This window comes from Leptospira noguchii serovar Panama str. CZ214, from assembly GCF_000306255.2.
Classification (GTDB): Bacteria; Spirochaetota; Leptospiria; order Leptospirales; family Leptospiraceae; genus Leptospira; species Leptospira noguchii.
Map to the genome: position 1 here is coordinate 115,344 of NZ_AKWY02000004.1, position 230,686 is coordinate 346,029.

At 35.4% G+C, this 230,686-nt stretch carries 159 protein-coding genes, 4 tRNA genes and 6 pseudogenes (2 of these 169 only partly in view); 81 read left to right on the forward strand and 88 right to left on the reverse strand.

Going from position 1 to position 230,686, the window contains the following annotated elements; all coding sequences use genetic code 11:
• From LEP1GSC059_RS02195 to LEP1GSC059_RS02205, 3 genes are all read right to left on the reverse strand, one after another.
• Positions 1–1,056, reverse strand: the 5' portion of a protein-coding gene (locus tag LEP1GSC059_RS02195) for a HupE/UreJ family protein (protein WP_017215332.1). The gene continues 153 nt to the left of window position 1, outside the view; the window shows 1,056 of its 1,209 coding nt (coding positions 1–1,056); its start codon is at positions 1,054–1,056; its stop codon lies beyond the left edge, outside the window.
• A gap of 6 nt (positions 1,057–1,062) precedes the next feature.
• Positions 1,063–1,902 (reverse strand): peptidyl-prolyl cis-trans isomerase, encoded by an 840-nt coding sequence (locus LEP1GSC059_RS02200; protein WP_017215331.1) that lies wholly within the window; start codon positions 1,900–1,902, stop codon positions 1,063–1,065.
• Between the two features lie 66 nt (positions 1,903–1,968).
• The gene (locus LEP1GSC059_RS02205; protein WP_036056923.1) at positions 1,969–4,173 is read right to left on the reverse strand and encodes a DUF3604 domain-containing protein; all 2,205 of its coding nucleotides are present in this window, start codon (positions 4,171–4,173) and stop codon (positions 1,969–1,971) included.
• 279 nt (positions 4,174–4,452) lie between these two features.
• Here LEP1GSC059_RS02205 and LEP1GSC059_RS02210 point away from each other — a divergent pair, with 279 nt between their 5' ends.
• The 3 genes from LEP1GSC059_RS02210 (at position 4,453) to polA (ending at position 10,849) form a co-directional block, all read left to right on the forward strand.
• The gene (locus LEP1GSC059_RS02210; protein ID WP_017215328.1) at positions 4,453–5,871 is read left to right on the forward strand and encodes an OmpP1/FadL family transporter; all 1,419 of its coding nucleotides are present in this window, start codon (positions 4,453–4,455) and stop codon (positions 5,869–5,871) included.
• Positions 5,872–6,992: 1,121 nt separating this feature from the next.
• Positions 6,993–8,099 (forward strand): glycosyltransferase, encoded by a 1,107-nt coding sequence (locus tag LEP1GSC059_RS02215; protein WP_020980209.1) that lies wholly within the window; start codon positions 6,993–6,995, stop codon positions 8,097–8,099.
• Positions 8,096–10,849, forward strand: a complete 2,754-nt coding sequence (gene polA, locus LEP1GSC059_RS02220; RefSeq protein ID WP_017215325.1) for a DNA polymerase I — start codon at positions 8,096–8,098, stop codon at positions 10,847–10,849. The genes LEP1GSC059_RS02215 and polA overlap by 4 nt, the downstream gene beginning before the upstream one ends.
• 470 nt (positions 10,850–11,319) lie before the next feature.
• On the opposite strand, the pseudogene LEP1GSC059_RS23365 reads toward polA, so the two are convergent.
• A pseudogene (locus LEP1GSC059_RS23365) lies at positions 11,320–11,521 on the reverse strand (hypothetical protein).
• A gap of 211 nt (positions 11,522–11,732) precedes the next feature.
• Here LEP1GSC059_RS23365 and LEP1GSC059_RS02230 point away from each other — a divergent pair.
• From LEP1GSC059_RS02230 to LEP1GSC059_RS02250, 5 genes are all read left to right on the forward strand, one after another.
• Positions 11,733–12,896, forward strand: coding sequence for an acyl-CoA dehydrogenase family protein (locus tag LEP1GSC059_RS02230; protein WP_020980263.1), 1,164 nt, complete (start codon positions 11,733–11,735; stop codon positions 12,894–12,896).
• An 86-nt stretch (positions 12,897–12,982) separates the two neighbouring features.
• Positions 12,983–14,404: an anthranilate synthase component I gene (gene trpE, locus LEP1GSC059_RS02235; RefSeq protein ID WP_004433543.1), complete on the forward strand. Its 1,422-nt coding sequence runs from the start codon at positions 12,983–12,985 to the stop codon at positions 14,402–14,404.
• Positions 14,404–14,982 carry an anthranilate synthase component II gene (locus LEP1GSC059_RS02240; RefSeq protein WP_002155344.1) on the forward strand — a complete coding sequence of 193 codons (579 nt, stop codon included), beginning with the start codon at positions 14,404–14,406 and terminating at the stop codon, positions 14,980–14,982. The genes trpE and LEP1GSC059_RS02240 overlap by 1 nt, the downstream gene beginning before the upstream one ends.
• Positions 14,979–16,877 carry an ABC transporter ATP-binding protein gene (locus tag LEP1GSC059_RS02245; RefSeq protein ID WP_020980249.1) on the forward strand — a complete coding sequence of 633 codons (1,899 nt, stop codon included), beginning with the start codon at positions 14,979–14,981 and terminating at the stop codon, positions 16,875–16,877. Before LEP1GSC059_RS02240 ends, LEP1GSC059_RS02245 begins: the two co-directional genes overlap by 4 nt.
• Positions 16,874–17,287, forward strand: a complete 414-nt coding sequence (locus LEP1GSC059_RS02250; RefSeq protein ID WP_020980230.1) for a response regulator — start codon at positions 16,874–16,876, stop codon at positions 17,285–17,287. The genes LEP1GSC059_RS02245 and LEP1GSC059_RS02250 overlap by 4 nt, the downstream gene beginning before the upstream one ends.
• On the opposite strand, the gene LEP1GSC059_RS02255 is transcribed toward LEP1GSC059_RS02250, so the two are convergent.
• Positions 17,276–18,745 (reverse strand): HEAT repeat domain-containing protein, encoded by a 1,470-nt coding sequence (locus LEP1GSC059_RS02255; RefSeq protein ID WP_017215319.1) that lies wholly within the window; start codon positions 18,743–18,745, stop codon positions 17,276–17,278. The genes LEP1GSC059_RS02250 and LEP1GSC059_RS02255 overlap by 12 nt on opposite strands.
• Before the next feature lie 168 nt (positions 18,746–18,913).
• Here LEP1GSC059_RS02255 and hflX point away from each other — a divergent pair, with 168 nt between their 5' ends.
• A complete protein-coding gene (hflX, locus tag LEP1GSC059_RS02265) occupies positions 18,914–20,665 on the forward strand; it encodes a GTPase HflX (protein WP_081099859.1) in 1,752 nt (583 codons plus the stop codon).
• 108 nt (positions 20,666–20,773) lie between these two features.
• On the opposite strand, the gene LEP1GSC059_RS02270 is transcribed toward hflX, so the two are convergent.
• From LEP1GSC059_RS02270 to LEP1GSC059_RS02280, 3 genes are read right to left on the reverse strand one after another with little or no spacing between them, the layout of a single operon-like run.
• Entirely contained in the window at positions 20,774–21,631 is an 858-nt protein-coding gene (locus tag LEP1GSC059_RS02270; RefSeq protein WP_017215315.1) for an SH3 domain-containing protein, read from the reverse strand.
• A gap of 17 nt (positions 21,632–21,648) precedes the next feature.
• Positions 21,649–22,161, reverse strand: coding sequence for a hypothetical protein (locus tag LEP1GSC059_RS02275; protein ID WP_002178093.1), 513 nt, complete (start codon positions 22,159–22,161; stop codon positions 21,649–21,651).
• A 1-nt stretch (position 22,162) separates the two neighbouring features.
• The gene (locus tag LEP1GSC059_RS02280) at positions 22,163–31,228 is read right to left on the reverse strand and encodes a TIGR04388 family protein (RefSeq protein ID WP_420323968.1); all 9,066 of its coding nucleotides are present in this window, start codon (positions 31,226–31,228) and stop codon (positions 22,163–22,165) included.
• A gap of 64 nt (positions 31,229–31,292) precedes the next feature.
• On the opposite strand from LEP1GSC059_RS02280, the gene LEP1GSC059_RS23370 reads away from it, so the two are divergent.
• Positions 31,293–31,706 (forward strand): hypothetical protein, encoded by a 414-nt coding sequence (locus LEP1GSC059_RS23370; protein ID WP_155713902.1) that lies wholly within the window; start codon positions 31,293–31,295, stop codon positions 31,704–31,706.
• A gap of 59 nt (positions 31,707–31,765) precedes the next feature.
• On the opposite strand, the gene LEP1GSC059_RS02290 is transcribed toward LEP1GSC059_RS23370, so the two are convergent.
• The 4 genes from LEP1GSC059_RS02290 to LEP1GSC059_RS02305 all read right to left on the reverse strand — a co-directional run bounded on the left by LEP1GSC059_RS02290 (position 31,766) and on the right by LEP1GSC059_RS02305 (position 40,110).
• Complete coding sequence (locus LEP1GSC059_RS02290) at positions 31,766–32,191, reverse strand: hypothetical protein (protein ID WP_002178953.1); 426 nt, start codon at positions 32,189–32,191, stop codon at positions 31,766–31,768.
• Positions 32,192–32,845: 654 nt separating this feature from the next.
• Positions 32,846–33,385 carry an Lcl C-terminal domain-containing protein gene (locus LEP1GSC059_RS02295; protein ID WP_002178921.1) on the reverse strand — a complete coding sequence of 180 codons (540 nt, stop codon included), beginning with the start codon at positions 33,383–33,385 and terminating at the stop codon, positions 32,846–32,848.
• A gap of 292 nt (positions 33,386–33,677) precedes the next feature.
• Positions 33,678–36,605 (reverse strand): Lcl domain-containing protein, encoded by a 2,928-nt coding sequence (locus tag LEP1GSC059_RS02300; protein ID WP_201028157.1) that lies wholly within the window; start codon positions 36,603–36,605, stop codon positions 33,678–33,680.
• Positions 36,606–36,930: 325 nt separating this feature from the next.
• Positions 36,931–40,110 (reverse strand): Lcl domain-containing protein, encoded by a 3,180-nt coding sequence (locus LEP1GSC059_RS02305; protein WP_002178940.1) that lies wholly within the window; start codon positions 40,108–40,110, stop codon positions 36,931–36,933.
• Between the two features lie 432 nt (positions 40,111–40,542).
• Here LEP1GSC059_RS02305 and LEP1GSC059_RS02310 point away from each other — a divergent pair, with 432 nt between their 5' ends.
• The 10 genes from LEP1GSC059_RS02310 to LEP1GSC059_RS02355 are packed head-to-tail and all read left to right on the forward strand — an operon-like array spanning position 40,543 to position 54,504.
• Positions 40,543–42,072, forward strand: coding sequence for a TolC family protein (locus LEP1GSC059_RS02310; RefSeq protein ID WP_036056881.1), 1,530 nt, complete (start codon positions 40,543–40,545; stop codon positions 42,070–42,072).
• An 11-nt stretch (positions 42,073–42,083) separates the two neighbouring features.
• Positions 42,084–43,910: an Ig-like domain-containing domain gene (locus LEP1GSC059_RS02315; RefSeq protein ID WP_017215311.1), complete on the forward strand. Its 1,827-nt coding sequence runs from the start codon at positions 42,084–42,086 to the stop codon at positions 43,908–43,910.
• A gap of 23 nt (positions 43,911–43,933) precedes the next feature.
• Positions 43,934–44,626, forward strand: a complete 693-nt coding sequence (locus LEP1GSC059_RS02320; protein WP_017215310.1) for a lipoprotein — start codon at positions 43,934–43,936, stop codon at positions 44,624–44,626.
• Positions 44,627–45,268 (forward strand): tetratricopeptide repeat protein, encoded by a 642-nt coding sequence (locus tag LEP1GSC059_RS02325; protein ID WP_017215309.1) that lies wholly within the window; start codon positions 44,627–44,629, stop codon positions 45,266–45,268.
• Positions 45,269–45,270: 2 nt separating this feature from the next.
• The gene (locus tag LEP1GSC059_RS02330; protein WP_017215308.1) at positions 45,271–45,627 is read left to right on the forward strand and encodes a hypothetical protein; all 357 of its coding nucleotides are present in this window, start codon (positions 45,271–45,273) and stop codon (positions 45,625–45,627) included.
• Complete coding sequence (locus LEP1GSC059_RS02335; protein ID WP_017215307.1) at positions 45,624–47,117, forward strand: efflux RND transporter periplasmic adaptor subunit; 1,494 nt, start codon at positions 45,624–45,626, stop codon at positions 47,115–47,117. Before LEP1GSC059_RS02330 ends, LEP1GSC059_RS02335 begins: the two co-directional genes overlap by 4 nt.
• The gene (locus tag LEP1GSC059_RS02340; protein ID WP_020980187.1) at positions 47,114–50,194 is read left to right on the forward strand and encodes an efflux RND transporter permease subunit; all 3,081 of its coding nucleotides are present in this window, start codon (positions 47,114–47,116) and stop codon (positions 50,192–50,194) included. The genes LEP1GSC059_RS02335 and LEP1GSC059_RS02340 overlap by 4 nt, the downstream gene beginning before the upstream one ends.
• A gap of 11 nt (positions 50,195–50,205) precedes the next feature.
• Positions 50,206–53,112: an efflux RND transporter permease subunit gene (locus LEP1GSC059_RS02345; RefSeq protein WP_420323967.1), complete on the forward strand. Its 2,907-nt coding sequence runs from the start codon at positions 50,206–50,208 to the stop codon at positions 53,110–53,112.
• On the forward strand, positions 53,099–53,812 hold the full coding sequence (locus LEP1GSC059_RS02350; protein WP_002178919.1) for an MORN repeat-containing protein: 714 nt from the start codon (positions 53,099–53,101) through the stop codon (positions 53,810–53,812). The genes LEP1GSC059_RS02345 and LEP1GSC059_RS02350 overlap by 14 nt, the downstream gene beginning before the upstream one ends.
• Entirely contained in the window at positions 53,809–54,504 is a 696-nt protein-coding gene (locus tag LEP1GSC059_RS02355) for a hypothetical protein (RefSeq protein WP_017215302.1), read from the forward strand. The genes LEP1GSC059_RS02350 and LEP1GSC059_RS02355 overlap by 4 nt, the downstream gene beginning before the upstream one ends.
• An 805-nt stretch (positions 54,505–55,309) precedes the next feature.
• On the opposite strand, the gene LEP1GSC059_RS02360 is transcribed toward LEP1GSC059_RS02355, so the two are convergent.
• The 6 genes and pseudogenes from LEP1GSC059_RS02360 to LEP1GSC059_RS24790 form a co-directional block, all read right to left on the reverse strand.
• On the reverse strand, positions 55,310–56,383 hold the full coding sequence (locus LEP1GSC059_RS02360; RefSeq protein WP_002178917.1) for an LIC10486 family protein: 1,074 nt from the start codon (positions 56,381–56,383) through the stop codon (positions 55,310–55,312).
• Positions 56,384–56,394: 11 nt separating this feature from the next.
• Positions 56,395–57,120 carry a hypothetical protein gene (locus tag LEP1GSC059_RS02365; protein ID WP_002178956.1) on the reverse strand — a complete coding sequence of 242 codons (726 nt, stop codon included), beginning with the start codon at positions 57,118–57,120 and terminating at the stop codon, positions 56,395–56,397.
• Between the two features lie 449 nt (positions 57,121–57,569).
• On the reverse strand, positions 57,570–58,919 hold the full coding sequence (gene thrC / locus LEP1GSC059_RS02370; RefSeq protein WP_002178961.1) for a threonine synthase: 1,350 nt from the start codon (positions 58,917–58,919) through the stop codon (positions 57,570–57,572).
• A 3-nt stretch (positions 58,920–58,922) separates the two neighbouring features.
• Entirely contained in the window at positions 58,923–59,915 is a 993-nt protein-coding gene (locus tag LEP1GSC059_RS02375) for an SPFH domain-containing protein (RefSeq protein ID WP_002178948.1), read from the reverse strand.
• 91 nt (positions 59,916–60,006) lie between these two features.
• A complete protein-coding gene (locus LEP1GSC059_RS02380; RefSeq protein WP_002178928.1) occupies positions 60,007–60,588 on the reverse strand; it encodes an LIMLP_15305 family protein in 582 nt (193 codons plus the stop codon).
• A gap of 3 nt (positions 60,589–60,591) precedes the next feature.
• Positions 60,592–60,807, reverse strand: a pseudogene (locus LEP1GSC059_RS24790) (hypothetical protein).
• 38 nt (positions 60,808–60,845) lie between these two features.
• Here LEP1GSC059_RS24790 and LEP1GSC059_RS02385 point away from each other — a divergent pair.
• The 4 genes from LEP1GSC059_RS02385 to lepB all read left to right on the forward strand — a co-directional run bounded on the left by LEP1GSC059_RS02385 (position 60,846) and on the right by lepB (position 66,827).
• Positions 60,846–62,441 (forward strand): LA_3751/LA_3752 family putative glycosyltransferase, encoded by a 1,596-nt coding sequence (locus LEP1GSC059_RS02385; RefSeq protein WP_020980208.1) that lies wholly within the window; start codon positions 60,846–60,848, stop codon positions 62,439–62,441.
• Between the two features lie 171 nt (positions 62,442–62,612).
• Positions 62,613–64,148: an LA_3751/LA_3752 family putative glycosyltransferase gene (locus tag LEP1GSC059_RS02390; RefSeq protein WP_002178932.1), complete on the forward strand. Its 1,536-nt coding sequence runs from the start codon at positions 62,613–62,615 to the stop codon at positions 64,146–64,148.
• 450 nt (positions 64,149–64,598) lie between these two features.
• The gene (locus tag LEP1GSC059_RS02395) at positions 64,599–66,197 is read left to right on the forward strand and encodes an LA_3751/LA_3752 family putative glycosyltransferase (protein ID WP_020980250.1); all 1,599 of its coding nucleotides are present in this window, start codon (positions 64,599–64,601) and stop codon (positions 66,195–66,197) included.
• Positions 66,198–66,230: 33 nt separating this feature from the next.
• Positions 66,231–66,827 carry a signal peptidase I gene (gene lepB / locus LEP1GSC059_RS02400; protein ID WP_036026556.1) on the forward strand — a complete coding sequence of 199 codons (597 nt, stop codon included), beginning with the start codon at positions 66,231–66,233 and terminating at the stop codon, positions 66,825–66,827.
• 286 nt (positions 66,828–67,113) lie between these two features.
• Here lepB and LEP1GSC059_RS02405 read toward each other — a convergent pair whose 3' ends face one another.
• Entirely contained in the window at positions 67,114–67,779 is a 666-nt protein-coding gene (locus tag LEP1GSC059_RS02405) for a hypothetical protein (protein ID WP_002178970.1), read from the reverse strand.
• 131 nt (positions 67,780–67,910) lie between these two features.
• Between LEP1GSC059_RS02405 and LEP1GSC059_RS02410 the strand changes: the two genes are divergently transcribed.
• The gene (locus LEP1GSC059_RS02410) at positions 67,911–68,582 is read left to right on the forward strand and encodes an OmpA/MotB family protein (protein ID WP_002178954.1); all 672 of its coding nucleotides are present in this window, start codon (positions 67,911–67,913) and stop codon (positions 68,580–68,582) included.
• Between the two features lie 940 nt (positions 68,583–69,522).
• Here the strand turns inward: LEP1GSC059_RS02410 and LEP1GSC059_RS02420 are convergent.
• Both LEP1GSC059_RS02420 and LEP1GSC059_RS02425 read right to left on the reverse strand, forming a co-directional pair.
• Entirely contained in the window at positions 69,523–69,879 is a 357-nt protein-coding gene (locus LEP1GSC059_RS02420) for a DoxX family protein (RefSeq protein ID WP_017215295.1), read from the reverse strand.
• A gap of 529 nt (positions 69,880–70,408) precedes the next feature.
• The gene (locus LEP1GSC059_RS02425; protein WP_002178958.1) at positions 70,409–70,804 is read right to left on the reverse strand and encodes a YfeK family protein; all 396 of its coding nucleotides are present in this window, start codon (positions 70,802–70,804) and stop codon (positions 70,409–70,411) included.
• 1,052 nt (positions 70,805–71,856) lie between these two features.
• On the opposite strand from LEP1GSC059_RS02425, the gene lsa25.6 reads away from it, so the two are divergent.
• Complete coding sequence (gene lsa25.6, locus LEP1GSC059_RS02430) at positions 71,857–72,552, forward strand: adhesin Lsa25.6 (protein ID WP_002178936.1); 696 nt, start codon at positions 71,857–71,859, stop codon at positions 72,550–72,552.
• Positions 72,553–74,008: 1,456 nt separating this feature from the next.
• Here lsa25.6 and LEP1GSC059_RS02435 read toward each other — a convergent pair.
• The 4 genes from LEP1GSC059_RS02435 to LEP1GSC059_RS02455 all read right to left on the reverse strand — a co-directional run bounded on the left by LEP1GSC059_RS02435 (position 74,009) and on the right by LEP1GSC059_RS02455 (position 78,808).
• Complete coding sequence (locus tag LEP1GSC059_RS02435) at positions 74,009–75,109, reverse strand: lipoprotein LipL36 (RefSeq protein ID WP_020980222.1); 1,101 nt, start codon at positions 75,107–75,109, stop codon at positions 74,009–74,011.
• A gap of 362 nt (positions 75,110–75,471) precedes the next feature.
• Positions 75,472–75,726, reverse strand: coding sequence for a hypothetical protein (locus tag LEP1GSC059_RS23375; protein WP_238323698.1), 255 nt, complete (start codon positions 75,724–75,726; stop codon positions 75,472–75,474).
• Positions 75,727–76,659: 933 nt separating this feature from the next.
• The gene (locus tag LEP1GSC059_RS02445) at positions 76,660–77,241 is read right to left on the reverse strand and encodes a DNA-3-methyladenine glycosylase I (protein WP_002178924.1); all 582 of its coding nucleotides are present in this window, start codon (positions 77,239–77,241) and stop codon (positions 76,660–76,662) included.
• A 553-nt stretch (positions 77,242–77,794) separates the two neighbouring features.
• Entirely contained in the window at positions 77,795–78,808 is a 1,014-nt protein-coding gene (locus tag LEP1GSC059_RS02455; RefSeq protein ID WP_017215290.1) for a DUF2804 domain-containing protein, read from the reverse strand.
• A gap of 430 nt (positions 78,809–79,238) precedes the next feature.
• Here LEP1GSC059_RS02455 and LEP1GSC059_RS02460 point away from each other — a divergent pair, with 430 nt between their 5' ends.
• On the forward strand, positions 79,239–80,666 hold the full coding sequence (locus tag LEP1GSC059_RS02460) for an SBBP repeat beta-propeller lipoprotein, LipL53 family (protein WP_020980214.1): 1,428 nt from the start codon (positions 79,239–79,241) through the stop codon (positions 80,664–80,666).
• Between the two features lie 833 nt (positions 80,667–81,499).
• Here the strand turns inward: LEP1GSC059_RS02460 and LEP1GSC059_RS02465 are convergent.
• Together LEP1GSC059_RS02465 and LEP1GSC059_RS02470 are read right to left on the reverse strand one after the other, a co-directional pair.
• A complete protein-coding gene (locus tag LEP1GSC059_RS02465) occupies positions 81,500–82,840 on the reverse strand; it encodes a hypothetical protein (RefSeq protein ID WP_020980266.1) in 1,341 nt (446 codons plus the stop codon).
• Positions 82,841–83,632: 792 nt separating this feature from the next.
• Positions 83,633–84,178, reverse strand: coding sequence for a YbhB/YbcL family Raf kinase inhibitor-like protein (locus LEP1GSC059_RS02470; RefSeq protein WP_002178959.1), 546 nt, complete (start codon positions 84,176–84,178; stop codon positions 83,633–83,635).
• A gap of 1,169 nt (positions 84,179–85,347) precedes the next feature.
• Between LEP1GSC059_RS02470 and LEP1GSC059_RS02475 the strand changes: the two genes are divergently transcribed.
• Entirely contained in the window at positions 85,348–87,393 is a 2,046-nt protein-coding gene (locus LEP1GSC059_RS02475) for a 7TM diverse intracellular signaling domain-containing protein (RefSeq protein ID WP_017215287.1), read from the forward strand.
• Between the two features lie 60 nt (positions 87,394–87,453).
• Here LEP1GSC059_RS02475 and LEP1GSC059_RS02480 read toward each other — a convergent pair whose 3' ends face one another.
• From LEP1GSC059_RS02480 to LEP1GSC059_RS02510, 7 genes are all read right to left on the reverse strand, one after another.
• Positions 87,454–88,077, reverse strand: a complete 624-nt coding sequence (locus LEP1GSC059_RS02480) for a TetR/AcrR family transcriptional regulator (RefSeq protein WP_002178934.1) — start codon at positions 88,075–88,077, stop codon at positions 87,454–87,456.
• Between the two features lie 112 nt (positions 88,078–88,189).
• Positions 88,190–91,441 carry an efflux RND transporter permease subunit gene (locus LEP1GSC059_RS02485; protein ID WP_020980221.1) on the reverse strand — a complete coding sequence of 1,084 codons (3,252 nt, stop codon included), beginning with the start codon at positions 91,439–91,441 and terminating at the stop codon, positions 88,190–88,192.
• A 729-nt stretch (positions 91,442–92,170) separates the two neighbouring features.
• Positions 92,171–92,656 carry an IS5 family transposase gene (locus LEP1GSC059_RS24590; RefSeq protein ID WP_337587741.1) on the reverse strand — a complete coding sequence of 162 codons (486 nt, stop codon included), beginning with the start codon at positions 92,654–92,656 and terminating at the stop codon, positions 92,171–92,173.
• Positions 92,580–92,795: a hypothetical protein gene (locus LEP1GSC059_RS24595; RefSeq protein ID WP_036056889.1), complete on the reverse strand. Its 216-nt coding sequence runs from the start codon at positions 92,793–92,795 to the stop codon at positions 92,580–92,582. Before LEP1GSC059_RS24595 ends, LEP1GSC059_RS24590 begins: the two co-directional genes overlap by 77 nt.
• Positions 92,716–92,946, reverse strand: coding sequence for a transposase (locus LEP1GSC059_RS24600; protein WP_337587742.1), 231 nt, complete (start codon positions 92,944–92,946; stop codon positions 92,716–92,718). Before LEP1GSC059_RS24600 ends, LEP1GSC059_RS24595 begins: the two co-directional genes overlap by 80 nt.
• 1,024 nt (positions 92,947–93,970) lie before the next feature.
• A complete protein-coding gene (locus tag LEP1GSC059_RS02505) occupies positions 93,971–94,684 on the reverse strand; it encodes an Lcl C-terminal domain-containing protein (protein WP_017215284.1) in 714 nt (237 codons plus the stop codon).
• A gap of 8 nt (positions 94,685–94,692) precedes the next feature.
• A complete protein-coding gene (locus LEP1GSC059_RS02510) occupies positions 94,693–95,427 on the reverse strand; it encodes an LIC_13076 family protein (RefSeq protein ID WP_020980225.1) in 735 nt (244 codons plus the stop codon).
• Between the two features lie 492 nt (positions 95,428–95,919).
• On the opposite strand from LEP1GSC059_RS02510, the gene LEP1GSC059_RS02515 reads away from it, so the two are divergent.
• Positions 95,920–96,927, forward strand: coding sequence for a YheT family hydrolase (locus LEP1GSC059_RS02515; RefSeq protein WP_017215282.1), 1,008 nt, complete (start codon positions 95,920–95,922; stop codon positions 96,925–96,927).
• A 630-nt stretch (positions 96,928–97,557) separates the two neighbouring features.
• Entirely contained in the window at positions 97,558–98,385 is an 828-nt protein-coding gene (locus LEP1GSC059_RS02520; RefSeq protein ID WP_020980236.1) for a hypothetical protein, read from the forward strand.
• Positions 98,386–98,778: 393 nt separating this feature from the next.
• On the opposite strand, the gene LEP1GSC059_RS02525 is transcribed toward LEP1GSC059_RS02520, so the two are convergent.
• Both LEP1GSC059_RS02525 and LEP1GSC059_RS02530 read right to left on the reverse strand, forming a co-directional pair.
• Positions 98,779–99,198: a DoxX family protein gene (locus tag LEP1GSC059_RS02525; protein WP_000376389.1), complete on the reverse strand. Its 420-nt coding sequence runs from the start codon at positions 99,196–99,198 to the stop codon at positions 98,779–98,781.
• Positions 99,199–99,268: 70 nt separating this feature from the next.
• On the reverse strand, positions 99,269–100,156 hold the full coding sequence (locus LEP1GSC059_RS02530) for a pirin family protein (RefSeq protein ID WP_004432410.1): 888 nt from the start codon (positions 100,154–100,156) through the stop codon (positions 99,269–99,271).
• Positions 100,157–100,226: 70 nt separating this feature from the next.
• On the opposite strand from LEP1GSC059_RS02530, the gene LEP1GSC059_RS02535 reads away from it, so the two are divergent.
• Together LEP1GSC059_RS02535 and LEP1GSC059_RS02540 are read left to right on the forward strand one after the other, a co-directional pair.
• The gene (locus LEP1GSC059_RS02535) at positions 100,227–100,700 is read left to right on the forward strand and encodes an LIC13081 family protein (protein WP_002178943.1); all 474 of its coding nucleotides are present in this window, start codon (positions 100,227–100,229) and stop codon (positions 100,698–100,700) included.
• A 65-nt stretch (positions 100,701–100,765) separates the two neighbouring features.
• On the forward strand, positions 100,766–102,451 hold the full coding sequence (locus LEP1GSC059_RS02540) for a GAF domain-containing hybrid sensor histidine kinase/response regulator (protein WP_036056934.1): 1,686 nt from the start codon (positions 100,766–100,768) through the stop codon (positions 102,449–102,451).
• Between the two features lie 260 nt (positions 102,452–102,711).
• Here the strand turns inward: LEP1GSC059_RS02540 and LEP1GSC059_RS02545 are convergent, their stop codons facing one another.
• Genes LEP1GSC059_RS02545 through coaE form a run of 3 tightly spaced genes read right to left on the reverse strand, consistent with a single transcriptional unit; the run spans position 102,712 to position 104,776 of the window.
• Positions 102,712–103,359, reverse strand: coding sequence for an FFLEELY motif protein (locus LEP1GSC059_RS02545; RefSeq protein ID WP_017215280.1), 648 nt, complete (start codon positions 103,357–103,359; stop codon positions 102,712–102,714).
• A gap of 53 nt (positions 103,360–103,412) precedes the next feature.
• On the reverse strand, positions 103,413–104,156 hold the full coding sequence (locus LEP1GSC059_RS02550) for an SPOR domain-containing protein (RefSeq protein ID WP_020980260.1): 744 nt from the start codon (positions 104,154–104,156) through the stop codon (positions 103,413–103,415).
• Positions 104,153–104,776 (reverse strand): dephospho-CoA kinase, encoded by a 624-nt coding sequence (coaE, locus tag LEP1GSC059_RS02555; RefSeq protein WP_017215277.1) that lies wholly within the window; start codon positions 104,774–104,776, stop codon positions 104,153–104,155. The genes LEP1GSC059_RS02550 and coaE overlap by 4 nt, the downstream gene beginning before the upstream one ends.
• Positions 104,777–106,349: 1,573 nt before the next feature.
• Between coaE and LEP1GSC059_RS02560 the strand changes: the two genes are divergently transcribed.
• The 4 genes from LEP1GSC059_RS02560 (at position 106,350) to LEP1GSC059_RS02575 (ending at position 112,068) form a co-directional block, all read left to right on the forward strand.
• A complete protein-coding gene (locus LEP1GSC059_RS02560) occupies positions 106,350–107,636 on the forward strand; it encodes an LruC domain-containing protein (protein ID WP_017215273.1) in 1,287 nt (428 codons plus the stop codon).
• Positions 107,637–107,717: 81 nt separating this feature from the next.
• Positions 107,718–108,779 (forward strand): sensor histidine kinase, encoded by a 1,062-nt coding sequence (locus tag LEP1GSC059_RS02565; RefSeq protein ID WP_002178955.1) that lies wholly within the window; start codon positions 107,718–107,720, stop codon positions 108,777–108,779.
• Positions 108,776–109,447: a response regulator gene (locus LEP1GSC059_RS02570; RefSeq protein ID WP_004421574.1), complete on the forward strand. Its 672-nt coding sequence runs from the start codon at positions 108,776–108,778 to the stop codon at positions 109,445–109,447. Before LEP1GSC059_RS02565 ends, LEP1GSC059_RS02570 begins: the two co-directional genes overlap by 4 nt.
• A 956-nt stretch (positions 109,448–110,403) precedes the next feature.
• Positions 110,404–112,068: a hypothetical protein gene (locus LEP1GSC059_RS02575; protein ID WP_020980223.1), complete on the forward strand. Its 1,665-nt coding sequence runs from the start codon at positions 110,404–110,406 to the stop codon at positions 112,066–112,068.
• A 157-nt stretch (positions 112,069–112,225) separates the two neighbouring features.
• Here the strand turns inward: LEP1GSC059_RS02575 and LEP1GSC059_RS02580 are convergent, their stop codons facing one another.
• Entirely contained in the window at positions 112,226–115,339 is a 3,114-nt protein-coding gene (locus tag LEP1GSC059_RS02580; RefSeq protein ID WP_017215271.1) for an efflux RND transporter permease subunit, read from the reverse strand.
• Between the two features lie 298 nt (positions 115,340–115,637).
• On the opposite strand from LEP1GSC059_RS02580, the gene sppA reads away from it, so the two are divergent.
• The 7 genes from sppA (at position 115,638) to LEP1GSC059_RS02615 (ending at position 120,004) form a co-directional block, all read left to right on the forward strand.
• Positions 115,638–116,591: a signal peptide peptidase SppA gene (gene sppA / locus LEP1GSC059_RS02585; protein ID WP_017215270.1), complete on the forward strand. Its 954-nt coding sequence runs from the start codon at positions 115,638–115,640 to the stop codon at positions 116,589–116,591.
• Between the two features lie 6 nt (positions 116,592–116,597).
• Complete coding sequence (locus LEP1GSC059_RS02590) at positions 116,598–117,197, forward strand: hypothetical protein (protein ID WP_020980267.1); 600 nt, start codon at positions 116,598–116,600, stop codon at positions 117,195–117,197.
• Positions 117,194–117,949, forward strand: coding sequence for a 5'/3'-nucleotidase SurE (gene surE, locus LEP1GSC059_RS02595; protein ID WP_020980189.1), 756 nt, complete (start codon positions 117,194–117,196; stop codon positions 117,947–117,949). The genes LEP1GSC059_RS02590 and surE overlap by 4 nt, the downstream gene beginning before the upstream one ends.
• Before the next feature lie 1,055 nt (positions 117,950–119,004).
• Positions 119,005–119,712 carry a tetratricopeptide repeat protein gene (locus LEP1GSC059_RS02600; RefSeq protein WP_002177599.1) on the forward strand — a complete coding sequence of 236 codons (708 nt, stop codon included), beginning with the start codon at positions 119,005–119,007 and terminating at the stop codon, positions 119,710–119,712.
• Positions 119,713–119,747: 35 nt separating this feature from the next.
• Positions 119,748–119,819 (forward strand) — tRNA-Pro (locus LEP1GSC059_RS02605).
• A 16-nt stretch (positions 119,820–119,835) separates the two neighbouring features.
• Positions 119,836–119,912 (forward strand) — tRNA-Arg (locus tag LEP1GSC059_RS02610).
• Between the two features lie 16 nt (positions 119,913–119,928).
• A tRNA-His gene (locus LEP1GSC059_RS02615) sits at positions 119,929–120,004 on the forward strand.
• A 584-nt stretch (positions 120,005–120,588) separates the two neighbouring features.
• Here LEP1GSC059_RS02615 and LEP1GSC059_RS02620 read toward each other — a convergent pair.
• A complete protein-coding gene (locus tag LEP1GSC059_RS02620) occupies positions 120,589–121,209 on the reverse strand; it encodes a hypothetical protein (protein ID WP_017215269.1) in 621 nt (206 codons plus the stop codon).
• A 71-nt stretch (positions 121,210–121,280) separates the two neighbouring features.
• Here LEP1GSC059_RS02620 and LEP1GSC059_RS02625 point away from each other — a divergent pair, with 71 nt between their 5' ends.
• Positions 121,281–122,204, forward strand: coding sequence for a TIGR01777 family oxidoreductase (locus LEP1GSC059_RS02625; protein ID WP_017215268.1), 924 nt, complete (start codon positions 121,281–121,283; stop codon positions 122,202–122,204).
• Positions 122,205–122,707: 503 nt separating this feature from the next.
• Here LEP1GSC059_RS02625 and LEP1GSC059_RS24795 read toward each other — a convergent pair.
• Together LEP1GSC059_RS24795 and tnpA are read right to left on the reverse strand one after the other, a co-directional pair.
• Entirely contained in the window at positions 122,708–122,785 is a 78-nt protein-coding gene (locus LEP1GSC059_RS24795) for a hypothetical protein (RefSeq protein WP_420323969.1), read from the reverse strand.
• A 204-nt stretch (positions 122,786–122,989) separates the two neighbouring features.
• The gene (gene tnpA / locus LEP1GSC059_RS24800; RefSeq protein ID WP_420323970.1) at positions 122,990–123,154 is read right to left on the reverse strand and encodes an IS66 family insertion sequence element accessory protein TnpA; all 165 of its coding nucleotides are present in this window, start codon (positions 123,152–123,154) and stop codon (positions 122,990–122,992) included.
• Between the two features lie 32 nt (positions 123,155–123,186).
• On the opposite strand from tnpA, the pseudogene LEP1GSC059_RS22730 reads away from it, so the two are divergent.
• A pseudogene (locus LEP1GSC059_RS22730) lies at positions 123,187–123,324 on the forward strand (IS66 family transposase); the annotation flags it as partial.
• Positions 123,325–123,541: 217 nt separating this feature from the next.
• Here the strand turns inward: LEP1GSC059_RS22730 and LEP1GSC059_RS02635 are convergent.
• The 4 genes from LEP1GSC059_RS02635 to galK all read right to left on the reverse strand — a co-directional run bounded on the left by LEP1GSC059_RS02635 (position 123,542) and on the right by galK (position 130,553).
• Positions 123,542–127,225 carry an Ig-like domain-containing protein gene (locus tag LEP1GSC059_RS02635; protein ID WP_020980184.1) on the reverse strand — a complete coding sequence of 1,228 codons (3,684 nt, stop codon included), beginning with the start codon at positions 127,223–127,225 and terminating at the stop codon, positions 123,542–123,544.
• A 1,107-nt stretch (positions 127,226–128,332) separates the two neighbouring features.
• Complete coding sequence (locus LEP1GSC059_RS02640; RefSeq protein WP_017215266.1) at positions 128,333–128,881, reverse strand: uracil-DNA glycosylase family protein; 549 nt, start codon at positions 128,879–128,881, stop codon at positions 128,333–128,335.
• A gap of 82 nt (positions 128,882–128,963) precedes the next feature.
• Entirely contained in the window at positions 128,964–129,386 is a 423-nt protein-coding gene (locus LEP1GSC059_RS02645) for an STAS domain-containing protein (RefSeq protein ID WP_002154546.1), read from the reverse strand.
• A gap of 15 nt (positions 129,387–129,401) precedes the next feature.
• On the reverse strand, positions 129,402–130,553 hold the full coding sequence (galK, locus tag LEP1GSC059_RS02650) for a galactokinase (RefSeq protein WP_020980270.1): 1,152 nt from the start codon (positions 130,551–130,553) through the stop codon (positions 129,402–129,404).
• Positions 130,554–131,442: 889 nt separating this feature from the next.
• Between galK and LEP1GSC059_RS02655 the strand changes: the two genes are divergently transcribed.
• From LEP1GSC059_RS02655 to LEP1GSC059_RS02665, 3 genes are all read left to right on the forward strand, one after another.
• On the forward strand, positions 131,443–132,780 hold the full coding sequence (locus LEP1GSC059_RS02655; protein WP_002177604.1) for a glucose-6-phosphate isomerase: 1,338 nt from the start codon (positions 131,443–131,445) through the stop codon (positions 132,778–132,780).
• 148 nt (positions 132,781–132,928) lie between these two features.
• Positions 132,929–133,249, forward strand: a complete 321-nt coding sequence (locus tag LEP1GSC059_RS02660; protein WP_002154550.1) for a hypothetical protein — start codon at positions 132,929–132,931, stop codon at positions 133,247–133,249.
• A 790-nt stretch (positions 133,250–134,039) separates the two neighbouring features.
• The gene (locus LEP1GSC059_RS02665; protein WP_002177613.1) at positions 134,040–134,918 is read left to right on the forward strand and encodes a hypothetical protein; all 879 of its coding nucleotides are present in this window, start codon (positions 134,040–134,042) and stop codon (positions 134,916–134,918) included.
• A 236-nt stretch (positions 134,919–135,154) separates the two neighbouring features.
• Here LEP1GSC059_RS02665 and LEP1GSC059_RS02670 read toward each other — a convergent pair whose 3' ends face one another.
• The 5 genes and pseudogenes from LEP1GSC059_RS02670 to LEP1GSC059_RS24805 all read right to left on the reverse strand — a co-directional run bounded on the left by LEP1GSC059_RS02670 (position 135,155) and on the right by LEP1GSC059_RS24805 (position 141,016).
• On the reverse strand, positions 135,155–135,883 hold the full coding sequence (locus LEP1GSC059_RS02670) for a sugar phosphate nucleotidyltransferase (RefSeq protein WP_017215264.1): 729 nt from the start codon (positions 135,881–135,883) through the stop codon (positions 135,155–135,157).
• Positions 135,880–136,887, reverse strand: coding sequence for an aminoglycoside phosphotransferase family protein (locus LEP1GSC059_RS02675; RefSeq protein ID WP_017215263.1), 1,008 nt, complete (start codon positions 136,885–136,887; stop codon positions 135,880–135,882). The genes LEP1GSC059_RS02670 and LEP1GSC059_RS02675 overlap by 4 nt, the downstream gene beginning before the upstream one ends.
• A 4-nt stretch (positions 136,888–136,891) precedes the next feature.
• Positions 136,892–138,403, reverse strand: a complete 1,512-nt coding sequence (locus LEP1GSC059_RS02680; RefSeq protein WP_017215262.1) for a hybrid sensor histidine kinase/response regulator — start codon at positions 138,401–138,403, stop codon at positions 136,892–136,894.
• Between the two features lie 40 nt (positions 138,404–138,443).
• Complete coding sequence (locus tag LEP1GSC059_RS02685) at positions 138,444–140,774, reverse strand: ATP-binding protein (protein ID WP_020980202.1); 2,331 nt, start codon at positions 140,772–140,774, stop codon at positions 138,444–138,446.
• A 35-nt stretch (positions 140,775–140,809) separates the two neighbouring features.
• A pseudogene (locus LEP1GSC059_RS24805) lies at positions 140,810–141,016 on the reverse strand (hypothetical protein).
• 615 nt (positions 141,017–141,631) lie between these two features.
• Between LEP1GSC059_RS24805 and LEP1GSC059_RS02695 the strand changes: the two are divergent.
• The gene (locus tag LEP1GSC059_RS02695) at positions 141,632–142,495 is read left to right on the forward strand and encodes an alpha/beta fold hydrolase (protein WP_036056936.1); all 864 of its coding nucleotides are present in this window, start codon (positions 141,632–141,634) and stop codon (positions 142,493–142,495) included.
• Positions 142,496–143,113: 618 nt separating this feature from the next.
• Here the strand turns inward: LEP1GSC059_RS02695 and LEP1GSC059_RS02700 are convergent.
• Together LEP1GSC059_RS02700 and LEP1GSC059_RS24810 are read right to left on the reverse strand one after the other, a co-directional pair.
• Positions 143,114–144,322 (reverse strand): DegT/DnrJ/EryC1/StrS family aminotransferase, encoded by a 1,209-nt coding sequence (locus LEP1GSC059_RS02700; RefSeq protein ID WP_017215259.1) that lies wholly within the window; start codon positions 144,320–144,322, stop codon positions 143,114–143,116.
• Between the two features lie 285 nt (positions 144,323–144,607).
• Positions 144,608–144,795 (reverse strand): annotated as a pseudogene (locus LEP1GSC059_RS24810) (hypothetical protein).
• A 326-nt stretch (positions 144,796–145,121) separates the two neighbouring features.
• Here LEP1GSC059_RS24810 and LEP1GSC059_RS02705 point away from each other — a divergent pair.
• A complete protein-coding gene (locus LEP1GSC059_RS02705; RefSeq protein WP_002177602.1) occupies positions 145,122–145,988 on the forward strand; it encodes an MBL fold metallo-hydrolase in 867 nt (288 codons plus the stop codon).
• A gap of 831 nt (positions 145,989–146,819) precedes the next feature.
• A pseudogene (locus tag LEP1GSC059_RS22740) lies at positions 146,820–147,017 on the forward strand (IS3 family transposase); the annotation flags it as partial.
• 246 nt (positions 147,018–147,263) lie between these two features.
• Here LEP1GSC059_RS22740 and LEP1GSC059_RS02715 read toward each other — a convergent pair.
• A complete protein-coding gene (locus tag LEP1GSC059_RS02715; protein WP_002177616.1) occupies positions 147,264–147,665 on the reverse strand; it encodes a hemerythrin domain-containing protein in 402 nt (133 codons plus the stop codon).
• A 501-nt stretch (positions 147,666–148,166) separates the two neighbouring features.
• Between LEP1GSC059_RS02715 and LEP1GSC059_RS02720 the strand changes: the two genes are divergently transcribed.
• Positions 148,167–149,834, forward strand: coding sequence for a GGDEF domain-containing phosphodiesterase (locus LEP1GSC059_RS02720; protein ID WP_017215258.1), 1,668 nt, complete (start codon positions 148,167–148,169; stop codon positions 149,832–149,834).
• 1,316 nt (positions 149,835–151,150) lie between these two features.
• Here LEP1GSC059_RS02720 and LEP1GSC059_RS02725 read toward each other — a convergent pair.
• On the reverse strand, positions 151,151–152,023 hold the full coding sequence (locus LEP1GSC059_RS02725; RefSeq protein ID WP_017215257.1) for a hypothetical protein: 873 nt from the start codon (positions 152,021–152,023) through the stop codon (positions 151,151–151,153).
• 76 nt (positions 152,024–152,099) lie between these two features.
• On the opposite strand from LEP1GSC059_RS02725, the gene LEP1GSC059_RS02730 reads away from it, so the two are divergent.
• Both LEP1GSC059_RS02730 and LEP1GSC059_RS02735 read left to right on the forward strand, forming a co-directional pair.
• The gene (locus LEP1GSC059_RS02730) at positions 152,100–152,660 is read left to right on the forward strand and encodes a polyhydroxyalkanoate synthesis regulator DNA-binding domain-containing protein (RefSeq protein ID WP_002177612.1); all 561 of its coding nucleotides are present in this window, start codon (positions 152,100–152,102) and stop codon (positions 152,658–152,660) included.
• A 50-nt stretch (positions 152,661–152,710) separates the two neighbouring features.
• Positions 152,711–153,586 (forward strand): HEAT repeat domain-containing protein, encoded by an 876-nt coding sequence (locus LEP1GSC059_RS02735; protein WP_002177618.1) that lies wholly within the window; start codon positions 152,711–152,713, stop codon positions 153,584–153,586.
• A 382-nt stretch (positions 153,587–153,968) separates the two neighbouring features.
• On the opposite strand, the gene LEP1GSC059_RS02740 is transcribed toward LEP1GSC059_RS02735, so the two are convergent.
• Both LEP1GSC059_RS02740 and LEP1GSC059_RS02745 read right to left on the reverse strand, forming a co-directional pair.
• A tRNA-Val gene (locus tag LEP1GSC059_RS02740) sits at positions 153,969–154,045 on the reverse strand.
• Between the two features lie 687 nt (positions 154,046–154,732).
• Positions 154,733–155,299, reverse strand: coding sequence for a DUF1569 domain-containing protein (locus tag LEP1GSC059_RS02745; RefSeq protein ID WP_002179150.1), 567 nt, complete (start codon positions 155,297–155,299; stop codon positions 154,733–154,735).
• A 1,208-nt stretch (positions 155,300–156,507) separates the two neighbouring features.
• Here LEP1GSC059_RS02745 and LEP1GSC059_RS02750 point away from each other — a divergent pair.
• On the forward strand, positions 156,508–157,671 hold the full coding sequence (locus tag LEP1GSC059_RS02750; protein WP_017215255.1) for a helix-turn-helix domain-containing protein: 1,164 nt from the start codon (positions 156,508–156,510) through the stop codon (positions 157,669–157,671).
• A gap of 1,110 nt (positions 157,672–158,781) precedes the next feature.
• Here the strand turns inward: LEP1GSC059_RS02750 and LEP1GSC059_RS02755 are convergent.
• Both LEP1GSC059_RS02755 and LEP1GSC059_RS02760 read right to left on the reverse strand, forming a co-directional pair.
• A complete protein-coding gene (locus LEP1GSC059_RS02755) occupies positions 158,782–159,744 on the reverse strand; it encodes a hypothetical protein (RefSeq protein WP_002179273.1) in 963 nt (320 codons plus the stop codon).
• A 111-nt stretch (positions 159,745–159,855) separates the two neighbouring features.
• The gene (locus LEP1GSC059_RS02760) at positions 159,856–160,359 is read right to left on the reverse strand and encodes a tellurite resistance TerB family protein (protein WP_375516328.1); all 504 of its coding nucleotides are present in this window, start codon (positions 160,357–160,359) and stop codon (positions 159,856–159,858) included.
• A 116-nt stretch (positions 160,360–160,475) separates the two neighbouring features.
• Between LEP1GSC059_RS02760 and metG the strand changes: the two genes are divergently transcribed.
• Together metG and LEP1GSC059_RS02775 are read left to right on the forward strand one after the other, a co-directional pair.
• Positions 160,476–162,623: a methionine--tRNA ligase gene (gene metG, locus LEP1GSC059_RS02765; protein ID WP_017215251.1), complete on the forward strand. Its 2,148-nt coding sequence runs from the start codon at positions 160,476–160,478 to the stop codon at positions 162,621–162,623.
• An 871-nt stretch (positions 162,624–163,494) separates the two neighbouring features.
• The gene (locus tag LEP1GSC059_RS02775; protein WP_017215249.1) at positions 163,495–166,128 is read left to right on the forward strand and encodes a bifunctional uridylyltransferase/uridylyl-removing protein GlnD; all 2,634 of its coding nucleotides are present in this window, start codon (positions 163,495–163,497) and stop codon (positions 166,126–166,128) included.
• Between the two features lie 45 nt (positions 166,129–166,173).
• Here the strand turns inward: LEP1GSC059_RS02775 and LEP1GSC059_RS02780 are convergent, their stop codons facing one another.
• The 3 genes from LEP1GSC059_RS02780 to LEP1GSC059_RS02790 form a co-directional block, all read right to left on the reverse strand.
• Entirely contained in the window at positions 166,174–166,719 is a 546-nt protein-coding gene (locus LEP1GSC059_RS02780) for a YceI family protein (RefSeq protein WP_017215248.1), read from the reverse strand.
• Positions 166,720–166,732: 13 nt separating this feature from the next.
• A complete protein-coding gene (locus LEP1GSC059_RS02785; RefSeq protein WP_017215247.1) occupies positions 166,733–167,467 on the reverse strand; it encodes a hypothetical protein in 735 nt (244 codons plus the stop codon).
• Between the two features lie 433 nt (positions 167,468–167,900).
• Positions 167,901–168,866, reverse strand: coding sequence for an NAD-dependent epimerase/dehydratase family protein (locus tag LEP1GSC059_RS02790; RefSeq protein ID WP_017215245.1), 966 nt, complete (start codon positions 168,864–168,866; stop codon positions 167,901–167,903).
• Between the two features lie 1,532 nt (positions 168,867–170,398).
• Between LEP1GSC059_RS02790 and LEP1GSC059_RS02795 the strand changes: the two genes are divergently transcribed.
• From LEP1GSC059_RS02795 to LEP1GSC059_RS02810, 3 genes are all read left to right on the forward strand, one after another.
• Positions 170,399–173,566 (forward strand): efflux RND transporter permease subunit, encoded by a 3,168-nt coding sequence (locus tag LEP1GSC059_RS02795; protein WP_020980239.1) that lies wholly within the window; start codon positions 170,399–170,401, stop codon positions 173,564–173,566.
• A gap of 666 nt (positions 173,567–174,232) precedes the next feature.
• Entirely contained in the window at positions 174,233–176,119 is a 1,887-nt protein-coding gene (locus LEP1GSC059_RS02805) for a TolC family protein (RefSeq protein ID WP_020980188.1), read from the forward strand.
• Positions 176,120–176,189: 70 nt separating this feature from the next.
• Positions 176,190–177,950 (forward strand): acyl-CoA dehydrogenase family protein, encoded by a 1,761-nt coding sequence (locus LEP1GSC059_RS02810; protein ID WP_017215241.1) that lies wholly within the window; start codon positions 176,190–176,192, stop codon positions 177,948–177,950.
• Between the two features lie 718 nt (positions 177,951–178,668).
• Here LEP1GSC059_RS02810 and LEP1GSC059_RS02815 read toward each other — a convergent pair.
• Positions 178,669–179,193: a DUF1564 domain-containing protein gene (locus LEP1GSC059_RS02815; protein ID WP_017215240.1), complete on the reverse strand. Its 525-nt coding sequence runs from the start codon at positions 179,191–179,193 to the stop codon at positions 178,669–178,671.
• Positions 179,194–180,557: 1,364 nt separating this feature from the next.
• Between LEP1GSC059_RS02815 and LEP1GSC059_RS02820 the strand changes: the two genes are divergently transcribed.
• Positions 180,558–181,541 (forward strand): sensor domain-containing diguanylate cyclase, encoded by a 984-nt coding sequence (locus tag LEP1GSC059_RS02820; RefSeq protein ID WP_002179341.1) that lies wholly within the window; start codon positions 180,558–180,560, stop codon positions 181,539–181,541.
• A gap of 397 nt (positions 181,542–181,938) precedes the next feature.
• Here LEP1GSC059_RS02820 and murB read toward each other — a convergent pair whose 3' ends face one another.
• Entirely contained in the window at positions 181,939–182,895 is a 957-nt protein-coding gene (gene murB / locus LEP1GSC059_RS02825) for a UDP-N-acetylmuramate dehydrogenase (RefSeq protein WP_002179511.1), read from the reverse strand.
• Between the two features lie 95 nt (positions 182,896–182,990).
• Here murB and LEP1GSC059_RS24505 point away from each other — a divergent pair, with 95 nt between their 5' ends.
• Positions 182,991–183,116: a hypothetical protein gene (locus LEP1GSC059_RS24505; RefSeq protein WP_000465702.1), complete on the forward strand. Its 126-nt coding sequence runs from the start codon at positions 182,991–182,993 to the stop codon at positions 183,114–183,116.
• 357 nt (positions 183,117–183,473) lie between these two features.
• On the opposite strand, the gene LEP1GSC059_RS02830 is transcribed toward LEP1GSC059_RS24505, so the two are convergent.
• The 5 genes from LEP1GSC059_RS02830 to LEP1GSC059_RS02850 all read right to left on the reverse strand — a co-directional run bounded on the left by LEP1GSC059_RS02830 (position 183,474) and on the right by LEP1GSC059_RS02850 (position 189,873).
• Positions 183,474–184,160, reverse strand: coding sequence for a phosphopantothenoylcysteine decarboxylase (locus LEP1GSC059_RS02830; RefSeq protein ID WP_020980199.1), 687 nt, complete (start codon positions 184,158–184,160; stop codon positions 183,474–183,476).
• A gap of 16 nt (positions 184,161–184,176) precedes the next feature.
• Positions 184,177–184,719 (reverse strand): phosphopantothenoylcysteine decarboxylase, encoded by a 543-nt coding sequence (locus LEP1GSC059_RS02835; RefSeq protein ID WP_017215239.1) that lies wholly within the window; start codon positions 184,717–184,719, stop codon positions 184,177–184,179.
• Positions 184,720–184,732: 13 nt separating this feature from the next.
• Entirely contained in the window at positions 184,733–186,067 is a 1,335-nt protein-coding gene (locus LEP1GSC059_RS02840; RefSeq protein ID WP_002179435.1) for a hemolysin family protein, read from the reverse strand.
• 224 nt (positions 186,068–186,291) lie between these two features.
• Positions 186,292–188,859, reverse strand: coding sequence for a tetratricopeptide repeat protein (locus tag LEP1GSC059_RS02845; RefSeq protein WP_020980205.1), 2,568 nt, complete (start codon positions 188,857–188,859; stop codon positions 186,292–186,294).
• A gap of 6 nt (positions 188,860–188,865) precedes the next feature.
• A complete protein-coding gene (locus tag LEP1GSC059_RS02850) occupies positions 188,866–189,873 on the reverse strand; it encodes an NAD(P)H-dependent glycerol-3-phosphate dehydrogenase (protein WP_002179487.1) in 1,008 nt (335 codons plus the stop codon).
• Between the two features lie 129 nt (positions 189,874–190,002).
• On the opposite strand from LEP1GSC059_RS02850, the gene LEP1GSC059_RS02855 reads away from it, so the two are divergent.
• The 5 genes from LEP1GSC059_RS02855 to recG all read left to right on the forward strand — a co-directional run bounded on the left by LEP1GSC059_RS02855 (position 190,003) and on the right by recG (position 195,052).
• Positions 190,003–190,689: a hypothetical protein gene (locus LEP1GSC059_RS02855; RefSeq protein ID WP_002179124.1), complete on the forward strand. Its 687-nt coding sequence runs from the start codon at positions 190,003–190,005 to the stop codon at positions 190,687–190,689.
• 113 nt (positions 190,690–190,802) lie between these two features.
• Positions 190,803–191,804, forward strand: coding sequence for a metallophosphoesterase family protein (locus LEP1GSC059_RS02860; RefSeq protein ID WP_017215238.1), 1,002 nt, complete (start codon positions 190,803–190,805; stop codon positions 191,802–191,804).
• A 2-nt stretch (positions 191,805–191,806) separates the two neighbouring features.
• Positions 191,807–192,484, forward strand: coding sequence for a hypothetical protein (locus LEP1GSC059_RS02865; RefSeq protein ID WP_002179117.1), 678 nt, complete (start codon positions 191,807–191,809; stop codon positions 192,482–192,484).
• On the forward strand, positions 192,481–192,891 hold the full coding sequence (locus LEP1GSC059_RS02870; RefSeq protein WP_002179374.1) for a hypothetical protein: 411 nt from the start codon (positions 192,481–192,483) through the stop codon (positions 192,889–192,891). Before LEP1GSC059_RS02865 ends, LEP1GSC059_RS02870 begins: the two co-directional genes overlap by 4 nt.
• Positions 192,872–195,052 (forward strand): ATP-dependent DNA helicase RecG, encoded by a 2,181-nt coding sequence (gene recG, locus LEP1GSC059_RS02875; protein WP_002179445.1) that lies wholly within the window; start codon positions 192,872–192,874, stop codon positions 195,050–195,052. The genes LEP1GSC059_RS02870 and recG overlap by 20 nt, the downstream gene beginning before the upstream one ends.
• Before the next feature lie 1,381 nt (positions 195,053–196,433).
• On the opposite strand, the gene LEP1GSC059_RS02880 is transcribed toward recG, so the two are convergent.
• Complete coding sequence (locus LEP1GSC059_RS02880; RefSeq protein WP_017215237.1) at positions 196,434–196,781, reverse strand: TIGR04452 family lipoprotein; 348 nt, start codon at positions 196,779–196,781, stop codon at positions 196,434–196,436.
• 202 nt (positions 196,782–196,983) lie between these two features.
• Between LEP1GSC059_RS02880 and LEP1GSC059_RS02885 the strand changes: the two genes are divergently transcribed.
• On the forward strand, positions 196,984–197,718 hold the full coding sequence (locus tag LEP1GSC059_RS02885) for a M15 family metallopeptidase (RefSeq protein ID WP_036026647.1): 735 nt from the start codon (positions 196,984–196,986) through the stop codon (positions 197,716–197,718).
• Between the two features lie 31 nt (positions 197,719–197,749).
• Here the strand turns inward: LEP1GSC059_RS02885 and galE are convergent, their stop codons facing one another.
• Both galE and lpxA read right to left on the reverse strand, forming a co-directional pair.
• Positions 197,750–198,718: a UDP-glucose 4-epimerase GalE gene (galE, locus tag LEP1GSC059_RS02890; protein WP_002179265.1), complete on the reverse strand. Its 969-nt coding sequence runs from the start codon at positions 198,716–198,718 to the stop codon at positions 197,750–197,752.
• Positions 198,719–198,723: 5 nt separating this feature from the next.
• Positions 198,724–199,503 carry an acyl-ACP--UDP-N-acetylglucosamine O-acyltransferase gene (gene lpxA, locus LEP1GSC059_RS02895; protein ID WP_017215235.1) on the reverse strand — a complete coding sequence of 260 codons (780 nt, stop codon included), beginning with the start codon at positions 199,501–199,503 and terminating at the stop codon, positions 198,724–198,726.
• Positions 199,504–199,649: 146 nt separating this feature from the next.
• Here lpxA and LEP1GSC059_RS02900 point away from each other — a divergent pair, with 146 nt between their 5' ends.
• The gene (locus LEP1GSC059_RS02900) at positions 199,650–200,003 is read left to right on the forward strand and encodes an Hpt domain-containing protein (protein WP_002179178.1); all 354 of its coding nucleotides are present in this window, start codon (positions 199,650–199,652) and stop codon (positions 200,001–200,003) included.
• Between the two features lie 320 nt (positions 200,004–200,323).
• Here LEP1GSC059_RS02900 and LEP1GSC059_RS23380 read toward each other — a convergent pair whose 3' ends face one another.
• The 5 genes from LEP1GSC059_RS23380 to zapE all read right to left on the reverse strand — a co-directional run bounded on the left by LEP1GSC059_RS23380 (position 200,324) and on the right by zapE (position 204,031).
• On the reverse strand, positions 200,324–200,707 hold the full coding sequence (locus LEP1GSC059_RS23380; protein WP_017215234.1) for a hypothetical protein: 384 nt from the start codon (positions 200,705–200,707) through the stop codon (positions 200,324–200,326).
• Positions 200,708–200,729: 22 nt separating this feature from the next.
• Positions 200,730–201,872, reverse strand: a complete 1,143-nt coding sequence (locus LEP1GSC059_RS02910; RefSeq protein ID WP_020980265.1) for an N-acetylneuraminate synthase family protein — start codon at positions 201,870–201,872, stop codon at positions 200,730–200,732.
• 74 nt (positions 201,873–201,946) lie between these two features.
• Positions 201,947–202,744 (reverse strand): 3-methyl-2-oxobutanoate hydroxymethyltransferase, encoded by a 798-nt coding sequence (gene panB, locus LEP1GSC059_RS02915; RefSeq protein ID WP_002179433.1) that lies wholly within the window; start codon positions 202,742–202,744, stop codon positions 201,947–201,949.
• Complete coding sequence (folK, locus tag LEP1GSC059_RS02920; protein WP_017215232.1) at positions 202,728–203,177, reverse strand: 2-amino-4-hydroxy-6-hydroxymethyldihydropteridine diphosphokinase; 450 nt, start codon at positions 203,175–203,177, stop codon at positions 202,728–202,730. The genes panB and folK overlap by 17 nt, the downstream gene beginning before the upstream one ends.
• A complete protein-coding gene (gene zapE, locus LEP1GSC059_RS02925; RefSeq protein ID WP_002179141.1) occupies positions 203,174–204,031 on the reverse strand; it encodes an AFG1/ZapE family ATPase in 858 nt (285 codons plus the stop codon). The genes folK and zapE overlap by 4 nt, the downstream gene beginning before the upstream one ends.
• Positions 204,032–204,687: 656 nt before the next feature.
• On the opposite strand from zapE, the gene fcpA reads away from it, so the two are divergent.
• Together fcpA and LEP1GSC059_RS02935 are read left to right on the forward strand one after the other, a co-directional pair.
• Positions 204,688–205,596, forward strand: coding sequence for a flagellar coiling protein FcpA (gene fcpA / locus LEP1GSC059_RS02930; RefSeq protein WP_002179390.1), 909 nt, complete (start codon positions 204,688–204,690; stop codon positions 205,594–205,596).
• Between the two features lie 449 nt (positions 205,597–206,045).
• Complete coding sequence (locus LEP1GSC059_RS02935; protein ID WP_017215230.1) at positions 206,046–206,444, forward strand: hypothetical protein; 399 nt, start codon at positions 206,046–206,048, stop codon at positions 206,442–206,444.
• 795 nt (positions 206,445–207,239) lie between these two features.
• Here LEP1GSC059_RS02935 and gmd read toward each other — a convergent pair.
• The 8 genes from gmd to LEP1GSC059_RS02975 form a co-directional block, all read right to left on the reverse strand.
• Positions 207,240–208,262, reverse strand: coding sequence for a GDP-mannose 4,6-dehydratase (gene gmd / locus LEP1GSC059_RS02940; protein WP_002179271.1), 1,023 nt, complete (start codon positions 208,260–208,262; stop codon positions 207,240–207,242).
• A gap of 43 nt (positions 208,263–208,305) precedes the next feature.
• Positions 208,306–209,679: an MATE family efflux transporter gene (locus LEP1GSC059_RS02945; protein WP_036056901.1), complete on the reverse strand. Its 1,374-nt coding sequence runs from the start codon at positions 209,677–209,679 to the stop codon at positions 208,306–208,308.
• A gap of 693 nt (positions 209,680–210,372) precedes the next feature.
• Positions 210,373–210,900: a DUF1564 domain-containing protein gene (locus LEP1GSC059_RS02950; RefSeq protein ID WP_017215227.1), complete on the reverse strand. Its 528-nt coding sequence runs from the start codon at positions 210,898–210,900 to the stop codon at positions 210,373–210,375.
• A gap of 264 nt (positions 210,901–211,164) precedes the next feature.
• Positions 211,165–212,025, reverse strand: a complete 861-nt coding sequence (locus tag LEP1GSC059_RS02955; RefSeq protein ID WP_002177040.1) for a ferritin-like domain-containing protein — start codon at positions 212,023–212,025, stop codon at positions 211,165–211,167.
• A 1-nt stretch (position 212,026) separates the two neighbouring features.
• Positions 212,027–212,614, reverse strand: coding sequence for an ATP-binding protein (locus tag LEP1GSC059_RS02960; RefSeq protein WP_017213729.1), 588 nt, complete (start codon positions 212,612–212,614; stop codon positions 212,027–212,029).
• 72 nt (positions 212,615–212,686) lie between these two features.
• The gene (gltX, locus tag LEP1GSC059_RS02965; protein ID WP_020980234.1) at positions 212,687–214,252 is read right to left on the reverse strand and encodes a glutamate--tRNA ligase; all 1,566 of its coding nucleotides are present in this window, start codon (positions 214,250–214,252) and stop codon (positions 212,687–212,689) included.
• On the reverse strand, positions 214,249–215,130 hold the full coding sequence (locus LEP1GSC059_RS02970; protein WP_420323971.1) for an LIC_13346 family putative lipoprotein: 882 nt from the start codon (positions 215,128–215,130) through the stop codon (positions 214,249–214,251). Before LEP1GSC059_RS02970 ends, gltX begins: the two co-directional genes overlap by 4 nt.
• A complete protein-coding gene (locus LEP1GSC059_RS02975) occupies positions 215,036–215,305 on the reverse strand; it encodes a hypothetical protein (protein ID WP_017213728.1) in 270 nt (89 codons plus the stop codon). Before LEP1GSC059_RS02975 ends, LEP1GSC059_RS02970 begins: the two co-directional genes overlap by 95 nt.
• Positions 215,306–215,381: 76 nt before the next feature.
• Between LEP1GSC059_RS02975 and LEP1GSC059_RS02980 the strand changes: the two genes are divergently transcribed.
• From LEP1GSC059_RS02980 to LEP1GSC059_RS03005, 6 genes are all read left to right on the forward strand, one after another.
• Positions 215,382–216,770 (forward strand): DNA gyrase subunit A, encoded by a 1,389-nt coding sequence (locus LEP1GSC059_RS02980; RefSeq protein WP_002151393.1) that lies wholly within the window; start codon positions 215,382–215,384, stop codon positions 216,768–216,770.
• Complete coding sequence (locus LEP1GSC059_RS02985) at positions 216,767–218,902, forward strand: toprim domain-containing protein (protein WP_002177017.1); 2,136 nt, start codon at positions 216,767–216,769, stop codon at positions 218,900–218,902. Before LEP1GSC059_RS02980 ends, LEP1GSC059_RS02985 begins: the two co-directional genes overlap by 4 nt.
• Before the next feature lie 629 nt (positions 218,903–219,531).
• Complete coding sequence (locus tag LEP1GSC059_RS02990) at positions 219,532–221,070, forward strand: YceK/YidQ family lipoprotein (RefSeq protein WP_020980195.1); 1,539 nt, start codon at positions 219,532–219,534, stop codon at positions 221,068–221,070.
• A 156-nt stretch (positions 221,071–221,226) separates the two neighbouring features.
• A complete protein-coding gene (locus LEP1GSC059_RS02995) occupies positions 221,227–221,874 on the forward strand; it encodes a hypothetical protein (protein ID WP_004438912.1) in 648 nt (215 codons plus the stop codon).
• A gap of 566 nt (positions 221,875–222,440) precedes the next feature.
• Complete coding sequence (locus tag LEP1GSC059_RS03000) at positions 222,441–224,438, forward strand: hypothetical protein (protein ID WP_017213727.1); 1,998 nt, start codon at positions 222,441–222,443, stop codon at positions 224,436–224,438.
• Between the two features lie 239 nt (positions 224,439–224,677).
• Positions 224,678–225,358: a hypothetical protein gene (locus LEP1GSC059_RS03005; protein ID WP_004438904.1), complete on the forward strand. Its 681-nt coding sequence runs from the start codon at positions 224,678–224,680 to the stop codon at positions 225,356–225,358.
• Positions 225,359–225,366: 8 nt separating this feature from the next.
• Here LEP1GSC059_RS03005 and LEP1GSC059_RS03010 read toward each other — a convergent pair whose 3' ends face one another.
• A complete protein-coding gene (locus LEP1GSC059_RS03010) occupies positions 225,367–226,710 on the reverse strand; it encodes a flavin monoamine oxidase family protein (RefSeq protein WP_002177036.1) in 1,344 nt (447 codons plus the stop codon).
• A gap of 591 nt (positions 226,711–227,301) precedes the next feature.
• Positions 227,302–227,433, reverse strand: coding sequence for a hypothetical protein (locus LEP1GSC059_RS24510; RefSeq protein ID WP_004428615.1), 132 nt, complete (start codon positions 227,431–227,433; stop codon positions 227,302–227,304).
• Positions 227,434–227,538: 105 nt separating this feature from the next.
• On the opposite strand from LEP1GSC059_RS24510, the gene LEP1GSC059_RS03015 reads away from it, so the two are divergent.
• The 4 genes from LEP1GSC059_RS03015 to cobT form a co-directional block, all read left to right on the forward strand.
• Positions 227,539–228,183, forward strand: coding sequence for an LIC13354 family exoprotein (locus LEP1GSC059_RS03015; protein ID WP_002177059.1), 645 nt, complete (start codon positions 227,539–227,541; stop codon positions 228,181–228,183).
• A gap of 64 nt (positions 228,184–228,247) precedes the next feature.
• The gene (locus tag LEP1GSC059_RS03020; protein WP_002177063.1) at positions 228,248–229,072 is read left to right on the forward strand and encodes an LIC_13355 family lipoprotein; all 825 of its coding nucleotides are present in this window, start codon (positions 228,248–228,250) and stop codon (positions 229,070–229,072) included.
• 18 nt (positions 229,073–229,090) lie between these two features.
• Entirely contained in the window at positions 229,091–229,735 is a 645-nt protein-coding gene (locus tag LEP1GSC059_RS03025; protein ID WP_036056909.1) for a DUF6580 family putative transport protein, read from the forward strand.
• On the forward strand, positions 229,692–230,686 hold the 5' portion of the coding sequence (cobT, locus tag LEP1GSC059_RS03030) for a nicotinate-nucleotide--dimethylbenzimidazole phosphoribosyltransferase (protein WP_017213722.1). Its footprint extends 40 nt past the window's final position; 995 of the gene's 1,035 nt are visible here — the first part of the coding sequence; its start codon is at positions 229,692–229,694; the stop codon falls past the right edge of the window. Before LEP1GSC059_RS03025 ends, cobT begins: the two co-directional genes overlap by 44 nt.

The following is a 230,686-nucleotide window of genomic DNA, read 5'->3' on the forward strand; positions in this document are numbered from 1 at the left end:
CAACTGACCTATTTCCACACCTAAGTTAAAACCAAGAAGTGGAATTAATAAATGATTCCGATCTAAACCAGTTTCGAGTAAAAATCCTGCAAATCCAAAACCGTGAATCATCCCAAAAGCAAAAGTGGTTATTCCCAAATACAAACCTTTTGCCCTTGAATCCGTTATATAACGATTGAAAGACAAATAACAAAAAGTGAAAAAGGACATTCCTATATATGCAAATAGAATGTGAGTTTCTCGAATCTCTAAACTCCAAACGATCCAACCTACTATTAAAGGAACAAAAGCGATCCAAAAAGGAATTTGACTCCGATCTTTTTTTCCAGCTAACACATATTTGGCGGTTACAATTAAAATTGTAAGTCCAATAAATGCTTCGATACCCGATGTGTCCGGTTTAATTTTACCTAAGGTTGCAATCGAAAGGGTAAAACTATGACCCAAGGTAAAACCTGTGATCGAAAATAAAACTTCCTTCCAATGTTTAGAAGCCAAAAGAACCGCTAATAAAAATACAATGTGATCAGCTCCGGTTCCGATGTGTTCGACTCCGGCAATTACAAACCCGAAAAAACTGGAAGACTGAAAAACAGATTCTTTTTTAAAACTCCATTCAGTTCTTTTAGATTGAAATAAATTTTCAGAGATGTTTCCGTCTTCAAAGCTCAATCTGGAATAATGAAGATGAGAAGGAGCATAAAATCCGGTATAAATCATAAAATCCGGAGGTGAATTCTCACATTGAAAAATCATTTCCAGTCGTATAAAAGCGGAATTGGATTTTAAAGGACGAATCGGTGTGGAAAGAAAACATTCCTTATTTCCGGAACGAACGACAATATGAGACCGAATGTAAGAAGCAAAATGATCTGATAAGTCTCCAGTTTCTCCATCTAAAAAAGGAATTTTAGTCGCTTCTCGAATCGGAACCGTTATTACACCACTGAGAATATTTTTGTCTACCTTCCAAACCGAAAAAGACTCACTCCTATTATGAGAAAAAATTTCATTTGAAAAAAAGAATATACTAATAAAATAAATTATTTTTTTCATTTTTTATTAAATCGAACTAGGCAAGTTTCTTTTTATTTTAGATTTTGTCTTTAACTTGTCCAAATACTCTCTCAGATTTTTGTCACCTTTTTCTTGGATATAAGAGGCTTCCACTTCTTCCTTTACGGATTCGAAATCGGGCGTAGAACCTGGTTCCAAAGCAAACACTTTGATTACGAAAAATTTTCCTTCCGATTTTATCGGATCGGACACATCTCCGGATTTTAAATTTTCCAAAACAGAAACTACATCCGGGCCTAAATAATCTAGAAGTTTACGTAAAGGTAATAAAGTATTTGGAATATAAGATACGTTAGTCGATCTTGTGTTTCCGGCTTCTCTGAGTTCTTTCGAAATTTGAACGGCAGAAACTTCGTCTGATTGTTTATAAACTGCCACTTGATAACGGGACGTTTTTAAAAACTTATCTCGATTGAAAAAAAAGTAGGATCTGAGTTCTAAAACGTTCGGTTTTTCGGAAACATTCTCCGAAATGATGGATTGGATGACAGCTCTAACAATGGAAGCTCTGATCAAACGATCCTCTCTTGCAAAACCTAATTCCAATCCCCTTTGTACCAACAATTCCTCTTCTATCAATCGCTCCAGTACATTGGCGCGAGCTTCTTGTGTAATCGGATTTTTACTATCCGAAGAAATAGCGGTTAATGTTCTAAAATATTCATCTTTTTTAATGTAATTTCCGTTTACTTCTGCAACCGTATCAGAAAGTAAAATTTCCCTTTCAGGAAATAACAAACCTATAAGAGCAAGCAAAAAACCAAACAACGCTCCCGCTCCTAAAAAATACTTAGGTTCGCCTATCAGATTTTTCTCAAAAAACATTTTACTAAGTTTCCCAAAATTAGAACTACCAACTCAACAATCACGGTTATCAGAGCCGAGCCGGTTTCATTTTTGTTTTGACTGATTTAGATAAATAGGAGAAGACCAAGCCCGTTCTTCCACGTTCGCCAAACAGTCGTCATTCGGTTCAGTACGATAATCTCCGTAACAAGGTTTCACTTTGATACAACGTCCTTGTTCGTCGTATTCACAACGGAGTTGTCCTCCGTTTACTGCTGGAGAAACTTCTTCAATTGCTCTAACGTAATAAACCGCATCCCTTCCCAAACTGGAATAAGTTGTATCTTGAAATTCAACTTCACAACCGGACGGATCCGGTTTACAACGAAACGTTTTCCAAGGATCTTGGATCAATTTGGAAACGGATTCGTTTGGAGAAATTTGTGGAAGAATTCGAATCACTTCGATTCTAGTAATTTTTTTTCTTTCCGAAGAAGGATGATAACATTCTCCCTTACAAAGTCTTTGCAAACGTTCCGCCCCAATTCCAGAAACACTTTTATCTGGACAACCTGGCTTTTGTTGAAACGCTCCGATAGCACGCACTTTGAAAGTTGGATTTTGAGAGTACAACATTTCGGAACCCATAGGCGCTACGATTTCCGATTTTTCTCCCGGGGAATTTATTAAATCGAACCAAAGCAGAATTCTATCTCCTGAAGTTGCATAAACTTCTTTCCGACTTAGAGAATCCCAAATCGAATCTCTATCTCTGCCTTTAGAATGGACCGCAACCAAACCTCCGGTAAAAAAGAAAGAAGCCTGTCTTTCGTTATCCATAATTTCGAAAGGCCCCAAACCCTTAGGACTGAAAGGTATTGATTTAGAGATTGGTTTTTTTCTATTTTTTGCAGGCTCCATCATACCGAATGCGTTTGGTTTTTCAGGACCGGCTGCTTCCGTAAGTCCCTTTCTCCAATATTCTTTATAACCGTTACCCGCTCTTGCAGTATGTGAATCGCTGGAGCCTATAAAACCGAAACGAAAATTTCTAGGTTTATGAGGATTATCAAAATTAGTAATTGCTAATGCATATTGAACCGAATTACCCGACCTATAATTGAACGCAGGTAAAAAACAATCCGGACATTGTCCCGAGTTTCCCCAATCGTCCGGATTGGCTCCGGGAACGGTATTAAATCCGGATACACCTGCAACTGCGTGGTTTTCCCTTGCGACAGTCGCTTTCTCGTCGCATTCTTTTGGAGAATCTCCTTCCTTTAAACATCTTTCTCGAATGAGTTCTCCGGCCCTCCAACAAGAAGGTTCAAAACCTAAAGAAGGTTCGTTACAAACTGGTTTACCACTTCGATCAATACTTACTTCTTGCCAAGGACGATATTCTTCCGAGTTACCGTGTCCTGAATAGATTTCGACTAACTTTTGTAAGTCCTCGTTATGATCCTTGCCCTTTAACTGTTTGTCGTAGGTAATTCCGGGCGGCGTGTAAAAACCCCAGGTATTACCATGCGGAATTACTAATGTAGGTATATTCCATTGTTGTAATTTTTCAAAAAGTTCGGCTGGGGTCGCCGCCCATTCGGTACAATCCTTAGGCAATTCTTTTACGTGAACTCCGGTAGGACAACGTTCGTAAGAAAGACGGTCCGTAACAAAGTCTGCAAAATCGTAATATGCCTGTCTATTTCCTCCGGGTGCGACTATCTTTAAAACATTTCTCATAATAAAAGGAGGTCCCGAAAAAAGTTCGGTATATGGACCGGAAGCCGCAACGGTTCTTGTCGGAACCTTATTTTCTTCCGTGTCCTTAAAGATTATATTTCTATGTCCATAATGACTTTCTACTGTAGTTCCCATTTGGGTCCATTCCCAACCTAAGAAAGAAACTAGATCCGGATTTTTAGGATCTCCTGCGTTAGCGTTACATTGACGAATTAGATCTTTTTCTTCTTGCCATTGTTTTGGTGTTAAACCTTCTGCGTGATCGTTGATAGACCAAAAATCTAAAGCGGAGCAATATCTTGCATAGTCACAAGCGTCTTTAGGTGGATGAGCACCTTCTCCGTTGAGCATGGGTAAACTGATTGCATAAGCATCCATGGAGTAAGTAGTATGTACGTGTAAGTCTCCGAATAAGATTTGTTTCGATTGTGTTTGAGTTTCTAAAGTTAAATCCGGATTTTTAGATTTTGACTGCGAAGAATTGCCATTGCCGTTCCAGGCATTGACCGCAAAAACAGATACGGTCCCGATAAAAAATACCAACTTCAGAAAACTCTTTTTACTCATCTCTTCTCCATTTCTTTCGCCTGGGATGAAATCAAGCCCCATTCGACCAAAAGTTAGAGACAGGCTGAAAAAGGTGGGACAAAAAAGCAAATAATTTCTATTATAACATACAAAAATATCAACATATAAGAAATATATATTGATAAACGGAAGGTATTTTCAACAGTGGATTGTATTATTTGTTATAATGGATAAAAATCATTTCTATTTGAGATTAGGTCTCTGTAAAAAGATTCCACCGACAAGAAGAAAAAAATATCCGTTTTTTAAAAGAGATCTATGAAAATCCTATTGAATCGAATCCAAAAAAGCACGTTCCCAATCTTTATCTGTCTGGGAGTTTCCATTTCTTTTCCGTCCCTATGGGCGGTTGCAAGTAACAGTAGAAACGCAATCAACGCAAGATATGAAGGTTTGGCTGGCGTCAACTTTGCGTTAGGTGGTTCTCCTATGGACGTTGCGCTCAATCCCGCCAATTTACATTTAATGAAAGGAAAAAAAATAGAATTCGGTTTAGGAATGTCACACGCCCAAATAAAACTGAAAGATCAGTTTTTAGATTCGGACCCTAGTTTAAATTATACAAATTCTAAATATAGAAGCGGAGCAGGTGCCGCTCCATACATGGCTGTTAAACTTCCCGTAACAGATACGATCGACTATGGATTTGCGGCATATGTGTTCGGGGTAGTAAACGGAGCTGCAGAAAAAATCAACCGAAATACACCTACAGGAGAAACAGTAAATCAATGGGCAGGTTTACCTGGTATTTTTGGAGAGGGTAAAAGAATCCAAGAAACTACCGAAAATCAGGGAATTTTTATTAAGGCTGTAAACGGTTTATCTGTTAAGTTTGGAAACCTTTCTTTAGGCGCTAGTTTAGAACTTAATTATGGCGCTCAAAATCGTAACATAAGATATTACGATGCTTTTGGAATTCGGGAAATTCCTGGACAAGGATTTCATTATGAAAGTAAAAAGAACGCTCTTGCGTTAAGCGGAATTATTGGCTCTAACTATACTGTTACAGATTGGCTTAGAATTGCATACGTGTATCAATCGAGTGCAAATTTTCCATTTAATGGTAGTTATACGATTGGAGTCAATGATCCTACCTATTATCGATCCACAGGAGTTTCTTATTATTTCCGTTCGCCTGAAAAACACGGTCTTGGATTTGCAGTCGGTCCAGAAAATCTAAAAGTAGCGGTCGATTTCCTTTATATAAATTATGGTTCCTATTTAAAAAACGTCAGACAGAATTTAGAAGATCCTTGGTATCCAAATCCACAAGGACGAGGTTCAGAAGCAATTGCACGTTTGAACTATCGAAATCAATGGGCGGTGTTAATTGGACTTGAACATAAAATCACAAAAGAATGGACTTATCGTTTCGGATATAGTTACAATTCTCCGATCGTTTCCAGCAACGGTTTAAACGGAGCACAAGGGATCTTATTAACTCTCAACCACGTAATAGCAGGAGGATTTAGTTATTCTTCTGGTCCCTGGAGTTTTGATTTTGGAACAAGTTGTTTTATTCCTGGAAAACAAATCGAAGGTGGCAAAGATACAGACTGGGCAATAAGTCACGGAATTTTTGGTCCAAACCAAAACAACATCGTAGGATATTCCTACACTGCTCAAGCGCTTCATTCGGTTGGAATCAATTTTGGTGCTACTCGTTCTTTTGACTAGTAGCTATTTTCAAGAATACTTTATCTTTTCTTAAAATACTGATTCCGATTATTCTAACTTGAGTTCGACGTAAAATATCTGGGGGGAATCCAGCTTGCCACTAGCGGCCGAATCGGGCTCTCAGCTCTGGTCAATGAATTGTATGAAAGAAACGTAATACAATATTGCGTCTTTAATTACAATTTATTATAGAACGCGACTCATAGAGAGCATAACCAACCCCACAGTTGAAGAGGATTTTAGAATCAACGCATATTTTTCAAGTGTTCCGACAAACAAGAATGAATCTTTTTACTTGCAAAAAGTATGTTTTTCTGATAGAGAAAAGTTTCTCAAACCTTTCCTCCTGAATTGCGACCCATGGGAAGCATATTGAGTTACCACCCAAAACGCGGGAAAACTCAGCAGAACGCTCCCTATGAATCGGCATTCAGGAAGCGATGTATTGAGTTTAAGAAGCGAGACTCTGAAGTTTGAAAGAGTGTTTGACATGCCCCCGCTTCAATCGCTTTAGCGTTACACCAAACCCATGTTATTCTAAGATATTTTTGAAATAGTTTGTAGTAGTTCCTACATCTCAAAGTTTTACTGTAAAATTTCGAGCTTGCAGTAGTTCCCACAGATTTTGTCTCTTTACGCAGTTCATTGGTTTTTTATCATCCGACGGCCCACCGGTTTTGAACGAACTTTTTCTTTCTATCACACAATTTTCGTATGAGTTCCCACATACTAAAGATCTCACGATTAGTCCTTATAAAATTGAAGTACCTTGAGATTTTAAAACCTTATTAACGCGTGTCCAGCTATGATTTATTTTTCTGAAAAAACTTTGAATCTAAACTTTACAGATCAATTCCTAAAATGTGGGAACTACTGCAAATCACGATTTTACGAACAAATTCTAAAATTGTAGGGAATTCAACTTTTAGAAAATTCTTTCTTATTTCTTACGAAAACTCACATTACAAAACTAGATATTTACTATGTAGCCATGAGTAAAAGATCTAAAAACCCAAAATATTGTTTAATATATCAGAATAATATTCACAAAAACAGAAACCTTATACAGTGATTTTTCAAGGATTCCTTGCAGAAATGACAGCCAACTGGAAACTGAGCCGGTGATTTTACATATAGATACGGAAACAGGTTGGAGAGGTGGAGAAAGACAACTCTTGCTCTTAGCAGAAGGTCTCAAAAAAAGAAAAATTCCACAACTCATCTTAGGCAAACCAGGTTCGGCTCTGGAAAGCAGATGTTCCGACCAAGAACTTCCTTTCCAAGCCGTAAACATGAAAGGTGAATGGGATCTAACATCCATCCAAATAATCCGCGCCATCGTTCGAGAAAAAAAAATCAAACTCATCCATACTCACACCGCAAAGGCACATACACTTGCCTTGCTCGCAAAATCAAAACTTCCGGACACAAAACTGATAGTCTCCCGACGAGTGGATTTCAGTATTAGAAAAAACTTATTTTCAATTTGGAAATATAAGTCCAAACGAAACGATCTTTTCCTAACCGTATCCGATAAGATCCGGGAAATTCTACTCAGAGACGGAGTCGATCCGGCAAAAACGGTAACCGTTCATAGCGGAATCGATTTCGCCTTTGCCAAAAAACTTCCGAACCCCACACTTTACAGAAAAGAGTTTTCTCTAAAAAAAGATACGATCGTAATCGGAAACATCGCGGCCCTTGTAGATCACAAAGATCAAAAAACTCTTTTAAAAGCGATATCTAAAATTGATCCGTCTAAAAACTTCAAAGTATTTATTGTAGGCGAAGGAGAACTCAGAAAAGAATTAGAAGACCTTGCAAATACATTAGAAATTTCTGATAAATTAATTTTTACAGGTTATAGAACCGACGTTCCGGACATTCTATCTTTATTTGACATTTTTACCCTAACTTCCAAAGAAGAAGGACTGGGAACTTCCATTTTGGACGCAATGGCGGTAGGTTTACCGATTGTAGCCACCAAAGGCGGAGGGATCGGAGAAATGCTCACCCACGAAAAAGGAGCCTTTCTTGCCGAAGTGGGAGATTCGGATTCTTTAGCAAAATATTATGAAATTCTTATAAATGATTTAAAACTCCGCAAAACGTTTGGAAATTTTAACAAAGAATCCGTCAAAAGATTCTCCATAAAAAACACTATCCGCAAAACGGAACTTGCCTATTACTCCTTTTTAGGAGAAGATCTTTTCGGAGAAAAAGTATGAAACGCCTTCTTATTATAGACGGACACGCATTTGTGTTCCGTGCCTACTACGCCTTTGGCGCTTCCAATTTAACCAATTCCAAAACAGGAAAACCAAGTGGAGCTACATTCGGTTTTTTTAAAATGCTTTTTAAACTGATCCAAGATTACACACCTTCTCATATTGCAATGACTTTCGATCCGGGTGGTCCTTTGGAAAGAGGAAAAATATTTCAAGATTACAAAGCTAACCGAAAACCAATGCCGGAAGATCTTCGTCCTCAAATCCAAGAAGTAATGGAAACGCTGGAAAAAATCGGTTTCAAAATATTAAAAATAGAAGGCCAAGAAGCGGACGACGTTATCGGAACTATTTGCGAAACGTATCGATCTACCGCAAAAGAGATCCTCATTTTTTCGGGAGATAAAGATCTATATCAATTATTAGAAAAAAAGAATATAAAAATGCTCCGTGGTAAAAAAGGTGTTACCGAGTTTGTAGAAATCGATTCCGCTTGGGTCAAAGAAGAGTTAGGCGTAGACGTCAAACAGATTCCGGACTACATGGGAATTGTAGGTGATACTTCCGATAATATTCCGGGCGTTAAGGGAATCGGAGACAAGGGAGCTTCTAAACTTCTTCAAGAATATAAATCTTTGGATGGGGTTTATAAAAATCTGGATAAGATTAAAAACCCTGGATTAAAAACCAAACTTTCCGAACAAAAAGAAAACGCATATCTTTCCAAACAACTCGCTACTATTCGAAGAGATCTTCAATTAGGAATCACCGAAAAAGATATAGAAATTCCGGATTACAAATCGGACGAAGCAATCCTTTATTTTAAATCCCAAGGTTATAACGTTCTTTCCAAAGACCTTGCAAAATCGGCCGGAAAAGAAGTCCCTAAAGATCCGGAACCAGCCGCAAATTCTCCTGAAAACATAACAATCCCTCCCGCCGAAAAAGGTGCTTACAAGTTGATCACTTCTGCAGATGAACTTTCTAAAATTTGCAGAGGTCTTTTGAAATCTAGGATTCTTTCTGTGGATACGGAAACTACTTCGCCTAACCCCTCTATGGCGAACCTTTTGGGAATTTCATTTTCCAATCAGGAAAAAACAGGTTTTTATGTTTCGGTAAAAAATAACGCCTCTTTATTTCAGGACAAATCTTTGAGTTTAGAAGAGGTTCGAGAACATCTAGGCCCCGTTTTATCCAGCCAGGTTCCAAAAGTAGGACAAAACATAAAGTATGATCTAATCGTATTAGAAAATCATGGTTTTATGTTAAACAATATTCAATTCGATACGATGCTCGCCTCTTACGTTCTTAGACCGGAAGGAAGACGTCACAATATGGACGATCTTGCCAAAGAATTTTTGAACTATAACACAATCACTTACGACGACCTTGTGGGCACAGGAAAGAAAAAGAAAGAACTAACCGATATAGATCCGGAACAGGTGGCTGAATACGCAGCCGAAGACGCGGACGTAACTTTCAGGCTTTATCAAATTTTTAGAAAGTCGATTAAGGATTCTGGTGTAGAACCGATTCTACGCGAAATGGAAATGCCTTTGATTTCTGTTCTTGCAAAAATGGAAAAAACCGGAATTGCTTTGGACGTGCCTTATTTTGAAGAATTGGCCCGGGACTTTGATCGTGAAATCCGTCATCTGCAATCCGAAATTCACAGACAAGCTGGTGGACCGTTTAACATCGCTTCTACGAAAGAACTTCAAAAAATTCTATTTGATGATCTTAAACTACGAATTGTTAAAAAAACTCAAACCGGTTTTTCCACAGATCACGAGGTTTTAGAGGAACTAGTAGGAGAACATCCTATCATAGAAAAACTTCTGGATTATAGAAAATATACCAAACTCAAGTCTACTTACGTGGACGCTCTTCCAAAAATGGTAAATCCTAAAACTGGAAGAATTCATACGAGTTATAATCAAACGATCGCAGCAACCGGAAGGTTATCTTCTACAGATCCAAACCTACAAAACATTCCAATTAGAGATCGAGAAGGTAGGCTTCTTCGAAAAGGTTTTACCGTAGATTCAAACGACTATGAGATTTTAAGTTTGGATTATTCTCAGATCGAACTTAGAATCATGGCTCATATTTCCAAGGACCCTGCGATGTTGGAAGCATATAACCACGGTTTAGATATTCATAAAAGAACAGCTGCAGCTTTGTACGGAGTTTCCGAAAAAGATGTCACCCACGAAATGAGAGATAAGGCCAAGGTAGTCAACTTTTCAGTGATCTATGGAGTGACTCCTTACGGACTCAGTCGTAATCTTAGAATTCCAAGGGACGAAGCAAAATCGTTTATAGAACGTTATATGACACAGTATCCAGGTGTAAAAAGTTATATGGATTCAATGGTAGAATTCGCCGAAAAGAACGGTTACGTTCAGACTTTGACGGGTCGTCGTCGTCCCGTAATGGACATTAACAGTACTCATAAGTCGGCGAAAGAAGCCGCTAAAAGAATTGCGATCAATAGTCCGATCCAAGGAACGAGCGCCGACATGATTAAAATTGCAATGATTAAAATTCACGAAGATATAGAAAAAAAACATTATAAATCCAGAATGCTTTTACAAGTTCATGACGAGTTGGTTTTTGAAGTTCATAAAAAGGAAAAGGACGATTTCAAAGCCTCCATGAAAAAACACATGGAAACTGCTATGTCTTTGGATCTTCCAATCGTCGTGGAAGGAAAGTTCGGAGTCAATTGGGACGAAGCTCACTAAGTGGTAGTTCCCACATTTTTTTAAAAGAGAATCATGAATTTACCGAAAAAGTAGTCTTGTAGTAGTTCCCACATTTTTAAATAAGAACGTTTTATGTTTATAAATTCTAGAAAAACAAACAGAACTTGTGTGAAAATCTTAAAATGTGGGAACTCACACGAGAAAACTAAATTGCAAAAAAGTCGATATCCAACTGCCAATTAAAAAAGACGGTTTCCGTGAAAACTACCACGTCTTACCAAGAGATCAAAATGATTTTGTCAAAGTTTCTTAATAACTATACAATAAAGTGCTTAATATTTTGTATTCAAACGGGCTTTTTACGATAAAGATTCGCAGCAATTCTGAAAGGAACCCCTTAGATTAAAACAAACCGCCCATATTTTTATAGATCTACGAATAGAGACTCGAAATGAAAATCTTACGAAAAATCTATAAAGTGGTAGTTCCCACATTTTTTTAAAAGAGAATTATGAATTTACCGAAAAAGTGATCTTGCAGTAGTTCCCATATTTTCCAGTAAGAAAACAAAAAATACAAAGTGGTAGTTCCCACACGAAAAATAGAATCAGAATCTCTCTTAAACGAAAACGATTGGATTTTTCTATAAAACGAGATAACTTCAAAGTTGGATTGAAAAAAGAAAAGAATTTCAGTTTGAATCGGAACAATTTGGCAACAAGACGAAAAGAAGAACTACTTTCCAGAGCATCGCATTTCACTTTCGTACCTTCTTGACGGTAGAGGATTCTCTTCGAATCCTGCATACAGAGCTTTGTCCCAAAACCGATTTCGAAGCCGAGCCGGAAAATCAAATCCAGTCATCGGCGATCCAGGCGGGATGTCTGGGACCGTTCAATTTCGACCAAGGTGTACTATAAAAATGGAATTCGCTCTTTCCAGTGAACAGAAAGAATTACGTGATCTCGCCAGAAAATTTGCCAAAGAGGAAATTCGCCCAAAAGCGGAACATCACGATCATACGGGAGAATATCCCCTCGCAGTCTTAAAAAAAGCATGGGAAATCGGGTTGATGAATATTCATATCGAACCCCGATTTAACGGTGCTGGAATGCAGGAACTAGACGATGTAATTATTGGAGAAGAACTCTTCTGGGGATGTTCTGCAATGGCAACCGCTATTCTTGCAAATAATCTAGCACTAGCCCCCGTTCTTTTAGGAGCTAATGACAGAATCAAAAAAGAATTCGTTCAACCAATGACAGAAGAATTTAAACTCGCAGCCTACGCGGTGACCGAACCAGGCGCGGGGTCAGACGTAGCCGCAATACGAACTTCTGCAAAAAAAATTGGAGACGAATATATCATCAACGGATCTAAAATGTGGATCACTAACGCCGGTTATGCGGATTGGTTTTTTGTACTTACTAAAACAGATCCATCTGCAAGCCACAAAGGAATCACCGGATTTATCGTAGATGCAAAAACTCCCGGAATTATCATGGGAAAGAAAGAAATCAATATGGGACAGAAATGTTCCGATACTCGCGGAATCACATTCGAAGACGTGAAAGTTCCCGCTTGGCAGATGATTGGACGAGAGGGAGAAGGTTTTAAAATTGCAATGGGAGCCTTCGATCATACTCGCCCAGGAGTTGCGATCGGGGCAGTAGGAGTCGCACGCGCCGCGATGGAACATTCCATCCAATACGCAAATACGCGCAATACTTTCGGCCGCCCGATTATGGAAAATCAGGGAATCTCTTTTATGATCGCTGAAATGGCTAGAGATATAGAAGCCGGAAGACTTCTCTGTTATCAAGCCGCTTGGATGATCGATAATGGATTTAGAAACACATACCAAGCCTCAATTGCCAAAATGTTTTGCGCGGATATGTGTATGAGAGTTTGTACAGACGCAGTTCAAGTTTTAGGAGGATATGGGTTTAACACCGAATATCCGGTTGAAAAATTAATGAGAGATGCAAAAATTTTCCAAATTTACGAAGGTACTTCTCAAATTCAAAGAATGATCGTTTCTCGTTTTCTAGCAGATGGAAAGGGAATCGAGGGGCCGAACTTCTGAAAGAATTTTCACTCACATTCGAAGAATTTTCCGCTCAAGCAGAACGCGGAAATTTAATACCTGTTTTCAAACAGATCTTTTTAGATATGGAAACTCCTGTTTCTCTGTTTGCAAAATGGGGATGTGAATCTTCACAAAATTCTTTCTTACTCGAGTCCGTAGAAGGAGGAGAAAAACTAGGAAGAAATTCTTTTTTAGGTAAAACTCCTTCTCGTCTTTTGCAAGGTAAAAACGGCCTTTTTTATGTCAGCGAAGGAAACGAACCTTCCACGGAAATCATCACATACGATCCTTTAGTTCTTTTAGAAAACCTTCTCGGAGACGACATTTATGTTCAAGATTATCGTCTTCCTCCTTTTGCAGGAGGGGCGGTAGGTTTTTTATCCTTTGCCGCGGTTCGTTATTACGAAAACATTCCAGATACAAAACCAGAAGACGAAAACGCTCCCGATTGTTATTTCGGAATTTATGACGAACTCCTCATCGTAGATCATATCGATCATATATTGAGAATTGTGGTCAACGCAAGAACAGGAGAACATTCTTCTCTGAAGGAATGTTATGATTTTGTAATTAATAAAATCAATTCCATAGAAAATGAAATCCGAAGCGGAATTATTCCGGAAGAAATTAAAAACCCGAAAGTAGCAATCGGAAGTCTAGAATTAAATCCGAATATTCCAGATGAAGAATATAAAAAAAATGTGGATAAAGCCAAAGAATATATTCAGGCAGGAGATATTTTTCAGGTAGTCCCTTCCCGCAAATTGAAATTCAAACCGGATGTTCCTCCGTTTCAAGTCTATCGTGGTTTAAGAACCGTAAATCCAAGTCCTTATATGTATTATCTTAAGTTAGGCGAAATTACTGTCGTAGGAAGTTCTCCTGAAATTATGGTAAAATACGCGGGAAATCAAACCTATCTTCGTCCGATCGCAGGAACCCGTCCACGAGGCAAAAATCCAAACGAAGATAAATTTTTAGAAGAGAATCTTCTTTCCGATCCGAAAGAAATTTCCGAACATATTATGTTAGTCGATTTAGGACGTAACGATCTAGGTAGAGTTTGTAAACCTGGAAGTGTTCACGTAAACGATTTCAAAGTTATTGAAAAATATTCCCACGTTATGCACATTGTAAGTCAGTGTTCCGGCGAACTGGACGATGAAAAAACTGTTTATGATTTGATTCGTGCCGCTCTTCCCGCAGGAACCGTTTCCGGAGCGCCTAAGATCCGTGCCATGGAAATTATAGACGAACTGGAAACAACTCGAAGAGCAATTTATTCCGGTGCTTTGGGTTATATATCTTTTTCAGGTGAAAGCGACCTCGCAATTATCATTCGTACGATTGTGTTCTACGGAGATACTGCATTTTTACAAGCAGGCGGAGGAGTTGTATACGATTCGGTTCCAGAGTTGGAACTGGAGGAAACAAAAAATAAAATGGCCGCGCTGTTAAAGGCGGTGGAATTTGCAAGAAACGGACTCAGAGGAGAATGGAAATAATGTTTCTCCTGATTGATAATTACGATTCTTTTACATACAATCTCTACCAATATTTTTCTCAGATAGGAAATGAAATCGAAGTTTATCGTAACGACAAAATTACGTTAGGCGAAATCAATCATCTCTCACCTAAAGCCATCATTTTATCTCCTGGTCCTGGTCGCCCTGAAGATTCTAAGGTTTGTTTGGACGTAATCCGTGAATTAGGAGGTAAACTTCCCATCTTAGGAGTTTGCCTCGGACATCAAGCAATCGGGCTAGTTCATGGAGGTAAAATTGTATCAGCTCCTTCTATCATGCACGGGAAAATTTCTCTTGTAGAACACGACGGAAAAGACATTTATAAAGGTATTTCTTCTCCTTTTGTTGCCACTCGTTATCATTCTCTTGTAATCCAACCGGAAAGCCTACCCAAGGAACTCGAAGTTGCTTCTAAAACTCCCGATGGAGTAATCATGGGAGTTCGTCATAAAACTAAAAAACATCTTTATGGAGTTCAATTTCATCCGGAGTCCATCATGACCGGTGCCGGTTTGGATCTGATTAGAAACTTTTCATCCATCGTTCAGGAGCTATGAAGTTTTTTTTCAGGCTCTTATCGTATTCTGTACATTACAAATATCGATTTACATTAGGAATCGTATTCGCGCTGTTAACCGCAATTTTAAACGCGGTTTCACTTACTGCGCTCATTCCGTTGTTCGATTCATTAGGAAACGATAAACAAACGCGGTTTCAACTACAAATGACACTGCCGGAACAGAGGATCATTCTCAAACAAAAAGTGTTTGGAAAAGATTCTTTGGATGGATTGGAAAGAACCAAACTTCTATTAATCGAAGTAAAAGAATGGGTCAATGGAAGGACCAAAGGACTGGAACCTAAAGAAGTAGTTTGGTCCATCTGTATCATTGTAATGCCACTATATCTGTTGAAGTTGATTACGTATCTATTGTCTGTGTTTTGTATCGCCACGGCGGGTTACAAGGCGGTGCGGGATATTCGACAAGAACTTTTCGAAAAAAACCAACTTCTCCCTTTAACTTACTTTTTTAAAGAAAAAACCGGTTTAATGATGAGTAGGATCATCAACGATGTAGAAGTAATCGCAGCCGTGGTTTCGAGTAATTTCAGAGACGCTACAATAAATTTCTTTTACGTGATTACACACTTAATAGTATTATTATATTTGAATACTGAATTATTACTGATCGCTTGTCTTACGGTTCCGGTTATCATTCTTCCGGTTACTTTGTTTACTAGAAAAATTACCAAATCCACCGCAAGATCTCAAGAGAAAATGGCCGATCTAAACGCAAATATTCAGGAAATGATTTCCGGAATTAAAGTGATCCGAGTTTTTAATTCGGAAAAATACGAACAGGAAAAATTTGGAAAGATCAACCAAAACGTTTATCGTAGAAATTTTAAAGGCCAATTCTATCTTCAGATCGCTCCTTCTCTTGTAGAATTGACTTCTTCGGTTGTGGTACTTGGTTTTTTCGCAGCGGGTGCAAGTCTAATTTACAACGGAAGATTCACACAAGGAGAGTTTATGGCTTTCCTTTTGACTCTTTTATTTTTACTCAGGCCTTTGACTCAATTGTCTCAGATGGTAGGAAAGGTAACTCAGTCTATTGCTTCCGGAAAAAGAATTTTTGAGATCATCGATTTAGAGACAGAAGACCATAGCGAAGAAAGTAAGATCACCACTACCCCTCTGCTACAAAATATAGAATTTAAAAATTTATTCTTCTCTTATCCAGGAACCGGTTCTGCCGTTTTAAAAGATATTAACCTCAAAGTCAAAAAGGGAGAAACGATTGCACTGATAGGCGCAAGCGGTTGCGGAAAATCCACTTTGATGGACTTGATTCCAAGATTTTTTGATCCTACTTCCGGATCGATCAAGTTTGACGGAATTGACATTCGAGATTTAAGTCTGGGAGATCTTCGTAAAAAGATCGGTATCGTAACCCAAGACATATTTTTATTTCATGGTTCCGTTGCAGATAACATCGCCTATGGAAAACCGGGAGCAACTCGCAAAGACGTAATTCGAGCCGCAAGGCTTGCACACGCCCACGACTTTATCAAAAAGATGGACAACGGATACGACAGCATCTTAGGAGTTAGAGGTTTAAATCTTTCGGGCGGGCAAAGACAAAGGCTTGTAATCGCAAGAGCCCTTTTGAGAGATCCAGAGATTATGATTTTGGACGAAGCCACTTCCGCCCTCGACGTAGAATCGGAAAGACTGGTCAGCGACGCACTTCGAAGATTATATACAAATAGAACTACATTCGTAATTGCTCATAGACTTTCTACGATCAAAGATATTCCTAGAATTATCGTAATGGATAACGGAAAGATCGTGGAGGAAGGGGATCATAATTCCTTATATGAAAAAAATGGAATATATAGAAAATTATCGGACAATCAATTTGCCGCCAACAACGGAGTATTACCATGAAAAAAAAGGTTTTAATCGTGGACGACAATGACCGTTATGCAAACAACTTAAAGATTTGGTTTGAACAAAAAGGTTTTGAAACCGTAAGAGCCGTAAACGCAGCCCAAGGTTGGGAAATTTATTCCGAAGATAAAAATCGTTTTCACACGATCGTAACCGACATCACCATGGAAACTCAAACTTCTGGACTTTGGATGATCCGAAAAATTCATAAGGACGGTTATACTGGAAATAAAATTATCGCAACCACCGGTTTTGATTTTCCTGGGGTAATGTTTTTTTCTTCTTCTATATTACCTTGGTTTGCGGGAATCGGTTGGATGATTCCAAAAGTTCCATTAAAGGAAGGAAAGGTGGTATTTCTTTCCACCTCTCTTAAATCAAAAATAGCTTTCGAATCAGTTCTCTAAAGGAGGACCTTCTTCCGTTGTAGGTTCTTCGTTTTGATTGGAAGAAGGAGGAGCCGGATCGGTTTCTTCCATTTCAGAGGCAGGAGTAAATTTATAGTTAGGCGGCCTTTTTTTCAAAAATTTCTTTACCTTTTTTTCTTTTGGCATTGTAGGCGGAGCAGTGATCGTTCTAATTTTCAGATACGGCCCAAATACCCAAGACTGAATTGTTTCGTAATAACTTTCCGGATTTTTAGATTCCAATAAAAGAAGATAATAATGATCTTCCGCAAATTTATCCCCCACCCTTTGGATAAACCTACGATCGCTTTTTTTAAGAATTTTTCCCACCTCACCCGGAGAAAGCGGATATAATTTACGAGATGCCGGATAGGGACTTTCCTGAGACGACGCACCTTCTACGTTTACGGTTCCGAATTGATAAAAAGCTTTTCTAAGATATAATTGTTGCATGACCCTTTGATTCAGATCATCAGAAGTAGATTTTTCTAATATTCTAATAAAAGAATATGTTCCATAAAGACTAGTATTTTGGCCTATGGCCTCTATGATATTTTTAACATATTGAGGTTTTATTTCTAAGGCTTGCTCCAGAATTCTTAAGGAAGCACGTGTTTTATGGATTCCCAGGGCTTCGATTGCGGTTTTTTGAAGTTCGAGATCGTCCGAATTCAAATACGTTTTGAAAAGTTTGAGATCCTCGTTTACTTGAAACGCCGCAAGTCCTAAAATAGAAGCCCTTACGATTTCACGTCTGGACGAACGAAGTCCCTGACGAAGTAAAGCGTCTCTAGCAGAAGGATCTTGGGTTTTACCCATTCCTCTCCATGAGGAAAATTGAATGTCCAGATCACTGGATTTGATTCCGCTGAAAAAATAATTTAAAGAAGAAGGAGAACCTATATCAGCTAACGCTCTGTAGGCGGCTTGTCTGACCGCCTCTCCGTCTTTTTCGATGACTTGATGAAGGGTTTTGATCCCACCTTTTCCCATTCTACCAATTGCTAGAACGGCAGCGGCTCTGACTCTTGGAATCGGATGAGTAAGAGCAATCCGATCCAGTGTCTTATAACGTTTTTCAGTTTCCGCTCTAAAAACGGTAAGAATCCCTTTTTTAACAGAAAGATCGTAGTCAATTTCTTGTTTTTCTTTAAACGTTAGATCCTTTCTTTTTCTTCTTTCATAAGAAGAAACTCCATCCCATTCTTCTGTTAGAGTTCTTGGATCGTCTATATTCAAACTTCCTGTTGGATCAGTTTCTTTTTCTTTTGGGGGAGTTTCTTCCGGATCTGAACTTTCGGGATCTTCTTCTGTGGCATCCGTTTTTTGAAAGGAGTTTGAGTTCTGGTTTGGAAAATGTTTACTGAACGATTCTGCCTCTACGTTTGAAAAAACATTTAGAAGAAAAATAAAAATAACATAAAGAAATAAGTTTTTTAATTTGGAAAATGATAACATGATTCGCCTTTGACAGTTAAAATTTTTTCGCAGGAATTCTATTCATAAATTCGACTGATTTTTCAGATTTTTCCTATTTTTTTCCATGACAAGCATGATTTCCAAAAATCGGAATGCTTGACGTATATGTTGAAAACTGCTAAGTTTTAGCAAAAGGGAGAATGTTTTATTAGTAAGCTCAGCGGTAATCTCAACGGCCTCAAATCCAATCAAACCCAAAGACTGAAAAAAATTTCCGAAAAAAGAATTCGGGAAGACGTAATCATCAACCAAGAACTAGCGCGCAATATCTGCGAATTGTCTTTAGAAATTGGCAAACAAATCGGAGTTTTGATTGATCGGTCTGGTTACGTCACCCACGTGTTGGTGGGTTCTGATAATTCGATCGAAATTCCATTTTTAGATAGGCTCCGTACTTCCGAGGCGAGACTGAGAGGTCTCAGATTAGTTCATACTCATTTAAAGGGAGAATCCTTAAACCAAGAGGATTTAACTGACTTAGCTTTGTTGCGTTTGGATTATTTTACCGCTATCGTTATGGATCATTCGGGAAATCCAAACGGATATTATTCCGCCCATCTCAATCCAGAATCGGAAGATGAACTTTGGACCGTTCTCCCTAAACAATATCCAGGACAACTTACGGAAGGAATTTTAGAAGAAATCTTAGAGATAGAATCCAGGCTTTCTCGTTCCAAAAAAAATCTGAAAGACGCTCAAAAAGAAAACCGTGCTTTTTTAGTTGGTGTTTATCCGGAAAGAAACATAGGCAGACATCCTTCTTTATCTATGGAAGAATTAAAAGAACTCTGTAAAACCGCAGAGGTCCACGTTGTAGATACTTTTATACAAAGGAAAAATCGTCTAGATCCTTCTACGGTTTTAGGAAAGGGAAAACTAGAAGAAATCATTTTAAAGGCAATTCAAAAACACGTGGAACTTTTGGTATTCGATCTTGAACTGACTCCTTCTCAAGCAAAAAAAATCTCGGACATTGCAGACATCAAGGTAATCGATAGGACACAACTTATCTTAGACATTTTTGCGAGAAATGCAAAAAGTAGAGACGGTAAACTTCAAGTTGAATTGGCACAATTAAAATACCTCAAAGGGCGTCTAACGGAGTTAGACGATAATATGTCCAGGTTGACCGGTGGGATCGGAGGAAGAGGTCCTGGAGAAACAAAACTCGAAATCGGTAAACGTAGAGTTGAAGAAAGAATCACTAGACTTGAAGTGGAACTTAAGTCTTTGAAAAAGCGAAGAGAAATCAACCGTAGGCAAAGAAAGAAAAACGAATTACCTGCCGTTGGAATCGTTGGTTATACAAACGCAGGAAAATCCACTTTCTTAAATGCTCTGACAAACAGCGAAGTTCTTTCGGAAAATAAGTTGTTCGCAACTCTGGATCCTACTACGAGGAGGATTCGTTTTCCAGAAGAAAGGGAAATTATCATTTCAGATACGGTCGGTTTTATACACGATCTTCCTCCAGAACTTTCTAACGCATTTAAGGCGACTTTAGAAGAATTGAGGGATTCGGATCTTTTAGTTCATGTTGTAGACATTTCTAATCCGGATTACAAACTTCAGATGGAAGCGGTTGAAAAAATTTTAGAAGAATTAGAACTTTCTCATATACCTATGATCCAAGTGTTCAATAAAATTGATCGGCTTGAAAAATTTAAAATCTGGGCGATTGAAAACAATTCGAACGGTTATAAAAAATCTTCTTTCCCTTCCGTAGATCATGGTCCAGGGTTAGAAGCGATTTACGATTTAAAAGAGGATTTAGGTATAGATCATCTTTCTGATTCGGTTTTGGTTTCCGCATTTCAAGGTTGGGGTTTAAAAACTTTTATAGATCTTTTGGAAGAGAGAATTTACAGTTTATCTCGTTCCAATTACTTTCCTGTTTAAGTTTCACTGAGAACGTGCAGGGCACTTCTTCATGTTAAAGCTGTTTTAAGATGTCCGGATTTCCGGACTTGCCTGTTTAAGTTTCACTGAGAACGTGCACCACACCTCTCACTTCAATTCAACAAGTTTGCAATTCTTGATTTTAAACTTTTGAATAGGTTGCGTTCCCTTACCTTTTTCGTATCGAGAAGACTCAACGAGAAAACCATCTACAAAATCGTAGTTTTTGTCATCATCACGAGCATCCGTTCGGAAATAAATCGAGTGAACGTCATTCAATTGATTTGGATCCTTTTCAATCGATTTGTCAAAAAGCGCCAACCGTGTGCCATTCACAATCGAAGCAAAACAATCATTTGTATTCATCACATACACTTTGGAATGACCGCTAACGCTAAAAACCTGCTTCGGAGATTCCTTTAACAACAGATACACTTCTGTTACATCTTCCGCGTGTAAGTGTTCTTTTGCGTTTCTCTGAACTTCGATCATCCCGTCTTCCAAAGAAATTCGCACATTGAACGAAAAATTGTAAGGACTCTTTACTGTGTATTCGCCTGGAGCCACTTTCTTCATCGACTCACCGGGATACAATTTCTTGGCGAATAAAGCCATGTATTCCTTTTCAGTTAAAGGGGAATGGTCATACAACATTAAAAATTTTCCATATACCCATCCGGAAAGACCGCTTTTACTTTTGATCTTGTACCAATATGCGCTGTCGTTTTGAATATCTTCTTTGGCCTGAGAAACGGATTCGATATTTACCACTTCGCCTTTTTTGAGTAACCCGACCTTGTCAGAGGCAAGTTTTGCATCCGAGCGAACATTCACCGTGCTACCGCGAACAAATCCGTACATTCCTGTTTCGGAAGCATTCGAAGAAGCAGAAGGGGAATCCTTAGGAATCGGAGCCGTGCCTCCACAACTCAAAAAAACGAGTAAAAAAATTAAACTAAGTCTCATCTTGTGTAAGCTCAATTTCAGTTGTCGGGGCCAGGATCGGGATCTTGGTTCATCTCTTCTCTTTTGTAAGATGTGCAATCGTCTAACGTATTATTGAAGCGCTTAGTAATACTTGTATAATTACTCGTATCATCATTAGAAGGCTTATTTTCAAGTGAACTAAGCATTAGTATCATATACGGCCCTTTGCCTTTCCAAATTTCATAATCATATGTAAAAACGCTATTGCCTTGATAACTGATTTTGTGTTTCCCTTCTTCAACTTTGGACCATTTCATCAAAACGTCTTTTACTTCTTTCAAACCAACAAAGCGTGCAATCACTACGTCTGGTTTTCGAATCTCCAAACAAATGCCGCCATAGTCAAGAGACACATCACCTTTTGTAAGATCTTTCAAAATACGACTTTCATGAACACTGTAAACCCCATCCACTTCAAAAGAAACCTCTGGCTCTTTCTTCTCCGATCCGCATTCTTTGCACGAAGTCAAAAATGCTAAAATAAATAGGCTACAAATTATCTTTTTCATCTCATTTCCTTCCCTTGGGTTTGATATACGTGATCGCACGAATCTTTTTAAAAGCGTCTTCTGTTAACGGCTTTTCATGATAATCACCATTGTTGTTGTGATCCATCATCATAAACTTGCCTCTCGCATCATCCCAAGCAACAATAAAATAATGTTGTCCGCCCATATCTAGCGTTTTGTTGATTCCGCCTTTTGAATATTCCGTCTTGTCAATCCAAACCTTGAACGTCTTGATTCCCTGGTCCTTCAAAGTCTTCATCGTGTTGGAATAGTCCATCGACTGCCAAGTTCCGTCGTTCCAAGCTCCCGCTTTTTCGAACTTGTTTTTGATAGACACAGCCTCGTAACCGGCTAACAAACCGTCTCCGGTTGCTTCTATCTTTCCATAAAATACACCCGCTCCACCGGCCTGCGTCGTTGAATAGGAAAGATTTCCTTTCTTCACCTGTTCGCGATACCATACGTCAAACGGACGTTTCTCCAAATTGTTCGACTTTAACATCGCATAGTCGCTCCAAGCGTAACAAATTCCGCTCGCAACTCCTTTCGTCGGATCGATCGTATTGTTTTTGTCGCTAAACCATTTTTTGGATTCCTCAAACGTAGCCTTCCGACTTTCGAAATAAGAAACCTGAGAATTCGCTTTCTTCAACATCGCTTTCATATCAACGAGCTGATCTCTGATTGACGTTAAAGAACTCTTTTGCGTTTCCAAATCGGCCGTCTTCTGTGCCAATGTAGCCGGATCCGCATTCTTGTCTTTCTTCAACTTCGAAATCTCCGAAGACAACGAAGCAATCGATTCTGAAATTCCTTTCTCTTTTGCTTTGAGAGATGCTTGTAGATCGTTAAACATCTCCTTGTTCTTTAAGGCGGAATCCAACTCCTCTTGATAATAATACGTTCCTTTCCCGTCCTTGAACTCTTGACGCATCATTTCAATCGTGTCGTGAAGTTTTCCGGTCAACCCAGCCTTTCCTTCCTTCATCGTCGTATAGTTATTCGATTTATTCTGATTGGAACTATCGTATTCCGTTAATTCAGATATTCCGTCAAAACCTACGTATTCAGGATCTTTTCTCGTATATCGAATGTCGAAGTTCCCGTTCTCGTCATACGTCATCTCCGAATCATACTTCTTACGGAACGCATCCTTTTGATTTTCAATCAGAAGCTTAGCTTCGTTCTTCGCAGTTCGTAATCCTTGATTGATTGTTTTGTCTAAATCGCTTTGATGCGGAAAAGAGCTTTCTGTCATACCACCCGCGGCTTTTTGAAGTAGATTCGATACGATATTGCTCGCTTCACCTGCATCCTTTGATCCGTTATAAATCTTGTTTAGATTGGTAAGCAATTTTGCCCGATCATCCGCCTCAAGTTCGTTGACCAGTTTGTTCTCACGAACATAGGACTCTATCTTAAGTTTCTTCAATTCATCCAAAAGTTTAGTTCTGTCTTTTACTGGAGCATTAAACAACTTCTCTCTCAACTCGCTCGCTTTTACTTTATCCTCATTGTTAAAGTGTTTATCGGAAGCGAGATCGTTTGTAAAAGTATGTATAGCCTTCTGCATCTGCGTTAGTTCTATTTCTTTCTTTGGAAGCGGTATTTTCTCTTTTAATTTTCTTTCATTTCCGTTCGCTTCGAATACTACTACCTTTTCCTCTTTTTTACCAAAACCAAATTGATCAGTCCAACTCAGTTTTTGTTCAATATGATTGTCGTGTGTTATTCGAATCTCTTCTTTAACTCCTCGACTGTATTCACGAGTATAGCTTACTGCTCCGGTTCTTTCGTTTATTTGTTTTTTGTATGTATTGTTATTCCAAGATACTTCCCTTGTGCCTTGACCTTCCCCTCTACGAAGATTCTCTGCTACCGTATGATCCACTGTTTTGGCTTCGGGAGGAATACGAAGTGGTGGTTTTTGATCTCCTCCGCCGCCATTTTGCGTCAACTTCGTTGGTTGTAAAAATACTTCTTCGCCTCGAGTATTAAAGTATTTTGTTTTCTCTCCGCTCAACTGACCAGCCATAAACTCACCTAACTGGCCTTTCCACTTGATCTTTTGTTCTATCAAACCGTCTTTCGTTACTCGGATATATTCTTTCGTGCCTTTACCGTCATAGTCAGTAACAAAAACTGGGACTCCGTCTTTCTCGCCGCCCACTCGTTTGTAAGTTTTGTCCCCCCACTTGATTTCAGCTTTGTCGCCAAGTTTCTTGTGGTCTTTGTAAGCCTTTTCTACTTCCGCAGGAGACAAGATTTTATCTTTCTGGTCTACAATGTAGTTATGAACTACATAACCGATTCCTAATGTATCTCCACCCACTACATACGTATGATTGTCTTCTACTTCTAAGTTGTAAACTTTTGTCGGTTCTGTGTTGTAGTAGTAAATTCCTGTTACAGTTCCCCAGCTTCCGTCTGAACGAAGAACCTGATCTCTCAGTTTAAGATCTTCTACTTTCACCCACTCGCTTCGAGTGGTTAGGGACGAGGTTAGGGTTTGTGCTTTCGAGATGTTAGTCGCTAGTTGGTTAGCGGTTAGTGTTTGTAAAACGGAGTTTTCTTGATCCCTTTCACCTAACACAAGTAAGTTGTTATTCGTATCGGAAGAATCTCCACTACTAACACTAACATCTAATAAACTAACCCCTAGCAACTCGCTACTTGAGACGGCGTTAGCCGTCGAAACCTCGCCACTTTCAGAAGGCGTACGCCTTCTGAATGGGTGATTCCAAGTCGTATGAATCTCTTCTTCGCCATCCAACTCTAAGAAAAACAACTGTGGTACCTCGTGAACAAAAGTTTGAGTCACTCTCTTGTTCTCGAACAGGTTTGTATTCTCGTTCCAAGATTTAACTACATCTCCGATTTGAATTTCTTCGATATTTGTAAACTCATAGTCATTAGAATTAATCGCATTCAAATTAACTTCGGTAGAATTAATATTTCCGTATATTTTAATATTCTTGTTCTTTACTCTCGTTATTTTAGTCCCGGGCGCAAAGCAAGTGTCTAAGTGAAAAACCCCGGCTTCATCTACCATCTTACTACCGTCGTTTGCAAATCCAAAACTTTGCGCTACGTCTCCCACAAGTCCTGTTACAAACTTACCAAAGTTTGTGGTCGCACTCTTTCCATCGTTAAATCTTACTTCTATTCCACTTTTCTTTCCGGCTCGTGTTACATCGTCCTTCCATTTCTGTAAACCTTCTGGTGTCTTAGACATCGCTTCCTTATGTGCATTCCATTTGTCTAATAACTTTTCTGGGTTGGCATTCTCCATATCGAGATTACCATGTTCATCTTTCGGTAGCGCTTGGTCTATTTCCGCTTGAGTAAACAATGGCTTGTCCATCTTCGTTCCTAAACTTAGCTCTTTGTGCAAGATTTCCATCTGGCTCTTTTGATGATTGTAGGCCGCGTTCTCTGCCGCTTGACCCTGATTAAACTCATTCTGATAATTACTATTGAGTGTAAGTGGTTGGAAGCCGTGTGTATTCGTATCGTAGGTTAGAGTCCCGATCGTCGCTCCTCTCATTGCTTGGACGCTTAAACCGATCAATCCATCATTACCAAAATCTAATGTGGCCCCGCTGCCTCGCAACGCTTGCGGAATCGCTTCATTTCCATCGGTATTGTAAGATATGGACGCACTCGCATGCCCGTTCTTACTCGCGGATATTCCTAAACTTGCATTCGCCCAATCCTTTCCCCCTACCTTGTCAAAGTCGTAACTTCCGTTCGCTGTGTAGTCTCCGCTCTTAAAGTTGTAATCTAAACCAAGTCCAAGTTTGTTCGTAAAGTTCGCATTTACGTTCATTCCAAGTCCCGCGTCGGCGTTGTAACTGAAACCCAAACTTAAGTTACTCATCTTCATCGCTGCCGCAAATGCTTGCATTGCTTCTCCTAACGGTAATGATTTGGAGCCTGCTATGTTTGCACTAAATCCGCCGCCCCATCCGCCTTTTACCTCGTGTTGTCCCGTTAACAAGTTTGCATTTTGATGTTTGGTGTAGGTTACATAACCCGTTACTGGAGTTTTAATTCCCATCGTCGCTGCAGAGATCAGTCCATTCGCAAACGCGGCGATCGCTCCGTTCGTTCCGTTAATACTTCCCTCTACTCCCATACTCACTGCAGTGCTCACCGCAAGCGCTGCTATTTGACCGTAGGTTAAAGTTGCAGTTGTTCCCGCTACGGTCGTACTAACCGCCGTTGTGGTTAACCCACTCAACCAAGTTCCCGCCAATGGTCCAGTGGTCCCCGCCGAACAAGCTACCATCGCCGCCGCTGCCGCTACTTGTACTACGGTTTGTGCGTCTCTTAGACGTTGTTCTTTTGCGGCTTTTTTTGCTTCTTTCTGGTCTATATGATGTTTTAATAATAAACCTAAGTTATGCGCTGCTTCTTTGTCTCCTGGAATCAGTGTTTCTCCGATTACATCAAACAATTTGTTTCGCATTTCGTTTTCAACAAATGCTTTATTAATAATCCCTTGCCCGGTCCTTGCTTTTACGTCTTCTTGGGTAATCGTCTTATGCCATTGTTTAGTTTGATCATAAACCGAACTTTTAAATTCAGAAGACACAACGTTCTCGCCTAACATATTTCCTACGTCGGCAATCGTAGTCATCACTCCTTTAACACCTTTCGATACTAAACTCGTTAGCCCTCCGCTAAATAGTTTATTGTCTAAGAACATTAACGCCGACACCGGATTTGTCAACGCACTCAGTCCAATGGCATCGTTACGTCTTTGTAAATCTCTCTCTGCTTGTTTTCTTACCACAAAGTCAGACGCCTGCTGTGACCACATTTCTATAGTCGCCTGATCCCAGTGGTTTACTCTTCCGTATTCTTTGACACTCGCGCTGGCTAATCCTACTTGGTCCGCGTCCCAGTTCCGTATATCGTCTTTATATCCCTTTAATTTTATATCATTGATGGACGTTCTTACTTGTTGATTGATCTCTTTTTCATATCTCTCAGACGTCAGTCCTAAGTCTCCGGATAGATGGGCCATTCCATTGACTCCAGCTCCTAAATATTCACCAAACGCCCCGCCTATATTAGCAATTGCTAACTTTACTTCGCCCGCAATCGAGTTTAAAGAAAAAGCAGCTCCGTTACGTCCAAGTTCCGCTTTTGCTTCTTTCATCTCTATGTAGTCCATTGCATATTGAGACGCAAAGCTTGTAAACTCAGGGGACCAGTGTTGTTGTTCTCCTATCTTCTGAACCGCAAATCCATACATGCTCGTTTTGAAGTCTTTCCAACCGTTTAAAGCGTTCAGATCGTTTCCGTAAGAATCCAATGTGGATTTTGATAGAGCACCCACACCAGGTGCGATAACCACGTCTAAGATCGGTCCTGCAGCGTGGATGAGTGCACTTTCAAATCCTTCCAATCCCAAATCGTTAAACGCGCTATGAACCGCTTTACCGATTCCAAAATTTTTTGTTCCTAAATCATGTTTTGCTTTGGAGGCTTCCATGTGAGCCATCAATCCACCGGAGATAAAAGCCGCTACGTCCGGAGGTAAATCAAACGTATTTACAAGTGCTGTCGCCACTACGTCCTGAACCGCTTGGTTTGCTTGTTTCGTCACCCAAGAGCCGGTAGACATTCCTCCCATCAATACCGCTTGTACATAATCTACTATCAAGTTCGCAATCTTTACTTTGTTGCTTACGTCCTGTGCGGCAATACCGGCGTTCATATCGTTTAAATTCTGAGCCGTTGTCACTTCATGGAAAAGGTCCGCTGTATGTTTGTTAGATGATAAATACGTACCTACATTTTGGAATGTTGTATTGACTAAATCCCCAATCCCGTTGTCGCTACCGTCAAAAATGTCTCCTAGTCTTGACGCTCCTCTTCCTAACAAAAGTGCTTTTGGATTTGGCGGCGCAATCGTTACCACTCTATCATCTTCGTTATAACAATAGGAACTTGATTGTGTAAAATCCGCCCCACACTGAGTTGTGGTACCGTTATAAATTTTTCTGTATGCTGTAATTTTTCCGTCCGCGCTAATTGCAACACTGTCGTATTTATTTTCTATGTACTGATCACAGTTACCGTTCATTAAATTTTTTCCACAGCCATCGTCGCTTTGGATCCAATCCCCAACGGTCATCTGTTTTTCTACTCCGTCCTCATCTTTAAACGTTTGGATATTTCCGTTTTCGTCTAACACGTATGTAGTGCTAATCTCTTCCCCCGAATACTTGTCTTTGGTTTTTATCGTTTTTGTTTTCAAACCATGCGCTTCTATCAGATCCTGTTGACCGTTTTGGGTAAACTGCTTCTCATTGCGCATAGACTCTGCTACACTCTGCATGTATCCAAGTATATTGTCCATCAAGGCGTTGTTAGTCGAAGACAACAAAGTCAAATTCGAAACTCCCGTAAGCGCCCTGCTCATACTCGATCCAAAAGAACTCAACAATGAAAAATTCGGAATACCTCTATCCGCGTTTCTATCTAAGTTATTTAGAATATTAGAAAATCCATCACCATATTGCATCGAGTCCATCGAGTTGGATAGATTCGACTGTAACTGTCCTTTGTTTAAACCTGCCAAAATCTGCTGAGTCAACTGCCCATAGTTAGATTGTCCTTGACCGTTTTTCAAAGCGTTCGCAGCAGCATCAAAAGCGCTCGATGCCTGTTGTTGTAATTGGCCCATCTGTGCCAACCAACTCGACTCTTGGTTTTGAATGTCTTGTACTCCTGCGTTATACGCATTTTGTGCGCTCGTTATCGCCGTTTGCATCTGTGTCTGCCAGTTCGCATATTGCGCGTTATACGAAGCAACCTGAGCCGTCCAATTCGTAACCGAAGGCATTACGTTTGTCATCCAGTCGTGTTGAAAACTTTGTAACTGTAACACTAAATCTTGATAGGTGGTTACGTTCGCATACGCGTTGTTATTCGTTACTGTAAAAGACAATTCAATCCAAGCATAGTCTTGATAGTGTTCTATATCCGCTAAAAACGGAACACCTGCCCAAACTCCCAATTCTCTCGCAATATAACGGTTAAAGTCGTAACCCCGACTGGAAAAAGTATCGTTCGCTCCGTAAATTCCCGGATCAGGATGAAATATATCTCCAGAATGACATCCCAATGGGTCCGGACAATATTGGTTCGGTCCTCCGTTTGGATGTGGATCATTGTCCTCGTTCATAAAGGCTCTTAAATCTGCTTGATTAATTCCAGTAATCGTCATTCCAGGACCTAATCCATTCGGACCGAACAATCCCGCCAAATAGGATCCTTCTCCGGTCATGCTACTTTCATACGCGTTCATAATCCAGTTCGCTAGTTCCATCTGAGAAATCTGACCCGTAATCAACTGAATGATCTTCTTACCCAGTCCCCCAGCTCCTTCCGTAAATGTTCCGTTAAATAACTCAGAAATCGAAACTTCCGCCGTAGTTAAACTAGCGCTTCCGCTAAAATGGTTAAAACTCATTCCACCGTAAGCAGTATGATAGTTCAACGCCTGATTGTCGTAAGGTCCTGTTCCTTGACCATACGTATACGTATGGCTTCCGTTTCCATTTTGATAGTTAATTGTGCTTTGTAACGCTCCTTGAGTAGCCAATAACTCATTGTGTAAAAAGTTACTCATCATGTTAGAAGCATACATAAAACTCGCTTCCATCTCTTGAACTTGGCAAGAATGCCCAGCCTGACAAGTCACACAACGTGCATCTCCCACAGTACAACTATTTGCAAAGTAAGATCCTGTCATTGCCGCAGGATTGGTATTATCAACCACAGCATTGTAACAAGTATGTCCGGCTGCACAAGTTGTACTAGCTACAAAACTTCCACTCGTCGCATCATACAACCCCTTGATACAACTCGTTCCAGTATTCATACAATTAGAGTTGTAACTAATCATCGTGCCGGTTGTGTAATCAAAAATAGCAGGCATTACAAAACCGTCCTGCATCGCATTCACTACGTTATTAATTACGTTCTGAAACGCCCTTCCGTCCGCATTCAACCCCGTGCGGATCGTTAAGTTTTCTCTTTCTGCTCCATCACAGATATGCGTCGCCGGACAACTCGCTTGTACATAACTGCTAGTATTATTATCATATAATACGTTTGCACATACATGACCCACAGGACAATTCCCAGCGGTATAGAACTGGCTCGTTACCGAATCATATTGATACGTTACACATACGTGACTGCCCGGACAACTTCCTTGTACGTAACTGTTTGTGTCGTTGTCATACACTACATTCATCGTGTTCCAAAATAAACCGTTCGAGTTTAAAAAAGACTGATATCCTTCTAAACTAGACAAGATCTGATCTTTTACACCAGCCTGGCTTTGTTGGATCTGTGCCAAATGTGCTTGGTATTGCATTTCCGTTTGGTTGATCTGATTCATCAAGTTCTGATATTTTTCTGTCAGTCCCGCAAGCGCTTGTTGATATGTTTGTAAACCGCTTTGTAAGTTATTTTGAAAGTCATTCCACCACTGCCCCTCTAATCCTTCTAACGTCTGTTGACCGCTGTTCAAAACCGCCTGACTCAAAGATCCATTTTGGTTTAAGTTCAGTCCGTTACCGCTTACAAAAGAATCCCATTGACTCTGAAATTGTGAGGTAGAATTTTGAACAGCGCTGGAGTTCGCTCCATACTTCTGAGACAAATACTGGCTTCTCTCTTGTAAAATCTCCGCTTCTACTGTCGTTTGCCATTGGATCAATTGTTCCGACGCCTGACTTTGTAACGTGTTATATACATACGTCTGATATTCCTGAACAGAAGCGTAGTGATCACTCGTTGTGACAGAGTTCACCATCATTGTAATCTGAGCTTGCACCTGAGCTTCCCACTGCGTTTGTAAGATACTAACACCTTGAAACACAAACGAGTCCCAGTTGCCTACAGTCTGCATTCCCCCGGCTACGTTAAACGTCTGGTCCAAAGACGTTGGGTTAAATACAGGAGTGTTTAAGTTCGGAACTACTACAGGGGGCGCATACAACGGACTAAAAACCGAGAAAAGAAGACAATAAAGAGATATGACTCCCAAGCGGAGCCAAGGTTTCCTCTCACTCCCTAAATGCCGATCCATAGAGAACATTTTATTGAGCTTAAACGCGATCCATGACAAGCGAGATTTCCAACAAATAGCAAAGCCTTGCGAGCAGCCCCAAACAAAACTTGAAAATTTTTCAATATATAAGTATTTCAAAATATTCTTTACTTTTGATATTATCATTTGTATTTCTCTCGCAAAACCTAAATTTAAAATCTTAAATATAACACTCTTCAAAGCAGAGCCTTGTGAACCTTCATCTCGCCCTATCAACATAGCCTTCACCGCCCATATCCATCATAAAACAATAATACAGCAACATATCACCGCTCACAGAACAGCACCAAAAGACAACAGCGCTTCTATTACATCAAAACTTCCTAATATAACGCCTTTCATTCTTTTCTCTCGCATCCTGCATCCAAAAAATACATTCACAATCCTAAATAGAACACCATTCTAAGAAGCGGCAGGTTCGCTTTTGTATAAAACAGCATAAAAAGTCCAACCTACTCTCTTCTGTTAGCCTCTTCCTCTCTTGCAAGCCTTGAGAGCTTTTTCATCAACCACCTTCGATTCCAAATCAAAGATCGTGAACTTCTTATACAAAAGACTCTCACCCGCCTTTAGTGTCAGTACATACGTGTCGTTACCGCATTCAGTAACGTCTTCGATCTTTTCAAAGTTATCTTTCTCCGTCTCTAAAACCGGAGAATACTTTCTTACAAACGCCACTTCACCTTTTGGAAGTTTAGCTCCAAAGAAATACCTAAAACCACCAAATACATTCTTAGGTTGTTTAATAATTTGAAGTACTAAGGATTTGCTCGGATTTAGTTTTTCGTATTCAACACTTTCGTTTAGTTTTGTGCTTTGGAAAAGAAAATAGCCCAGGATACAAGCAATCGCCGCTATAATGATGTTTAAGATTAAAAGAAATATTTTCATGATCCGTTTGTGGTCCTATTTTAAATAATTTAATTCATTTGTGATTTTAAAATACCTATAAATTCACAAATTCAAAACGAAACTCAAAAACAACACCTTCGTCTACTCAAATTTTTCAAGATTTATAAAAAAAGAATACATACGGTTCCCTGATCATTTTTTCAGAAATTCATTTAGTAAAAATGACTTCCTATTTTTAAATAACACAAGTTCAGTTTTAAACAAACCCTTTACAAACCTTAAACTCAAAGTTACTGCTTCAACAGAACCCAATCAATAAATGGATCGATCGATCGCACCGATTTCATCGTTCTATTTTGTTAAGACAATGTATTATTATATACTAAAAAACTACTTCAATCGACTGTTTCCATGAAACGGAAACTAATGGAGAATTAATTTTTCAAAAACTCTAATATGTCATTTGTTTCACACCTTCATTTATTTCTTTATTAGGAGATTTAAACGGCATTACAAAAATAACTGAAACCGAACATTAAACGTCTTTTTTCGAATATACTATTTTTATAATTTTCTTCTTAAATCCCTAAATGTATACGTCAGAGTAAAATCTATATTTTTAAAATAAGCCAAATCGTTTAAATATTTAACTAAAAACGCTATATTCCTTTTTATCTTGTATAATCGAATTGCTTACGGTCCGGCAACACAACGCACGTAATAACCCCAGTCCTTGGTAGAGGTCATGTATGCACTACCATACAAAAAGTTCACGGTCCAAGCGTTCGCAAGATTCCAACTAGCCGTAGTGGAAGCCCAGTAATAATCCCCTCCCGCAATTAACACGCTTGTATCCATTGCCGGATTTAATTGCGATCGATCCACAATACTTTTTAACTCGTTGATATTCGGCAGTCTCCACGTTTTACCAGCTGGCAAAACAGGCGGTTTTTTTGACAAATCTCCATTACAATATCTTAATGCGTCTCCCCAATGATGTTGGTCTGCATTGCCGGACAAATTTCCGCTCGACATTCCGCAAGTTGATCTCCCAGAACCGTTATGCGAACCCAATCCCGCAGCACAAATCTGCCAAATCAGCCCCGTTCTTTTATCCAAAACGGTTCCGTCCAACTTATCTTCAAACCTAGTCGGAGGAGCGTCTGCCTGAATTTGTACGGTCAATATCAATAAAAAACAAAACGTGGAAACACATAACTTTCTAATTTTCATTTTCATTTCTCCCATTTAAAGACCAGAGAACAAACGATAAAGGACACGACACAAAAGAACTCATTCATGTTAGCCCCCTACAAAAGACGGAGAGTCCATTGTCATATATTAATTTTTTAGAATACATCTCACAACCACCTCATCGCTTCCATCATTCAAATAACATTCCAAATTCATAATGTATTTATTTTCATAAAATAACCAAAAACATATTACATATTACTTATTAAATATATAAATAATACTATATTCCAATTTACGTCTTTAAAACAATCTCAAGCCCACAGCACGTTCACGGTGCACTCGGAATACTTCCAGACACACAACGAACCCGTTTCCCATTTCCTAACGGTGCAAAATATACGTTTTGTTTGCAAAAATCCACATACCAGGTATTGCTCAGGTTCGAAGTAAAAAACGAAGAACTCCAATAATCCAACTCAACGCCTACGCCAGAACATCCCCACGAAAATGGAATGGAATGTGATCCTTGGTATGCCAATACAGTTTCTAATTCTTCTGCGGAAGGAAGTCTCCAATCCGTTCTGTTTGCATAACCTCTTGTTCCTCCAGCAACTGGGATCGAATTTAAATTAGAACAATATTGTAATGCGTCGTAAAAATTATAATACCCCCCCGGACTATTGTTATGCCAAACCAGAGTCGTTTTATCATCTTTGGTAGCGGTTTCAGTCGGATAACTCGAGTTAGTCGCATTAGAAACACCCACGGATAAACCGAGCTGAAAGAAACCGTCCTGTCCTTGTTTCGGATCTCCCAAAATACTGCCCGTGTTACCCAAACAATTCGCCCAATCTGCCGCACCGGCCAAAGAAAAACAATAAGTCTGTCCAGTCTTAAACACCAAACCTTTATACGTTACAGGCACGGTAGAAAAGTAAGAACCGGTCATAAATACACCCGCGACTTGTCCCGACACGTCGTTACTCTGTGCTGAATTATCCGAAACGTCTTTTACTGAATTTTTATCGAGTTGCCAACGCAAATAAGCGTTTTCCGGAAAACGAACCCAAGGTAAAGTAACAGTCAATACGTTATGCGCTTCTCCAGCACCAGAGTTCCAAGCATAATTCGGTTTATACGAAGTATTAAAAGGAAATGTAACCCAAGAACTACCGTTAAAGTATTGAAGAGTAAATACAGGTGTAGTGTTCTTCATTGGCTCACTAAAAGTGATAACTATCTTACCCGGATCCGGTTTTATGTTATGACCGTTAATAGAAGGGGTAACACTTACAACTTGCGGATCCTGAGAATCCTTCCAAATGTTCACCTCTCTGCTTGCATATTGAGGTCCATAACTAGCCGCTGCATTGGCTACACAGATCAAAAGTTTACTTTGACCCAAAGAGAAATTCAGGTTATCCACTTGAGAAACAATAGCAATCGGGTTTGTGGCGCCTAAACTTCCACTCACATTCAAATTAGAACCGAACAAAGTAACTCCGTTATTACAACTGCAATCTCCTTCCGTCGAATAAAGAGTTCCAGCGGCATTCTTATACTTGCCAGTAGGGCAATTATCAACCGCAGGATTAGGACACGCCGTGCACGCATTCTCTGATTTTTTCTTTAGAAAATAACTTACCTTATTACCGCTTACTTCCCAAGAAATCTGAGGAGAAATCACATTATCTATCATCACATAACCGGAGTAAGGTGCCGGAATTGTGCTTAGAACGTTAATCGTAGGTAAAGTGGTATTAATAGAATAAGTAGATGATTGAATCGCACTCAGATTCCCAGCCTTGTCCCTTGCTAAAAACCGATACGTGCGATTCAAGATTCCGTTTGATAAAAGGATCGGACCAGAATACGTAGAGCCAGTAAGCACCGCGCCTGTACTTCCCGAAACTGTTGGATTGGTTCCATCGATAGTATAAGCAACCACACTACAAGCAATACCGCTATTATCAATACACTGTAGTGCAAGGTTTTGTTCCTTACCATAATTTCCAGCAGCTGGGTTAGCAGCCACTGTCGGAGGAGTATCGTCTCTAACAACAGTTAAACTAGCCTGGCCTGTAAAACCAGCAGTCACACATACATACAACGGATTCGTACCAACACTCAAAGAACCTGCGTTGATTATAAACGTATTAGGAACGTTAGCCGAAACATTACCCGAACTCAAGATAGCACCGTCGTTACAACCGGTTCCATTGGCACGGATCATAAAAGTACCGTTCTGATTACTTTTCCAGACAAAAGATTGAGAGTTTACAGCGCCGCTTACATTACTTACATAAAAACTTCCAGTTACACTTTCCAATGTAACATTCGGAAGATTATGGTTTACTTCGTAGGTGGTAGAAAGTACATTTTCTAAATTTCCCGCTAAATCCCTACATCTATACTGAACCGTATAAATTCCTTCCCCAAAAGAACCGACCGTAAAACTAGCTGTAGTCGGATTTTTAACATAACCTATCAAAGGAGAAAAAGAAGGAACCCTACCATCTGTAGAATAAACTAAATTCCCTGGAGCTAAATTATCCGCACAAGTTACAGTGACATTCTGAGCCCCTCCATAAATACCCGAAGCCGGAAAGATAGAAGAAATTGGAGGATTTAAATCATTTGCAAGTAAGGCCAATATCGGGTTATCTACCACACCATCTCCGTTTTCATCATAACCTAACCCCGGATAAACGAAAACTTGATTTCCAGTACAATTCGGACCGGTTTTTAATATCACCGCGCCACCTTCTAAAGCACAAAGATAATAATCCAACAATCCGTCGCCGTTTACGTCCACACCAATCGGTTGTCCTTGTGCATTGTTTACAAAAATGATTTGAGGAACTCCACTTCCATTTAAAGAAATTCCGGAAGTACTTCCGTTACCGCTAGGATCCACTACAATTCCAATAGCAGAAGAACCGTGCCCCCCATTTAAATCCACAGACTCTCCAGTGGAAAACGAAAGCGCCAATTGAGAAGCGATCGCATTCACAGCGTTAGACGAACTATCACTTGCAGAAGGGCCCAAAAGAGTCAAAAGAGCATTGTAAAGCGCTCCACCTGTAGCATTAGATTTAGGATTACAGGCGGTTATCAATAATAACAAAAAGAGTATAGTAAATACTTTGGATAGAAAACCGAGGACAGACGAACTTCGTTTATCTCGTTCCAGACAGAGGACAGAAAGTATATTCCTTTGCATCACGTTTTTATAATACATATCAAAACTCCCCACTTTCATCTTTCAATATCCTTTTCAAAAATTGCATTCAAATTCATGATGTATTTAAAAATCATCGCCTTTTACTCAAAAGAACCGAAAACAAAAGCTCATTTCCATACATCAAGCTTTCATAATACATCTTAAATTTTCCCTTATTCGGAAAACCTAAAACCAGATTCATAAACTCTTTTCCAACAAAACATAGTATTAACATAATACAATCCTCACCGTTTCGCCCGAAAAACCCTGTTGCTCACTGTCTTCAATCCCAACGCCAAAGTTAAACTCAAATTTATCCTACAAATCACTTCGTTAGATGTTAGGTGGTATCTCTGAATCATGGCCCGTTTGCCACACAACGTATATAAGCAGTACTCGATTTTCCTGTAAAAGGACTCAACCCGCCTGTAGTAAAGTAAACGATCCAAGCGTTGCTAGGGGATGGAGCATACGAAGACGAAGACCAATAACCCGCGTTTTTAGTATTTGGAAAAAGAACTGGATCAATAGTCACAATAGAACTCGCAGAAGACATATCCACGATACTATTCAATTCTTTAATATTCGGAAGCCTCCAAGACCTACCGGCCAAGTTTAAAGAACTACAATAATTAATCGCCACGGACCAGGTAGGTTTAGTCGCAGTTCCCGTATTGCAAGTGTTACCCGAAAGACCCGCACTACATTTCTGCCAAACCAAGTTAGACGTGTTGTCCAAAATTGTTTCATTACCTAAATCGGTAAATGTTTGAGATTGAGTCCCCGCACCAGAAACGCAGCGTATATTGTTTGTATTGGAACGTACGTAAACATCAGAAGCACCGTAGTTAAAGTTCACTCCCCAAGCATAAAAAGGATTCGATTTTCTTAATGTAGAAGACCAAAAATAATTGGCAATAGGATCCGGAAAACCCTGGCTTGGAAAAGTAGCGTTACCAGAACTATAACCGAAAACAGACAGTGTATCTAGTTCCCTTTGTGTAGGAAGTCTCCAATTTGTAATTCCCGCAAAACCTGCTCCCGCATTGCACTCGTTCAAATAAGAACAACCGTTGACACTCGATGGATAAACCTGATTACTATTGTCTTGAAAACTATAAAAAGGCCAAGATTGTAAACGGACCGGTTGATTTGACGAGTCCTTAGGAGAACAATTAGCAGATGGAGTGACAATATCTACACAAGAAGTGACTCCACTATTCAAAGCAGAAATTTTACCTTCCGAACAAGTTTTCCATTTTAAACCGGAAGTGTTATCTTCTGTAACTGCGTCATTCGCAAATCCAGAATAATATCGAACTGTATAACTTCTGGTCATTCCATATTGGTTCTGGCCGTCTTGGTTACTTCCAGCACAAGGAACTAAATTACCAGAAGTATCCCAACAACTAGTCTGATCTGTTTTAAAAGGTTTAAAGAACTCTTGTCTCTGAGCTGTAAAAAATGTTCCTTGAACGTCATTCAAAGGAGTATTGCCAGCGACATCTTGAAGAACATCTTTTGAAAGAGTCCACGTAATCTTTGCATTTTCTGGAAAACGCATCCAAGACAAATCAATCTGAAGAGTAGTCGCGTTAATCCACGCGTAAGTAGCAGTAAAATCAATACAATCCCAACTAACACCATCAAAGACAGAAATGGTCAAAGGAGGATTTGTAGGAAGAGGATAACAAACGTTTTTAATTTTAGAACCAGAAGAAATTCCACCAAACGAAGTATTCATGTTCTTACTAAAAACAATTTGGATTCTACCCGGACTTGGAGTGACAAACACTGGAGTCGCAATATTAAAGTCTGCTGGATTAGTAGAACTAACGGTGGGTCTAGTGTTATCTTTTGTAATTGTAAAAGCAGTATTTCCATAAAGAGGATCTAATGCAGCATTCGCAACACAGATCAAAATAGAATTGGCTCCGGAAACAAAGTTAGAATTTAAAATTGTACTCGTAACTGGCACACCCGCGGTAACGTTACCTGCTACATTTGTACCCGAAAGAATCGTTCCAAAATCACAGTTCGCGCCAGAACGAATCGTAAAAACGCCATTACGATCACTCACCCAAGTGACCGACTGATCACTGGTCGCATTCACAACACGACTAACAGGAGTAAAACTATTTGTAGTTACAGTAGCAACTTGAGTCGTAATAAAATAAGCGGCAGACTGAATAGGAGATAAATTCCCCGCAAGATCTGTTCCTATAAATTTTAAAGTGACTGCAGAGTTTACTGGAATGGAAATCGGATTCTGAAATTCAATTCCGTTGAGAATGATACCACTACTTGTATTGATGTTAGGATTCGAGCCGTCTAGAGTATAAGCAATTTTTCCACAACCTAAAGGATTATTATCCAAACAGGAAAAACTGACAGATTGGGCCTTACCATAATTTCCACCCCCAGGATTAGGAATGATAGAAGGTTGAGATTCGTCTCGAACGATCGCTAACGTTTGATAACCCGTAAGAGCCGCCCTCGCGCATACAAAAATCGTATTGGGTCCTATGTTGAAACTAGTAGCAGAAATACTAAATGAATTTATAATATTCGCGGTAACATTGCCTGACTGAAGAATCGTTCCACTTTGACAATTGCTAGCATTTAAACGAATAGAATAAACACCCGAATAGTTAGAAGACCAATTGAATGAAGCAGTACCAGTTGCACCCGCTAAAGAGCTAACTCCGGAAGAATTTAAATTTGAAATCGTGACCGTAGGAACATTATGATTGAATTCGTACGAATCCGTATGAACACTTTCTACATTGCCTGCCAAATCTCTACAACGGTATTTAACCGTATAAATACCGTCACTACTACCTAAAGTAAATTTTTTAAGTTTCGGGTTGGAAATACTACCTTGAATTGGCTCAAAAGAAGGAGTAGAAGAGTCAATCGTATAAACGATGTTACCCGGCGCAACCGAGTCATTGCAAGCAATCGTCAATTCAGTGGAAGAGCCATAAATTCCAGGGCTCGGGCTAATTGCAGAGTTCGGCGGATTAGAATCGCTAGCAATTTGAGAAAGTATCGGGTTGTCTGCAACACCGTCTCCATTTGTATCGTATCCTTGTCCAACAATTACGGTTACCGTATTCCCAGTACAACGAGAACCAGTAGTTAAATAATATTCTTTAGTACTTTTATAACAAATATAATAATCCGCAACACCGTTCCCATCTGTGTCTATGGCAAAAGGAATTCCTTTTTCATCAAATAAAAAGATAATATCTGCAACTCCGTTATTTCTAGTTGAAATACCAAGTGTGGAATCATCACCAGTCGCAGAAACTACTGTCCCAGTATCGCCTCCATTCAAACCGTTCAAATGGGACATATCGCCAATTGTAAAGGGATTTGAGGAAGGGTAAAAAATTCCGTTTATATAAGAACCTTGGCTGGCTAGACCTAAATAAGAGAGAAAAGAATAATCAGTACTCTGCGGTTTACAAAAGAACGAAAAGCAGAAAATAAGCAAAAGAAACTGAAACAAAACTAAATAACGTTTCAAAATCATCTTTAGTCCCCTTTCCAAATGACAAAATAAGAAGTTCTAAAAACTCAAATGCCGACCCCGGCTAACAATTGTTAAACGACTAAAAGACCTAGGTATGCTGTATTTAAACAACCAAACCTGCCCTAAGCCAAAACGAATTACGTTTAGAACAAACTTTTTTGTTAATTACATCCCAAAGTACGCCGCTTTAGGTGATAGGAAAGACTTCTGAGATAAATTGCAAATAAAAAAATCACACTATTCAAAAAAAATGCTGGAATATGTGTTGCCTCAGTATAGATAAGTCAATTAGGAGATAAAAACAAGGAAAAATTATCACATTTCATTTGTAATGTAAAAAACAGAAAGTTTTTGTAAAAATTTCGAATTTTGCAAAGAAACGGGAAAACCGAAATAAAGGTTTAAAAGAAAAAGCGGAATCGACTTAAAGAGATGAAAAGAAAATATCACACCTTAATCCTAAGCTTAGCACTCTTAATGCCTTTTTTTTCATCGAAGGTCCGATCCGAATCCGTAAAACAACCTCCTATAAAAATAACCTTGGATCAAGCTGTACTCATCGGTTCCAGTAATAGTGTGGTTCTCAAAGTGTTAGAAGCCAAAAAAGAGGTAAGTAAAATGTTAATAACCGAAAAATGGAGAGAGTTTCTTCCTAAATTTGGAATTCAATACTATGGCCTCAGAAATCAAAATGTAAATTCAGCTGATAATATATACAACGACATTCGATTAACGGTTCAACAGTTGATTTTTGATGGTGGAGAAGCAAATCTCAATTTGGAAATTGCAAAGTTATCCGAGCTACTCAACGAACAAGACTTTAAAATCAATCTTTCCAGACTTCGTTTAGACATTCAAAAAGCGTATTTCAGAGCATTAGCATTAAAAGGAAAAGTTTTTATTCAAAAAAAAGCTCAAGAAAAAGCTCAGGAAGCGCTTCGAAAAGGACAAGTGGAATTAAGACAGGGATTTATCACGAAAGTTCAATTAATGGATTTAGAAAGTAAATTAAAACAAACCGAGTTTAACGTGCAAAAATCTAAAAACGACAGCGATCAAGCCTTGTTAGACTTAAAACAAGTCATGAACTTAGATTATTATGCAGAAATCGAGCTAAACGAAAGCATATTCTTCGACTTTATCATCAATGCACCGCCTAACACACATAATTTGGATGATTTAATTTTTAAAGCAAAAAACGGCCGGGAAGATTTGAAAAAAATGCAAATCATCGTTAAAAAGTTAAAAAACGAAAAAGAAATATTAGATAACCAGTATATGCCCAAATTTTACGTAGGTGCCTACGCCGGAAGAAACGGAAATAACAACCAATTTACACACGATAGTTACGGAGTAAATTTCAATCTTGTAATGCCTTTAGGTAGTAGTGTGGTTCAATCCAATGGAAACACTGGGGTTCAAAAAGACGGAAACGGGATTCAAACCTATCCCGGATTTGGAAATCAAACTGTGGGACCCGGAACAAACAGTTATAACTCTACTTCCGTTCGATTATTCGACAATTTAAGTCAATCTAGAAAAGCGATGGAAGGCGAGATACAACTCGCTGAAGCATTATTAAATTATCGTAATATGGAAAACCAAGTTGGATTCGAAATTAAAAAAAGTGTAGATAAGCTCAATCAATCCTGGGAACTCATCAACATCGCCAATTCAAGAATTAACCTTCAAGTAGAATCAGGAAGAGCAATGGCCGCAAAGGTAGCATATGGCCATGCAAAAAAAGAGGATCAGATCAATTCCGAATTAGAAATGATCAAATCCCAAGAAGATCTTACAGACGCATTAACTTCCTACGCGATCAACTGTTATGAGTACGCTCAAGTTACAACGGACGAGGGTGGCCTAAGAAAATTAATCCAATACTCCAAAGGTTCGGGAAACTCGATATTATCCAATCTCATTAAAAATCAAGAAACGGGATCTAAACCCAAAAAATAGGATTAGAAAAAATGACTTACACGTTTAAAAACCATAAGAGAATTTCCATCATCCAATTTTGTATTCAGATTTCGTTTTTCATCTTCGTTGTTCTGAATTTAAACTGTCAAGATACGGGAGAAAAACTTTTAGGACTGGGAGCTTTATGGGGAGATCCACCTCCAGAAGTTATCTTTAGTAGTCCTGTTTCAGGCACTGATAGCCTTCCATCTACACAGAAATTTGACGTTGGGTTTAGTAGAGAAATGAACATGCAAAGTTGTAGGATTGCATTCAGTATGTCTCCGCAAACCACTGGCTTTTTTACGGAACTAAATGGAACCGTTCTTACATTTGCACCATCTACGCCTTTAAATCCAGGAAGTTATACTTATACAGTAACTAAAAACTGTGAAGATAAGGCCGGTTTAGATCTCAAAGATCCTTTCAGTGCTTCTATTACCATTGGGAGCGCTGGTGCAGCAGGACTATCGCCGTCCATAACTGGGATGTTTGTTTATGCTGGAAATGCACCTGTCTGTAATGCTGGAACTGCTACAATGACCGATTTTTTTGCAAGTAACGTGACTACTGCCTGTATGGGAAACCCATTAGTAAATCAAATTATTGTAAACTTCTCTAGACCGATGAATACTACTGCAACATTAAATGCTCTTTCGATCAGCCCAACAGCATCCGCAAACTACGTCTGGAACTCTCCCAATACTTTAACGATCCAACCAGATTTTGCTTTTAATTCTAACCAAAGATATATAGTCAATTTTGGAACGGGCGCAAAAGATCAAAATGGAATTGCTCTTAGCGGAAATACAGTAGGTACATTTTTTGTAGGCACTGCAAACGCAGGTCCAAATATAAACACAATCACAGTTCCAACGGGCAGTTTAGCAGGATGCCAAGCTGGAATCGGTGTTCCTACGGACATCATAGCAACAACTGTAAACAACGGTTGTTTAGGAAATCCTAATGCACAATCTGTCGTATTTAATTTTAACACTCCTATGAACACTGCAGTTACACAAGCCGCGATCAGCATCTCACCTCCGATTAGCGGAACTTTTGTTTGGTCCACCGGAAATCAAACCTTGACATTTAATACGGATTCAAAATTGGAATACGGAACCAGATATACCGTCTCGATTGGGACATCCGCCCAAGCCGCCAACCAAACATATTTTACCACACCCGTATCGGCCAGTTTTATCGCAGGTGGAAATAATCCGAATCCAATTGTACAAGCAATTGGTCTTGTAAGTCAAGTGGGAGCACCTGGTTGTGCTCCTTCGTTTCCTGCGGTCGGAAGTGCTACTGGTGGAAACTGGACAGCTGCGTCTTGTTGGTGGGACAACAGTTTACCCGTTTTACAACCTAGCAGTTATCGTTTCGAAGGTGGAGACGAAGGAAACAATAACGCCGCTTCGTGTAACAACAAAACAACGGACGACTTCCGACTTGTATTTAACAATTATATGAACTTAGGAAGTACTATAGGATCAGTTTCTTTATCCAGAGAGTCTGGAGCTTCTACAGTAATTCGTTTATCTAGTTGGAGTTGGAGTGACTGCCAGGCTGTTTATCCTTTTGGATGTAGGGTATTAGATCTTAGATTTTCTGAAATGGAATCTAGTTGTGGAGGGGTAAACGAATTCGGAAGTTCCGCAGATTTTAATCTTACAAACGCAAAATTTGACTTTAGCGCCAATAATGGAGCCATTCCTTATCCGGCAATTCCTACATCGCCAAACTATCCAGTTTATACAATCCAAGTAAGTGGTGCGGCAACGGATATATTAGGAAGACCTTTAGCACCGTTCAGCTTTTCGGCAGTAAGTCAGTAATAAAACAAAACGGAGAAACTTCAATGAATCAAAAAATATATAAAATTATAATATTATTTTTTACAAATATTCTATTAAGCGGTTGCTTGATCTTTGGCAATAAGACTGCCAGAGCCGCAGAAAAAGCAACAACGGTAAAAGCCAACTATCAAATCGGTTATATAGAAAACCGAGATTTTCGTTTTGATCCATTTCGTATTAAAAATTTCATAAGTTTATTAAAATTTGAAATTATTAAGAACGGGAACGGTCTTGTAGAAGAAGAATCCGAAACCTCTAAAACAAATCCACCGACTTCTGTTACTACAAATAATCCGATGTTGCAAAATCCGGAAGCCACAACGACACCTCCCCCGGTTGTTCCTACTACAACTGCACCGGAAACTCCCAAACCAGCGGCGGCGGCCTCAACCGAATCCAATCCGCCTAAGGATTCCAAACGAATTTTTATGGAGAATGAAATCAAGAATTTATCTTCTAAAGTAAATTTCGATTATTATCTACAAGGTTCTTTTGGAATGTCGGATAACGGAAGTATTTTAGATCGAAACTTTACAACTCTGATTTTTCTAGACGTTCACGATAAAACAGGAAAGTTAGTAAAATCCGTTTCTTATACTCAGGATTCAAAAAATTTCTCTGACGCAGACGATTTAAAACAGGCAAGTATCAGCCTAGTAGATAAAATTATAAAAAAATCCGAAGACAAAAAATAGGTGAATAAATTGAATTCTAAAAGTTTAATATTAAAAACTAGGTTTTCATTTTTTCTTTTACTAACTATGCTCTGTTTATTCTTTTCAGATTGTGGGCCTTCCGAAAAAGAAATGGAAGTAATGTATCAAAAGGGAATTTCTCTTTTTATAGCCAACAAACGAGACGAAGCTCTCAAGGTTTTTAAAGAGTTATATAAAGAAAATAAAGATTACAAAGACGTAAAGTTTATGTTAGGTAAACTTCTGTATTATAATCGTAAGTTTCAGGACGCGGAAAAAATTTTTCAAGAAATCTCAGATAAAGACGATACCGATTACAACGCGTTAGGTTGGTTAATCAAAACTCAATTTGCCGAAACCCCTCTAAAAAATGACTTAACCGATAATCTTGAAAAATACTTATCTAAGAATTCTGAAAATATAGAAATTCTATTTATAAGTGCCAAACTTTTAGAAGAAACCGGGAAATCGGATCAGGCAATTATAGCTTATCAAAAGATTATTTCTCAAACTCAGTTGATCGCGTTCTCTCATGCCCAATTGAAAAACATATATTCAATTGCTAAATTAGATAAAAAAGCCGCTTACCATCATCAAAAATTTTTAGATCTTACGGGACAAACGGACGTTTCGGAAAAATAAAAGTGGAATCAAATATCCTACCCATAAGAATTTCTATAAAGAATCAGGCCTCCAACCTGGCCAAACGAAGCCTAAATTTTTTGAAATTGTGGGAACTACCACGTTTTTTAACGATGATAAAAACTGGACAATGGTTTATAGATCGCCCAAAAGACATATTCTGTAGGAACTACCACTTTTTCCTAAAAACTTATCACAACGCTAAACGATCTTTAAGATTCTGGAACAAACTCAAAATAAATCTTATCTTTCAGAACAATCACCAAACAACGATTTTATGTAAAAATTTTACCCGACAAATTGTTGTCTTTGAATTTTTAGAAACCACTCATTTGAATCCCTGGAGGATAAAAAATTGATCATTAAATTTTTAAAGTCTAAGTTCGGAAAATTTTTTTTGTTATCTATAGCAGCGTATTTTATCATTTCTCTTTTTTTAACTCGCCTCGCGAAAAATTCTCAAAGTAAAATGTTAAAAAATTCGGTTTCTATGTTAACGAAACCTCTTTCTTTTTCATTCTCCTCGCCAAATCAATCTGAAGAAATGTTTTCATCAGAAGAAGAATCACAAAATCTAATGTCCGTTTTAGCGATGAACGTAACGAAAGAATCCATTACACCTATGGTAGAAGCTTCAGGGATGATAGACTTTATAGAAAAAGTGGACGTTTATTCTAAAGTATCTGGAAGAATCGAAAAGGTTTACTTTAAAGAAGGAGAAGAAGTTTCTCAAAATCAAAAATTATTTAAAATGGAAACCTTACCTCTGGAACTTGAATTACTCAAACAAGAATCCACTCTGGAAAGTTCAAAGTCACAGGTAAAATTAGCCAAAGAAAAATATCTGAAAGCAAAAAACAACGTACTTGCTAAAATTCAGGAATACGAAAAGTCTCTTTCCGTTTTAGAAAAATCAAAACAAGAATACGAAAAAGCTAAAAACTCTTTTGTCGGTATAGAAGAAATCTATAACGCAGGAGGATTTACTAAGGAAGAATTTGAAAACGCTAAACTAAATTTAAACTCCAGAGAAACCTCCTATCAAATCGCGGAAAAGGACGTGGAAATCAGAAGTATCGGTTTAACTGACAAAGACATATTAAGAAATAATTATAAACTTCCCCAGACAAAAGAAGAACGAACCTCAATACTTGAAGAGATCAATAGCCTAATAGAAAAAGCAGAATGGGAAGTGGCAGAAGGTGTCTATAAATCTCATGAAGCACAAGTAAATTCCACAAAAATGATGCTCAAAGAATCTTTAGTATTTTCACCTCTTACAGGAGTAATCTCAAAACAATTCAAAACCGAAGGAGAAATTCTAAGCGGCTCTGGACCGGGACAACATGTAGTATCCGTAATTAATGTCAAACAAGTATACGCGGTTTTAAATATTCCAGAATCAGAATCCATCAACTTAAGAAAAGGAATGAAAGTTTCCTTTTTAGCGGACGTTTATAAAGGTCAACAGTTTCAAGGTACAGTTCAATTATTAAGTCCTATGGTGGATCAAAAAAGCCACACTGTAGAAACCAAAGCCTTAGTGGATAATAAAAACAAACTTCTAAAACCAGGAATGTTTATCAGAGCAAATATTACCACTGGTCAAGAACAACCTACAATACGCATTCCAAGCAACGCAGTCGTGTTAAATGAAGACGGAACGACAGGAATTGTTTGTGTAGTTCGCAATGGAAAAAGTTATAGGAACGAAGTCAAACTGGGATCTCAGAGTGAAGGTAAGATCGTAATTTCGGAAGGTTTAATGGAAGGTGACGTTGTACTTCTTGAAAGGATATCACAACTCAGAGACGGTATGCCAGTAAACCCCTACTTCGACAAACGATGAAAAGTGTAGTTCGTTTTTGTGTTTCAAAACCAATTACGGTTTTGATGACTTGGTTTGCGATTATCATTTTCGGAATCATTGGATTAAAAAATGCTAAAATAACCTTACTTCCTGAAATTGTATTTCCTAGAATTTCAGTAATCACAGGTTATCCAAACGCTTCTCCCGAAGAGATAGAAAACCTAATAACAAAACCTCTGACCGATTCCATCGGTACCGTAGGAGGTATAGAAAAAGTAACTTCCGAATCCTTAGAAGGAATTTCGATCATCACAGTTCAGTTTTCTTTTCATAAATCGGTGGACTTTGCAATGATAGAATTGCGAGAAAAAATCGACCTAATTAGAGATCAACTTCCTCAAGACGCTAGCAAACCAATCGCAACTAGATTTGATCCTGCACAATCAGCATTTCAAGAAATTATAATATTCCCAAAAAATGAATCGGATTCCAAATCTCTCAAATCTTTTATAGAAGAAAATGTAAAAGTGTTTTTAGAAAGAATCGAAGGTATAGCCTATGTACAAATTTCCGGAGGATTTGAAAAAGAAGTTAGGGTAGAAATTGATCCTGAGAGAATGACAACCTATGGAGTTTCCATACCGGAAATCCAAAAGTCAATCGTCTCTGCAAACATCAACGTTCCTGCAGGAAGCCTTCCCGTAGGAAACAAGGACTTATTACTCAGAACTGTAGGAGAGTATAAATCCTTAGAAGACATTAAAGAAACAATCATTTCTACTAACAACACTGGAATTCCAATACCAATCGGATCGGTCGCGTCCGTTTATAAATCTTATAGAGAAAGAACCGGCTTGGCCAGATACAATGGAAAAGATTGTATCGTTTTATATCTTTATAAAGAATCGGGTAGAAACTCAGTGGAGTTAGCCGATAAAGTCATCAAAGAATTAGAATCGATTAACACCACTTTTGCGGACAAATTGTCTGCACAGTTGGTATACGACGAATCTGTTTTTATACGAGACTCTGTTTGGGGATTAGTTTGGTCTTTGATCTTAGGAGCGCTTTTAGCTTTTCTCATTTTAATGTTATTAATACAAAGTTTTAGAGCTCCTCTAATTTTGTTGATCATCATTCCAGCTTCTTTATTGGCTACCTTCCTTCTTTTTTATATATTTCGTATTTCCTTAAACATGATGTCTTTAGGAGGATTGGCCTTAGGGATCGGAATGTTATTCGATACGAGCAACGTTGTATTCTCTTCTATAGAACGTAATCTTGTAAAAAGAAAATCAGTTTTAGAGTCTTCGATCGAAGGAACCTCTGAAGTAGCAGGATCAATTTTATCGGCTACGTTAACTACGATTATCGTATTCTTACCGATTATATTTATAAAAAGTTTTATTGGAATTTTATTTTCCGAAATGGCAATTGCAATTGTCCTTTCCATTTCGATCAGTTTGTTTGCATCGGTAACGATCATACCAACACTCTACGTACTTTTTGAAAATACAAACTTTAATTCAAAGCTGATTGATCATCCCATTTTCGTAAAATCGGCAAACTTATATCAGAGCGCATTGATAACGTATGAGAAAAAACTAATAGAATACTTAGAACGTCCTAAAAAACTTTTTTCTATTTTACTTATAGGAATCTTTTTTTCATCGATCTTTTTATTTATACTTCCGCGAGAATTTATGCCAACCGTTGATAACGGAGAATTTACGATCAATATAGAAAACGTTCCTAATAGTACCTTAAACAGTACAACTGGAATTGCAGAAGCGATCGAAAAAATCTTACTCTCCAATAAAGACATCAAAAGTGTAATTTCTAAAATCGGATCTGATAATGACGATTTTATCGCTAAGGTAAACGGAAATTCCGGAACTAACATTGCCAAAATCAGAGTGATCTTAGTTTCCAATCCAAAACATACAACGACAGAAATTATAGAAGAAGTCAGAAAAAGAATTTCTTTTACAGAAGATATAAGAATTAACTTTGACGCAAACGGAGATATCATAGGTAAAATTTTAGATCCTAACGGTAGTCGATTGAATTTGGAGATCCACGGAGAAGATCTAAAAACACTTTCTACGATTGGAAAAAATCTAATCGACAAACTTAAAAAAGAACAAGTAGCAACCGATTTACGAAACTCTCTCGAAACTAAAAAAAATGAATATGTAATTGAATTCGATCCAATTAAAGCAAGCTCATTAAAACTTACCAACGACTACATTTCTCAATATGTTAAGGTAGCAAGTTATGGCTCGAACATATCAAAAATTAAATATCAAGAAGACGATCTAAACATTCGACTTTTAATCAAAAGAGATAGTATAGATAACTTAAATAAACTTCAAAATTTAAATATCAAAACCCCAACGGGTGAATTTATAAAACTATCTCAATTGGCAAACATTCAAGAAAACACTTCAAGTAGTTCTATTAAAAGATCCGGAAACTCTAGAATCAACGTAGTTCAAGGAAATCTAAACTCTAGTAAATCAATCGATTCAATCGTTCAAAATATTAAATTACCTCTCGGATATCGTATTAAAATAGGAGGTGAATCTGAAAATATGGAAAAGTCTTTTAAAGAACTATTGTTTGCGTTCGCATTAGCTTCCATTTTAATTTATATGTTACTGAGTAGTCAGTTTCAATCTCTCAAACTATCTGCGATTATGATTTGTACCATACCGCTTATGTTTATCGGTATTTTTCCTGCGTTATTTCTTTTTGGCAAAAGTTTTAATATTAGCGCATTTTTAGGACTTGTATTGTTGTTAGGTGTTGTCGTAGATAACGCTTCTCTTTATTATGAATACTTAATAATTTCGTTAAACGAATCCAAAGAACTTTCTAAGGCAATTATAGAAAGTGGCAAAATTGTATTCAGACCTATTTTAATGAATAATTTGACTACAATCTTGGGTCTAATTCCAGTTGCTTTTGAATTTCAAAAAGGAGCAGAATTCCAATCCCCAATGGCAATCGTGGTCATTGTTGGTTTATTATCTTCCTTTTTATTTAGCTTGTTCTTATTACCTATATTATTTTTTTATATATTAAAAAAATATAAAATTCAAATTATTAAATAGAAACATTTATCGTGAACCAGAGCAAACTTCCATCAAAAATTACAATACAGATGATCGTCGGTGCAGTATTATTGTTTGGTGTTATATCTGCGTTTATGCTCAACTATTCGTTGTTTCCGGTCGTAAAGAATCCTGCTCTTTCCATAATAGTAGATTATCCCGGAACCGACGCCGAAACGGTAGAAAATACAATTACCATTCCTCTAGAAAATCAAGTCTCTACAATTGGAGGAATTTCTGAAATCAGGTCTACTTCCGAAAAAGGAAAATCACTGATCCGTTTGGATTTTGAAAACGACACAAACATAGACGTCAAAACATTGGAAATCAAAGAACGTATCGAAACCATTATCAATACGTTTCCCAAAGAAGTTAGAAAACCAAGAGTTTTAAATTTTGATCCAAATGAAATGCCCATTGCGGTTATTTCTTTAAACGCAACCGATTCTAGATCCTTAGGAGAATTAAGAGCCTTTACAGATTCGATTATCAAAAAAGACATCGAAGGAATTAACGGAGTCAGTAAAGTGACCGTTTCTGGTGGCAAAATCAAAGAAATTTTAATTTCTTTTGATATTAGAAAATTAAATTCCTATAATATTCGTCTCGTCGATATCAACGAAGCCATTTACTTTAACAATCGCACATCTACGATCGCCTCTGTCGAAGAAAAAGGAGGATTGTATCAAGTAAGACTCAGAGGAAAATTTTCTAAATTAGACGATTTGGTGGACCTTCCTATATCCAATCCAGAAATTGGAAAAAGTATAACCCTAGGCAACGTAGCCAATATACAAAATTCTTACAGAGACGAAGACAATACATATCGAGTAAATGGAAATCAAAATATAGGAATATACGTATATAAAAAATATGACGCGAACATTCTAAGTATTTCTTCTGAAATAAAAAAAACAATCTCTCATCTAAGTCAAGACGGAACTAAGTTCGACTTACTTTATAATCAAGCAGACAATATTAGAAATACTTACCTTAATCTCATTTGTATCATAATGGTTACCATTGCCATTTTGTTTTTCGCAGTAAAAAGAAAGAGAGAAATTGATATTCCCAAATTCACCGGAACGATTTTATCGCAGTTGATATTATCTTTTCTAATAATTTCATTCATCCATTTCATTTTAAAAAAAGATTTTGATTTACTCTGTGTATTATCCATCTATCTATCGTTTTCTATTTGGATCGTTTTTTATTTTAACTTCATTCAAAATCATACAATCAATTCAAGTGGAGAAAAAAAAATACTTTTATTTATCGCGGCAAGTATACCCATATTGTTTCTTCCTGGAATTTTACTCAATAGTACGGTTGCCGTAAATCTGATCAGAATGGCGATCATGACATCAATCGGAGTCTTAAACAATTATATCGTTTACAAATACTTCTATCAAAATCTTTCTGCAAATAAATTAGATAAGTTTCCTACGATCACTACAATTCCGGAAAAATCAAAAACCCAATCGATATTGCACGAACCACAAAAAAATAAACGAGATTTAATTTTAAATTTTCTTTTGATCACGATGCCGATCGTAATGATATTTGTACTAATACAATCTTCAAAGGAAGTTTATTTTAACGTAGAAGACGACCGAATTTACGGATACGTAGAACTACCAGCCGATTCAAACTTTGAATATACAGACGAAATAGTTCAAAGAATAGAATCTAAGTTAGTTGCAAATCCAAATGTAAAAGACGTAATCTCACAAGTGGAACCAGGCCACGCGTTTTTAATCATCAACTATTATAAAAGTTTTTTTCCAAGTGATTCAATCATTCCATCTCTCAATCAATCAGTTGGTAAACAAAATCCTGCATTTTGTTATTTTACAAAAGAATCTGATCTAGGTAGAATGAAAGAAATTTCTTTAGACATCGTGGGACAATCTCACTCAGATCTCAATAAATCAGTACCAAAAATAGCAAGCCTAATTACAAATTTACCTGGAATCCACGAGGTAATTCTCAATTTTAAACAACCTCGTAATGAATTACAACTGGACTTAAATAATCGTGATCCGTTACTTCACAACTCGGAAATTGGTTCCTTTTTAAGAACTGTGGTTCAAGGTTCGGTTATCAGTAAATACAATGAAAATAACAATGAATTGGATATCCGAGTCCGTGCTTCCAAAGAATTTAGAGATTCTGAAAAACAGTTAAACAAGTTTTTAATTAAAAATAATTCAGGGGAATTTTCCTCAATTGGCAGTTCTTTTACCCAGAGAGAAACTCTCTCCCCGACTAAATTTTTTAGAAAAAACAAACGACCCAACCTTTCTATTTCCGTCAGAACAGACTCGTACAATCCAAACACATTACTTAAACTTGTACAAAATCATTCCCAAATATTACTAAATAGCAACGAAAGAGTCGAATTAAATCATCGAATTGAAAAGCTATCTAAATCGAATACGAACTTTGTAGTTTATATAATCTTAACATTAGCAACTTGTTTTTTTCTTTTTGTAATTTATACAGAATCTCTCAAGACGTCTTTTGCGTATTTTTGCAGCTTATTTTTTTCTTATTGCACTTTTGCATCAATTTATTTAGTAATATTCAAAACTTATGATATAGGGTTCCACATTGGGAGTGTCGTAATTCTTATATCTCTCATACTGCATATTTTATCTAATTCCTCTGAAATCAAAGGACAAAATATAAATTGGGATTTTTACTTTGTAGCAATCACTCTTTTTTTGCCTTTATTGATATTATCAAATCCGGAACTTAACGTATTCAAAAAGATTCTAGGGTTATTTATGATTTCTTTAGTACTATCTAGATTTTTACTGATCCATTTTAATTTCAGATTCGCAAATAGTTTCCAAAAAGTTTTATCAACAAATAACATATCCAAAATCAACGGAGGAAAAAATGTACGCCGATAAAATATTTCGTCCAATTCTTAAACTCTTTTCTAACTTGAAAGTCCTATTTCAAGTTATCTGGAAAACAAAAAAAGGAAAAATTTTTATTTTAACCATTTCCGCTATAGCGGTCTTTTTTATAATCACTTTCTATTTGAATATTACAAAATATAAATGTATTACTGGTGACTGTAAAAACGGCTTTGCAAAAATGCAATACCGAGGTGGCTCCTATTACGAAGGGTACGTCAAAAATTCTCATCCCGATGGTTACGGATTGTTTCAAAATAAAGAAGGACATCTTTACAAAGGAGAATGGAAACACGGTGTTAAATATGGAAAAGGAGTCTACCGTTATCCAGATGGATCTTCTTATTCCGGTTTTTTCTTAAATAATAGTAAACACGGCCCCGGCATATTTACTTGGAAAGACGGAACAAACCTAAACGTTAGATGGAACGAAGACGAGCCAAACGGATCTGGAATTTTAACTTTATCCGATGGAATGCGACTAAGTGGAATTTACAAAAATGGACATATTTTTGAAGGTAACGGCGCTTTTATTTATCCAAACGGAAACTTTTACATAGGTTCGTGGCGCTTAGGAAAAAGAGAAGGTTTCGGAATTCTCAAAGATGAACTTGGAAGGATATTATACAAAGGAAATTGGAAAAACGATAAAGAAGTCCCAGGCGGCTTAAAAGAGGATAACAAGGAATGAACATATTAGAAAAAATCAAACAGTATATTGCAGATAACGTATTTAAAAGAGAAATTGTAAAAAATGTCAAAATACACTTAGCCCCAGAAAACATCCTTACTTTTTCTGATGCTACCTTTTTTAAACTTACTTTAAAAACACATATTATATTTCTAATACTCTATATTATAACTAATTTTCTGCTCTCTTTATTTAATTTAAGTTATATAGTTGAGTATACAGAAATTATGCGTGATTACTTAGCAGAAGGGAAAATTTCGCTATTGATGTATTTGTTAAATGCATTTCCATATAATATTATATTTTTTGCATTTTCTCTAATCGTATTTGAACTTTATTTTAGTATCATTTCTTATTTAACCGTTAAGATTTTTGGAGAAGAGGGAGTTAGCTTTCTAAAATGTATATCCTTGGCAATTTCCAGTAACATATATATTCTACTCTCCTTATTCCCAGTCTTATTTTTATTTACTCTTATGCCGAACTCAGCCAAAAGAGACATTTTTTATATGATTTTGTTTATAGGCTTTGTTAGTATCTTTGTAATTGCAGGGATCGTTTTACAAATGATTAGTTTTATTAGAATATCTAAAAAAATATTTAACCAAAATACTGGACGAGCTTTTTTAACTTGGTTCAGTCCTATTTTTGTAATTTTTCTATTTCTTGTTTGGATTATGAGAGCATCTTAGAGAATTATCCGATGATGATTTTAAAAATAGAAGCCCGTTCAAAAACTACAAATAAAGAGAGATTCAACTTGTAGTTTTTTTCCAAACTACTTTTAAACGAAAGGTTATGATCTTACCAATAAACATTTTAAAAAGTGGTTTATCTTAAGGAAATTGAATTGTGTTTTTATTAGTTAACACGAGTTCAGCGTAAGGAATTTATTTTTCTAAAAAAGTTGAGATCTGAACTTTATGGGTCAATTCCTAAAATGTGGGAACTACTGCAATTTAAAAAATAGAAGTTAATAAATCTGTCGTTTTCAAATGCGGGAACTCACACAAGCTCAGGTTTTTCTGTAAAATTATGTGGGAACTACTGCAAACTACGATTTCACGAACAAATTCTAAAATTGTAGGAACTCATACTTTTAGAAAATTCTTTCTCAGCCGAACTCACATTAAAATGGCATTTAAATTTTGGTGATGGCTGTAAAACAGTGGTTTTGTGCAAAAATTGGATGGGCGATGATTCTTTTGTATTCCATAGTAGTTCCCACAATTTTCAAAGTTTAACTGGTAAATCCACGATTTGTAAGAGTTCCCGCAAATTAAGTCACATTATAAATTTTTAAACATTTATTTTTTACGGAAAAATCAGGTTTTTATAAAACGAATTTCTCAGTCGGACTCACGTTTTTATTTTCAATTGCTAAAAACAGAATTTAGCCGCAGCAGCCGAACCTGTACACATTGATCGAATCCTATTACAACCTGATTCTTTAAGCACCACAATTTAGGTTTTAAAGAAAAGATACGTATCCAAAAACTATTTCATAATCAAAAAGACGAGCAAACCTATTACAAGTACTACACCTGCAACGATAATGATTCCAAGAGAACCGCCTCCGGAAGAAGTTTCGGTTTTGGTAGTTGAAGTAGAACTTGAAGTTTTAGTTTTTACTTTTGCAAGTCGAACAGGGCGTTCTTCAAACGCCTGTAAGAGTACCCCAGAAGGACCTTTAGCAAAAATATGATATTCTCCTTTTCCAGCGGCGATTCCAATAAATTCTCCCACAACGTTCCTTACGTTACCATTTTCATCGATGCCGCCTAACGTCTTTGCCATCGCCTTTTCATCCATACTTCCGGTAGGCAATTGAAAATAAAGTCTGTCTCCCTCGGTCAACTCGTCAAAGTCAACTCCTCCGACAGGAGCAAGAACCGTCTTAGAAAGAATCACTCTTCCGAAAGGTTTTCTAAACTGGTCGATTTGCCTCTGAACTGGAGTTTTTTCTTGGCTTTCAGGAACTTGCCCAATAGAAGGTTCTTCAACAGGGCGATTGACCGCAGGAATCATTCCAGCAAAAACGTTTTTAGCCCTGAATTTTAAACTAGATATAAATTCTATGTCCGCCTGAATTCGAACAATATTCACTTTTAATGATGTTTTAATCTGATTCTCTAAAATATTTACGAGACTGGAAGCGTCGTTTTTATCCCAATTCGCATAAGAAGATTCTAATACAGCTTTAGTGAGTTTGGAATAAACGATCCTTCCAATACTATCGGAAAGTCCCGGATCGTATGGTTCCGATTTTGCTGCCTCCATCATATCTAATGCAAATGCAGCAGAATCTTGAAAACTCCGAATTTTACGAATTAAAGACGAATTAGAAAATAAAGAAAAAATTTCTATGACTTCGTTTTTATACTTACTCACTAGTGCGACCACGGCACCACTTCTATTTTCAATATCGATTCTAATTTTTAAAAGAAAAGCGTCTCTAATCTTACCCTGAATCAATTCTACCGCTTGTTCTTCCGTAAGTACAGACTCAAGCGCGAGATTCATGAGATTGGCTTGTTCCTGTAATTTATTGACTTGATTGCTCGGTTCCATTCATCCTCGTTCTACGTTTCAGAAGTTAAATTTTGTTCTTTTGCGAACTTCAATCTTTTAGGAATATAATCCTCTTTGAAAGGAATTTCAACTCTAGCAACAGTTTGAGAAACCCCTTTCTTACTGTAAATCGTAAACAAATGTCTGTCAAATCCACTCTGTGCAACTAGAATTTCCACCATCGTAATTCCGAGCCCGGCCCCTTCTGTTGAATCACCAAACTTCATATAAAACTCAAAAAGATTGTCAAAACCTCTGGAAATCCGGAATTTTTCCCTAACTCTTTTTTCTTCCTGCTCCGTAAGTTGAAAATTATTTAGAATTTTTAAAATGATCCTATCTTGATTAAAACAAAAAGTAACCTTTACCAAAAGGTCGTGTTCCTTCATTTTCTCTCTATAAAACGGAAATTTTTTATTGCTCAGACTACTATGAAAGGTTTCCATCCCTCGAACATAGTCTTCTGGAGACTCTATGTTCAATTTGGACTCTTTGAATAAGATTCGTTTAATCGACGCCTTGGTTGCATTGACGATCAGTTCTTTGGCGGAAGTAAATAAAAGTTCAGAAAGATCCAGACGACCATATCGTGTAAGAATTCCGTGAATGATATATCTCAGCTTTTTTTCACCTTTCGGGGTTAAAACGTAAGTAATCAATGAAATAGGAATTTCTTTTAAAATCGCAGAATCGACTTCTATTTGAAAGTGAGCTGGTAGGTCGTCAAAATCCTCCATGAATTAGAGATTCGACGAAATGCTTCCTATTTTCGACGAAAAAAAAAGAATTTTAAAAAAAGTCTTCAAAAAGTGGGACGAATAGAATTTCAACCAACGTTCCCATTTAAGTTAAAAGTTTTCTTAAAACCTTAGTATTTTTTAACAACAATCAGAAAAAGAGCACCAGAGGCATAACCAGTGAGAACATAACAATAATTAACGTAGATAGAAAATCTATCTAAAAGTATATTTTCGACTCTGAATTACACAACTTAAGTAAAACATTCTTAAGGGCCAAAAATAGTATTCTGAAAAAAACATTTGGATTTCTAAAGCTTTCACTGTAAAAACGGAATTGTAGGAACTCAGACAATACAAAGTTTTAAGTAACCCTTTACATCAAGGGCTCCTTCCTTTGATTCACTGTTTTGATTGGCACATTAGTTAGGTTAAGTTTCGAAAACAAATTATTTGGAAGCTAATAAATCTCGAATGAAACCAACTACCTTATCCACCTTAGGTTCTACTTTATGAATTGAATTTACGATTTTAGAATTTGTTCCTGGAATTTCTCTGCCATGAAATTTTAACTTAAACTCCGTGAATTTTAAACCATGAGCGGTCGAAATGACTACCACATTTTCACCTTTAGAAATTGTTCCTTTTCCAATCAACTTTTCCAGAGCCGCCAAAGCCACACCTGTATGAGGATCGTTGTATAAACCGAATAAGTCCGCTTTAGCAGCCGCATCGGCTAACTCCGATTCACTGGCTTGTTCCACAACTCCATTGAACTTTTTGAGAGTTTTGATCGCTTTTTGGACTGAAACCGGGTTTCCAATTTGAATCGCAGAGGCAAGAGTCGTTTTTGCAGAAACTGGTTCAAAACTTTCAAAATCCTTTAAGTAAGAAAGATAAAGAGGATTTGCGTGTTCCGCTTGTGCTAAAACGATCCGAGGAAGTTTATCGATCAGCCCCAAAGAAAACATCATCTCGAAACCAGCGCCTAACGCGGATACGTTTCCTAAATTTCCGCCCGGAATCACAATCCAATCTGGAACCTTCCACTCTAACTGTTGAGTGATTTCTATCGAAATCGTTTTTTGCCCTTCGATCCGTAAAGAATTCATTGAGTTTGCTAGATAAATTCCAGCTTCTCTAGTGACTTCTTTGACGATCTTCATACATCCGTCAAAGTCAGTGTCAAGTGCAATCACCTTAGCGCCGTTAGATACTGGTTGAATCAGTTGGGCTTGAGATACTTTTCCCGCGGGTAAAAATATAATCGCAGGGATTCCCGCCTTTGCGGCGTAAGACGCCAAAGCAGCGGAAGTGTCTCCAGAACTAGCACAAGCCACGGCACGGATCGGAACGCCGGAAGAAATCATCTGTTTTACTTGAGATAACAAAACAGTCATTCCTAGATCTTTAAAAGATCCAGTGTGTGAAATCCCACATTGTTTTACATAAAAACTTCCGAGCCCAAGACTTTCGGTCAATCGATCGGAAGTAAAAAGATGAGTAAGACCTTCGCCTGAAGTTACAATGTTCTTATCTTCGACATGAGGAAGAACCCATTCTCTTTTGTTCCAAATTCCGGAAGAATTTGGAAACTTGACAGAACGAAATCTACCATCGAACAGATCTTTCCATTCTTGTCCGGACACAGATTTTAATGCATTTAAATCGTGGGAAACTTGAAGAAGACTTCCACACTTTTTGCATTCATAAATGATTTCGTTTAGATCGTATCTAGTTTTACAAGAATCGTTAATACATTCAAATTCAGTTTTATATCTGGTAAGAGTAGAAATCATATTTTAGATAGAATTCAAAATGTCCTTTTTTTTGGTATCAAATTCTTCCTGAGTGATCAAACCTCCGTCCAGAAGAGACTTCAACTTTGCAAGTCTAGCAGTTGCATCTTCCGTTGTAGGTTTGGCGCCTCCTTGATTTTGACCCATCATATTCGCCATCATTCCCGCCATGTTCATTCCCATTCCAAGCCCCATTCCGGCACTCATTCCTTCTCCTGCAGAACCGCCTGGATTGTTAGCCGCAGCTTCTCCAATATCCAACATTCTCTTTTGCTGATACATGTTTCCCATCGTTTCGATTTCAAATTTATCCGTAAGAACTTTCTGAATCTTCTGAAAGTTAGGATCATTCTGATCAAAATTGATCGATTGGATAAAAAAGTCTACAACCTCAAGGCCATATTTTTGAAAATCAGGTTGAGTTTTAGTTTTTCCAGCAGAAGAAGTTTCTTCGAGATGTTGAGAAATCTGAGTAATTGGAACTCCATTTTTTAATACGACTTCAGAAATAAAATCACTAAGCCTAGTTACTACCATAGGCTTCAGTAATTTATCCACACCGTCATGATCAAATTTATGTTGAGTACCAACTACAGTGTTTACAAAAGATTTAGAATCGATTACTTTTATATTATAATTTCCAAATGCTCTAACTCCCAACGTAATATGATATTTCGGATCTTCAATCTGAATCGGAGCCGGAGTTCCCCAGGTCATATTGATCACAGACTTATTTACATAAACCACTTCCGCAGTAAACGGAGTTTGCCCGCCAAACGGTAAGTTTACAAGTTTTTCCAAAATAGGAATATTTCCGGTTTTTAAAGTATGAGTTCCTGGACCAAAAACGTCTAACGCTTTTCCTTCTTTAAAAAAGACCGCTTCCTGACTTTCGTTTACTACAAGCTGACCAAAATAGCTAATATCGTTTTTTGGAAATTTCCAAATAATTTCTCCTGGTTGCCCTTCGTATTTAATTACATCAATCAATGCCATAATTCATTCCTTTGCTATATTCAAATTTTATTATTTAATAACGACACTATTCTTTCGATTTCTTTTAAAAAGTAAGACCTATTCTTAAATTTTAAAGTTTCAAGAATAATTCCTTTCTGGATCGAAAAACATTTTCCAATCCATCCAAAGAAGAACGAATTTCTCCGATTTTATCTCGAACTTCCTGAATAGAAAAATTGGAGTTCATTCCAAGGGCTTGAATTTTAGATTCAACTTCTCCGACTTCCTTAAACAAAGAAAAATCGAATTCCGCTAACTTTTCTAATTCTTCTCGAGTCGCTTTCAAACCGGTTCCAAGTCCGTTCAATCCATACCCAGCGGATTGAATTGTATGAACTAATTTATCGATCAATACGACTGCAATTTCCCCACTTCCAATTAACTCCATTCTTCTTTCCAATACAAAAGTTTCTTCTAATCTTCGGATCGATTCTTTTAAATAAGAAACCTTAGAAGCTAATTCTTTTCTCAACATAGAATCCGCATTCTGAAATTCGTGATCTTTGAGAGCGTTTGAATAAAGAGGTAGTTTTTCCATAAAACTACGGATCTTTCCTCTTTCCGATTTGTAGCGAGAAATTAAATTTTGCACGGGCGACTGTGCTATAAATTGACCAATTACGTTTTGTCCAGTGGAAGTTTCCTGTTGCATAACTTATAGTTTTACACGATTAAAAATTAGATCAATGAAAAAACGAACCTTTGATATTTCTAAACATGACTATATTTGATTGTAAGATTTTAAATCGTTTATAAAACGTATTTCACTTTAAATCGAAAGCAGATTGACCTTGAAAACAATTACTATAAGTTGACTTTCAATTGAAGCAATTTGTTTATTTTATCTATAATCGTTTCCTTTTATAATCAACGTATCAATAACATAAGATTTTCTATTTTTACAAATCAATGATCCTAAAACTGAAAGCTATTCTAATTCAAATTTTTAAAAGTAAATCTTTTACCGTCACAACTTGTTTTTGTTTTTCGTATTTTCTATATTTGACGATTCCACCTAAATACCTTTTATCTGCAGATCACTACGAAAAATTCATTTTAGGAAAATCCATCTACCTAAGCACCTTTCAATCGTTAGACGTATTCTATCCAGGATTTGGATTTGATCCAGAACTCAAATTCAGCCTTCTAAAGATGTCAGTTGTAAATGGACATAAGATCATAGCGTTTCCTATTTCATTAGGAATTCTTTATGCTTTTGCATATCCATTTGGAGGAGTTTACGGAATTTATTTTTTGTCCGCTTTATTGATCGGCATGGCCTTATACGGAATCGGAAAGGAATATAAAATCCAGGCTTGGCAAGTTCTATTATTTTCTATTTTATCTCCAATCGTGATGAACGGTTACTTGTTTATGGACGTAGGAGTGGGATTATTTCTTTTTGTATTTGGAATTATTTTCTATCAAAGATCTAAAGAAAAACGATTTGTTTTTTTGGCAATTACTGGTGGATTTTTATTGTCTCTGAGTTATTGGTTTCGTTTAGAGTATCTGATCTTTATCGGACTTTATTGGTTTTGTGAGGGAATAATTCACTTTTCATTTTCAGAAAAATCCAAAAACAAAAAAGGATTTTTTTTGACCTCGACAGTTCTTATACTTTTATTCTTAGTTTATTGTGGATTTAACCAGTGGTTTTTTAATTCTCCTCTAGGACCTAGATACAATGCAAACTATGGGTCATCTGGAAATTCAAATCTATTTAAGAATTTTATAAATCTATTATTTTATGGAAATCTTAAGTTAGGATTATTTGGATATTCTCCTTTTTTATTTTTAGGTGTTTTATTTTTTATTTTTGTATCTATAAAAAACTGGAAAAATATTCCGCAAAAAGAAAAACCTCTTTTAGTTTCTTCAATTGTAGGAATTTTTGTAGCGGCAATCGTAGCGCCTAACGACGGTGGAGCCGAATCCGGGTCACGTTATTTAACTCCTGGTCTTCCGGGGTTATTTGTACTTACTTCTAAATTTTTTTCGTTTTTAAAAACTAAAAAAAAGATTTTTAGAATTCTATATTATATCCTACTTTTCGTTTCTATTTTTCCTACTTGGATTTATTATAAAACTACAAAAGGATTTGCAAAAAATACCAAAGTCGTTCAAGAATTCATTCTCAAAGAACCGAAAGAAAACCTGCTTATTTTTCAAAATGGTTTAATCGGAGGTATGGCTGGAGAAGACCTCTATTTTCAAGGAAGAATTTATCAATCCGCCAAAGTAAAAGAACTTTTAGAGTTTTTAAAAAAATTTTCTGCTTCTAAAAATCAAAAGTCTGTTTCTTTCGAATACTTTGCTTATTCTCAGGAATATACAGAAGGAATGAAAGATTTAAAATACGATTCAGATACAAAAGAAGGGATGATCGGTCATTTGAAACAATTCCACTCCAAAGAGATTTCGGATATTACATCTGTTCAAATCGTAAATAAAAAAAATATAGGGAACATAGAAGTTTTTTACGGGATTTATCAGGAGAAATAAGATATTTTATACTTTTATAATTTAGAAAAAAAGAATCTATTTTTTAAATCTATACAAATTTATCATAAGAGCGATACGCTGAATTTCTCAACAAGTTTCATTAAGTAATTATGGCATTGAGTTTTTGGGGACAAGTCTGATATAAAATTATATTAAGGATTTAATAAAAAGATGATACAAAAAATCAAAGAACAATGGGCGGTATTGATTCTAATCATAGTCGTACCAATTCTACATATTGGAATCGGAACGGAAAATACTTATATCGCCGACTCTGCTTTAAAAGCAATGCAGACAGATTCTTTGATTCAAAACAATTTCCAATCCGAAAAAATCAGATACCCTGCAGAAAAATTAGATCCGCTTCACGAAGCATTTTTTCTTCCGGGAACAGGTTTTGCAAAAGAAATCCAAGGAAAGTTTATTGGACAATATCCAATAGCATTCACTTTTTTTTCATCTTTCTTAAGACTTATAGGCATTACTTGGAAATGGGTTCCTATGCTTTTATCTTTTTTTATGATCTTTTCTCTTTATTTACTTTCAAAAAGAAAACTAATTAGTCAAAAGACTATTTTACTTGGTTACTTTGCAACAATCCTTTTCGCCTTATGCTTAGATTTTAGTGAATATTCTATATACTTTCTTTTCAATTCTATAGGATTTTCTTTTTGGCTTCGTTATAGAGATTTGAAAAAATCCAGAGACCTTTACTTAGCCCTCATTTTCTGTTCTGTTCCTATTTGGTTTCGATTAGAAACATTACTTTTTTTAGGAAGTTTAGTACTTTCTGAAATTATAATGTATCGAAAAAACATAAAAAATTTAATAGAAGGAATAAGTCCTGTGGGAATTCTACTTGGAATTCTTCCAATAATTTTATTTTTCTTTTGGAATCTTTGGGATTATGGACATATATTAGGTGTACGATTTATTTTTAACTATGGAATCGAACACACATCTATTCTAGACAGGGTTCATCGTTTTTTTTCAATTATATTCGTAAACTATGTAAATGGAGCTCCAAAATTCGGACTATTTTTCTGTTCTTCATTCTTATTACTTCCAGTTATATATTATGTTTTTTTTAAAAATGAAAAAAACGAAAAAATCAACTTTCTGCTTTTGGTAATCGCCATAAATACAATAATGGTAGGAGTCTTAGCACCTAACGATGGTATTACGATAACAGGAAGATACCTTATACTTACAATCATACCTCTATTGATTCTTTGGGAAATATGGAATCCTCAAATTTCCAAAAACTGGAAAACTATTTCTGTAGTTTTAATTATTTTTTCCTTTTTGATCTCTGGTCTAATTTTAGCGATTATGCAACATGCGATTAAACAGGAAAAAATATATAGAAATTTTTATGCACAGAATCAAAGTTCTGTTTGGATTTTTACGGACCCACTTCTATGCGGACAAGCCGGATCGGATCATCTTTCTAAAAACATTCTATGTATTAATCCAAAAACAAATCTGGATCGAATTGTAAAAAACCTTGTAGCAGAACCTTCGGTTTCTTCTTTGACTTTATTTGAAATGAATGAAAAAGAATTTAAAAAATTTGAATATAAAATACCTATGATTTTACCTTTCGAATCAAAATCCCTTTTAATTAATAAATTGGATTTAAACTTTAGGAAAGAAAAACCCTTAGAATACAAAGGAATAGTTTCAACTCGTTATTATAAACCTTAACTTTTTTCCATCATTAGAATTGTTGAAAATTTAATTCTCCATCTATTCTGTTTTATAGAATTGGTCAATTGGAGCAATTTTATTTGTTTGAACTATAAAATTTTCAACAACTCAATTAAAAAACAGAAGAAAACCATATCTTTAAAAAATTCTGTTTTTTGAATATACTTCTTAAAAATACAAATAAAAATTAGACTTCGCCGTTATAATTCATTCTTTTCGGAGAAGATTTGTAGTGAGTGAGACTGAATTCACAAAATACAATATTTCATCTCTTTTTAAAAGAATTTATGAATATTTTATAACAAAATTGTATCCTTTGAAACTTGACATCGATCAAAATTGTATTAAAACGCCAATGATCACTTAATGTTTATATGTTTTATTGGCACTGAATTCGGTTCAGCCAAGTAGGTAAGAATGTTAGAAAAAGTTCTAATTCTATAAACGATGAAACTTAAAAACTTGTTCTTAAAACATTCAATTCAATCTCTACTTTTAATTTTTTCAATGGGATTTATTTTTTATACAACGTATTATACAATACCTAAATTCTCTTTTGCTTCCGATAGTCTTGTTAAAGTTTTACAGACAAAAGGTTGGATCGAATCGAATTTTCAGTCTCAAGAGATTTATTATTTAGGAAAAAGATTAGACCCTGATTTTAATTTTTTATTGGTTCAAACGATTAATTCCACAAAAGGAGAAAAAATTGGACCGTTTCCATTTACAAACACTTTGATCACTACACCTTTTGTTTGGATTGGACATCCAGAATGGATTTTATATTTATCTACATTTTTTTTTGGTTTGTACTTAATCGTTTTATATACAATTTCAAAAAAGTGGATCATACCAATTATTGCAATGATTTCGACTCCTTTATTTCATCACTTTATCTCTTTTTCAGACGTTTCCGTTGCTGCTACATTAGTTTTGTTAGGAATTCTAATTCTACAAAATAGTAAATTGCTCTTTTCAAAAAATCACTCTGCGTACGTTTTTCTTTCTGGAGTTTTATTGGGTATAGCTTGTTGGTATAGACAAGAAGTGTTTGTGTTAACTTTGTGTTTAATTTTCTCCACATTTACAATTAAAATTTTTTCAGAAAGAAAAGAACTAATTAAAGAATCGAGACAAATTTTACTGTTTTTAAGTGGTTTTTTACTAGTCTTTAGTATATTTGTACTTTATAATTTTTTAAATTACGGATTTTTATTTGGCCCCCGTATCATTTTGAATAAAACAATTACAAGTTTTGATCTAGAAAACAAGGTTTCGGACATTCAAAGTCTACTTTTTTCTGGAAAAGGGCGTTTGGGATTTTTAGGATATTCTCCCTGGTATTTTTTTATCGTTTTGTTTTTTATATACAAATGGAAAAAAACAAGTCAATACGTTAAAATTTGGATACTCACTTTTGTTTCGAATTTAGTTTTAGTCAGTATATTTACTCCCAACAATTCTAATATAGATTGGGGGTCACGGTATTTGACCTGTAGCGTTTTTATTCCACTTTTACTTTTAAATGAAATCAAAATTTCGAAGAACACTTTCTGGTTTTTTCAAAAAAAATCGAAATTAAAAAAAACCTATAAAAACGAAACAAATCTTATTAAGGTTAAAAATATAAGAATAAAAGAAAATTATAAAAAAATAATGTTATTTGGATTTTTAATTTTGATTTTATATTCGATCAGTGTTAATTTTAAAATGATCCAATTAATGAGAAAAATTTCAATTCAACTTTCCGAAATTCAGTCAGAAATCCCTTGGGATAATTCTAAAATTTTCATCACGTCAAAAAACAGCATTGCTAACACGTTTGGACTCAATTATCTTTCTCAAACAATTCTCCTAATCAAAAAACCGAAGGATTTAATACAAATATTACAATCACATCCTAATGAAAAGTTTATTTTAATTGAGAATAAATCGGATAAACCTTGGTCAGAATCTATTAGAAATGAATTTGCCAATAAACTAAAAATCACTATAATTAAATATCCTAAAGTACATTTGCGTTTCACAGAAATAGAATCCCACTAAAAGATTTGCCACATTCAAGAAGATTTCTAAACATTGTCTTACGTTCTTATGAAAAGTATCATAATGCAAAAGAATACTAGAAAGTATCTACGCGTTATTCTTCCAATATTTCTCTCTTTATTTACAATTCTTTTAATACGAATTTTTTTATTTCAAATTTACTTCATCTCAGGTTATTCTATGGCTCCTTCTTATAAGGAAGGGGATTTAATCTTAGTTACTAAATTCGGATTTCCGACCCGTATTGGAAAATGGGAAATATCTTTTGTTGAAAGTAAAGTAGATCGTTTTGAGGTTCTAGTTCTGGATGGACTTGAAGAAGAACTAAGTTTAAAAAGAGTTGTAGGATTACCAGGCGATTATTTTCGTTTCGAAAACGATCGGATTCTAATCAACGATTCTCCACTACACGAAACATTTTTAAAACCTGGATTTAAAACTATCGCACCTTCTCTTTCTATGATTCCTATGGCTGCAGCTAAAGGAAATGTTCCAATTGGGGACACTGGCCGAATTCCCCCAGGCTATTTTTTAATGTTAGGTGATAATCGAGAAAACTCAACAGATTCTAGGAACTACGGTTTAGTCCCATTTCAAAAACTAAGAGGTAAGGTTTGGATTTTTTTATAATTCCTAAATTGAAAAAAAATAATCAATTTTGAATATTCTAAATAAAATATATTCAAAAAAGTTTTTTGCATTGAGTATCTATTTGTTTTGTAGCAAAGCCTTGTTTCAGGGTAAAATATATATAATAGAGTTACTGAAAAATTAAAATTCTTCGCAAAAAGCTAAAGCGATAAAATTTATTTCGATACATAGTTTTTATTTTAAGAGATACAAAAAACTTTCGACAATTCTGTTTTACTAACATATAAAACATTTTTTAAATATCATAATATTCGATTCTATAAATTCAAAATTCCTTTTTAAAAACCTCAAAATAGTTTCTAGTTTCGTTTGGAATAATAGAAGGATAAGGTCCAAACCCAGGATTATTCTGATTCGGGTTATATTGACCTTTATCTTCTTTTTTATTTTTATCTGGTTGAGGACTTATCAAGGTACTAAATAAAAGTTCAAAATTTGCGACGTTTAAAGTAGAATCTTCTAAAGTAATTTCCACTAAAAAATGATTACCGGAACTAGTATAATCGAATTCATAAAAGAAAACCGGGTCGGCATATGCAGAAAAAATCGGCGCGATCTTTTTATCTTTTTTATCACTTCTATAAATCTGAACTAAGAAAGAATGAGCAGAATCGTCGTGTGCCAAACCAATTCCTAATTTGTATTTTTGAATTCCTTCTTCTTGGATAAAAGGAAGATGAATTTTATAAATAACTGAATTCCCTTTAAAAACGGCTCCATTGAATTGATGTTTTTTATCTATATTATAACCGGAATCTCTCAGATTTCTTCTGACTTCTTCCAAGTAAGACTTAAGTTCCTTTTTTACTTCAAAGTTTTTTCCGGAAAGGGAAGTGCCAGCAGGTGTTTTATCCTGAGAAACCAGTGAAACCGGAAGATAAAAAATCATTAAAAGAAGTATTTTGATTAATTTGTAAATGGACCCGTTCATTTGATTCTCTTCCTAAGTAGTGTAATCCAAGTTAACGCTTGATGAAATGATTTTTTTATTCATCCGACTATTCCTTTTGTTTTTTTATGATTCGCCGACAAATAAAACAGATATTACTTCGGTGGAATTTCATGAAATTTAAGATTTTTGTTCTTGTTATTTTATTTTTAATCAACTGCGTTTCTAATTCTAAGTATGAATCTCTTCTTAAATCTTACGAAGAATCAAAACTAGAAAATCAGAGAATTCTCGGAGAAAAAGGTGATCTTTCCCGTTCTTTGGAAGAATTAAAACGAATCCAAGAAGAATCAGACCGGAGAATTCAGGAATACAAAGCGCTCATGTCCACGTTCCGTTTCCTAATCGACGCGGGTAAACTTAAAATTAAAATCATAGACGGAAGAATGGTAGTAGTCTTATCATCGGACATTTTATTTCCGATCGGTTCCGCATACCTATCTCCCTCTGGAACTGCCGCTATTAAAGAAGTGACTACGTTACTTGCTTCTTTAGAAGGAAAACGTTTTCAAATAGAAGGACATACGGACGATACTCCTACAGGTGTTAAAGGTTATACAAATTGGGAATTGGCCTCATCAAGAGCGCTTAACGTTCTTCATACTATGATCAAAGCCGGAATGCCTGAAGTGAGAATCAGCGCGGCGAGTATGGGAGCGTCTAGACCTGCTCTTCCAAATACTTCTCCGGAAAACAGATCCGCAAATCGAAGAATCGAGATCGTAATTGTTCCAGATCTAAGTAATCTTCCCGGAATGGAAGAGTTACAAAAGTATTCAAACTAAAGTTTAAAATCGATCCTACTGGTTCTTAGTCATTACTTAAACTATACAATACACAGGTTTTGTAATAAACGTTTCCGGTATTTAATTTTATGTGTAATTTTAATTTTGAAGAAAATTTATCTTTTAGATAAAAAATGATACGAGTTCACATAATTATCAGTAAAATTTTAGAAATATATTGAAAAGAAATTAGAAAATTTTTAAGATAAAATTTGATTTAAAAATTCTCAATAAACCATTATAGAATAGATTCTTAATTTCTTTAATGATTTATTACCGATCTCTATAAATCAAGTACCAGAAATTTTAGACATAAAAAGACTATTTGAATATAAAATATTATTTATTTATAATATATTTTTTGAAAAATCCCATAGTAGCTATTAACAAAACTGCTTCAATTGACCGTTTTCATGAAACATGGGCTAAGTGGCGATTCATTTTTCAACAACTCTATTATACAGTTCTAAGTAAAATAAAAACTCCATTCAGAAATTAGATGGAATGATTATTCTTTTTGAATTTATAGAAGTTCCCTATAAAAAAAATAAATCATTTCAAAAAACTAAAAAAGTTAATCAAAAACCAGCTCCAAAATTGTCCAATGTAAAAACTTTTACGAAAACTATAACACTAAAAAGTTGTATGTTACAAAATCTATGGAAACTTTCGTACGTATTAACGAGAATTCAAATAAGATCAATCGTACTGATGACTATGTAACAGATTACCTAATATTTTGCACTTAAACATGCTTTTGCGATAAAGGTTTACAGTAGAGTTGTTGAAAAATTCCATAGTGCAGATTAACAAAATAGCTGCAATCGACCGTTTCCATAAAACAGAAACAGACAGAGAATTAATTTTTCAACAATTCTAGTATTTAGTCTACAGAAATCAATAATATAAAAAATTTTAAAATATTCTAATATTCTAAATATCACGTAAATGTATAAGCCCAATAGATCAATAAAAGTTGCAACGGAAGTCTTAAAAATAAAACCCATTTAGGAGGATCGACTTTTCTTCTGGATTGATAGTGATAGAAATTGGCAGGGAACACGGCAATCAAAAGAAGAATTATTCCCCAAGCTCCGATCGGTCTAGTATCAGAGAGAGTTAACATAGCCCCGAGTCCAATTTCAATTAAACCACTTAGATAAACCACGAACTTAGGATAAGGAATATAAGGTGGCATAATTCTTAAATAAAATTTAGGCAATATAAAATGAAGAACCCCTGCAGAGATATAAAAGGCCGTCATAAAATATAAACTGATAACTTTTAAGTCAGACATAAAAATTTTCCTTTTTTAATTTAGAATTTGTTGCAAAACCTCACAAAAAATCATGAATGTGAAACTTAAGTCGTGCTCAACCAAAAAAATAGTCTTTCTCGTAAATTACGTTTCTTAAGTAATTTATAAACTTTTGAACAATAAAGTTGTCAAAAAAATCCATATCTACTCTCAATAAAAAGTCGTTTCACTGATTCCTACAGAATAGAGTATCCAAAATCTTGCCTCTAAACGGAAATCTATTTCAAAATTTATAATACTCTTTATATAATTCTGAGTAATCAAAGAAGATTTATTTTTCAATAACTCTAATGTTCAAAACTTAGTAGTTCCACATTTTTAGGCCTTTATACAAACTCTAATTCCAGAACTTTCATATTCTTTCGAAAGAGAATCGAAACTTATTTTTACACTTTTTAAAGTTTTAAGACAAGTTAAAAATAAAACAATCAGTCGTCTTAAAAATATTTTTGAACGTTAGGAATCTTTTAAAAACCAGTGGAATAAACTTACTCAATTCATCGAAAACTTAATTTTTACGATTCTTCTGGATTGGCTTTGAAGAATTATTTTTCTTATTCACAATTTCTTCCCATTTCTCTTTTAACCAAACTCTAGATTCAACTATTTTGCCATCTGCAAATTTTACGAAATAAGGTTTTCCAGATACGCTAGATTTGGAACCTATATGATCTATAAATTCCTGAATTGTATGAATTTTTCCATCAACTGCTTTTAACTTTCTTTCCATGTGCTCCCTAGCTTCCTTAGGATCGTGTTCAGAACCGTTTCGAATGAATTTACATCCACAGGATTCAAGAACGTCCATCAGAGAATTTAAATCGTTTTTAAAATTAAAATCATTTTCAGAGACGATGGATACACAAAACAGAAAAATAGATAAAAATATAAACTTCCTAATCATTGTTATATTCCTTTCAAATTTTTAAATGTATGATTACTTTTACAAATCTAAATATTATAAAAAATTAAAATTTGATCGAAGTAAACAAAGCAAGATAAAAAATTCTAAATTCATAGATATATCCGTTATCTTTAAAAAGAAGACCACCAAACGCAACTCGAAATTAAAAAAACAAACTTAGAAGTTTCAAAGTAAAATATAAAAAAGAAGCAACTGTATTTAAATTGGGTTCAATTAACTTGGATCGAGAAAAGAAATCTTAAATTTAAAGTGAATTAACGCGAAAGGGATCGAAACGAGGTAACTCAGCAGAACGCTCTATGAATCATGTTGCAGGGTGTAAGTTTTACAAAAGATTTATCGTAATTCCGACAGATTTATATTGAGATCTAAATGTTTGTGGGTAAGGATATGGCTTCTTATGGATCGCGTTCTATATTGAAACTTAAGTTGAAATATCGTATTACATTTCTTTTATGCAATTTATTGACCAGAGTTGAGAGCCCGGTCTGGCTGCTTATGTAGCCGGATTCGTCCAAGTTTTCTTACGCCCTACTCACGTTAAATTTAAAGAAGGATTTTGGAAGTCGACAGAACTAGGACTATCTTGCTCAAAACTATAAAAAAGAGTATCTGATCTTTTGCACTGAAATAGAACTTTGCTATAAAAATCCAAAGCAATTGTATAGAAACAGCAACAAGATGCAGTAGTTCTTGCAAATCAAGTTGTCTCTTGAGGAAATTTTAAATTTTATCATTACCCTTAAACTTGCTACTTTTAATAATTCAAACCGCTCTCTTTATGGATCAACTCAGCAAACACTTTTCTAACATGGAATTTAAATTTTGGAATATGTTTTAAATAAAATCGTTCAAGTTGGTATAAAAAACTTTCAAATTAGACTTCAAAAGAATCACCCTACTCAATGTCATTTGTATATAGGAAAGCAAATGAAAAAGAATCGGACAATTCGCAGAATAAACACAAATAGAAAATTATTTTTTTATTTTATACAGACGCAAAGTATTTAACCTGGTGGAAGGAGCTCAAAATGAAATTCAGTATAATCCAAAATTTGAATTTAGTACTTGCCCTACTCGTTTTATCTTCTTGTAAAGATGATAGAATCAAAGTAAGTGATTTAGGTGTAATCGACAAAGATAAAAAGAACCAAACAGCCTTTGTACTTCAACCGGAAAAACTACTCGTGATGGTGCGAACCGATTCGAACCTGGATGGAAAAACGGATCTATGGACCTGGGTACGTGGAGACGATAAGGATCCGAAAACCAGTTTGGTTCTATTTGAAGAACTCATTCGAAAAGGAAATCATAGTCGTACTTGGTATGGTCCCGGAAATCGAAAATTAATTGAACAAAACGATTTAGACGAAAATGGAACTTGGGAATCCATGGTATATTTCAATGCGTCTGCAGTCCCCAAAGAAACGATGAGAATCGTAGCACATGTAGAAGTAGATCTTTATGGAAAGGGTAAACCAAGTTTATGGATTTTTCCAGAAGCTAGGATGGAATTAGATTCAAATGAGGACGGAAAACCGGATCAAATATTGACCAATCAAGAACGTATGTTGGAAAATTTTGCTCAGCTTCAAAAAGGAAAACAAATTCAGCAAAAAGATTTTAGCCAAATGCCTGCAAGCGGTTCTTGGATCCTAAATCCAAATCAAATTACAAATCCTCGCTATCAGGCATTGATTCGTCAAAGCCTCTTTCCGGCAAATTAACAAGTTGGCGTAAGAATTCATTTTTTTGAAAAAGTTGGGATCTGAAATTTATGGATCAATTTCTAAAATGTGGGAACTCACATAAAAAATACATGTTTAAAAATTTATAATGTATCTTCATTTGCAGGACTACCACAAATCTTAATTTTAAGAACAAATTCTAAAATTATAGAAACTTACATTTTTGAAAAACCCTTTTTCATTTTCTTACGCCAAACTCACGTTAAATTGAAGTTGAACAACGTGATTCTATCTTTAAACAAATTCGATAAAAAGTAGGCTCTCGTTTTCAGCTTTTATCAATTCATAGGAATTAAGTATATTTTAATTTTCTAAAATATTTTTTGAAAGGAAATATCGCCTGAGTGAGAGCCAAGTTTTTCCGTTCACTCACTGAATGCCGATCCTTAGAGAAGCATTCGCCGAGTTTTTTACACAATCCGTTGAACACCGCATAGATTAAAGTGTATTTGATGTAAGAAATCCGTTTTATAAAAACCTGATTTTTCCATAAAAAATAAATGTTTAAAAATGTGTAATACGACTTAATCTGTGGGAACTCTCACAAATCGTAGATTTACAGTTAAACTTTGAAAATTGTGGGAACTACTATGAAATACAAAAGAATCATCGCCCATCCGTTTTTTGCACAAAACCGCTGTTTTAGGGTCATCAAAATTTAAATCTCATTTTAATGATCCCTATAAAAATAAGTACCCAAAAGAATATAAAGACTAAAGATATGCAAAATGAAGAATATAGAAAGAATGTGCAAAAAGTATGAGTTCCTACAATTTTAGAATTTATTCGTAAAATCATGGTTTGCAGTAGTTCCTTCCTGCATCATTTTACGGACAAAGCTAAGTTTTGTAATAGTCCCACACACTTGAATATAACAGATTCAAGTGTTATAAACTTTTCTACTTTCTAAATTGTGGTAGTTCCCACAATTTAGAAATCGATCTGTAAAGTTCAAATTCCAACTTTCTTCAATCATGAGTTCCTTACATTGATCATGTGAGTTGAAGGAAGCGTTTTGTTGAGTTTTTAACGCGACCTGCAAACAACCATAAAGAACGATGTATTGAGTTTAAATTCAAAGAAAGGTTTTGTTAAAAGTTCAGGAGCTACTACATTTAGTTTTCCCTATATTCAAAATGCTGAAAGCAGAAAAGTTACCGTAGTAATCTACATTATAGAATTGCAATACCTGATTCATATATCTTAAAAAATAACATTTTGTCATTTTGTTCAATATCTAAAGAATGAACGAACAAAATTCACTCACTGAAACTGTTTAAAAATGACTTTATATAGAATATGACAAAAATTGAAAATGAATAGAGTTTTAAATTCGAAGAAAGTTTTTTTTCAGAATTAGAAAAATTCTCAAAAAAAATACCGCACTGAAAACAGTGCGGTATTTTTCCATTAACTTAAATAAATTCTAAAAAAATTAGAATCTAGAATAAGTTGCAGGGCAAGTTCCGTTAATTTTTACGTTTGTTTCAGTGCCAACTGTAACTTTATTAGTGGTAGCTTCCTCATCAAAGTCACCATATTGACAAGTAAGGCTAGTAAGAAGAACTTCTGTTGCAGACTGTGCTTGAGCAGTAGTAATTGTACCATCCAAGGTTCCGCCTGTCATCGCACCATTAAAACCAGCAACTGGATCATAAAGTGCAAAAGCAATTTTTTGAACGTCTTCAGTTTCTTTAGATAACAGATCTTTTCCACAAGAAGCTGCTGCTGCTGCTCCTGCTAAGTTACCAGCTAAAAGTGCTGCAAGTGCTGCAGGTTGAATAGCTCCAAATGCAACTACAGTTGCTCCAGATTTACCAACAGTTGTAAGCTCAGTAACATTGATCAAACGACCTTTAGCAGCCGCGTCCGCAGTCCATTTATAGTTGGACCCAGAAACCGCAGCTAATTTTTGTTTATATGCAAGGTTTGTTGCCATATCAGTTGCAACCGAACCAGCAACGGTTGAAAAATCAATAGCAAATGTGTCAAACAATTCCTCTTTCGCTTTTTCAGAAGAACATGCATAAACCGTTTTTCCGAGATAAGCAGGATCTACACTGAAATTACCACCGAAAGTTAAAGGGTTAAGGTTCCAACCTGTCCCGATTCGGGAGCAAGTGCCAGTTGCTAATGTTTGCTGAACCTTGAGTACAGTAGCAGCATCAATTGCACTTTGAAGATAAGTACTTACTACAGCACAATTGGAACCTGCCGCTGTGGTTTTGTCCTTAGCTGCCTGATAGGAAGCTTTAACCGAGTTAACAACTGCCTCTGCATTATTAACAATTGCAGTTACATTATAGAAATTGTTACAAGCTCCTTTTGGCTTCGTATTACCAGTTGCCAAATAAGTAGGAATTCCATCTCCATTGCCGTCACCTTTTTGTAGTGTCACGCAATTTCCGCTTGTTTGATCTGCTAAATACAAAAGTGCCAACATAACAACATCGTCATCATCGTCGTCACCTTTACATGCCGTTAAAGCAACCGTAAGAGCTGCTACAGCGGCAATTTTCATTATGTTTCTTCTCATAAAGAAAGAACCTCTTGTGATTTTTAAGTGATTATGTAATCACTTTCTGGTCTATAATATCCCTTAAGTAGATAGATTAGGTCAAATACTATACAGAAAAGTGAAGCTTTTTAGGCCATAGTTTTTACAAAAAATACTTATGATTTATGTCTCTATTTTATTTTATTTTTTATTCAAAATATAATTTGAAAATACTTTAGAGGGATATTAATTTTAATGGCGAATTAAAAGATTGGCTTCCGTTTGGAAACTACTAATAAAGTATTTAAAAATTACAAATGAATAGGATTTTATAAAACATTTCCTTTAATTGATTGGTTAAAAACTTTCGATTTTAGGAAAAAATACTGAACTTTCAAATACTAACCCACATTACCAACCCATCTTTTTGATTTACCGAAAAACTGGATCCATCCCATCTCAAATGTAGAAACTACCACAAAAAAGTTCCTATTTTGTTCGTAGCCGTTATTGAATGTGGACTTAATGTAAAAAATAAGTTTCGTCGTAATCGGACTTGTGAGAGTTCCTACAAATTTTGTTGCCTTGCGAACTTTTAAATACATTTTTCGTAATCCAAGCTCACCCGCTCGTACGGAGTTTCCTATATTTTTCAAGTTGAATCCTAAAACCAAAATTTTGTGGAGTTCCCACTTTATTTTTTGCGGACAATTACTGAAAATTGTATAGTACCGTGAATTCAGAGCATAAAAAATCCATGATTCATTTTTCTGAAAAAGCTGAAGTTAAACTTTACAGATCAATTCCTAAAATGTGGGAATTACTGCAAATCACAATTTTACAAACAAATTCTAAACTTACGGTAGTACATTAGAAAATTATTTCTAATTTTCTTACGACGAACTCACATTATATTCGTTGTTTAAAATTCCATTTCTAAGTGCAATTTATGCGTAAATTCAAGGGATTCTATTATGTAGTTCTCAATAAGTTTTATAAAACAAAAATTTTACATTAGTGTTGTTGAAAAAATCCAAATTTGCGACTAACAAAACGGCTTTATCAATTCGTTAAAATAGAAAAAACGGAAGAAGATTAATTTTTCTACAAATTTATTGAACTCACGTTAATTCATTAGTTTTGAACAAATTTTTTGGTAATTAACGCGAAAGGGATCGATGCGGGGAAACTCAAGCAGAACGCTCTCAGCATCTCGCTTCTGGAAACTCAATGCATCGCTCCCTATGAGTCGCTTCTGCAGGTCGCTCGACAGATCGCGTTCTAAATTGAAACTTAAGATGATAAATTGTATAACCGTTCCTATATACAATTTTTTGACCAGAGCTGAGAGCCCGGTCTGGCTGCTTTGGCAGTCGGATTCGCCCAAGTTTTCTTACATTAAGTTTACGTTACTTAGAAACAAAAATTTCTATAATAATAGACTTTTAATTTTTATAATGAGTAGAGTTGTTGAAAAATTCCATATTTCAGATCAAAAACTCTACTCAATCGAACATTGCCACAAAACAAATGGAAAATTAATTTTTCAACAACTTCTATTAGAATTTTTGGATTTTATAGAAGTTCCTTTAATCTCTTCGTTTAACAAAACGAAAACAATCTGTTGTATGATCCATTATCATTCCAGTTGCTTGCATAAATGCATAGCAGATCGTGGAACCTACAAATTTAAATCCTCTTTTTTTAAGAGCCTTGCTCATTGCGTCGGATTCGTAGCTTTTGTTCGGCACATCTTTAGTCGTTTTCCAAGAGTTATAAATCGTTTTATGGTTTACAAAACTCCAAATAAATCTATCAAAGGTTCCGTACTCTTTTTGAATATTCAAAAATTCTTGTGCATTTCTTATAACGGACCTGATTTTTAATTCGTTACGAACAATTCCCTGATTTTTTAAAAGGGATTGAATTTTCTTTTTTTTATAAGTGGCCACCTGAGTAACATCAAAATCGTCAAAAGCCTTTCTGAAGTTTTCTCTTTTTTTTAAAATTGTAATCCAAGAAAGTCCGGCCTGCATGCCCTCCAATACCAAAAATTCAAAAAGTAACCGATCATCATGTACGGGAATTCCCCATTCTTGATCGTGATATTTCACATAATCCGGATCCTCTGTAACCCAAGCACAACGTTTTAGATTTTTTTCTTTTTTCATCTTAATTCAGAAACATATAATTAACGTAAGTAAGGAATCCATTTTTCTAAAAAAGTTGAGATTTAAATTTTATGAATCAATTCCTAAAATGTGTGAACTCATACAAAAAATACATGTTTTAAAAATTTGTAATGTAACTTAATTTAAGGAAACTACCGCAAATCGAGATTTTACGAACAAATTCTTAAATTGTTAGAAACTTACATTTTTTGAAAAACTTTTTTACGTTGAACTCACGTTAATTAAATACCCATTATTTACGCTGAAACAGTTTTTATGATAGAGTTGTTGAAAAATTAATTCTCTATCTTTTTCTGCTTCACGGAAACGGTCGATTGAAAAAGTTTTATTAAATTGAACTATGGAATTTTTCAACAACTCTATTATAAATTTACAGTGTTCAATTTTATCGAGAGAAGAAGAAGCCAAGTTTTTAAAATTCAATCTAACAATAGAAAATGAAATTTCATCTATTCCTTTAAAAAAATCTCAAGAGCCTTTTGGCTCGTGTTTACTTTCAAAGACTCGTTATACAAATATAATCTCTCGGTTATCACCATCGTGCTACGTGATCTTCGGCCCATCCTTGGCCGTTTGTAATTTTATATTCGTTCTTTCCAAGTCTAATTACACCTTCAAACTTTCCAATCATCTGATGAACAGAAGATGCAAAAATTCCAACATTTGTCGAAGCTTTTCTATGAAATTCGGGCACAAACCTTAAATCTATCGCTTGAGAATCTTTTGTATAAAGACGCCAAGGTTGCATCCAATTTTCACGATCTATTTCAAAAACTGCTTCGGAAGGAATTTTATAGATTCTACCATTGATTAAAATAGCATTTTCGGTTGTACCGGTTCCGTCCGTCCATCCGGCTCCTAAATTGATCCCGATCGTATATTCTGCGTTATGCGACATCATAGAAGCCCAATTCCATTTTGTGGAATAAGGCCATACTCCCCTTCCATAATCCATACAAGCAAAAGAAGATTTAGGTTCGAACTTATATTCCATTGCTCCGTAACGAACAAATCCACGAGCTCCGACTCCGAACAATTTTTCGGTAAACTGAAATTTTCTTTTAGACCAGGGTACAACTACGTTTAACGTTTCCCAACCTTCGGGAACAGGAACCTCTATTTCAGCTTGAACCGGAATTTTATTTTTAAGAGAAAAATTGATCGAAAGACGATAACCTTCTTCTTCTTTGAAAAATTGAAGACGAGCGTTCTTTCCTACATAAGTAGCATTACTTACTACGAGTTGCCCTAAGTTGACACCAGAAGCAAAAGGAGTAAGAATCGTACCTTCCTCAAAGTTTCCTGTTTTTCGATCTAGCCAATAAACAAAAACGACTCCCGCATAATCCACGTTAGATATTGTAAAAGATACTAGAAAGTTCTCGTCATAGATACACCAGTAATTCCATTTTTTCTTCCTCAAATAATGTCCGCTTAAGTTACATCTATGGATTGGTTTTTTAGACCAGCCTACAGCGTTCAAATTGAGATTTCCAGTTTTATCGCAAAGGTTCGTTTCTTGTCTTATTTCAGTTTCTAAGTTCATCTTAAGAACACTTTCTGTAAGTTATCTGCACGGACAAGAAAAGTCGACTTCTTTCTTCCACATTTGTTATCAACTTTCGGATAGGTCAAAACACCCTATCCTTTCGAGAATTTCTTTTCGTAAGAATCTTCAATCTTTTTAGTCGAAAAAAGTATCTAACGTAAGTTTGTTGAATCGTCGCGGGAAAACTCTGTGCCGCGCTAACGCGCGACAGGTCGCGTTGGAAACTCAACACAACGCTTTTTACGAAAGCGTTGTGGGATCAAGTTATTGATATTTTAGAAAAACATAATTTAGATTTTTAATTCTCAATAACTTGACCAGAGCTGAGAGCCCGGTCTCGCCAGTTACATTCAAACTTACGTTTTTGATACGTTGGCGAGAATCGCCCAAAATAAAACTTAATTTTTTTATAATAGGAGTTTATCTTTTGGTTTACTTTTATCTTTTTCTTTTTATATTCATTCAAGCCTGCTCACCTTTACTAAACTTAAACGATCCAAAATCATTCGATCCATTATGGATCGCGGGACTACTTCAAAGTAACAATCGCTCGACTTCTCCTGAAAATTCGGATGTTTCGCAAGAAGACATCGTTAACAAAAATGTCTTAAACCCAAATATTGTTCCTGAAGACGTCGATGTTCCTGAATGGACTTTATTAGTTGGAGCGCCTAACGCAATAATTGTAGATTCAGCGCTCACGATTGATAAAGATGGATTTATCTACATTGCAGGAAGTTCTGACACTGGTATTTATAAAGAAAATTCGATCGGAGACAGAGATATTATCCTTGCAAAATACAATTCTCGAAGACAAACAATCTGGACAAAACAAATAGGAGTTCCAGGGGTGAACTTACAAGTCGCCGATGTCGGAGTGGATTCAAGAGGAAACGTTTACGTAGTCGGCAATTCATCTGGTAATTTTGCAGGACAACTTAGGGGAATAAAAGATCTATTTGTGATTAAATTCAATAAAGACGGAAATGAAATCTGGAGAAAACAAAAAGGATACAGAAATCGAGACCTTACTCCCGAAAAAGCTTTCGTAGATCGATTAGGAACTTCTTATATAGTCGGTACAGCATCAGGACAAATGGTAGGAGATCCAATTACTGGATTTCTATTTAAAATAGACAATGAAGGAGATTGGCGTAAGGACTCAAATATTTCAATTGCCGGAGCATCGGTCCATGCACGAAGCGTCACAGTTGCAGAAAACACAGGAGATATATTTGTAACTGGATCTACAAATGCAAATTTAGCAACCAATACGGTTCCTAGTATAGGAGAATTTGACCTTTTCGTTCTTAAATACAGTAGAGATGGAAGAAAACAATCCTTTGCACAACTCGGTCAAGCCTTGAGAGATTCTGAAGGTAATTCTATAGCTTTAGATTCGTTCGGTAATGTTTTTGTAGGTGGAATGAGTAATGCAAATTTCGAACCAGGAGGTGAAGTTAGTGAGAGTAATCGTGGAATTTTAGTAAAATATAATTCTCTTGGTGTTAGACAATGGATTCGATACTTAGGTCCGACTGAAGGTCGTAGAACTACTTCTGTCACTGCAATGACTATAGATCCAGAAGGAAATATTTTTACAACTGGCAAGACCAATCATATGCTAAATGGAATGCAAAATGTGATCGGGATGGATTTAATTCTTACAAAACATAATCCGTTAGGTAATGAGGAATGGATCCGACAAATAGGAGTCAATGGTGCAAGGATCACGGGAAAAAGTATCGCTCATGATTCCCAAGGAAATATTTATTGTACTGGATGGACAGAGGTCGATATCAATGAAATTGCTTCTAAAGGAAATATCGATTTATTCTTTTTAAAATTCAGATAACATAGCGAAAAAAAATACTATAATTTTAACACAAATTGTAATAATTAGCTTATTAGAAAATTTTTATAAAACAAATTTTTAATTTTATTAATAGAATCTCTAAAGATAGTTTTTTCATTTGTGTGATGACCCGCAAACGGCAATTTTATTTAAAAATTTGATCGGACGAAGATTTTTTTTGGATTTTATAAAGGTTTGTTGAACGTAAGAAAAAAAATTTTACTATAAAACCAAATTTGTATGAGTTCACACATTTAATTCTTTATAAAAAAATTAGGTTTTATAAAACAAATATCTTATACTGATATGATCAAAAAACTGTCTTAAAACTTTAAAATCTATTTCTTTTTAACAGTATCGCTTTTATGTTTCGGCTAAAGCACCTGTACTTACAAATAGAGTTATTGAAAAATAAATTCTCATCTATTTTATGAAAACGGTCGATTGAAGTAGTTTTGTTAATCTGAACTAATTTGAGTTAACGCGAAAGGGATCGATGCGAGGTTAATAAATTGCAACTAAAGAATATTATTATATAAAGTTTCTTATATACAATTTATTGACCAGAGCAGAGAGCCCGGTCCGGCTGCCTATGGCTGCCGGATTCGCCCAGATTTTCTTAAGTTAAACTATAGAATTTTTCAACAACTCTAATGTATAAACAACTCAATTTGTGGGAGCCCACACAGATTTAAGATTTTACCGACCCATTCTAAAATGTGTGGAAACTACTACTCAATTCCATAATAAAACTTTCAAAAACTCAAAAGTTACGCGTTTGATTAAACCAACCTTACATCTTAATGAAACCCGTTTGGATCATACTTCGTTCCTTACGGAAAATTTTTCCGTAAGGCTTCCTTTGAAACATTTCCATCCCAATCCGTTTGAATGAGAAGAACATCTACATATTGAGCCGGTTTTTTCTTCGTATAAGAAAGAATTACATAACCTCTATCGTTTTTTAAAATCTTATTTGCCATATAAAGTCTTTGAGAGTGTTTTTTTTCCCAGACTTTTTTTCCATTAGAATCAAACTTAACTAAAACCATAGGCCCCTCTCCGTCGGAAAGAACTCCAAAAAAACCCTGATCCGGAGATTCTATAATTGGCCCCATAAAATTATGACCACCTAACTTTTGTTTGGTTTCCCAGATTGTTTCACCTTTGGGTGAAAGTTTCAAAAGCCAAACCGCTTGATTACCCAAGCCCGAAACACCTCCAGATAAAAGTAAATTTCCATCGGAAAGTTTGAGGATAGAAACTGCAAAATCCTCTATATTAGGACTTCCGAATCTTTTTTTCCAAATTTGTTTTCCATCCGAATCATATCGATGTAAAACCAAATCTCTTTGAGATTCTTTACCAGATGTATTATCCGTGCTTACTGCAAAAACAATTCCTTCCTCATAAGAAGTTTTCGCATTAGGAGCATATTCTAAATCTGGAATGTGTTTGGAGTTTTTAACAGAACCATCTTTGCCTAAAAGAGTATAAAAAAATCCGGTCTTAATTCCGTTTACTACAGTAGTAGTATTTCCTTGTTGCTCCGTCGATTCCGTTCTGTAAGAAACAGAAACAAGCGCTCTAAATTTTTCGTTGGAAAGTTCTTGAAGATGAAATATATGCGGATCTTCAAATCCACAAAAGCCATCACAAATTTCTTTTGCTTCTATAACTTTATCAGAAACTAAATTTCCTTGTCCGTCGTATTTAGAAAATACGATCTTTCGATTGTAAGTTCCACTCCCAATCGAACCTGCGGTAACAAAACCTCCGTCTTGAGTCGCTATAAGATTTTCTCCCCGAACACTATTGTGATTGTGAACATTGACTGCATAACCTCCCATGTCTATGGGAGCACTTGTAAAAAGATATTTCCACCAAACTGGATTCCCAGATGTATCGATCTTTGCGGACCATGCAGCACTATATTTTTTTTGTTCTATTTTAAGATTTGTATCTTGTCTAGAACAATCGTTAGAAGAGCCTACAACAACGTAAGTTCCATCTTTCAAGGAAATCAACCCGGATGGAAGTTCTTCCGGACATTCGTTGGGCTTTAATCCATTGTATTGCTCACCGCCGAAAATGGTCTGCCAAATAGAATTATTTTGTGCAAAGGCAGATGTTCCGCAAATTAGAAGAATAAAAAAAACAAATATTTGTTTCATCGTATGGTCCTTGTGAAATGGAATGTATCAAAGAGATTTTAAAATTGTAAAGAATTTATTTTTTAAACTCGAAATAGAACTTTGTATTCGGTTGATTATAAAATGACTCACGTATAAATCACACAAAACGATTTTCTACAATAGAAGTTGTTGAAAAATGAATTCTCCATCAGTCTCTCTTTGATGGGAACGGTCGATTGAAGCAGTTTTGTTAAACACTACTATAAAATTTTTCAACAACTTTAATCTATATTAAAACCAAATTTATTCAGAGAAAAAATACCGAGCTGCTTTTAACAAAAAGCAAATCTCAAAAATTCAGAATCATCGACTAAAATTATTTGGAGAATTTGGATAGTTTAAAGATACAATAAGAATAATACTGAATACACATTTAAGAGATTGTCTTTAAGTTTAAAAGTAAGAAGCGTTATGATCTTTAACGTTTTTCAAAAATTTGTAAATTTTCCAAGAGACTTTTGTGTAAATTGACATATTCGCAAGACTTAAGATAATTTCGATTCGAACCTTTTATTTCTTTGAAATTCAAAAATAAACATTAAATTTGTATTTTAGAATATTCAAAAAATAAAATATATCCTTATTTCAATAAGGATTTTTAAATTAAAAATTCTTTACAAAATTATAGGTTTTTTTAAGATTTTATGGAGATTTACAGACAAACTCTAACGCGACTGATAAAAAATACCCGTTTAAACTAAAACCGAAAGACTCTTTATATCTAATCACAAAGGATCTACTTTAAAAATAGATCCTTTATATATTCAATTTTTATCTGCCGTATTTTGCTAAAATCTGCGCTTCGCCGATTTTAAGTTGATTGATATAAAATCCGATCAAAGCTCCGGAAGAATTTTGATCTGCCGGAATTTTATCTTTAAGAGCATAAACCGTAAAATAATAACGATGCGGCTTATGACCTTTCGGAGGACAAGGACCACCGTAACCAGACGCTCCAAAATCGGTCCTACTTTGAATCGCTTCTTTAGGAAGAAGATTTTTTTCCAAGTTTCCAGCGTTAGCTGGAATCGAAGTAGTTGTAGACGGAAGATTAAAAACCACCCAGTGCCACCATCCGCTTCCAGTCGGAGCATCAGGATCATACACAGTTAACGCGATACTTTTAGTATCTTTCGGAAGCCCCGTCCAAGATAAAGAAGGGGAAATATTGCTTCCGGAACATCCAAAACCGTTAAATACTTGTTCGTTAGCGATTAACTTAACAGATGTCAATTCAGGACTTTTCAACTGAAACGGTTCTGCTTGAAGCAAACTAACGCCGAACAAAAAAACAAATATAAACCATTTGATTTTCATAAAATCAAAATCCTCCTAAGATAAACTTTAAATTAGAAATCAAGTAAAACTATGCAAGACGGATTTGAAAATTTTTGAAAGCCCAAATGAAAATTTTTAGATTTTTAAAAAGTTGATAAATCTTGAATATGCAAAAAATCATTCTTCCTAAGTTAGGAAGCAGGTTCAAAATAAATTTTTAATTTCTCTGACAACAGTTAGAATAAAGGTTTTATACAGAAATTTAATTTTACTACTAAAACTCATAAAATGAACAGTGATGGTTTTACAAAAATGTAAAATCTTATATATTACATCCATTTTAGAAGTTATAATTTTTTTAAAGTAGATTGTACGTTCTGACTTTTATTCAAATTTATATAATAGAGAACTAATATTCTATACTCAAACGGGGTTTGATAAAAAATTTATAGTAATTAGTTTTATAGAGACCAGTAGTATAACGAGCCTTTCAAGTTTCTAAAAAATAGAACCTCACTAAAAGTGATTCTTATACAATCGTAAATTTTAGAACAAATCTCAATTAAGAAGCGAAATTTTGAACATTCTGTTTGATAGTTCCATACAATTCTTTTTAAAAGTTATCTTAAAAATACTTTATCTTTGCTTATAATGCCGATTCCGATGATTCTAAGATATTTTTGAGATAACTTGTAAAAGACTAAATCCAGTTTGGATTATTTACGATTTTGGCTTTTATTTTATAAAAAACATGGTTTTTAAATAAAGTTATGAGCAATTGCAAACAGATATTTATCAAGTTTGTTTCAAATTAGACAATTAAAAGACAACATATTGTTTTATTCTAATAAAAGAACAATTTATCGTTATTATATCTTAAGAATCCCACTACGTTAATCATCTTTAATTTAACCTTATTTTTTTGATCTCTTTGAGATTTTGAAACAAGCTCTCAAACGTTTATCTAAAAAAATTTTCATTCAGATTGTTTATCGAAATAATTCTAAATAAAATCTTGTCCAAATTAAAACAAGGTTCCGAAAGAAGTTTGCCAAATTCAAATTTCTTTATTTTTGAATATGTAAATTAGAAACCATTTCAGAAATACTTTATATTTGTTTAAAATAGTATTTAGAGATAAATTTTAGTTCGCCCCTTGCTCAATGGTAACGACGTTTGCCATAACCTGAACTGATCGGAGAAATGATATGAAAATAATAAAAATTTTAGGAATTATATTTCCGATCCTTCTTACGTTACCCGCCTTTTCTGAAACTATTCCTTGGAACGAAAATCAAGTTCGTCTTGGAATTTATTCTCATATTTTAGAAGACCCGGATTCCAGTTTGACAATTGAATCCGTTCAAAACAAAGAATTTCAACAATCCAATCAAACAAATCCTTCTTTTGGATTTACGAGATCTGCTTATTGGCTAAAGTTTTCATTTAACAATCCAGAAGAAACTTTTAAAGAAAAACTTTTAGAAATTACGTTTCCGTTGATCGACGAGGTAATTTTTTATTCTCCCGAAAACGAAACTTATCAACAAACTATCGTAGGAATTAAAAAACCTTTTACGGATAGACCAATCGAAAGTCATACCTTTGTATTTCCAATTCACGCTCCTCCGGGAGTATCCACTTTTTATCTACGATTTAAAAACGAAGACAGTATGCAAATGCCTCTGATTCTTTGGGAACCGGATGCATTCTATAAGAATATTAGAGATATTCAATATATTAACGGGATCTATTTCGGTATTCTGATCGCTATGGCTGTGTATAACTTGTTTTTGTTATTTACTGTAAGAAACAAAAGTTATTTTTTTTACGTTTTTTATATTCTCTGTTTTGCTATTTTTTTGATGTCTCAATACGGATTTGCATACGAATATCTTTGGCCAGAATTTTCTTGGGGAGCCAGACGAATGAATCCGTTTTTAGCAGGTCTTTTAGAATTTAGTATTTTACTTTTTACAAGAGACTTTTTGGATACAAAGAACGCGTTTCCCACATTACACAAATTTAATCATGTTTTAATCGTTCTTTGTGCAATGGCTTCATTTTCTTCTTTTTTTGTGAACCTAACTCAAGGAGCGTTGCAGGTCGCAATTTTAGGTCTTTTAACTGCAATCTCTATATTCGCTTCGGGAATCAAAGCGCTGATTTCAGGTTTTCGTCCTGCTCGTTATTTTATGATCGCATTCTCCGCCTTACTTTTAGGAGGAGTGTTCTACGCATTAAAAACGATAGGAGCCATTCCAGTTTCTTTTATTACGGAATACAGTATGCAAATCGGTTCCGGTTTAGAAGTAACCTTACTTTCTTTAGGACTTGGAGATAGAATTTCTCGTTTGATTAAAGAAAAACAAGAAACTCAAAAAGAATTGATCCAAGAACAAAACGACTCGATCGAAAAACAAGCCAAACTGAACGAATCCTTTGCAAGATTTGTCCCTTCTAAACTCATCCATCTTTTGGGAAAAAACGAAGTGATCCAAGTTGCGCTTGGTGATCAGATTCAAAAAGAAATGACGGTTTTATTTTCCGATATTCGCTCCTTTACCGAACTTTCTGAAAGTATGAATCCACAAGAAAATTTTAATTTTCTAAACTCTTATTTAGAAAGAATGACACCAGCAATCGAAAAACATTCCGGAACCATAGATAAGTTTATCGGAGACGCAATTATGGCTCTTTTCGAAACGAACGCGGAAGACGGTTTGATGGCCGCTCTCGAGATGCATCGTCAACTGAAGTTATACAACGCGGATCGTAATCGTCACGGTTATAAGCCAATCGAAACAGGTATCGCAGTTCACAAAGGGCCTGTTATGTTGGGTACAATCGGTTCTAAAAACCGGATGGAAGTAACCGTAATTTCAGATACGGTGAACACTGCATCCCGCATTGAAGGCCTTACTAAAAATTACGGTGCCAAAATACTTTTGAGTGAAACTGCGTTTTCTTCCTTAAAAGATCCTTCTCAATTTCTATATCGTTATCTCGGTAGAACTTTTGTAAGAGGAAAAAAAGAAGATCTTTCTATATTAGAATTTTGTGATACAGAAAGCGACGAAGCAGAACAATTCTTTAAAACAAAAAGTAAGTTTGAAAGAGGAGTTTTCCACTTTTTTGAAGAAGAATATACTTCTGCATTCAATCATTTTAGAGACGTTTTATCAGAATATCCTACTGATTCTGCTTCTGCCTGGTATTTGCAGGCTTGCAGAACTTCCCTCAAAAACAAATAAATTGTATTTAAAACTTCAAAATGTGGAGCTATCGCGTTTTGTAATTTCTGAGACACGCCACTAATCGCTTGAAACTTTTTCTACAGATTGAGTTTCCGCCGGATTCATAATTCCATAAAATAGAATTCCGTGAATTTCTCCCTGCAATTGCATCATCGAGTAAGGAGAATTTAAAAGAAGTTCTGGAGTTGCAGTCATTTCGATCGCGGAATTCAGAAGTGCAGCAAAGATCGTAGGATTCAAATCCCTACGAATTTCTCCTTTTTCAATCCCTTGTTTTACAAGAGCTTGAACCGATTTTGCAACGGACTCCATTCTCACTTCCTTGATATAAGCGTAGTGATCTGGCGCCTGATCTCTAATTTCTAAAATGAATTCGTTCGCTCCAGTGGGAAACTGACTGATTTTAAATTCATTGATGGCTTGTATCTTTTCATGCACAGATAAAGAATCATCTTCACTGATCTTCTCTAAAGTAGAACTCATCAAGTTATGTTTATGAGAAAGAATTTCGAAAAGAAGATGGTTTTTATTTTCAAAATGTTTATACAAAGTCTTACGTGAAATTTTCAGAACTCTTGCAATTTCTTCCATTTTAGTTTTTGCATAACCGTATTTTAGAAAAAGCTCAAGTGCCTTATCCATAATACGGTGTTTTACTTCATCCTGATCCATCGCTTTCATTTTCACTCACTCGCGCCATTTATGAAACTCTTTTTTTAAATTCGACAAAAATTCAAAATCAATTAGATCATAAACAACGAGAGCAAATTCTTATTTATTACTTACGAACTACTTATGCATCAGGATTTGGAGAATTTTTTCTTACCATTTGATTCAGTTTTTCTATATAAGAAAACGCTGCAGGAACCACTACTAAAGTAAGAACCGTAGAAGAAATCAATCCACCGATGATCGCAACTCCCATACTCGTTCTTTGACGAGAAGCTTCGTTCAATCCGATCGCAATCGGTAACATACCAGCAATGAGAGCAAAAGAAGTCATCAAAATTGGTCTCAATCTTTCTCTTCCCGCTTCGATAATTGCTTCTTTCATTTCTTTACCTTGCGACAATAATTGATTTGTAAAGTCTACAAGAAGAATCGAGTTCTTAGTAGCGACACCAATCAACATAATCAGCCCGATCATGGAAAAAATATCCAAGGACTTTTGGGTAATAAAAAGAGCAATGAAAGCTCCACAAAGCGCAAGAGGTAATACAAGCATAATCGCAATCGGTGTGATAAAACTTTCATAAAGAGAAGCAAGAACCATGTAGATAAATAAAATCCCAAGTCCCATCGCAATCGCCATAGAAACTCCCATCTCTTTAAAACTTTCCGCTTGTCCGGAATAACCAATCTTCACACCCGAAGGAAGAGGAATTTCAGTCTGGCTGATCTTTGTAACTTCTTCCATCGCTCCCCCCATACCAGGACCTTTAGGATTTACGTCCGCATAAATTTCCACGGCCTTATTTCGGTTGAGACGATTGATTGTAGCAAGACCGGTAGATTCCTCCGCTCTTGCTACGTTTTGAATCGGAATCAATCTGTTGTTAAAGTTAGGCACAAAGGAACTGTAAAAATTTTCCTTTAGATCTCTTTGAGAATCTTTTAGTCGAACACGAATATCATACTCAACTCCGTTCTCTCTATAAACTGCAGGTGTGGTTCCTTCTACAAGAGTTCTCAACTCAGATCCTATGATCGTTCCAGGAACTCCTAAAAGAACTTCCTTTTCCCGATCCGGAACCACTCTAAATTCAGGGGCTCCTGTTCTATAACTCGTGTCTACATCCAAAAGCGCCGGAGATTTTTGAAGGCGTTCGAACAATTTTTTAGCGTAGTCTTCTACAACTTCTCTCTTTTGTCCACTAACCGTAAGTGTAAAAGGCCTTTGTCCTCCTCCTACGTTATCTACATCTTTTACGATCGGATTGGCATAAGAAAACTCCGCCAGCTCCTTACGAAGAAACGCTTTGAACTGAGTTGTGTTCATCTTCCTATCTTTGGAAGGAACCATTTCCACGAACATATTCGTACTACGATTCGTGTTGAACATAGAAACAATTTTGATTTCCTTATAAGAACGAACCTTTTGATCTACTTGAAGAGCAATCTGAGACATTTTTTCTAAGGACGTTCCTGGCGGCATATCCAAGGCTACCGTAAATTTACCCTCGTCCTGAGCGGGAAGAAATGTTTTAGGAATAAACTTAGTCAGAACCAAACTGACTACAAAAATCAAAATCGCTCCGGAAAGTATAAAAAAAGGTCTTCTTAAAGTGAACTTCAAAACAGAAGCATATTTTTCTTCTAACCAAGATTGAAAAACATTAAAAATACTTAATATAGAATCCAAGCCTACTTCTAACTTTCCTAAAACGAACACGATAGGAGAAAAGACGGTGGATAAAATTCCTTTAGAAGTTTTATTTTGAGAACGCATTTTAGAATAAGCGATTTCTTCCAACGTGGTAGCGCCTTTTGTTTTTCCTTTTACTGCTTTGGTTGTAATTTCAGGAATCGACTCAGAAGAAGAATTATGTGCGTGATTTCCTACCTTCCCTCCAAAATACGCGGATAACATAGGAGCAATTGTAAGCGCATCATAAAGAGAAATGAGAAGGGCAAAACATACGGTCAGTCCAAACTCTCTTAAAAATTGTCCCACAATTCCGCTGATAAATGCAATCGGCATAAAAACCGCAATCACTGTCATCGTAGTAGCGATTACGGCAAGTGTTACTTCTTTGGTGCCTTCGATAGAAGCTTCTCTCGCAGTTTTTCCCATTTCTCTGTGTCTGAAAATATTTTCTCGAACTACAATCGCGTCGTCTATAAGAAGTCCAACTGCAAGACTGAGAGCAAGAAGAGTCATCACGTTTACGGTAAAACCAGCAATTGCCATAAGGATAAACGCGCCTAACAAAGAGTTTGGAAGTGCAAGCCCAGTAATCAAAGTGGAACGAACGCTTCCTAAGAATAATAATACTACAATGATCGTAAGTATGATTCCAATGATAATCGTTTCTTTTACGTCATAGATATTATTATCGATCGTTATAGAAGAATCATTCGTAGACGTCAACTCGGGTGAACCTTTACGTTTTGCAAGATCCTGATTGATTTCTAAGACTTTCTTTTTTACAGATTGTGCAACCGCCACGGTATTGGACCCGGACTGTTTAAATACCATGAGAAAAACAGCCTTCTGACCGTTTAAATAAGCGCGGGAAGTTTCATCTTCAACTGTATCCTTGACTTCGCCCAGTTGTCCAATTTTGATCGGAACTTCGTTTCCAAAAAGAGAAATCGGGGTGTCTCTAATTTCTTCGGGAGATTGGAATTCGTTGATCGTTCTATATACAAGTTCCTTATCGGTTTTACTTACCTTTCCTGCGGGAATATTCATTCCTCCCGAAGCGAGTCGATTGGACACGACCGAAGCCGGAATCATATGTTCTTTGAGTTTATTTCGATCCAGTTCTACGTGAATTTCTCTTTTACGACCTCCGTAGATGGTTACGTTTCCTACGTCTTTGGTAGAAAGAAGAATTTGTTTCACTTCTTCGTTGGCAATATCATAGAGTTCCGCATCCGGTAATTCGGCTCTCAGTGCAACGATTACGATCGGTTGGTCTGCTGGATCGATTCTTCGAATAACTGGTTCTTTTGCGTCATTTGGTAATTTCGGTTTAACACTAGATACTTTATCCCGAACTTGTTGTTCTGCGTATTTTACATCAGTTTCCAGAGTAAATTCTACTATGACGGTCCCCACTCCTTCATTACAGACCGCTCGGACTCTTTTGACTCCCGAAATTGTAGAGAGTTCGTCTTCAACCGGTTTTGCAATTAATGTTTCGATTTCGTTAGGAGCCGCACCTGGATAAGGCACGGTTACGGTCACGACCGGAATCGTTACGTTGGGAAATAAATCTACCCCCAACTTGTTCAAAGAAAGGTATCCCGCGACCAGGATGAGTAAGACCGTACAAGTGACGAAAATCGGTCTTTGAATCGAAAGCGAAGCCAAGCTCATTTTGTGAACCTCCTAATTTTACCGGCTGACCAAAGCGAAGAAACTATAAGATTATTCTAAATTGGAAACAATTTTTGAATTATTTGTTTTTCATCAACTAAGAATTTCCTATACCAAAGTAGTTATCTGGAAATTCCTATAGATGTGTCAAGGTGTTCTAAATTCGAAAAGTTAAAGATTATAAATAGATTGAACCTATTAATTTGATATACGGAATATTCAAATCTACTGAATTGTGGGAACTACTTTAACGTAAATTCGACATAAGAAAATCTGGGCGAATCCGGCTGCATAAGCAGCCGGACCGGGCTCTCAGCTCTGGTCAATAAATTGTATAAGAACGTAATACGAAATTTCGTCATAGATTTCAATTTATCGACCCTAAAACGCGACCCTTAGGAAAGCGTTTTGCTGAGTTAACGCGACCCTTAGGAAAGCGTTTTGCTGAGTTAACGCGACCCTTAGGAAAGCGTTTTGCTGAGTTAACGCGACCCTTAGGAAAGCGTTTTGCTGAGTTAACGCGACCCTTAGGAAAGCGTTTTGCTGAGTTAACGCGACCCTTAGGAAAGCGTTTTGCTGAGTTAACGCGACCCTTAGGAAAGCGTTTTGCTGAGTTAACGCGACCCTTAGGAAAGCGTTTTGCTGAGTTAACGCGACCCTGCAGAGCGACCCTTAGGGAGCGATGCATTGAGTTCAGGAAAGCGTTTTGCTTTAGAGCCGGTCTCAAAACTACCTATCAAAAAAGTTAAAAGCAATGATAGAGCTTGCGAGATAAAGAGATGCAAGATAATTTTCAGATTTTCTTTCCCAACGAATTAGGATAGCCCTGAATCGATTGTGCCAACTGTTAGTTCTTTCAACGACCCAACGTCTAGGTTTTCCTTTATATTTACCGATGAGAGGCTTTTCACCTTTTTTCCGAATATGAGATTGAATGTTTCTTCTTTTGATTAAAACTTCTATATCTTTGAAATCATAACCTTTATCTAAACAAATATGTTTTGGCTTCTTTCTTCTTTTTCCGGAAAATATTAGGATTGAATTCAACGTATCTTTTACACCGTGTTTGTCATGAACGTTAGCTCCAGTCAATGTAATTGCCAAAGGAATTCCATTTCCATCTGTAAGAATATGCCGTTTAACACCTAATTTGGCACGGTCTGTAGGGTTTTTCCCAGTTAAGCTCCCCTTTGGGAGCTTTAACCATTGCCGAATCCATCGAAGCCCAGTCCCATGCTATTTGATTCTTTACATCATAATATTTTAAAATAGATTTATAAATCTTTTTTGAATACTCCTGCTCGTTCCCATTCTTGAAATCTTCTGTGACAAGTTTGGCCTGATCCAAACTCATTCGGAATGGCACGCCACTGACAGCCTGTTTTCATTCGATAGATGATACCTGACATTACTACTCGTGTTGGTACTCGATTGCGACCTCCTTTCGGATTTACATTTTCTTTCGGGATTAATGGGGCTATTTGTTTCCAAAGTGCATCCGGTATCTCTGAATAATATTTGTCCATTTCACATTGATATTATTACCCTTTCTCTCTACAAACAGTTTTGAGACCGGCTCTTAGTTCATTCATCGATCCCTTTCGCGTTACTTTACCATTAAAAAGGATCTAGCTTTTTACAAACCAATCTTTGTACGCGAAACTTTTGAGTTTTTAAAGCTTTTATTATGGAATGGGACATGATAGTTCCTACATTTTTAGAATGATTCTTAAATTGCTTACAAACTGCCATTTAGAAAGAGAATTTTTAGGACATTCATTCTCTAGTGTGAGTAAAAGTCGTTTCGTTTTGCATTGCGTTCCATAAGTTCATTTTTTCGTAATAAAATTGGATACAATTGCAGTAGTTCCCACAGATTACGTCCCATCTAAGAGATTTTGAAAGTTTACAATCGAATACGAGTTCGTAAAAAAAATCAAAAAAGGAATCATTTCTACAATTATATAATGAAATATTAAAACTCTAATTTCAAAATTTTGCGGTAATTTAAAACAGCAAAATCAAATAGACATAGTTTTTTATGTTTGCATTGGTCTTTTTTGTATTTAACATGAATTTGATGTAAGAGGTCTCTCCTATAAAATCTGAATTTTCTGTAAAGATAAAATGTGGGAACTCTTACAGATCTATGTTTTACAGATAGATTTTGAAAATGCAGGAACTACTATGAAAACTAAATTACAAAAAGTAAATGTTTAAAAATTCGTAATGAGACTTAATCTGTGGAAACTAACACAAATTAAGATTTTACAAAAAAACTTCCAAAACTCTATCTTTACACCAAACTTATTTTATATATAATAAAATACTAAATTAAAAAACTTGATCACAGTGAAACTTTAAAGCGCACACCGTTTCACAATAAAAACCAACTTCTCATTTTTTAAACGAAAAAGCACCGTTTTTTCTTTAACTCGGCAAATCGGTTTTCAAAAACAAACTTGTTTTACGGCGTTGTTTATTGGCTTACTCTTAGGTTGAGTTCACATTCAGTCTACGATGGATCACCTAACGAGAATTACTCACACAACGAAGATACCCGGAAACATTTTTTGGGGAAGTGGTATTTGTAGAACCGTTTGTAAAATTCACCTTCCAAGCAACTGCAGAATTCTGAGGATCACTCGTACTACTCCAAAATTCAATAAGACTCCCAGAAGGATTTCCAGGAAACCAATCTTTTCGAATTGTAGGAGCTTCATAGCTGGTTCCAGAAGACGCACAGGTTTTAGAATGATCCTGTGACTGAGTCAGATCCGTTCCATTCGAACAAAATACAATTCCTTTTAATTCGGAATGTGTGGGAACTCTCCAGGTTGCAGAATTACCGGAAACCTGAAAAGTGGAACAAGAATTAAAAGCAGATCCAGAAATTAAAGTGCCTCCCGAAGTTCCATTACATTGGTTGTCTAAACTAGAACAATACTGAGGAGAAACTAAAAAACCTGTACAAGAATCGGAAGCGGCATTGTACGTCTGACCTCTAGAACATCTCATCCAAGTAAGACCAGTGGACGGGAAAAAAATCGTTTCTCCTTGGATCACTGGAGGAGAAGCCGCGGTTGAAGACAAGATCAATAACAAAGGAACTAAAGATTCTTCTTTTTTTTCATCAGAAGAAACCAAATCCTTAAAAACAGGATTTAAGTAACAAGAAGAACTTAAAAATAAAAAGGAAGAAATAAAAATTCTTAAAAAAAATATTAAAACGTTATTCGTCATTGGACTATTTAATCTTGAAACCGAACTCTTTGAATATCGGAACGACGAAAGGTCCTTTCTTTACCTTTATAAAACAAACGGACGCCCTCCTCGTCCATACGAGTAACGGTACCTTTTGCAACTTCACCCGACTTTAAATACAAAAGAGAAAGGTTTTTAGATTGTTTAACTTCCTTATTCCAAGTGTTATCCAATTCCTCTTTTAAAGAAGAATGAATTCTTTCTTGTAATTCTTCTTTCCATTGTCTTTCATTCTGTCTGATATAATCTTCTTTGATCTTTGCCATATCAATCTTAGAAACTTCTTTTTCCTGTTTCTCAATTGGAGGATTAGAAACAGGAACCACTTTGGAAGAAACGATTTCTTTAGGATCACAACTTTCCGCATCGATGGTCTTACGGGTAACGGAAGCAGCAATTCCCAAGAGGGTGCTGAGAATTCCATCCAACCAAGTAGTTTTCAAACTCACCCGATAGGTTCGATTTTGGTCCGGCATAATTTCAGAATAATTGACCTTATTAATAGGAATTGAACCAAATAAAACATACCACTGATATTTTTTACCGATCGATTTACAACCATCCACATTAGAATTCTTTTGAGAGTCGATGGTAAACTGTCCTCCTCTTACCGAACCCAATTCTAAACTTGTACAAGAATATAAGAAAAACAGAATTAATGTAAAGAATCCAAACCGAAATAAAACCAAAAAAGAATATAAAAGACTCAATAGATTCTTCACTGACAACGAACTCCCAACTTCACAAAATGACGCGCTGTTGGTATATTTTTAAAAACTGTTCTAAAAGCGACTTTTTTTCTATAGAAGCCGAATCAAAAGTTTCTATTTTATTTTCAAACAGATTTTGAAATATTTCTAAGTTCACTTTTAAAATAAATTTAAATAACTTGGAGATAATTAACACAAGTTCATTGTAAAAAATTTGTTTTATAAAAGTTTTGTCTTATCATAAAAAAGAATTTGAAAACCCTAATAAACCTAGATTTTAAAGATAAATCTTGAAAATGAAAAAATTCTATTTATTTTCTTATACTAAAATTAAATTTTTTATTATTAATCCCTATAAAATAGAGTAACACAATCAAACCTTTATCGTAAAAATCTGTTTAAATGCAAAATATTAGACACTTGTTCTATAATTATTAAAAACAATAGATAAAAAAAGAAGTTTGATACAACCGATAATCTAAAAAATATTTTCGAAACAAACAAATGATTTTAAACAATTTGAATCTTAAAAAACTTGAAACTCCAAAGTTCAATCCAAGTGGAATTTTAAAATTCCCTTTTATACAAACGGCTTTCGCTTCCTTAAAGTGGAACCTACCGAAAGAAATGACCTTCTTAAAAAATACAGAACGAATGATTATAGACGCCGGAAAAGGAGTAAGACTGGAAGGCCACTTAAGCAGACAAAAGAATCAAAAGTCAAAAGGATTTTTAATTCTATTACACGGTTGGGAAGGAAGTGTAAATTCAACTTACATATTAAGAACTTCTAATTATTTTTACGAAAAAAAATATAACATTTTTCGCTTAAACTATAGAGATCACGGAGATACCCATCATCTTAATCCGGAACCGTTTAACGGAAGTTTGCTGGAAGAAACATACGAAGCCGTTCGTAAGGCCGCAATGTTTGCGAACAAAGGGGTTCCGGTTTTTATCATCGGTTTTTCCTTGGGAGGAAATTTTACTCTTAGGATCGCCAGACTTCATTCTCAATCGGAAATAAAAATCAAACAGCTCAAAGAATGTATCGCTATATCACCCGCAATTCATCCGAAAGATGCAACAATTCTAATGGATCAAAAACAAATTATAGGTAGATACTTTCTTAAAAAATGGAAACAATCGATTCAGAAAAAACAGAAATATTTTCCTGCTTTAGTTCCTTATGATAAAATCTTAAAGGAAAAATCCGTAATGAAAATGACCGAGAAAATAATAAATTCTACCGAAGAATTTAAGGACCTAGACCATTACTTTGGAACTTATACCTTAGGAGAAAAAGAACTTTCTCAAATTTTAATTCCAACTACCATCTTGACCGCAAAAGATGATCCGATCATTCGGGGAGAATCTTTTCTTTCTCTTCATCCAAATCGAAACGTAAGAATATCCATTCAGGATTTTGGAGGGCATAATGGTTTTCTGGAAAACTGGCAAGGAGCTTGTTGGTATTTTCGAGTTTTAGAGGAAATTTTTAGTGGATATTAAGAAGTTACCACTCAAGAACTACACAATAAAATACCCAATCCAATAAGTTTAAATGTAAATTCGGCGTAAGAAAGTTGGGGTGAATCTAACTTTGCCGGACGGCGTTTTCAGCTACAGTCATCAATTACATGAAAGAAACGTAGTGCAATATTTCATCCTTAGTTTCAATTTATTATAGAACGCGATTTGTCAAGCGCTCTGCAGAAGTATTGAGTTAAAGAAACGAGACACTGAGTTTTAAAGAGCGTTCTCATAGTTCCCTACGCTTCAATCGCTTTCGCATTGGATTCTATCGGACTTACATGAAACAGCGCTTTGTGATAAACATCAGAATTGTTGAAAAATTTTATAGTTCTGATTAACAAAATGTTTCAATCGACCATTTCCATAAAACAGATGGACAATTCATTTTTCAACAACTCTAATATTATAAGGATGAGTAAAACCTCAAAAGGTATCAATGATAATACTTTATAAATTTATAATGAACTACTGGAGTTTATAAACTCCGGTAGTTTTTACATCAAAGTCTTTACATTTTGGGAGAAGTATTAATTATGATTTCAACATTTTATTTGCTCGAAAGAATGGATGGTTTTTTTCTGCTATCCTTACAAAAGGATTTTTAAGATGAAAAAAATAATCTCACTCCTCTTTACCATTTTCATTTGTACTGAAATGGCGGCAGAAACAAAAAGAGAACCTCTTTTTTTTGAACTTACTTACGGAGAAGGATTTAATTATCTGAAGACCAACCCGAATAAAATCGATCTGAATTCGATGAATCGGGATTTTACATACGGCAACTCTGAAATTTTTGGATACTACGCAGGTGGAATCGGTTCAACCGAAGACAAATTGTTAAGTGCATACTTATTTGATCAGGCGCCCAAACCAAAAATTACCGGACAAAATTCTTCGTTTTTATTTGAATATTTAATAAAATCAAGACTTGGAATTGGATTTAGTCTCAATCAATCCCAACTTCAAGCGTCTAATCTTTCCTTTTCAAAAACAGATTTTTTATTAGTCACCGGATACGCTCGTCTTACTGATCCTTCTTTTCAAAACGTTTCGTTTGATCAATTAACAAAATTGGAAACGGCCTTTCCTTATTTTACCTATCACAACAACGAATTGATGAAGGCGATGACGTTTAACGTTCATTTTTCCTATCATTTTTTAGAAAATTCTACATTGGATCCGTATATTAGAATTTTGTTCGGATATGGAAGAGACTCCGTTTCCAATTCTAAACTTTTTCAAACAAGTTTAGTAATTGGTTCCCGCTACTTTATCACAAATCGAGTTTATCTTTTAACGGAACTAGTTGGTACAAACTACGACGCTTATTCTAAAACGTATGGAAACTTGAAAAATTTATTCAGCGAAAAAGAAAGACATATCTGGTCCTTACAAGAGTATTCTGTAAAATTTGGAATCGGTTTGAACTGGTAGGAGCTTTTGAACTCAAAATTCCTTCTCAAAACTATAATAACAAATACCGAATTTTGTATTGGAATAGGGTTTTACGAATAAAATTTATAGTACTCAATTTTTATAAGTATCAGTAAACTTTAATTACTCAATTTTATAATAGTCCCACACGTTTAAAAACCGTAGGGCTACACTTTTTTGTGTTTCATATTGATTTGAATATTTAAAAGCTAAGAATATTGAGTTCCTACATTTCATTTTTACGGAAAAATTTAGTTTGAATTTGTCTCAACATCTTTGACGCCAAGTCTAACAACAAAATGTGGAACTGCTACAAATCAAATTTCTCCGTAAAATCGCCGTTTTACGACCACCATTAGATTAAAAATCTATTTTGTAAAGGTGGCCTCTGACCTAAACGCTCTTGTGTGTTTCGATATAATAATCCGCTGAAATTCTTCCAGATCCATATAAGGAAAAATGAAATAGTAATAAAAGAATCATCGCTGCATACGGAAGATTGGATCCCGGAGCCATAAACCCTTCCTTAGCATGGATGAATAAAACCGCTCCAATCAACACAGGAACTTGAAGAATCGCCGCAAAACGAGTCAATAACCCGGATAAAAGCAAAACACCCCCGCAGATATGTGCAATTACGATATAATGAGCGAGTAACGTAGACGCCATTGGCGCGTTATTCATTTCCATCAAACGAATCAATGCATCCGTATCGTATAAAAATTCAAGACCTTTATAAATTAAAACTCCTCCCAGATAAATTCGCAGGAAATCAACCAACCAATCCCGATGATCTTTTAGCCAACGATCCATAACTTACCCCCAGGTTTTTAGTTTATGATACCCCTTTTCGAAACTTTTGCAAGGTGAGAAGTATAGAATTTTACTCCGAATCAATATTTCCCATCTTGCCGGATTGAAAATCGTGAAATGCTTGATAAATTTCCTCTTGGGTGTTCATTACAAAAGGACCATATCTTGCAACCGGTTCTTCCACGGGTTGACCCCCGATCAAAAGGAATTCCCAACCGTTCAAAGAATCCTTCGGTAAAGAAAATCGAACGTCTCCTTCTCCTCTCTCGAACCAAACCATCTCCCCTTCTTTTAAAGAAATTTTTCCTTCTTGAGCATATAAAATTCCGTCTCCTGAAAATGGAAAAGCAAACACGTTATACGACACAGGAATCGGAACAGAAACATCCGCGCCGGGAATAAGATGAAAATGATAGTATAAGATTGGAATTTTAGTTTCAATCACCGCTTTTGTTCCAAACACTTCTCCGGCAATCACTCTAATTTTTGTTTTGCCATCAGACGTTTCAACTTCAGGAATTCTTTCAGAAGGAGTGTCTTGGTATCTAGGACGACTCATCTTTTGAGAAGCGGGCAGGTTGACCCACAATTGAAATCCATGCATCCAACCACCGTTTTTCTGAAACTCATTTGAAGGCAATTCGGAATGAACCAAACCAGAACCAGCGGTCATCCATTGAACGTCTCCCGGTTTCAGTTTACCATAATTTCCCCAAGAATCTCTATGTTCCATTTCTCCGGATAATAAATAAGTGACTGTTTCAAAACCTCGATGCGGATGTTCTGGTGCACCAATTGCTTTACCGGGTTTGTATTCTACAGGTCCCATTTCGTCTAATAATAGAAAAGGATCTAAATGAATTAAGTCTTGAACAGGAAAAGGTCTACGAACGGGAAAACCTCCTCCTTCCATTGTTCTCAATGACGGTCTGATTGTTTTCACTTTTCTTAAATTCATAAATCAAACGCTCCTCTCCCAGTCTGGTCGTGATACAAATATTTTTTAGAAAAATAGAACGGTTACAAAAATGATAACTACTACTGTAACTTTTTTAGTTTCATATTCTTTAGACGATACGTTTGGGTTCGTTGCAGATTTTAGAAACTTAATTTACTGGGGAGATAAAATTTCCAATGTATCTCCTGTTTCTTCCAAAAACGGAAATAGCTTTCCAATTTACGAAGTATTTTATTCTTTCGGACCTTTTAAACTCAAGGCGAATTATTCTGCAAGGGAATGGATTCCTAATTCCAGAATGATTATGGAAATTCAAAGCTCTCTCATGGATCAAAGGGACATTTATACTTTTCAAATTACGGATCGAGGAACAAAAATAACTTTCACAAATCATTCTAAACTTAAGTTCCCTTATCACTTTGTAGAAAAAATATTTGCTTCCGGAATTAGAGGAAGAATTTACAAAGAAATGAAACAATTGCAAAATTGTTTGTATCAGGACGAAAGTGGTTTTCCGAAACATTTTCAAATTATTCGAATTTAGTTTTTCGATCAAAATTCCTCTTGCCTAATATTCTTTTTTGGAGAGAATGCTTTCGGCTTAGTTCCGTGAAAACTTCAAACAACCATTCAGTTCCAATTCCGCTTAACGAGACAGAAAGGCTCCGTGCTCTACATTCTTACCAAATCTTAGACACGGCTTCGGAAGAAAAATTCGATTCATTAACTCAAATAGCAGCATATATCTGCAATTCTTCAATGGCCTTGATTTCGTTAGTCGACACAAACCGACTCTGGTTTAAGTCAAAATTGGGAATGAAAGAATCTGAAAGCGCCAGAAACACCTCCTTTTGTCAATATGCAATTATGCAGGACGACCTTTTAGAAATCGAGGACGCCTTAGAAAACGAAATATTTAAAAATAAACCTTCCGTTTTGGGTCCTCCCTACATTCGTTTTTATGTGGGAACTCCCTTAAAAACTCCGGATGGTTTTAATATAGGAACACTTTGTGTGTTCGATTCACAACCGAACCATTTAAATCCTCAACAGAAAACCATTCTAAAAGCATTATCAAACCAAATCATATATAACTTCGAACTAAATAAAAAAAACATAGAACTATTAATAATTCAAAAAAAAGAAGAAGAATTACAAAAATCTAAAAGTCTGTTTTTTGCAAACATGAGCCATGAAATTCGCACGCCTGTTCACGGAATTTTGGGGGTTTCCGGCCTTTTATCGGAAACGAAATTACAACAAGAACAAGTAGAATACGTAAATACCATCCAGAGAAGTGGGAAATTATTACTCAATCTTCTAAATGATATATTGGATTTTTCTAAATTAGAATCTTTTAATATGAAAATTGAAATTATCGCTTTTGATCTGATGGATTTATTAAAAGACGTATTTTATCTTTTTGAAGCAGACGCAAAACGTAAAAATATAGAATTTAAATTGGTTGGCAAACAACCCTCCTACTTAATCGTATCTACAGACCCGCACCGACTCAAACAGATCTTAGTCAATCTTATCTCGAACGCCATCAAATTCACTGAAAAAGGAAGCATATTGATTCAATTCGATTTTAAATCCGATTTGAAACAATGTAACTTACAAATTCAGATAAAAGATACCGGGGTTGGAATACCGGAACAAAAACTCAAAGAATTATTCCAAGCCTACAGGCAAGTAGACAGTTCGGTTTCTAGAAAATATGGAGGAACCGGACTAGGTCTTTCGATCAGCAAAAGCCTTGCGGAAATGATGAACTTAAAACTTACAGCTCAGAGTGTAATCAATCAAGGAAGCATTTTTGAAATTTCGGGACAAATTCCACTCGCCGAAAAATCGGAAGTTTATTTTGAACTTAAAAAAACAGCTCCAAACGCAGACCAAACTCCGATTCAAAGTCTAAACATTCTAGTTGCAGAAGATAATGAAACCAATCAGATGCTGATCAAAAAGATTTTAGAAAAACTAGGTTACAAACCTGTGATCGTATCTAATGGATTAGAAGCATTACGTCACGTAGAAGCCCATAAAACAGACATTTTATTTTTGGACATTCAAATGCCAGAACTGAACGGAATCGAAGCCGCTAAAATCTTAACACGACAAAACGACTCGTCCGTTCGTCCTTATATCATTGCAATGACGGCTAATGCTAGTCAAACGGATAAGGAAGATTGTATGGCTTCTGGAATCGATCAATACATCAGTAAACCTTTTCACAAAGAAGAAATCGCAAACCTACTGAATCAATTTATTTCCTACAAAACAACAAAGTGATTCTTTTAAGAGTAGTTAACATTTACCTTAAAAATGTAGGAACGATTACAAGTTTCAAATTCTATTTTTGAATTGTGGGAACTAATACAAATTACGATTTTTACAGATATATTCTGAAAATGATACGTTTAGAAAATTCTATTTTTACTTAAAGTGAGTAACAATGTGAAAGTGATTATTATGTTACCATCTAACGACTCCTAAGAGCTGTTAGATTGAGTTTTTTTATTCACCAAGATTTTTCTTACGCCGAACTCACGTTAATTAGCAAGTTCTCCAACAGGATGCCCTGTCTCTAATTTTACGATAAGACGAATCTCTCTATCCAGAAAAGCATCTATAAAAGGATTCAAATCCTTGATCTTGCTGGACAACTCGTATCCGGCCTCCATCGTTTCTACTAAAGAATTTGCACCTACCATGGAAGCGGCAACTTTGATCGGGGCCATTACGAGTTTGATCATAGGAAGTTTGGAAAGGGAAAAAAAGAATCTCAGAGTATTACAAACCATTTGGATCTGGCTTTTTCTTTCATCAAAACGATTCGCTTCGCCCATTGCTGCATATAAATTATTTCTAGAAATTTTACCGTCTTCGATGAGATTATTTTCGATTACAATCTTTGCAGTGTCGTAATCCAAAGAATCGGTCAAACGATTTAACAGAATGATCTGATGAATGTTTTCGGTCATGGATTTACCCGCAACCGTTTTTAATTTTTCATAAAGACTTTCTAAAGCGTTATCTCTTTCTTCCTTGTTCGAAGGAGAATATAAATTGAATTCGAAAAAATCCGGAATCCCATCGTATCCTTTGACAACAAGAAGATCCGAATAAGTTGTACGAAGTCTATCGATAGTCGCGCGAACAACCGCTTTACGCGTTAGCTCTAACACCTGTTGATCCATTCTTAATTCAGAAACAGATTTCGTAGGTTACGCAACTCAGGTCAATATAAAAATCAATCCTTGACTACGATGGTTCCAGATCTCAATTTAGCTGGCAAAAATTTTGCAAGGTTTTCCGCTCCTTTTTTAGAGGAATCAGATCCGAACCGAACCGTATAATATCCGTTTCTGGATCTTTTGACGTTTGCTTTTATTTTTTTTACTGTGTTTGAGATCGATTTTGCTAACTCGTCTGCTTTTTCTTTTTCCTTAAATGCGGCTACTTGAAGCGTAAATTTATCTGATTCTTCGTCAGATAAGGATTTAACAGAAACTCGTTTAGATTGTTTCTCTTCGTTCCGTTTGATTTTTTTAGAGGTTTTAGAATCTTCTGGCCCTTTAACCGAAAGAGTTTCGACCGAAGATCGATTTTCTTTTTCCACGTTAGTCGAACTTGTTTTAGTTCTTTTAAAATCAATAACTTCTGCAGCAGGAGGAATGTTTTTAAAAGTCACTGAATCTTGAGAATTTGTACTAGAAGGTAAATTGGTACTTGCCTGTGGAATTTCAGCAGAGGCAACTTTATAATTACTTTCAGTCGGAATTTGACCAGGTTCGGCAAAAGGAATCGAATTTTGAATCTCCGGATTTTTATTTTCGTTTAATGTTAAAGAATCTACCCCAGAATCAGCCGTGCGCTTTTTACCAACTGATACTCCCAATAAAAAGAACGAGAAAAACAACCCAATTAAGAACGTGGATAAAATTAGAATTCTCTTATTATCCAGATTGATTACATAAAAAATTTTTTCTTTCATAATATTTTTCCCAATAAAACAGAGTATAAACTTTTACATTCTTCCCTGAGAGAATCTAAATTCCCTCTGTTTCTAAGTATATAATCGGCTCTTTTTAGTTTTTCCGTAAGAGGAAGTTGGTTTTTGATTCTCGCTAAAACGTCTTCTTTTTTCACTCCGTCCCTAGAGATCGTTCTTAAAATCGATTCTTCCGGATCGGAATCCACGGTCACGGTCGCGTCACAGAGAGTATGGGCATCGGTTTCAAACAAAAGTGGAACTTCCCAAACTACCATTTTTCCTTTTGCGGTCGTTTCTAAAATTTTTTGAAAATCACTTCTAACCAAAGGATGAATCAATTGATTCAGTCCCGACAATTTTTCCGGATCATTAAAAACAATTTTGGAAATTTTTTTCCTATCTGGCTTTCCTTGATCGTCTAAAATCTCATCTCCTAAAAGTTTTACAAGTTCGGTTAAGATAGGAGAATCCGGTTCCGTATAACGTTTTGCTAAACGATCTGCATTGATTCCAAAACATCCCAATTCTTCCAAAATTTTAGCAGCGGTACTTTTACCTCCTCCAATCATTCCGGTAATCCCAATCAAAAAGGTTCTTTTACCAGAATCGGAATTCTGCATACGTTAAAGATAGAGCACCTAGGCAAAAGTACAAGCAAAAAAGATAGATTGTTTGGAAAGGTTGATTCTTATCAATTCGAACCAGAGTTCAATAGCCGAGCAAGAAAAATCCAACGCGGCGGTTTTTGTGGGAACTACTGCAAATCCGGATTTTACTGTAAAACTTTAAAATGTAGGAACTATTACAATTTTTAATAAAAAGAAGAATCTTCAAAAAACGTAATAAATCCAAATGAGACTAAATCTGTGGGAACTACCGCAAATTCGGATTCTACTGTAAAATTTCAAAAAGTAGGAACTATTACAATTTTATCACAAACGACTGAACAATTTCAAGATTTCCTCTGACGCCTTTCTTTCAGTTCAATAAAAGTTGAATAAAAATATATGGTTCCTACACATTCTAAACCTCAACTTCTATTTTGGAATTAATTCTTTCAGTCTGATTTCCGATTAACATCTTTAGAAATTCTCCATAAAATCTAAAAATAATGGTCTTACTAAAAAATGTATCAAGAAAATACGATGAATCCTATTCGTTCTTATAAAATTGAATCCCTAAACATTATCATAAAGTATCGTTTTATGTAAGTTCGATAGAATCCAATACGAAAGCGGTTGAAGTTCAGTAGAATGTTCTTTCAAACTAAAGCGTCCGCTTCTTTAACTCAATGTATCGCGGATCGCTCAATAAATCACATTCTACAATAAATTTAAACTAAAGATGAAATATTGCATTATGTTTCTTTCATGTAATTGATTGACTGGAGCTAAAAATGCAATCGGCATTCCCCCAAACTTGATTATGCAGAATTCATATTAAAATTGTTGAAAAATGAATCTTCTTCCGTTTTTTTCATTAAAACGAATCGATAAAGCCGTTTTGTTAGTTGCAAATTTGGATTTTTCCAACAACTCTATTCTAGTTTTGAGTATAACACCAAGTTTATGGATCTTAGCAAAAATGTAAAACTATTACAAATCTAAATTCTGGAATCAATCTTTTTTGAGGAAGATTATATTATATTTTAATTTTTGAATAAACTCATGGTTTTCTTTTCACACATTTTTATAACAAAGATCGATTTTGTATATAAAACATCTCTTCCGCCAACATCATAAAATTAAAAACTTTTAATACAAATTTCTTCCCTGTAAGAATATAATAGAGTTGTTGAAAAATAGATTCTCCATCTATTTCTGTTTGATGAAAGCGGTCAATTCAAGCAGTTTTGTTAATTTGGACTATGAAATTTTTCAACAACTTTAATTAACTATTTTATATATAATATAAAAATAGTATAAAATATTTTTTGAATATACTATAAAATTTACTTCAAAACTTCAAAAGAAACTCTATTTGATTTTGAAGTTTTTGGATTTTATATAGATAAAAAAACAAATTTAAATACGATCAAAAAGAGCAAGTTTGAGACAAAACTATAACTAAAAAACGTCGTAAAAAAAATTAATTCCATTTTAGCCCTGTTCGCTTAACAAAATATGTACTTGAGACTATTGTCTACTGTTTCCCTTTGTGAGAAAATGAGAGGTGCTAAGGAATGAAATAAAAATGAGAATTTTTCAAAAACTAACAAATACAATTTTTATAGGGGCTCTTCTGATCGGAATTAACGCCTGTACGAATTCTCAAGATCCCAACCTACTCTGGCTTTTAAGCGCAACGCAGCCCAACCCGTCTCCACCACCAGCAGGAGAACAACCGTTCAGCATTGTAATCAACGATGAAACCGCTCCGGTGGATTTCATTTTTGATACTACAAAAACGGTAAACGTAAATGTCCAGGTTCTCAGCCCGGAGTCTCCTATTTCGGGAAGTTTAGTACAAATTTTTAATATAGATAATACTTCTCAAAAATCTATCTTCAGAGCGGTAACTTCGGAAAATGGAGAAGTCAAGGGAAGTTTTACAATCGACGAAACAACTCATAAAGTTTTACTCAAAGTACAGGCATTCGGTCAACTTTATGAAGCGGAAATTCAAATTATCAACGCTTATAGTATTTCTAGAAGAATCACAGTAGTCATCAAAGGAAATAACGTAATTCTTCCAGACACGGACGGAGACGGTATTATAGATCGAGACGATACGTATCCAAACGATCCTACTCGCGCGTCTACGTTTCGTTATCCAGCGGAAGGATATTATACAATTTCATTTGAAGACTTATACCCAAATCAGGGAGACGCGGACTTTAACGACTATAATATAAGAGCCGTATTTGAAGAAGACTGGAACGCAAAAGGAGAAGTAGCAAGAGTACGAGCAAATTTTACTCACGTAGCCAAAGGAGCCGGTTATAATCACACTTTACATCTTACAATTCCACAAATCACGGCTTCGTCGTATTCTCTTACTCGATATGGATACGACGGCTCAACCATAGAATATAATTCTACCGGCGGTAACTCTGCAATTTCTTCTTTAGAAATTCTTCCGAAATCCAATACTACGATTCTATCTTCCAATACTTCTAAAACTAGCACCACTTTCAAAAAAGGGAAGTCCGCAAGTCTAGAAGTAATTCTACAAAATGCGATCAATCGAGTAACCTTAGGACCTGCTCCCTATGATACGTTTATCAAAGTGATCAATACTAATCAGGAAATACACTTTCCAAAAAGATATTTTGATACCAACGGAAAAGATCGTTATTTAGATTCTACGGGATTTCCCTGGGCTTTATTAGTTCCTGGAAATTTTCTCTGGCCTTATGAAAGTACAGATATTCGTAAATCATATCCTTCTTTTAAACCTTGGTATGAATCCATGGGAAATACAAACCATAACTGGTATTTCACTCCCGTTTCCTCGGAAGTATTTCCTGCATCGAACTGAATTCATTTTCCCAGGAATTTTTTCCTGGGAATTCTTTTTTTCTTTTCTTTCTTGAGGTCAAACAAAAGTGTTTAACCTCTTATGCAGGATTTGAAACGTAAGAATCGAAAACGTCTTACTTCTACAACGATATTGAAACCAGGTCTTCCGCCTAAATTTTTTCTCAATCTTCTCAAAGAGATTTCTCCCATCGTAGCAATTGATAATACTCAAACGATTCTGTTTGCAAACCAATCCTTTCAAAAAGAATTTGCAGGAAGTTCCCGTAGTTTGATCGGTAAAAATCTGTTTCGGATTTTAAACTTAAATCCGGTGGACCATGAAGAGATGGAATCGAACATCAATCTATCTAAATGGGGAAAAGTCCAAAACCAAGAATTTAGAAAACAAAAAATCTATTACGGTTATTCCGTATTTCGTTTTGGGGACCATATAGGGATTATTCTCAAAAACATTACAGAAAACAAAAGATTAGAAAGAAAAATCGCAAGTCTTCATACCAAACTTCTACAATCACAAGAAGAAGAAAGAATTAGACTTTCGGGGGAATTACATGACGGCGTGGGCCAGACCATTCTCGCGGCAAAACTCAACTTCCAAGCATACAATCGAAATCCTAAAGTTTACGGAGCGCAGTTCGATACGGGGCTTCTTTTGATCGACAAGGCAAGCCAAGAACTGAGAGATATTTATACAAACTTACATCCTTCTACACTGAGAGAAATCGGTTTAGAAGCTGCAATTCGATCCTTAAGTTCGGATCTATTTCCACCTATGGACGTGGAAGCTGATTTAGACTTAAATCTAAAATTGAATATAGAACCTATGGTGGCCAATCAGGTTTTTAGAATCGTTCAAGAAATCTTTCAAAACGTGATCAAACATTCCCAAGCGAGTAAAATTTCTCTTAAGATTCAAGTTAAAGGAAGACAATTGTCTATAGACGCTAAAGATAACGGCATAGGTTTTCAGGAAAGAAAGGTCAGAGCCAGGTCTTCCGGTTTTGGACTTGAAAATATCCGTAGAAGAGTAGAAGATTTAAATGGTAAAATTAAGATTGATTCTTCTGCTGGGCAAGGAACTAAGTTTATCATTCGAATTCCTTTAGAAAAAAATAAAAACACATACGCTAAAAAAACATGAAGTCTACCGATACAAAAATATTTCTAGTCGACGATCACGCAATTCTTAGAGAAGGATTAAAGATGATTCTGTCCGGACAACCCGGTTTTGAAATTTGTGGCGAATCTGGAGACGCCGAAAAAGCACTAGACCAAATCGGCAAATTAAATCCAGATTTAGTCATCACAGACATTTCCATGCCTGGGTTAAGTGGAATTGATCTCGTAAAAAATCTGAGAAAATATTATCCGAATATCCGAACCATCATTCTTTCCCGTCATGATAATAAGGAATACGTTCAAAAATTATTAGAACTAGGTATCAATGGATACGTATTAAAGGATGACGCTGGAAACGATTTACTTCGCGCCATTGAAGCGGTTCACAAAGGGGAAACGTATTTAAGTCCGGGAATAACTACACACTTTTTATCCGGCTTTGTAAGTTCCGGAAAACCAGGAGAGGACAATCAAGACGCTAAAAAAGCGTTTTCAGTACTTTCAGATCGGGAAAGAGAAATCTTGAAACTAGTCGCCGAAGGAAATTCTAACGAATCCATCGGTAAAATTTTAAGAATTTCACCGGCCACGGTTAAGGTTCACCGCGCCAATATCATGAAAAAATTAGATCTACATAAGGTTGCAGATTTAGTAATGTATGCGATTCGCGCAGGTTTGATCGAATCCTAACAAACGCCTATTCGTCCATAATCTATTTTTCTGAATAAATTTTGGGTCTGAACTTGCGGATTGATTCTTAAAATGTGAGAACTACTACAAACCACAATCTTGCCGACCAACTCAAGAAAATTTTCGAGCTTTTGGAAGTTTTATTGTGAAATCTTAATTTGCAGTGGTTCCCACAGATTAAGTCACATTAAAAGTTTTAAACATTCATTTTTTTTAATCTAATTTTCGTAGTAATTCCTACATTTTTTAAATTTATCTATAACACATAAATCAGTAAGAGTTCCCACATTTTATCTTTACAGAACAATCAAGTTTTATAAGAGAAATTTCTTATATCGAGCTAGCATTAGTTGCAATATGCAACTATATATGAATGAGTTTCAAATCAAGATTGAAGAAAAACTATATATGAATGGTAATCAAAAAATCGAGTTTGTAAACGCGTTATGCGTTTTTAATTTTTGTCTACGGATATGTTATTACAAATATCGATAGGACCATCAATAACCAATATGCTAAACTACTTCTATAAAACCACAGAATAGTATTATTTTTTTAGAATGTGAATCGCATTATTCCCGATGTTTCTCAATGGATAATGCAATCTATTGTTTGATTCGTGAAAATCAACCTCAAAGTTTTAACAAGTATCATCGCAAACCTACATCTTTTCTACAGTAAAACTCCTTCCGTTACTTGAATTAGTCTTTCCTTTTGAAATATTGGAAAAGTTCCAATCCCTTCAAAAAACGTTTCGGACTTTTTTAAAGAAAAGTCTCTACATTCGTATTTCTAAATTTTATAACGTCTTACAAATGTAATGTTTTAAGACCGAGCTTGTAATCAAATTGAAACATTCCCTTCATATAGTTGTAATCAAAATGAAATATAAATTTCGAAGAAATTACAAACGGTTCAAAGAGAGAAAAAGGAACGGTCTTATACCGGTATTTGAAATGGAAAAGAAAAGAGAACGTAATAAAAGAAGTATAAAGTTACAAATCGGTTTTCAAATTTTTAGTTTAATATTGCTCACTGAAGTTGGATTATTCGCACAAGAAAAACCTATCGCAGTAGATTCTAAACCAGTAGAAAAACCGAAAAAGGAATTTTACGAAGACAATGACACCGGATTAATTTATACAAAGCCGGGTCCAAATCGTACTAAGATCGATTCTTTCGAAAAAGAAAATTTTCCGGAACGAAAGGATATGCAACTTCCAAATCATTACAAACATAGACCTGAAAATTTAAACGAGGAAAAATTGGTAATCGCCGCAAGAACTCAGTTTCGTGGAGTCAGTGGGGATCGTAATTCCGCATTTTCCGGCAACGAAAACTTTCACACTGCAGACGCAAACTTCAGAAGACTTCGTCTTGGTTTCTTTTATCAAGGCGCAAAATGGTGGGGATTTGCAACTCAGCTTCGTTTAGAAAACGCAATTAATAGTCAGTTTTTAAGGGTAACAAAAAATAAAACCACTGGCGACGTTCAAGACGTAACTCTCAACGATTCAAGAGGTTTAATTCACGAAGCGGTCATTTGGATGAACATTCCAATTCTTAGTTCTCGGATCACTTTGGGGCAAATCAACGTTCCGTTTAACAGAGAGTATATTCAAAGTTCTGCAAATTTCATTTCTTTGGAAAGATCAATCGTTACAAATATGCTTCCTCAGTTTGATACTGGTGCTATGATCGCAATTCATCCTTTAGAAGCAATTGATAAAAAATATACTAGATATTTATCCCTTCACGGTTTTATCGGTAACGGTCATGGTGGTGGTGGCGACTACGGTTACGGTAGAAGACAGGACAATACGGCTGCGCGTCAAAACCTTCCCCAATTGCTTGCTCCGATTTATTATGGCAGGATTCAATACAACGTATTTGGCGGATTGATAAAAAAAGATAAAGACATAGGTTGGGTCGAAGGCGACGAAATTTTTCAAGACGACGCCAAACTATCGTTAGGCGCTGCAGTGGCTCAGACAACTCAACTTAAAACTTCACAGCCGGTTCCGGTAGAATTCCTTCTCAAAGATCAAACTCCTACTAGACTTGCAATTCAACAAACTACACCTACAGGTGGAGTTGATCCAACCGGATTAAAGTCCGATTATCTTGCAGATAAAACGATTACAACACCAGGACGGCCAAACTTCGGTATCGTAGGTCATACATACGACATGACTTTCACTTGGAAGGGATTTTATTTAAACGGAGCTTGGAGTAAGTTCTCCGGTTCGGCAGCCAATCAAGTAATGGGTTATCACGGTACGATCGGTTACAATTTTCATATTAGCGGATCGAAATATATCATGCCGGTTCTCAAAGTGGAATTTTTAAAAGGGGACTGGAACCAAAATCAAACTTTTGAACCAGGAGAAGCCTATTACATTTATTGGGCCGGAATAAACTTGTTAGGCGATTATCATCTTTATAAAATTCAGCTTTTTTATCAGGTCATACATACCAACACCGCTAAAAATTATTTTATCAATACGGCGGATAATCGGGACGCAAGAACGGTTTATCTTCAATTCCAAGCAAACTTTTGGACTGGAACTTCTTCTCCGGAAAATATTTCTGGCGGAGCGATTTACAGGCAAGATTATTAGACGGACTTGTCAAAAAGAAAGCTAACTTCTATAAAATAGCTTTTTCATTTTGTGATTAGAGTTTGAGTAGTTCTCACAAATGTGGGAACTACTGTTTCCCTGGTTTTGTCTATATCAAATTCACATTAAGAAAGATTAAAGTTATTGATCAAACTTCTTATTTCCTTTTTGATCTTTTTTCTTTGAATCGAGTAGCAAGATCATTAAACACTGATAAGGTGACCGGAACATACAAAAGACTTCCTAACGTTCCAAATCCCAATCCCCAGCCTAAAGCAAGTGTCATAGGAATAAGAACCGGATCGGAACCTCCAAGACTATAAGCGGTAGGTAACAAACCCGCTACCGTGGTTAGAGTCGTTAAAAGAATCGGCCTGAATCTTCTTTGACTGGCTTCAATTAAAATATCGTCCATACTCGCCTTAGAATCTTTCCGGATAGAATCGATACAATCCACCAAAACGATTGAAGCGTTTACCAAAACACCAGCTAAACCGATAATACCAATCATTGCTAAAAAGCTAATCGACTTTCCAGAAAGTGGAAAACCAATCACGATTCCTATAATTCCCAAAGGAATTGTACTGAGAATTAACATCGGCTTCCAAAAACTTTTGATCGTAAGCGCGAGAATCCCGAAAATGCCGAATATGGCTATAATCCCCGCCTTTGCAAGAGAAGCCATCGATCTTTGTGTATCTTTTTCTTCTCCTCCAAACGTAATTGTAATTCCGGGATATTGTCTTTCTATCAGCGGTTTAAATTCTGTGGCTACTTTTTGATTTGCGTCGTGAGCCGTGATTTCGGCTAACTTTACGTCGCCATTGACGGTGATCGCGCGATCAAAGTCTTTGTGTGCTAAAAGCTCCGGAGATTCTATCAAATCCATTTTAGAAATCTTTGCAAGATTTGTAATATTCCCCGCCTTATTGCGTAATGGAATCGTTTTAATTTCATTTGGATTTTTTCTAAAGTCTTTATCGTAAAGAACTCTCAAATATATCTTTGTTCTTCCTTTTCGAACGGTCCCCGCTCTCTCTCCATCATACGCGGCACGCAAACCGTTCGCAGCAGACAAAGTCGATACTCCCGTAAAACTTTCCAATCCCTCATCAAGTTGAATATACATCTGCTTACGACCATATCGATAGTCGTCTCGAACGGAAAAAACTCCGGGAATCGATTTTAAAAACGATTGTAATTCGTTCGAAATCTTCTTTAGAGTTTCATAATCTTTGCCTTGAATGGAAATAGTAATCGGAGCACCAATCGGAGGAGCGTTTCCAAATTCTTCTAAAAAGATTTCGTTTAAACCTGGGGTTTTTCTTAAATCCGGTTCTATCGAACGAAGAATTTCAGTCGCTTTTCTTTCGCGTTTTACTTCTGGAGTTAGATATATTAAGACCACTCCCAAGTTTTCACCAAAACGAGATAAAGGATCATCTGGATCGGTTTGTTGTACTCCTATTTTTGTGGAATAACTGACCAATTCTTCTTTAGGAATTTTTTGTACGATACTTTCCATGTATTTCATTTTCTCTCTGGTTTGAAAAATTCTGGAAGTAGGAGGAAATTCTGCTTTGATCATGATGATTTCTATATCTTCTTTTGGAAAAAGTATAAAGTCCATTTGAGACAAAGCGCCACAAGAACCAAAGACCAATAATAAAATGACCGCGAACGAAGATTTTTTATGTCGAATATTAAAAGAAACTAATTTAGAAAAATTTGTTTCGATAGAATGAAAAATTGAGTCCATCTTAAGACGAAACTTACTTTTAATCTTCATCTGATCAGGAGTTTTTGCAAACGCAGCAATCCTTGCCGGTAAAAATAGAAACGATTCTATCAAACTCGCCGTAAGCGCCACAATCACTACTAAAGGAATTTCCCAAATGAATTTTCCCATAATTCCAGTCATAAACAACATGGGTAGGAATGCAGTTACAGTTGTGAGGTAAGACCCGAAAATCGGAACGATCATTTCTACTGTTCCGCGTAACGACGCTGTGACCGGATCATTTTTTTCCGCAAGATAGGTATATATATTTTCCGAGATTACGATCGAGTTATCTACCAACATTCCGAGAGAAATGATCAAACCCATCATAGAAATCATGTTAAACGATACGTCGAAAAATGGAATAACCGAAAAAGTCATCAACATGGAGAATGGTAACGAAAGAGAAGTGAGCGTTGCCGTCCTAAAATCTAAAAATAGAAATAGAATTCCAAACACGATTGCAAATCCAATCAAAGCGTTAGAAGAAACTACGTTAAGTCTGTTTTTAGTTCTTTTAGCCTCGTCGTTTAACACAAAAGTTTTCATTCCGGAAGGATAGGTTTTAGAAAGTTCGTTTAATCTTTTATGAACGTTATCCGCAACATCGATTGCGTCCGATCTTTCTTTTTTGATCACAGAAAGAATTAGACCTTGTTTCCCGTTTGCAATTGCAAGAAATCTAGGATATTCGAAAGTATCTTCTACTTTTGCAATATCTCCTAGTTTAACCGCAGAAAAAATTTCGTTAGTCCTTGTAGGGATTTTTCCAATTTCGGAAGGATTTTTAAATTCTCCGTCAATTCTCAAATCGAACGCTGCTTCTGAGTCCACAGAACCTGCGGGAAGATTGATGTTTCTGTTCCGAATCGTATTGATAATATCGTTTAAGTCCAAGGAATATTGCTTTAGCTTATTAGCATTTACTAAAATATGCCATTCCCTATCCCTCTTACCGAAAACGTCTACTCTCGCAACACCTTGGATTTTTTCAAGTTCCCGTTCCACAAATTCGGCGGTGGTATGTAGTTCGATTTCGTCCTTTCCTCCAAAAATGGAAAATTCGATAATCGGAAAAGATCCGGATTTACGCTCTGTCATTTTCGGTTTTTCGGTAACTTGAGCCGGTAGTTCGGCCATTGCATTGTCTACGGCTCTTCGGATTTCATTTAAAACTTTTTCCGGATCTTTTTCTTCTAGACTAACCCGGACATCAATGTCCGAAACGGAATTTCTAGAAAAAGAACGAATCTCGTCGATTCCATCTATTTCTTTAAGTTTTTCTTCTATGGGATAAGTGACTCTCAATTCTACATCCGCAGGAGAAGCTCCCGGAAATTTTGTAGAGATCACCATTTGTTTTAAATCCACATTTGGGAATGCATCTCTTCGTAATCCGATCAGCGAAACAACTCCGGATAAAAAGATGAAGACCATCCCTAAGTACATAAAAAGTCGATTTTGAATAAAGGATTCTATAAGTGATTTCATATTTATTTTTGACTGACAAATCAGTTTCTGGAATGCCATGATCTACCGTCAAACTGGAAATGTGTAGCGTGATATTCTAAAAATATATTAAAACGAATCACATACTTGCTTTTGAGAATGATGATTTTGAATTCTGTAATTTTTCCCTAAAACTGATAAGATACTTTATAATTATTGTAAGCACTTCTATAACATTAGAGAAATTTTTTCAGACGGCACTTGTAAAGAATTCTTAAAATGTGAGAACTCAGACAAAATCTCATTTGACACCAGTACGGGGAAGAATCTGATTTCAAGAGTGGAAAGAAACCGTCTAGCATTAGCAATCACATTCGTATTGGCTACTTTGTCCATATTGATCGGACTCGTAAATATCTCTTTGGCGACTACAACTTCGAAATACTCTCGAACCACGGGAGGAACATTTTTTAGTACGGCTCCTATCGGCGCCGCACTGATTAAAATCGAAGGTGAAATTCATTCGGGACATTCTACTTTTGAATCGACCGGCTCAGAGAGTATATTGCAAAAACTGAGAGATATAGAACAAAATCCGAATATTAAAGGAATCTTAATCGAAATCAATTCTCCAGGCGGAACGGTTGGAGCTTCACAAGAAATTTACAACGAATTAATGCGACTTCGAAAAACGCGAAAGATCGTTGTGTCCATGAAAGACATGGCAGCATCGGGTGGTTACTACATCGCCTCGGCTGCGGATAAGATATTTGCCTTGTCCGGAACGATCACAGGATCGATCGGAGTCATTGCAATGGCGCCAAACATCAAAGGACTTTTAGATCGTTACGGAATCAAAATGAGAACCTATAAAGAAGGGAAGTATAAAGATTCTTTATCTTTGTTTCGAGATTCTACTCCCGAAGAAGACGAGATGATTCAAAAAATGTTATCTGATACTTATAACGAATTCATTCAAGACGTAGCTAAAGGAAGAAATCAAACCGTAAAGTCGGTTCAAAATCTTGCGGAAGGAAAAATTTATTCAGGACAAGACGCATTTAGAAATAAACTCGTAGATGAAATCGGCGGAAGAAAAGAAGCATTGGAAGAATTATCTAGACTTTGCCAGTACGATGGAGAAATACCTTTATATGAGGAAGATGAATCTCCATTCGATAGACTGTTTATGATGTTAGGATCTAAAATGAATTCTTTTTCCGGCGAAAGGATCTTCTTCAAAGAATTCAAAAATTCGCCCGTACTCATAATTCTTCCTCAGGCAATCAGGTAGGTTCTCTTGAAAGAATTATTCAATACAATAATAGGATTATTGGAAGCTTCTATTTACGAACCGATTCGGCTAGAAACAGCGCTTGCAAATCTTTCCGAAAGAAATCTAAATTTGTATTCCTGGATCGTTTTGATTCCAAGCGCTCTAAGTATTTCCGTAGGCGCGACATACATTTCTCCGCCTTACACGGGAAATTCTTTTGGGATGATTGGATTATCCTTTCTTGCAAATTTATCTATGATTTCCATTCTCCCGATGATCCTAGGAGCAGTAATTGATTTTCACGCACAAAAGAAACAAAGAACGGGTAACGTGCATTTTTCGTACAATCTATGTCGTTTTGGGATGGCAATCTTTGCTTTTTTTACTCCAGTCGCTATTCTGTTACGTGAAACAGGTATGACAGGAGGAATCGGTTATTTTCTAATTTTACTTTTTCTAATCGGATACTATGTAGCAATACTTTCGAAAGGAATCCAATTTATTTACGATTTAAAAACTACGGACGCGGTTCGTTTTTCCTTAACGGCGGTATTCTTTTCAGGCGCATTTCCTTTTATATTTTATTTTTATATCTCAGGCTCTATACTACATTTGATTTTATGAATATTTTAATTACAAACGACGATGGAATTGCATCTTCTGGAATCAAAGCGTTAGAAACGATCCTTCAAAAAGAACACAATACGTATTTAATCGCTCCTTTGCGAGAAAGATCCGCCACTTCTATGGCTTTATCGATTTACGATTCCATGAGAGTAGAAAGAATCAACGACAATCATTATATCGTGGACGGTTATCCTGCGGACTGTGTGAATATAGGTTTGCACGGAGAAATTTTTCCAAAAATTGATCTGGTTTTATCCGGAATCAATCGAGGAGTAAATATGGGTCACGACGTTCATTATTCTGGAACCGTTGGAGCAGCCAGACATGGAGCGATACATAAGAGACTTTCTTTGGCAGTTAGCTCTGGAAATATCACTAAAGATTATGATTATATTAGAGAAGCTGAATTCGTTCGAAAATTTATCAACGAATTTTCTTCCCAATTAAAGATAGGGACGGTCTATAATATGAATATTCCCTCTGATTTTACATCTTCAACCAAGAATTTAAGAGTTACAAAATTAGGGAAACGCACTTACGAAGACACTTACTCTAAAAAAAACATTATCGGAGGAATCGCCGATTTCTACTTAGGTGGCTCAGAGCTCGGACATTCCACCGAAGAAGGAACAGATTTTACTGCATTCTTTTCGGGAAAAATTTCACTAACTCCACTATCTTTAGATCAAACCAATTTTCCTATCTTAACGGAACTTTCAAATTCCTTAAGCAACATGAGCTCGACATAAGAAAATTTTGGCGAATCAAAAGCTCAATAGATGCCGATCTAAACACACCGGCCATAGAAAAGTGTTTACTGAGTTAAGAAAGGCGTTTCATGCGAGCCCCTAACTGCAACAGCAGTCAGCAACGTATTGAATTTTAGGAATACATTAGCTTAGGATACATTTTCCAACTCAACATCTCACTCCTTAATGGGTCATCCGATAATTTAACATAATAATCGTTTTCGGATGGTTTACAAAACTTACGTTAGTTATCTATTATCTCAAAATTAGGAATTGATCAAGTTTGATAAAACCAATTTTTTATTGGATAGGGTTGTTCAAAAATTCTCTAGTGACGATTAACAAAACTGCTTCAATCAACAATTTTCATAAAACAAATGGAGAATTAATTTTTTCACAACTCTAATAACAATTGAAAAATGGCGATTTTATAAAATCCCTTAAAATAAAACTCAAAGGAAAACTGTTTGCGAAACAATAAGATTAACAATCATTGAAAGAAACAGAACCAAAATAAAATCAAAGAACGAAACGATTCCACAATAGAACGAATACACTCGATTTATGAGAAGTTATTAGAGTTATTGAAAAAATCCTATCTACACAATTTTATTCATTTGTTTTAATGAAAAAACGGAAGAAAATTAATTTTTCAATTAGAATTGTTGAAAAATGAAATCCTCCATCAATTTTTGTTTTATGGAAAACGGTCGATTGAAGCAGTTGATCGTCACTATGGAATTTTTCAACAACTCTATTCTAGAACCGAATGCGAAAAATTCATACTACTCTTTATTTAGGATCAGTAATACAAAAAACTAAGACACGTATCAAAAGGAATCAGTAAGTATGAAAATTATAATAAATGCGTAAAGATAAAAAATAGAGTTGTTGAAAAATTAATTCGCCACTTAGTTTCTGTTTCATGGAAACGGTCCATTGAAGCAGTTTTATTAAACGTCACATGTAATTTTTCAACAACTCTAATATAGATCCATAAATCTGGTAACGTTTTGAGATAAGTTTAAAATAACTATTGTTAGGTGAATTATAAAATGTCCGACAAGGATAAAAATAAAAAATTTTCTTCCGCTAAGAAAAGAATTCTTCAGGAAATCAATAAAGAAAATTTTCTTTTTGCATTAACTTTAATCGATCGAGAAATTTCTTCAGGAAATGAAGACCCAGAATTATATTATAATTTTGCAATATGTTGCGCAAGAACTGAGAATCATAAAAAATGCGTTTCTATTTTAGAAGAACTTCTTAAAAAATTTCCTAGATTCGGTGAGCGAGAAAATTCCTTTTTGATGATTGTTTATGCATTAATTCAAAATAAAGAATATTCAAAAGCGTTAGATAAATGTGAGGAACGTCTCAAGTTTCAAGTAGACGATCTAAAAATTCTTTCCATGAAAGCATTTGTTCTTGAAAAATCTGGTAAGGTCGAAGAAGCAATAGAAATTCATAAAAGAATTCTTAGGTTACGTCCCGATTATAAAAATAGTCTGAATTCTCTCGGTTATTTATTGTTAAATCAAAGAGATTATAATCAGGAAGAATGGAAGTTGGCCACTGATTGTTTAAAATCTGTTTTAAAAAACGAACCTGACAACCCCGCTTATTTAGATTCTTTCGGTGTTCTTCTTTTAAAAAGTGGTAAAAAAGAAGAAGCAATTTTAGCTTTTAAAAAAGCTCTCTTAAAATCCCCTACACATCCTGAGATATTACGACACATTGAAAAAGCGGAAGACTCTACTTGACACTGCTACTGTTTTCAAAAACATGGAATCGAAAACGGGATGTAGCGCAGGGGTAGCGCATCTGCCTTGGGAGCAGAGGGTCGTAGGTTCAAATCCTATCATCCCGATTTCCAATCCTCCCAAGACTCGGTAGCTCAGTTGGATAGAGCAACTGCCTTCTAAGCAGTGGGTCGGGGGTTCGAATCCCTCTCGGGTCACCAGGATCAGCAAGAGACGGAGAACGTAGCTCAGTTGGTAGAGCTCCAGTTTGTGGTACTGGCCGTCGCGGGTTCGATTCCCGTCGTTCTCCCCAGTTGTTTTGTGGAACCTCCTCAACCAAAAATCTATCTTAAACAAATCGCAAGTTTTTATAAAACGTGGTAGTTCTCACAAATTACGTCTCTTACTACTTGGATGTATGAAACAATACTCTGAGTTTGTTCCAAAAAGCCAGGCTTTGGGAACTCATGCACAATTTCGAAATTACAGCTTTAATACCTCATTATAACTACTTTTTCCAAAATATCTTAGAATGGTATTTTAAATAAATATAAAGTATTTTTGAGATAGGTTTTACTTACAACAAATTCACATTCAATTTAACAACTTTCAAAATCTCTAAAATATTGGAATAAAACTTAAGTCTATAAGAATTCCCACAAACCGAGATTTTACAAATAAATTCTAAAATATAGAAACTATTTTTAGAGGCTCTCTATAAAATGAATTTTTTATAGAATGACAATTACAAAACGGCGGCTTCATGAAGAAAATCGACATGGAGATACTGTCTTGAAATTCTATAGAAATTCCCTTTTAAAAAAATTGCCCAATTTTCTCACCAAACTCACGTTAATCTAATTTTCAACAAAAACAATAAATCGGTAAATTCTTGTTTTAATCCTCACTCAACCAAATATCTTCTAAACAAAGTTCTTTTAAAGAATCAGAGTCCTTAGTAATCCAGGTTCCCTTAACCGTCCAAATAAACATATTCTGTGGGAATTTCTCGCTCCTTTCAGGTTTGTAATACAAATCTAAAGGAATTTTAAAATTTTTGGACTTTGAAAAATCCAAAAATTTTTCTCCTATAATTCTGTCCTTGGGCAACCTAAGCTCAGTATCCATATCAATCGATTCGCGCAAAATAATACTTAGCTTTAATGTTTTTACCGTTTCATGACAACTTACTACATGGAGATTTTTCCAATTTGAAATTTCAGGTTTTTGATTTTTAAGATGATGTGTTTGTCGTAACTCAACTAAAAAGTCTTCTTTTTGAATCGAGTTACGAAGTTTAAACCATGTTGTAGAAGAATCTCGATCTAGAAGATTACGAATTCTAGAAGTCCTATTAGAAAGATAAGAATTAGTAAAATCAAAAGCTAAAAATGGAGGTTGAATTGTAAATGTTTCTATTTTATTCTTTGTAGTACCAAAGAGATAAAGATTTCCCAGAATGATCGTGACCGGAAAAATGAAAACGAAAACTTTTGGTAATAGACCTTTAGAAATCATAGAATCAAAAGTGTGGGAACTACCATAAAATGGGCAATCAGGATTTTGAACACAACAAAAGGTAATCAAGTATGAAAGTAGGTGTTGTAGGTGGAACCGGACTAATAGGCAGAAATCTTACATTTCGTTTATTAGAAATGGGGTACTCCGTAAGAATTTTAAGTAGATTTTCTAATATTCCCGTATTGCTTCAAAATAAGAAAAATTTGGAGATTATAGGAGAAAATTTTCCAAAATCAGAAAGTTTAAAACATTTAGATGCGATTATAAATTTAGCCGGATCACCTATCGCTGGAGTTAGATGGACTAAAAAAGTGAAAGAAGAAATTCGTTCGTCTAGAGTAAATTATACGGAAAGTTTGGTTTCCTCTATCTCTAAAATTGCAGGCACTCTACCCAAGGTTTTGATTCAAGGATCTGCCATCGGCTATTATGGTTCTTACAAATATGATACAGAAAATTTTTCAGAACATTCTTCTTCCGGCAAAGATTTTCTAGCATCCTTATGTGTGGATTGGGAAAAAGCTGCCGAACCGATTTCAAAACTTGGAATCAGATTCGTTCAAATAAGAACAGGAGTCGTTTTAAGTCCTCAAGGAGGAGCCTTAAAAAGTATGCTCCCCTCTTTTCGTTTGGGGATGGGGGGGACCTTAGGCTCAGGAAATCAAATTCTTAGTTGGATTCATATTGATGATGCGGTTAACGCGATTATTAATTTATTAGAAAATTCTAATGTTTCTGGTCCATTCAATTTGGTTGCGCCCAGCCCTGTGAGTAACGAAATTTTTTCGAAAACGCTTGCTCGAATTTTAAAACGCCCTGCGTTTTTTAAAGTTCCAGCGATAATTTTAAAAGTTCTTTTTGAAGAAGGTGCAGACGTAATTTTAAAAGGTCAGAGAGTAATTCCCGAAAAACTACAAAAGTCCGGGTTTTCTTTTTTATATCCGGAATTAGAAACTGGGTTACAGAATCTACTATTACGGCCAGAATCTTAATTTTGTAGGGTTTCAATCACTTCGGAATTTAAACGCAATGTGGCGAATGGTAATCATCTAACAAACCTTAGAATTACTCACAAGCATTTTTCCCAAGGCTAAATCCCAATTTAATATCAGTTAGTCGAGAAAACCCTCTCCAAATAACCGGAGGGAAATCAGAAAATCGAGTTAGATAGTCGTCAAGTCTTGCAATTTTAGTAATATAGTTCGTGAGCATTTTATTTTGTTCATGATCGTAACTCTTATCTTTTATGAGTTCGTCCAATACCTGAGGTTTTTGCATTTTGAATTAAAGAATTGAATTGTTGAAAATTAATTTTCCATCAGTTTCTGCTTCATGGAAACGGTCAATTGAAGCAGTTTTTTGATTTGAACTATGAAATTTTTCAACAACTCTATTTTAGTTTCTTGTGTTCTTTAAAGAAATCGATTCCGTTTAATAACCAAGGAAACTTACTCTCTTCCAGTCTCTTCTGTCAAAGGCAAAAGCCGCTTTTGTCCTAGTAGGGCATTTTCAGTTTATCTTTCTTGGAATTGCAGAAGAGAAAGACACTCTCCAAATACGGATCTTTTTTCATCTTTTCTTCTACGATTACAGAGAGCGTATTGATTGATTTCCTTAAATCTGTCGCCCCAGACTTTTCTGCTTCCGGGATTTAACTCCATCGTCCTAAACTAAATTGTACATTTACTTGGAACGAAACCTTCCCCGACAATTCTATTTTTAAGGTCAAAATTTCTGATTCATCAATGACTGACCACTTGTCGAAGAATCGAGTATTTCAACGAATCGTTCTTCTCCGTATTCTTAAAACCCTTTCCCAATGATACCGAAACATTGTGTATTTGAGGCCTCTTTCTTGACAATACTGAAGTTGTGAAAGTCCGCTCTTTGAAAAATCATCAAACTCTTGGTGCTTATCTATATTGATTTTTTTATCAAAGATAGTTTATCAAATTTAGACGATTACTTTTGAATCATCTTGAGGTGCAGTTGAATACGAATCTCGTCGAGAACGATATTCGTCCTTTTGTGATCGGTCGCAAAAACTGGCTCTTCTCCGGTTGTGTCCAGAAGGGTGCAACTGCGAGTACCAGTTTCTATTCTTTAATGCAAAAAACTCAGGATCGATCCTCAATTTGAGGAATATTTCTTGTGAAGATCTTCCGTAAGTAGTAAGCATGTATTTCATTAGCTTACAAATGATATAAAAAATATCTCAAAACCTTTATAAAATTTTAAAGAAACCGATGGTCTTGGGACAAATTCTTAGTTAAACGAAAAACCATATTCTAATGACGGTTTTCCAATCCGTCATCCGCTTTTTATAGAATTAATAAATCGACATCCCGTAAGTTTCTCCCACCGGCGGAATAGCAAATCCCGGTCTTGCAATATTCGTCGCAGCCGCAGCAGGTAAGTTTGTGATTAAACCTGCTGCTGAGGAGTGAAATACATACACCCCATTTCCAACATTACCTCCGATAAAAAGGTCTGTAAATCCGTCCCCATTGGGATCACCGAAACTCAATCCCCCGTAAAGACTTATCCCTAAACCGACAACTCCAGTAACACTCGTAGTTGCATCTACAATTTTAGTACGTGCCCCTGGAACTGCAACTGGAGAAATATATACGTAAACCGTAGAGAAAGCAGCACCTTGTTGTTCAGCGGTAGCAACAATGTCCGCCCTTCCATCTCCATTCAAATCACAAACTGCAATAGAAGTTCCCAAAAGATCATTATTTACAGTTCCATTGATAAAAGAGACATTACCAAGAGTATTATCCACAACTCCAATGGCACCACTTGAAGTAAATATGCGTACAGAACCCCAAAATGAAACATTTCCGTTTAAATCTAATTGAGGTGCTCCTCCTATTACATCAGAGAACCCGTCACCATTTACATCGCCTACAGCTACAACTCTTCCAAATACAGCAATATTTGCCCCTAAATTAGAATTATTTGTAAGAGTGTTTAGAGCTGCTGCATTTAATACAGTCGCTGCTGCTCCATAATAAACATAGATCCTTCCTCTACCGCCGTTGAACATAGGCGCGCCCACCGCAATATCGGCAAAATTATCACCATTCATATTGCCTATAGCTATCGAATACCCAAAAAATTCGCCTGCACCTGACCCTATTCGACTAGTAGCAGCTCCAGCTGTGGTAGTCGCCGTAATTCCGTTTGTTCCAGCAGAAATAAAAACGTAAATGGTTCCATTCGCTGTATTTGGAGCACCTGCAACAAGATCTGAATATCCATCTCCATTCAAATCTCCAGTGGTTATACTCGATCCGAATCTTCCTCCTGCAACAGTTCCGCTAATTTGAGAAGAAGCAAACCCACTAAACGATTGGTTGATTCCCGAACTTCCTGAAGAATGAAATATATAAGTACGACCTAAATTTCCATTCCAAGTCGGAGAACCTATAATTACATCCGAGTAACCATCTCCATTGACATCACCTAGAGAAACTACCCTACCAAACTCATCTGCTGCAGATCCGACAATAGTGCGGTTAGCCTGGCTAGCGTTTGTAGCAGTAATCCCGGCGTTTCCAGAAGAATGAAATACATACACTAGTCCCTGTCCATATTCGGAAGTAACCAAATCGGTATATCCATCCCCGTTAATATCTTTGTTAGTTCCTTTACTCACAGTAATCGCAGCTAACGTAGTAACGTTGTTAGAAGTGTCCGTAGCTCTTACCCGAATTGTATGTTGAGAGTTTTGTCTCCAAGTAGTAGCTCCCGTTGGTAAAGGATATTTCCAGGAAGTAGTTCCGATTACGCCTGTACCTGTAAAACCTCCACCATCGATGGAAATTTCAATACTAGCAATCCCACGTGCATCTGCCGCAGTTCCGATTACAAACCCAGATTCTACTACACTATTGGTTCTTAAGTTTTGAATTGCAACGGTAGGTGGTGTAACATCTGCCGCTAATCCAGTTGAAAAATTCCAAGCCAAGTTAGGGTTAGGAAGAATCGTATTTCCTTGCAGATCTTTTACGGTCGTTACGGTAACTGTATAATTGGTACCAGCGTTCAACGGAGTTGCTACAGTAGGGGTAAAAGTTGCGGATGCTCCGGAACAATTTGCAGTTACAGCAATTCCATTATTAACCGTAAGATTTAAGGTAGAACAATCAATCGTTTCATTAAAGGAAACCGTAATATTCGAATTTGTAGGTATTCCAGTTGCTCCAGGCAAAGGACTAACTAAAGAAATTTGAGGAGGAGTTACATCCGGTGCCGCTCCTGTTGTAAAGCTCCAGCTATAAGCTCCGATTAAGTTACCCGATGCGTCCGTTGCAGTATTGGCAATTTTTACCGTATAAGTCGTGTTAAATGCCAACGGATTTAAAGGATCGGGAGCAAAGGTAGCCGTATTTCCATTGCAGTTGATATTTAGAGGTACAGTAGTGGCTGGAGTACTAATATCATCATCCATACTAATACTTCCTAAAACCGTTCCACAATTCATCGTTTCATCAAAGGCAATACTTCCACCAGAATTGATAGGCAATCCTGTAGATCCATTTGCAGGAGTTACAAAAGCTACGGTCGGCGCGGTTGAATCCGGTCCAGGCCCAGTTCTAAACTCCCAAGAAGCTGGAATTGCTGCATTGTTAGAACTGTCCAAAGCTGCATTGGTGATTTCCACAACATAATCAGTGTTAAACGCAAGTAGATTATTAACTGGATTCGGCGTCCAGGTTGCAGAAGTTCCAAAACAACTTACATTACCATTCAAATAAGTACCTGTAGCTTTTTGTTTTAATTTAAAAGAGTTTGTAGTTACAGTACCACACGCCATTGGTTCACTAAAAACTACAGTGGGATTAATATTCACACCTATTCCGGTAGCGAACGCAGCAGGAACTGCAAACGTAACGTTAGGTTGTGTAAAATCTGGCGCAACTCCCGTAGTAAAAGTCCAACTGCGTGCTGTAATTGGATTGGAAGATAAATCGGTAATTCCGGCAGTAAGAGTCGCTCTATAAGTTGTATTAAATGCCAAACCCACAGCCATCACTGGAGCAATAGAAGCAGTCGCCCCGGAACAGTTCAGAACAACTCCAATATTTCCAGGAACCAACGGATCATCTAAAGTAAAATTTCCGGGAACCGAACCACAATGAATCGGTTCGTCAAAAGCTACACTTATAGAAGAATTCACCGATATACCATTTTCACCTGAGCTTGGGTACGCAAATGCAAGCGTAGGAGGAGTGTTATCTGGACCGGCTCCCGTAGTAAAAGTCCAATTTTGTGGACCTGGGAGCGGATTATTGGCCAGATCTTTCATCGAAGCAGAAACTTCAACACGATAGGTTGTATTTGGTGTCAAAGGGTTATTTGGACTTAAGGTGGCACTGGAACCCAAACAATTTACAGTAGAAAACTCTACTGCATTTGTAGCATTATTTTTGAGCATGAGGGTTACATCATCAACAGTAGTACAGTCCATTGTCTCCGTGAAAGCCACTTGAACAGACGTCGTGTTTGAAATAAGAGCAGCACCAGCCGCGGGTGTTCTTAAAGATAAAGCAGGAGCCACTGCATCCACTATAGTTGCTGTGGTAAAATTCCAAGTAAGATCTTCTTTCAAAGAAATTCCTTCTGCAGATTTAATTTCTTTGGAAATTGTTACACTGTAAGTTGTTGAAGCAGATAAGGCAGAACTAGGAATGAGAACCGCAGTATTTTTATCTAAACGTAAGGTCGCCAAGATAGGATCTCCGCCTTTTTTAAGAAAAAAAGTAGAAGAAGTTACGCTCGAAGAATCAAAAGAACTACTAAAAGTCGCTTGGATAGAAGTATTTAAAGGAATATCAGATACACCTGAACCTGGAGTGATTTGTGCAATCGCAAAGGAATTTCCTCCTTTAGTGCTTAAATCTAAATAAGCAAAGAAAGGTAGGGAATTTTTACTTCCGTTAATACAATTAATTCCCCAGATGAAAAAAAGAACCAATAGAATGGTTTTTATAATTCTCTGCATATTGAGCCTCCAACATACTTCGGGCTCTCTATTTATTGCGCCGAACATGTATCGGTAGAATATCATAAACAATCAGTCTTTATCTCTTTGAGTTATAACATGAACGATAAACTTTGGAACCCAAAGTATCTAACCATTTGGGGTTAATGATTCTACCAAGCCAACTAATGTGAACACTTTATTATAAAAAAATGATATTAGGTACATTGGTTTAATTTCATTTAAAAACTTTTTTTCCATTTTTCAAAAAGAAAAAGAAAAAGAATTTAACTTATTTTATAACTTGAAAATACAAAATTAAGTCACTAAAAGGAATAGCTTAAATATAAAGCAAATTGAGTAATCGTACAGAAAATTGCTTATGTTAGACGAATTCATCAGTAAAACAGATTATTTGAATCTATTTGATTGTTTTATTAGAATTTTTTAATTTTGATTACTGATTTTCATAAAATTGGGTAACCAAATCTTTACTACAGAACAAAATATCAGTTACTCTGCTATTTCAGTTCTAAGTAAAATCGCAAAATAGTGATTTCACATAAAATTAAATCGTTATTTTTTTTAGGTTCCTAAAATCTATTTTTCTCCCAAAAAATAAAAGTGCGTAAAGTAAATCTCTCCGTTTTCGCTTTTAAAAATACTATGGCTCAGTAGAAAGAAAAGAATATTCTGAATTCATGTCCAAACAAAGAATTCATATCAAATTTATGATATTCTGCCACACGCAGAACTTGATTTATAACTTTATAAAATTCTTATTAAATTAACTTGAATTCGGCGTAAGAAAATGAGAAAGGGTTTTCCAAAAATGTGAGTTTCTACAATTTTAGAATTTGTTCGTAAAATCGCGATTTGCAGTTACCACAAATTAAGTCACATTACAAATTTTTAAACATTTACTTTTTATATGAGTTCCCACATTGCAGAAATTAATCCATAAAGTTCATTTTCAGAAAAATGAATTCCTTACGTTGAACTCACGTTAAATTAGGAATATTACTTCATCCAGTAAATCTTTTGATTTCTAAAAGAATAAAAATAGAGAAGTTCACGCATTCGGTTTTATTTTTTATATAAACTTTATATGAGTCCCACAAATTTGGATCAACGGAAGAATTCTTGTTGAATCACAGGATGACCTTTTAACAATTCCAAGGCTTTTTGAATCAATTTTTTACCGATTTCAGTTTGATTCCATACATTAAGTCCGGAAGGATGCGGCAATGGAATCCAGTCTAAGTGAACTCCATAAAATTCTCGGGAAAAACTCTTACCGATCACGTCTTCGAGTTTATATTTTCTGAATTCAAATAACTGATCAATTGCAAGTTTACCAATCGGAATCAAAAGTTCCGGTTTATGAAAACGAACTTCAAATTCTAGAAATTCGGAACAATTCTTTACTTCTTCCGAATCCGGCTTACGATCCCCACTTTTTGCTTTGCCTGGAAAACATCTACAAACAGCAGACATATTTACCTTACTTCGAAAATTTTCCTCTTCGATTTCAATTTTTTTGAACCAACCAAAAAGAGTTTTTCCGGCGGTATAGGCAAAAGGTCTACCAAACCTTTCTTCGTGAATTCCAGGAGCTTGACCTAAACTAATAATTTTTGAAGAAGGGACACAACCATGCACGGGATTTCCTTGCATATTAGAACATTTTCTACAACTTAAAAGACGCTCTATATGATTTGAATATTCTAATTTTCTATTTTTCATTCTACAGAAAAATCTAATTTAAAAGAATCTTAATCGACTCCGCCAAAGAATCCACGACCCGAATAGTGGACTTTAATTTTGTAAGTTCTAAAATCTTTTTTACGTGAGAAGAAGGAGAAAATATTGCCATTCCACCTTTTCCTTTTTCCACAAACTTTGTATGTGTATTTACAAAAACGGCCAGCCCGGAAGAATCAATATATCTAGTTTTTTCCATATTCACAAAAATGAATATAAATCCTCGATCAATTAAATCAAAAAATTTTTCCTTAAGCGCGTATGCAGAGTAAAGATTAATTTCTCCGCTGATTTTTAAGATCACGGCGTTTTTTGGAAAATTTTCGGGAAGATCTTCTTTCTGTAGGGCGACGTCCAATTCGTTAATTGAAAAATCAACTTCTTTGGCGTCGAGGTTAAGCGAATCTTCTGATCCCATACATTTCCCCAGTTCTTAAATTTCCCTGACCCCGTCGGAGATTTTAAACGAATACAATGTTGGTTCGTTTTGAAATTTATCAAAGTAACGGGCTTTTATTTTTTCAAACAAAATATTTTTTCTACCTACTTTGTCCAGTACCAAAACACAACCTCCAAAACCACCTCCGATCATTCTTGCACCTAAAACTTCTTCCATTCTAAGTTCATGAACTATAAAATCAGTTTGTTCACAAGAAACTTCGTAATCTTTAGAAAGCGAAAAATGACATTCAAAAAGTATATCACCTAATTCTTGTGCATTGCCATTTTTTAAATTCTCGATCGCTTTAGAAGTTCTCAATCTTTCTCCAATCACGTGTTTTGCTCGTTTTTTTTCGACTTCACTCAAACCAAAAGAAACATTCTCTAAATCTTTCAGTTCAGCCTGATAAAGTGTATTTATGGACGATTTATGTTTCTTGATTTTTTGAAACGCGGTTTCGACTTCTTTTCTGCGTTCATTGTAAGCGCTATCTTTTAGAGAATGTTTTACTTTTGAATCAATCAGATAAAATTCGTAACCTTCTAAGTCCATATTATGAAAATCGTATTCTAAACTTTCCGTATCAAGAGCAATACAGTATCCTTCCCTCGCGGTAGAAATAATAAACTGATCCATAATACCGCAGTTAACTCCTACAAAGCGGTTCTCTGCTCTTTGACTTAACAATGCAATTTCTTCTTTGGATAAGTTCCAATTATGAATTTCAGAAAGTGCGAATGCGACCACAACTTCAAAAGCGGCAGAAGAAGACAATCCAGCGCCTTGAGGAATATTTCCCCAAACGACTAAATCAAAAAAATCGGAAATGAAATCTAGTTTTCTAAATTCATCTACTATTCCGTAAACGTAATTTACCCAAGTATGTTTGGAATCATAGACGATAGATTCTACTTCAATTTTTTCTTTGGAAGAAACAGAGTAAATTCTGAACTTTCGAATTTGATTTTTACGGATTGCAATTCGAATTGAAAAATCAATCGCCGCTGGCAGCACAATCCCCCCTGCATAATCCACGTGTTCGCCTATGATATTGATTCTTCCTGGAGCGGTAAAAAATCGAATCTTCTCTTCGTTAGATGGAAATTCTCTTTTTAAATTTTCTGCCAAGTCTTCCGGATTCATCATTTACTCTTTAGATTTGGAAAGTCTTGAAACATTGTCGGAAGCTTTGATTCTAGTCAATCTTTCTCTGTGTTGTTGTTATTCAATTTTTATAGTTTGATATACGGAATATTCCGATTTTCTGAAATTGTATAAACTCCCACACTTTTTTATTGAGATTTTAAAAATGGTTTTTAAAGATCATTCCAAAATTTTAATAGACATCACTTACAAATTCGCCGTAGCTCCCACAAATTACATCCATTGAACTATAAACTATTTCAAAAATATCTTAGAGTAATTAGAATCGGCATTTAAGCAAAAACAAAATATTTTTGAGATAGTCTATAACCAATTTTCAAATAGTTTTCGTTATTCAATTTCTATAGTTTGGTATACGGAATATTCCGATTTACTCAATTGTAGAAATTCCCAAGTTCTTTTTTACAAAAAATTTTTGCCATTGGGAAAAATCCAGTCCCATCTAACAACTTCGATGAAGTTGTTAGATGGGACTGGGACGATATTGAATCCTTTTGAGAGTTACGACTAGGATGTATGAAAATAGTACTAAGAATTAACAATCACTTTTGCAAAAATACAGAAGTTCTCAAAAAATTGTATCTAATCCGAAATTGTTGGTTTTCTTGTAAGAGATCCCACACTTTAAATTCAAGAAGCGAAACGTTTTATGAAATGCCCCATTTTTAGTGCTAGTGTAATGTGTTAAAAATCCCCTTAAACAGAACGTCTTAATGTTTCTCTAGAGTCAATCCCCAGAGAAAATTATGCGATCTATCTCTGAATTTTCTTTCAAGACGAAAGATTCTTATTTCTCAATAAACTCATAAATTGGATTTTTCTTGCCGATCGATTTCATTTTTTAAAACTGTTCAAGCGTTCTTTTTTTATGATTCGACTAGAAACCAGATTCGCTTCTTCTTTTATACAATCTCCTAAACTCGAACCTTTTTTAGAGAAAGCGGAATCAGCCCGACTTACGCTTCATTCTTTTCAAGGGAAAGGGAGCGAATATTTAGGATGGTTGTATCTCCCCAAAGAATTGGAAGATTCAGAAATTGAAAGAATAACTCAAGTCGCCGAACGTTTAAGAAATTCTTCCGAAGTAATTGTAGTGATAGGAATTGGAGGTTCTTATTTAGGATCGCGCGCCGTATTAGAAGCCACACTTCCATTTTTCAAAAAACCTTCCACCGGAAACCCGGAAATTATTTTTGCAGGACATCATCTAGAATCCAGATATTTTTCTGAACTGATAGAATATCTCGAAGATAAAAACTTTTCGATCAACGTCATCTCTAAATCAGGGACAACCACGGAACCCGCCATCGCGTTTCGTCTTCTTTGGGAACTTCTCCGTAAAAAATACGGCAATTCCGCATCTTCCAGAGTGGTCGCTACTACAGATTCGTCCAAAGGAGTTCTAAAAAAATTTGCGGATTCGGAAAAACTCGACACATTTACAATTCCGGATAACGTGGGTGGAAGATATTCGGTCTTAACCCCGGTAGGTTTATTTCCTCTCGCAGCCGCCGGGATTTCGATCAGTAAGTTTATATTAGGGTTTCAAAATATTCTAAATGATCTTCATTCGATTACCGATCCCACCCGTAACCCTGCTACTTATTATTCCGCATTAAGAAATTATTTTTTATCCGAAGGAAGATATGTAGAGGTATTAGCAAATTTTAATCCTTCTCTTCGATATGTTTCAGAATGGTGGAAACAATTATTTGGTGAAAGCGAAGGTAAAGAAAATAAAGGAATTTTTCCGGCTTCTATGGACTTTACCACAGATCTACATTCTCTAGGACAATACATCCAAGAAGGAAAACGAATTTTATTCGAAACGGTCCTAAGCCCTTCCGAAGTTTGTTCAAATCTAACCTTAAAACCAACTCAAGACAATTTAGATTCTTTGAATTTTCTTTCGGAAAATACACTCGGATACGTAAACGAACAAGCACGATTAGGAACCCTACTTGCCCACGCGGATGGCGGAGTGCCTTGTTTAGAACTTGTATTTCCAGACATATCTCCCCAATCTCTGGGAGAATTAATGTATTTTTTTGAATATTCTTGTGCAATTTCAGGTTACTCCTTAGGAGTAAACCCATTTGATCAACCCGGAGTCGAAGCGTATAAAAAGAATATGTTCGCTCTTTTGAATAAACCAGGTTTTGAAAAAGAAGGGGAAACGCTTCGTAAAAGAATTTTAGGAAACTAAAAACCTATCTAAATCTTTAATAGTTTTCTACATTCCCGGTTTGATAGAATTTTTTAAAGAGTAGCACTCAATAACAAGAATATAAGATTATAGTAAAATTTCATTTTACTGCTTGACATCTTTTTAAAATCAAGAACTGGATGAAACTATGAAGAGATACGGAAACAAAATCGGCGCCTGCGTTTTGGCGTTTTTGTTTGTATCCATTTCGTTTCCCTCTTCTAGCAATCTTCCTGGGAAGTTGCATCCCCATAAACAAACTATAGACGGGGTTGAATCCGAATACAAAGAGCCGGTTCAATTAGAAGAGGAATTCGAATTCCTACTTAGTTTCCACTCTTTGACTCATAAAAATACCCTATTCGTATTCAAAAGCAAAGTTACTTCCCTTCAGGATAGGTTCCAATTCCATTTCTGTAACATCCAAACTCTCAATCTGCTGAATTTGCCTCCCCCTTCTCTCATATAACAAAACTTTAATCTTTTTAGTTTTATACTTTACGGGGGAAATATGTCTTATTGTCCGCTTTTAGTTGTGTTTGTTATGCTCAACGCTGCTCTTTTAAGTATAAGCCCTTCTTTTTATTTGGGTTGAATTCTTGTCTTACTGTTTGCAACTTACGGATCTCCAAATTTTGCCAATCCCTATTCTTTGGGCATTCCACTCTTAGAGTCGGGATTGGCATATTTTTTACCATATTCAACTTTTATCTTACTACTTGGAATTGTTAGCTTTTTTATGGGAGATCCTACATTTTAAATTTTGGGAAGGTAGTAAAACGGAAATTTATTTCAAAATGTATGTCCTTGGACAGGATTCGTAATAAGATCTTTGCTTTTTAAGATTTTATATTTAACGTAAATTCGACGTAAAAAAATCTGGACGAATAAAAAACGAATGTTGCTCTTTGAATTGCAGCATAATAATTGATTTCGCACTAGTTATACCGAACTCATGTTATATTAACGTAAACTCAACCATGATTCATTTTTCTTAAAAAAGCTGAGACCAAGCTTTACAGATCAATTCCTAAAATGTGGGAACTACCTCAAATCACGATTTTGCGAACAAATTCTAAAAAGTATGAATTCATACTTTTAAAAAATTCTTCTCATTTTATTTTCCCCACAAATTCATGTTAAATATCATCGATTGCTAAAATTCTCATATTCCTTCTTTTTCCAAATTAAACTAAAAATGGGTTTTCTTTCTAGAGAACTCAGATAGTTTTTCCCGAAAATTTTCCACTAAAGTAAAAATGGACCAAGAATTTAAAAGATGGACCCGTCTTCTTAGGGCAATCGAAACGGGAACAAAAATCGAACTTGATGGATATATACTCAACGATTCCTTTAGATCAAATTTAGAAAAATTCGTAAAACTCTGTTTAGAAAACTATAATAAAAACGATTTAGCCCCAGTGGTTTATCCTGTAATTCAGGAAATGCTTCTACGAGCAACCATCTCTAACCTGAGAGAATATTTTTGCCAGGAAAACGGAATCGATTTTTTCGATCAAAATTTATTCGATTCTAGTGAAGAACAATTTAGAATATTTTTAAATACTTTAGATCATAGAGCGGTAAGAAATTCTTTAAAGTCAAATGGTTTATTCCTGAAAGTGATCATTCGTCACAACCATACCGGTTTGGCCGCAGAAGTATTCAATAATTCTAAACCGATTCCATTTATAGAAGAACGTCTGAGAAAATATCTTGCTTCGGCAATGGAATATAAAAACTTAATGGATTATTATAATTCTTATCCGGAAGATAAAGAAGGCAGAAATCTTGGGCTTGCGTTTTCAATTTTGATACTTCGTAAAACCGGATTAAAACCGGAATTACTTAGATTCAGTTCCGGAGAAGACATCCATGTTTCCAGACTGGAAATTCCGTTCGGAGAAGAATATAAAAGTATTCGTAAACAGACCCGAAACGTTTCTCTTTTTACAAACGAAAACCAAGAACCGAAACTTCCTTGGAAAACAAGTCGCTGCAGTTATTGCGGTAGAACCGTAGATGATCGTATTTTTTTCTCAAAAATTCCGGAGGATATTCCAGTTAAAGAAATTCCAGAACCCGTTCGATCTGGAAACGGAATTTGCGCCTGGTGTTTTTCTTCTTATTTAACGTGAGTTTGGCATAAGAAAACCGGGGCGAACCGGCTTGCCACAGGCAGCCGGCCAGGCTCTCAACTCTGGTCAATAAATTGCATACAGGAAACATAATACAACAATCGTCTTTAGATTCAATTTATTGACTCTAAAACGCGACCCTGCAGAGCGACCCTTAGGGAGCGATGCATTGAGTTCAGGAGAGCGTTTTGCTTTAGTTCATTCATCGATCCCTTTCGCGTTACGCCCTGCTCACGTTAATTATGATTTGGAAGTCTGCAAAGCTCCAAAAATTCTTTCCAACTAGAACCTAGACGTTCGGAAAAGTCTCTATCCTTTAGAGAAAGATAATATTCTTTTTCGCCCAAATCGAACGCATCTCCCGGAAAAAATTCTCCGCCTAACTTTTGTTTAACGGAAAGTTCTTGAAAGATTTGAGAAAGATCAAAGAAAGTTTCTGGTAAAATTTTATCCAAAATATCACTATTCAACACAGAAATTCCTACGTAGAACAAGTTTCCTTTTCCAAAAAGAATTTTTCCATTTTTCAATTCAAATCCGGTATAACTCGCCATTCTTGGCTGAGGCAATAAATACAAAAGACAATCTTCTTCTAAAAGAGTGTTTGGCATTTGAAAAAAATGTTCCGGAAAATAAAGAAAATCAGGATTGATAATTCCGATTGTTTCTCCCATCCATCCCGCCCTTTCCAATCCAGTTCTAATTCCTCCCGCCGTTCCCAGAATTTCTTTTTTTTCCTCAGAGAAAACCAACGGAAAAAGTGAAAACGTTTCTAGTTCTTTACGAATCTTCTCTCCGAGATAATGAATATTGATTATCACAACTTCCGCATTCTGTTTCCAAGCTTGAAACAAAGAATAATAGATAAGGGGAATTCCGTTTATGGTAAGTAACGGTTTAGGAATATTTTTAGTAAGTTCCTTCATCCGCGTTCCAAAACCGGCTGCGGGGATAAAAAATTTCAAATAGATACCTTCCCGACCCCTTTCATAAAGTTAGAATTGGATAAGAGTTCTTCTTTTAATAAATGAAAAAATACGTAAAGTTGATCCGGAAACAAACCCACTTGAACAATTTCTAAAAGATTATCAAGCGCATTCAAAACACTTTCCTTATACTTATCCATCTTTTTGTCGGCTATCAAATAAAAATAAGAACCGAGGGCCTTGTAAGAACGTTGAAGACATTGGATATAATAACATTCTTTGGATTTCGGAAAATTTTGTTCACTAAGCTTTAGAAAAACCTGATATAGTCCTTGTCTCATCCCAAATGGTATCGGTCTGTATGCGTCGTAAAGAATACTGGCAAGATCATAAAAGGGAGTTCCCATTCTCGCGTCCTGAAAATCTATCATACAAATTTGATTTTCCGAATTGATCAGTAGGTTCCTTCCGTGAAAATCCCTATGACAAAAAACTTTCACCGGGTATTCCGCAAGAAAAGCTGAACATTCTTCGATAAAAATTTTAGTCTCGCTTCTTAGTTGAGTTTTAAGTTGAAATTCTTTTTTGAATTTTAGATAATTAGAATATGTAAAATCACTTTCGAAATCGAGTTTTTCTAAATCGAAATCTCTAGAACTAACGGGAGGAATTGGATTTGTCTTCTGTAATTTGACAAGTATTTCTATCGATTTTATGAGCCAATCTCTATATTCTAAATCGTCCTCAATCAAAGTCAGATCCTTTTCTCCTCCATCGGTCATCAGAATTAAAAAATGGATCAGATCTTTTTTAAGAATTTCAGGAACTAAAAATTGTTCATGGTTTAAAAAATCTGCGATCTCTACAAAGTCGTGTTGAAAACGAACGTCCTTACAAAGGATTAAGGTTCTGTCCGGATAAACGACACGAAAATACTTTCGATCAGAGGCTTCGGAAACGATCGGAATAATCTCTTGAGGAAGTTTTCCGGAAAACTCCAAAAATTTCAACTCTGGATCAGTGAGAGAAATTGAAACGTTCATAGAGTTATACCTTGTTCGGAAAAATTAAACGGAATTCGGTTCCTAGATTTGGCTCCGATTCGATTTCGATTTTAATTTTGTGTTGATCCGCAATTTCCTTGGCTACAAACATTCCTAATCCAGTTCCTTTCCCAATTCCTTTCGTAGTAAAATACGGTTGATAAATTTTTTGAATCACTTCTTCGTCCATTCCAATTCCATCGTCCAAGACAGATACAACAGGATGATAATTTTTAATATATACAGAAATTTGAATATTCCCCTGATTGCCGGTTGCGTCCGCAGAATTTAAAACTATGTTGGAAAGTAAAAGAGAAAGTTGATCCTGGTTCGATTCCACAATCACTGGTATCGGTTCCGGTTTAAAATGAATTTTACAATTTTTAAGTCTGGAAGTTTTCTGAAAAACATCAATTACACTTTCCACACATTCGTTTAAATCGATCGGCTCCGAAGGTCTTTTGAAATTTTCGCCTGGTTTACCCAACTGTAAAAGGTTGTTTGTGAGAGTCTTCAATTTGACCAATTGGCTCCAAGTAATCTGAATCGCTTTTTGACGGATCGGATCCGTTGCATCCGGAAGTTTTGCGATTTCTATATGACCTTGAATCGCTGTCAAAGAATTGTTGATTTCATGTCCTATACTCGAAGCGAGAATCGAAAGAAACGCTCTACGTTCCGCGTCTATGAGTTTTTCAGAAATCAAAAGTTTGCTCGTTATATCCCTTGCAATTCCGGTATAATAAGTTTGACCTTCAATGTCGTAATAACATATCGAAATTTCATAAGCTCTTACTTCTCCGTTTTTACTTTTCAGATCTGCTCGGCTGATCCTTGAAATTTGTCTTTTATTTTTCCTTTTTAAGAGCCTATTTAATCTCTCCATATAAAGTGTTTCTTTTCCGATGGGTATCAGAACTTCGAAATGTTTTCCTACAATTTCTTCTTCGGCGTATCCAAAAGCGTACAACGCTGCTTGGTTTAAACCTGAAAATTTCAATTCTCGATCCAAAGTAATTACACAATCGCTAGTAGCGTTTAGTATATTATAATTTTGCAAATATAAATCCTTAGCTCGTTGTGCAAGTTTGGTATTTTCCGTTTCCGATTTAATTAAATTTTCTGCACGTTTGTCCCTGGTTTCTTTTTCTATTTTAGCTCTTTCTAATATTTCTAAAATGTTTCTACGGCGGATTGGTTTAGATATATAATCGAATGCACGGTTACGGACAGCTTCTTCGGCGGAGTTAAGATCTGGGTTTCCGGTCATTAAAATGACCGGAATGTTTTCGTTGATCTTACGGATTTCTTTGGCTACTTCGATTCCACTTTTGCCGTTCATTACAATATCCGAAATAACAACGTCCACTTTTTGGTTTCGGATGATTTCGAGAGCAGAATCGGAATCCTTTGCAGATAATACTTGATAACCTTCTTTGGAAATGACTCTTTCCAAAACGGTACGAATTTCGAATTCATCGTCGATTACGAGTACCGATGTAAACTTTGATTCCATAAACTTTTACGCTAAACTCTATTTTACCAAAAAAACGTTTTTATATAGGAAGGCGAATCAAAACCCTAGTTCCATTTCCAATGGAAGACTCCAAAGAGATGGTTCCATTGTGTTCGGAAATGATTCTTTGGGAAATCGAAAGCCCCAAACCAGTTCCCTGTTTTCCTCTTCGAGTAGTATAAAGAGGAAGAAACGCTTTTTCTAAAACTTCTTTTGTCATTCCCGGACCGTTATCCGAAATTGTAAAAAGAATCGAGTCTCGATTCAAATGAAATTCTTTCTGAACCGTAATCGAAATATTGGGTAAAGAAGGTTTTATTTCCATTTCGGAAATCGCGTTGATTGCATTTACCAAACAATTAATTAGAACCTGCTCGATTTCTTGCCAAGCGGCTCGAATTTTAGGAAGATCCGGGCTTGCGATTCGTTTTAATTCGATCCCGTTTTTTTTGCAGGAAACTTCAATCAACTCGCAGGCTCTGAGAAGAATGTAATAAGGAGACACAAGCTCTTTTTCTCTTGCTACGGTTCTTCCTAAATCCAATAAAGACTTAATAAGATCTCGGATTCGAACACTCGCTGCTTCAATTCTTTTATAAATTTTTAATCTTTCCGCAGGATCGGACTCTTCGGTTTCTATTAGCTCTTCTAAATAAAGTAAACTCGCCTGAAGAGGATTGTTTACTTCGTGCGCAATCCCCGCGGCAAGTTCTCCGATGGAAGCAAATCTTGCTGTCTCGTAAAGTTGTTTGTCCAGAAGTTTGGTTTGAGTGACATCTGAAAAGATCAACATCGCCGCCTCCCCTCCGTTTTCCCTATATTTTTTTAAAGGAAGAATTTTGATCGAAAAGAAATTTTCCTGCTCTCTAAAAAAAGGAATCGGAAGATCTAAAAACACCGCTCTTCTGGAATCAAGACAATTTTTAACACCAATTTTCAGTTCCTCCCCTACCTTTTGGGAAAAGAGTGAAAAGAAATTTTCGCCGGGAACTACATTCAACATTTGGAATAAAAGAAATTTGAGAATCGGAGCCACCTCTAAAACGATTCCTTCCGGTGTGAGAATTACAATTCCGTTGTTCATGGCAGAGAATAAATTTCTCAGTTTGATTTCGGAAGAACGGATTAACTCCTCGTTTTTCTTTTGTTCCGTAATATCTAAAAGTAACAAAATGGTTCCGATAGGATTTCCATATTCGTCCCTGATTCTAGAAGAGGCAAGGAGCATCGGTACTTCCATATCCGGGAAAATTTTCATTTTGATTTCGGTTCTAAATTCCTCTTTGGAAAGTCTATCCAAAACAACCGGACTCAAATGTAGGAATTCGCCAATTTGAAGATCGATAAAATCTTCTTTATAAACTCCTAATATTCTTTCTAGGCTTCTGTTTCCGTATGTGATATAACCCTCGTCGTCGGTGGAAATAAGAGGAACTTCTATAGAATTGAGAAGTGCTCCTTGAAACTGTAATTTTTTGGAGTTTTCGATCCGAGTACGTTCCGTTTTAGCATTTTGCAATGAACTATGTATGTCAGAAAGAATTTCCTCGTATAAAAAATTTTCACCGGAATCAAATGCCATTTCCTCTAAGGATAAAATTTCGATTCCTCCTAAAAGGTTTTCCTTTTCCCGGATTCCGATAGAAAGACTCCTTCTAAATTTGTGATCCGTAAAAATCGATTCCCATTCCGGATACTCTCCCTTACCAAACTCGTGAATAATAAAATTATCTTTTGTATCTATCAAATTCCTCATTGGAAATGGAGCATTAGAAGAAATGAATGAATGAATTTTATGTTTTAGTTCTGGATTCATACCCTTTTGTCCCAGAACCTGCAACTCTCCGTCTCCCTCCTTGAAAAAAAAAGCCCAGACTAAAAAGTAATGTGGATTTTCTTTAAGAGTATCGCAAAGTTTTTGAAAGATAGAACTTTCCGAAGTCAAATATCTTAGATTTTGTCTTAAAAGCCTTAAGGTTCTTAAGATACTTTGCATATAATAAAGTCTGAGTTCTGTTTGTTGAATTTCAGACTGATCGGTGAAATAAAATAACAGCAATCCTCTTCCTTCAAAGTGAGTACTATTTACCGTAAAATTTACAAATTTGTCTTCTCCACTTTTATGTTTGAGTTGCCAATAAACTCTTAAAGGTTCGTTATGTTTGATCGTTAGAGTTTCTTTAGGATGTGTCGAGCTAGATAAAATGAAGTCGAGTGGTTTTCCTTGAAGCTCTTCTGAGGAATAACCTAAGATATTTTCAAGAGCAGGATTTAAATAAAGAATGGTTTCCGTCTCTGTATCTAAGGCGAGAATTCCTTCCTGAGTAGGATGGAAAAAAGAATAAAACACGGAAAGTAATGAATCTGGCATCCTGATTTCCAGTATAACCTGAAGTGAGTCTCGACTTACATTCGATTCTTTGCAAGAACTAATTCCAGAAAACACACTAAATCAAAAGTCTATTGATGAATAATTTTCCGTGATAGATTTAGATTCTTCATATAAGGATTTTTTAGGTCGATTCGTTGAAAATCCTAAATTCCATCATATAGAATGTTAAAATTGTACAATTTTAATTTAGAATCTGACCAAAACTTACAGTGTTCTTTCACAGAGGAACTGATTTTGACATTCCTATTTAGCACCAATCAAAAGTGTGAAAGTAATTTTTTAGCAGATCGATTTTCAGTATTTTTTCAAAGCAGTCATCTCAATTGGTTTGATTGATAGAATCTATTTTTTTAAATCCAATTTATACATCCTATCGTAAAAAAGTTTTACGGACATCTCCACATTTGAGTGGCTATAACTCGGGGACAAATTATCAAAGGTGAGAATATGGTATCAAAGTCTATTTGCTCAAATTTAAAAATACGTCAGTTATTGACAAAAAAAATTTCTATAAATCCCAAAAGAATAATTATCCGATCAAATTTCTGCGTTAAATCGCTGTTTTGCGACAATATATAGAAGACATCTCAAAAATATCTTAGAATTCGACATTTTAAACAAAAGAGTTGTTGAAAAATTAATTCTCCATCAATTTTCGTTTCATGGAAACAAACGATCGAGCTAGCTTTATTGATCTGAACTATGGAATTTTTCAACAACTCTAAAGATAAAATATTTTTGAAATAGATTCCAATTAAAAATTTATTTGATAGAGGTTCTTTAAAAATAACTTTATGAAAAGTGAATATTTTAAACGAAATAAACAATCTACATTTATGAAATCAATATACGGATTATTCCTAAGCTACTATCACTGGAAAAAGAAAAAATACATGAAAGAAATTCTTGGGTTTCGGGATCTCGAAGTAGAAATCGGAGGGCATTCGATTTATTTTTTGGAAAAAAATCCAGAAAAAAATAAATCGATTCTTTTGATCCACGGTCTTTTAGATTCCGCGACTGGTCTTAGAAAAGTCGCTCCTAAGATCAGGCAAGACTATCGTATTTTGATTCCTGATATTCCCGGTTTTGGAAAAAGTAAACTCCCCAATCTCAAATATTTGTATCAAGTGGACGTTTTTGCGGATTTAATCTATGAATCGATTCGAAAATTGAATCTCAATAATTTAGTGTTAGGTGGTCATTCAATGGGAGCTTTGATCACTATGCACATCGCCCTTCGGGACCGTGAAAAAAGAATTTCCAAACTCGTTTTGATGGCTCCCGGTGGCATCCCTCATCCCCAACGAGACGAGATGAAAGAACTTCTATTTCCTAAAAACGAAGAGGATCTTTTAAAACTCATTGAAGCGTTGTATTACGAAACTCCAAATTTGCCGGGAAAAATTGCCAGAAAAGCCCTCATTCAATCTTGGAATGAACTTCCAAATCAATTTTTAACTATAAATACTCTAGAAAGAGAAGAAGAAATTTTCCTTGGGAAAAAGTTAAGTGCAATTCAAATCCCCTCTCTGATTCTTTCCGGCAAAGAAGATCCAATTACAGATACAACAATGATTAAAAAACTTCATTCTTATTTAAAAAAAAGTAAACTTGTTTTGATTCCAGGTGCAAAACACGCAATTCACATGGAAAAATCGGACGAACTTTCCTGGGAAATTAATCGTTATTTAGATTAAATGATTTCTGTGGAAATCCCAGCAATTTATTAGAAATTCATAAAGTACTATTGTTTAAACCTTTTAAATTGAAGCAAATCTTGTATTAGAGTTTTTGAAAAATTAACCTTCTTCCGTTTTTTCATTAAAACGGGTCAATAAAACCGTTTTGTTAGTCGCAGATTTAGATTTTTTCAACAACTTTGAATAACATGAATTGGGCTATCACGGGCAGGACCGGGCTCTCAACTTTAGTCAATCAGTTGTATGCAGTAAACGTTATACTACATATCATCTTTAATTTCAATAGAACGCGATTTATCGAGTATCCGTAGAAAGCCATAATCTTATACACAAACATTTAGATCTCAATATAAATCTGTCGGAATTACGACAAATCCTCTGTAGAACTTACACACTGCAACGTGATCTGTCGAGCGCCAATAGAAGAGAGAAGCTGAGTTTGAGAGAGCGTTGCATGAGTTTTCCCTAATTTTGGGTGGCAACTCAATGAATTGCTTCCCATGGGTCGCAATTCAGGGTTTTGTTGATCTGAACTATGGAATTTTTCAATAACTCTAAATATATAACCGAATGTCTAAAATCCTGCCTTTGCAATATGGGGAACTACTGCAAATTTTAAAGTGTACCGAAAATTTCTTTAACAGCTCTGATTACGTCTTGAATATCTTCATCCTTCATCCCCGGAAAAAGAGGAATAGAAAGAGATCTTGCATACATCGCATTCGCATTCGGAAAATGTTCTCTTTTAAATCTAAAACGAGAACCATAGAATGGATGTTCATAAAGTGGTATAAAATGAAGACTAGAACCTATATTCCGTTTTTTTAATTCAGATGCAAATATGTCTCTATCCATTTTGCAAGAAGCACGATCTACTTCTACACGGAACAAATGCCAAGAATGTTCACCGTTCGGTGCAGAAAGAGGAAGATGCAAAAACGGTAGGTCGGCAAATTCTTTTTTATAAATTTCGGCGATTGAAATTCTACGTTTCCAAAGTTCATCCGCTTCTGAAAGTTGAACGATTCCAAGAGCCGCAGCCACGTCGGTCATGTTGTATTTAAAACCAGGTGATACCACTTCGTAATACCAACCAGGTCTATCATAAGCCTCTCGGTTAATTCCATGCAAACGCATTAATTTGATTCTTTCGGCAAAGTGAGAATGTTTAGTTGTAACCATTCCACCTTCTCCGGTAGTAATTCCCTTAGTAGCATAAAAACTGAAAACGGTAAAATCTCCAAAAGTTCCGATCTTTCTTCCGTTGTGAACCGCAGGAAAAGCATGGGCCGCATCCTCTATCACATAGAGATCGTATTCTTTAGCAATTTCTAATATACCTTCCATATCGCAGATTACTCCAGCAAGATGAACCGGTAAGATCGCCCTTACAGTCTTTCCTGTTTTTTTATGAAAGAGAGTCCCATTCAGATAAATACATTCCCTTTCGATTGTAGTACGAAGGGTGTCTGGAGTCATAAGATTGAAGATCGGGTCCACATCGGTGAGGATGGGTTCCGCGTCGAAGTAACAGATCACTTCTGCAGTAGCCGTAAATGTAACCGCGGGACAAATGGCCGCGTCTTCACGGCTCATTCCGATCGCCTCAAGTGCTAAGTGAAGTCCGGCCGTAGCTGAATTGAGAGCAAGTGCATAATCGGCTCCGGTATAACGAGCAAATTCTTCTTCAAATTCTTTTACCTTGGGTCCCGAAGTGATCCATCCGGAACGTAGTACGGAAGATACTTCTTCAATGGCTCTTTCGGAAATACAAGGTAGAGCGAACGGGAGAAAGGTTTTGCGTGCTGTGATCATATCGGACATAACCAACCCTCTGGTTCTTCATATATCGGCAGATTTACATTTTTCCTGAGTTGGAAATTCATCCGTAAAACTAAAAATGTGGGAACTAATACAATTTTTAGTTTTCGAATTCATTTTTATCGAACCAAAAATAAGTCTACTTTCCATCACACTTTAAAAATTAAAGAAGGCCGATTATCATATTATGAATCCTTACAAAATTTAATACCTCGAAATTTTATCGCAAAACATCGTTTAAATGCAAAATATTCGCAGATACCCCGTTTTATATAATTTTAAATGGAATCATCTCACTCTAAAAATCGTTCCACAATACTTAGGCTCAACCATAATTAACGCAAGTTCAACGTAAAAAAATCTGGGCGAATCCGGCTTGCCACAGGCAACCGGACCGGGCTCTCAGCTCTGGTCAAGTTATTATGTATTACAGTTATACATTCAATTTTTTTAATATCAATAACTTGACCTCGCATCGATCCCTTTCGCATTAAATCAAGTAATGACGTGGACGATCCCAAAAAGTCGACGTCCAACAAATCGTGCACAATTTAAATCGTTTCACGAAATTTTTACGATAAAAAAAGTTATTCTAAAAAAGTGATAGTTCCCACAGATTTTGTCTCATTTCTGTTATACTGATTTTTTAAATCGTCTTTTTATTGCTAAACTCAAGTGGGAGTTCCCACATTTTATAAATAAAAAGTCAAATCCTGTAGGAGTTCCTACAAAATTCGAATACGATTCCAAGTAAAACTTTGCAGTAAAAACAAATCATAAATCAACTTAAGTCTAAGGATTAATGGCAAACCAACTTAAAAAACGATCGGAAAACCAAGAGGGAAATTTCTATGTAGATTCCACTTGTATCGATTGTGAAACGTGCAGAATCATCGCCCCAAAAACGTTCGCCGAAAAAAACGGAGGCTCTTATGTTTGGAAACAACCAGAGATAGAATCTGAGAAAATAGCTGCACTTCGCGCCCTGATAGCCTGCCCTACCACCTCCATCGGAACGATAAACAGAACAGATTTAAAAGAAGCAAAAGAAACTTTTCCCTCCAAGATAGAAGAAAACGTATATTACTGCGGTTATCATTCTAAAAATTCCTTCGGAGCATTTTCATACTTCATTCAAAGAGAAAATGGAAATATACTCGTGGATTCTCCTCGGTTTGTTTCTTCTTTAGCCGACAAGATCGAATCACTAGGAGGAATCCGTTATCATTTTTTAACTCATCAAGACGACGTGGCCGACCATCAAAAATTTAAGGAAAAATTTGGATGCGACAGAATCATTCACGAAGACGATTTAAGATCGGTACCTTCTGCCGAAATCGTTTTAAAAGGAGAAACCACTTTTGAAATAGATAACGAAGTAAAAATAATTCCAGTTCCAGGACATACCAAAGGACATTCGGTTCTTCTTTATAAAGACCGATTCCTATTTACGGGAGATCATCTCGCTTATGACCCACTAAAAGATCGTTTAATTGCTTTCAAAAATGTATGTTGGTATTCTTGGCAGGAACAAATAAACTCAATGAAAAAATTAAAGAATTATTCTTTCGAATGGGTTTTACCAGGGCACGGTTATCCAGTAAACAAAAAACAGAAAATCATGTTGAATCTTTTAAAAAATTGCATTTCCTGGATGGAAACACGTTAATTGCGATTATATTCTCCAAATCAATAAAGGCATAAAGATAGTACATTATAAAATTCTAATAACTTGTATGAGTTCCCACAAATTAAATCTAAGCCGTAATTTAGGGCCTTTCTTGAGAGATCCCACATTCTAACTTAACATCAATCGGAGCAAGAGATTCATTTTATGAAAACCTGATTTTTACATAAAAATAAATGTGGGAACTCTTACAAATCCAAGTTTTACAGTTGATTTTGAAAATGTCAAACCCCGCTATTTTTTAGCTTTTAAGAAACTAAGATTCATCATCCCCCAAAATGAATGTAAAAACTTTTACTTCTAGAAAAATTTCTTACTGATCCCTATAAAATTGAGTATCATAAATTTTCATCCCAAAGCACTGTTTCAGCGTAAAAAAACTAGGTAACGTGAAATTCATAGAGAAAAGGAAAAAGAATATTCTAAAAGTATGAATTCCTACAATTTTAGAATATGTTCGTAAATCGTAATTTGTAGTAATTCCCGCATTTTAAGTCATATTACAAATTTTTAAACATTTACTTTTGTATGAGTTCCCACATTTTAGGAATCAATCCAAAAAGTTCAAATCTCAACTTTTTTCAGAAAATGGATTTCTTACACCGAACTCACGTTAAGTTAGTGTGAATTCGGTATAACCAATGCGAAAGGGATCGATGCAAGGTCAAGTTATTGGTATTTTATAAAAATTTAATCTGATTCTGGAATTTCACAATAACTTGACCGGAGCGAGAGCCCGGTCCAGCCTTTGCAAACAAAGGCTGGATTCGCCCAGATTTTTTTACGCCGAACTCACGTTAAGTGAATAGCACAACTGCTCTTTCCAAAGTAATCGATTATAGAAATTTTCCTAAGGGTTTAGTTTTTCATTCGGACTATTGTTCGAGCGAAACTCGGAAATATTTGCTCTTCAACAAGATTCGAAAAGGGAATTGTTGGAACAAGGCGGTTACTGAGTTCTTCTTTGGTTCTCTGAAAAGAGAAATGGAATATAATTACTTTTATAAATTTTAAAAAGCAGAAGAATCACTTTTTGATTATATAAATGTTTATTAGAGTTGTTGAAAAATGAATCGCCACTTAGTTTTTGTTTCATGGAAGCGATCGATTAAAGCGATTTTGTTAAACTAAACTATGGGATTTTTCAATAACTCTATTATAATAGACGAAGATCTCAACATTATGAGTCCTTGTTCAGTTTGAAGAAAATACTGCGTAAAAATGTATTCAATAATATGTAACTAGATTATAATCTCTTTAAAACAGAATATAAACCTCACTTTCTTCCTTACGAATTCTATCCCTCAAACTAAAAATCAACTTTTCCGTTTCTTCTCGAAACTGGCTTTCATTTTTTAAAATAGAAGAAGGAAGCAACCAATTAAAATAGTAAGTTTTAAATGAATTTTTCAAATCAACTGTCCGACTTTTAAAACCTTCAGCAATAGAAAGATTATTTTCCAGTTGTAGGTTTTTGATCTCAGGATAGATCCAATTTTCCTCTAAGTTCAAATGGAGTTTTAACCTCGCAGAAAAACTTGCAAGTTCGTGGAGAAGTTCGTCCATATCTTCGGAAATTTCTCCGAGTAATCTTTTTTCAATATCGTTCAGCAACTTCTGAATTTCTGCATATTGAACTTTATAGAACTCTATATTCAAAATTTTCGTTCCTAATCTATAAGATCTTTTTCTACAACTCGTCAGAAATAAATTAGAAGATAAATCCAGAAAGAGGAATATCCTTTCTCAGGCCAAGTGATTAATTTGTTTTATATTCGGAATTTATACGGCTTCTAAAATAAACTTGAAATCGATTTTATTTTAGAAAAGACGATTCAACCTATAACTACAATTTCATTGAAAAAATCTTTAAAATCGTAACCTCTTCTTTCTCTTAGACTTAAAAATTAACTGTAAAGTAAACTCAAGTTTCAGATAAACGAACGCAATCATTTTAACATTTAGAAAGAAAGAGTTTTTTCATACGGAAAAAAATTCTTATCGATTCAATCTATCCATTAAATCAATAAAAAACCGAAATTATTTTTGAACCAAACAATTTGTAAAAAAATCATTTTTCCATGCAAGATTATAATAACATACTTTCTGAATTATAGAACGAACTCCATGGTTACGGTTTGACATGTTAAGATAAAACATATGGGAATCCAGAACCTATCCCCTTCTTTACAAAAATCGTTGTTGTATTTTTCAGATCAATCTACAGAAGGAATTGTTGTTTTAGACCGAGATTGGAAGACCGTATATGCAAATCATAAGTTTCAAAACTTTTGGTCCTTTCCTAACTTCCAAGTGCTTTACGAAAAAATCATCCCACTTCTTAAATCTAAGAAAAAAGAACGTTTAGAAAACGATACGAGCATATCCCATCTTCTTCAAGAAATCGAAGATTCAAAGGATTCGCTTTTAGATGAAACGAACTTTCAACTCCAACTCAGTGTTCATGACTTCGAAGATTCTTATATGATTCGATTTAAACCTCAGCCGAATACTCAACCTAAAATAGAATACGAAACGGGTCATTGGGATCGGAACACAAATCTTCCAAATCAAAAATATTTTTTAAATCATTTCAGAAATCAAATCTCCGAAGAAACACCCTTCCTCGAAGAACATTTTTCTTTTTTAATTTCAATATCCAATCCGGATTCAGTCATATCTCAAGAACAGAATTCTTATTTTGAATCTATTTACGTAAAAGTAGCCGATCGATTGAAGAAACACCTAAATCGAAACGACCATTTATTTAGAATTGAAAGTGACAAATTTTTAATTTCATCCTTACAAGTAGACTCGGAAACCAAAGCGGAATGGTTCGCGGAATGTATTCGAATGCTTTTCGATTTTCCTTTTACTTACGAAGAAAGGGAATTTCACCTTAACGTTAACATAGGTTATACGAAATTCGATTTAAAATTAAGTGCGGACATGAACGCGCTCGGAATTTTAAAGGAAGCGCTCCATCGTTCTTGTTTAATCGGTCCTAATTCTTTATTTTATTATGATCAAAATGCAATCACAACCAATTACGAAAAAGCGAAAATAGAAATCGATCTTAGAAAAGTATTAAACCGAAACGAACTGGAAATACATTTTCAACCAATTATAGATCTTAAAGAAAACCGCTTTTTTTCCATGGAAGCCTTGGTTCGTTGGAACCATCCCGAAAAAGGCAAACTTTTACCGGGTAGTTTTATTTCGATCGCGGAGAGTTCCAGTTTTATCAAAACTATCGGAGAATGGATGATCTGGGAAACGTTTAAATATTATGAAAATTCAATATTAAAATCTGAGAATATTTCCCTTTCTCTAAACATATCCCCAAAACAACTAGGAGATAAAAACATATTTCCTCTTTTAAAAGAAGCGAGCGATTATTATAAAATCCAACCCAATAATATCATTTTGGAAATTGTGGAAGATTCCTTCGATTCTAGGAAATCCCAAATTAGCAAGGTAATCACCTCTCTCAAAGATTATGGATTTAAATTTGCAATAGACGACTTCGGAAAGGGTTATTCTTCCCTAGGAAGACTAATCCATCTTCCGATTGATTACATCAAACTAGATAAGATGTTTTTATTTAATTACTTTCAAACTTCCACACGAGCCGTAATTACTTCTATGGTAAATCTGGTGCAAGCAATGGGCAAATCGATTATCGTGGAAGGAGTGGAAAATGAAACACAACATAATCTTTTGAAAGAGCTCAATTGCGATTTCGGACAAGGGTATTATTATTCTCATCCGATGGAAATTGAACTTGCAGAAAAACTAATTTACAATAAAGTAATTCCCGCTACTTAAAAATATAAATTATATTTTTTGTATTTAGCTCTTATTTTTAAGAGAATTACATTTCAACGTTTCCATTCGGACAGTGTTTTATTAAAAATTTATTCCAAACCTATTTTGGATCTCTTTGTAAAACGTGGTAGTTCCCACAGATTAAGTCTCATTTAGAGATTTTGAAAGTTCCTAAATTGAATGTGAATTTGTTACAAGTCAATTATTACTCGGACACATAAATAGAATACTTAACGTGAATTCGACGTAAGAAAATTGGGGCGAATCGCTCGCAAATTTCATAGTTAAAATGGCTCACGACCGCGCTTTTCGCTCCAATTCCTTCGGAATTTCCGCTACAATCACTTTCGCATTTGTTATGCCGAACTCACGTTACTTAGGTTAAATTATTTCAATAATTTGAATGTTTTTGTTATGCTCTAAAATGTCGCATTTGCGTTGTTTTTTAAATACCTCTATTTTTTTCCAAATTCGACCGTTAAGAACTTAGTATCGTTTTCATACGCCCGAGTAGTAATGTGAGTTCAATCATGATTCATTTTTCTAAAAAAGTTGGATCCGAACCTTGCAGATCGATTCCTAAAATGTGGGAACTCATACTTTTCGAAAATTTTTTCCGCCGAACTCACGGTAAATATGACGTTGATATTTTGCACAATAGACAATTTTTATAGAGAACAAAAATAAATCCGAACTCGAAAATGCTTTTACGTTATCTTCGAAAAAGTAAGACGACTTTATAATATAGTAAAGGTATTCGTCATAATTAGAGTTGTTGAAAAATTAATTCTCCAACTGTTTCCGTTTTATTGAAATAGAAAATGAAGCAGTTTTGTTAAACTCCACTATGGAATTTTTCAACAACTCTATTATAACAACCTTGCTTGCCATGTTTCAAAATGGGATCATTAAGAAAGTGCAAGCGGTTCGACACAGAAAAAAATTTGAGCTGCTTATTCGCAAAGAACTTAAAAACTGTCGAAGGAGTTCTGACGTTACTGAAACTTGTTAAGCGAATTGATTTAAAGATTCATTCTACAATTGTGGTAAAGTAATTATAGCGGTACTCACGAGGTAAGATCGAATCATCCTACAAATACCACGATTAAAAACAAATTGGATCTCAAAAAACATCGACTTACTATTCGTACGCATAAAGACAGAACTAAAAATTAAGAACAATTTGCAAAAATACACAAGTCCTCAAGTTGCATTTAACTCGAAATGATTAGCTTTTTGAAGGAGATCGTTTTTGAAATAAACTCAAGTATAGCATTTGTCTGAGTAGTAAAAATATGGTCTTGAAAAAAGAACGTTTAAAGAAATTCATTCATCCAATCGAGAGTTTTTTTCAATTTAATCTTTTCTAAATTTGATCCTAAAAACTGAAACTGTGCGTTTTTTTCAATTCGTATTCCGGTAGGTAGAACTCCGGTTCTAAACTCAAACATTATTCTTTTATAATTTTCTGAAATATAATTCTCTCCTTGCAAATCAAATATAGAATTATTCAATATTCCTAATATTTCTTTTTCAGAATATAATTCCTGACAAAAATCCCTGATCCCAGCGGAAAGGTCCTGAAAAAGATTTTCCCTTTTTACGTCTCTGATACCGATCACAGGGGGAAAAGTCGCCCTTTGAGGTAAATTTCTCAACCGTTCCACCATATCTTTTACGTTTAATCTCTCCCAATCCACAAATAACAAACCGGGTTCGTATTCCTTAAATTTTTCCGTAAGTGTAGTTAACTCTCTGCAGGGAAATGTTTCCCATCCTAGTATTTTAAGATGAGCACGTATCCTTTGAAACAAAAGCGAATCTGGTCCGATCACAATTGAATTTAATCCTTTTTTTTGAATCAAATTTTCTAGCGGTATATCTACAATTTGAGAAGTTTGAAGATTTAAAAAGTAGTTTAGACCTTGCTGAAATAGTTTTCTTAAAAAAGAAATTTCTATTCTTCCAATCAATATAGGACGTTTAGACCAATCGATTGCAGTTTGTAAAGAATCGATCTCTATGTTTTTGCGAACTACAATTTGTTCAGGGCCAGACTCTGGAAATCTTCCTCCACTTACCCACTCTTGCACTGAAAATTCTTTCCAATCTAAAAGTGAAAACAAAAGTTTCTCTTCCTTTTTTGAAAGTCCATTTAAGAAGATACAATCGAACAGTAGGCTTGCCATGGGTATTTTGCTTGACCGAAGACTTTTTTAGCGAATTCTAGAATTGTGCGATGCGTAAAAGACGCAACCAATTAAAATGAAACTTCTAAAACGATACGCGAATCGAAGACTCTATGATCCTGAGACGAGTAAAACAATCACTCTCGAAGACGTAGCAGAGATGATTATTAAAGGGGAAGAAATTCGCGTGATCGACAATATGTCCGGCTCCGATATTACTCCTAAAATTTTAGGACAAACCTTTTTAAAAGTTTCTCTTGGTCAAAGAAACGAAGAATTTTCAAATTTTATGCTTTCTTCTTTGATTCGCGAAACTGGAAAAGACATAAGTTCTTTGTTCGGCAGATTAGTGTTAGGTGGAATTGGAGCAAATTATCTGACTCGAGATCGTTTAGAAAAAATTCTACAATCTATGATTGCGTTAGGCGAACTCAAACTCGAAACCGCCACCGAATACAGGGACGACCTATTGACCCGTTTAGCAAGTAGAGCATCCGAAAACAAACTTAGAATTCAAGAAGACCTCAAAAAAATAGGTAAAGAACTGGAAGAGTCGGCGGAAACAAATCTACCTTTGGAAGATTTATCCGAAAAAATCCACAAAATCGCAAAAAGCGTAAAAGAAAAGGGCGACTGAAACTTTAAGCCGAAGATTCCGAATACCGATATAATAAGAGAGGGAATTCCATGTTTAAGAATATTTCGATCTCTATCATTTTGTTTTCTATCAGTATTTTGCCTTTATTCTCCTCAGATAAGGCGATAGAATATGCCGATAGAGCTTATTTCGAACAAATCCGTAAACTTGAATCCGGTTCTTACGAAGAAAAAGTAGACGCAGCAGATTATCTCAAGTTCGTAAATAATAAACTCGCGGTCCGACCTCTGATCAATGCACTTCGAGGAAATCCTAAAATTCCTAAGTCTCTCGAAAATCATCCTTATCTCAAATTTACGGTCGCACAGGCTCTTGCAGTAATTGATCACGTAGATGCGATCAAACCAACTATAGAAGAATATAAAAAATTGGAACCCACTATCCAAGAGAAGGATGAACCTTACTTTACTTCAAAAGAAGATTATACAATGGTAATTGCCGCCGGTGAAATTTTAAGAACGATCGGAAGTTATCCTTATATGAAAGAATCCGAAGAAGTTTTGGTAAACGCATTAGGTCATTCTAACTATTATATCCGTGCCTCCGCAGCGGACGGATTAAAGTATATGAACCGAAAGGAAACTGTAAACTTTTTAGTTTCTACCTTAGAAAAAGAAAAGAACGAGTTTACCAAGGCCGCAATTTTAAACGCAATCGTTAATATTATGAAAGTTGCAGATAAAAGTTTTTATAGTCTCTGCGATATGTTAAAAAGCGAGAATCCTTCGGTTCGTTATCGCACTTCAATGGCGCTAGGAGAAGTGGATTTAAAAGCCGCAGAGTTTTATCTTCGTCAGGCTCTTTTAGTAGAAGATAAACAAAACGTCAGAGATCAAATCCGTAAGGATTTGGCGTCCGTTCTAGGTTTTAAATTACCTACAATTTCCGTAATTTTTGCGGAATAGTAAAAATTCAATTTTGAAATGGCTCTTATAAAAGAGCAAAATTCCATTTAAACTTTTGGATTTTATAAAATTAAATCCAAAAATAAAGTCTTCACTATTTTTGGGAAATTTCATAAAATGAATTTTTTATGAAATAGAGTTGTTGAAAAATGAATCTCTATATGTTTCTGTTTTACGAAAACGGTCGGCTGAAGCAGTTTTGTTAATCTGACTATAGAATTTTTTTAAAAACTCTAATGATTAATGATCGCAGAACAGCGATTTTACAAACAGATTTTAAAATTGTAGGAATTCCTATTTTTAGAAAATTCTTTCTAATTCTCTCTACGAATTCATGCTATAAGATTCTATGTATTTGATTTCGAAATAAAAACTTTGTAAGTGGTGGGAGATACTGGGATCGAACCAGTGACCTCTACCATGTCAAGGTAGCGCTCTAACCAGCTGAGCTAATCCCCCTACAGGTTGTTTCCCAGAATTTGTTTTCCTTCTAATTCGTAAAGAAGATTCGTTTCTATATCTTAATTTTAATAAACCTTTAATTTAAAGTGAGTTCGACGTAAAAAATCAGAGGGAATCCGCTCTCAGCTCTGGTCAATAAATTGTAGTTTCAATTTATTATAGAAGCGAAACACTGAGTTTGTGAGAGCGTTCTGCTGAACGCCCTCACATCAATCTCCTTCGCGTTAATTTATAGCTTTTTTTAAATTCTACGTTTTGGATCAATTTCAAAAACAGCATTCTCGATATCAATATTCTTCATGAAATCGCCGTTTTGTGGTTATTCTAGAAAAAAATTTTTTATAGAAACTCTTTTAAAACAAACCAAATTAAAATAGGGCGAGCCTAAAGTATTGATTGAATCGACTTCAAAAATAAATTCCTTATTCTACTGACAGCTATATAAAGGAATCCTTAATATTTACATAAACGCGCTTTTACAAAAAAATCCGTGTATTCTGTTATATAAATTCCCCGTAACAAAGTATCTTTTAAAGTAAGTAGAATATTTTTGAGGCAACTTTAAAATTTAATGAGTTGTTGAAAAATTAATTCTCCATCCCTTTTTGTTTCATAGAAACTGTCGATTAGAGCAATTTTGTTAAGCTGAGCTATGAAATGTTTCAACAACTCTAATCTATTCTTTCAAGATTGAAAAGTCAAAAAACTAAAATGATTAGCAACATGAATCGAATGAGCCAAATCATATTCCTCTTTGGTCAATGTTCCGTATGCAAAATGAGGTTTTAATTCTCCTTCATACGATTGAAATTTAAGAATCGCTTCTCGTAAAATTGAAATACTTTCTTTCCAATCAGTATCGGTTCGAATTTCCTTAGCTCCTGGAACTGGGGCTTCTAAATCATGAGACATTTTTTGAGAAAATGCAAATTTCAAGAAAACGAGTCTTCCAATTGTATTCTGAAAAAGTTTACTTTTATTTTCCGGATAACCTTGAATTGAATATTCTATCGACTGCGCACAGTGAAGAAAAACTTTCCCAGCATCCCAGGTTCCGTATCCTTGAATCGAATTCAATTTTTTGAATATTTCAAGTTCATTTAATACTTGAGAGAGAGAAACAAAGGACAGATTTTTGTTAACAACTCCCTTAGGTTCAGAATTACACCTGACAACATTCGTTCCTGCGCCAATAAGAATAAAAAACTTTAAGGAAGAATGTAAAAATTCTTTTCTATTTAACTTTTGCATATCGAAGTCCTATTATAATTTTTAGGGAAAGGTTTTTGCAAATCTAAATCGACAAATTTCTTAAATCATTTTAAATATTTTTAAGAATCCGATCTATTATTTTGAAAGAAATTCCAGTTTTAAAAACAAAATTTCAGATATTTTATTAAGAACTTGTCCCAAAGCCCAAAAAATTTTTACGCGATCATTCTTTAGAAATTTTTAATAAACTGCAGTAGTTCCCACATTTTATGAAACTAAAGCAAACACCTGTTTAGGTTTTGGGATAAGTTCTTAGGTGAGCAGTACGTAAGAAATTCATTTTTCTGAAAAAAGTTAAGATCTGGTTTTATAGATCAATTTCTAAAATGTGGGAACTCATACTGTTTAAAAATTTGTAGGAATTACCACAAATCGCGATTTTACGAACCAATTCTTAAATTGTTAGAAACTCACATTTTTGGAAAACCCTTTTTCACTTTCTTACGCAGAACTCACGTTTATTATATAGTTCTGAATAAAATAAATTTTATCTTCATCTAATTTATAAATCTATAAAAAACAATTTGAGACTGCAAATAATCCTCTAAAAAAATAGATCTGAACGTTTTGCATCGATTCTCAAAATTTTAAAACGGTTTATAACTTTTATCAGAATCTCTCCGATAAAAATTTAAGAAATATTTCCGCATTTAAATTGTTTGGTTATAAAACCGAATAAAGTTTTTTTAAAGAACATCCTTCTTTCAATTTGCAGTAGTTTTTACCGAGTTTTTAAAATACGTTAAAAAATATTCAAAAATATGTTTCTTTGGTTTCAAAAATTGGCCCTTGGTGACTTTTGGAATTTGCACGTTAGTGACGTTTAGATTTTTTTAAGAATCTAAAAATTATTTTTAGAATTTTTGCATTTCACGATTAACAGAGATTTTTCTATAATTTGGGAGGAAATTAAAATTCTTATACAACTCAATTCTAGCAAAAAACTAAATTTAAGAAATCGTATTTTTTTTCAGGAATTACAAATTATAATTTTCAAAAAATAAAAAACGGGCAAAAGCCCGGAAATATTTTGTTATAACTGATACAGGAGAAAACTACACGCTAAGATAAACATAAAAGTGTGTATTCAAAGAAATGTTTGCGGGCTTTTCTCTACAAATATTTCTTCATTATAGATAAAAAGTTTTTGGAGAAAACAGGAGTAAAAACAACAAAAGGAATTGGATGTGCAAGAAGTTGAATATTATTCTTTAGCGGCGACATTGTATCTTATGATCGCCGCATTCGGGATTTTCAAAAAAAACAAACAAAAAAATATCGGGACCCCAGTACTGTTTTTTTTAATGGCCTGTGCTTTTTGGTCTTTTACGGCTACGGTTTTTATTTCGGAAAACGTTCTCGCAAAGAAGTTAGCCCAATATTTTTACGCTTATTTTTCAATGGCGACTGCTTTCTTTTTTATGAATTTCGTGACAAATACGAAGAAAAAAGATTTACCGTATATTTATTCTGACTTTACCACACTTCGAAAACTTCTTCTTCGCAGCTTTGCTTCCACCGCTGCAATCGTAGTTCTTTGGGACTTATTTGATGAATTCAAAATTCCTAATATTTCAGAAATAGTTTCTTTGGGAATTCTTCTATTTTTCGTTTATCTTTTCTTCCAAACCCTAGTTCTTTTATTTTCTTCTAAAAACAAGGATATATTGTTAAAAATTCTTCCGTCCATCGGTCTATTACTAGTCATCAAGCTTACAGAAGTATTTCGTTATTTCGAAGGTTCTAAAGTTATGGAGCCGATCCATACGTTCCATTATTACTTTTTAATTCTTTCTCCGATCATCCTGAGCGAATGTATTTCTATAATCTCCTCGGATATTCAAAAAACCCAAAACAAATTTCTGTTAGACGATTCCACAAAAAACGAAGTAGACAAAAATCTTTCCCAAAGAGATTCCACTCAGGAAAAAAGATCTCTTTTAGAAGATCTGAATATTGAAAAAGTAGAAAGTAAACTCGCAGAATTGATGCAAAGTGAAAAGGTTCATCTAGATGAAGAACTTAGACTTCCTTCCTTAGCGTCAGAAATGGGTCTTTCTGTACATCACCTTTCTGCTTTTTTAAACGAACATATGGGAATGAATTTCAATACTTTTATCAATCATCATCGAGTGAAAGAAGCAAAGGTTATGTTGCTTGAAGAACCGGATCGTTCCATTCTTTCGATTGGGATGGCGGTAGGTTTTAGCTCTTCTTCCGCATTTCACAGAGCTTTTTTGAAAGAGACCAAAAAATCTCCAAAAGCTTTCAGAGAAGAGAATCTCCCCAATTATAAAAGTAAGGAAGATGAAATGGAGAACTTGGATCCAAGATACTCTCATTCAATCTAAGAATTGTGCCAAAATCCATTTGTAATTGAATTAAAACGAAGTAGTTCCTACAAATTTAAGTTTTAAATCAAATTTAAAATCTCGTTTCGTATAAATTTCTAAACGTTTCGAGGATTTTAAATCCGATTGGTACTAAATAAGTCTGGGCGGGTTCAGATCCGCTCCATTTTTTCACGCAGAAAAGTAGAAAAATAAATTCTATCGAAAACACTCCCAAAGTCCTAAAGTCGCCCGATAATAAAGCTTTGTGGAGTTTCCAAGGTCGCCGTCCAGAAAAACGAATAATAACTTTATAAAATCAAAATATTCTAAATAATTTTATTTCGGCCAAAGAATTCATGATTGTTTTTCTGAAAAGAACTTTGCAGATCAATCTCAAATGTGAAAACTACTGCAAATCATGATTTTACAAACAAATTCTGAATTTGTAGGGACTTATACTTTTAGAAAATTCTTTCTCATTTTTTTTATGCCGAACTTTCATTAAAAAATAAAATTGTTGAAAAATTGCATAATGGCAATTAACAAAACTGCTTCAATTGACCGTTTCTATCAAAGAGACACTGTGAAGGATTCATCTTTCAATAACTCTAATATTTCAATCTGGTAATAATCTCAAAATGGGAACCTCATGCAAAATTCGATTTTTACTTCGAACTATATAATAGAATATTAAAATTCTATTAAAGCGGATTTCACTACAAGTCATCTTAAAAATATTTTATTTTTGCTTAAAATGTAGATTCTGATTATTCTAAGAACTTATCCCAAAACCTAAAAGAATTTATGCGATAATTTTTTAGAAATTTTTACTAAAATGCAGTAGTTCCTACAAATTAAGTCTCATTTGATAATTTGCGAACTTTCAAGCAGTTTTAATCTCGTTGAATTTTCATAGTAGTTCCCACATTTTGTGTAACTCAGCAAACACCTCTATGGATCGGTATTTAGGATTTGAAAAACAAGTTCTAAAATATTTTTGAGATAGCTTGCAAGATATTCTTTTTGTAACGCCCTTGGATAAGAGTTCCTTTTTATAAATTCCAGTAGTAGTTCAAAATCGCAACAACATGTTTCTAAATTTTTAATATACAACTTTCAGCGTAAATCTTATGAATGAGAACGACTTCTTCCTATTATCGTATATAAACCTTTCGCTACCGTTTGAAGCATTCTAGTCATAACTCCTTTCAATTTAATTTTAAGAAATAATTCTAAAACGAGTTCTTTAAGTGCAAGATCAAATGGTAAATTATAATTGTTCCATAAAATCGTAAAATGAAACGGATAACTTTGTTCTGGTTTATTCTGAGAATTAGGGGCGAAATGAATCAGAGTACCTTCTACAATCGTTTCATCCTGATTGATATGTTTAAATTCCACATAAATTCGAACCCTATTTTTAAGAAAAGGAAGAGGAATTACCTGCAACCCGGCAAGTTCAGACCAGGTGATGTCGTTTAAAGATAAAAACCCTCTCGTTTCCCCGCCTAAAACTCCTATCTTGAGTGTCCCTCTTTTTCCAAGTCTACAAAACCCGCTTTTAGTCCTGAAAAGAATTTCAAGAGGAGAACCGGAATCCATATATCCGCCTTCAATCGATATATCGTGCAATTGAATTGAATAAGTAGGGGTTAAAGTTTTATCCACGATGGAAATCGATCCATTTTCTATTTTCATATTTTGGAATACGATTTTTCCCCGTTTAGGCATCAATCCTATTTTTTTCTGGGGACTTATTATGTTTGTGTAATCCATATGAAAATTTTTGAATATACAAAAAGGGATACTCAGCTTACCCTTAAAAAGCGAAAAAAAATCTATCTTTAAATTTAAAAAAGAAACCCTTGCATATACTTGATCCGTTTTTAATATTCCCGGAAATTCGATCGTACAGTTTTTAGAGATTACGTAAAAAATAGGTAAAAGTATTCCGGAAGAGATCCATTTGAACTTAAAATGTCGGAAGGAAAAAAAATTAATCAGAAGTTGTAATACAGGACCAGATACTAAAAACTGTAAACCCGTATATACAATTAAAAAATAAAATAACGCCTCCCAAATCCAATTCATAAGGATTTTACCCGCAGGAAGGTCATCACGTGGAACGTTATGCACTCTTTTTGGATGGAAAAATTTTCGGTTTTAAAAAAAACCGAAAAGAAAAAAAGATCGTTGAGATACTTACTTCTTTTTTTCAAGAATTCTATTTTCAATATTCTTCTTATCCATAGACGAAATTTCGAGTTCCTTTGCAAGATCGTCTAAAAATTCTCTTTCCTTTTTAGTCAGAGCCCCATCCATTGAAACAATTACGCAAGCATCTTCATAAAAACCAGCCGCCATAATCGGATTTCCTTCCGAAAAATTACGAACCGTTTTTACCGGAAGAGGATTTTCAAATACTTCCGATAACTCTCCGATGATAGAAGTTTTTTCGCTCTGATGATCAAAGAAGATACAACCTTCTTCGAAAAGCGCTTTTACCATCTGTCCGACAAGACTTCCTTCTTTTTGATGAAAGATTCCGTCGGCCATACAGGAATAAGACCAGATGCTAACTAGAACCTTTGCATAGTTCATCTTTAGATGGAATATCTCCTGCTCCGGGTTCATTTCTTCTCTGAACTTCTCATAGAATTCATGCCCCGGCAGAACTTTACTTGCAAGGGATGAAAGATTTTCCATTGGCATCGGTGGTTCCTCCAGGTTTTCAGAAAATTCTATCCGAACCATTGATTTTGCAATGAAAATCCGAAAAGAAAGACGTTGATTTTGACCTAAATTTTAAGAACCTGACTTTTGTGAACTTTTCTTCATCTTATAGAAAAATACTAGTCACTTCGGCTCTTCCTTATGCAAACGGTCCAATTCATTTAGGCCATGTATTAGAAGGAATTCAAACAGACATTTGGGTTCGGTTTCAAAGGGCAATCGGAAACGAATGTTATTTTTTTTGTGCAGACGACACACACGGAACCCCTGTGATGTTAGCAGCGCGTAAAGAGGGAATTACTCCCGAACAACTGATCAAAAAAGTTGGACAAGAACATTATAGAGATTTAACTTCTTTTGGAATTGAATATGATCATTATGATTCCACACATTCCAAAGCAAATCAAGAAATTTCCAAAGATATTTATCTGAAGCTAAAATCGAAAGGTCATATTTCGAGAAAAAGTATAGAACAGTCTTACTGCGAAACAGATAAGATGTTTCTTCCAGATCGTTTTATCAAAGGCACTTGCCCCAATTGTAAATCCAAAGATCAATACGGAGATAATTGCGAAGTTTGTGGTGCCACTTATAGTCCTAAGGATCTGATCGATTCTCATTGTTCTTTATGCGGAACTTCTCCAGTGGCTAAGAATTCGGATCATATATTTTTTAAATTGGGAGATTTTCATAAAACAGCTGAAAAATCGACTTCATCAGAAACTATAAACCCATCCCACCTAAAAACTGATTTTGATTTACAATCCTGGATAGAAACGAGCGGAGTTGTTTCCGAATCCGAAGGTGTTAAAAAGAAGTTGAAAGAATGGTTCGATGCAGGACTACAAGACTGGGATATTTCCAGAGATGGCCCTTATTTTGGTTTTGAAATTCCAGGAGAAACGAATAAATATTTTTACGTTTGGTTAGACGCTCCCATAGGTTATATGGCTTCTTCCAAAAATTTCTTTGAAAAGAATTTTCCAAACGAACCGAATAAGTTTGATTCTTTTTGGAAAGATAAAAGCTCAGAGATCGTCCACTTTATTGGTAAGGATATATTATATTTTCATACTTTATTTTGGCCTGCTATGTTAGAAGGCAGTGATTATAGAGCTCCTTCGAAAGTTCACGTTCACGGTTTTATCGGTGTCAACGGCGAAAAAATGTCCAAATCCAGAGGAACGTTTATAAAAGCAGAGACGTTTATAAAACATTTAGACCCTGAACATCTTCGTTTTTATTTAGCCGCTAAATTAGGTCCCGGAATGGACGACATTGATCTTTCTTTTGAAGACTTCGTAAATAAAATAAATTCGGACCTTGTGGGAAATTTGATCAATTCCGTTTCCAGAGTTTCTACTACGATTTTAGACGCGTTAGACAGAACATTAGGAGTTATTTCCAAAGAAGGTCTTGCTTTAATCGAAGAGATCATTACTCAATCAATAAAATTTGGTTCTGGAGAAGATTCGATTCAAAACATTATAAAATACGCATACGAACAAAGAAATTACGCTAAAGTTTTGAGAGAAATTACACGTCTTGGAGATAGGGTAAATCGTTATGTCAACGATAATGCTCCGTGGAAGCTCATCAAAGAAAATCCTGAAAAAGCAAGAGAAGTTGTAACTGTAACCTTAAACGCGAGTCGTTTTCTTGCAATCTATCTTTATCCTGTAGTTCCTAAAATTTCAGAACAGATTTATAAGTTATTGAATTTACAAGATTCTCCTTCGTTTAAGGATTTAGATAAAAATAGAATATTAGAAAAAATAAAAATAGCTCCGTACAAAATGATTTCCAAACGTGTGGATGAAAAGGCGATCAAAGTTATGTTAGAAGAAAATAAACAATCGGAACATTCTAAAATAGTAGAAACTTCTGGAAATCAAGTTCAAGAAGAGAGACTTGAAATTTCGATAGATGACCTTTCTAAAGTAGAATTGAGAGTGGGCCAAATTGTGGAAGCGGGCCCGGTAGATGGCGCCGATAAACTCGTAAACGTAAAAGTGGATTTAGGTGAACTGGGAATCAAAAACGTTTTTGCCGGAATTAAAGTCGCTTATCAACCAGAAAATTTAAAAGGTCTAAAAGTTGTAGTCGTTGCCAATCTAAAACCTAGAAAAATGAAATTCGGAATTTCCGAAGCCATGTTGCTCGCTTCCGGCGAAGGAGAATCTTTGAGTTTATTTGTACCTCATAAGGACGCTAAACCAGGAGATCGATTAAAATAAGCGGCTGTGGGACGTTATTTAGATTTATTTATATAAGTCTATATCCTTTGCCTATATAAATCTACATTCGAAATTTAGAATATATTTTTGAGAATAGGATGAACTTGCATGCACAAGTTCTATACTGAGGGTCGAATTGTAAAACATAGTTTCAGAAATACCAATCATATCATAATTCTATAAAATACCGACCTACAACTGCTTTCCTAAAAATCTCAAGTGGCTTCACATTTTACTGTCTTATTTGTTGTAAGATTTTTATTTTAACGTAAATTCGATGTAAGTGATTCGTTTTATAAAACCAAATCTTTTCGTAAAAATAATTTGTGGGAACTACTGCAAATTACGATTTTACAAACAAATTCTAAAATTGTAGGAACTCATACTTTTAGAAAATTCTTTCTTACACCGAACTCATGTTAATTTAAAAATCGATTTCGAAAGCAAAACTGCTAAATTTGTATTAGTTCCCACATCTAAAAATTCTAAGGTTAGTTCTTACTAAAAGAATTCAATATTTTTTAATGAAACAGTTTTTACGATGAAAATCTATCTTACTCAATTTTATAGAAATCAATAGTTGTTCCGACAAACAACTGAAAACAAAAAAGAGTTGATTCTTTTTAAAATAAAACTCGGACAGACCATCATTCAAAATAAACACAATAGAATTTACTCCTTTCGGATTATACAAAAACTTGTAACAGGTTCTTGCAGTTTAACTTTCAATCCAGTAAACTTTAAGTTCTAGAATAAATTCAAAATAAGATTACGAAAAAATGAAAATTCGGATTGTATGTTTTAATCAAAATCAGAATATTCCATTTCGGAAAACAAAACAATAAGACAAACTCTGGAACTCATTCATCATATGCCTTTACAATTAGATATAACCTACAGTTTTCAAAGACTCTTAGAAAAGAGTAAAAACGTAGACGGACGACTCGTCTCGAGACAACTCACACATATTGTAGATTCTTTTATACTCTCCAAGTTTGAAAGTTCAAAAGTCGGATTAAAATCCGGAGACGAACTCTGTATCGTTGCAATGGGAGGGTATGGAAGAATGGAAATGGCACCTCATTCCGATATCGACCTGCTGTATTTACATAACGGAATCAAAGAAGAAAGATTAGAAACGATCATTTCCAAGATCAACACTTATCTATACGATTCCGGAAAAGAAGTCGGACATTCCTGTAGAACGATCAAAGAATGTTTTCGATATTTAGATGATATGTCTACTTATCACGCTTTTTTAGACGCCCGTTTTCTTGCCGGATCAAAATCTTTATTCGAAAAGTTTAAAACGAATTTTCTGGAAAAACTTCCAGTAAAATTAACAAAACGTTATAATGAAATCAAAGAAGAAATTTTAACCTCTCGGTTTCTCAACGAAGAACGTCCAATTTTGTTAAGCGAACCAAATCTAAAAACGGATCTTTGCGGACTTCGAGACATACAATATATGTTTTGGATGGAAAAACCATTTCGCAACCTTCCGTCTTTAAGTGGATTATCCATACTTCCCGCTTTTCAAAGGGGAGAAGTTCAGCTTCTACAGGAAGCTTATGATTTTATTCTACGCGTAAGAATTGCAATGCATACGGTCACTTCTAGAAAAACGGATCGATTGGATCTAAATCTTCAACAAGAAGTCGCAGAGTATTTAGGTTACGGCAAAAAAGAAGAACTCTCTTCTGTTGAAAAATTTATGCACGTATTATATCGCCATCAGAAAAATATCTACTTTATCATTCGCATTTACTTAGATTCTATTCTCGAAAAAAGAGGAAGCTCAAAAGGAGAACGCTTTTCCTACGAAGATCTTAATTTTTTTAAAATAGGAGATACCGTTTTTCCTCCGGTAACAGGAACCTTATTTACAAATCCGCATACAATTTATAGAGACGTTATGCGTTCTTTTAGAATGATTCAGGAAAAAAATCTACAAGTTTCCGGAACTTTATTAAACGAATTTAGGTTTGCGTCAAATTTTTTAGACGATGACTTTAAGTATTCATCCGAAGTAAATGAGGAATTTTTAAAAATCCTGAGAACTCCTTTTCGAAGAGGAAAAATTTTGAAGTTAATGCACGAATCAGGAGTTTTAGGAGCGATTTTACCAGAATTCGGCGCCTGTACCAACTTCCCTCTGTTCAGTTATCACCACGAATACACTGTGGACGAACATACATTATTAATTTTGCATGAACTCGACCTTTTAGATCAAGGAGAATTTCAAGACGAGGAAATTCAAAAAACCTACAACGAATGTTCCAAGATTGAACTTTTGGCGCTTGCAATTTTATTACACGACGCCGGTAAAGTAAAAGAAGGAGACCATTCCGAATACGGAGCAGAACTAGTTATATCTCTGGGAGACAGATTAGGACTTGACGAAGAAGATACTGACTTGTGTCGCTTTTTAGTAGAAAAACATACTATCATGTCGGAATTAAGTTCTAAAAGAGATATAGGTGATCCAAAATTAATCCTCGATTTTGCAAGAATTGTAGGAAGCAGAGAAAGATTAAGAAAACTTTATATTCTTACCGTAATAGACACTAAGTCTGTCGGGACCGGAGTACTTACCAATTGGAAAAGTGCAATTTTAAACACACTCTATCAAAATACAATTCCCTATCTTGCAGGAGATTCCAAAGATAATTTCGAAGAAACAGGACCTACTCGAGAGATTCAGTTAGAAAATCTAAAAAATTATTTAATCTACAAAGAAGATTTAAGTGAAGCGATCTCTCGATCCATTGTAGAGTTCGCCAACCAAGTTGCTCCATCTTCTTATCTAAATACGGTATCTAATCGCAAAATATTAAGAAATTTTAAATCGATTGGAACACTAGCACAAAATCCTGTTCTTATAACAATCTTTGAAACGGAACAAGATCCAGCGTTTGTTACAATTGATGTAGTTACATCAAATCAGCCGGAAATACTTTTAGATCTATCTTGTGCCATTTCTTCCGAAGGACTGAGTCTTTTAGGAATGAAAAGTTATACTCTCGAAGAATATTGGATCACAACGGTTCAATTGACCGATTCTACTGGGGGAGGAAACATTCCACAAGGTAAACTAGATCGGATCGAAAACAAACTCAAATCCATCTCGTCTGGAAATTTAAAACGTGAAAGTATCGCGTTCCAGAGAACGGATTGGAACCCTAGAAAACCAACGCCTGAAAGTATAGTCAATCGTTCCGTTCAATTTTATAACGAGGATCTTCCAGACGTAACAATTATGGAAGTTAGAATGCCAGATGTTGTAGGTCTGGTTTATAGAATTCTTCAAATCATTCTTTATCTAGATCTTAAGGTTCGTTACTTGAGAGTTTCAACAAGCGCCGACTACGCGTACGATTCTTTTTATCTTCAAACATCTAATGGCTGTAAACTGGAAGATCAGAGTTTACTCTTGAAATTAAAAGAAAAAATTCTTACCCTCCAGCTTGGGGAAAAAATATTAGAAGAAGTTTCTATTACTTAAACGGAAAATCATTTCTTAATTTATAAACTAGAATACAAAATATTTTTATATCTTAACCAAAAAGTCATACCCGATTTCAATTTCTTCTTTTGCTTTTATAAATAAAAGAGACGGTTTTTCGAGATTAAAATCAGAAAATCGAATATTCACTTTTCCAAATATATGAATTTGACCAACTCCATTTGGCTCAACTTTTCCAGAAGATTGAAAGTCACGAGTAAATCCATGAATAGTAAGTTTACCACGGATCAAATATGTTTCACCAACTGCATCTACGGATTCTACAACAACTATGATTTCCGGAGTATTAGGATAGCCTAAAATTTCCGTAATATGAGAATCTCTGTTTTCATCTCCGGAATGAATTTTCAAAATCGGAATTTTAATTCCAAAAGGAGAATTTAATTTATAAACGGTTCCGTTTGTTTGAATTTGAGGAGAATCTATTTGTATTTCCGTACAAATTCCGTGAACTTCTTTCATAGGATGAATCGCCAAAAAAGTGATTTCTTTTTTGAGGATCTCTGACGCGTAACTTTGGGACGTCAGAAAAATCAAAAACGATAAAACGACTTGGTTAAGATGTTTCATATATTAATATTCCTTAAAATGTAATTACAAACAAAGACAAAGTAAAGGCCCCAAAACCCGCCCATCCTACTTGCTGCATATCTCTCGCCGCTTCGGGTCCGTGTTTTTCGATCCTTTGCCCCAAAGAAGGTAAAATCAACATCGCCGCCAAATGCAAAGGAATTAAGGCTTTGTGAGCAAAAATGGGGCTATAAATATTTACGTCGGAATCTTCCGAATCTACAACTCTCTGAGGAGCAAAAAAAGCCAAACCAGCAGTTAAAAGATACATTCCAAAAGTAGAATATGCTAATTGTTTATGAAAACTTCCGGAATGTTTCGCTTCCCATTCTTCGTTAGATTTTAATACAAAATATAAAGGGAGATTATTTGCAGGATCCTTAAAAAGAAAATACGTGGCGGCAATACTATTTTGATCTAAACCTTGAAACAAAGAAACCGAATAAAGCGGATCATTGTTCGAATATTCCGGATGTGTAAAAAGCAAAATTTTTGCATATTCATCCGACTTTCTATATAAGCTATCTTTTGCCTTTTCACCTTCCAAGTTTGTAGCCAACCAAAGTCCTAATGTGATAAAACCTGAAAGTTGATGAAAATCCAACATTTTTCTTCGAGTTAAAATCCCTTCCTTAGTTGTTTTAGAATTCGACTTTACCGAAATCGTAGGAGTTACGACTTGAGCACCTAACGCACTCCAGACGAAAAAGCTAGATAACAATAAAATTAAAAACCTTTTTAGAATCATAATAATCCTCTTTTGGTCTTTAAAGAGTATAAAGGAATATTTCTTTTATACAACAAAATTCTGTAGATTTTTTCAAAACGAATGATTCAAGAATTACTTTTTCGTCTATAAAGAAAAACGAATTCTTTAGATAGATTTCAAAAAATGATATCGAGTATTTTATTTTTTAAGAAATCTTTATATAATTCGAAATATTAGAGTTTTTGAAAAATTCCATTTCAGTTAACAAAACTGCTTTAATCGACCGTTTCGATGAAACAAAGGCAAATGGAGATTCATTTTTCAATAATTCTAATAAAGTTTTTAGAAAACCTATATTTACTATCAAAAATAAATTATAGATCTTACAAAAATGCATAAACATTATAAATTAAGATTATTTTGAAATTTATAAATTTTTAAGAAGTAAATTCTACATTCTAACTTTTGAATGTCACAATTTTAAAACCGGCATCTCTTTGAGTCCTTGACTAACCGTCAATAGGGGAGAATAACCTAAATCTTTTTTAGCGTTATCTATTTTAATCGTACAATCTCTGGACATAATACTTGCACTAAAACGGGTCAAAGGAGGTTCGTTTTTAATCCAGAATAATTTCCAAACCGCTTCTACAACCCTTGCTAAAAAACGTGCTAGCCATCCTGGAATTGAACGATTTGGTGCCGTTACTTTTTGAGTTGTTAGTAGAGATTCTAAAAAATTACGAAAATTGAATATTTCATCATCTGTTACGAAATACGATTTACCTCCTTGACCTTTGGTAAGAGCAAGTTCGATTGCATGTACTAAGTTATAAATATGAGTTGTACTGGTTAGAGCTTTTCCGTCGTCGATCCAAGAAAATTTTCCTTCCGCAATCATCTTCAAAAGAATTGGAAGGACAGTTTTATCTCCCGGTCCCCAAATCAAACGAGGACGAATCGAAAGCGTCTGCATCTCCGAAGAATTGGCTTTTAATACTAATTTTTCCGCTTCGGCTTTGGTTTTAGAATAAGGAAAGGGAGAGTTTTTCGGATAAGGATAAGATTCGTCTATATTGATCATCGGTTGCCCATAAAAAAGTGCCGCTTCGGTTCCAATAAAAATAAATCGCCTAACACCCGCTTTACGAGATGCTTCTAAAAGTTGAGCGGTTCCTTCCACGTTTACTTTCCAGAAATCTCGGAAAGGTCCCCATTGTTCCACATAAGCCGCGCTATGAATGACTATGTCTATTCCTTGTAGAGAACTTGGATCCACCGAATTGAGTTCGCATCGAACCGGTTTTCCTCCTGCTTTGGATACGATTGAATCCGTTTTTTCAGATCGAGACATCGCCAAAATGGTATGTTTTTTGGATAAAATCCGAGTTGCGGCATCTCCTACAAAACCGGAAGCTCCTGTTATAAAAATTTTCATTTTTTTTTATTCTCCCTAAAAAGCCCAGATAATTGATTTATTTTTTATATTTAAAAATATTGATTTTCTAATATTTCTTTTATACACAATGCCATTTGTAAAAATTTCGATATTACTCTTAAAAGTATTTTCTATAAAATAGAGTTTTTGAAAAATTTCATAGTGACGATCAATAAAACTGCTTCAACCGACCGTTTCCATGAAACAGAAACTAAGTGGCGAATTAATTTTTCAAAAACTCTAATCTAAAATAAATGACTGTACAATCAAATTTTTGCATAAAATCTTCGTTTCACGACCTTGATTCATCAAATCCAAAATTCATTTTTTGTAGGTTCCTTAAACTGTGTCAAAAATTGTCTAACCCAAACTCTAATAGAAATCCTTTTTTGCAAGTCTTAACAAAACTTAGTAGTTCCCACTGATTTATGTGTCTCTTTAAAAACTATACCGTTTTGAATAAAGAGCTTGTCCCAGAATCTCAAAAATTTTTACGATCATTCTTTAGAAATTTTCAATAAAATGCAGTAGTTCCCCACAAATTTAGGTCTCATTTGTCAACTTTCGAGAATTCTAATCTCGTTAAATTTTCGTAATAGTTCCCACAATTTACAGAACTTGGCGTCTCACTTCTACACTCAACAGTAACTCAGCAAACATCTCTCTATGGATCGGTGTTTAGGTTTTGGATAAGTTCAAAGTTAAAAGCTGTAAGAACTCCTACACTTTAAGTTTTAACGTGAATTAACGCGAAAGGGATCGATGCGAGGTAAATAAATTGAAGCTAAAGATGATTATTGTATAACGTTTTCTATATACAATTTATTGACCAGAGCTGAGAGCCCGGTCCGGCTGCCTGTGGCAAGCCGGATTCGCCCTGATTTTCTTAGGCTCTGTCCACGTTAAATTTTAAAGTAATTTATTAAAAAATGTGAATCGGCGGCAACTTTCTAAAGTAACGGCTCCTTCACAAATATTCAGAAAATTCAAAACCAGATTATTTGGATGAAATTACCTTTTATGATCATAAAAGTGAAAATCCACTTTAGAAAGTTTTTCTGTATATAAAGATTTTATTGAGAAATTACTTTATTGTCTTTATTTGTATCAATTTTATAAAAATAATCCTACAATTTTCCAAATACACAGGATCGAGTATTGAACAACTGCAAACGCTTCTTAAAAACTCAACACAGTTGCTCTGGTGCAGAAAACAGTATGCTTAAATACTTGTGCAACCAAGTCCTTGGCGCCAAGACAAATCTATATGCGTAATTTAGAATACAGTTTGAAAAATCAGCTTTTAGAATCATACCTAATCGTAAATTTTATAAACCATACTAAAAAATATATTCCTTGACCCTACTTTTCAAAGAAAAGTCTAGCCGCTTTCTATCTTAAATTTAAATATACGATTTCATAATTAACGAACTTCCAATTAAAAAATTGGACCCAGAAGATAAAAATTAGGTCGAATTAGTATTTAAGGTTCATTTCAATTTTTGTTTCCATTGAACCTAAGAGGTTTTTACTTGCTTTCTGCAATTTCTATACGTAATCCGATTTTCTCTTGGATGATGATGGCAGCGATCATTCTTTTTGGATCGATTGGTTTTTCCAGAATGGGTGTTTCCCAAATGCCAGACGTAGACTTTCCGGTTGTAAACGTTTCTCTCACTCTCATCGGAGCCAATGCACAGGTCATGGAAACGGATGTTGTAGATCCGATCGAAGAAGTTCTTATGACAGTGGAAGGTGTCACTGAAGTTCGATCGATTTCCTCAGACGGTTCCGCTGCGGTCACTGTAGAATTAGAACTGAGTCGAAACGTAGACGTCGCCGTTCAAGAAATCCAAACAAAACTCGCTCAGGTTTCCAACAAACTTCCTGAAGAAATGGACCCTCCTGTTATTACTAAATCCAATCCGGATGATACTCCAATCATCTGGATTTCCCTCACTGCAGTTGATAAATCCGAAAAAGAAAAAATGCTTTTCGTAAAGGATTTTCTTAAAGATAAATTTCAGAAAATTCCAGGCGTAGGTGAAATTATTTTAGGAGGTTACGTTGATAGAACGATCAATGTCTATTTAGATCCGATACAACTTTCCAGAAACGAAATCGCGGTAGACGATATCGTAAACACTTTAAGAGAACAGAATTTAGAAGTTCCTTCCGGAAGATTAGAAAATAAAACGAACGAAATCAGTCTTCGTGCCGTTGGCGAAGTTCCCACCGCAGAACAATTTGGAAACATATTCTTAAATTCTAGAAGTGGTTCTCCCCTCTTTAGATCGATTCGTTTAAAGGACATTTCAATCGTAGAAGACGGGTTAGGCGAAGTCCGCAGAATCTCTAGATTTAATGGAATTTCTGCAGTTGCAATTGGTATCAAAAAACTCAAAGGAGCAAACGCGGTTCAAGTAGGTGATCTTGTTAAAGACAAAGTTAAGGAATTAAAAACAAAACTTCCAAAAGGTTATGACCTTACTGTTTCAAACGACAACACTGGCTACATACGAGACAGTGTAAACGAATTAGAATTTACTCTGATCTTTTCCGCCATCCTTACCGGTTTTGTTTGTAGATTGTTTTTAGGAAACTGGAAGAGTACCGGAAACGTTCTTCTTGCAATTCCTACTTCCGTAATTGGAACCTTTTTGTTTTTATATTTTGCTGGTTTTACAATTAACACATTTACTATGTTAGGTTTATCTTTAGCAACTGGGATTGTCGTGGACGACGCAATCATGGTTCTAGAGAATATTACTAGACATAGGGAAATGAAAAAGTCCTGGTTTCAAGCCGCCCTGGAAGGAGCGACTGAAATTCGGTTTGCTGCTCTAGCTGCTACGTTAGCCGTCGTTGCTATCTTTCTTCCTGTTGCTTTTATGAAAGGGATCATCGGAAGATATTTTTTAGAATTCGGCGTTACAATTTCAGTTTCAGTTCTACTTTCCCTTTTCGAAGCTCTAAGTTTTACTCCTATGCGTGCTTCCTTGTATGCGGAAGATAAAAAAAAGAATAATAAAAAATCCATCTTTTCTGTAAATGCTCACGAAATTTGGAATCGATGGATTTCAAAAATTTCCATTTTTAAAAAGATGGATCCGGTCACGGAACGTTTTTTAGATTATAGTACTCTTCTTTATGAACGTTCTATCGACTTCGTATTAAAATTTCCTCGTTGGATTGTGTTCGGTTCGACTGCCTTGTTCATTGGATCTCTTGGATTTTTTTTCCTCTTAAAGAAAGAATTTATTCCTCCTCAAGACATGGGACGTTTTATCGTTCGCGCTAGACTTCCTTTGGGTTCTTCTTTACAAAAAACGGACGAAACCATGAAAAAAGTAGAACAATATCTTATTCAAAGAAAAGAAATAGAAAAGTATATTTCCAACGTAGGTGGTTTTGGAGGAACGGAAGCAAATACAGGAATGTTTTTTATTACAATGAAAGAAATGGGACACAGACCTAAAAATCCTAAAACAGGAAGAGAAATCACTCAATCCGCGTTATTTAGTATATTAAGAAAAGATTTAAAAGAATTAGTTCCAGAAGCTACGTTTTCAGTACAAGACCTTTCTCAAAGAGGATTTTCTGCGGGAAGGGGTTATCCAGTCGAACTTGTGTTAACCGGCCCTGATTGGAATACGTTATCCTCTCTTTCTGTAAAAATTTTAGATAAACTCAAAGAAAGTAAAATACTATTGGACGTAGATACAGACTACGTAGCAGGACAAAAAGAACTTAGACTTGTAACGAACCGAGAAGCCGCCGCTCTTAGAGGTGTAAGCATGGCTAATGTTGGAAATACAGTCGGAACATTGATGGGAGGAAAAAACGTAAGTCGTTTTACAGAAAACGGCCGAAGCTACGACGTTAGAGTTAAAATTCAAAGGGAAAAAGGAGAAACTATCTCGATCATTCCAAATATTGGAGTTAGAAACACATTTGGAGAATTCGTAAAGTTAAAAGAAGTTATAAATATCCAAGAAAAAGAAGCTCTTAAAACAATTACCAGAATCAATCGAGAAAGAGCGATCCGAGTATTTGGAAACCCCGCCCCTGCTTTGGGTCAAAACGTTTCTACAGAAAAAGCATTAGAAATTGCTAAAGAAATTCTTCCGGAAGGATATTCGGTCTCCATGACAGGCTCGGCAAAAACTGCAAAAGAGTCCGGTAACAGTCTAACTCTTGCTTTATTATTCGGAATTCTACTTTCTTATATGATTCTCGCAAGCCAATTCAATAGTTTAAAACAACCTCTCTACATTTTACTCGCTATGCCTTTCAGTTTCACAGGTGCATTAGTCGCTCTTTATGTGTTCGGACAATCTTTTAACATGTATAGTTTTATCGGACTCATTCTTCTCTTAGGATTGGTAAAAAAGAATTCCATCCTTCTCGTGGAGTTTGTAAATCATGTTCGTTCTACTGGAAAAAATATTCAAGAATCGATCCGAGAAGGTTGCCCTATCCGTTTAAGACCCGTGCTTATGACTTCTTTTAGTTCTATCGCCGCGGCAATTCCGCCTGCGTTGGCTCTCGGACCAGGAGCAGAAACTAGAATTCCAATGGCGGTGACTATACTAGGTGGTATGACCCTTTCTACCTTGATTACACTTTTAGTAGTTCCTGCCGCCTACTATTTAGGAGAAAAGGAGGTAAAAATTCCACCGAAGATCAATAAAATATAAGTTTAAAGTAAATCCTATTGAACATAAAACGTTAGATAAATACTTTTCAGAAAAAATACGTTATGCGTATCTTATATCTAAAATAAAATTTTTACGGAGTTTTTTGATATTGATATATTGATTTTCTGGAATTCTTATATAACTTTTGAGTTTGCTTTTACGTTTCAATTGATTAAAAAATACTCAAAACTATATAATAAAATACTTATATTTTTATCAAAACAAGATTTTATAATAAAAATGAACCGTATTCAATTTTATGAAACCAGTAAAACTAAAAACATGGATTGGATTTTAAAATTGTTTAAAATTTACAAAAACGTGGGAGTTCCCACATTTAAAGTATTTGGATACTATGTAGTAATTTCCACAATAAATACTTGCAAAGATATAACTTTGAAAGGAAGCGAGGTTTTGCAAAAATTCATAATGTTACAATCAAGAATCAACGTCACATTCTATAAATCGGTTTGTTATACAGAGTTTATCTCAAAACTTCAAAAAAGGCCAAAACAATGATTATTCAGTCTTTAATAAAAGAATGTAATAGTTTCTATAAATCTAATTTCTTAAAAAAATTTATAAACTTTTAGATAGCGTCAAAAATTGTATGAGCTTCTAAATATTTAGATATCCGGACAACCTACAATAAATCTAACAAAACAAATGAATTTTAAATTTGATAATAACAGAACAAAACTTTCATACAGAAATTTGATTAGACAATTATTTTTTTTAGATTCTATAAAAACTGATTTGAAACTTGATAACTTTTTTTGCTATAGAACTCGCCGTTCACTCCTATATAAATTTTGGAATACATTTTCAAAAACACATCAAATTTTTTCTGCAAAAGAAGAAAATAAATTTAAAATAAATCATCATCTTGATTTCAAGTTCTTTTCCAATTTGAAGAATTTTTGGAAAATAAACTTTCAAAAAACTATTTTTTTAAAAAGTTTAAAAAACCTTCAATATAAAACAATGACTACTATTTCAAAAGATATATTAAAAAATAATTATAAACTTATATCCTACAACATGAATTCATTACTATCCCCAAAATACAAAACTTATTATAAAAATAAGTTAGATGCAAAAAAAAAATTCAGACTCCAAAACGTTTTTTTTATATTTTCTTTCTTTTTAATTCTATTGTTTACATCCAGGTGTACAGATGATTCTGGAATTAGAACGGGAGATGGAATTGTTGAACCTAGACTGGAAGAAGTGACCGGAATAACTACCGAAAAAATCAAAAGTATTTTACCCGAACAGGAACTAACTATAGATGAACTATACGCTTTCGCGGTGGAAAGAACGGAAAGAATTGCTCTTAAAGAAGAAGCAATCCAACAAGCAGATGCCCAAAAAGCTGCTGCGTTTGCTTCTTTTTTTCCTTCTTTGTCTTTAGTGTATAATAAATTTTATAGAATTCCGGGACCCAATTCCCATTTCAATCCTTTTTATACGGAACCAAATCCTCTTACTGGTGGTTCCTCTACAAGTAGTCTTCCGCCTACGGTTGGCCCTGGAACTAGATTACTTTTGAGCATTCCCATTTTAAACGGAGTAAGCCAATATACTACTTATAAAGCTGCAGGAGCTCTAACTAAAGTTAGAATGAATGAAGCTCGTTACGAGTCTGGACGACTTTACCTGGAAATTGCACAAGCATATTATAATGTTCTACAATTAAAAGAAATCATTTTTTTGGAAGAAAAAAAGACCGATTTGGTTCGAAAAACAATCCAAGAAAGAAGGAGACTTTTTTCCTTGGGAAAAATTACAAGAGCAGACTTAAGCGGAGCCGAGGCAGATTTTTCTAGGTCCGAAGCGTATTTAGAAGATTTTAAATATCAATTAAAACAGGCGGAAATGGCACTGGAAAGTCTTATAGGAGCTGTAAAAGGCGGCCTACGATTGGCAATTCCTAAGGAAGTAATTTCTATTCCTCAGAACCTATTACCAGAAGAAAGAATCGCAAAACGATACGACGTAATCGCCGCAAAAGAAAATCTAAAAGCGGCGGAATTCAATCTGAAAAAGGCCTGGGGTGGACACTTACCTTCGGTTACATTAAATAATTATTATACGATTCCAGAACATAATACAACTCCAAATAAAGATATTACGATGCAATTATCTATCAACGTACCTTTATTATCCGCCGGAACCGTTACGGCAGGGGTTAAACAAGCAGAATCCGCATTGAGACAAGCAGAATTACAACTGTCTCAAACAAAGAGAATTGCAACCGACGAAATTCGAAAAGCCTATGAGAGTTCCTTAAACTCCGCTCGTTTATTATCCTTATATTCAAAAGCTCGCAATTCTGCTGAATCCAATCTAAGTTCTCAAAGAAGAGGTTTCAGCTTTAAAACGGTTTCCCGTCTTGAACTTTTAGTATCAGAAACTTCTTTTTTAGATTCCGAAATCGCTTACAGAAAGGCGTACTATCAACATTCTTTAAATACGATTTGGTATTCAGTTGCAATTGGCGAACTACCAAAATTAAAAAAATTGAACGAAGAAGATAAGACTGCAAATTAGTTTTCTTTGATGCTTGACATCTTTTCTCGATACTTTTAATTATTGGGCATAATTGAGAGGTAGAGACTCCATGATTATCAGCAATTACTTTCAAGATAATGAAGACCTAAAACTCGTTTTTAACCAGTTGATCGATTGGGAAGAAATCATCCACGCATACGAACATAAATTCGAAGACGCAGAAGAATTTAAAAAAACCGGCAATGAAAGATTAGCTTATGCGCCTTCCAACGTGGAGGAAGCTAAAGAATATTATAAATCCGTTTTGGAATCCTTGGGTGAAATTATGGGAGAGTTTGTAGCTCCTCGTAGTAAGGAAATGGATCGAATAGGACTTAAATATGAAAACGGAAAAGTAACTTTTCCAAAGGCACAAGAAGAATGTTACAACACCCTCAGAGACGCCGGTTTAATGCCGATTTCGATCAATAGAAAATACGGCGGCATGGGATTACCAGCAACGGTTCAATCTTTTATGATGGAAGTTGCCGCAAGGGCAGACGCCGCTTTTTGTCTTTCCTATGGAAATATAAACATCGTAGAAATCATGGAAAGATATGCTTCTTCCGAAATGTGCGAAAAATGGATTCCGGAAATTTCCGCAGGGAAATACAGCGCGGCGATGGCACTCACAGAACCAAACTATGGATCAGATCTTCCTAATGTTCAAACAAAAGCTACTCAAGACGCAGAAGGAATTTGGAGAATCAACGGAGCCAAACGTTTTATTACACACGCTTGCGGTTATATCAATGCACCGTCCGTAATTCTCACGTTAGCGAGAACAGGTTCGCCCGAAAGTGGTGCAAGAGGTTTATCTTTTTTTCTCGTAAAAGGAAACGACGTACATATCGCCGGTGTTGAGCACAAGTTAGGACTTCACTGTTCCCCTACTTGCGAAGTAGTATTTGATAACTCTCCGGGAGAATTGATCGGCAAAACCGGATATGGGCTCGTAAAATATTCGATGGGAATGATGAACGCAGCTAGGCTTACAATCGCAACTCAATCTTTGGGAATTGCAACCGCCGCCTATTACGAAGCGAAAAAATATGCTTCTGAAAGAATTCAATTTGGAAAACCAATCGAACAAATTCCCGCAGTGAAAAAAATTTTAGACCGTATGGAAAGAGAAATTTTAGCTACCAGAGTTCTAATCGCTGAAACCGGAAAAGCGATCGATCTTTATCATTGGCCTAAAGAACATCTTATCAAAGTGGAAGGTAAATCGGAAAAAGAAGTAAGTCAGGATGAATCCATTCGTCGTTGGGAAAAACTTGCAGATCTTTTTACCCCACTGAGTAAGTATTACGCTTCCGAAGGATGTGTTGCAATTGCATCGGACGCATTACAAATCCATGGTGGAAGTGGTTACACTGAAGACTACGACGTTGCTCGAATTTATAGAGACAGTAGAATTACTACTATCTATGAAGGAACTACTCAATTACAAATCGTCGCCGCAATCGGAGGTGTTGTATCTGGAATGTCTCCAACCGGACAACTCAGACAATATTCGGAAGTAGTACTTTCTAAATTTTCTGCTTCGGAAGATCTTAAAAAAGTTTGGAAAGATTTAGATACAAGCGTAATATTTTACAAATCTATCCATGACGGAAACGTAAAAGATTCTTTAGCGTTCGAAGTTGTAGAAATAGCGGCCCGTTTTCTCTGTGGGCTTCTTTTGGAAAAATCCTTGAAAGTTTTAAATGGAAAAGAACTCGAAAAACGAAGATTAATTTCTCAAACCTATAACTTGGATAGTATAGCTATCACTAGCGCCAATTTGATCAAACTGGAAAGAGCTTCTAAACAAGCAATTTCCGTCTAACACAAAATAAATGTCTAAGCAAATCCTTTGCCCAATCAATTGGGTTTGCCATTGCATTAATTGGAATATAATAAAATTTTTAATTACTATCAGTTTCTCTTAAATAACATAAGCTCGGCGTAAGGAATCGATGATTCTAAAAAAAGTTGGAATCTGAACTTTACAGATTGATTCTTTAAATGTGGGAACTATTGCAAACCACGATTTTAAGAAAAAATTGTAGGAACTCATACTTTTAGAAAGTTTTTTCTCAATCAGAACTCACGTTAAAATGGGATTTAAATTTTGATAATGGCCGCAAAACAACGATTTTGTATAAAAATCTGATTGGACGATTATTTTTTTGTAATAGTTCCTACAGATTAAGTCGTATAATAGAGTTGTTGAAAAATCCATAGTTCAAATTAACAAAACTGTTTTAATCGACCGTTTCCATGCAAAAGAAAAAGATTTTTCAGCAACTCTAATAAATTTTTAAACATTCATCTTTTGTGATTTAACTCGGGGAGTTCCACATTTATTTTTTATGGAAAAATCAGATTTTTATAAAACGAATCAAACCTCTTACGCCGAACTCACGTTAAATAGATTTCATGACTTCTAAGTGTATGGACCTTAAAATTAAGCCTTTTCTGTTTAAATCGTTTAAAATATAAGAACTCTCACATTTTAAGAAATTTTCTTTGTTTATTACTCACAGAACTTTTACCTTAATTGCTCAAGTTCTAAGTTTCTTAAAGTTCTCCTTTAAAGGATTAGGAAAATACCTTAGCATTCTGCTAATTCGTTTATTTGATAAGTCTAGTTGCCAGATATATCTGTAAATTTTATGGAATGTAGGAACCCCTTCATTTAAAACTTCTACGATAGAATCTCCAACCCCGACTTTTTCTAGGGACAACAAAAAGTTAAAAAGAAAACATCTAGAAACACCATGGGCATGAGCCAAAATTCCTAACATGGCCCAATGACTCATATCTATTCTAAAATTGATCTTCTTCAACTCTCCCTGATCTTTTTGATAAAGAGTAGTAACCGCCCTTCGATTCAAACGACTATGAGAAGAAATAAATTTACCGTAACGATTTAAAAGATAAGGAAGTTTTTTACCGAGCATCCTCCTATCTTTCAACGATAAAATAACGTAATAACTTTTCGGCACCAAAAGTGTTACTACCTTTTCAACATTTTCGTTCAAAGTAGATTCAATTTTTTGATCAGTATTAAAGTAGATTTGTTCCATATAAGAAACGGTTCCTCAAAAAACAAACACAGATCAGAATTTCATGTTCAAATTATAATATGCCGATGTAGTTAGGCATTCTGATATAATGTTTTGAGTTTGTTCTAAAATCTCAAAAGGTATAAACAATAATCCTTTAGAAGTTTCTAATGAATAGCTGGAGTTCCTACAAATTTTTAGTATATGGATTTCCAATAATTCTTAATCTTTAAGTTTTGGATTAGGTTTTTTGTTTAAAGTAGGATACAAAATTTAAGAATCTATTTTAAAATGTAGGAACTCTTACATTTTGAACGATAAGAAAAAAATTTATCAATTCCAAAGAGGCTTGTAGGAACTATTACATTCATACACATAATTTTTAGATCATTAGAGTTGTTGAAAAATGAATCTCCATCTGTTTCTGTTTTATGGAAACGGTCGATTAAAACAGTTTTGTTAATCGTCGCTATAGAATTTTTCAGCAACTCTATTATCAAAAATATTAAGAGGCCTCAAATAATAAAAACTAAAATGCAAAAAACATTTTGAATATTATGATTTCAAGAATGCTCTAAAAGAAATAGACATCTACCCAACCAGCAAAAGTCCTTGGGTCAGCACACATAAAGTTTGGTATTCAAGCAATCGCATCTCCATCGAAATTCCACAACCGTTAGAGCACTAAATTGAAGACGAAAGAAAATAATTCCATACTCTCAACGACTATCTCACTCATGTGATACCTTCATAAATACGTTACGCAAAATTGAAGCAGATAATTTAAATTTATATCAAGTAGTAATTGTCAAAAAGCGAACCGGGCAAAAACGAAAACATTCGGCTGTAAATATTGTATAGATTAATTACTATTTCGTCTTGCCGAAAATTCGGATCTTGTAATTGTTCATTATAAGATAAAAAGGTGTTGGAGAAAAAGGAATTTTACGGATCCAGTCTACAAATGTAGCCGATTATCGTAAATAATCAAACTACTTAGAACAATATAATAGGTGCCAATTTTACTTCTGAACAAGGACTTATTTTAAAATTTACAGTATTCTATTATAGGAATCAGTATTTAACTTTCTTCACACAAATACTCTCAATGATTTTTATAAATTGTGAATGTTCAAGTTAAATACAATGAAAGCTTCTAAGTAATGAATAACGTCTTATTATATTCAATTCACTATATAATTTCAAAAATTTACTCGCGAAAAAAAAGAAACTTGTACTTACCAAGTGCTACATAATAGAATGTTTAAAATTTATTGTCCATATTCTATAGAAACCATCAGTAAAATAAAATTATAATTCTCTTAGAAATATCTTGATAAATAACGTTTGAAACTCTTAATAAAATAAAAAAGACAAAAATACCAATGACCTTAAATGACTCAAAACCGGAATTAATTAAGTTATATTCTTCCCTTGGAAAAATCATTACCTCTTCATTAGAGCAACAAGAAGTCCTAAATGCAGTAATGGAAGAAGTCCGTTTATTTTTTAGCCCTAAAAATTGGAGTTTGATGCGTTACGATGAAAGCTCGGAAGAATTATTTTTTCTAATAGCAGAAGGAATACAATTCAATCATATTAGAAACATTCGATTAAAGTCAGGAGAAGGAATTGCCGGTTCGGTTGTTCAAACAAAGTCTCCGATCTTTGTGGAGAACGTAAGAAATGATCCTAGGTTTTCCAAAAAAGTCGATGAAAAGACAGGATTTGAAACAAAAACGATCATTGCGGTTCCGATGATATTCAGAGGAACAGTTCACGGAGTTATCGAATTAGTAAATCGTTTTGACGGATCATCTTTTTCTCCTGAAGATTTAGTTATCCTTCAAACAATAGCAGATTTTACTGCAATCTCCCTAGCAAATTCCGATCAATACGAAAAAACAAAAATACTTGCGTTTCGAGACTCGTTAACTGGAGCGTTTAACCGCAATAAGCTGAATCATCTTAAGGGAGAATGGTTCGGTAAAGCAATGGAAAACCAAATTGCGTTAGTCGCTCTTTTAGATTTAAACGACTTTAAAATGATCAACGACACTTACGGCCATAAAACGGGAGATCAGGTACTTTGTTATTTTACGGATATTCTTCGTTACGTAATTCGTGGAACGGATAAAATATTCAGAATCGGAGGAGATGAATTTTTAATCTTAGTTCAACATGAAAATCGGGAAAAAATCATTCAAACCCAAAATCGATTTCAGGAAACAATGTCCGTCCTTCTAAAAAAATGTAAGGAAAATGATCCTCCTTTTTATTTTACTTGGGGAATGTCGCTTGGCCCTATTCAGAAATTGGATGAGTTGATACACGAAGCGGATTTATCAATGTATGCTTCAAAAGGATGATCCAAATCTTCCTCTATAATCTCGCAGGAGACAAGTAGTATTTAATCTTAAAACTTCCGTAAGTATATTATAAATTTATTATAAATATCCGAAGGCGACTTTTTAGATATTAGAGTGTTGAAAAATGAATCTCCATCCGCCTCTGTTTCATGGAAACGGTTGATTGAAGCAGTTTTATTAATCTGAACTATGAAATTTTTCAACAACTCTATTTCCATTGTATAGCAAGTGTTATGATTCTAAATACTTGAATAGACCACACAAGCTTATTTTAAACCTCTTTGTATTACTGATTTTTTCTATAAAATAGAATACCTTAAATTTTCATCGCCAACTCTTATTTGAGTAAAAAATATTAGATACTCATTATATACTTCTTAGTAAAACTTCAAAAAAATCAAGGGATGTCTCCGAAAAATTCGATCTCTCGGTTTAAAAGAATTCCAGATGTTTGATAAACCTTATCGACAACTAAATTAACTAGATAATTTACATCAAAAGCAGTAGCCGCTCCTAAATTGACTATAAAATTACAATGTTCGGGAGAAATCTGAGCACCACCTTTTATCTGACCTCTCAAACCGGCTTGATCGATCAATTCCCAAGCTTTGATTTCTTTTCCATCTTCGCGAAAAATTTTTGGATTTTTAAAAACAGAACCTGCGCTTTTTTTATTTTCAGGTTGGGAAGAATTTCTTTTATCTCTTTTCTCTTTTAAAGAAAATTCGATTTCTTCTAAATTTCCTTCTTTGAGAAGAATTTCAATACCTAAAATGATGGAATCTTTTTGATTTAAAAATTCAGTAAATCGATAACCGTATTTAATTTCAGACGGTTTACGAACCAATAATTCTCCATCTCTCAAAAATTCAACGGATTGAATCAGATCGAAAAGTTCTCCGCCGTAACAACCCGCATTTTGAATCACAGCCCCACCGGTCCAACCTGGAATCGTACTTAAAAACTCAGCTCCCACATAACCCTGTTGTGAAATTTGACGAAATGTAGGAGTGGTATTAGTCGCAGCCCCGATTCGAAACCTTCCATCACCCAAAAATTCAAACTCCTTAAATTTACCGGACAAACGTAAGGTAACAAAATTATCAGGATGATCCGAAATCAAAAGATTCGAACCTCCTCCTAAAATTTTCCAAGGAATATCCAATTTAGAAAAGATGTGCAGGGTTTCCGAAACCTGAGAGGAAATTTCGGGTTCAACAATTACAGGACAAACACCGCCAATTTTGAAAGAAGACAAAATCCCCAGTCTAACTTCCGAACGAAAAGGTATTTTAGAAGATTCTAAGTTATGTTTAAAATCCCGAAGTTGGGATTCGGAAAGAACAGGAAACATATGAATAAAGAATGAACTTCCCCAATTCTCTACCACAAAAAAAAGAACTCAAGAAAAATCCGAAATCGGATCGATCTTAAAGAAAGAGGTGATTTATGTTTTTTCTATTATTGGAATCCATTTATCTCGACTTTGCATCCGGACGAACCGACTGGGAAACTTACTGTGAATCCGTAATTCTACTGGCACAAGACCAAGAAAAACTGGCCGGATTTGTATAAAAAAATCAAAAAGAAAACCGAACAAAAATGTGCATGTTCGGATATAGTCTTTTTAAATTTTAAATCACCGACTACCAGGCCTCAATATTATCTCTAAGGGGTTGAAGCACAAAAATCAACAAACAAGTTGTGCTTTCGCGTTAGCTAATAAATTTCAAAAAAAAGAATGATAAACTTATTAACTACAATATAAAATCATAGCAAAGTTACTGAGTTATCCACTCAACCTTTTGCAAATAAATTTTAGAAAAGTATAATAAAATTTATTTCTAAAATAAAAATTTATGCCTCTCATGGTAGTTGAAGAATCAGAGAAACCGTCGCTTTTGGTATTTAATTTTAAAAAATTCCACCTAACTAAAGTTTTACGAAAGGTTTAGAAGTTTCTATCTTCAAAAATTCTACAATCTTATCAGAAACTATTTCCTTAGAAAAAGGGCCGATTTGAGCAACTTTCCCAAAAGTAGAATAAATAAAAACCGTAGTATCCACTTCTCCAAAACCTTTTTTATTTTTATCTACGTAATTACCTATAATATAATCTAAATTTTTACTTTTTAGTTTGTTTTGAGCGTATTCTTCTAAAAAATCCGTTTCAGCAGCAAACCCAACTAAACAACAACCAGAGATTTTTTCGTTTACAATTTTAGAACTAACCGTTTTTAAAATGTCCGGATTTTTAACGAGTTCCAGTAGAAATGTTTCACTTCCTTCTTCTTTCTTAATTTTAGATTCGTTACTTTTAATTGGACGAAAGTCAACAGGAGCTGCTGCCATAATTAGGATCGTATCCGTTTGAATCTCCGCAAGAACCGCATTACAAAGATCGGACGTGGTTTCCACAGAGATACTTTTAGATCCTTTTGGATTTTTATAATTTTCTAATACTTGACCGTGAATATAAACGACTTTGGAAACCCATTTAGAAATTGCTTCGGCGACATGGAAACCCATCTTACCGGAAGAAGCGTTTGAAATATACCGCACCGGATCGATCCATTCTCTCGTCGGTCCAGACGTAATGATAGCTTTAGAAAATCTCATTTTGATTTCTCTTTATCTAAGAGTTTCTTCGATATAAATCCAAGATTAACTTTTGTATCAGAGAGATTTCGGCTAACTTTCCATAACCCTCGTCTCCGCAAACGACCACACCTTCGGAAGGGTCTGCAAGAGTTACACCATCTTCGGCCAATTGTTTTAAGTTTCTTTGAACTGAAGGATGAGCATACATAAAAGGATTCATCGCAGGTGCAACGATCACAGGACAATTCGCCGCAAGATAAGTCGAAGTTACAAGATCATCCGCAATTCCATTTGCCATTTTACCGATGATGTTTGCTGTGGCGGGAACGACCGCCATTACCGATGCCGAATTTTTAGCGTCTATATGAGCCATCCCTTGTTCATATTCATTTACGCGTACTTTTTTGCCAGTCAACGCTTCGAACGTAATCGGTCCGATAAACTGAGTTGCGTTCATTGTCATTATTACACTTACTGGATAACCTTCCTTAGTAAGATTTCTTACAAGTTCACACGCCTTATATGCAGCGATACTTCCTGAAACCGCGATGAGTATTTCTTTTCCAGGATTAGACATGATATTTTTCGGTTTATTTTTTAGACTGAGCTCGATTGTTTAAACTAACTCTTGTAAAACGAACGGAAAGAATTTTATTACCTTCCATTTTTTCAACGGTAAGAGTTCCGGTTTGAAGAGAAATAGTAGAACCTTCTTCCGGCATATCTTCTAAACGACCTAAAATAAAACCAGCAATCGTTCGAATATCTTTGATCTCTTCTTCGTGAACTCCAACGAGAATTTCTTTTAGATCGTCTAACTCTGCTTCGCCGTCGATCGTAAAACTGTCTGAATGTTGGGTCGGAAAAGGATCCGTCTCGTGATCGTCTGTTTCATCTCGGATCTGTCCAAAAATTTCTTCAATAATATCTTCCAAAGTAAGAAGACCTGCAACACCACCATATTCGTCTATAACGATTGCCATGTGTTGTTTGTTTTCTCTGAGTTTCTGCATTACCTTTTCGATCGAAAGACCTTCGGGAACAAAAATCGGAGGCTGCATAATTGCAGTTACTTTCTCTTTTCTACCTTTTTTAGAATTGGATAACCAAGTAAGATATGTCTGAACATGAATGATTCCAATAATTTTATCTGTATTACCTTCATAAATCGGGTATCTAGAAAAATGATGTTCCGCAATGATAGAAATTAAAGAATCCATAGAAGTATCATGTGGAATTCCTATAATACTCAAACGATGAGTCATTACATCCTTTGCTTGGTGTTCCGAAAACTGAAACGTATTTTGGATGATCTGAAATTCTTCCTGATCAATCTTACCTTGTTTGTTTTGTTCTTCAATGATGATCATCAATTCTTCGGGAGAATGCATCATTCTACTTTTGTTTGCTTCGATTCCAATCAACTTCAAAAGAAAAGAAGTCATTTCATTTAAGAAAAAAGTAATGGGATAAAATAGATAATAAAAAAAGAATAAAGGAATACTGATAAAAAGTGCAACCGGTTCCGTGTTTTGGATGGCTACGGTTTTAGGAAGAAGTTCTCCTAAAAGTATATGCAGAAAAGTAATAATCGTAAACGAAATGGTAATCGCCAAACCGTGAATAGTTGCGTCGTTTACCGAATACCCGAACATTTCTAAAAGAAATGTAAGCCATCTGGAAACGTAACCTTCTCCCACCCAACCTAACAAAAGACTGGCGATGGTAATTCCTACCTGACATACGGATAACATGTCGTTGAGTTTTTGAGCCGCGCGTTTGGTAATGAAAGCGAGGGGTTTGTTTTCCTTGATCAATTCCTCTAAACGAGAAGGACGAATCGAAACCAATGCAAACTCAGCGGAAACGAAAAATCCGTTGGCAAATATAAGTAAAACGATGATAAAAAAGCCGATTAATTCCATTGTAGGAGAATAGGGATCAAATTGGATCTAAGAATATGTGGGTTTAGGACGGCCTTTGAGTTTAGAAAACGGAAATTCAGTATCGCTGGAATGTAGAACTGACTACCTTCGGGGTCCATTTTGACTTACTGGAAGATAGAGTCTTTGAATTGGCAAAAAATGTCGATCGTTTAAAAGAAAAAAACATTAGATTTTATAGAACTAACGTTTTGAAAAACAACCTTTTATTCGATATATTTTCGAATTCGAATTCCTCGAAATGATGCTTCTGGTTCGTTTGTTTCTTGAGAAATTTTCTCCAAAAGTTTTATGTCCGATTCTGAATTTAAATTCAAAGATGGAATGTAGTACATTCTATAAACTCCTGAGTTGATCCAGAAAGAAACCCAATCTAAAAAGTCTTCTGACCTTCCTTTCCAACCGTTTCCACTCAAAGAGTCTCTCGTAAAAATCAGTCTCTGAGGAGTATTTCTAAAGTCGTAACGCCTATGTAATCTTGAAAAACGAATCTGCTCTTCTCCACACCTCCAGGAATATTCGTTTAAGTTTGCGACGGAATTATCTTCCACCTTCAAGTTCCAAACCATCATAGAACGATTTCCAATTAACAATTTATTTCCTTCAAAATATGTGAAGGCAACTTGTTCAAAATTAGTATTAGACAAAGTATCTGTATGATTACAATCGCAAACATAAATACGTTCCGATTTAAAGTTATCGTTCTTTTTACTGAATCTAGTAAAAAATTTAAAATCAATTTCTGGAAATTCTTTCTTAAGATAATCAAAAGATTCCATTCCGGAAACGTTTAGATAAATCTGAACATTATCTCTTTTATACAGAGATTCAATCAAAGATTTTAATACAACTTGAACGGTAAAAGAAGAAGCGGACTCGGAAGGAATCTCTTTCAGTTCTAGTTCCTGAGAATTGCCTTGTTTCCAAAAGATATAAGTTCTTTTATCTCTTACAAAAACGCTCAACACAGGAATATGAGATTTTTTGATTTCTTGATTTCGAAATGGATCAGATTCTTCTAAAAGTCGTATAACCTCTGTTTGGCGAATTTCCGATCGGACCGAAGTCAGATGTTCTTTAGGTCCTGGATAAAAACCTCTAAAAGAAGAAATTCGTCGACTCGTATCAATGAGAGTATTCGAATTTCCCATTGTTTCTTTTTGTTCCAAACGGGATAAAAATCCTAAAAGCTCCATCGTATGTCCGTGAACCGCATAATATTGGATCGCTGCGTCTGTAAATTCCCGAACTCCGTAAACTACCGGAAGATAATTTTTCAATTGAAGAAGCATATCGTCCGGTCTTCTAAGAACCATAATCGCAACCGCCTGATCCAACGCGCTTTTGACCGTTTTTAAAGACCTAGATTCTTTGTGAGAATAAAACAATCCAGTAAGTCGAATCCATTCCTCTGTATAAATGGGGTCCGTAGTTCTTAAAATTCCATATGCTTTTGTAAATTCTATGATCGCTTTTCTAAGATCGTTCTTTTTATAATGAATAAATCCGTTTAACAACGTAGAGGCGTATTCTACTCTTTTCCAACCTTTGCTCTGAGCCAAAAAAGTAATTTCAGTCGCCATCTTTCCCGCAACTTCAGGTTCGTCGTTCATCAAAATCTGTACAATTCTAAGGCGTGTAAACAAATCGTCTTCGGTTAGGTTTTTAGGAATAGAAACCGACTTGAGTGCGTCTACTGCTTTAAAAGAACTTTTAGATCTCCAGATCGCCATAGAGATCAAATCTCTAGCACTGTTGATAGATATAGGTTCTCCTAAAAACGGATTTAAAATCGTAGACGACCATTCTAAAAAATCTAAGTTCAAATAGTAATCCAAAGATTTTTTATATTCTTGATTGAGATAGGAAATGGTGCCTAACTTTAGATAAATATTATTTTTATAAGAGGTTCTTATATCCGGATGATACTTGAGAATATAATCCAAAACTTTCTCGGCGGAAATCAAATCTCCTCCGATCAAATAATAATAAGCGAGTTTTTCATAAGAATAACCAATAATCCTGCCGCTCAAATTTTCGGAGATAATTAGAATTTTCTGAAAATGAACCGCCTCTTTAGAAAGCCCTAGTTCTGCTAGTTGATCCGCAATGTTATAGATCACATTACTTAAAAAAGGAATGTATTTTAGTTCTGGATCTTCTAAAAAAGGTGCCAAAGTCCTGTTTAAATTTAGATATTCTCTTTCATGAGATTTTGCTTTTGGAGAAAAATCAGAAAGATATTTTTTAAGACGTAGGGTTTTACAAAGAGAATAATATACAACTTTTCTGGAACATTTTAGGTTTTCCGGATTTTTTTTTTCAAATACAGAAAGATCAAATCCTTCCGCTAATTCTTTGAGATATATAGAACTTTCGTTCTTTAAAAATTGAATCAGCAAATTACGGGAAGACTCCTTAGAATTAAAATTCAATTCTTTGAATATTCTTAAAAGAATTCCACCTAACACGAGTTCGCTTTCCGCGTTCTCAGTTAGTTTTAACAAAGATTCATACCGACGTACATCTTTGTTGAGAATGAAATATTCTCCTGCAAAAAAAAGATAATCCGCTTTTTCCAAAAGTGTAAGATTTTCAGGAAAGGATTTAATTTCGTCTTTGGATTGAAATACAGTTTTTCCGTTTAAATTAAAGGAAAAACCTTCCGAACTTTTGGCCCATCCAAATTCTTGTTTGGTTTGAGCGGAAATCGAACCAAAAGATACAAGACTCAAAGCCAGATAAAAATACAATTTAAAGGAAAGAAGCTTCAAGGTAGATCAGACTGAAACGCCTTCTCTCTTAAGATCGCGCTTCATAAGGTCTTTCACAACTTCTCTCGGATTCTTACCTTCGTAAAGCATTTTATAAACCTCGTTTGTAATCGCCATTTCAATTCCCAATTTCTGTGATAACTCATACGCGCTTTGAGTAGTCTTTACTCCTTCCGCAACTTCGTTCATGCTAGAAAGAATCTGTTCTAAGGTTTCTCCCTTACCCAATCTAAATCCTACGGTACGATTTCTAGATTGTTCTCCACAACAAGTCAAAATCAAATCTCCCATTCCAGAAGGGCCTAAAAAAGTCATCGGGTCCGCACCTAACTTCAAACCTATTTTTGTAATTTCATTCAGACCTCTTGTAATCAAAGCGGCTCTTGTATTTTGTCCAAAACCTAATCCATCACTTACACCCGCAGCCAAGGCAATTACATTCTTTAAAGAACCTCCCACTTCTACTCCAATTACGTCCGGGGTCCAATACGTTCGAAAATACAAAAAACTGAATATTTCCTGAACCTTACGCGCGGTCGTTTCGTTTTTAGAAGCGATGCTTACAATCGTCGGTACTTTTTGGATAATCTCTTTTGCAAAAGAAGGTCCAGATAAATACGAAAGATAAGAATGATATTTTTCGGGAAGTTCTGATTCAAAAATTTCGGAAACAAGTCGTAACGTTCCGTTTTCAATTCCCTTACTCGCAGAAACAATTGGAACTTTTTCGGGTAAGTATTCCTTGATCTCTCTTAAAATTTCAGTCAACGCATGAGAAGGCGGAGAAGATACGATCATATCTTTTCCTTGAACTACGTTTTTTAGTTCCTTGTTAGCGGTGAGTTTTTCCGGCAGGGTAAAACTAGGAAGATGTTTGTTATTGATATGATTACGATTGATACTTTCAACTTGAGAATCATTTCTGCACCAAAGAGTAACTTCATAACCTTTATCTGCAAGAAGACTTCCCAATGCGGTTCCAAAACTTCCCGATCCGATCACTCCAATTTTCATGTAAACTCCTCATATGAGGTTGAAGTCGAAAAAATTTTTCTTACCAAACAATTTCTAAACAACCGTTCCCAACTTGGAATTAATAATTTAGTTTACTCTTCTTTACCCGCAAACTATTTTTGATCTCCCATGCTCGATTTGAGGAAACTCATCTTCAATCCTTTTGATTTTTTTACCGGACATCCTTTTGAAAAAGAGAATCAGAAGAGCAACTATAAGATCACAGTTAAACTTCATTCTTTAAATAAAATTCTGAAGAAAAAAATTTCGGAATCAGACGACCCTTTGGAATCTCTCGAGTTTGATTCTGAAAACGGAGTTCTGATTTTAACGGGACATTTTTCAATCCAAGGTTTATTCTGGTCCCGACTTTTAAAAACTGAATTTGTAGATTACAACGTTAGGCTCATTCCAGTTAAAGTAATTCAAAATCAAGTTCGTTTTCAAATTCATTCTTTTCGTTTATTCAGTCACACTCCTAAAAAGTTGGATCCGATCCGAATTTTTTCTAAAATATTCCAATTTCATAGAAGATTCATTTTAGAAACCATCGTCGAGGAAATTCCAGAAATTCTTCGTCTAACAGGGATTCGAAATGTTATTACTGTAAACATGGATTATTTTCTTTCTGAAATTCCGGATCTCGCCGGTAAAATCACTATTCAAAAAGTAATTCCGGAAAAAGGAAACGTGTTCTTATTCGTAAAATCAGGAACCATTTTAAAACCTCTTTTAGATTTTTTTGGTCCCGAATATATCCGAATCGAACCCATTTCCGAAAATGAAGACTCGCTTCTACTCCTTTGGAGAGACTAATTTTTAGAAAGGTTGGACATTCCATCACCTATTTCTAAATTGAGTTTATAGCTTTTCTTTTTCATTATAAAATTGTAGTATAAAAGAGACGGCAATATTCCGGATCGATTGCAATGAAAATCATCTACTTGACCGATATTCACGACGGCTTAAGAGGCTTAAAAGAAATTCTACAACAAACGACCGCAGACTTATATCTATTTTCCGGAGATATTATTTATAAGGCTTTCTTTAGTACAGATCGTATTATAGAATTCTGTACGATTCAAGAAGAAATGTATCGTATCTCTCAAGATCAAAAAGAAGAAATCAACGCCTACGACTATGCTACAAGAGCAATTCGCTTTCCCGAAAAATACAGTACTGATATAGTAGAAAAATCTAAAGAATATAGAAGTTTATTTCATCAAGCCGCCAAAACGATGAAGGAAAAATACGAACTCATCGAAATCATCATTCAAAAATATTCCAGAGCTCCGGTAAGAGTTCTTCCAGGTAACTATGATATAGATCTTCAATATAGCGCTTTGTATGAAAGAGACATTCATAGAAAAACTTTTGAACAAGACGGTTATAAGTTTGCAGGTTATGGCGGCGCTCCAATTCTTACTTCTGGAATTCCGGAAAAATTAGCAGTTAAGTTTCACGAATACAATCGCAACGGTAAGAGTTATAGCGAGCCGGAAGATTTTTTCAAAGAAGAACAACCAGATATAGTAGTCATTCATAATCCTCCTTATGGATTTTTAGATAAGATTCCAAATTATGGAAATGTAGGTTCTCAAGGAATTAGAAGATACTTAGACGAGTACAACCCTTCTTTAGTTGTTTCAGGACACGTTCACGAAGACCAAGGTATTATCAAAAAAGGAAAAACTGTTTTTTTAAATCCTTCCAACTTCGGCGCTGTAGATTCCGTTTTTGGTTTTCAACCGGGCGGATTTTTCTCAGAAATATTTTTAGAAAATGGGCTTGTAGAAACCGTAAAATTGAATAGACTGGTGGACCACAAAATTCGCCTCTTAATGGAAGTAGATTGTAAGGGAAACTTACCTTCTGTTACATTTGTAAACCAAGATTCGGAGGTGTCCGCGGAAGATTTTGTGAGAGTCTGACAATGACAATCTCAGGTTTTAAAAACAATCCCACCATCCAAAAATTCACAGGATTAAAAAGATATTTCCGATCCCACGAAACGACCATTTCTAGAGAAAGAATCGAAGACTTCAAAAAATTTTCCAAATTGATCAACTTTGGAGGAGATGTTGTCGCGTTCGATATTTTAGGGTCGCTTAACTTCGGCCAGGCGACCGCGGAATCAGATACGGATATTGTAATGTATACTCAATGTGAAAATTCCAAAATGGGAGAATGTGGTATGGAAAATTGTTATAAGATTTCCTTATTTAAACATTTGTTTATGAATCTTATAACTTATGAACACAACACAGAAGCGTATAAATTAGAAATTGTGGATTGTATCAATCTCAATCAATTGGAAGAAGATATTTTAAACGGAGATTCCGATTCGGAAATGGTAATTCGATTTTGTTTTTATAGATCGATTTGCAGAGGTGTAAATCGTAAATTGTTAAGAAAATACGAACAACAGATCGCATCCAACATTCCATTAAGTAAGTCCCTGGAAGAATCCATCGAACATTGTTTCGACGGAATCGTTCAAACTTCACAACATACGTATTCTTTTCATAAATACTCTCACAGATTACAAGACAAAGGTATCGGGCTTCCCTCTACTATGGCTGCAAAAATTAAGGACTACTTAAAACAATGACTGGTTTTTTAACCGTGATGTTATGTTTGGGAGTGGCTGCAGTTTTTTTTCATCTTCTTTACTCGGTCGATACCAGAAGAATAGACAAATCCGAAAAAAAAAGAGACTTAGAAAATGGAGTATCAAAAGATTATGGAGATCCTAAAAAAGTTTATGGTAAAAATTGGGATTCTAATCTTCCCAAACCCCGAATTTGTCCGGTTTGTGGAAAATACTTGCAAAAAACGGAATACTTATACGCCATCATTTCGGAGCCTCCTTCTCCTAATATCAAAAGACACGCTAGAATTTACGGCTGTAGATATTGTTACCTCGGTTTAGAAGAAGAAACGGAAAATCGAAATTCTCAAATTCCCGACCCGGAATGGACTCCAACGCCAATCAAGGATGAAGAACTCGGTCTCTAAAACTGAAAATACAATTCAAAGCAACGGACTTCTTTTACCCGTAACGGTAATCAAAGGAGTTGGTCCGTCCAAAGCAGCTGCGCTTGCATCGATAGGAATTGATACCTTACAAGACCTTCTCAATTTTTTTCCGAGAAGATACTTAGATCGAAATCTAACCGACAACGTACTTTTAAAAACAGGCGAAACTGTAACATTGATCGTAGAAGTTATAGACGCGTATCTTGCACACGGTAAAAAATCCAGGCTCGTAGTTGGTACTAAGACCAGAAACAACGAAAGGATTTCAATCGTGTTTTTTCGAGGTGTTAATTTTTTTCAAAAAATATTTCAACCAGGAACAACGTTAGTCGTCACAGGAAAACTGGAATACTTTCGAGGCTTCCAATTAATTCATCCAGACTATGAAATTTTAACGAGCGCGATCAAAACTACTTATCCTATAAACTCTTCCGGTTCCAAAAAGAAAAACCTGGAACAAGAACCGGAAGAAGAATTATCAGAACTTCCTGAAATGATTCACGCAGGTAGGATCATTCCTTTGTATCCTTCAAGCGAAGCTCTCAAATCGGAAGGTTTAGATTCCAGGGGTTTTCGCAAAATTCTTTATTCCGCATTGGAAAAATTAAAAGGTAAAATTCCTGAAATTCTACCTAACGAAATCGTGAAACGAAGAGGTTTGATTCTAAGAGAGGATTCTTATCGAGAGATACACTTTCCAACGGATGAAAATTCTTTGGACACTGCGAAGTATAGATTGAAATACGAAGAATTATTTTATTTTAATCTTCTAATTGAACATAAAAAGAAAGAACGCGAAAAGATCAAACGAGTGCTTTGGCCTCTACCTGAATCGAAAACTGCAAACTTAGTTCGTAAAAACCTTCCATTTCAACTTACAGAAGATCAAAACTCGGCGCTTCAAAAGATTAAGGAACTTACAAACAAAGAACAACCGATCGCCGTTCTTTTACAAGGTGATGTAGGCTCCGGAAAAACGTTAGTCGCTCTTTTGACCGCTCTACGTTATATAGACAATCAGATTCAAGTTTGTATGGTTGCGCCAACGGAAATTCTTGCAAGACAACACTACCAGACCATTCTTTCCTTTTTAGGAAATATGCCTTTTTTAGGAATTGAACTTTTAGTCGGCAAGGAGCCTAAAAAAAATAGATATGAAAAACTTTATAGAATCAAAAAAGGAGACACGTTATTTGTCATTGGAACACACAGTGTCTTTCAGGAAGACGTTTACTTTTCCGAGTTAGGGCTTGTGATCATAGACGAACAACATAAGTTCGGAGTGGATCAAAGAGAAACTCTTCGTTCTAAAGGAAAAAACCCGGATATTCTCGCTATGACTGCAACCCCGATTCCTAGAACTCTTTGTTTAACTCTTTACGGAGATTTAGATCTTTTGACGATCAAATCCAAACCTAAAGGTAGAATGCCAATTCAAACAAAATGGTTTCAAGAAGATCGAAGAGAAGGAATTTATAAATCCATCCGTAAATATATTTCTTCCGGCAGACAATGTTATATCGTTTATCCACTGGTGGAAGAATCGGAAAAAGTAGACCTTAAATCCTGTATCGAAGCTTATGAATATTTGAAACACGAAATTTTTCCTAACTTTGAAGTAGGACTGATTCATGGTAAAATGGAAGTAGAAGAAAAAGATCGTGTTATGCGAGAATTCTCCAAAAATAGAATTCAGATTTTAGTTTCTACTACCGTGATCGAAGTAGGAATCGACGTTCCGAACTCGACCGTTATGGTGATCGAACACGCGGATCGTTTTGGTATTTCCCAGCTACACCAGTTGAGAGGTCGTGTAGGTAGAGGAGATCAAGAAAGTTTTTGTATCTTAATGACAGATTCCAAAGTTACGGAAGACGCTAAGGTCAGATTGGAAGCGATGGTAAATTTTTCCGACGGATTTGCGTTATCCGAAATTGATCTTCAACTTAGAGGTCCGGGGGAATTGATGGGAGTTCGACAAAGTGGTCTTCCGGATTTTAAAATTGCGGACTTAAGAAAAGATTCCAATCTGATAGAACTGACTCGAGAAGACGCGACCCTATTTGGAAATCCAGGTGATTTAGAAAAAGAAGAAATTCGTGGTAGATTCAGCGAAGGAAGATTATTGTTTTCAAATTAGATAAATTGTATATTTTCTGTTTAAGAGAATCTTTATAAAATTTCAAAAGAATAATCATCCAATCAAATTTTTGTATCAAATCACCGTTTTGTAAACTCTAATTAAAAAATTCAACCAAATCATTGACACGTACAGAGTTTGATTTTAATTCTATTCAGAGCTATACAATAAATCACTAATTCAATAGTTTACACTCCAATCCTGTTAATTCAGCAAAAGAAAACCTGGGCGAATATAGCTTTGCGCTTTCAACTCCAGTCAATAAATTAACGTGAGCTCGATATATAAGAAAATTTTTCTAAAAGTAATAGTTCCTACATTTAGGATTTGTTCGTAAAATCGTAATTTGTAGCAGTTCCTACGTTATTTTACAGAAAAACTTAAATTTTGTGTGAGTTCCCGCACTTGAATGTGACAGATTCAAGTGTTATAAACTTCTATTTTTTAAATTGCAGTAGTTCCTACATTTTAGGAATCGATCTGTAAAGTTCAGATTACGACTTTTCAGAAAAATGAATTATGATAGAACTCACGTTTCGTTGCATTGAGTTTTTTATTCGTCAAAATTTTCTTACACCGAATTCAAGTTAAATTATATGAAAAAAATCTAATACACCATTCCGTCTTGAATTACAATTTATTATAGAACACGATCTGTCGAACGACCCATGGAGAGCGAGACATTAAATTTGAAAGGCGTTATACTGATTTACTTCGCCTCAATTACTTTCACATTGGATTCTATCGAACTTATATAAAACGACACTTTGTGATAAACATTTAGATACTTAATTTTATAGAGATTAGTAATACTAAAGTTTTGTAGGAACTATTACAGTTATTCTGCAGTAGTTCCTACAATTGAGTTTAACCCGAAATTTATAACTTTTTTTTGAAGGAAACCCCACATTTTAAATTTCATAAAAGCTCCCAGAAAATGATCTTAATCTTTCTGATCAAAGATAGTATTTTATCTATGAACTTAAATTCAGAAAATGAGCAGTTCAAAATCAACAATAAAAATTGAATATTCAAAAACTAATTACTACAAAAATATCGAACTTATAAGATAAAACAATAATCAGAAATGAATCTAACCAAACGGTTTCTCTAAATCGTATTTCCGGTTGTAAAAGACGCTTATACATCTTCCACAAGAACTTTTCATTATAGTTGTTGAAAAATTAATTCGCCACTTAGTTTCTGTTTCATGGAAACGGTCGATTGAAGCAGTTTTATTGATCGTCACTATGAAATTTTTCAACAAATCAATTGAACTTACAAACGTGTCCCAAAACTTAATATTACTTCATCAAGCTGCAAGAATCTGTCTATTTTTTGCCGACAGATTCTCATGTTATTTAACCTACAAAATATAACGTCAATAAACATACTTAAAAACGTATTCTCTTGGTTCCAGATTACAGGTAAAACCCCCGATATTGATCGTAATCAGGTTGATGATCAAAGCAAAATTTGCACAATCATCTACGTCGGCTTTATTATAATAACGATCCTCTTCCACCTTTGCAAGTTGAGGTGCAATCAATGCAAGGGGTGCAGTGTCATCCGGAGATACGACCGCTCCGATCAGAGCGCTTGTAAGAATTTGGTCTTTCGCCTCTTTTCCTGAAACGGCATCCGGAACAGAAAAACCTATCGTATCAAAAAGCAAACAATTCGTTAATAACAGAAAAGGAATCAGAAAAATAATGAACTTTTTTTTCATTGGAAAAATCTCCTATATGTTATCCGAATTACAAAACTCGGAATTATCGCGGATTCACCAAACATACCCTATTCGAGAATATTTCAACCTTATTATGGAAGAATTCGACCAGAAATCCTATAGATCGAATCCCAAATTTTAAGAATGATTCCTGTCAAAAACCCATTGCAAGAGATTTTCAGTATCACATTCTGACAACAGTATGAAAAGTATATGGTTCCTAATTTTGATTTTCTTATTTCAAAATAAGATTTTTTCGCAAACGTCAAACGAAGTCTACGTCTTAGGCGACTTCAAACAAGAATCGATATTAACGTCCTATTCCAATCCGGGAGAAACTAGAGCTCATTATCTAAGGAAAGAAGTTTTAGAAAAACTTTTAGAACTATTTCAAGCCTATCAAAGAGAAAATCCAAACGAAAAACAAAAACCGTTTATCGTATCAGCATTCCGTTCTTTTAAAGATCAAAAGGGAATTTGGGAAGAAAAGTATTCCGGAAAAAGGAAAATGCGAGAATCCGTAAAAGGAAAAACCCCTCAAGAAATTATCTCTTTGATTTTAGAATTTTCAAGCGCTCCAGGAACCTCGAGACATCACTGGGGAACAGATGTAGATCTAAACGCATTAGAAAACTCTTATTTTGAAAAAGGAGGTAAGGGGGAAAAATTTTACAACTGGATGTCTAAAAATGCAAAACGTTTTGGATTTTGCCAACCTTATACACCTAAATCTTTAAGAGAAAACAAAGGTTATAAAGAAGAAAAATGGCACTGGTCTTACGCGCCCATTTCAAATAAATTGCAAGAAGACTGGGTTCGATTGTTTCAAGAAGGAAAAATTCAATTCAAAGGAAAATTTTCAGGGGGAGAATTTTTACAAAACCTTCCTTTAGAATACGTGACTTCAATCAATCCGGAGTGTAAATCGATTCGTTGACTCAGAAAAACATTTAGCCAAAGATAAACTTTTAATAATTAGCAGGATTTTGATATACGTCCCACATTGTTTTGAGAAGTGTTTTGGCTTCACTATATTCTGGAGTCCATTGTAATAAACGTTGAGCCATTGTAGAAGAAGCCAAAAGTTTTGCTGGATCTCCTGCTCTTCTTCCCGAAATTTTATGGGGAATCGGTCTTCCAACCACCTCTTCCGCAAGACGAACCACTTCTAAAACAGAATATCCCTTTTCAGAACCTAAATTGACTGTAAGAGATTTTTTTTCGGAATCTAAATACTCCAAACTTAAAACGTGAGCATTTGCCAAGTCAGTTACATGAATATAATCACGTATACAACTTCCATCCGGAGTTTCATAATCCGTGCCGAAAACTTCAAAATTTTTCCTCATCCCTACTGCGGCTTCCATAATAATTGGTAGAAGATTTGCAGGAGTTCTTTCTAATCCTCGGATTCTTCCTTTGTGATCATAACCAGCAGCATTAAAATAACGTAATGCTGCAAATTTAAATCCTTTGAGAGTCTCGTACCATTTTAAATTTTGTTCGATCGCAAGTTTTGTATAACCGTAATAATTTTCCGGATGAACTGGATGTTTTTCATCGATAGGAAGATATTCAGGAGAACCATAAACCGCCGCCGAAGAAGAAAAGATAAACTTTTTCGTTCCAGCTTTTTCCATATAGGTAAGAAGTTTGAGAGTTCCATTGATATTATTCAGAGCGTATTTAGAAGGATCAGTCATAGATTCACCCGCAGCCTTCCACGCAGCGAAATGAAAAACCGCATCAATAGGTTTTGAAAACGCATTTTCCAAAACGAAATCGTCCTGGATATTCCCCTGAATCAATTTTGGTCCAGAAAAAAGATTCGATTTATTTCCTTTTTCGAGATTATCTACGATGATAAGTTCGTGTTTTTTTTCTAAAAGAAGGGCGACTACGTGACTTCCTATATATCCCGCGCCACCAGTAATCAATAACCTCACCTGTGATCAGTCACTCCTCTATTGCTATCTCTAAAGAATTTTATAATATACTTAACTTGCTCAATTAAGTCTGTAGAAGCCTCTAATTCGTCCAAAGCTTTTCTTGTAGAAATTCCAGAATGATAAATAACTTTATAAGCGTGTTTGATTGCGTTTCTTACATCCGGAGAAAAACCAGCCCGTTTCATACCTACGCTGTTTAGTCCCACAACGGTGCTTGGATTTCCGTCCACGGTGGAATACGGAGGAACGTCTTGAACGACCTTGGCAAGTCCGGCAACCATCGCATAATCTCCGACAAAACAAAACTGATGTACGGCTACAAGCCCGGAAATAAATGCAAAATTACCCAGAGTTACGTGACCAGCTAATACACATCCATGAGTAAGAATATTATTATTTCCAAGAATACAATCGTGACCTACGTGAGAGTTCCCCATAAAATAATTTTTATTTCCGATCAGCGTAGGAGAATCTTCTTTTGTTCCCTTATGAATATTAGAATACTCTCGAAAAATATTATGATCACCTATAATCGTTTTAGTTAAAAGTTGCTGATTAAATCCTAAATCCTGAGGCATCACTCCAATCACTGCACCTTGGTGAAAACGATTGAATTTTCCGATTTCAGAACCAGTACAAATTTTTACATGACTTTCAATTATAGTGCCTTCTTGAATCGAAACGTTCCCTTCGATAATGGAATAAGGACCCACCTCTACGGATTCATGTAACTCCGCCTTTGGATCGATAATAGCAGTCGGATGTATTTTCATTTAAACCTCACACAGGCTCTAAAATACAAAAATTGACTCTGCTTTTTTATTCAAGCTTTTAAAGATGTCTTGAATAAGAGTAATATTTACTAAAAAGTAGCTTTTTTTAACGCGAAAAAAGGAAAAACTTAGATGAGGTCGCAAAGATGCTTGTGGACTGGAACAGATTAGATTCTTTGAAACAAGGAGACGATGAAGAAGAAGCCGCTTGGCTCAGGGAAATGGTAGAATCCCTTCTTACGAACATGGAGGTTCGAGTTAACAATATTGCTCATTTTACGAAAGAAAAAAAAGACGCAGAACTTCAAGCAGAACTTCATCAAACCAAAGGTGTTTCCGCTAACTTTGGTTTAGAAGATTTAAGAGCTTTAGTCGCGGAAGCGGAACGTCTTCTCAAAGCAGGAGATCAAAATCAGTCTTATAATTTAAGTTTAAAAACACCATCGATCTGGCAACAAACCAAAGAAGAACTTAAAAGTAAATTTGGGATCTCCTTCTAAATTTAAAACCTCAACTTCGTTTTGAATCAACGGAGTAAATCAACATAAAGTTGGAAAAATGAATTCTCTATTACTGATCTCTATAAAATTAAGTACCGTTAATTTTATCACAAAACACTGATTACATGCAAAATATTTGGTATTTTATTATATAGTTATTAGTAGTTTCTATTTGATGGAAACAGTGTTGTTAATCTGAACTATGGATTTTTCAACAAGTCAAATGAATCCATTTTCGAGGGTCGGATTCTTTATAAAGAACTTCATTTACGCAAAGTTGCTAACACTGTAGTTTTCAAAAACTATACTCTTGATGCAAATCAGTCGATAAAAATCGTTTCTTCTTTGTGAAGCATGGAGGGAGCAAATCGATCATATTGAAGCTCGTAAATAACATTGATACTTTTTACATTCGAATGAAAATCTTCGATCACAAACTTACCATCTTCCTGTGTAATTTTTATATTTTCATAACCTTTAATTATTGGAACGATTTGTTGTCCTTCCTCGTCCTCATATTCGATTCTAAGTTCATAAAAAATATTTGACGTGTAATCGTGACCATATTTGAAAACGAGTGTATTCCCATGTCGAGAGGCGTGAAAATACGCTTTTGGAGTTTGTAAGTTGGAAATCACCGTAAAAAACGTAGTATAACCCACTACGCCCGCCGATAAAATCCAAAGGATTATCTTTAAAAGCATAGATTTTTTTTCTGTAACTAGTTTACTTTCCCGATTTGCGTTTCACAAAATAAGAATCCACGTCATCCGTAATCGGACGAATCGCTTCCTCGTATTTCAAAATAGATTGAACCGCTTTTTCGTAAATGCTCATCAGAAGAGCTTGAGCCGCGTCACACATCTGTTCTTTTCTAAACTCTTCTACATGAAGAGTTTCCGTAATCGAACCGTCGGGATTAAACGGAAGCGAAGCAAGTAGATTGGAAATTACAATCTTATCGTCTCCCGCAACGTGAGAAGGATCGTAGATTACAGGTAAAATCGTTTGATTTTTAACATGAGTAATTACATTCAAATCAGGAGTGTTTCTACAATAGCCTTCCTTGATAAAAAGAGTCTTAACTCCTCTTTCGCAAAGTATAATATTCAAATTTCCTTGATTAGCAATATATTCAGCAGCGGAAAACCATTCTACAGCTTCGTTTCCAAAACCGCGTTTCAGAATTACAGGTTTTCCTGTTCTTCCCACAGCTTCGAGAAGTTCAAAATCCTGCGCGTTTCTAGTTCCGATCTGAATCATATCCGCGTGTTTGGCGACTTCTTCCGCCATCGTATGATCCATCACTTCGGTCACATAAGGAAGCCCAGTTTCCGCCTTAACCTTGTCCATCATCTCAATTCCTTCCCAACCAAGCCCCCTCCAATCGGTAGGGCGAGTACGAGGTTTAAAAGCTCCACCTCGAAAGATGATTCTATCTAAAATATTGTATTTTTTTCCGACTTCTACCGCTTGTTTTGCGATCGTTAGAGTTTGTTCATAGGTTTGCGGAGAATCGGGTCCTACGATAAAGATATGTTTTCCGGTTCCAAATTTACGGACCAATCCGTCTGGGCCTTTGACTTCCACAATTCGAGTGGCTCTATGAACCACTTCTCCGTTTTTTCCTGCTGCAGTTTTTGCGATATTTTTATAAGGAATAGACACGTTCCAAATTTTAACCACTCCGGGAAGTTCTTTGACATAACCTTCTTTTTCGGAAATTTTACGGGTATCTCCTATAAAATGAATCGTATCAGATACCGCAGCGCCACGGATAATCTCAGTTTGATTTCCGCATTCTTTTGCCAAATCTTTAATTTTATTCTCCGTATCCGGATGCCCCTTTTCCAACTCAACTATGTCCACACTTCACTCCAAGAAGGGATCTTTCTCCCTTAAGTTTACAACCTTTTATGCTTTCGATTATCGTCAAGAATTCGTCAGAAACTATGATCTTTCCCTGGAAACTCCCCAGATTTTACTTCTTTATCATAATCTGCGATCGCTTCTTTTACGATAGAATGCAGATTGGAAAATTTCTTTAAGAACTTAGGTTGAAAGTTTATATCCAATCCAAGTAAATCGTTTAAAACCAAAACCTGTCCGTCACAATCCGGACCGGCTCCGATTCCGATTGTAGGAACTCCTACTTCTTGACTTACTTTTTTTCCAAGTTCAGCGGGAATCATTTCCAGGACCATCGAGAAAACACCGGACTCAAAAAGAGAAATCGATTCTCTCAATAATTTAGAACTCGATTCTTCTCCTTTGCCTTGCACCCGATGGCCGCCAAACACATGAACACTTTGAGGAGTCAGTCCCAAATGTCCCATTACAGGAACTCCCATTTGTTTGAGAATAGAAACCAACTCGCAGATAAATTCGGAACCACCTTCTATTTTAACAGCGTCACAATCCGTTTCTTTCATTATCTTTCCAGCAGAACGAATTCCTTCTTCGATAGAAGTTTGATAACTTAAAAAAGGAAGATCGGCCACGATAAATTTATCGGGCGCGCCACGACGAACTGCTTTTGTATGATAAATCATTTCTTCTAAAGTGACTGGAAGAGTACTCGTATTTCCCTGAAAAACCATTCCCAGAGAATCCCCTACAAGTACAGAATCGATTTCGGTTTCGTTTAAAATTCTAGCAAAACTGAAATCATAACACGTAACTACAGAGATTTTTTCTTTTCCTTTCTTTTCGGGAGAAAAAATCTTATGTATGTTTTTCATATTTGTCTCCCGTAAAATGTTCGTATAATAACTGTTCATCGATTGATTCTAAAATTTCTTTGATAAAAGGACGGGTAAAAAGAGAATGATGAGGAAGAGTTAATCTCTGAGTATTTATCTCAACTTCTTCATAAGAAAGAATATCTATATCGATTTCTCTTGGTCCCTTGTCTGTTTTACGAATACGACCCATTTCTTTTTCGATCCGAAGAGCCACTTCTAACAGTTCTTCTGGATTTAAATTAGTTTCAATTTTTATAATTTGATTTAGGAATTCAGGTTGATCGGTAACTTCCAAAGGAGCCGTATTCAAAGGTTCCGATTCTTTAAGAACTTCGATACCTATCGTGTTCTTCAATTTACGAACTGCGATTTTTAAAAACTCGGCCCTGTTTCCTAAATTGGAACCCAAAGAAAGGAAAGCTTGTTTCATTTTCTTCCTCCCGATTCGGAAAGTTTCAAACGATAATCAGCACATTCCAAATGAATTTCCTGGGTCATTTCCTTAAGTCTGGAATAAATCCTTCCTTCTGCTTTGTCTTTCCATTCGGTAGGCGAAGTGTTCGACGTAAGAATTGTAAGTTTTTCCTGTTCGTATCTTGCATCGATCAGATCGTATAATTTGGAATTGGACCAATCGGATTCTTTTTGAACTCCAAAATCGTCTAACACCAATACTTCGACTTCCGCAAATAAAGTTTCGATCGTCTTTTCCATTCCGTGAGTTTCGGAATCTTTTTGATACGTTTCACGTAAAGTGTTTAGAAAATCCCTGTTGATCTTTGCATACTTGCAATTTGTCTTATATCTAAAAATCAATTCGTTTAATATGATACATGCAAGAAGTGTTTTTCCAGTTCCCGGTCCACCCCAGAGATACAACCCTTGAGAATGAATATCGGAATCCGACCATTGATGAACCAATTCGTTTGCCCAATCGTGAGCGATTGTAAATGAAATTCCTACATCGGTTCCATGATCCGCTTGATCCAAGGTTCTATATCGATACTTAGGTGGAATTCCAGATTTTTTGAATATAGTTTCGAGATGGCCTAGTTCCATTCTAGCATTATGACAAACACAAGGAACCATCTTACCAAGCGCCTCATCATAAACTCTCCAAGGAGGTTTGCCTTTGCAGGGACAATTTTCAGAAATACAATAACAAATGGAAAGTACCCCAGAACTAGTTCCGACAACATTCTCCGTTAGGAAAAACCCAACCCCACCACATTGTGAACAATCGGGAGAACCTTCTTGAATGGGTGTGTATTTTTTGAGAATCATATCAGCAATTCCAGTTTTTTCGTCAAGACTGTCAAGCGACCATAGAAACGAGACACTTTAGTTACTCGAGCAACTATAGAAGCGAGGCGCTTTAATTTCAAAAAAATGTGGGAACTCATACAATTTTAAATTGAGCAAAGCGATTTTAAACCGCAAAGAAACGGTATCTCCCATACATTTTTGTTAGAACTTTTTCAATTCTAATCTTAATTTCTTTTTAGATTCTGGGACAAGCTCAAAAAGAAACTAGGAAAACCTTTTTCTGAAAACAGAATCTGCTGGAAAAATCAAAGGATGAATAGAAAGTAGCGAAAGTTCTGAACTTGAGTTCGATGTAATGAATCCTAAATTAGAATCTAATTTTTTGTTAAAAGAACAAAATTAGATCCTTTTTAGAGATGAAATCTATTGTCTGATAAATGTAGGGACTTCTTTTATCAAATTAGATTACGTCAAACTCAGTTAAAGAAAGTTATAAAAGATTTTTTTAAATTCTTGGAATCTGGATTTTATGTCCCCTCCTTAGAATAAAGTGGAAAAAAAATTTGTTCTTAGTTTATATCCGAGGACTAAAGTCCGATAGATATACAGGAGAGAAGGAACAGGATGTACCTTTTCCCTAATACCATTGAAAGAGAAGTAAAGGTGTGAGCATTATGAAGGTGATGAAAAGCATATTCATTCTTCTGGCCGTGCTGGGACTCAACCTGTCTGTTTTAGCTCAGCAAAACAATCAGGACAAACCAGCCAACAATGAAGCTGTAGAAAAAATTGACGAGCTGTTAAAAGGCGAGTTAGTTCCCGAAGACGATGACAAGAACCTCACGGAAGAGCAGAAGCGTCGTAAAAAAGCAATCCAGGAACAAGAAGCTCTGTGGAAAAACCCTGATTTTAAGGGCTATGATAAAAATTTCCAAGAACTCCACCAACTCTCCAAAGCATTCGCGAACAACAAATTTAGATTGGCATTATCCAATTACCAATCGGGCGTTAACACGATTCTTAAAATGAGAGAAGCCATAGAACAGTACCGCAAAGAAGAAGCTGAAAAAAAGCGTCTCGATGAAAAGTGGTACTGGCAAAAAGTAGATCGTAAGGCAAGAGAAGACCGTGTCGTTTCCAGAGATAAACTAGTTGCTAAACAACAAGCTTTAAATTATTTCACCAAGGCGATCAATCACTTGGATGAAATTAAAAACCCAGACTTGAGAGAAAGACCGGAGTTTAAAAGACTTCTTTCTGATACTTACAGATCTTGGATCCTTACTGAGTACGATTTACAAAATCTTCCTCAGTGTATTCCAATACTCGAACTCTATATCGAGATCGATGAAAACGAAAAGGAATATCCTGCTCATAAGTATCTAGCAAGTTGTTACGCTTTCGAGGAGAACATGATCAAAAAGAATGGTGGGGCATCGGAAGATCAGATGTTCAAATACCGTTATAAGAAAAACGTTCACCTCTTAAGAGCTACTGAATTAAAGTATGGAAAGGATTCTCCTGAATACAAACACATCGTTAATCTTGTAAACAAGGACGAAGTGATTTCGGTTAGACCTTAATCCTCTCTCTTTCAAACAAAATGGAAATTGAAAACCCTTCCGGCAAATCTGGTGGGGTTTTTTTTATTTTTACGGACCTACGTCGCCCTTTGTTTGAAAAATATTTGATTTTTTGTAAGTTTTATTGTGAAAGTTGGATTTGTAGTAAGTAAGTAGCTCCACATTTTAAAATTTTACTATAAAACCTAGATTTGTAATAGTTCCCACAGATTAAGTCACATTATGAATCTTTAAACATTCATTTTTTGTGGTTTAGAATTCGTATGAGTTTTTACATTTTCTGAATTTATCTGCAAAACATAAATCTGCGGCAGTTCTACATTTTATTTTTTGCAAAAAGATCGGCTTTTATAAAACCAATCTCTTACATCAAACCCACACCATTTTAAATTTTAGTTATAGACGAAAGTTAAACTATGGATTAGTTTTTCTTTTCAAAAGAGGTGTTTATGCTCCTACCTGAAAAAATTTTAGTCATTGCTGGCGTTTTGAATTTAGCCTACGGAAGTCTTTTAGGGTTTCCTTATGCGCACGCAAGAAAAAAAGCTGAGTTTCCCTCTCGTTATTTGCAAGCCGGACATATAGGATCTCTCATGCAAGGTTCAATGTTACTTGCTCTAGTAATCGCTTTTAGATATGCGAACCTTTCCGAGACTTTGGCTTTAATCGGTGCTTCCCTTTTTGCAATTTCCTCCGTATTTTTAGCTCTCAAAGATACGATCAATTGGCTTCAAGGCATCAAAGATGAATTCCAAGAGAATCCAATTTTAGGTAAATCGTTAGGTTCGGTCGGAGTGATCACTAATTTAATAGGAATTTTTGTAATCGTCTACGGAGTGTTCATCTAAGAGCTTGTCCCAAAAATCCTAAACACCGATCCATAGAAAGGTGTTTGCTGAGTTCTTCGAGCGCCCATAGAAACGAGACACTGAGTTTCATAAAATGTGGGAACTATTACAAAAATTTAACGAGATTAGAATTCATTGAACATGGGATACATGTTTACGTTTCTCTTTTGTAAAGGATGTGTTGAGTACAATGTGTAAAGTACGTATGGGTACGTTCACAGATTACCAAATGTGACTTAATTTGTAGGAATTACTTCTCATTTTATTAAAAATTTCTAAAGAACTTCGCATAAAATTCTTTGAAGTTTTGGGACAAACTGTATAAATAGAGTTCACGAATCTTTATCACAAAAACCTATTTGAGTGCAAATATTAGATACTCTTTTATATAGTTATCAGTAAAACCAAAACTTCTATAAAACAAAATGTCCAAAATTTGGTGTTAAACGCCGAATTTATCCCCAAATTTATGGTAGCTGTAAAAATCAAATTTCTGCATAAAATCACCGTTTTGCAGTCATTACAAAATAAAAAAACTTTTTTATAGAAACTCCTTTTATATTCATCTTTTCCATAAAAAATTGTCCTGACCTCTGCTAAGATCATAGAAACAAGATATTGAGGTTTTCAAAAAAAATCGCATCTAACATAAATTATTGCTTTCTTGAAATAGACTAAATTCTAAGTTTTTGATTTCTTTTCGTAAAAAAGGATTTTTTTAAATCGAAAATCAACTCAGAAATTTTGCACAATTTGATTATTAAAAATATTTCTATATTCTAATATAATTTTTTTTTAAATCTTAATTCCGATCGACTCACAGTCTGCCTTAGTCATAATCTTGACCAGTTCTTCAAATTTTACTTTCGGTTCCCAACCCAATTTCTTTTTTGCTTTTGCAGGATCTCCGATCAAAATGTCTACTTCTGTTGGGCGATAAAACTTTGGATTCACTTCTACGAGTAACCGTCCAGATTTTGCATCAAATCCCTTTTCGGAATCTCCCTTTCCTTCCCAACGCACTTGAATTCCTGTAAATCCAAAAGACTTTTCCACAAATTCCCTTACCGTATGCGTTTCGTTAGTCGCTACAACATAATCATCCGCTTCCGGTTGTTGTAACATCATCCACATCATTTCTACATAATCAGGTGCGTATCCCCAATCCCTTTTTGCATCCATGTTTCCGAGCTGAATGGGCCCACCTTTTTTAGCGAGTAGATTAGCAACTCCGAGAGTAATCTTTCTTGTTACAAACCCTTCCCCACGTCTAGGTGATTCGTGATTAAAAAGAATTCCATTGGAAGCATGAATGCCAAACGCTTCTCTATAATTTACTACGGCCCAATAAGCATATAACTTTGCTACAGCGTAAGGTGATCTAGGATAAAACGGAGTTGTTTCCGTTTGCGGAATTGCCTGTACTTTTCCGTAAAGTTCAGATGTAGAAGCCTGATAAAATCGGCTCTTAACTCCAATCTGTTTGATTGCGTCTAAAATTCGAAGTGTTCCTACTGCATCTGCTTCAGCAGTATATTCCGGAACCTCAAAAGAAACTCCTACGTGTGATTGAGCCGCAAGATTGTAAATTTCATCCGGAGAAACCTTTTCTAAAATCCGGTTTAAATTGCTCGAATCAGTTAAATCTCCATAATGTAGAACAAGGTTGGAATTCCCACGTAAATGTTCAATTCTCGCTCGGTTGAACATACTGGATCTTCTGACAATTCCATGAACTTGATATCCTTTCTGAAGTAGAAATTCAGTTAAATAGGATCCGTCTTGTCCTGTAATCCCGGTTATGAGAGCTTTTTTCATCTTCAGACCAGAAAAACCCTAAAACCCGATCTGGCAAGAAAGTTTAAACTGGATTTTGAACCCAATCCTTTCTTCTAAATCGATTCACAAACACAGTAGCCAACACTAAAACCCAAGCCACAATCCCGGACCATAATCCAGTCGATCCCATTCCTAAATAAATTCCCATGAAGTAAGCAGAAGGTAAAAACACTAAATAAGACGCAGCCGTATATGCACGAAATACGAAGTCTTGAAGCCCCGCACCACGAAGAGCACAAGCGATCACCATATGATAAGCATCTACAATTTGAATCATTCCTAATATTAGCAAAGGAGAATAAGCTTCTTCAATCAGTTCCTGATCCTTAGTATAAAAAGACAACATTTCCTTTCCCCAAAAAATAAAAACAAGCCCCATACTTCCCATCACGCAAGCAGCAAAAAAAGCGGATCGAAACGCTCCGTGATAAGCAAGTTTTGGTTTTCCAGCACCCAACGCTTGTCCAAGTATAGTGGTTGCAGCAATCCCAAAAGCGTATCCGGGTAAAAAAGAAAGACTCAAAGTACTAAAAAGCATATTAGTTACGGCTAACGCAGTCGTTCCCACCACTGTCGCAAACTCCGTAAAGATCATAAAGGAAACGTTATTTAGAAGTTCTGCAAGTGCAGGAGCCGTACTCGCCTTTAAGATTTCCTGAAAATGATTCCAACTAAACGACCAAGAAATATGAGAAAAATATTTTCCCAATCCTTTTGAATAAAAATAAAAAGGGAACGCAAATAAACCCGCTCCACCTGCCACAGAAGAGGCAATCGCCGCTCCTTTAACTCCCATCGGTTCAAAACCTAAATTTCCGTATATCAAAACCCAGTTTAAAAATATATTCGCAAAACATGTTATAATCATGGACGCAAGACCTGCTGTAGTGATCCCCAATCCATCGGTAAAGGCTCTTGTAGTAAAAAGTAGAAAGAAAAAAACAGTCCCTAAAAAACGGAAATATAAATATTCGCTGGAAAGTTTTCTTACGATTTCGTCCTTATTGAGAAGAACCATCAACCATTCGCTGATTGCGGCCCCTCCAATCGATAAAATACTTCCAAAGACTATCACGAGATACAAAACAGTGACTCCGATCTTTCCAATTTCAGAATCGTTTTTTTCTCCAAATCTTCTGGCTACGATTACTTGTATCCCCATCGAAAATCCCATTAAAAACGCAAGCACAGTAAAATGTGCAATCCCTCCGATTCCAATTGAAGCAATGGAATGTTTACCAAGTCGCCCTACCATCATTGTATCGGTCACCCAAACTACGGTTTGACTGAGCATTCCGAACACAACCGGCACAGCGAGTTTTAAGATCATGGAGTTTAAAAGGCTCGGGCGTATGTTTCTATAAAAAGTATGAGCTAAATGATGCAGGGTTCTCACGGTTCTTCCAAGGTTTTAGTAAGAAGCAGAAAAACTATTCATTTTCAAAAAAACTTTCTTCTTTGTTTGAGATTTTAACTTTTTGTAGTGAATTAAGTTTGTTTTAAGATTAGAAATGAATTTTAAAATACATGTTCCACTCTAATAGAGATAAAAAAATTCTTTTATAGAATCTTTATAAACTCAAAGACAAAACGTATTCCGAAGAATTTTTACGTAAAACAAGTGTTTGGTGATCTTGTCCTTATTTTAAAAGAAATTTTATAAAAGTTTCAACCAATAATGTTTTATGAAACATTTCTACATTAAAGTTGTTGAAAAACTAATTCTCCATCTGTTTCTGTTTTACGGAAACGGTCGACTGAAGCAGTTTTGTTAATCTTGAACTATGGAATTTTTCAACAACTCTATTAAATCAAGGCTTAACGTTAATCAGCATGATAGCGTTTTTCTATATAGAAAAACGCTATCAATTTTCTTACACATTTTTGCAAACCCTTAGGCCGTAGTTTTTTCTTTTCATGTAAAAGAAAGCAGATTGAAATTGATCGAGTTTACCTTGTTGACCAACTGTGTTTCTTTTCGTTTGTTTTAGAACGTGAGATGAAAATATGCAAAAATTGTCTGGTTTTCTAAAATCAAAAATTTACGATCCTATTTAGAAGGAACGTAGTAATTTCGCCCGCGTGATGATTACGAAGACGCCTGTAAGTAATAGGGGTATTTGTCTGTCATTGGATTTGGTTCGAACTTTAATTCTCTTGATATGAGATTTTGTCTCCTGTTAATCTTCCAAGTCATTTCGTAAGTCCAGTGAAAGCTAGGAACTCCCTGGTTCAAAGTTTTCACAAAAAAATCCCCTTGCTCCTCCAGCCAGAGCATATAATTAAAAAGATAACACCGAGAAACACCATGAGCAGCAGCTAACACACCTAAGGTCGCCCAAACACCGGTATGGACCCGAATGCTAAATTTTTTCATTTTACCTACACCCAAATTGTATTTAATTTTCCCTGCTTTATTATGAAGTCGCGCCATAGACACAATTTGTTTCGAATATTTTCTCAGTAAAAGGGGAAGTCTATTTCGAAGAATCTTCCTTTCTTGAGAATTCAACCGATTCCAATAAACTTCCGGAACCAAAAGGGAATCTGTTCCAACAACACTTTCTATCAAAGTAGATTCAATTTTTTGACCGTCATTGAATAAAAGTATATCCATACTAGAAAACGGTTCTTCTACCCTTCTAAACGGAGCGGTTTATAAAAAAAAATTTAGAAAGAAGCAAAATATTATAATAACATGAGTCGGGTCCGGGTCTTGAAAACGGGAGGACCAACCCGGAGAAGGGGTAGCGGAAGCCTTCGGCTGCAGCGAGGGGAAGGCGTTCCCCTTCAAAAGACAGAATTGAAATACGATATTCCCTACAATCAAAAATTAATTATCCTTCTGTTTCATGGAAACGGTCGAAATCGATTGAAGCAGTCAATCGCCACTTTCAATAAAGCTAATATTTAAATCTAAAACTTTCTTTAAAATTCTAGAATTAACTCTACCCGTAAATTCGTCTTCGTATTGTTCTAATTTTTTTACGAACTCTTGCGAAAAACCCGCCTGGATCCTAGTCTCCGGAAAATAATGATACCCTTTTGCTCTTCTAGGGGTGAAGGGAAACTCTATTAAAGAAAGATAATAATCCCATTCATTTTCAGAATCGGGAACTCTCTTTTTGATATAATGAAAACCTCTTCGTACATGTTTGATTTCGTCTTCATAAACCTTTCGCATAATTTCCGCTTTCTGAAAATCCCCAAAACGTTCAAATGCCATCGTATAAATTTTAGAAAAATCAAGATTAGCTCCTTCAAAAGAAACTGCCATAATCGCGTAAAACTTTTCTAAAGTTTGCATTTTAGGAACCTGTTTCCAAAAAATAAAATTGAGAGGCCGGTCTCCTAATTCCATTCCTCCTTTTTTCATTTCGGAAAGATACATTCTTAGATGAGTTTGTTCTTCCAAAAGAGTTCTATATAAACCAAATCGAACGGAAGAAGATGCATCCTGAAATTTAAGAATGGCCCAAGCAAAAAGTTCGATCGCCATCAACTCATGATTTGCAAAATGATGTAAGGTGATCATACGATTCTCTTCGTTAAACAATTGTTCTAACCTAGGAATCTTACTTTTTTGTTCCGAAATTTGGATCTTTTTTTCTCTAACGGGTAAGGAAGGTATATTCAAAAAATCAAATGAACGAACATCTGCCGGATGTACCAATGGTGAAAATAATTTATCTTCCAGTCCGGAACCGAAAAGCACATTTCTGGCGAACTCGTTTAGAGTCATGTTAAACGAGATGTCTAGAAGGATCGAAACCTAGTTCTATAATGGAGCCTTGTATATTGTTTTCTTCCGGGTTCGAGGAAATATTACCACATCCGCAATGATACGTAATTTTAAAAGTATCCATCAAAGATTTGATAATTTGTAATCCCCTACCTACATTTCTGTGCTGAACCTTGGAACCTTTCCAAGGAAGAATCTCACATTTTTTTTCTTGGTGCCGCTTAACACAGGTTATATAATCGTCAAGGTTAGTAACTCTAATATCGGCGGGTAAAGAATCTAATTTTTTAGATTTAAGTCCGGAGCCGTAATCAACAATCCACATTTTAAATTTACGATCTTTAATTACCCAACGACAAATTATCGTTTCTTCGGAACCCATTTTTACATTAGCCGAAATCGAATTCGTAAGCGCCTCGTCCGCCGCAAGTTCTATATTAGTAATATCTTTTGTAAGAAAAGAATTTTCGATCAGAGAATTTTTAAGAGCACATCTAAGTTCTTTGATGCTAGTTAAATCGACCGGAAGAAACATAACGTAAGAACCCTCATTATGTTTGACTAACATTGATTCTCTAGAATCTCTCATCTTTGTCCCCGCAAGTCTCTCCAGACTAACAAACTAAAACCAAACGATTTGAACGAAAATACATCTGATTTTTCAGTTCGACAACGAAATTCCGGTTTCTTTTGAAGTTTTTTCAATTCTTTGAAGCAAATTTTCTTTCCCTAAGAGCGGAAATAAAATGGGCAACTCCAACCCAGCCGATTTTCCGGTAGTAGCCGCCCGAATCGGCATATAAAGAGTTTTTCCCTTTTGTCCGGTCGTTTCTCCAACTTTAGACATTAGGTTCTTATAATCCTCATCGGTTTTTGGATCGGAATTCTTCAACATTCCATAAAATTCCTTTACAACTTTGGGACCTTCGCCGTCTTTTAAGAATCCGATTGCTTCTTGAGACTGAACTTTCAAATCAGTAACAAAAAATTCCGCAACGTAATCCGGGGCCTGTGTTAGATTATCTAAATAAACTCTTACAGATTCGATGATAGAAGTGAGAATCGGGTTGTTTATATTTTTAACTTCGGCAGGAATATCGTTTCTATCCTTCAAAAAAGGAAGAAGACTTTCCAGTACTTTGGATAGATTCAAATCTCTAATGTTTCGATTAGACAACCAATTGAGTTTAGATTTAGGATTCATTGCCTCCGCAATTTGAGCCAAATCCGAAAAGTTAGTAACTACTTCTTCATCACCACCTTTCGGCTTTTTAAATACGTCAAACGTAGAAGGAGATTTAGAACAACGATGAACATCGAAAATTTTTTCCAGTTCATCTCCAGGAAGAAACTCTCTTCCATCCGCAGAGGTCCATCCAAGAAGAGCCATGTAATTTCGAAATGTTTCGGGTAAATAACCTAAATCTCTAAACGCTAAAATCGAAGTGGCCCCCGCTCTTTTAGAAAGTTTTTTTCCGTCCATCCCAACGATCTCGGAAGCATGTGCAAATTCTGGAATACTATAACCGAGCGCTTCGTACAATAAAATCTGTCTAGGAGTATTCGAAAGATGACCTACTCCTCGGATCACGTGAGTGATTTGCATAAGAGCGTCATCTACTACAACCGCGTAATTATAAGAAGGAAACCCGTCCGACTTAACAATGATAAAATCACCGATCAACTTGGTTTCAAATTTTACCTTTCCTTGAATGATGTCGTTGATGATCAAAGTTTTAGAAGGAGTTTTAAATCGAACCGAATAAGGAATTCCTTGTTTAAGTTTTTCCTCGACTTCTTCATCAGACATATTCGCGTGAAGCCCATCATAGACATAAGGAACTCCCATCGCTTCTGATTGTTTTTTTTTGGCCTCTAATTCTTCTTGAGTGCAAAAACAACGATAAGCTTTTTTTTCCTTTAGAAGTTTTTCCGTATATTCCTTATAAATGTCGAGACGTTGACTCTGAATATAAGGACCATATTCTCCTCCAACCTCAGGGCCTTCGTCCCAATTTACTCCCAACCATTTCAAAGATTCTAATATAATTTTAAATGAATCCTCAGTGGATCTATTTTGATCTGTGTCTTCGATTCTTAAAATGAATTTTCCGCCCTGAGACTTTGCGTATAAATAATTAAAAAGAGCGGTTCTTGCTCCTCCTACGTGTAAAAATCCGCTGGGAGACGGTGCAAATCGGGTGCGAACTTCTTTGCTTTGATTCATGGGAATTGGTTCTTCTCGTTGGAAATTCTTATGATAGGATAATTTTTGAAATTGGTCGTTGTGGTAAATGGTTTATTTGCAATTAGATCGTAAAATGAAACGGATTTTTTGGTTTCATTCTTACTTAAAACAGACAAATCAACCTCGGAAGGAAAATCTAAACAATAATACTCCGTATAAGTTTCCGTTTTTCGAATAGGAAGAATCGGAATTGCTCCGTTCAATCCAATTCCGGTAGGATACTCAAGAGAATCGTAATCATAATCTCCGGAAGAAGTTACCGTTCCGTCCGCGGAAACAAATTCGGTCCGCATCATCTTGACCAAAATTCCTCTCAAACTATGTTTCCACTGCAAAGTTCCAATTCCGGGAATCGCTCTCACTTCTTCGGTTTCTCTAAGTCCTACTTTTTCATCCATAACGAATTCTTTTTTTACGTCTTCAAAAACTTCTTTTTTAGATTCAAAATTCGAAACTTCTGAGAATGACTTTAACGAAAAAGTTTTTAATCGTTTAATTACAAACTTAGGAGAAAACCTAATTTTCTGACGATCTTTGGGGTTTCGAATCATGAAACCTTTCCATTCGAAGACTTCTAATAAAGCGCTTTCTGGTTGTTCGTTTTTCTCGGAGAACTCAAGATACTTTAGATTTCCTTGAATCATTTCATCTTCGCTGCCAGATTCAGATTTTAAAATGACATAACGGGCTTGAAAACTGGAAGATTTGTAGTATGAAGATACGAATGGAGACAAAGTGAAAAAAATTTGAGACGTATAACGATCAGAAATAGATTTCGTCCATAAGATCTCTTGCATACTCCCACACTGCAACAAAATCAAAGAAAAGTATCCAATAAGTACTTGAATTTTTAGAATCTGGAAGGAACTCGAAAGCGGTTGCAAAAATTTGAAAGCAGTTGTCATTGAATTGTAAATCTTGATTTTTCAAAAAACAGGCAAGGAAAATCCCAAAAATGAAACTTTCTTTACAAAAACTAGGGGTCCGATAAGCAAAGTGACCGAAAGCGAATTGTTCAAATATTCGTTTCAAAAATACTGTAATTAAATCCGATCAATTTTTTATTATTGACAGGATAGTCTTGTAGAATTTCGTTGGCCAAAACCGTATGAAGAATTCCAATCCACCAAAATCAAAAGAATCGTTTCCAAAACGTCCTTTTGAAGATCAAGTTAATGACGATCAAAGAAAATATTCTCGTTATGTGTGCGATTCTCGGGCAATTCCGCACGAAATCGACGGTCTGAAACCAGTTCAGAGAAGAATTCTCTGGGCAATGTGGAACTCGGACGCAAGAAACCGCTATACAAAAACCGTAAAAGTTGCGGGGCTCGCGATGGGATACCATCCTCACGGTGATAAATCCATCCAAGACGCACTTTCTCAAATGGCTCAAGACTTTACTTTTGCCAACAATATCCCTCTCGTTTCGGGTGAAGGAACTTTTGGTGACGTTTTAGATCCAAGCGCAATTGCTTCTCCTCGTTATACGGAAGTAAAACTTTCGGACTTTGTAAAAGATTTAGGATTTTTTGAAAGTTTACCAGACATAGACTACGTTAAAAATTACGATGAAACAGAAGACGAACCGATTCACTTTGTTGGAAAAGTTCCGATCGTTCTTCTCAATAATATTCAAGGAATTGCAACTGGTTTTCGTTGTTTTATTCCGGGTCACAGACTCGCGGATATTATTAAGTCTCAGATCAATTATCTCAAAAGTAAAAAGCCGCTTACTTTAAAACCTTGGTATAAAGATTTCAAAGGCGAAGTAAAAATGGCCGAAACCGAAACGGGAAACATTACGATGTCCACCACCTTCGCGTTTAAATGGGAGGGAGATACTTTATATCTTACCGATTCTCCAATGAACTGGAACCGAGAGAAAGTGGTTTCCTTACTCGATGACATTTTAGAAAGAAAAGATTCCTGGTTAAAAGACTACGTGGATTATTCCAGCCAAACGTTTAGAGTCGAGCTTCAATATAAGAAAGGTGAAAAACCAAGCCAAAAAGAAATCATGGCTCTTTTCAATAAAGAAGACGTTCAAACTCTTGCGATGAACGTAATTACCTACGACGGTAAGTTGAAAAATTTCAAACCGGAAGAAATCATCAAACGTTTCTGCGACTTCCGCAAAACACATCTTATACGAAGATTCAAACGCCTTTCCGGTTTAGAAGAAGAAAAAATTGAAAGAAACTCGGAACTGATTCGTTTTATTAAAGAGAAATGGAACGAAAAAGTAATCGGAATCAAATCTAAAAAAGATTTTGAAGAAAAACTCAAAGCTTCCAAGTTCAAATATTTCGAATGGCTGTCCACGATTCCGGTCTACAGAATGACAATCGAAGAAGTTAAAAAATGCGAAGAAGCAATCGTAGAAGCTAAAACTACTCTGGCACGTTATCAAGGATTGGTCAAAGAAGATAAAAAGCTGACCGATTTTATGATCACAGAGTTAGATGAACTTCAAAATAAATGGGATAAAGTATGAGTACCGATAAAACTAAAACAAAAGAAAAATCATCCCAAGAAAGAAATTTTAAAAAGTTATCTAACGTAGAACACGTTCGTATGAGAACCGGTATGTGGTTGGGGCAAAACTCCGCTTCCACATTTGAACAACATTTTTTTCGTAAAAATAACGAAAGTAAATATGAAATCGTTCACGAAGAATTAGAAGACGTTCCTGCCAAATTGAAATGTTTAGATGAAGCTTGTATGAACGCGGTAGACGAATACCGAAAAAATCAAAAAGACAAATCAATTCCAGAAAAAGATAAGATGTCCAAGTTGGTCATTCAACTTTCCTCCGATCGTAAATGTGTAACGATCGCGGATAATGGACGAGGAATCCCAGCCGCAAACGCAGAAGGTGTTTATCTTCATTTAATGTACGGCGAGAATTTTGACGACCACGTTAAACAAGATCACGTAGCGGGTCAAAATGGTGTTGGTATTTCTCTCGTAAGAATGGTTTCTAACTACTTCAAAGTAAAAACGGTAAATAACGGAAGTTCATTCAAAAAACTTTTTACAGTTCATGATGACGTTAAAAAACAAATTCGTTCCTACAAACTTTCTAAAGAAGATACAGAACGTGTATTTCTTTATTTTGACGAACACGGAAAGTTCACAGATTGTAATCTTCTTACTAAGGATCAAATCGACAAACTCGGGCCTTTATTAAAAAAAACGAATATGCAGGAATTAATTGAAAAGGCTTCTAAAGAAGATCATGGAACTTCTGTAGAATTCGAACTCAATCCTAAATATTTCAACAACCTAGATATTTCGTTTAACGTGGATTTAATGAAACAATATCTTCAAGATATTGCAATGACCAATCCAGGTTTAGAAGTTCAATTTGTTTTTAAAGGTAAAAAAGAAAAGTATAAGTTCAAAAAAGGACTCGATGAGATTTTTTCCCATTCCGATCTTGTTTATTACAAAATGGATTATGTGGCTCCTGGTTCCGCTTCTCAACTTCATCTTGAAACTTATCTTGTAATCGGTCAGAATAAAAACCTAACTTGGGTAAATTCTATCTTTGCGCCCCAAGGTGGTTCTGCGATCGAATATTTAGAAAATAGAATTTGTGACGAAGTCCGTAAAAAAAGTCAGATCGTAGCCCTTGAGAAAAAACTCAAAACTAGCTCCACTCGCAACGATGTTAGAAATTGTTTTCATATGTATGTGAATGCGAGACTTTTGAATCCTCGTTTTAAATCTCAGGATAAATCGTATCTGATCAACGATCTAAACGAAGACATTCGAAATGCAGTTGATAAACATCTGGATAAGTTCATCAAAAAGACTGGGCTTTTAGAAGAGATTAAACTTCAAATGGAAAAACGTACTCAACTCAAAGCTTTTGAAGACGCTCAAAAAGGTTTGAAAAAAGCGAGCAGGATGAACATTCCAAAACTCATGCCTCCTACCGGAAAACAAGGCGATCCTGGAAGAGTGTTGTTCGTTGCAGAAGGAGATTCTGCAATCGCAGGTCTTCGTCCAGCAAGAAATCCTAAATTGCACGGTTTGTTTCCTTTGAGAGGAAAACCTCTCAACTGCAAAGGTTTGAGCATTGCTAAAGCAATCGCAAACGAAGAGTTAAAAAACATAGTCGCAATCGTTGGTCTTCCTTTAGATCAAAAAGTAAAATCCTTGGATGAGTTGAATTACGAAAAAATCAGTATCATCACAGATGCGGATTTTGACGGTTATGCGATTCGTTCTTTGATGCTTTCTTTCTTTTATGAGTACTGGCCGGAACTTTTTGAACTTGGTTTTATTCATATTTCCAGTGCTCCTCTTTACGAAGTAGACGTTAAGTTCGGGGATAAGAAAAAAGAAACTATCTTTTGTATCGATGACAAGGATTACGAAGATCTAATCAAACGAGTAGAAAAAGGCGGTGGGGAAATCACTCGTAAAAAAAGAAACAAGGGTCTTGGTGAAACTGGTAAAGAAGCAATGAAGTTTGCGGTCGAAGAATGTATGACCAAAATAACAATCGGAAATAAAAAAGAAGCTTCTAAAATCCAAAGCCTTTGGTTCCATAAAGATTTTGCAGAACAAAGAAGGGACGCAATTTCAGAATATGCGATGAGTGTAATTGAGGATTGACCTTCGTTAGATAAATTATATATACTTTAATGTATCAATTTTGGAATTACGATCTTAAGCTGTATCGGCTGTTCGGATTCGAATGAAAAACGAATACCAACATTTGAATATTCCTGGTTCCGAAAAATCAGAGATAAAAAAAGTAAACCTTAAGTTTTCATTTGTTCGCAAATTGCATTAGAGTTGTTAAAAAATTCCATAGTTCAAATTAATAAAACTTCTTCAATGGATCGTTTTCATAAAACAAATGCAGAATTAATTTTTCAACAACTCTATTGAAAAATTTACATTTTATAATTTTTACGAAATAATTAATTCGCTTATGAATCCAGTATACTCAAGTGTTTTAATTTATAAGAAAAATCGTAAGAACGCTTTGTATCCTTTTCTTAAAAATAGAGTTTAATTTGTTTTTACTTAGAAACTATATTCTTATTTTTAATACAGAGAAATTCGCATTTCTAAATTTTATCTATAGCCGCTTATATTGAAGAACTCAACAGCTCTCCTTAAGGTTCATACTTGAAAAATTATTTACACTTTACAACACTCAAGTAAAACAATTCAAAAAAACTTCTACACATTCTATTTGAAAATTCTAAATGATTTGACTACAAACTAATACAAATATGGTCCGAAAAATTATTATCTTATTTTTAATCTTTTTACACTTTAACTGTTCTACTTCGTTAACGTTTATAGAAGCCGTTAAAAAGAAAAAAGACTATCGTCCCTATGATGGAACCTTGATTGATATATTTTTAATTTCTTTGGGACCTTTCGGGGTATTTTATGGAAAAAGTACCACCCTTTCATTTATCTCAGGACTCATTGATCTTCCTCTTTCTTTTGTATTGGATACGATTCTGTTACCCGGAACGATTCCATATTACATATACGTAAAGTCTGGTAGACCTGGGTCCGAAAATTGGTATAACCAAAAATTCAGCGTAAGATTAAAATCTTTCCGAGACCAGAACCCTCCTTACGCTGCTTTGAAGTTAATTATTGCCGAGAACGATTTAGAAGCACTTCAAGAATTTTTTAAATCATACGATGTTATTGCACTTGAAAAAAAAATCAGGTATTTACAAGAAGAAAATCTGCTTCCTTATGAGCATCGGGAACAAAGCCCATATTACCCTGAAACCGGGATCATAGATTATATGGGCGCCTTTTTTTCAAAAGGAGAACCTTATAATTATCAGAGAGAATCAAATCCTCTTAGTTTAGGCGACCGGCTTGAATTTGCATACTTACTCTATGAGGAGTTTCGGAAAGATCCAATATTAGAAAAAAGATATTATGACACAGTTTGGAAAGTTTGTTTTTCTTCGGGAGTGCTCATTGAAAATCCCAATATATTGAAAAAAGTGATCTTGGAATTTTCAGAAAAAAAAGAAATCTCTGATTTGTTTGCGTCAATTGCTCAAGAATATTCAGAAAAAAGATACAAACACTTCCAAGATTTCTTTCATGATTCCTATTACTTTCTCAACAAAGCCAAAACTCAAAAATCTTCGGAGTTCTGGTACAATCGAGTGGAACTTTTAACGAAGCTGGATAAATTCCTGCAAAAAAATCCGGAACTGCAAAAAAAATGGAAGCTTACTGCGTGGATTTCCGCTATTTCTTCCGGTGTCATCGCCTATCGTCCTCCCTTGCTTGAAAGAGCGTTTCGAGAATTTCCAATAGAAACCGAAAAGTCCGCTTTAAATCTATTCGTGGCCGCATACAAAAGTAAAAATCGCCAATCCGTAGATATCATCGCGCAAAATCTTAAAGATGCTAAGACATTCCCTTTGGATCAATTGTACGAAACAAACATAGAGAATATATTAGAATATCCTTATTTACTGGAAAAATTACTTCAAACGGGCTGGGATCCTAATTTGATTTTGGAATGGAAAAAACCTAAATTTAACGGAAGAAAGAAATCTATTCAAACTGAGGAAAAAACTCTTCTCATCCTTGCTATGGAAGATGATTTAATTCCGGTAGAAACGATTCGTATTTTATTGAAATACGGAGCCAATCCCGGATTAGGGGTAAAACGTAATTCAGATGGAAAAGAATATATGTTTTATCCGTTGGCAGCTATCAATTCAAACGGAAACAATATTATCAAAGAATCGAAACAGAAAATTCTAATGGACTGGAAAAAATAATTTTTGAAAAAATTTCATATAAAAACCTGATTTATTCCGTTCTTAATTTTTATATAGAAAACGCAATGTCTCGAACTTTGAAAAAATATTTATCAGTAACTATCTTGTTTTCATGAAAAAGAAACCAAATTCGCCTAAAAAGGAACTTTTCTATTTATGATTAGAAAAAATATTCGAAATTTTGCATGGATCCTTTTTTTGTTAGAGCTTGGTTGCAAAACAAATTTTAATGATTTTGACAGAAGAATTTACGTCGTTGAGGGATTAAAAAAACAGCATTCTCAAGAGGAAAAATTTTTAGAAAAACGAAAACGAATCGGCGTTTCGGAATTTCCACTCGTAACAATCCAAGAGGGAATCGGAATCCCAGATCTATTTTTAAGAAAAACCAAATTTTCAGAAGTGGAATCGAAATTTGGAAATCAATATATTAAAAATTACTTATACTTAAATGAAGGCGAAAAAAAAATCCGTTATGAATCGTTGGGACTTTCTCTTGTTTTTCGAGATTACGAAGACATCCTTCTAAAGGAAATAGAGATGGAACCCCCATTTCAAGCGGTCACTTCCAAAGGAATCATATTAGGAAAAAGCACCTTACAGGAAGCAACCGTTGCCTATGGGGGAGAAATTATGTGGGAGATTAAGGAAGATTCTTATTGGTGCATCCGTTGTAATTTTAAATATTATAATGATGGAATTCGATTTTGTGCCAAAAAAGATCCATCGATCTTTCCGGAATATGATCCGTCTAACAAAACGTTCTACCTGAAACAGAAAATTCAAAAAATCTATATATTCTAAAAGGAGGCCATACCTATCAATCAAACTTGATTGACCGCACGAATCGCAGAGGCAAGAGCGCCTTAACAGATCTATGATATATTAGAATTTGACCCATAGTAAAGAACATATTACTTTGCTGTGTTATCCTATCTTAAGATTCGTATTAATTAACTCTTTATACTTGGAGTGAAAGTAAAAATTGCTTTTCAAATATAGAACCGATGGAAATTTCATTAAACCCAATTCGATAACAATAAAGTTTACACCACTTTGCCAATAATTTTGAATTAGAGTGAAACCGTATTCTGAATTTAGCATTACGTTTTTATAAATTATTTCCTCATTTTAAATCGAAATTTTAAATCGAATTTAGATTATAATATGGAATGAAATCACCGCGCAAATAAGATATATTGAAGCATAGAAATTTATCGAAGAATCCTAAAAGAAATCGTATCTTTAGAAGTTTTTAATTTCCGTTTAAAATGTACTATAGTTTCTATAAATTCAATCGCGTTTGTGGTTTTGATGGAATGTTTTGAGTTTAATTTGAAATTTTACTTAAAATTAAACTCAGTTTTTTTATGATCCGAAAAATTATTATCTTATTTTTAATCGTTTTAAATCTAAACTGTTTAACATTCCGTTATATGAAAATGCATAATAATGATCGCGAGGATGAAGCATACGTTCCTTATACAGGAACTTTTGCTAACGTTGGGCTTATTTTGTTTGGACCACTTATAGAGATTACTTTACCGGGAATGTTAACGAAAGAAGAAAATTCAAGTTTTTTGGTCTTTTGGCTTTCTCGTTTTATTGATTTACCTCTTTGTCTGATTGCAGATACTGTTTTGTTGCCAGGGACTCTTCCATATTACATATACGTAAAGTCTGGGAGACCTTGGTCGAGTCGTTGGTATCATAGAAAATACGAAGAAAGGGTACCTTCTTTCCGAAAACAAAATCCGCCTTATATTGCTCTAAAGTCGATCATTAGCAGCAACGATCTAACAGCCCTTCAAAGATTTTTAAAGTCATACGATGTTGTAGCACTTGAAAAAAAGATCAGGTACTTACAAGAAGAAGACTTGCTTCCTTATGAACATTCGTGGACTTACAATTTTTATTCTGATAAGGTTGGGATCATAGATTATATTACCTCTTTCGCTTCCAATCAGACTACTTTCAGAAATAAAACTATTAATCCAGGAGATCGGCTTGAGGTCGTATATACTCTTTATGAAGAATTTCGAAAGGATCCGGAATTAGAAAAAAAGTATTATGATACGGTTTGGAAAGCTTACTTTTCATCGGGTGAAATGAATGAAAATCCTACGATATTCAAGAAAGTCTTCCAGGAATTTTCTGGTAGAAAAGAAATCTCTGATTTGCTTAAATCAACCGCTTTAGGATACTTTGAAAAGAAATCCCCACAAACTCACGATCTAATCTTAAGTCTAAGACAAACTCCCCAACAAATTTCGGAAGGTTGGTATGAAAAAATCGATCTTTTAACGGAAATGGATGATCTGCTTCAAAAGAAACCGGACTTGCAGAAAGAATGGAGACAAACCGCCTGGAGTTCCGCTATTTCCTCCGGGGTGATCGTCCATCGCCCGTTAATACTTGAAAAAGCATTTAGAGAGTTCCCTAAGGAAACCGCAAAGTCGGCCCTTAATTTATTTTTGAACGCCGATAGGAGCAAAAACCGTCAATCGATAGATATTATCGTAAAAAATCTAAAGGATGCGGACGGTTTTCCTTTGGAACGGCTTACGGAAGAAACCGTTATAAATATATTAAAATATTCTAATTTAGTAGAAAAACTACTTCAGACCGGTTGGGATCCAAATCATATTTTGAAACGGAAGGAATGGATATACAAAGTAGGAAACCAAAAAATTACAGTAAAAGAGGAAACTTCTCTTCTCATACTTTCGATACAAAACGTTTTCGTCCCTGCGGAAACGTTTCAGATTCTACTGAAATATGGAGCCAAACCCAATTTAGGAGTAAAAAAATACCATCTTGGAAAAAGTGAATATGAGTTACTTTATCCGATGAACGCCGCCCAAGAAGGATTAGGTTATGTAAGCGAAGCAACAAAAAGGAAAGTTCTCACGGACTGGACGGAATCGCCCCTGAAAGAATTTCACGTAAAATATCCGATCTATCCCGTTCTTCAGTCTTATGTAGAAGCAAAAAACGTCCAGGCCGTTGAAAAAACGTTAGCCGGCATCGATTTGATTTCTATGGAAAAGGAAATGCTTCGACTCCGAAAAGAAAATCTTCTTCCTATTCGTGTCCCTAGATTCCGTAGAGACGAAATCAGAAAAATAAGTATTTTAGAAAACGTATCTTCTCTCGCGACTGCATATTTCAAGTCCGAAGGAACAAGAGAATGTCTGACCGGAAGACATTCCGAAGCGTTCGAAATTCAAAAGATATTCTACGATGTGATCGGAAAAGATAAAGACCTGAAACGATTCTTTTTGGAAAACTTAGGAAAAAACGGAGTCTTTCGAAAAGATCCCTTTAAGGAAGAGCCCGTCTTTTGTGGAACTTATGATAAAATCTGAGATTATATACAAACAAAGCGAACCAAGGCATTCCCGATCTAAAAAAATCACAGCATACGTTTTGGTAGGTATGCCAGGCGATGATTTAGAATAGGGAACATAAAATCAAAAAACAACAAAGTATTATAAAGAATTCTTATGGGAAACCTCTGTTTTACGACATTCGAGAATTCTAAAATCTATTCTATAGAGGTTTCCAATCGATAAAATTCTACAATAATAAAAGGAGCTTTCCTATTATGACCAGAAAAAACATTCAAAAATTTGCATGGATCCTTTTTTTACTTGGATTTAGCTGTAGAACCACATCCAACGATTTTGACAGAAGAATCTACGTGGTCGAAGGATTGAGAAAACAAAATTTACAAGAGGAGAAAAATTCGGAAAAGCAAAAACAATCCACCACTCTCAATTCACCAATAGTAACTATCAATGATAGATTCGAAATTTTGGATTTAACTATACATGAATCACTATTCAAAGACGTGGAATCTAAATTCGGAAATCAATATATTCGAAATCACTTTAATTATGAAGATATAGAAATAAACTATGAATCTATCGGGGTTTCTTTTGTTTTCGATAGTTATAGTGAAAAAATACGTCGAATAAGAATAAAACCTCCATTTAGAGTAATTACTTCTAGAGGAATCACTTTAGATAAAAGTACGTTACAAGAAGCCATGGAAGCCTATGAAAGAACGATGTATAAACCAGAGGGATATGTAACTCGGAACATTGAAGAAAAGCCTTATTTATGTGTAGGCTACGGCAATTTCCACTATTATCCGGTTCGTATGATCTATTTTTGTGTAGAAAAGAATCCCTCTATTCCCGAAAGCTCAGTTGACAATACCTTTTATCTAAAACAGAAAATTCAAAAAATTCATATAGGCTATATAGGCTCTAATGCAAAATAACGAAAAGTTCAAACTTGATTGACCGCACGAATCGCAGAGGCAAGAGCGCCTTCGACAGTTCCGTTTAATTCCGCAGTGTGCTCCCCTGCAAAAAAAATACGATCCATCGGCTTTAAAAGTGAAATGATCGATCCGTAACTTCCCGGAGGAAACGTTGCAATTCCAGTTGGAACAAATTTAGATTGAGAAGTTTCACTGCTTTGAATCCTAAGAACCTGCAATTCCTTACCTTGTCCCAAAGATTCCAACGCAAGACGAATATATTCCACTTTCATCGCGTCGGTAGAAGAAGCCAACACGTCGTATCGATCCCCGGTTGAAATCATTCCTAAAATCTTATCTTCCGAGTTAATCTTAGTTCCTGCGTCGTAAATAAAACCGGCGACCGAATCGGAATACGCCGAGAAATTTCCCCTAGTCCAAGGAGCTTCTCGAAGTATTAAAAAAGTCTTATATATTCTAGAATATCGAATCCGCAAAGCAGACAACTTTTTTTCCTTATCTAATTCTGGTTCCCATTGAATCGTTGTTAGTTGATTTGCGGGTAATGTAGAAATACAAGCGTTTCCCTCTATTTTTTTTCCGGAAACGGTGGTCACAGTCACCTTACCTTCTCCTTGAGAAACGGAAACTACCGGATCCGAAAAAACAATTTCCGTATTTTCCAAAGATGACACAAGCGCCCTTGTTAACGTTTCCATTCCTCCTTCTATACGGGTGTTGTATTTCGGAAAGTTAGTTAAATCGGATAATACTTTTTGTGCCGATAATGAACGAAGAGAATCTCCATAATATAATGAATATTTAAAATTTAGAAGATTCAAATCCTCCGGACTCATTCCTTGATAATTTAAGAAGTTATAAAAACTAATCCGATCTAATTCCTGCTGTTGAGTGGAATTGATTTTAGAATTCATCTGAACGAGCTTATTTAAAATTTCTTGAGACTTAGGTGATATATCCCAAGTTCCGAACTTGCGATAAGACCCTAAGAACAAATCGGACTGAACTTCAAATTGGGTTGTTTTCAACCCAAGTTCTCGAATTAAACTTTTTGCGGTTCTATGTTCTGCCTGAATCCATTCAGCTCCTAAATCCAAAAAGTTTCCGCTAACATCCGTTACAGTTCTGATTCTTCCCCCAAGTCGATCAGTCGCTTCGATGAGTTGGACCTTAATTCCGGTTTTACTTAAAAGATAAGAAGCATATAAACCGGAAATTCCACCTCCCATTACAATTACGGTTTTGCGAGACGACGTTCCTTGAGCACTTAATTTTATTCCTGGAAGGCCGGAAATTCCAGCCGCAGTTAAAATTCCGAGTTTAATAAACTCCGATCTGCTTAGTTTCATTGTTTTGTCCGATTTGAATGTCGATTTCTTATTTTATCTTCGGTTAAAAATTTGTTTTTTTGGGAAAGATTTTAAGAACCTGTTCTAAAACTTTAAAATATAGGAGCTACGAATCAATCTTCTCAAAATCGAATGCATTTGAAATTTGTGGGAACTCATGCAAAAATTTTTATAACAAAAAAATTCTAAAACTGTAAATCATACAATACGACGATTTCTGTAGGAACTCATACATTTTTTTAAATTCAAAAATGATTTTGATTTTAAATAGAAAAAAATTTTTTAATTTTCTAAAACCAGGGGTTCCTACATTTGCAGAGTTAATCTGTAAAACCCTAATTACCCAGAATTACATAATAAATCACCTTGAATTTGCACGCCAATTGTCACTTAGGCACTAATTTTCAAAAACCTATTCATTCGTTTATAAGCCATTTCAAAAATATTTTGAATCATCAGGATCGGCATTTTAAACAAAGATAAATTATCTTTGAGAACAGTTCGTGAATTTTCTCAAAGTTATTCCAAATCCATTTCTCAGAAAAATCCTTGCATAGAAAAGGCTTCTATTTTCCTTTGGTCCTTAAGCTTTCAGGGAGGAAGTTGGGTGTAATTCCCACGCTGACCCGCAACTGTGAATTCGATTCTAATTGAATCGATCAGCCAGATCTTCCCCGCGAACACGTCCTCGAGGTAGGGACCGTTCGGTACTCGCTTCTGCATTTTCCTGCATCCGCGATGGGGCCCCGAAAGACGGAAATCGGAGAGGGGTCCGAGCGGAAATATCCACCATAAAAAAATTCGTTTTCGCTTAGAACTGTTTCTAAATTGAATTTGAATATTCTAAATTTAGAATCCGTTTTCTCTTCTACAAAAAAAATTATAGGTGATTACATGAAACGTAAACCATATTGGAAATTTTTTATTTCAACTTTTCTTATATTAGGATTGTTGAATTGCTCCCCATCGAAAGAAAACAATGATGACGAATTACTTCTTCTTGGAATTTCGGTTCAAAACTACTGGGAAATCGAAGGAACTTGGAATTACTTCAATGGAACTAAAAGTTATGCCGGAGATCTTTTTAACGAAAACGGAACTGTTTTGGTAGGTCAGTACATTATTACTAAAACTAAAATGACTCGAGATATAAGAGATACCGGATTCGGGGCAAGTAAACTAATCGGTGATGTCATCGAAATCGACCGTTCTAAAAAAGTAGTCTATGTTCAATTTACCCAAGATTCTACTTTTTCAAAAGGAAAATTCGCTTGGTATCGTTGGACTTCAAAAGACGGTTATTATTACATCTGCCCAGACCTTTCTGGTGTGAACAATCAAAATACATTAGAACAAGCTAAAGCAGACAATTTGGATAACTTCACCGATACCACCAATATCAATGCTGGATGCGGTTTGAACAGTGGATTTGATCCTGCCCCTTGGAGCCGTTTAGAAATTAAAACTAACTAAAATTTTTTAATAAATACGAACGATTTAAATCGTTCGTATTTATTAAGTATTTATTTTAAAACTTATGAAAAAAAACATCTTCACTTGTAGTTTAATTCTTTTTTTCCTTTTTTATTCATGTAAGGAAAGTTCATCTGACAATTCAGAAACACTTGCAGCTTTACTTTTACTAACTCAAACCCAACAACGAACTTCTGAAATAAGTCCTTGCAAAGATAGATTTGCAATCGACCAAGTTGGAATTTATAATGCAAAAGAAATCATAAGCGCGCCTGCGCATACCGGAACAGGTTTTCAAGATTCTCGTTGCGCGGTAGACGGAATTTTAGGGCTTGGAAACTTTAACGGCTCTCTTGATGTTTTCACTTTAGATACAAACGGTGCCGGAGCTTCGTTAATTTTAGGCTGGAACGGTAAAAAGGTTCAGAATACGGTCGGAACAGATTTTATTGTTTTCGAAAACCCATTCCAACAAGGTGGAAACCAAAACACAGTTTTTTTAGAACCCGTCATTGTAGAAGTAGGTAACGATCAAACCAATTGGTGTGGTTGGGATCCTACATATGTCGGAGGTGGCGCGTTTTCTACCGATCCGGCAAATTGGTTACGGTTTGCTGGTTTGAGATATGTAGATTATAATCAAATCACAAATCCAATGAACTCCGCTTCCTTATTCAACATAGGAGGGGGAGACGGCTTTGATCTGGGAGACGCAAACTTTGGGAATTCGGGAACAGGTTGTAATGGAGCCCTCAGAGCGGATCTCCAAAATAACGGTTTTTTATACGTAAAACTGAGTTCTGCAAAAGTAATTTTGCCTGCTCTTCAGATCCCAGGTGCTAATGAGAACCCTGACATAGATGGGGTAATTGCAAAGCAGTTAAATTAATAATATTAGGAAAATTGCATGTATAAGTTCAATTCAGCTTTACGTCATATCAAATTCAAACTCGCGTCTGACAATACAATTTCAGTGTTAGGTGTTATTATTGCCGGAATTTCCAGATTCCTACCCCACCCTGCCAACTTCACTTCGATAGAAGCCATGACCGTTTATTCCGGCGCCCGTTTACAAAGTTGGAAAGCGTTCGTTTATCCGATGTTCATGTTATTTGTTACTGATTTCATATTATCTCAAATTCACGGATTTGCTTGGTTTTACGATGGTCTTCCTCTTGTATACTGTTCTATTCTCATCAACGTTATCTTAGGAAGATTTTTTTTAAAAGAGAATAATAAACTCTTACCTGTGTTAGGCGTTTCTTTAGTTGCAAGTATTCAGTTTTTCTTTATTTCTAATTTCTCAGTCTGGGCTTTTTCTTCTCTTTATCCAAAAACGATCGAGGGTTTATCAACTTGTTATATCGCGGCACTACCTTATTTTGGAGGAACCCTATTTGGTAACCTGATCTACACTCCCGTTCTTTTCGGAGTATTGGATCGAGTTGAGAGGAAAATTAAAGCAAATTTTAAAAACTCAATCATCAAAACAGAAGAGGAGTTTCTCTTTGAACCCAAACCAACTTTCTACAAAACTACAAAACAAAATTGATTTAAAAACAAAACCTCCAGGCTCTTTAGGAACACTTGAGTCGATTGCGCTCCAAATTGGCTTGATTCAGAATACCGATTCTCCAGAATTAAAAAATCCTCATATTCTCGTTTTTGCAGGCGATCATGGTCTTGCTGAATCAGGAGTAAGCGCTTTTCCAAAAGAAGTCACCTATCAAATGGTATTCAATTTTTTGAATGGAGGAGCAGCCATCAACGCATTCTGCAAACAGAATTCCATCCAACTCAAAGTAGTAGACGCAGGAGTAGATTTTAAATTTACTCACGAAATTGTTTCTCTTCATCCCGACTTTATAGACGCCAAAATAGGATTCGGAACCAAAAACATACTGATGGAACCGGCGATGACAAAAGAAGAATATAATCAAGCTTTAGAAAGTGGCGCCAAAATTTCCACAACCTCCGTATCAGAAAATTGTAATATAATTGGATTTGGAGAAATGGGAATTGGAAATACTTCTTCAGCAAGTTTGATTACCGCAAGTCTTTTAAACAAAGATTTAAAAGAAGTTACCGGAAAAGGAACCGGATTAAACAATCAAGGATTTCAGAAAAAAATTGAGATTTTAGAACAATGTTTTGAAAAGCACAAAACCAATTTGAAAACCACTTCCGACGTTTTACAAACATTCGGGGGTTTTGAAATTGCCATGATGGTAGGGGCCATGATTGATTCCGCAAAAAAAGGAAGAATCATTTTAATAGACGGATTTATTGCAACTTCTGCTTTTTTGGTAGCTCAGAAAATGGAACCTTCCATATTAAAAAATGCGATCTTTTGTCATAAATCCGTCGAACCCGGTCATTCTTATTTATTAGAAGAATGGAATATAAAACCTCTTCTTGATTTGGGTCTCAGACTTGGAGAAGGAACCGGATGTGCAATCGCATTTCCAATTCTTGTATCCGCTGTAACTTTTTTAAAAGAGAT

Coding starts and splice junctions, on each gene's coding strand:
- LEP1GSC059_RS02200 (WP_017215331.1), bottom strand. CDS start 1,902: ATGTTTTTTGAGAAAAATCTGATAGGCGAACCTAAGTATTTTTTAGGA.
- LEP1GSC059_RS02205 (WP_036056923.1), bottom strand. CDS start 4,173: ATGAGTAAAAAGAGTTTTCTGAAGTTGGTATTTTTTATCGGGACCGTA.
- LEP1GSC059_RS02210 (WP_017215328.1), top strand. CDS start 4,453: ATGAAAATCCTATTGAATCGAATCCAAAAAAGCACGTTCCCAATCTTT.
- polA (WP_017215325.1), top strand. CDS start 8,096: ATGAAACGCCTTCTTATTATAGACGGACACGCATTTGTGTTCCGTGCC.
- LEP1GSC059_RS02230 (WP_020980263.1), top strand. CDS start 11,733: ATGGAATTCGCTCTTTCCAGTGAACAGAAAGAATTACGTGATCTCGCC.
- trpE (WP_004433543.1), top strand. CDS start 12,983: ATGGAAACTCCTGTTTCTCTGTTTGCAAAATGGGGATGTGAATCTTCA.
- LEP1GSC059_RS02240 (WP_002155344.1), top strand. CDS start 14,404: ATGTTTCTCCTGATTGATAATTACGATTCTTTTACATACAATCTCTAC.
- LEP1GSC059_RS02245 (WP_020980249.1), top strand. CDS start 14,979: ATGAAGTTTTTTTTCAGGCTCTTATCGTATTCTGTACATTACAAATAT.
- LEP1GSC059_RS02250 (WP_020980230.1), top strand. CDS start 16,874: ATGAAAAAAAAGGTTTTAATCGTGGACGACAATGACCGTTATGCAAAC.
- LEP1GSC059_RS02255 (WP_017215319.1), bottom strand. CDS start 18,745: ATGTTATCATTTTCCAAATTAAAAAACTTATTTCTTTATGTTATTTTT.
- LEP1GSC059_RS02270 (WP_017215315.1), bottom strand. CDS start 21,631: ATGAGACTTAGTTTAATTTTTTTACTCGTTTTTTTGAGTTGTGGAGGC.
- LEP1GSC059_RS02275 (WP_002178093.1), bottom strand. CDS start 22,161: ATGAAAAAGATAATTTGTAGCCTATTTATTTTAGCATTTTTGACTTCG.
- LEP1GSC059_RS02290 (WP_002178953.1), bottom strand. CDS start 32,191: ATGAAAATATTTCTTTTAATCTTAAACATCATTATAGCGGCGATTGCT.
- LEP1GSC059_RS02295 (WP_002178921.1), bottom strand. CDS start 33,385: ATGAAAATTAGAAAGTTATGTGTTTCCACGTTTTGTTTTTTATTGATA.
- LEP1GSC059_RS02305 (WP_002178940.1), bottom strand. CDS start 40,110: ATGATTTTGAAACGTTATTTAGTTTTGTTTCAGTTTCTTTTGCTTATT.
- LEP1GSC059_RS02310 (WP_036056881.1), top strand. CDS start 40,543: ATGAAAAGAAAATATCACACCTTAATCCTAAGCTTAGCACTCTTAATG.
- LEP1GSC059_RS02315 (WP_017215311.1), top strand. CDS start 42,084: ATGACTTACACGTTTAAAAACCATAAGAGAATTTCCATCATCCAATTT.
- LEP1GSC059_RS02320 (WP_017215310.1), top strand. CDS start 43,934: ATGAATCAAAAAATATATAAAATTATAATATTATTTTTTACAAATATT.
- LEP1GSC059_RS02340 (WP_020980187.1), top strand. CDS start 47,114: ATGAAAAGTGTAGTTCGTTTTTGTGTTTCAAAACCAATTACGGTTTTG.
- LEP1GSC059_RS02350 (WP_002178919.1), top strand. CDS start 53,099: ATGTACGCCGATAAAATATTTCGTCCAATTCTTAAACTCTTTTCTAAC.
- LEP1GSC059_RS02355 (WP_017215302.1), top strand. CDS start 53,809: ATGAACATATTAGAAAAAATCAAACAGTATATTGCAGATAACGTATTT.
- LEP1GSC059_RS02360 (WP_002178917.1), bottom strand. CDS start 56,383: ATGGAACCGAGCAATCAAGTCAATAAATTACAGGAACAAGCCAATCTC.
- LEP1GSC059_RS02365 (WP_002178956.1), bottom strand. CDS start 57,120: ATGGAGGATTTTGACGACCTACCAGCTCACTTTCAAATAGAAGTCGAT.
- thrC (WP_002178961.1), bottom strand. CDS start 58,919: ATGATTTCTACTCTTACCAGATATAAAACTGAATTTGAATGTATTAAC.
- LEP1GSC059_RS02375 (WP_002178948.1), bottom strand. CDS start 59,915: ATGGCATTGATTGATGTAATTAAATACGAAGGGCAACCAGGAGAAATT.
- LEP1GSC059_RS02380 (WP_002178928.1), bottom strand. CDS start 60,588: ATGCAACAGGAAACTTCCACTGGACAAAACGTAATTGGTCAATTTATA.
- LEP1GSC059_RS02385 (WP_020980208.1), top strand. CDS start 60,846: ATGATCCTAAAACTGAAAGCTATTCTAATTCAAATTTTTAAAAGTAAA.
- LEP1GSC059_RS02390 (WP_002178932.1), top strand. CDS start 62,613: ATGATACAAAAAATCAAAGAACAATGGGCGGTATTGATTCTAATCATA.
- LEP1GSC059_RS02395 (WP_020980250.1), top strand. CDS start 64,599: ATGAAACTTAAAAACTTGTTCTTAAAACATTCAATTCAATCTCTACTT.
- LEP1GSC059_RS02405 (WP_002178970.1), bottom strand. CDS start 67,779: ATGAACGGGTCCATTTACAAATTAATCAAAATACTTCTTTTAATGATT.
- LEP1GSC059_RS02410 (WP_002178954.1), top strand. CDS start 67,911: ATGAAATTTAAGATTTTTGTTCTTGTTATTTTATTTTTAATCAACTGC.
- LEP1GSC059_RS02420 (WP_017215295.1), bottom strand. CDS start 69,879: ATGTCTGACTTAAAAGTTATCAGTTTATATTTTATGACGGCCTTTTAT.
- LEP1GSC059_RS02425 (WP_002178958.1), bottom strand. CDS start 70,804: ATGATTAGGAAGTTTATATTTTTATCTATTTTTCTGTTTTGTGTATCC.
- lsa25.6 (WP_002178936.1), top strand. CDS start 71,857: ATGAAATTCAGTATAATCCAAAATTTGAATTTAGTACTTGCCCTACTC.
- LEP1GSC059_RS02435 (WP_020980222.1), bottom strand. CDS start 75,109: ATGAGAAGAAACATAATGAAAATTGCCGCTGTAGCAGCTCTTACGGTT.
- LEP1GSC059_RS02445 (WP_002178924.1), bottom strand. CDS start 77,241: ATGAAAAAAGAAAAAAATCTAAAACGTTGTGCTTGGGTTACAGAGGAT.
- LEP1GSC059_RS02455 (WP_017215290.1), bottom strand. CDS start 78,808: ATGAACTTAGAAACTGAAATAAGACAAGAAACGAACCTTTGCGATAAA.
- LEP1GSC059_RS02465 (WP_020980266.1), bottom strand. CDS start 82,840: ATGAAACAAATATTTGTTTTTTTTATTCTTCTAATTTGCGGAACATCT.
- LEP1GSC059_RS02470 (WP_002178959.1), bottom strand. CDS start 84,178: ATGAAAATCAAATGGTTTATATTTGTTTTTTTGTTCGGCGTTAGTTTG.
- LEP1GSC059_RS02475 (WP_017215287.1), top strand. CDS start 85,348: ATGAAAATAATAAAAATTTTAGGAATTATATTTCCGATCCTTCTTACG.
- LEP1GSC059_RS02480 (WP_002178934.1), bottom strand. CDS start 88,077: ATGAAAGCGATGGATCAGGATGAAGTAAAACACCGTATTATGGATAAG.
- LEP1GSC059_RS02485 (WP_020980221.1), bottom strand. CDS start 91,441: ATGAGCTTGGCTTCGCTTTCGATTCAAAGACCGATTTTCGTCACTTGT.
- LEP1GSC059_RS24595 (WP_036056889.1), bottom strand. CDS start 92,795: ATGAGTTTGGATCAGGCCAAACTTGTCACAGAAGATTTCAAGAATGGG.
- LEP1GSC059_RS02505 (WP_017215284.1), bottom strand. CDS start 94,684: ATGACGAATAACGTTTTAATATTTTTTTTAAGAATTTTTATTTCTTCC.
- LEP1GSC059_RS02515 (WP_017215282.1), top strand. CDS start 95,920: ATGATTTTAAACAATTTGAATCTTAAAAAACTTGAAACTCCAAAGTTC.
- LEP1GSC059_RS02520 (WP_020980236.1), top strand. CDS start 97,558: ATGAAAAAAATAATCTCACTCCTCTTTACCATTTTCATTTGTACTGAA.
- LEP1GSC059_RS02525 (WP_000376389.1), bottom strand. CDS start 99,198: ATGGATCGTTGGCTAAAAGATCATCGGGATTGGTTGGTTGATTTCCTG.
- LEP1GSC059_RS02530 (WP_004432410.1), bottom strand. CDS start 100,156: ATGAATTTAAGAAAAGTGAAAACAATCAGACCGTCATTGAGAACAATG.
- LEP1GSC059_RS02535 (WP_002178943.1), top strand. CDS start 100,227: ATGATAACTACTACTGTAACTTTTTTAGTTTCATATTCTTTAGACGAT.
- LEP1GSC059_RS02545 (WP_017215280.1), bottom strand. CDS start 103,359: ATGGATCAACAGGTGTTAGAGCTAACGCGTAAAGCGGTTGTTCGCGCG.
- LEP1GSC059_RS02550 (WP_020980260.1), bottom strand. CDS start 104,156: ATGAAAGAAAAAATTTTTTATGTAATCAATCTGGATAATAAGAGAATT.
- coaE (WP_017215277.1), bottom strand. CDS start 104,776: ATGCAGAATTCCGATTCTGGTAAAAGAACCTTTTTGATTGGGATTACC.
- LEP1GSC059_RS02560 (WP_017215273.1), top strand. CDS start 106,350: ATGAGAATTTTTCAAAAACTAACAAATACAATTTTTATAGGGGCTCTT.
- LEP1GSC059_RS02565 (WP_002178955.1), top strand. CDS start 107,718: ATGCAGGATTTGAAACGTAAGAATCGAAAACGTCTTACTTCTACAACG.
- LEP1GSC059_RS02570 (WP_004421574.1), top strand. CDS start 108,776: ATGAAGTCTACCGATACAAAAATATTTCTAGTCGACGATCACGCAATT.
- LEP1GSC059_RS02575 (WP_020980223.1), top strand. CDS start 110,404: ATGGAAAAGAAAAGAGAACGTAATAAAAGAAGTATAAAGTTACAAATC.
- LEP1GSC059_RS02580 (WP_017215271.1), bottom strand. CDS start 115,339: ATGAAATCACTTATAGAATCCTTTATTCAAAATCGACTTTTTATGTAC.
- surE (WP_020980189.1), top strand. CDS start 117,194: ATGAATATTTTAATTACAAACGACGATGGAATTGCATCTTCTGGAATC.
- LEP1GSC059_RS02600 (WP_002177599.1), top strand. CDS start 119,005: ATGTCCGACAAGGATAAAAATAAAAAATTTTCTTCCGCTAAGAAAAGA.
- LEP1GSC059_RS02620 (WP_017215269.1), bottom strand. CDS start 121,209: ATGATTTCTAAAGGTCTATTACCAAAAGTTTTCGTTTTCATTTTTCCG.
- LEP1GSC059_RS02625 (WP_017215268.1), top strand. CDS start 121,281: ATGAAAGTAGGTGTTGTAGGTGGAACCGGACTAATAGGCAGAAATCTT.
- LEP1GSC059_RS24795 (WP_420323969.1), bottom strand. CDS start 122,785: ATGAAAAAAGATCCGTATTTGGAGAGTGTCTTTCTCTTCTGCAATTCC.
- LEP1GSC059_RS02635 (WP_020980184.1), bottom strand. CDS start 127,225: ATGCAGAGAATTATAAAAACCATTCTATTGGTTCTTTTTTTCATCTGG.
- LEP1GSC059_RS02640 (WP_017215266.1), bottom strand. CDS start 128,881: ATGCAAGGAAATCCCGTGCATGGTTGTGTCCCTTCTTCAAAAATTATT.
- LEP1GSC059_RS02645 (WP_002154546.1), bottom strand. CDS start 129,386: ATGGGATCAGAAGATTCGCTTAACCTCGACGCCAAAGAAGTTGATTTT.
- galK (WP_020980270.1), bottom strand. CDS start 130,553: ATGAATCCGGAAGACTTGGCAGAAAATTTAAAAAGAGAATTTCCATCT.
- LEP1GSC059_RS02655 (WP_002177604.1), top strand. CDS start 131,443: ATGATTCGACTAGAAACCAGATTCGCTTCTTCTTTTATACAATCTCCT.
- LEP1GSC059_RS02660 (WP_002154550.1), top strand. CDS start 132,929: ATGAAGAGATACGGAAACAAAATCGGCGCCTGCGTTTTGGCGTTTTTG.
- LEP1GSC059_RS02665 (WP_002177613.1), top strand. CDS start 134,040: ATGGACCAAGAATTTAAAAGATGGACCCGTCTTCTTAGGGCAATCGAA.
- LEP1GSC059_RS02675 (WP_017215263.1), bottom strand. CDS start 136,887: ATGAACGTTTCAATTTCTCTCACTGATCCAGAGTTGAAATTTTTGGAG.
- LEP1GSC059_RS02680 (WP_017215262.1), bottom strand. CDS start 138,403: ATGGAATCAAAGTTTACATCGGTACTCGTAATCGACGATGAATTCGAA.
- LEP1GSC059_RS02685 (WP_020980202.1), bottom strand. CDS start 140,774: ATGCCAGATTCATTACTTTCCGTGTTTTATTCTTTTTTCCATCCTACT.
- LEP1GSC059_RS02695 (WP_036056936.1), top strand. CDS start 141,632: ATGAAATCAATATACGGATTATTCCTAAGCTACTATCACTGGAAAAAG.
- LEP1GSC059_RS02700 (WP_017215259.1), bottom strand. CDS start 144,322: ATGTCCGATATGATCACAGCACGCAAAACCTTTCTCCCGTTCGCTCTA.
- LEP1GSC059_RS02705 (WP_002177602.1), top strand. CDS start 145,122: ATGGCAAACCAACTTAAAAAACGATCGGAAAACCAAGAGGGAAATTTC.
- LEP1GSC059_RS02720 (WP_017215258.1), top strand. CDS start 148,167: ATGGGAATCCAGAACCTATCCCCTTCTTTACAAAAATCGTTGTTGTAT.
- LEP1GSC059_RS02725 (WP_017215257.1), bottom strand. CDS start 152,023: ATGGCAAGCCTACTGTTCGATTGTATCTTCTTAAATGGACTTTCAAAA.
- LEP1GSC059_RS02730 (WP_002177612.1), top strand. CDS start 152,100: ATGAAACTTCTAAAACGATACGCGAATCGAAGACTCTATGATCCTGAG.
- LEP1GSC059_RS02735 (WP_002177618.1), top strand. CDS start 152,711: ATGTTTAAGAATATTTCGATCTCTATCATTTTGTTTTCTATCAGTATT.
- LEP1GSC059_RS02745 (WP_002179150.1), bottom strand. CDS start 155,299: ATGCAAAAGTTAAATAGAAAAGAATTTTTACATTCTTCCTTAAAGTTT.
- LEP1GSC059_RS02755 (WP_002179273.1), bottom strand. CDS start 159,744: ATGAATTGGATTTGGGAGGCGTTATTTTATTTTTTAATTGTATATACG.
- LEP1GSC059_RS02760 (WP_375516328.1), bottom strand. CDS start 160,359: ATGGAAAATCTTTCATCCCTTGCAAGTAAAGTTCTGCCGGGGCATGAA.
- LEP1GSC059_RS02775 (WP_017215249.1), top strand. CDS start 163,495: ATGCCTTTACAATTAGATATAACCTACAGTTTTCAAAGACTCTTAGAA.
- LEP1GSC059_RS02780 (WP_017215248.1), bottom strand. CDS start 166,719: ATGAAACATCTTAACCAAGTCGTTTTATCGTTTTTGATTTTTCTGACG.
- LEP1GSC059_RS02785 (WP_017215247.1), bottom strand. CDS start 167,467: ATGATTCTAAAAAGGTTTTTAATTTTATTGTTATCTAGCTTTTTCGTC.
- LEP1GSC059_RS02790 (WP_017215245.1), bottom strand. CDS start 168,866: ATGAAAATTTTTATAACAGGAGCTTCCGGTTTTGTAGGAGATGCCGCA.
- LEP1GSC059_RS02805 (WP_020980188.1), top strand. CDS start 174,233: ATGAATTTTAAATTTGATAATAACAGAACAAAACTTTCATACAGAAAT.
- LEP1GSC059_RS02810 (WP_017215241.1), top strand. CDS start 176,190: ATGATTATCAGCAATTACTTTCAAGATAATGAAGACCTAAAACTCGTT.
- LEP1GSC059_RS02815 (WP_017215240.1), bottom strand. CDS start 179,193: ATGGAACAAATCTACTTTAATACTGATCAAAAAATTGAATCTACTTTG.
- LEP1GSC059_RS02820 (WP_002179341.1), top strand. CDS start 180,558: ATGACCTTAAATGACTCAAAACCGGAATTAATTAAGTTATATTCTTCC.
- murB (WP_002179511.1), bottom strand. CDS start 182,895: ATGTTTCCTGTTCTTTCCGAATCCCAACTTCGGGATTTTAAACATAAC.
- LEP1GSC059_RS24505 (WP_000465702.1), top strand. CDS start 182,991: ATGTTTTTTCTATTATTGGAATCCATTTATCTCGACTTTGCATCCGGA.
- LEP1GSC059_RS02830 (WP_020980199.1), bottom strand. CDS start 184,160: ATGAGATTTTCTAAAGCTATCATTACGTCTGGACCGACGAGAGAATGG.
- LEP1GSC059_RS02835 (WP_017215239.1), bottom strand. CDS start 184,719: ATGTCTAATCCTGGAAAAGAAATACTCATCGCGGTTTCAGGAAGTATC.
- LEP1GSC059_RS02840 (WP_002179435.1), bottom strand. CDS start 186,067: ATGGAATTAATCGGCTTTTTTATCATCGTTTTACTTATATTTGCCAAC.
- LEP1GSC059_RS02850 (WP_002179487.1), bottom strand. CDS start 189,873: ATGAAAATTGGAGTGATCGGATCGGGAAGTTTTGGAACCGCATTGGGA.
- LEP1GSC059_RS02855 (WP_002179124.1), top strand. CDS start 190,003: ATGCTCGATTTGAGGAAACTCATCTTCAATCCTTTTGATTTTTTTACC.
- LEP1GSC059_RS02860 (WP_017215238.1), top strand. CDS start 190,803: ATGAAAATCATCTACTTGACCGATATTCACGACGGCTTAAGAGGCTTA.
- LEP1GSC059_RS02865 (WP_002179117.1), top strand. CDS start 191,807: ATGACAATCTCAGGTTTTAAAAACAATCCCACCATCCAAAAATTCACA.
- LEP1GSC059_RS02870 (WP_002179374.1), top strand. CDS start 192,481: ATGACTGGTTTTTTAACCGTGATGTTATGTTTGGGAGTGGCTGCAGTT.
- recG (WP_002179445.1), top strand. CDS start 192,872: ATGAAGAACTCGGTCTCTAAAACTGAAAATACAATTCAAAGCAACGGA.
- LEP1GSC059_RS02880 (WP_017215237.1), bottom strand. CDS start 196,781: ATGAAAAAAAAGTTCATTATTTTTCTGATTCCTTTTCTGTTATTAACG.
- LEP1GSC059_RS02885 (WP_036026647.1), top strand. CDS start 196,984: ATGAAAAGTATATGGTTCCTAATTTTGATTTTCTTATTTCAAAATAAG.
- lpxA (WP_017215235.1), bottom strand. CDS start 199,503: ATGAAAATACATCCGACTGCTATTATCGATCCAAAGGCGGAGTTACAT.
- LEP1GSC059_RS02900 (WP_002179178.1), top strand. CDS start 199,650: ATGCTTGTGGACTGGAACAGATTAGATTCTTTGAAACAAGGAGACGAT.
- LEP1GSC059_RS23380 (WP_017215234.1), bottom strand. CDS start 200,707: ATGCTTTTAAAGATAATCCTTTGGATTTTATCGGCGGGCGTAGTGGGT.
- panB (WP_002179433.1), bottom strand. CDS start 202,744: ATGAAAAACATACATAAGATTTTTTCTCCCGAAAAGAAAGGAAAAGAA.
- folK (WP_017215232.1), bottom strand. CDS start 203,177: ATGAAACAAGCTTTCCTTTCTTTGGGTTCCAATTTAGGAAACAGGGCC.
- zapE (WP_002179141.1), bottom strand. CDS start 204,031: ATGATTCTCAAAAAATACACACCCATTCAAGAAGGTTCTCCCGATTGT.
- fcpA (WP_002179390.1), top strand. CDS start 204,688: ATGAAGGTGATGAAAAGCATATTCATTCTTCTGGCCGTGCTGGGACTC.
- LEP1GSC059_RS02935 (WP_017215230.1), top strand. CDS start 206,046: ATGCTCCTACCTGAAAAAATTTTAGTCATTGCTGGCGTTTTGAATTTA.
- gmd (WP_002179271.1), bottom strand. CDS start 208,262: ATGAAAAAAGCTCTCATAACCGGGATTACAGGACAAGACGGATCCTAT.
- LEP1GSC059_RS02950 (WP_017215227.1), bottom strand. CDS start 210,900: ATGGATATACTTTTATTCAATGACGGTCAAAAAATTGAATCTACTTTG.
- LEP1GSC059_RS02955 (WP_002177040.1), bottom strand. CDS start 212,025: ATGACTCTAAACGAGTTCGCCAGAAATGTGCTTTTCGGTTCCGGACTG.
- LEP1GSC059_RS02960 (WP_017213729.1), bottom strand. CDS start 212,614: ATGAGAGATTCTAGAGAATCAATGTTAGTCAAACATAATGAGGGTTCT.
- gltX (WP_020980234.1), bottom strand. CDS start 214,252: ATGAATCAAAGCAAAGAAGTTCGCACCCGATTTGCACCGTCTCCCAGC.
- LEP1GSC059_RS02980 (WP_002151393.1), top strand. CDS start 215,382: ATGAAGAATTCCAATCCACCAAAATCAAAAGAATCGTTTCCAAAACGT.
- LEP1GSC059_RS02985 (WP_002177017.1), top strand. CDS start 216,767: ATGAGTACCGATAAAACTAAAACAAAAGAAAAATCATCCCAAGAAAGA.
- LEP1GSC059_RS02990 (WP_020980195.1), top strand. CDS start 219,532: ATGGTCCGAAAAATTATTATCTTATTTTTAATCTTTTTACACTTTAAC.
- LEP1GSC059_RS02995 (WP_004438912.1), top strand. CDS start 221,227: ATGATTAGAAAAAATATTCGAAATTTTGCATGGATCCTTTTTTTGTTA.
- LEP1GSC059_RS03000 (WP_017213727.1), top strand. CDS start 222,441: ATGATCCGAAAAATTATTATCTTATTTTTAATCGTTTTAAATCTAAAC.
- LEP1GSC059_RS03005 (WP_004438904.1), top strand. CDS start 224,678: ATGACCAGAAAAAACATTCAAAAATTTGCATGGATCCTTTTTTTACTT.
- LEP1GSC059_RS03010 (WP_002177036.1), bottom strand. CDS start 226,710: ATGAAACTAAGCAGATCGGAGTTTATTAAACTCGGAATTTTAACTGCG.
- LEP1GSC059_RS24510 (WP_004428615.1), bottom strand. CDS start 227,433: ATGCAGAAGCGAGTACCGAACGGTCCCTACCTCGAGGACGTGTTCGCG.
- LEP1GSC059_RS03020 (WP_002177063.1), top strand. CDS start 228,248: ATGAAAAAAAACATCTTCACTTGTAGTTTAATTCTTTTTTTCCTTTTT.
- LEP1GSC059_RS03025 (WP_036056909.1), top strand. CDS start 229,091: ATGTATAAGTTCAATTCAGCTTTACGTCATATCAAATTCAAACTCGCG.